This window comes from Amycolatopsis sp. NBRC 101858 (genome assembly GCF_030269325.1).
GTDB lineage: Bacteria > Actinomycetota > Actinomycetes > Mycobacteriales > Pseudonocardiaceae > Amycolatopsis > Amycolatopsis ponsaeliensis.
Window position 1 is genome coordinate 956725 of the sequence record NZ_BSTD01000002.1, and the last position, 223892, is coordinate 1180616.

At 72.3% G+C, this 223892-nt stretch carries 222 protein-coding genes, 2 tRNA genes and 3 pseudogenes (2 of these 227 only partly in view); 93 read left to right on the forward strand and 134 right to left on the reverse strand.

The window, feature by feature from the left end; genetic code table 11:
- The 5 genes from QSK39_RS17700 to QSK39_RS17720 all read left to right on the forward strand — a co-directional run.
- Positions 1–927: the 3' portion of an APC family permease gene (locus QSK39_RS17700; protein ID WP_285478833.1), read on the forward strand. Its footprint begins 357 nt before the window's first position; the window shows 927 of its 1284 coding nt (coding positions 358–1284); its start codon lies off the left edge, out of view; the stop codon is at positions 925–927.
- Positions 928–1063: 136 nt separating this feature from the next.
- The gene (locus QSK39_RS17705) at positions 1064–1921 is read left to right on the forward strand and encodes a class I SAM-dependent methyltransferase (protein ID WP_285478834.1); all 858 of its coding nucleotides are present in this window, start codon (positions 1064–1066) and stop codon (positions 1919–1921) included.
- A 73-nt stretch (positions 1922–1994) separates the two neighbouring features.
- Complete coding sequence (locus tag QSK39_RS17710) at positions 1995–2561, forward strand: TetR/AcrR family transcriptional regulator (RefSeq protein WP_285478835.1); 567 nt, start codon at positions 1995–1997, stop codon at positions 2559–2561.
- A 111-nt stretch (positions 2562–2672) separates the two neighbouring features.
- Entirely contained in the window at positions 2673–3293 is a 621-nt protein-coding gene (locus tag QSK39_RS17715) for an NAD(P)-dependent oxidoreductase (RefSeq protein WP_285478836.1), read from the forward strand.
- A 14-nt stretch (positions 3294–3307) separates the two neighbouring features.
- Positions 3308–3748, forward strand: coding sequence for a hypothetical protein (locus tag QSK39_RS17720; RefSeq protein ID WP_285478837.1), 441 nt, complete (start codon positions 3308–3310; stop codon positions 3746–3748).
- Here QSK39_RS17720 and QSK39_RS17725 read toward each other — a convergent pair.
- A complete protein-coding gene (locus QSK39_RS17725) occupies positions 3745–4476 on the reverse strand; it encodes an SWIM zinc finger family protein (RefSeq protein ID WP_285478838.1) in 732 nt (243 codons plus the stop codon). The genes QSK39_RS17720 and QSK39_RS17725 overlap by 4 nt on opposite strands.
- Positions 4469–7486 (reverse strand): DEAD/DEAH box helicase, encoded by a 3018-nt coding sequence (locus tag QSK39_RS17730; RefSeq protein WP_285478839.1) that lies wholly within the window; start codon positions 7484–7486, stop codon positions 4469–4471. The genes QSK39_RS17725 and QSK39_RS17730 overlap by 8 nt, the downstream gene beginning before the upstream one ends.
- A gap of 85 nt (positions 7487–7571) precedes the next feature.
- On the opposite strand from QSK39_RS17730, the gene QSK39_RS17735 reads away from it, so the two are divergent.
- Positions 7572–7916 carry an antibiotic biosynthesis monooxygenase family protein gene (locus QSK39_RS17735; RefSeq protein WP_285478840.1) on the forward strand — a complete coding sequence of 115 codons (345 nt, stop codon included), beginning with the start codon at positions 7572–7574 and terminating at the stop codon, positions 7914–7916.
- 38 nt (positions 7917–7954) lie between these two features.
- On the opposite strand, the gene QSK39_RS17740 is transcribed toward QSK39_RS17735, so the two are convergent.
- Positions 7955–8704: an SDR family NAD(P)-dependent oxidoreductase gene (locus QSK39_RS17740; protein ID WP_285478841.1), complete on the reverse strand. Its 750-nt coding sequence runs from the start codon at positions 8702–8704 to the stop codon at positions 7955–7957.
- Between the two features lie 92 nt (positions 8705–8796).
- On the opposite strand from QSK39_RS17740, the gene QSK39_RS17745 reads away from it, so the two are divergent.
- The 3 genes from QSK39_RS17745 to QSK39_RS17755 all read left to right on the forward strand — a co-directional run bounded on the left by QSK39_RS17745 (position 8797) and on the right by QSK39_RS17755 (position 10372).
- Positions 8797–9405, forward strand: coding sequence for a TetR/AcrR family transcriptional regulator (locus QSK39_RS17745; RefSeq protein WP_285478842.1), 609 nt, complete (start codon positions 8797–8799; stop codon positions 9403–9405).
- A gap of 111 nt (positions 9406–9516) precedes the next feature.
- Positions 9517–9756, forward strand: a complete 240-nt coding sequence (locus QSK39_RS17750) for a three-helix bundle dimerization domain-containing protein (protein WP_285478843.1) — start codon at positions 9517–9519, stop codon at positions 9754–9756.
- Between the two features lie 67 nt (positions 9757–9823).
- Positions 9824–10372 carry a hypothetical protein gene (locus QSK39_RS17755; protein WP_285478844.1) on the forward strand — a complete coding sequence of 183 codons (549 nt, stop codon included), beginning with the start codon at positions 9824–9826 and terminating at the stop codon, positions 10370–10372.
- Between the two features lie 33 nt (positions 10373–10405).
- Here QSK39_RS17755 and QSK39_RS17760 read toward each other — a convergent pair whose 3' ends face one another.
- Both QSK39_RS17760 and QSK39_RS17765 read right to left on the reverse strand, forming a co-directional pair.
- Positions 10406–11326 carry a hypothetical protein gene (locus QSK39_RS17760; RefSeq protein ID WP_285478845.1) on the reverse strand — a complete coding sequence of 307 codons (921 nt, stop codon included), beginning with the start codon at positions 11324–11326 and terminating at the stop codon, positions 10406–10408.
- Positions 11327–11425: 99 nt separating this feature from the next.
- Entirely contained in the window at positions 11426–12586 is a 1161-nt protein-coding gene (locus QSK39_RS17765) for an epoxide hydrolase family protein (RefSeq protein ID WP_285478846.1), read from the reverse strand.
- Positions 12587–12688: 102 nt separating this feature from the next.
- Between QSK39_RS17765 and QSK39_RS17770 the strand changes: the two genes are divergently transcribed.
- Positions 12689–13264, forward strand: coding sequence for a CGNR zinc finger domain-containing protein (locus tag QSK39_RS17770; protein ID WP_285478847.1), 576 nt, complete (start codon positions 12689–12691; stop codon positions 13262–13264).
- Positions 13265–13466: 202 nt separating this feature from the next.
- On the opposite strand, the gene QSK39_RS17775 is transcribed toward QSK39_RS17770, so the two are convergent.
- Positions 13467–13787 (reverse strand): hypothetical protein, encoded by a 321-nt coding sequence (locus QSK39_RS17775; protein WP_285478848.1) that lies wholly within the window; start codon positions 13785–13787, stop codon positions 13467–13469.
- A gap of 556 nt (positions 13788–14343) precedes the next feature.
- On the opposite strand from QSK39_RS17775, the gene QSK39_RS17780 reads away from it, so the two are divergent.
- The 3 genes from QSK39_RS17780 to QSK39_RS17790 all read left to right on the forward strand — a co-directional run bounded on the left by QSK39_RS17780 (position 14344) and on the right by QSK39_RS17790 (position 17837).
- Positions 14344–15894 (forward strand): alpha/beta fold hydrolase, encoded by a 1551-nt coding sequence (locus QSK39_RS17780; protein ID WP_285478849.1) that lies wholly within the window; start codon positions 14344–14346, stop codon positions 15892–15894.
- A 126-nt stretch (positions 15895–16020) separates the two neighbouring features.
- A complete protein-coding gene (locus tag QSK39_RS17785) occupies positions 16021–17166 on the forward strand; it encodes a sensor histidine kinase (protein WP_285478850.1) in 1146 nt (381 codons plus the stop codon).
- Positions 17163–17837, forward strand: a complete 675-nt coding sequence (locus QSK39_RS17790) for a response regulator (RefSeq protein ID WP_285478851.1) — start codon at positions 17163–17165, stop codon at positions 17835–17837. The genes QSK39_RS17785 and QSK39_RS17790 overlap by 4 nt, the downstream gene beginning before the upstream one ends.
- Before the next feature lie 41 nt (positions 17838–17878).
- On the opposite strand, the gene QSK39_RS17795 is transcribed toward QSK39_RS17790, so the two are convergent.
- Entirely contained in the window at positions 17879–18391 is a 513-nt protein-coding gene (locus tag QSK39_RS17795) for a lytic polysaccharide monooxygenase auxiliary activity family 9 protein (protein ID WP_285478852.1), read from the reverse strand.
- A 263-nt stretch (positions 18392–18654) separates the two neighbouring features.
- Between QSK39_RS17795 and lexA the strand changes: the two genes are divergently transcribed.
- Entirely contained in the window at positions 18655–19308 is a 654-nt protein-coding gene (gene lexA / locus QSK39_RS17800; RefSeq protein WP_285478853.1) for a transcriptional repressor LexA, read from the forward strand.
- Between the two features lie 6 nt (positions 19309–19314).
- On the opposite strand, the gene QSK39_RS17805 is transcribed toward lexA, so the two are convergent.
- Positions 19315–20520: a cytochrome P450 gene (locus QSK39_RS17805; protein ID WP_285478854.1), complete on the reverse strand. Its 1206-nt coding sequence runs from the start codon at positions 20518–20520 to the stop codon at positions 19315–19317.
- 99 nt (positions 20521–20619) lie between these two features.
- On the opposite strand from QSK39_RS17805, the gene QSK39_RS17810 reads away from it, so the two are divergent.
- Entirely contained in the window at positions 20620–22068 is a 1449-nt protein-coding gene (locus QSK39_RS17810) for an MFS transporter (protein ID WP_285478855.1), read from the forward strand.
- A 112-nt stretch (positions 22069–22180) separates the two neighbouring features.
- Entirely contained in the window at positions 22181–22933 is a 753-nt protein-coding gene (locus QSK39_RS17815; RefSeq protein WP_285478856.1) for an SDR family oxidoreductase, read from the forward strand.
- A 20-nt stretch (positions 22934–22953) separates the two neighbouring features.
- On the opposite strand, the gene QSK39_RS17820 is transcribed toward QSK39_RS17815, so the two are convergent.
- A complete protein-coding gene (locus QSK39_RS17820; protein WP_285478857.1) occupies positions 22954–23205 on the reverse strand; it encodes a DUF4287 domain-containing protein in 252 nt (83 codons plus the stop codon).
- A gap of 76 nt (positions 23206–23281) precedes the next feature.
- On the reverse strand, positions 23282–24064 hold the full coding sequence (locus tag QSK39_RS17825; protein ID WP_285478858.1) for a class I SAM-dependent methyltransferase: 783 nt from the start codon (positions 24062–24064) through the stop codon (positions 23282–23284).
- Positions 24065–24141: 77 nt separating this feature from the next.
- On the opposite strand from QSK39_RS17825, the gene QSK39_RS17830 reads away from it, so the two are divergent.
- On the forward strand, positions 24142–24741 hold the full coding sequence (locus QSK39_RS17830) for a TetR/AcrR family transcriptional regulator (RefSeq protein ID WP_285478859.1): 600 nt from the start codon (positions 24142–24144) through the stop codon (positions 24739–24741).
- A gap of 160 nt (positions 24742–24901) precedes the next feature.
- Here the strand turns inward: QSK39_RS17830 and QSK39_RS17835 are convergent.
- Positions 24902–24973: transfer RNA gene (locus QSK39_RS17835), tRNA-Val, on the reverse strand.
- A gap of 38 nt (positions 24974–25011) precedes the next feature.
- A tRNA-Val gene (locus QSK39_RS17840) sits at positions 25012–25086 on the reverse strand.
- A gap of 177 nt (positions 25087–25263) precedes the next feature.
- Here QSK39_RS17840 and QSK39_RS17845 point away from each other — a divergent pair.
- A complete protein-coding gene (locus tag QSK39_RS17845) occupies positions 25264–26703 on the forward strand; it encodes a DHA2 family efflux MFS transporter permease subunit (protein ID WP_285478860.1) in 1440 nt (479 codons plus the stop codon).
- Between the two features lie 358 nt (positions 26704–27061).
- Here QSK39_RS17845 and QSK39_RS17850 read toward each other — a convergent pair whose 3' ends face one another.
- Positions 27062–27469, reverse strand: coding sequence for a MarR family winged helix-turn-helix transcriptional regulator (locus QSK39_RS17850; protein WP_285478861.1), 408 nt, complete (start codon positions 27467–27469; stop codon positions 27062–27064).
- Positions 27470–27542: 73 nt separating this feature from the next.
- Here QSK39_RS17850 and QSK39_RS17855 point away from each other — a divergent pair, with 73 nt between their 5' ends.
- Positions 27543–28457 (forward strand): quinone oxidoreductase family protein, encoded by a 915-nt coding sequence (locus QSK39_RS17855; RefSeq protein ID WP_285478862.1) that lies wholly within the window; start codon positions 27543–27545, stop codon positions 28455–28457.
- On the opposite strand, the gene QSK39_RS17860 is transcribed toward QSK39_RS17855, so the two are convergent.
- The 13 genes and pseudogenes from QSK39_RS17860 to QSK39_RS17920 form a co-directional block, all read right to left on the reverse strand.
- Positions 28447–31794: a serine hydrolase gene (locus tag QSK39_RS17860; RefSeq protein WP_285478863.1), complete on the reverse strand. Its 3348-nt coding sequence runs from the start codon at positions 31792–31794 to the stop codon at positions 28447–28449. The two genes, QSK39_RS17855 and QSK39_RS17860, sit on opposite strands and share 11 nt — an antisense overlap.
- Positions 31795–31820: 26 nt before the next feature.
- Positions 31821–32753, reverse strand: coding sequence for an ABC transporter ATP-binding protein (locus QSK39_RS17865; RefSeq protein WP_285478864.1), 933 nt, complete (start codon positions 32751–32753; stop codon positions 31821–31823).
- Positions 32750–34636: a dipeptide/oligopeptide/nickel ABC transporter permease/ATP-binding protein gene (locus QSK39_RS17870; protein ID WP_285478865.1), complete on the reverse strand. Its 1887-nt coding sequence runs from the start codon at positions 34634–34636 to the stop codon at positions 32750–32752. The genes QSK39_RS17865 and QSK39_RS17870 overlap by 4 nt, the downstream gene beginning before the upstream one ends.
- A gap of 1 nt (position 34637) precedes the next feature.
- Positions 34638–35618, reverse strand: coding sequence for an ABC transporter permease (locus QSK39_RS17875; protein ID WP_285478866.1), 981 nt, complete (start codon positions 35616–35618; stop codon positions 34638–34640).
- Positions 35615–37207, reverse strand: coding sequence for an ABC transporter substrate-binding protein (locus QSK39_RS17880; RefSeq protein ID WP_285478867.1), 1593 nt, complete (start codon positions 37205–37207; stop codon positions 35615–35617). The genes QSK39_RS17875 and QSK39_RS17880 overlap by 4 nt, the downstream gene beginning before the upstream one ends.
- Entirely contained in the window at positions 37204–38094 is an 891-nt protein-coding gene (locus tag QSK39_RS17885) for a serine hydrolase (RefSeq protein WP_285478868.1), read from the reverse strand. Before QSK39_RS17885 ends, QSK39_RS17880 begins: the two co-directional genes overlap by 4 nt.
- The gene (locus QSK39_RS17890) at positions 38091–39476 is read right to left on the reverse strand and encodes a serine hydrolase domain-containing protein (RefSeq protein WP_285478869.1); all 1386 of its coding nucleotides are present in this window, start codon (positions 39474–39476) and stop codon (positions 38091–38093) included. Before QSK39_RS17890 ends, QSK39_RS17885 begins: the two co-directional genes overlap by 4 nt.
- Before the next feature lie 118 nt (positions 39477–39594).
- Positions 39595–39756 carry a hypothetical protein gene (locus QSK39_RS17895; protein WP_285478870.1) on the reverse strand — a complete coding sequence of 54 codons (162 nt, stop codon included), beginning with the start codon at positions 39754–39756 and terminating at the stop codon, positions 39595–39597.
- A gap of 162 nt (positions 39757–39918) precedes the next feature.
- Positions 39919–41025 carry an o-succinylbenzoate synthase gene (gene menC / locus QSK39_RS17900; protein ID WP_285478871.1) on the reverse strand — a complete coding sequence of 369 codons (1107 nt, stop codon included), beginning with the start codon at positions 41023–41025 and terminating at the stop codon, positions 39919–39921.
- Positions 41022–41906: a GNAT family N-acetyltransferase gene (locus QSK39_RS17905; RefSeq protein WP_285478872.1), complete on the reverse strand. Its 885-nt coding sequence runs from the start codon at positions 41904–41906 to the stop codon at positions 41022–41024. Before QSK39_RS17905 ends, menC begins: the two co-directional genes overlap by 4 nt.
- A 32-nt stretch (positions 41907–41938) precedes the next feature.
- A complete protein-coding gene (locus QSK39_RS17910) occupies positions 41939–43060 on the reverse strand; it encodes a M20 family metallopeptidase (protein WP_285478873.1) in 1122 nt (373 codons plus the stop codon).
- Positions 43057–44541 (reverse strand): annotated as a pseudogene (locus tag QSK39_RS17915) (amidohydrolase family protein); the annotation flags it as partial. The pseudogene QSK39_RS17915 and the gene QSK39_RS17910, both read right to left, overlap by 4 nt.
- 76 nt (positions 44542–44617) lie before the next feature.
- Positions 44618–45256 (reverse strand): TetR/AcrR family transcriptional regulator, encoded by a 639-nt coding sequence (locus tag QSK39_RS17920; protein WP_285479925.1) that lies wholly within the window; start codon positions 45254–45256, stop codon positions 44618–44620.
- A 126-nt stretch (positions 45257–45382) separates the two neighbouring features.
- On the opposite strand from QSK39_RS17920, the pseudogene QSK39_RS17925 reads away from it, so the two are divergent.
- The 3 genes and pseudogenes from QSK39_RS17925 (at position 45383) to QSK39_RS17935 (ending at position 47411) form a co-directional block, all read left to right on the forward strand.
- Positions 45383–45806: pseudogene (locus QSK39_RS17925) on the forward strand (DUF6010 family protein).
- Positions 45803–46003: a hypothetical protein gene (locus QSK39_RS17930; protein WP_285478875.1), complete on the forward strand. Its 201-nt coding sequence runs from the start codon at positions 45803–45805 to the stop codon at positions 46001–46003. The pseudogene QSK39_RS17925 and the gene QSK39_RS17930 overlap by 4 nt, the downstream one beginning before the upstream one ends.
- Positions 46004–46097: 94 nt before the next feature.
- Positions 46098–47411 carry a jacalin-like lectin gene (locus QSK39_RS17935; RefSeq protein ID WP_285479926.1) on the forward strand — a complete coding sequence of 438 codons (1314 nt, stop codon included), beginning with the start codon at positions 46098–46100 and terminating at the stop codon, positions 47409–47411.
- On the opposite strand, the gene QSK39_RS17940 is transcribed toward QSK39_RS17935, so the two are convergent.
- The gene (locus tag QSK39_RS17940; RefSeq protein WP_285478876.1) at positions 47396–48580 is read right to left on the reverse strand and encodes an MFS transporter; all 1185 of its coding nucleotides are present in this window, start codon (positions 48578–48580) and stop codon (positions 47396–47398) included. The two genes, QSK39_RS17935 and QSK39_RS17940, sit on opposite strands and share 16 nt — an antisense overlap.
- Positions 48581–48648: 68 nt before the next feature.
- Between QSK39_RS17940 and QSK39_RS17945 the strand changes: the two genes are divergently transcribed.
- Complete coding sequence (locus QSK39_RS17945; RefSeq protein ID WP_285478877.1) at positions 48649–49617, forward strand: ArsR/SmtB family transcription factor; 969 nt, start codon at positions 48649–48651, stop codon at positions 49615–49617.
- A 165-nt stretch (positions 49618–49782) separates the two neighbouring features.
- Here QSK39_RS17945 and QSK39_RS17950 read toward each other — a convergent pair whose 3' ends face one another.
- From QSK39_RS17950 to QSK39_RS18000, 11 genes are read right to left on the reverse strand one after another with little or no spacing between them, the layout of a single operon-like run.
- A complete protein-coding gene (locus QSK39_RS17950; RefSeq protein WP_285478878.1) occupies positions 49783–51009 on the reverse strand; it encodes a hypothetical protein in 1227 nt (408 codons plus the stop codon).
- 47 nt (positions 51010–51056) lie between these two features.
- Positions 51057–51872 (reverse strand): HpcH/HpaI aldolase/citrate lyase family protein, encoded by an 816-nt coding sequence (locus tag QSK39_RS17955; RefSeq protein WP_285478879.1) that lies wholly within the window; start codon positions 51870–51872, stop codon positions 51057–51059.
- Complete coding sequence (locus QSK39_RS17960) at positions 51869–53077, reverse strand: CaiB/BaiF CoA transferase family protein (RefSeq protein ID WP_285478880.1); 1209 nt, start codon at positions 53075–53077, stop codon at positions 51869–51871. Before QSK39_RS17960 ends, QSK39_RS17955 begins: the two co-directional genes overlap by 4 nt.
- Positions 53074–54921 (reverse strand): formylglycine-generating enzyme family protein, encoded by a 1848-nt coding sequence (locus QSK39_RS17965; protein WP_285478881.1) that lies wholly within the window; start codon positions 54919–54921, stop codon positions 53074–53076. Before QSK39_RS17965 ends, QSK39_RS17960 begins: the two co-directional genes overlap by 4 nt.
- A complete protein-coding gene (locus QSK39_RS17970; RefSeq protein WP_285478882.1) occupies positions 54918–55790 on the reverse strand; it encodes a ribokinase in 873 nt (290 codons plus the stop codon). The genes QSK39_RS17965 and QSK39_RS17970 overlap by 4 nt, the downstream gene beginning before the upstream one ends.
- The gene (locus tag QSK39_RS17975) at positions 55787–57079 is read right to left on the reverse strand and encodes an ADP-ribosylglycohydrolase family protein (protein WP_285478883.1); all 1293 of its coding nucleotides are present in this window, start codon (positions 57077–57079) and stop codon (positions 55787–55789) included. The genes QSK39_RS17970 and QSK39_RS17975 overlap by 4 nt, the downstream gene beginning before the upstream one ends.
- Complete coding sequence (locus tag QSK39_RS17980) at positions 57076–58230, reverse strand: ADP-ribosylglycohydrolase family protein (protein WP_285478884.1); 1155 nt, start codon at positions 58228–58230, stop codon at positions 57076–57078. The genes QSK39_RS17975 and QSK39_RS17980 overlap by 4 nt, the downstream gene beginning before the upstream one ends.
- 13 nt (positions 58231–58243) lie before the next feature.
- On the reverse strand, positions 58244–59524 hold the full coding sequence (locus QSK39_RS17985) for an ABC transporter substrate-binding protein (RefSeq protein WP_285478885.1): 1281 nt from the start codon (positions 59522–59524) through the stop codon (positions 58244–58246).
- Positions 59525–59564: 40 nt separating this feature from the next.
- Positions 59565–60392: a carbohydrate ABC transporter permease gene (locus QSK39_RS17990; RefSeq protein ID WP_285478886.1), complete on the reverse strand. Its 828-nt coding sequence runs from the start codon at positions 60390–60392 to the stop codon at positions 59565–59567.
- Positions 60392–61333 (reverse strand): carbohydrate ABC transporter permease, encoded by a 942-nt coding sequence (locus tag QSK39_RS17995; RefSeq protein WP_285478887.1) that lies wholly within the window; start codon positions 61331–61333, stop codon positions 60392–60394. The genes QSK39_RS17990 and QSK39_RS17995 overlap by 1 nt, the downstream gene beginning before the upstream one ends.
- On the reverse strand, positions 61330–62334 hold the full coding sequence (locus tag QSK39_RS18000; protein ID WP_285478888.1) for a LacI family DNA-binding transcriptional regulator: 1005 nt from the start codon (positions 62332–62334) through the stop codon (positions 61330–61332). The genes QSK39_RS17995 and QSK39_RS18000 overlap by 4 nt, the downstream gene beginning before the upstream one ends.
- Positions 62335–62706: 372 nt before the next feature.
- On the opposite strand from QSK39_RS18000, the gene QSK39_RS18005 reads away from it, so the two are divergent.
- Entirely contained in the window at positions 62707–63564 is an 858-nt protein-coding gene (locus QSK39_RS18005) for an alpha/beta hydrolase fold domain-containing protein (RefSeq protein WP_285478889.1), read from the forward strand.
- Between the two features lie 2 nt (positions 63565–63566).
- Here the strand turns inward: QSK39_RS18005 and QSK39_RS18010 are convergent, their stop codons facing one another.
- From QSK39_RS18010 to QSK39_RS18030, 5 genes are all read right to left on the reverse strand, one after another.
- Positions 63567–64391, reverse strand: coding sequence for a hypothetical protein (locus QSK39_RS18010; protein WP_285478890.1), 825 nt, complete (start codon positions 64389–64391; stop codon positions 63567–63569).
- A 170-nt stretch (positions 64392–64561) separates the two neighbouring features.
- Complete coding sequence (locus QSK39_RS18015; protein ID WP_285478891.1) at positions 64562–66805, reverse strand: FtsX-like permease family protein; 2244 nt, start codon at positions 66803–66805, stop codon at positions 64562–64564.
- Complete coding sequence (locus QSK39_RS18020) at positions 66802–67491, reverse strand: ABC transporter ATP-binding protein (protein WP_285478892.1); 690 nt, start codon at positions 67489–67491, stop codon at positions 66802–66804. The genes QSK39_RS18015 and QSK39_RS18020 overlap by 4 nt, the downstream gene beginning before the upstream one ends.
- Positions 67488–68009: a PadR family transcriptional regulator gene (locus tag QSK39_RS18025; protein ID WP_285478893.1), complete on the reverse strand. Its 522-nt coding sequence runs from the start codon at positions 68007–68009 to the stop codon at positions 67488–67490. The genes QSK39_RS18020 and QSK39_RS18025 overlap by 4 nt, the downstream gene beginning before the upstream one ends.
- A gap of 56 nt (positions 68010–68065) precedes the next feature.
- Positions 68066–68911 (reverse strand): NAD(P)H-binding protein, encoded by an 846-nt coding sequence (locus tag QSK39_RS18030; protein ID WP_285478894.1) that lies wholly within the window; start codon positions 68909–68911, stop codon positions 68066–68068.
- A gap of 80 nt (positions 68912–68991) precedes the next feature.
- Between QSK39_RS18030 and QSK39_RS18035 the strand changes: the two genes are divergently transcribed.
- Positions 68992–69627: a TetR/AcrR family transcriptional regulator gene (locus QSK39_RS18035; RefSeq protein WP_285478895.1), complete on the forward strand. Its 636-nt coding sequence runs from the start codon at positions 68992–68994 to the stop codon at positions 69625–69627.
- Between the two features lie 24 nt (positions 69628–69651).
- On the opposite strand, the gene QSK39_RS18040 is transcribed toward QSK39_RS18035, so the two are convergent.
- The gene (locus QSK39_RS18040; protein ID WP_285478896.1) at positions 69652–70932 is read right to left on the reverse strand and encodes a sigma-70 family RNA polymerase sigma factor; all 1281 of its coding nucleotides are present in this window, start codon (positions 70930–70932) and stop codon (positions 69652–69654) included.
- A gap of 361 nt (positions 70933–71293) precedes the next feature.
- Positions 71294–72157 (reverse strand): DUF4394 domain-containing protein, encoded by an 864-nt coding sequence (locus tag QSK39_RS18045; RefSeq protein ID WP_285478897.1) that lies wholly within the window; start codon positions 72155–72157, stop codon positions 71294–71296.
- Between the two features lie 157 nt (positions 72158–72314).
- On the opposite strand from QSK39_RS18045, the gene QSK39_RS18050 reads away from it, so the two are divergent.
- Complete coding sequence (locus QSK39_RS18050; protein WP_285478898.1) at positions 72315–72734, forward strand: hypothetical protein; 420 nt, start codon at positions 72315–72317, stop codon at positions 72732–72734.
- A gap of 67 nt (positions 72735–72801) precedes the next feature.
- On the opposite strand, the gene QSK39_RS18055 is transcribed toward QSK39_RS18050, so the two are convergent.
- Complete coding sequence (locus QSK39_RS18055; protein WP_285478899.1) at positions 72802–75906, reverse strand: AfsR/SARP family transcriptional regulator; 3105 nt, start codon at positions 75904–75906, stop codon at positions 72802–72804.
- 212 nt (positions 75907–76118) lie between these two features.
- Here QSK39_RS18055 and fadD8 point away from each other — a divergent pair, with 212 nt between their 5' ends.
- Positions 76119–77729, forward strand: a complete 1611-nt coding sequence (gene fadD8 / locus QSK39_RS18060) for a fatty-acid--CoA ligase FadD8 (RefSeq protein WP_285478900.1) — start codon at positions 76119–76121, stop codon at positions 77727–77729.
- Between the two features lie 4 nt (positions 77730–77733).
- Here the strand turns inward: fadD8 and QSK39_RS18065 are convergent, their stop codons facing one another.
- Positions 77734–78603: an RNA polymerase sigma-70 factor gene (locus QSK39_RS18065; protein ID WP_285478901.1), complete on the reverse strand. Its 870-nt coding sequence runs from the start codon at positions 78601–78603 to the stop codon at positions 77734–77736.
- A gap of 128 nt (positions 78604–78731) precedes the next feature.
- Here QSK39_RS18065 and QSK39_RS18070 point away from each other — a divergent pair, with 128 nt between their 5' ends.
- Positions 78732–79475: an SDR family oxidoreductase gene (locus QSK39_RS18070; protein ID WP_285478902.1), complete on the forward strand. Its 744-nt coding sequence runs from the start codon at positions 78732–78734 to the stop codon at positions 79473–79475.
- Positions 79476–79520: 45 nt separating this feature from the next.
- Here the strand turns inward: QSK39_RS18070 and QSK39_RS18075 are convergent, their stop codons facing one another.
- Entirely contained in the window at positions 79521–80360 is an 840-nt protein-coding gene (locus QSK39_RS18075) for a peptidase associated/transthyretin-like domain-containing protein (protein ID WP_285478903.1), read from the reverse strand.
- Between the two features lie 174 nt (positions 80361–80534).
- Here QSK39_RS18075 and QSK39_RS18080 point away from each other — a divergent pair, with 174 nt between their 5' ends.
- Positions 80535–80924 (forward strand): nuclear transport factor 2 family protein, encoded by a 390-nt coding sequence (locus tag QSK39_RS18080; RefSeq protein WP_285478904.1) that lies wholly within the window; start codon positions 80535–80537, stop codon positions 80922–80924.
- A 6-nt stretch (positions 80925–80930) separates the two neighbouring features.
- Entirely contained in the window at positions 80931–81488 is a 558-nt protein-coding gene (locus QSK39_RS18085) for a PadR family transcriptional regulator (RefSeq protein WP_285479927.1), read from the forward strand.
- Here the strand turns inward: QSK39_RS18085 and QSK39_RS18090 are convergent.
- Genes QSK39_RS18090 through QSK39_RS18110 form a run of 5 tightly spaced genes read right to left on the reverse strand, consistent with a single transcriptional unit; the run spans position 81485 to position 85094 of the window.
- Complete coding sequence (locus QSK39_RS18090) at positions 81485–82129, reverse strand: response regulator (RefSeq protein WP_285478905.1); 645 nt, start codon at positions 82127–82129, stop codon at positions 81485–81487. The two genes, QSK39_RS18085 and QSK39_RS18090, sit on opposite strands and share 4 nt — an antisense overlap.
- Positions 82126–83241, reverse strand: coding sequence for a sensor histidine kinase (locus QSK39_RS18095; protein WP_285478906.1), 1116 nt, complete (start codon positions 83239–83241; stop codon positions 82126–82128). The genes QSK39_RS18090 and QSK39_RS18095 overlap by 4 nt, the downstream gene beginning before the upstream one ends.
- A 25-nt stretch (positions 83242–83266) precedes the next feature.
- Entirely contained in the window at positions 83267–83950 is a 684-nt protein-coding gene (locus tag QSK39_RS18100; RefSeq protein WP_285478907.1) for a hypothetical protein, read from the reverse strand.
- Positions 83947–84849, reverse strand: coding sequence for an ATP-binding cassette domain-containing protein (locus QSK39_RS18105; RefSeq protein WP_285478908.1), 903 nt, complete (start codon positions 84847–84849; stop codon positions 83947–83949). The genes QSK39_RS18100 and QSK39_RS18105 overlap by 4 nt, the downstream gene beginning before the upstream one ends.
- Positions 84846–85094, reverse strand: coding sequence for a PLD nuclease N-terminal domain-containing protein (locus QSK39_RS18110; protein ID WP_285478909.1), 249 nt, complete (start codon positions 85092–85094; stop codon positions 84846–84848). Before QSK39_RS18110 ends, QSK39_RS18105 begins: the two co-directional genes overlap by 4 nt.
- Before the next feature lie 177 nt (positions 85095–85271).
- On the opposite strand from QSK39_RS18110, the gene QSK39_RS18115 reads away from it, so the two are divergent.
- The 3 genes from QSK39_RS18115 (at position 85272) to QSK39_RS18125 (ending at position 88275) form a co-directional block, all read left to right on the forward strand.
- Complete coding sequence (locus QSK39_RS18115; protein WP_285478910.1) at positions 85272–86222, forward strand: hypothetical protein; 951 nt, start codon at positions 85272–85274, stop codon at positions 86220–86222.
- A 257-nt stretch (positions 86223–86479) separates the two neighbouring features.
- Positions 86480–87676, forward strand: a complete 1197-nt coding sequence (locus QSK39_RS18120) for a hypothetical protein (RefSeq protein WP_285478911.1) — start codon at positions 86480–86482, stop codon at positions 87674–87676.
- Positions 87677–88104: 428 nt separating this feature from the next.
- Positions 88105–88275: a hypothetical protein gene (locus QSK39_RS18125; protein WP_285478912.1), complete on the forward strand. Its 171-nt coding sequence runs from the start codon at positions 88105–88107 to the stop codon at positions 88273–88275.
- Between the two features lie 34 nt (positions 88276–88309).
- Here the strand turns inward: QSK39_RS18125 and QSK39_RS18130 are convergent, their stop codons facing one another.
- From QSK39_RS18130 to QSK39_RS18140, 3 genes are read right to left on the reverse strand one after another with little or no spacing between them, the layout of a single operon-like run.
- Positions 88310–90130: a glycoside hydrolase family 35 protein gene (locus QSK39_RS18130; RefSeq protein ID WP_285478913.1), complete on the reverse strand. Its 1821-nt coding sequence runs from the start codon at positions 90128–90130 to the stop codon at positions 88310–88312.
- Between the two features lie 5 nt (positions 90131–90135).
- On the reverse strand, positions 90136–91980 hold the full coding sequence (locus QSK39_RS18135) for a glycoside hydrolase family 84 protein (RefSeq protein WP_285478914.1): 1845 nt from the start codon (positions 91978–91980) through the stop codon (positions 90136–90138).
- Between the two features lie 9 nt (positions 91981–91989).
- Positions 91990–93795, reverse strand: coding sequence for an alpha-L-fucosidase (locus tag QSK39_RS18140; protein ID WP_285478915.1), 1806 nt, complete (start codon positions 93793–93795; stop codon positions 91990–91992).
- Positions 93796–94046: 251 nt separating this feature from the next.
- On the opposite strand from QSK39_RS18140, the gene QSK39_RS18145 reads away from it, so the two are divergent.
- On the forward strand, positions 94047–94838 hold the full coding sequence (locus QSK39_RS18145; protein ID WP_285478916.1) for an IclR family transcriptional regulator: 792 nt from the start codon (positions 94047–94049) through the stop codon (positions 94836–94838).
- On the opposite strand, the gene QSK39_RS18150 is transcribed toward QSK39_RS18145, so the two are convergent.
- Together QSK39_RS18150 and QSK39_RS18155 are read right to left on the reverse strand one after the other, a co-directional pair.
- The gene (locus QSK39_RS18150) at positions 94805–95806 is read right to left on the reverse strand and encodes a beta/alpha barrel domain-containing protein (protein ID WP_285478917.1); all 1002 of its coding nucleotides are present in this window, start codon (positions 95804–95806) and stop codon (positions 94805–94807) included. The genes QSK39_RS18145 and QSK39_RS18150 overlap by 34 nt on opposite strands.
- A gap of 6 nt (positions 95807–95812) precedes the next feature.
- Positions 95813–97174 (reverse strand): MFS transporter, encoded by a 1362-nt coding sequence (locus tag QSK39_RS18155; RefSeq protein WP_285478918.1) that lies wholly within the window; start codon positions 97172–97174, stop codon positions 95813–95815.
- A gap of 150 nt (positions 97175–97324) precedes the next feature.
- Here QSK39_RS18155 and QSK39_RS18160 point away from each other — a divergent pair, with 150 nt between their 5' ends.
- The 6 genes from QSK39_RS18160 to QSK39_RS18185 are packed head-to-tail and all read left to right on the forward strand — an operon-like array spanning position 97325 to position 102359.
- The gene (locus QSK39_RS18160) at positions 97325–98215 is read left to right on the forward strand and encodes a DUF6282 family protein (RefSeq protein WP_285478919.1); all 891 of its coding nucleotides are present in this window, start codon (positions 97325–97327) and stop codon (positions 98213–98215) included.
- Between the two features lie 11 nt (positions 98216–98226).
- Entirely contained in the window at positions 98227–99090 is an 864-nt protein-coding gene (locus QSK39_RS18165; RefSeq protein ID WP_285478920.1) for a cupin domain-containing protein, read from the forward strand.
- On the forward strand, positions 99087–99857 hold the full coding sequence (locus QSK39_RS18170) for an HpcH/HpaI aldolase family protein (protein WP_285478921.1): 771 nt from the start codon (positions 99087–99089) through the stop codon (positions 99855–99857). The genes QSK39_RS18165 and QSK39_RS18170 overlap by 4 nt, the downstream gene beginning before the upstream one ends.
- Positions 99854–100696: an LLM class flavin-dependent oxidoreductase gene (locus QSK39_RS18175; RefSeq protein ID WP_285478922.1), complete on the forward strand. Its 843-nt coding sequence runs from the start codon at positions 99854–99856 to the stop codon at positions 100694–100696. Before QSK39_RS18170 ends, QSK39_RS18175 begins: the two co-directional genes overlap by 4 nt.
- Positions 100696–101616 (forward strand): 3,5-dioxohexanoate:acetyl-CoA acetone transferase, encoded by a 921-nt coding sequence (kce, locus tag QSK39_RS18180; protein ID WP_285478923.1) that lies wholly within the window; start codon positions 100696–100698, stop codon positions 101614–101616. The genes QSK39_RS18175 and kce overlap by 1 nt, the downstream gene beginning before the upstream one ends.
- Positions 101613–102359 (forward strand): SDR family NAD(P)-dependent oxidoreductase, encoded by a 747-nt coding sequence (locus tag QSK39_RS18185; protein ID WP_285478924.1) that lies wholly within the window; start codon positions 101613–101615, stop codon positions 102357–102359. Before kce ends, QSK39_RS18185 begins: the two co-directional genes overlap by 4 nt.
- A gap of 38 nt (positions 102360–102397) precedes the next feature.
- On the opposite strand, the gene QSK39_RS18190 is transcribed toward QSK39_RS18185, so the two are convergent.
- Positions 102398–103558: an LLM class flavin-dependent oxidoreductase gene (locus QSK39_RS18190; protein ID WP_285478925.1), complete on the reverse strand. Its 1161-nt coding sequence runs from the start codon at positions 103556–103558 to the stop codon at positions 102398–102400.
- A 194-nt stretch (positions 103559–103752) separates the two neighbouring features.
- Between QSK39_RS18190 and QSK39_RS18195 the strand changes: the two genes are divergently transcribed.
- Positions 103753–104019, forward strand: a complete 267-nt coding sequence (locus QSK39_RS18195; protein WP_285478926.1) for a GlsB/YeaQ/YmgE family stress response membrane protein — start codon at positions 103753–103755, stop codon at positions 104017–104019.
- On the opposite strand, the gene QSK39_RS18200 is transcribed toward QSK39_RS18195, so the two are convergent.
- Together QSK39_RS18200 and QSK39_RS18205 are read right to left on the reverse strand one after the other, a co-directional pair.
- Positions 104016–105107, reverse strand: coding sequence for a S1 family peptidase (locus QSK39_RS18200; protein WP_285478927.1), 1092 nt, complete (start codon positions 105105–105107; stop codon positions 104016–104018). The genes QSK39_RS18195 and QSK39_RS18200 overlap by 4 nt on opposite strands.
- A 177-nt stretch (positions 105108–105284) precedes the next feature.
- Entirely contained in the window at positions 105285–106100 is an 816-nt protein-coding gene (locus QSK39_RS18205; RefSeq protein ID WP_285478928.1) for a helix-turn-helix domain-containing protein, read from the reverse strand.
- A 65-nt stretch (positions 106101–106165) separates the two neighbouring features.
- Here QSK39_RS18205 and QSK39_RS18210 point away from each other — a divergent pair, with 65 nt between their 5' ends.
- Positions 106166–106972, forward strand: coding sequence for an alpha/beta fold hydrolase (locus QSK39_RS18210; RefSeq protein ID WP_285478929.1), 807 nt, complete (start codon positions 106166–106168; stop codon positions 106970–106972).
- Here QSK39_RS18210 and QSK39_RS18215 read toward each other — a convergent pair.
- The 3 genes from QSK39_RS18215 to QSK39_RS18225 form a co-directional block, all read right to left on the reverse strand.
- Positions 106867–107370: a molybdopterin-binding protein gene (locus QSK39_RS18215; RefSeq protein WP_285478930.1), complete on the reverse strand. Its 504-nt coding sequence runs from the start codon at positions 107368–107370 to the stop codon at positions 106867–106869. The two genes, QSK39_RS18210 and QSK39_RS18215, sit on opposite strands and share 106 nt — an antisense overlap.
- Before the next feature lie 113 nt (positions 107371–107483).
- Entirely contained in the window at positions 107484–107903 is a 420-nt protein-coding gene (locus QSK39_RS18220; RefSeq protein WP_285478931.1) for a TOBE domain-containing protein, read from the reverse strand.
- 57 nt (positions 107904–107960) lie between these two features.
- Positions 107961–108326 carry an ATP-binding protein gene (locus tag QSK39_RS18225; RefSeq protein ID WP_285478932.1) on the reverse strand — a complete coding sequence of 122 codons (366 nt, stop codon included), beginning with the start codon at positions 108324–108326 and terminating at the stop codon, positions 107961–107963.
- A gap of 99 nt (positions 108327–108425) precedes the next feature.
- Between QSK39_RS18225 and QSK39_RS18230 the strand changes: the two genes are divergently transcribed.
- Positions 108426–108551: a hypothetical protein gene (locus QSK39_RS18230; RefSeq protein ID WP_285478933.1), complete on the forward strand. Its 126-nt coding sequence runs from the start codon at positions 108426–108428 to the stop codon at positions 108549–108551.
- Positions 108548–108895 carry an STAS domain-containing protein gene (locus QSK39_RS18235; RefSeq protein ID WP_285478934.1) on the forward strand — a complete coding sequence of 116 codons (348 nt, stop codon included), beginning with the start codon at positions 108548–108550 and terminating at the stop codon, positions 108893–108895. Before QSK39_RS18230 ends, QSK39_RS18235 begins: the two co-directional genes overlap by 4 nt.
- A gap of 22 nt (positions 108896–108917) precedes the next feature.
- On the opposite strand, the gene QSK39_RS18240 is transcribed toward QSK39_RS18235, so the two are convergent.
- Entirely contained in the window at positions 108918–109520 is a 603-nt protein-coding gene (locus QSK39_RS18240; RefSeq protein ID WP_285478935.1) for a hypothetical protein, read from the reverse strand.
- A gap of 101 nt (positions 109521–109621) precedes the next feature.
- Between QSK39_RS18240 and QSK39_RS18245 the strand changes: the two genes are divergently transcribed.
- The gene (locus tag QSK39_RS18245) at positions 109622–109750 is read left to right on the forward strand and encodes a hypothetical protein (protein ID WP_284740705.1); all 129 of its coding nucleotides are present in this window, start codon (positions 109622–109624) and stop codon (positions 109748–109750) included.
- A gap of 135 nt (positions 109751–109885) precedes the next feature.
- Positions 109886–110458, forward strand: a complete 573-nt coding sequence (locus QSK39_RS18250) for a VOC family protein (RefSeq protein ID WP_285478936.1) — start codon at positions 109886–109888, stop codon at positions 110456–110458.
- A 7-nt stretch (positions 110459–110465) separates the two neighbouring features.
- Here the strand turns inward: QSK39_RS18250 and QSK39_RS18255 are convergent, their stop codons facing one another.
- Complete coding sequence (locus QSK39_RS18255) at positions 110466–111320, reverse strand: LysR family transcriptional regulator (RefSeq protein ID WP_285478937.1); 855 nt, start codon at positions 111318–111320, stop codon at positions 110466–110468.
- A 68-nt stretch (positions 111321–111388) separates the two neighbouring features.
- On the opposite strand from QSK39_RS18255, the gene QSK39_RS18260 reads away from it, so the two are divergent.
- Positions 111389–111814: a pyridoxamine 5'-phosphate oxidase family protein gene (locus QSK39_RS18260; RefSeq protein WP_285478938.1), complete on the forward strand. Its 426-nt coding sequence runs from the start codon at positions 111389–111391 to the stop codon at positions 111812–111814.
- A 250-nt stretch (positions 111815–112064) separates the two neighbouring features.
- Here QSK39_RS18260 and QSK39_RS18265 read toward each other — a convergent pair whose 3' ends face one another.
- Positions 112065–112487, reverse strand: a complete 423-nt coding sequence (locus tag QSK39_RS18265) for a hypothetical protein (RefSeq protein WP_285478939.1) — start codon at positions 112485–112487, stop codon at positions 112065–112067.
- A 100-nt stretch (positions 112488–112587) separates the two neighbouring features.
- The gene (locus QSK39_RS18270; RefSeq protein WP_285478940.1) at positions 112588–113619 is read right to left on the reverse strand and encodes an ion channel; all 1032 of its coding nucleotides are present in this window, start codon (positions 113617–113619) and stop codon (positions 112588–112590) included.
- Between the two features lie 197 nt (positions 113620–113816).
- Here QSK39_RS18270 and QSK39_RS18275 point away from each other — a divergent pair, with 197 nt between their 5' ends.
- On the forward strand, positions 113817–115844 hold the full coding sequence (locus QSK39_RS18275) for an MGH1-like glycoside hydrolase domain-containing protein (RefSeq protein WP_285478941.1): 2028 nt from the start codon (positions 113817–113819) through the stop codon (positions 115842–115844).
- 149 nt (positions 115845–115993) lie between these two features.
- A complete protein-coding gene (locus QSK39_RS18280; RefSeq protein ID WP_285478942.1) occupies positions 115994–116317 on the forward strand; it encodes a hypothetical protein in 324 nt (107 codons plus the stop codon).
- A gap of 178 nt (positions 116318–116495) precedes the next feature.
- On the opposite strand, the pseudogene QSK39_RS18285 reads toward QSK39_RS18280, so the two are convergent.
- Positions 116496–116756, reverse strand: a pseudogene (locus QSK39_RS18285) (IS481 family transposase); the annotation flags it as partial.
- A gap of 32 nt (positions 116757–116788) precedes the next feature.
- On the opposite strand from QSK39_RS18285, the gene QSK39_RS18290 reads away from it, so the two are divergent.
- On the forward strand, positions 116789–117247 hold the full coding sequence (locus tag QSK39_RS18290; RefSeq protein WP_285478943.1) for a hypothetical protein: 459 nt from the start codon (positions 116789–116791) through the stop codon (positions 117245–117247).
- 6 nt (positions 117248–117253) lie between these two features.
- Here QSK39_RS18290 and QSK39_RS18295 read toward each other — a convergent pair whose 3' ends face one another.
- The gene (locus QSK39_RS18295) at positions 117254–117898 is read right to left on the reverse strand and encodes a TetR/AcrR family transcriptional regulator (RefSeq protein ID WP_285478944.1); all 645 of its coding nucleotides are present in this window, start codon (positions 117896–117898) and stop codon (positions 117254–117256) included.
- Between the two features lie 115 nt (positions 117899–118013).
- Between QSK39_RS18295 and QSK39_RS18300 the strand changes: the two genes are divergently transcribed.
- Both QSK39_RS18300 and QSK39_RS18305 read left to right on the forward strand, forming a co-directional pair.
- A complete protein-coding gene (locus QSK39_RS18300; RefSeq protein ID WP_285478945.1) occupies positions 118014–118613 on the forward strand; it encodes an SRPBCC family protein in 600 nt (199 codons plus the stop codon).
- A gap of 29 nt (positions 118614–118642) precedes the next feature.
- Complete coding sequence (locus QSK39_RS18305; protein ID WP_285478946.1) at positions 118643–119011, forward strand: hypothetical protein; 369 nt, start codon at positions 118643–118645, stop codon at positions 119009–119011.
- Here QSK39_RS18305 and QSK39_RS18310 read toward each other — a convergent pair.
- Together QSK39_RS18310 and QSK39_RS18315 are read right to left on the reverse strand one after the other, a co-directional pair.
- Entirely contained in the window at positions 119001–119297 is a 297-nt protein-coding gene (locus QSK39_RS18310) for a DUF1540 domain-containing protein (RefSeq protein WP_285478947.1), read from the reverse strand. The two genes, QSK39_RS18305 and QSK39_RS18310, sit on opposite strands and share 11 nt — an antisense overlap.
- 133 nt (positions 119298–119430) lie before the next feature.
- Positions 119431–120270, reverse strand: coding sequence for an LLM class F420-dependent oxidoreductase (locus QSK39_RS18315; RefSeq protein ID WP_285478948.1), 840 nt, complete (start codon positions 120268–120270; stop codon positions 119431–119433).
- A 110-nt stretch (positions 120271–120380) separates the two neighbouring features.
- Between QSK39_RS18315 and QSK39_RS18320 the strand changes: the two genes are divergently transcribed.
- The 4 genes from QSK39_RS18320 to QSK39_RS18335 all read left to right on the forward strand — a co-directional run bounded on the left by QSK39_RS18320 (position 120381) and on the right by QSK39_RS18335 (position 123298).
- Positions 120381–120860 (forward strand): hypothetical protein, encoded by a 480-nt coding sequence (locus tag QSK39_RS18320; protein WP_285478949.1) that lies wholly within the window; start codon positions 120381–120383, stop codon positions 120858–120860.
- Between the two features lie 362 nt (positions 120861–121222).
- On the forward strand, positions 121223–121993 hold the full coding sequence (locus QSK39_RS18325) for a choice-of-anchor P family protein (protein WP_285478950.1): 771 nt from the start codon (positions 121223–121225) through the stop codon (positions 121991–121993).
- 4 nt (positions 121994–121997) lie between these two features.
- Positions 121998–122567 carry a class F sortase gene (locus tag QSK39_RS18330; protein WP_285478951.1) on the forward strand — a complete coding sequence of 190 codons (570 nt, stop codon included), beginning with the start codon at positions 121998–122000 and terminating at the stop codon, positions 122565–122567.
- Positions 122568–122749: 182 nt separating this feature from the next.
- Positions 122750–123298 (forward strand): DUF1062 domain-containing protein, encoded by a 549-nt coding sequence (locus QSK39_RS18335; RefSeq protein WP_285478952.1) that lies wholly within the window; start codon positions 122750–122752, stop codon positions 123296–123298.
- A gap of 19 nt (positions 123299–123317) precedes the next feature.
- On the opposite strand, the gene QSK39_RS18340 is transcribed toward QSK39_RS18335, so the two are convergent.
- From QSK39_RS18340 to QSK39_RS18350, 3 genes are read right to left on the reverse strand one after another with little or no spacing between them, the layout of a single operon-like run.
- Entirely contained in the window at positions 123318–124064 is a 747-nt protein-coding gene (locus QSK39_RS18340) for a succinate dehydrogenase/fumarate reductase iron-sulfur subunit (RefSeq protein ID WP_285478953.1), read from the reverse strand.
- Positions 124061–125989, reverse strand: a complete 1929-nt coding sequence (locus QSK39_RS18345) for a fumarate reductase/succinate dehydrogenase flavoprotein subunit (RefSeq protein WP_285478954.1) — start codon at positions 125987–125989, stop codon at positions 124061–124063. Before QSK39_RS18345 ends, QSK39_RS18340 begins: the two co-directional genes overlap by 4 nt.
- A complete protein-coding gene (locus QSK39_RS18350) occupies positions 125989–126687 on the reverse strand; it encodes a succinate dehydrogenase cytochrome b subunit (RefSeq protein ID WP_502873285.1) in 699 nt (232 codons plus the stop codon). Before QSK39_RS18350 ends, QSK39_RS18345 begins: the two co-directional genes overlap by 1 nt.
- Before the next feature lie 82 nt (positions 126688–126769).
- Here QSK39_RS18350 and QSK39_RS18355 point away from each other — a divergent pair, with 82 nt between their 5' ends.
- From QSK39_RS18355 to QSK39_RS18380, 6 genes are all read left to right on the forward strand, one after another.
- On the forward strand, positions 126770–127720 hold the full coding sequence (locus QSK39_RS18355) for a LysR family transcriptional regulator (protein ID WP_285478956.1): 951 nt from the start codon (positions 126770–126772) through the stop codon (positions 127718–127720).
- A 23-nt stretch (positions 127721–127743) separates the two neighbouring features.
- Positions 127744–129315 (forward strand): amidase, encoded by a 1572-nt coding sequence (locus QSK39_RS18360; RefSeq protein ID WP_502873286.1) that lies wholly within the window; start codon positions 127744–127746, stop codon positions 129313–129315.
- Positions 129316–129489: 174 nt separating this feature from the next.
- Entirely contained in the window at positions 129490–130773 is a 1284-nt protein-coding gene (gene eno, locus QSK39_RS18365) for a phosphopyruvate hydratase (protein WP_285478958.1), read from the forward strand.
- A 36-nt stretch (positions 130774–130809) separates the two neighbouring features.
- Complete coding sequence (locus QSK39_RS18370; protein WP_285478959.1) at positions 130810–132258, forward strand: phospholipase D-like domain-containing protein; 1449 nt, start codon at positions 130810–130812, stop codon at positions 132256–132258.
- A gap of 139 nt (positions 132259–132397) precedes the next feature.
- Complete coding sequence (locus tag QSK39_RS18375; RefSeq protein WP_285478960.1) at positions 132398–132523, forward strand: hypothetical protein; 126 nt, start codon at positions 132398–132400, stop codon at positions 132521–132523.
- 35 nt (positions 132524–132558) lie between these two features.
- On the forward strand, positions 132559–133329 hold the full coding sequence (locus QSK39_RS18380) for an isocitrate lyase/PEP mutase family protein (protein WP_285478961.1): 771 nt from the start codon (positions 132559–132561) through the stop codon (positions 133327–133329).
- Here the strand turns inward: QSK39_RS18380 and QSK39_RS18385 are convergent, their stop codons facing one another.
- Positions 133330–134904: a succinic semialdehyde dehydrogenase gene (locus QSK39_RS18385; protein ID WP_285478962.1), complete on the reverse strand. Its 1575-nt coding sequence runs from the start codon at positions 134902–134904 to the stop codon at positions 133330–133332.
- Complete coding sequence (locus QSK39_RS18390) at positions 134901–136529, reverse strand: GMC family oxidoreductase (protein ID WP_285478963.1); 1629 nt, start codon at positions 136527–136529, stop codon at positions 134901–134903. The genes QSK39_RS18385 and QSK39_RS18390 overlap by 4 nt, the downstream gene beginning before the upstream one ends.
- 208 nt (positions 136530–136737) lie before the next feature.
- On the opposite strand from QSK39_RS18390, the gene QSK39_RS18395 reads away from it, so the two are divergent.
- A complete protein-coding gene (locus tag QSK39_RS18395; RefSeq protein ID WP_285478964.1) occupies positions 136738–137175 on the forward strand; it encodes an SRPBCC family protein in 438 nt (145 codons plus the stop codon).
- A gap of 7 nt (positions 137176–137182) precedes the next feature.
- Here QSK39_RS18395 and mftR read toward each other — a convergent pair whose 3' ends face one another.
- Positions 137183–137818 carry a mycofactocin system transcriptional regulator MftR gene (gene mftR / locus QSK39_RS18400; protein ID WP_285478965.1) on the reverse strand — a complete coding sequence of 212 codons (636 nt, stop codon included), beginning with the start codon at positions 137816–137818 and terminating at the stop codon, positions 137183–137185.
- Positions 137819–137924: 106 nt separating this feature from the next.
- Here mftR and mftA point away from each other — a divergent pair, with 106 nt between their 5' ends.
- The 7 genes from mftA to mftD all read left to right on the forward strand — a co-directional run bounded on the left by mftA (position 137925) and on the right by mftD (position 143664).
- Positions 137925–138032 (forward strand): mycofactocin precursor MftA, encoded by a 108-nt coding sequence (gene mftA / locus QSK39_RS18405; RefSeq protein WP_285478966.1) that lies wholly within the window; start codon positions 137925–137927, stop codon positions 138030–138032.
- Entirely contained in the window at positions 138022–138315 is a 294-nt protein-coding gene (gene mftB / locus QSK39_RS18410; RefSeq protein WP_285478967.1) for a mycofactocin biosynthesis chaperone MftB, read from the forward strand. The genes mftA and mftB overlap by 11 nt, the downstream gene beginning before the upstream one ends.
- Positions 138315–139481: a mycofactocin radical SAM maturase gene (gene mftC / locus QSK39_RS18415; RefSeq protein WP_285478968.1), complete on the forward strand. Its 1167-nt coding sequence runs from the start codon at positions 138315–138317 to the stop codon at positions 139479–139481. Before mftB ends, mftC begins: the two co-directional genes overlap by 1 nt.
- Positions 139482–139483: 2 nt before the next feature.
- A complete protein-coding gene (gene mftE, locus QSK39_RS18420) occupies positions 139484–140158 on the forward strand; it encodes a mycofactocin biosynthesis peptidyl-dipeptidase MftE (protein WP_285478969.1) in 675 nt (224 codons plus the stop codon).
- On the forward strand, positions 140155–140928 hold the full coding sequence (locus tag QSK39_RS18425; RefSeq protein WP_285478970.1) for a mycofactocin-coupled SDR family oxidoreductase: 774 nt from the start codon (positions 140155–140157) through the stop codon (positions 140926–140928). Before mftE ends, QSK39_RS18425 begins: the two co-directional genes overlap by 4 nt.
- Positions 140929–141052: 124 nt before the next feature.
- Positions 141053–142474: a mycofactocin biosynthesis glycosyltransferase MftF gene (gene mftF, locus QSK39_RS18430; RefSeq protein ID WP_285478971.1), complete on the forward strand. Its 1422-nt coding sequence runs from the start codon at positions 141053–141055 to the stop codon at positions 142472–142474.
- Positions 142471–143664, forward strand: a complete 1194-nt coding sequence (gene mftD / locus QSK39_RS18435; RefSeq protein WP_285478972.1) for a pre-mycofactocin synthase MftD — start codon at positions 142471–142473, stop codon at positions 143662–143664. The genes mftF and mftD overlap by 4 nt, the downstream gene beginning before the upstream one ends.
- A gap of 3 nt (positions 143665–143667) precedes the next feature.
- Here the strand turns inward: mftD and QSK39_RS18440 are convergent, their stop codons facing one another.
- A complete protein-coding gene (locus tag QSK39_RS18440) occupies positions 143668–144096 on the reverse strand; it encodes a MerR family transcriptional regulator (RefSeq protein ID WP_285478973.1) in 429 nt (142 codons plus the stop codon).
- Between the two features lie 37 nt (positions 144097–144133).
- Between QSK39_RS18440 and QSK39_RS18445 the strand changes: the two genes are divergently transcribed.
- A complete protein-coding gene (locus QSK39_RS18445) occupies positions 144134–144751 on the forward strand; it encodes a class I SAM-dependent methyltransferase (protein WP_285478974.1) in 618 nt (205 codons plus the stop codon).
- On the opposite strand, the gene QSK39_RS18450 is transcribed toward QSK39_RS18445, so the two are convergent.
- A complete protein-coding gene (locus QSK39_RS18450; RefSeq protein WP_285478975.1) occupies positions 144738–145994 on the reverse strand; it encodes an amidohydrolase family protein in 1257 nt (418 codons plus the stop codon). The genes QSK39_RS18445 and QSK39_RS18450 overlap by 14 nt on opposite strands.
- Positions 145995–146074: 80 nt before the next feature.
- Here QSK39_RS18450 and QSK39_RS18455 point away from each other — a divergent pair, with 80 nt between their 5' ends.
- A complete protein-coding gene (locus QSK39_RS18455) occupies positions 146075–147046 on the forward strand; it encodes an Lrp/AsnC family transcriptional regulator (protein WP_285478976.1) in 972 nt (323 codons plus the stop codon).
- Here the strand turns inward: QSK39_RS18455 and QSK39_RS18460 are convergent.
- Positions 147033–149312, reverse strand: coding sequence for a glycoside hydrolase family 3 N-terminal domain-containing protein (locus QSK39_RS18460; RefSeq protein WP_285478977.1), 2280 nt, complete (start codon positions 149310–149312; stop codon positions 147033–147035). The genes QSK39_RS18455 and QSK39_RS18460 overlap by 14 nt on opposite strands.
- Before the next feature lie 197 nt (positions 149313–149509).
- On the opposite strand from QSK39_RS18460, the gene QSK39_RS18465 reads away from it, so the two are divergent.
- Positions 149510–150865 carry an alpha/beta hydrolase gene (locus QSK39_RS18465; protein WP_285478978.1) on the forward strand — a complete coding sequence of 452 codons (1356 nt, stop codon included), beginning with the start codon at positions 149510–149512 and terminating at the stop codon, positions 150863–150865.
- Between the two features lie 22 nt (positions 150866–150887).
- Here the strand turns inward: QSK39_RS18465 and QSK39_RS18470 are convergent, their stop codons facing one another.
- The gene (locus QSK39_RS18470) at positions 150888–151679 is read right to left on the reverse strand and encodes a S1 family peptidase (RefSeq protein WP_285478979.1); all 792 of its coding nucleotides are present in this window, start codon (positions 151677–151679) and stop codon (positions 150888–150890) included.
- 251 nt (positions 151680–151930) lie between these two features.
- Between QSK39_RS18470 and QSK39_RS18475 the strand changes: the two genes are divergently transcribed.
- Complete coding sequence (locus QSK39_RS18475; RefSeq protein WP_285478980.1) at positions 151931–152692, forward strand: polysaccharide lyase family 7 protein; 762 nt, start codon at positions 151931–151933, stop codon at positions 152690–152692.
- Positions 152693–152735: 43 nt separating this feature from the next.
- On the opposite strand, the gene QSK39_RS18480 is transcribed toward QSK39_RS18475, so the two are convergent.
- The 3 genes from QSK39_RS18480 to QSK39_RS18490 form a co-directional block, all read right to left on the reverse strand.
- The gene (locus tag QSK39_RS18480) at positions 152736–153758 is read right to left on the reverse strand and encodes an LLM class flavin-dependent oxidoreductase (RefSeq protein ID WP_285478981.1); all 1023 of its coding nucleotides are present in this window, start codon (positions 153756–153758) and stop codon (positions 152736–152738) included.
- Positions 153759–153849: 91 nt separating this feature from the next.
- Positions 153850–154467 carry a hypothetical protein gene (locus QSK39_RS18485; RefSeq protein WP_285478982.1) on the reverse strand — a complete coding sequence of 206 codons (618 nt, stop codon included), beginning with the start codon at positions 154465–154467 and terminating at the stop codon, positions 153850–153852.
- A gap of 17 nt (positions 154468–154484) precedes the next feature.
- Positions 154485–154922 (reverse strand): hypothetical protein, encoded by a 438-nt coding sequence (locus QSK39_RS18490; protein WP_285478983.1) that lies wholly within the window; start codon positions 154920–154922, stop codon positions 154485–154487.
- Between the two features lie 311 nt (positions 154923–155233).
- Between QSK39_RS18490 and QSK39_RS18495 the strand changes: the two genes are divergently transcribed.
- The 3 genes from QSK39_RS18495 (at position 155234) to QSK39_RS18505 (ending at position 158868) form a co-directional block, all read left to right on the forward strand.
- Positions 155234–155662: a Fur family transcriptional regulator gene (locus QSK39_RS18495; protein WP_285478984.1), complete on the forward strand. Its 429-nt coding sequence runs from the start codon at positions 155234–155236 to the stop codon at positions 155660–155662.
- Positions 155663–155684: 22 nt separating this feature from the next.
- Complete coding sequence (gene katG / locus QSK39_RS18500; protein WP_285478985.1) at positions 155685–157916, forward strand: catalase/peroxidase HPI; 2232 nt, start codon at positions 155685–155687, stop codon at positions 157914–157916.
- Positions 157917–158064: 148 nt separating this feature from the next.
- On the forward strand, positions 158065–158868 hold the full coding sequence (locus tag QSK39_RS18505) for an SCO4651 family lipoprotein (protein ID WP_285478986.1): 804 nt from the start codon (positions 158065–158067) through the stop codon (positions 158866–158868).
- Between the two features lie 3 nt (positions 158869–158871).
- On the opposite strand, the gene QSK39_RS18510 is transcribed toward QSK39_RS18505, so the two are convergent.
- On the reverse strand, positions 158872–159450 hold the full coding sequence (locus tag QSK39_RS18510; protein WP_285478987.1) for a TetR/AcrR family transcriptional regulator: 579 nt from the start codon (positions 159448–159450) through the stop codon (positions 158872–158874).
- An 85-nt stretch (positions 159451–159535) separates the two neighbouring features.
- Here QSK39_RS18510 and QSK39_RS18515 point away from each other — a divergent pair, with 85 nt between their 5' ends.
- Positions 159536–160453, forward strand: coding sequence for an aldo/keto reductase (locus QSK39_RS18515; protein ID WP_285478988.1), 918 nt, complete (start codon positions 159536–159538; stop codon positions 160451–160453).
- On the opposite strand, the gene QSK39_RS18520 is transcribed toward QSK39_RS18515, so the two are convergent.
- The gene (locus QSK39_RS18520) at positions 160450–161280 is read right to left on the reverse strand and encodes an SDR family NAD(P)-dependent oxidoreductase (protein WP_285478989.1); all 831 of its coding nucleotides are present in this window, start codon (positions 161278–161280) and stop codon (positions 160450–160452) included. The two genes, QSK39_RS18515 and QSK39_RS18520, sit on opposite strands and share 4 nt — an antisense overlap.
- Positions 161281–161351: 71 nt before the next feature.
- On the opposite strand from QSK39_RS18520, the gene QSK39_RS18525 reads away from it, so the two are divergent.
- Positions 161352–162284: a LysR family transcriptional regulator gene (locus tag QSK39_RS18525; RefSeq protein ID WP_285478990.1), complete on the forward strand. Its 933-nt coding sequence runs from the start codon at positions 161352–161354 to the stop codon at positions 162282–162284.
- A gap of 42 nt (positions 162285–162326) precedes the next feature.
- Here the strand turns inward: QSK39_RS18525 and QSK39_RS18530 are convergent, their stop codons facing one another.
- Both QSK39_RS18530 and QSK39_RS18535 read right to left on the reverse strand, forming a co-directional pair.
- Positions 162327–163127 (reverse strand): hypothetical protein, encoded by an 801-nt coding sequence (locus QSK39_RS18530; protein WP_285478991.1) that lies wholly within the window; start codon positions 163125–163127, stop codon positions 162327–162329.
- A gap of 50 nt (positions 163128–163177) precedes the next feature.
- Complete coding sequence (locus QSK39_RS18535; protein ID WP_285478992.1) at positions 163178–163513, reverse strand: cupin domain-containing protein; 336 nt, start codon at positions 163511–163513, stop codon at positions 163178–163180.
- Between the two features lie 71 nt (positions 163514–163584).
- Between QSK39_RS18535 and QSK39_RS18540 the strand changes: the two genes are divergently transcribed.
- Positions 163585–164520: a GlxA family transcriptional regulator gene (locus QSK39_RS18540; protein ID WP_285478993.1), complete on the forward strand. Its 936-nt coding sequence runs from the start codon at positions 163585–163587 to the stop codon at positions 164518–164520.
- A gap of 60 nt (positions 164521–164580) precedes the next feature.
- Here QSK39_RS18540 and QSK39_RS18545 read toward each other — a convergent pair whose 3' ends face one another.
- Genes QSK39_RS18545 through QSK39_RS18560 form a run of 4 tightly spaced genes read right to left on the reverse strand, consistent with a single transcriptional unit; the run spans position 164581 to position 167643 of the window.
- Positions 164581–165522, reverse strand: a complete 942-nt coding sequence (locus tag QSK39_RS18545) for an ABC transporter substrate-binding protein (protein ID WP_285478994.1) — start codon at positions 165520–165522, stop codon at positions 164581–164583.
- Between the two features lie 8 nt (positions 165523–165530).
- Entirely contained in the window at positions 165531–166298 is a 768-nt protein-coding gene (locus tag QSK39_RS18550) for an amino acid ABC transporter ATP-binding protein (protein WP_285478995.1), read from the reverse strand.
- A complete protein-coding gene (locus QSK39_RS18555; protein ID WP_285478996.1) occupies positions 166295–167161 on the reverse strand; it encodes an amino acid ABC transporter permease in 867 nt (288 codons plus the stop codon). Before QSK39_RS18555 ends, QSK39_RS18550 begins: the two co-directional genes overlap by 4 nt.
- A complete protein-coding gene (locus tag QSK39_RS18560) occupies positions 167158–167643 on the reverse strand; it encodes a GNAT family N-acetyltransferase (RefSeq protein ID WP_285478997.1) in 486 nt (161 codons plus the stop codon). The genes QSK39_RS18555 and QSK39_RS18560 overlap by 4 nt, the downstream gene beginning before the upstream one ends.
- A 212-nt stretch (positions 167644–167855) precedes the next feature.
- On the opposite strand from QSK39_RS18560, the gene QSK39_RS18565 reads away from it, so the two are divergent.
- From QSK39_RS18565 to QSK39_RS18575, 3 genes are read left to right on the forward strand one after another with little or no spacing between them, the layout of a single operon-like run.
- The gene (locus tag QSK39_RS18565; protein WP_285478998.1) at positions 167856–168344 is read left to right on the forward strand and encodes a beta-class carbonic anhydrase; all 489 of its coding nucleotides are present in this window, start codon (positions 167856–167858) and stop codon (positions 168342–168344) included.
- Between the two features lie 2 nt (positions 168345–168346).
- Complete coding sequence (locus QSK39_RS18570) at positions 168347–168478, forward strand: hypothetical protein (RefSeq protein WP_285478999.1); 132 nt, start codon at positions 168347–168349, stop codon at positions 168476–168478.
- On the forward strand, positions 168475–169566 hold the full coding sequence (locus QSK39_RS18575; RefSeq protein WP_285479000.1) for a YeiH family protein: 1092 nt from the start codon (positions 168475–168477) through the stop codon (positions 169564–169566). Before QSK39_RS18570 ends, QSK39_RS18575 begins: the two co-directional genes overlap by 4 nt.
- Here QSK39_RS18575 and QSK39_RS18580 read toward each other — a convergent pair.
- Genes QSK39_RS18580 through QSK39_RS18595 form a run of 4 tightly spaced genes read right to left on the reverse strand, consistent with a single transcriptional unit; the run spans position 169553 to position 172004 of the window.
- Positions 169553–170785 carry an MFS transporter gene (locus QSK39_RS18580; protein WP_285479001.1) on the reverse strand — a complete coding sequence of 411 codons (1233 nt, stop codon included), beginning with the start codon at positions 170783–170785 and terminating at the stop codon, positions 169553–169555. The genes QSK39_RS18575 and QSK39_RS18580 overlap by 14 nt on opposite strands.
- The gene (locus QSK39_RS18585; RefSeq protein WP_285479002.1) at positions 170782–171123 is read right to left on the reverse strand and encodes a VOC family protein; all 342 of its coding nucleotides are present in this window, start codon (positions 171121–171123) and stop codon (positions 170782–170784) included. The genes QSK39_RS18580 and QSK39_RS18585 overlap by 4 nt, the downstream gene beginning before the upstream one ends.
- On the reverse strand, positions 171123–171278 hold the full coding sequence (locus QSK39_RS18590) for a CopG family transcriptional regulator (protein ID WP_285479003.1): 156 nt from the start codon (positions 171276–171278) through the stop codon (positions 171123–171125). The genes QSK39_RS18585 and QSK39_RS18590 overlap by 1 nt, the downstream gene beginning before the upstream one ends.
- Positions 171279–171332: 54 nt before the next feature.
- The gene (locus tag QSK39_RS18595) at positions 171333–172004 is read right to left on the reverse strand and encodes a TetR/AcrR family transcriptional regulator (RefSeq protein WP_285479004.1); all 672 of its coding nucleotides are present in this window, start codon (positions 172002–172004) and stop codon (positions 171333–171335) included.
- 129 nt (positions 172005–172133) lie between these two features.
- On the opposite strand from QSK39_RS18595, the gene QSK39_RS18600 reads away from it, so the two are divergent.
- Positions 172134–173042, forward strand: a complete 909-nt coding sequence (locus QSK39_RS18600; protein WP_285479005.1) for an SDR family NAD(P)-dependent oxidoreductase — start codon at positions 172134–172136, stop codon at positions 173040–173042.
- Positions 173043–173362: 320 nt separating this feature from the next.
- Here the strand turns inward: QSK39_RS18600 and QSK39_RS18605 are convergent, their stop codons facing one another.
- A complete protein-coding gene (locus QSK39_RS18605) occupies positions 173363–173965 on the reverse strand; it encodes a response regulator transcription factor (RefSeq protein ID WP_285479006.1) in 603 nt (200 codons plus the stop codon).
- On the reverse strand, positions 173962–175101 hold the full coding sequence (locus QSK39_RS18610) for a sensor histidine kinase (RefSeq protein ID WP_285479007.1): 1140 nt from the start codon (positions 175099–175101) through the stop codon (positions 173962–173964). The genes QSK39_RS18605 and QSK39_RS18610 overlap by 4 nt, the downstream gene beginning before the upstream one ends.
- 107 nt (positions 175102–175208) lie before the next feature.
- Between QSK39_RS18610 and QSK39_RS18615 the strand changes: the two genes are divergently transcribed.
- From QSK39_RS18615 to QSK39_RS18625, 3 genes are read left to right on the forward strand one after another with little or no spacing between them, the layout of a single operon-like run.
- A complete protein-coding gene (locus tag QSK39_RS18615) occupies positions 175209–176093 on the forward strand; it encodes an ABC transporter ATP-binding protein (protein ID WP_285479008.1) in 885 nt (294 codons plus the stop codon).
- Positions 176094–176105: 12 nt separating this feature from the next.
- A complete protein-coding gene (locus QSK39_RS18620; protein WP_285479009.1) occupies positions 176106–176825 on the forward strand; it encodes an ABC transporter permease in 720 nt (239 codons plus the stop codon).
- 34 nt (positions 176826–176859) lie between these two features.
- Positions 176860–178296 carry an alpha/beta hydrolase gene (locus QSK39_RS18625; RefSeq protein ID WP_285479010.1) on the forward strand — a complete coding sequence of 479 codons (1437 nt, stop codon included), beginning with the start codon at positions 176860–176862 and terminating at the stop codon, positions 178294–178296.
- Between the two features lie 52 nt (positions 178297–178348).
- Here the strand turns inward: QSK39_RS18625 and QSK39_RS18630 are convergent, their stop codons facing one another.
- The 4 genes from QSK39_RS18630 to QSK39_RS18645 all read right to left on the reverse strand — a co-directional run bounded on the left by QSK39_RS18630 (position 178349) and on the right by QSK39_RS18645 (position 181021).
- Positions 178349–179254 (reverse strand): NADP-dependent oxidoreductase, encoded by a 906-nt coding sequence (locus QSK39_RS18630; protein WP_285479011.1) that lies wholly within the window; start codon positions 179252–179254, stop codon positions 178349–178351.
- A gap of 12 nt (positions 179255–179266) precedes the next feature.
- Complete coding sequence (locus QSK39_RS18635) at positions 179267–179905, reverse strand: HD domain-containing protein (RefSeq protein WP_285479012.1); 639 nt, start codon at positions 179903–179905, stop codon at positions 179267–179269.
- A 126-nt stretch (positions 179906–180031) separates the two neighbouring features.
- Entirely contained in the window at positions 180032–180277 is a 246-nt protein-coding gene (locus QSK39_RS18640; RefSeq protein ID WP_285479013.1) for an ATP synthase subunit C-like protein, read from the reverse strand.
- Between the two features lie 261 nt (positions 180278–180538).
- Positions 180539–181021: a MarR family winged helix-turn-helix transcriptional regulator gene (locus QSK39_RS18645; RefSeq protein ID WP_285479014.1), complete on the reverse strand. Its 483-nt coding sequence runs from the start codon at positions 181019–181021 to the stop codon at positions 180539–180541.
- Between the two features lie 110 nt (positions 181022–181131).
- On the opposite strand from QSK39_RS18645, the gene QSK39_RS18650 reads away from it, so the two are divergent.
- Positions 181132–182322 (forward strand): FAD-dependent monooxygenase, encoded by a 1191-nt coding sequence (locus tag QSK39_RS18650; protein WP_285479015.1) that lies wholly within the window; start codon positions 181132–181134, stop codon positions 182320–182322.
- Here the strand turns inward: QSK39_RS18650 and QSK39_RS18655 are convergent.
- From QSK39_RS18655 to QSK39_RS53280, 8 genes are all read right to left on the reverse strand, one after another.
- The gene (locus QSK39_RS18655) at positions 182319–183329 is read right to left on the reverse strand and encodes a YdcF family protein (protein WP_285479016.1); all 1011 of its coding nucleotides are present in this window, start codon (positions 183327–183329) and stop codon (positions 182319–182321) included. The two genes, QSK39_RS18650 and QSK39_RS18655, sit on opposite strands and share 4 nt — an antisense overlap.
- Positions 183326–184177, reverse strand: coding sequence for a phosphatase PAP2 family protein (locus QSK39_RS18660; protein ID WP_285479017.1), 852 nt, complete (start codon positions 184175–184177; stop codon positions 183326–183328). Before QSK39_RS18660 ends, QSK39_RS18655 begins: the two co-directional genes overlap by 4 nt.
- A gap of 77 nt (positions 184178–184254) precedes the next feature.
- The gene (locus QSK39_RS18665; RefSeq protein WP_285479018.1) at positions 184255–184860 is read right to left on the reverse strand and encodes a hypothetical protein; all 606 of its coding nucleotides are present in this window, start codon (positions 184858–184860) and stop codon (positions 184255–184257) included.
- A 29-nt stretch (positions 184861–184889) separates the two neighbouring features.
- Positions 184890–186029 carry a hypothetical protein gene (locus QSK39_RS18670; RefSeq protein WP_285479019.1) on the reverse strand — a complete coding sequence of 380 codons (1140 nt, stop codon included), beginning with the start codon at positions 186027–186029 and terminating at the stop codon, positions 184890–184892.
- Positions 186026–186364, reverse strand: coding sequence for a hypothetical protein (locus QSK39_RS18675; RefSeq protein WP_285479020.1), 339 nt, complete (start codon positions 186362–186364; stop codon positions 186026–186028). Before QSK39_RS18675 ends, QSK39_RS18670 begins: the two co-directional genes overlap by 4 nt.
- Positions 186365–186387: 23 nt before the next feature.
- Positions 186388–186873 carry a YbaB/EbfC family nucleoid-associated protein gene (locus QSK39_RS18680; RefSeq protein ID WP_284740796.1) on the reverse strand — a complete coding sequence of 162 codons (486 nt, stop codon included), beginning with the start codon at positions 186871–186873 and terminating at the stop codon, positions 186388–186390.
- 87 nt (positions 186874–186960) lie between these two features.
- Positions 186961–187920 carry a glycine betaine ABC transporter substrate-binding protein gene (locus tag QSK39_RS18685; protein ID WP_285479021.1) on the reverse strand — a complete coding sequence of 320 codons (960 nt, stop codon included), beginning with the start codon at positions 187918–187920 and terminating at the stop codon, positions 186961–186963.
- A gap of 20 nt (positions 187921–187940) precedes the next feature.
- A complete protein-coding gene (locus tag QSK39_RS53280; protein WP_502873288.1) occupies positions 187941–190364 on the reverse strand; it encodes an ABC transporter permease subunit in 2424 nt (807 codons plus the stop codon).
- A 135-nt stretch (positions 190365–190499) separates the two neighbouring features.
- Here QSK39_RS53280 and QSK39_RS18705 point away from each other — a divergent pair, with 135 nt between their 5' ends.
- Positions 190500–192335 (forward strand): glycoside hydrolase family 5 protein, encoded by a 1836-nt coding sequence (locus tag QSK39_RS18705; protein ID WP_285479929.1) that lies wholly within the window; start codon positions 190500–190502, stop codon positions 192333–192335.
- A 1-nt stretch (position 192336) separates the two neighbouring features.
- Here QSK39_RS18705 and QSK39_RS18710 read toward each other — a convergent pair whose 3' ends face one another.
- From QSK39_RS18710 to QSK39_RS18730, 5 genes are all read right to left on the reverse strand, one after another.
- Complete coding sequence (locus tag QSK39_RS18710; RefSeq protein ID WP_285479022.1) at positions 192337–193278, reverse strand: glycoside hydrolase family 25 protein; 942 nt, start codon at positions 193276–193278, stop codon at positions 192337–192339.
- Between the two features lie 19 nt (positions 193279–193297).
- Entirely contained in the window at positions 193298–194818 is a 1521-nt protein-coding gene (locus tag QSK39_RS18715) for a right-handed parallel beta-helix repeat-containing protein (protein WP_285479023.1), read from the reverse strand.
- A gap of 86 nt (positions 194819–194904) precedes the next feature.
- The gene (locus QSK39_RS18720) at positions 194905–195660 is read right to left on the reverse strand and encodes an SDR family NAD(P)-dependent oxidoreductase (protein WP_285479024.1); all 756 of its coding nucleotides are present in this window, start codon (positions 195658–195660) and stop codon (positions 194905–194907) included.
- 11 nt (positions 195661–195671) lie between these two features.
- Positions 195672–196664 carry an LLM class flavin-dependent oxidoreductase gene (locus QSK39_RS18725; protein WP_285479025.1) on the reverse strand — a complete coding sequence of 331 codons (993 nt, stop codon included), beginning with the start codon at positions 196662–196664 and terminating at the stop codon, positions 195672–195674.
- On the reverse strand, positions 196661–198214 hold the full coding sequence (locus tag QSK39_RS18730) for an acyl-CoA synthetase (protein WP_285479026.1): 1554 nt from the start codon (positions 198212–198214) through the stop codon (positions 196661–196663). Before QSK39_RS18730 ends, QSK39_RS18725 begins: the two co-directional genes overlap by 4 nt.
- 116 nt (positions 198215–198330) lie before the next feature.
- Between QSK39_RS18730 and QSK39_RS18735 the strand changes: the two genes are divergently transcribed.
- On the forward strand, positions 198331–198948 hold the full coding sequence (locus QSK39_RS18735) for a TetR/AcrR family transcriptional regulator (RefSeq protein WP_285479027.1): 618 nt from the start codon (positions 198331–198333) through the stop codon (positions 198946–198948).
- Here QSK39_RS18735 and QSK39_RS18740 read toward each other — a convergent pair.
- Genes QSK39_RS18740 through QSK39_RS18755 form a run of 4 tightly spaced genes read right to left on the reverse strand, consistent with a single transcriptional unit; the run spans position 198938 to position 202826 of the window.
- Positions 198938–199264, reverse strand: a complete 327-nt coding sequence (locus QSK39_RS18740; protein WP_285479028.1) for a DUF4387 domain-containing protein — start codon at positions 199262–199264, stop codon at positions 198938–198940. The genes QSK39_RS18735 and QSK39_RS18740 overlap by 11 nt on opposite strands.
- The gene (locus tag QSK39_RS18745; protein ID WP_285479029.1) at positions 199257–200621 is read right to left on the reverse strand and encodes an acyclic terpene utilization AtuA family protein; all 1365 of its coding nucleotides are present in this window, start codon (positions 200619–200621) and stop codon (positions 199257–199259) included. The genes QSK39_RS18740 and QSK39_RS18745 overlap by 8 nt, the downstream gene beginning before the upstream one ends.
- A gap of 1 nt (position 200622) precedes the next feature.
- Positions 200623–201561: a phosphoglycerate dehydrogenase gene (locus QSK39_RS18750; protein ID WP_285479030.1), complete on the reverse strand. Its 939-nt coding sequence runs from the start codon at positions 201559–201561 to the stop codon at positions 200623–200625.
- Complete coding sequence (locus QSK39_RS18755; RefSeq protein WP_285479031.1) at positions 201558–202826, reverse strand: MFS transporter; 1269 nt, start codon at positions 202824–202826, stop codon at positions 201558–201560. Before QSK39_RS18755 ends, QSK39_RS18750 begins: the two co-directional genes overlap by 4 nt.
- 101 nt (positions 202827–202927) lie before the next feature.
- Between QSK39_RS18755 and QSK39_RS18760 the strand changes: the two genes are divergently transcribed.
- Positions 202928–203629 carry a GntR family transcriptional regulator gene (locus tag QSK39_RS18760; RefSeq protein ID WP_285479032.1) on the forward strand — a complete coding sequence of 234 codons (702 nt, stop codon included), beginning with the start codon at positions 202928–202930 and terminating at the stop codon, positions 203627–203629.
- Position 203630: 1 nt separating this feature from the next.
- On the opposite strand, the gene QSK39_RS18765 is transcribed toward QSK39_RS18760, so the two are convergent.
- Genes QSK39_RS18765 through QSK39_RS18775 form a run of 3 tightly spaced genes read right to left on the reverse strand, consistent with a single transcriptional unit; the run spans position 203631 to position 208317 of the window.
- Positions 203631–205667: a hydantoinase/oxoprolinase family protein gene (locus QSK39_RS18765; protein ID WP_285479033.1), complete on the reverse strand. Its 2037-nt coding sequence runs from the start codon at positions 205665–205667 to the stop codon at positions 203631–203633.
- On the reverse strand, positions 205664–207226 hold the full coding sequence (locus QSK39_RS18770) for a hydantoinase B/oxoprolinase family protein (protein WP_285479034.1): 1563 nt from the start codon (positions 207224–207226) through the stop codon (positions 205664–205666). Before QSK39_RS18770 ends, QSK39_RS18765 begins: the two co-directional genes overlap by 4 nt.
- Complete coding sequence (locus QSK39_RS18775) at positions 207223–208317, reverse strand: tartrate dehydrogenase (RefSeq protein ID WP_285479035.1); 1095 nt, start codon at positions 208315–208317, stop codon at positions 207223–207225. Before QSK39_RS18775 ends, QSK39_RS18770 begins: the two co-directional genes overlap by 4 nt.
- Before the next feature lie 88 nt (positions 208318–208405).
- Here QSK39_RS18775 and QSK39_RS18780 point away from each other — a divergent pair, with 88 nt between their 5' ends.
- Together QSK39_RS18780 and QSK39_RS18785 are read left to right on the forward strand one after the other, a co-directional pair.
- Complete coding sequence (locus QSK39_RS18780; RefSeq protein WP_285479036.1) at positions 208406–209311, forward strand: LysR family transcriptional regulator; 906 nt, start codon at positions 208406–208408, stop codon at positions 209309–209311.
- 59 nt (positions 209312–209370) lie between these two features.
- Entirely contained in the window at positions 209371–210132 is a 762-nt protein-coding gene (locus QSK39_RS18785; protein ID WP_285479037.1) for an alpha/beta hydrolase, read from the forward strand.
- Here the strand turns inward: QSK39_RS18785 and QSK39_RS18790 are convergent.
- From QSK39_RS18790 to QSK39_RS18840, 11 genes are all read right to left on the reverse strand, one after another.
- Positions 210094–210999, reverse strand: a complete 906-nt coding sequence (locus QSK39_RS18790) for a PfkB family carbohydrate kinase (protein WP_285479038.1) — start codon at positions 210997–210999, stop codon at positions 210094–210096. The genes QSK39_RS18785 and QSK39_RS18790 overlap by 39 nt on opposite strands.
- On the reverse strand, positions 210996–212468 hold the full coding sequence (locus QSK39_RS18795) for a purine-cytosine permease family protein (protein ID WP_285479039.1): 1473 nt from the start codon (positions 212466–212468) through the stop codon (positions 210996–210998). The genes QSK39_RS18790 and QSK39_RS18795 overlap by 4 nt, the downstream gene beginning before the upstream one ends.
- Positions 212437–213471: an ADP-ribosylglycohydrolase family protein gene (locus QSK39_RS18800; protein WP_285479040.1), complete on the reverse strand. Its 1035-nt coding sequence runs from the start codon at positions 213469–213471 to the stop codon at positions 212437–212439. The genes QSK39_RS18795 and QSK39_RS18800 overlap by 32 nt, the downstream gene beginning before the upstream one ends.
- A gap of 52 nt (positions 213472–213523) precedes the next feature.
- Positions 213524–214084 carry a DM13 domain-containing protein gene (locus tag QSK39_RS18805; RefSeq protein WP_285479041.1) on the reverse strand — a complete coding sequence of 187 codons (561 nt, stop codon included), beginning with the start codon at positions 214082–214084 and terminating at the stop codon, positions 213524–213526.
- The gene (locus QSK39_RS18810; protein WP_285479042.1) at positions 214081–214665 is read right to left on the reverse strand and encodes a hypothetical protein; all 585 of its coding nucleotides are present in this window, start codon (positions 214663–214665) and stop codon (positions 214081–214083) included. The genes QSK39_RS18805 and QSK39_RS18810 overlap by 4 nt, the downstream gene beginning before the upstream one ends.
- Before the next feature lie 65 nt (positions 214666–214730).
- Positions 214731–215846 carry a GntG family PLP-dependent aldolase gene (locus QSK39_RS18815; protein WP_285479043.1) on the reverse strand — a complete coding sequence of 372 codons (1116 nt, stop codon included), beginning with the start codon at positions 215844–215846 and terminating at the stop codon, positions 214731–214733.
- A 17-nt stretch (positions 215847–215863) separates the two neighbouring features.
- A complete protein-coding gene (locus QSK39_RS18820) occupies positions 215864–217339 on the reverse strand; it encodes an argininosuccinate lyase (protein ID WP_285479044.1) in 1476 nt (491 codons plus the stop codon).
- Between the two features lie 181 nt (positions 217340–217520).
- Positions 217521–218720, reverse strand: a complete 1200-nt coding sequence (locus QSK39_RS18825) for an ATP-grasp domain-containing protein (RefSeq protein WP_285479045.1) — start codon at positions 218718–218720, stop codon at positions 217521–217523.
- A complete protein-coding gene (locus tag QSK39_RS18830) occupies positions 218717–219739 on the reverse strand; it encodes a pyridoxal-phosphate dependent enzyme (RefSeq protein WP_285479046.1) in 1023 nt (340 codons plus the stop codon). The genes QSK39_RS18825 and QSK39_RS18830 overlap by 4 nt, the downstream gene beginning before the upstream one ends.
- A gap of 5 nt (positions 219740–219744) precedes the next feature.
- Positions 219745–220674 (reverse strand): GHMP family kinase ATP-binding protein, encoded by a 930-nt coding sequence (locus QSK39_RS18835; RefSeq protein ID WP_285479047.1) that lies wholly within the window; start codon positions 220672–220674, stop codon positions 219745–219747.
- 11 nt (positions 220675–220685) lie between these two features.
- Positions 220686–223892, reverse strand: partial view of a non-ribosomal peptide synthetase gene (locus tag QSK39_RS18840; RefSeq protein ID WP_285479048.1) — the 3' portion only. The gene runs 771 nt beyond the window's last position; 3207 of the gene's 3978 nt are visible here — the last part of the coding sequence; its start codon lies off the right edge, out of view — the gene reads right to left on this strand; its stop codon occupies positions 220686–220688.

The window sequence follows — 223892 nt, forward strand, 5'->3', positions numbered from 1 at the left end:
CCCTGGTGGGCGCAGCGGGCCGTGGCCGTGGCCGCTGTGCTGGGCCTGACCGCGCTGAACTACCGAGGTGTCACCAGGACCGCTCAGCTGACCCGCGTGCTGGTCGCCCTCAGCCTGACGGCGCTGACGATCGTCGTACTCGGGATCGCCACCGGCGGGCACGCCGACGCGGCGAACCTGACGGAGTGGCCGGGCACCGGCGGCGTCTACGGCGTCCTCCAATCCGCCGGGCTGCTGTTCTTCGCCTTCGCCGGCTACGCGCGCATCGCCACCATGGGCGAGGAAGTCCGGAACCCTCGGCGCACCATCCCCCGGGCCATCCCGATCGCCCTGTCCGCCGCGGTCGCCGTCTACGCGGTGGTGGGTGTCGCGGCGTTGCTGGCGGCGGGGCCGGGCCGGCTGGCCGCTTCCGCCGCGCCGCTGACCACCGCCGTCGAAGCAGCCGGGGCCGGCGGGCTGGCGCCGGTCGTCCGGGTCGGCGGTGCCGTGGCCTCGCTCGGTGCGCTGCTGGCCCTGATCGCCGGCATCGGCCGCACCAGCCTGGCCATGGCCCGCCACGGCGACCTGCCGGGCGGGCTCGCGGCCGTCCACCCTCGCTTCCAGGTCCCGCACCACGCGGAAATCGCGCTGGCGGTGGTGGTCAGCGTCCTGGTGGCCACGGTCGACCTGCGGGGCGTGATCGGCTTTTCGTCCTTCGGCGTGCTGATCTACTACGCGATCGCCAACGCCGCGGCGTTCACCCTGCCGCCCGAGCAGCGCCGGTGGCCCCGCTGGGTCACCGTGCTCGGCGCGGCCGGCTGCCTGACCCTGGTCGCCACGCTGCCGTGGCAGTCGGTGCTGGCCGGGGTGGTGATGTTCGCCCTCGGCCTCGGCGGCCGGGCCCTCGTGCTGGCCACGCGTTCGCGGCGAACCGATCACACTCGGTGACAGTCCACTCCGGACCGCGGCCTGCAGTTTGATCACACAGTTGGAAAAACACCAGGCAGGCAGGGGTGAAGTGGGCCGCAATCCGGGCCGGAAGACCCTAACCCGGTAACTACCGAACGTGGTTACGCTGACCGTCATGATCAGCACACCTGCCAGCCTGGTGCGCACCCGGCTGCCGAAAGCGATCCAGCGCGCGAAACGCGCGGCCGTCGAAGCCGAGAAACTGTTCCACCGTGCGCTCGCGACCGTCGGCGCCCGGCAGTCCCAGTCCCGGATCGCCGCCGATTCCCAGGACTACTGGCAGCACCAGGCGGACGGGAAGTGGCGCGGCAACGCCCACTGGCGAGACGCTCCGGTGTTCGGTGACACCGGCCTGTGGCAGAAGATCGGGGCCGAGCACCTCGACCTGTTCGAGGCCGGGGCGCGCATGTGCGGGTTCGACCGGCCGTGGAACCGAGTGCTCGAATGGGGGTGCGGCGGCGGCGCCAACGCCGTCCACTTCGCCCCGCGCGCCGGGGAGTTCATCGGCGTCGACATCGCCGCCGAAACCCTCGACGAGTGCCGGAAACAAGTCGGCGCGGTGTGCGACACCCCGTTCCGGCCGGTCGCGATCGACGTAGCAGACCCCGAATCCGCCGTGTCGCGCGTCGAAGGCTGGTGCGACGTCTTCCTGTCGTTCTACGTCTTCGAGCTCATCCCCACCCCCGAGTACGGGGAACGCCTGCTGCGCATCGCCCTCGAGCTCCTCGCCCCGGGCGGGCTGGCCCTGATCCAGATCAAGTACTCCGACCGCCGGTGGCGCACCCGGTCCCGCCACCGCGCCTACCGCAGCGGCCTGGCCGAGATGACCACGTACCCGATCGACGAGTTCTGGCAGCTCGCCCAGCGGTGCGGGTTCACCCCGAAGGCCGTCCACCTGGTGCCCCGCAACGAACTCGACGAGCGGTACGCGTACTTCTTCCTCCTGCGCGAACCGGAGACCGGCGAGAGTTGACCCCGTTCGCCAGCGGCGCCACGGCGTGGACCGGTCCGGCGCCGGCGAGGCAGTTGTCTCGTAGGATGTGACGGTGAGTTACTCGAGTGATCCGCGGGCGGAACGCAGCCGGGAGGCGATGCTCGTCGCCGCCCGGCAGCTGCTGGCGGGTGAGGGGCCCGGTGCGGTCACCCATCGGCGGGTCGCTCAGCGGGCCGGGGTGGGCCGGGCCACCGTCTACCGGCACTGGCCGCAGGCGGACCAGTTGCTGCTCGATGCCATGGGCGGCGCCGACCTGCCGCTCTTCAAGAGTCCCGAAGCGCCGATCCGCCCGTGGCTGCGCCGGGAACTCCGGCAGATGGCGGACGAGCTCGCCATCCCGGCCGTCGCCGCGGCCGCCCTCACCTTGGCGCAGTCGGCGCTCTGGGACGCCGAAATCGCCCACCGGCAGGACGAGTCGGTCAAGACGATCGCCGAACGGATCCACGCCGCGGTCCGCTCGGCCGTCACCTCCGGTGAACTGGAGTCCGACGTCGATCCGGCGGACCTGACGGCCCTGCTGGTCGGGCCGATCGTCTACCGCACGGCCATGCAGCGGGGCGCGGTCTCCGGCGACCTCGTCGACCGGCTCATCGACAGCATCGGGACCTGGCGCGCCTGACCGCGGGTGTTCTTTCCGGCATTCTCTGAGACAGTTGACTCACAGTGTGCTCCTGTGTCAACCTCGCATTCTACGAGACAGAAGTCTCAGAGAATGTCATCGAGGAGAACCATGCGGATCGCCGTAGTGGGCGCCACCGGAGCCACCGGCCGCCACGTGGTGGCCATCGCGCTCGAACGAGGCCACGAAGTCGTCGCGCTCGCCCGGCGCCCGGACGCGCTGTCGGACCTCGCGCACGACCGCCTGACGACCGAACAGGCCGACGTGCGCGTCCCGGACACGATCACCTCGGCCTGCCGCGACGCGGACGCGGTCATCAGCGCACTCGGCATGAGCCGGGGCGGCCCGGCCGACACCCTTTCGTCCGGCGCCCACGCCGTGGCCGACGCCAAGCCGCCCCGCCTCGCCTGGATGGGCAGCTTCGGCGCCGGAGCTTCCCGGCACCGCGCCGGGCCGCTGTACGACTTCACCCTCCGCCGCGTCCTGGGCGACGGTTTCGCCGACAAGGAGACCGCGGACGAAATCGTCGCGGGCCCGCACAGCACGGTGTTCCACCCCGTCATCCTCACCGGCAAGCCCGCGGCGAACACGACACACGTCGTCGCCCTCGACGCGCTCGAGCGATCCTGGCGGTTCATGCCGCCCCGGATCGCCCGTGCCGACGTCGCCGCGGCCTTGGTCGGCGAAATCGAGAACCCGGCCCACGCCGGCCGGACCGTCGCAGTCTTCTGAGGAGAGATCTCCCCTTGTCCACCGATACCTGGGTACTGCTCTACGGAATGGTTTCCGCCTACTGCCTGGCCGGCTGCCTCATGGAGCACTTCGCGGTCTTCTCCGGCTGGCCGGCCGTCGGCGCCGCGGAGTTCAAGTCCGTCCAAACGGCGCAAGGCCACGGCAGCGGCATCGTCTACGTGCTCCCCAAGACCCTCTTGACCGCGCTCGTGATCGCCATCCTCGTCGCCGCACCGGACGGCCTTCCGCGCTGGCCGGTCTGGGCCGCCTTGGCGGCGTTGACCGCCGGCTGGGTTTCGGCGGCCGTGATCCAGGTGCCGATCCAGCTGCGCATCCGGCAGAGCGCCGACCGCCGGGAAATCACGCGGCTGCTGCGCACCGACTGGATCCGCGTCGCCGCGATGGTGGGACACTTCGGATTCGCCGTCGTCGCCATCGCCGGGGTGAACAGCTAACTGCCGGGCTCTCCGGCCAGTGCGCGGTACACCGGCCGGAGCAGCTCGGCGACGTCTTCGCCGCCCGCCGTGATCGCGAACGGCGGGGCCTGGTCCAGCAGCGCGTCGCACGACGTCCGGGACCCGGGCAACGGCGCCGCGCCGCCCAGGCCCGGGGCCTGGCCGCAGTCGAAGAAAGTGTCCATGACTTCGGTCAGGGCCGGAGACCGGTCGTCGGGATCGAGCGGCTCGGCGGAGATCAGCCGGTTCTTGAGCTCTTCGAGCAGCATTTCGCGGTCCCGGCCGCGCACAGCGAGGACGGTGAACGGATCGTCGCCGACCCGCGCCACGAGCGCGGAGAACACGGCGTTCAGGTGGCCGCACGGCACCTCGATGTCCGGGCAGGTGCAGTCCAGTGACACCTCCCGCGCCGACGACGGGAACACGGGCAGCCGGACCGCTTTGAAGATCTGCTCGACGTCACGGGGCAGCTCGCCGCTGAGCAGCTGGACCGTGGCCGACGCTTTCGCGGCGAGCGCATGGGTGATCGCCGCCCAGTCCGCTTTCCCGAACGCCGTCAACCCGATTCGCACCTGATACGGGCGGACGTCCTGCACCTCGGCGTCGACCCGCCCGGCACCGACGTCCAAGGACACGACGCGCCCCCGGCCCTCCGCGGGCAGGAGGACGCCGATCGTCGTCAGCGCCCGGATGAACCGGGTCGCCCACCACGGGAGCGGCTCAGTCATCGATCGCCTCCTCCCCCAGCGCGAGCACCCCGCGCAGCGTGTCCGTGGACAGTTCGGTGAGCCAGCTTTCGCCTTCGCCGACGACCATTCCCGCGAGCGCGCGCTTCCGGGCGATCAGGGTGTCGATGCGGTCTTCGATGGTGCCCGGGCAGACGAACTTCCGGACCTGGACGGTGCGGCCCTGCCCGATCCGGAACGCCCGGTCGGTGGCCTGGTTCTCGACGGCCGGGTTCCACCAGCGGTCCAGGTGCAGGACCTGGCTGGCGGCGGTCAGCGTGAGCCCGGAGCCGCCTGCTTTGAGCGAGAGCAAGAGGATCCGCGGCCCGTCGTCGGCCTGGAAGCGGTCCACGATCGCGTCGCGCGCCCCCTTTGCCAGGCCACCGTGCAAAAACGCGACTTCGGTGCCGAGCCGGTCCGACAGGTGCGGCACGAGCAGGTGGCCGAACTCGGTGTACTGCGTGAAGCACAGGACCCGATCGCCCGACGCCAGGATTTCCGCGAGGATCTCTTCGAGGCGGCTGACCTTGCCGGAGCGCTGCCCGATCGGGGAGCCGTCGTGCAGCAGGTGCGCGGGGTGGTTGCAGACCTGCTTGAGTTTCGTGATCGCGGCGAGGATGTTGCCGCGGCGCTTGATGCCTTGGCTGTTCTCGATCTTCTGCATCATCTCGTCGACGATCGCGCTGTAGAGCGTGCCCTGTTCGCGGGTGAGCCGGTACTCCTGCCGGATTTCGAGCTTTTCCGGGAGCTCGGGGACGATCGCGGGATCCGTCTTCACCCGGCGCAGCAGGTACGGCTGCGTGAGCCGGCGCAGCTCGGCGGCCGTGGCGGTGTCGCCGCCGCGCTCGATCGGGGCCGCGAACCGCTGCCGGAACTCGAACCTGCTGCCGAGCAGCCCGGGGTTGAGCAGGTCCAGCACCGACCACAGGTCCGCCAGCCGGTTTTCCACCGGGGTGCCGGTCAGCGCGAGCCGGTGCCCGGCGGTGAACCGCCGCACTGCCTTGGCCGTCGCGGTGTCGGCGTTCTTGATGGCGTGCGCTTCGTCGAGCACCAGGCGTCGCCAGGCGACCGTCTCGAGCTCATCGGCGTCACGGGCGGCGGTGGCGTAGGTCGTGACGACGAGGTCGGCCGCGGCGACGTGTTCGGCGAGCGCGTCCCCGTGCAGGCGGGCGCTGCCGTGGTGGGCGTGGACCCGCAGGCCCGGGACGAACTTCGCCGCCTCCCGCTGCCACATGCCGACCAGCGACATCGGGCACAGCACCAACGTCGGCCCGCGTTCGTCGTCCGCCCGCTCGACGGCCTCGAGCGCCAGCGTCTGGACGGTCTTGCCGAGGCCCATGTCGTCGGCGAGGCACGCACCGAGCCCCAGCGACGACATGAACACCAGCCAGGCAACACCCCGCTGCTGGTAGGGGCGCAGCGTGGCGCGGAACGACGGCGGCAGCGCGACCGGCCGCAGTTCCCGGTGGACCCGCTCGGCCAGGACGTCCCCGACCCAGCCGTCGGCGCTGACGCCGTCGACCGGGAGCGGCGTCTCCCGCCCGAGGTGGACCAGCTCCAGCAGCTCGGCCGCGGTGATGCCCTGGGCGTGCCGGTGCGGGTCGCGGCGCAGGAACTCGAGGCCGGCGCGCAGGCGATCGGCGTCGACGCTGATCCACCGGCCCCGCAGCCGCACCAGAGGTGTCTTCGCCGCGACGAGCCTGAGCAGCTCTTCTTCGCTGATTTCGACATCGCCCACCGCGATCGACCAGCGGAACGCGGCCAGCTCGTCGCGGCCCACCCGGCTGCGGGTGACGACCTGCTCCGACGGCGTGCTGTGCACGGAGAGCCGCAGCCCGAGCCGGCGCCGGCCGTCCCAGGTGGCCGGCAGCTGCACCTCGAACCCGGCCTCGACCAGCCGGGTCGCGCCCGAGGTGAGGAACTGTTCGGCTTCCTCGACGGTCAGGTCGTACTCGGACGGCCGGGTCCGGCGCAACGCCGGCGCCAGCATCGGTTCCACCAGCGCGGCCCGGCCCAGCTCGGCGACGAACAGCCCCTTCGGGTCCCGGACCAGCCCGGTCGCCTCGCCCGACCAGATCTGCCCCGCCGCCAGCAGCAGGCTCGGATCAGCCGTCGCCCGCAGGAGGAACTGCAGCTGCCACTTGGTGCTGTCGCCGGTCTGGTCGTCGGGGTCGTCCGCGTCCGGCGGCCGCAGGGTGCCGACTTCGGCCAGCCGGAAACACGCGCGGCCGTCGACGACGTCGGTGTCGGCGACCTCGTCCCACCGGGCGACGGCGTCGGCCAGGACACCGAGCTCGGCCAGTGGCAGCTCGACGCGGGGAGCGCCACCCTGCAGAGCGGCCAGCCACACCCCGGCCGCGCCCCGGCTCCCGCGTAGGTCGACGGGCGGATCCGCGCGCGCCAGCCGGTCCCGGACGGCCGCGTCGACCAGGGTGTGGAGGGCATCGGTGACGAGCGCGCGCGGCGAGGCCCCGGTGAGCGGCGCGACCTGCTCGGCCCGCCCGACCGGCGGCATGGCCCCGACCAGCGCGTCGAACGCGACGAAGTCCACGCCCTGCAGGACCGGGCGCCACCGGGCCTCCGCCGCGTCACCCTGGCGGACCAGCGTCGGCAGGACCCGGCCGCGCCGCACCAGATCCGCGGCCAGGCGGGCCACCGCCCGCAGGTAGGTGACCGAAGCGCCGTAGGTGGCCGAGTCGTCGAGGTCGTCCAGCTCGGTGGCGTCCACGATCAACGCCGGCACCGACCAGGGCCGCAACGACGGCGCCGGGCCACGCCGGCTCGGCGGAAGCTCGGTGGAGGCGAGCGGCCGGTTCGCCCGCGACGGCAGCAGCAGCGTCGCCGACGTGGGCTTGCCGGGGTGCAAAGCGGTCAGCCGCGCGCTGGAGACGGCGAACGGATGCGGAAGCGCCATCCGCGCCGAACGGCTCGACGTGCCGGCCGGGCGCCGGTCGTGCTCGGCCCAGAGCAGCAGGCCCCGGCCGGGAGACCACAGGGCGTGCACCGAGGGCAAGGTCTGGGGCTCCTTCGTCCGATCCGAGGTCGCCGCCCGGGAAATACGCTGGCTCGTCCGGCGCACCCCACCTTACGGTGACGAAATGAGTGATCACCCGGCGGCGCCCGTCGAGGCCTTCGAACCCCCTTACTACGTGGCCATCTTCACCACGGTGCGCACCGAGGAGCAGAGCGGCTACGGCGAGACGAACGCGCGCATGGAGGAGCTCGTCCAGGAGATTCCGGGGTACCTGGGGATGGACCACGCGCAGACTCCCGGCGGGCTGTCCATCACGGTCGGGTACTTCCGCGACGCCGACGCCCTCACGCGGTGGCGCACCGACACCGAGCACCGCGCGGCGCAGCAGCGCGGACGGGACGAGTGGTACCGGAGCTACACGCTGCACGTGGCGAAAGTGGAGCGGAGCCACGGGTTCACGCGAGCGTAGCGCCGGGGCGGGGTGCCGCCCCGGCGATGCCGTGACCTTCAGATCTGGTTCTCGCCGCCGTCGACGTACAGGTTGCTGCCGATGATGAAGCTGCTGTCCGCGGAGGCGAGGAAGGCCACCGCGGCGGCCGCCTCGTCCGGGTGGCCCATCCGGCCGATCGCGATGTCGCCGGCCAGTTTCGCCTTGAACTCGTCCTCGTTCTCCGCGCCGACCAGCTCGGTGATCCCGTTGGTGTCGATCGGTCCCGGCGAGACGGCGTTGACGCGGATGCCCCGGCCCGTGAGCTCCTTCGCCCAGGTCCGCGCGAACGACCGGACGGCGGCCTTGGACGCCGCGTACACGCCGAAGGCCGGGGTGCCGTTGTCGGCGGCGGTGGAGGCGTTCAGGATCACCGACGCGCCGTCGTTGAGCAGGGGCAACGCTTTCTGCACGGTGAGGAGCGTGCCCTTGACGTTGATGTCGAAGATCCGGTCGTACTCCTGCGCGGTGACCTGCTCGAGCGTCGCGAAGGCGGCGGTGGCCGCGTTCGCGAACAGCACGTCCAGGCCCTGACCGCGATCGCGGACCGCGTCGTACAGGCGGTCCAGGTCGGCCGGGTCCGTGATGTCCCCCGGCACCGCCGTGACGTCCCGGCCGATGATCTCGACGGCCTCGTCGAGCTCGGTCTTGCGCCGGCCGGTGATGAACACGTGCGCGCCTTCGGCGACCAGCCGGGCGGCGGTGGCCCGCCCGATCCCCCGCGTGCCACCGCCGGTGACGACGGCGGTCTTTCCTTGCAGCTTTCCCATTTCCGAACCTCCGCAGATTTCAGCACCGATCGGTACAGATCTCGACCGTAGCACTTCCGGACCGATCGGTACCGAAGGGGTAGGATGGGCTCATGGACACCGCCGGGAAGACACCGATCGGCCGGCCACGCGGGTTCGACGCCGACGCGGCGCTCGAGCGGGCCATGGTCGTCTTCTGGGAGCAGGGCTACGAAGGCGCCAGCCTGACCGAGCTGACCGGCGCCATGGGCATCACGAAGACGAGCATGTACGCCGCCTTCGGCAACAAAGAGGACCTGTTCCGCAAAGCCTTGGAGCGCTACGAAGAAGGCCCCGCGGCATACGTGGCCCGGGCGCTGCAGCAGCCGACGGCCCGGGAGGTCGCGACGGCATTCCTCGCCGGCGCGGTCGGGGCGAGCACCCGCCCCGGCTGCCCGTCCGGCTGCCTGGGCGTCCAGGGCTCACTGGCCGCGGGCGAGGCCGGGCGGACCGCCCGCGACACCCTCGCCGACTGGCGCGACAAGGGCCGCCTGCACCTCCAGGACCGGTTCCGGCAAGCCGTCGACGAGGGCGACCTGCCCCCGGAAGCCGATCCGGGCCTGCTCGCCCGGTACCTCATGACGGTGGCGAACGGCATCGCCGTCCAAGCCGCGGGTGGCGCCGGCCGCGACGAACTCCAGCAGGTGGCCGACGTCGCCCTGCGGAACTGGCCACCCGCCTGACCACCGCCGGCTCGCAAGCCGCCGACATGCGGCGTTCACCTCAGGTTCATCCTCCGGTCACTTCCCCGGGGCACCCCACCGCAGACGGCCCCCTCGGCAGGAAGGATCGCGATGAGCACCCCGACCCTGGACACCCTGGCCTCCGAACAGCTCGACACCCACTTCGGCCAGCTCGAGGACCGGCTCAGCCACGACTACACCGGCGTGACCCGGACCCGGCTGCACGACCTCGTCAGCCGGGAACGCGCCCGGTTCACCGGTGCCCGCATCCACGCGTTCGTGCCGATCCTGGTCGAACGCGCGGTCCGCACCACCTTGACCACACCGCCGGGCAAGCACCGCCGCGCGTAGCCACGGCACGAGCGGGCGGATGCCACCGTCCTGGGCGAGAATGGGCCACCGACACCCCCGGAGGCCCATGGTGTTCAGCCTCGGAGTCGCACCCCGCTCCACGGAAGTCACCGCGGCCGCGGCCGGCGACGACCTCGTGCCGCAGCCCGACGTCGTGATGGACCGCGGCTTCACCCTGCCCGCCCCGCCCGAGCGGGTGTGGCCGTGGTTCGCGCAGCTCGGCAAGAACCGGGCCGGCTGGTACCTGCCCACCTGGGTCGAGGCGCTCCTCCCCCGCCGTCGCCGCGCCCTGTGGCGGATCGATCCCGCGTTGCAGCATTTGCGCCCCGGCGACGTGATCGACGACTGGGGCGGCCGCGACGCGACGTTCGAGATCGTCACCCACGACCCGCCGCACGGCCTGGTCCACCGCTCCACCCGCGGGCGGCTCGAGCTCAGCTGGGCCATCCACCTCGCCGCGGACGGCGACGGCACCCGCGTCCACCTTCGCCTCCGCCTGGCCGGAGTCCGCCGCCGGCGCTTGGCCGAGTACGGCGGCGGGCTCCTGGACCTGCTGACCGTCGCCGGCCTCGCCGCCGGGCTCCGTGAGCGCGTGACCGCCGGGCGACGGGCGTGACGGGCCGGTGCCGCAGCGGCGCCGGCCCGGGGATCAGTCGCCGCAGATCCCTTGTACCGCTGTCGGCCCCCAGGTGGCGTCGGTCGGCGTCGCCTCCACCGCGGCCGACTCCAGCTGGCTGCCCGGGAAGACCACCTGCAGGCCGGTACCGGGGAGCGGGACGTTGATCGCGGCACCGATGCCCAGCGTCTTGCTGCCGTTCCCGTTGCCACAGCGGGAAAACGCGACCTGCACCGGGTCGGAGTTCGGCGTCGTCGGCGACGACAGCCCGAAACTGGTCCCGTAGTTGCGGGGGAAGGGCGCACAGACCGCGAACGCGTCGAGCTCCCAGGTGCCACTGAACCCGTCGGCGTCCTCCAGCGCCTTCACCTGGGCCACGCGGAAGGTCTCGGCGAACTCGTAGACCAGCGTGGCCTGCCCGTCGGCGCCGAGGATCTGCGAGCCGAGGCCGAGCACCGCCTCGTTGTCCGACCCGCAGTCCGCGCGGGCGATCTGCGTCGAGTTCGACGAAATCGAGCGGCCCACGACCAGGTGCATCCCCGTGATCGGCGGCGCGCAGATCGCGAACGCCTGCACCGCCCAGTCGGCGGTCGTCCCCGGCGACAACTCGAACGCTCCCGCCTCGTAGCTGTCCCGGCCGCCGGTCGTCGAGGGCGCCGGGCGCAGCTCGGACAGCACCACCCGCTCCGACTCCGGTGTCGTCGCCTGGACCTGCGCCCAGCCACCCCCACCGAGGACCTTCGTCCCGGCCGGGCACACCGCCGACGGCGCGAACTTCGGCGACTGCGAGTTGCCCGCGGACAGCGGCCCCACGACCACCTGCACCGTGCCCACCGCCGCCGCGGGCGCCGCCGTCACCACCTGCAGCCCGACGCACGTTCCCGCCGCCACCACCAGGCTCGCCGCCACCCGCAGGCCCCGCGAACGGAGCCCGCGCATTCGTGAAGCTCTCATTTCGTCCTCCCCAACCGGCTGTCGCCGATGTCGGTCGACCCGAACAGAAAGCCCACCGTGACACCGCCCGTCGACAATCCGGCGACAGCGCCGAGCCCGTCACCGATCGGCGGCCAGCACCGCCGCGAGGCCCGCACGCAGATCTTCGACGAAGTACCCGGGGACCTCGAGCGAGGGGAAATGCCCGCCGGCTTCGGGCGCCCGCCACCGGACGATCTGCCGGTACCGCTCCTGCGCCCACGGACGCGGGCACTTCTCGATGTCGCGGGGGTACATGCTGATGGCCGCCGGGACGTCGACCCGGAGCTCGGGGTCGAGCGAGTTGTGGCTTTCGTAGTAGATGCGCGCCGCCGACGCACCGCTGCGCGTCAGCCAGTACAGGGTGACGTCGTCGAGAACGCGGTCCCGGGAAATCCGTTCGAACGGGCTGTCTTCGGTGTCCGACCACTCGGCGAACTTGTCGAGGATCCAGGCGAGCAGCCCGACCGGGGAGTCGACGAGTGCGTAGCCGATGGTCTGCGGCCGGGTCGCCTGCTGCTTCGCGTACGCCGCGCGGTGGTGCCAGAAATCGTGGGTTTCCTCGGTCCACGTGCGCTCGAGCGCGGTCAGCCCGGCCGTGCTCAACCCGGGCGGGCCCGCCGCGAACGTCGTGTGGATGCCGAGAACGTGCGCCGGGAACCGGCCGGCGAGCACCGTGGTGATGTTGCCGCCCCAGTCGCCGCCGTGCGCGGCGAACCTGCGGTAGCCGAGCCTGCCCATCAGGTCGACCCAGGCGGCCGCGATCTTTTCGGTTCCCCAGCCGGTGGTGGCCGGCTTGTCGCTGTACCCGAAGCCGGGCAACGACGGGACGACTACGTGGAACGCCGGGGCGTCAGCGTCTTCCGGATCGGCCAGGTCGTCCACCACGTCGACGAACTCGGCGATGCTGCCCGGCCAGCCGTGCGTCAGGAGCAGCGGGGTGGCGTCCGCGCGCGCGGATCGGCGGTGCAGGAAGTGGATGCCCAGCTCGTCGATGGTCGTGCGGAACTGGCCGATCCGGTCGAGGCGCGCTTCGAACGCCCGCCAGTCGTACCCGGTGCGCCAGTAGTCCACGACCTCGGCGAGGTCGGCGAGCGGAACGCCCTGGTCCCATCGGCGAGGGCCGTGGACGGTCTCGGCCTCCGGCAGCCGCGCCGCGGCCAGCCGGGCGCGCAGATCGTCGAGGTCGGCGTCGGTCGCGCGGGCTTCGAATGCTCGGACGTCGCTGGTGGGACGGGGCATGAGACCTCCTGGCCGTCGCGGGCCGGCTGCACCCTGCTGTGAACCGGCTTAGACGGTTCTAACATGCCTTCTCGATTTCGAGCAACCTGCTAAGCTGGTTCCATGCGCGTCGAGTTCCCGGAGTTTCGCCTCGGTACCGTGCTGGCGACCAGCTTCACGGGGACGCTGTCGGAGCGTCATGGCGAAGCCGTGGAACGCATTCCCACGCCGCAGCGGCTCGTCGACTGGCTGGCGGTGTACGGCCTCGCCGTGGACTCCTGCACCCCGGCCCAGCTCGATCTCGCCCGCGCACTGAGGGAGTCGATCCACGCCGCCGCGACCGCGGCCGCGACGCAGGAGGCTCTCCCCGAGTCCGCGGTGCAGGTCATCAACGACCGCAGCGCCCAAGGCCGGGCCGCGGCCGTCCTGACGCCCGAGGGCGAGCGCCGCTGGCAGCTCAGCTCGGCTTCCCGCGTGGAAGACGCCCTCGGCGTGATCGCCGCCGACGCGATCGGCATCATCGCGGGCGAACGCGACGGGAAACTGGCCCTGTGCGCATCGCCGACCTGCCGAGCCGCCTTCTTCGACACCAGCCAGAGCCGCACCCGCAAGTGGTGTGACATGAACACGTGCGGGAATCGTCAGAAGAAAGCCCGCTTCCTCGCCACGCACGGCAAAAAACCGCGATCTGCGGACTGATCGCCGCCGCTGCCCACGAGAGGGCGCTCATCACTTGAAGGGCGGACTCTCGGCGCTTGCGACGTTCCTGCCGTCGAGGGTGAGATCGACATGGACCTTGTACTCCCCCGATTCCTTCGGGAGCGGCACCCAAAGGTCGACTGACGTCGTATCGTGGTCAGTCGACGGCCTCAGCTCGTAGGCAAGGTTCGTGTTCAGCCAGTCACCATGAAGCCGAACCTTCCCGTCGACCGACATCGGCGCTGAGTGCGACACCAACCGGTTCCCGAGTATCATCCGTGTACCGAGCATCCGAGAGCACCTTGAGCACTCGCTCCGCCACTTGGTCGGGCGGCACACGATTTCCGGCGAGATCCGCGGAGTAGCCGACGATTGCAGGCAACACCACGAGGTCGACCGGCAAGCCTGGACCTGCGTCCTTCATGATCTTGTCCGCGGCAGAACGAACCGCCTTGTCATCAAGACCACCCGGAAGTTTCAGGTGTGTTTGCGGCCGGCCGGCAGAACCGCTCGTGGTGGTCACGCGTTTCGACGGTTGAATGGCCGATGGGCGCACCGTCGTCGAGGTCGTCGTCGACTCCGTCCGGCTGGGCGTTGGCCATGACGCTGCTGGTACTCACTCAGCGGGATACCCGGTGTCGCACGAATCGCCCCCGCACCCAGGATCCCCACCTTCACCTTTTCAGCCATTGCCACCGCGACCTGACTTGAACCACTGTGCGTCCGGCTGTTCGCTTGGCCATCGGATGCCCGCACGATTGCTCGAAGAACACCGCGAGACCGCCGGGATTCCGACGATCTGCCCGGTGAATCGGTGCCCCTCCCGTCGTAACTACTCCGAGGTGGTCGCCGAAGAGCGGGCTTCAGTCGACCTTTTGCAGCCTTTCTTACCGGCGCTCCCGTCCACGTCGAGTGCCACTGGTCACCGGTGGCCGCAAGTGCTTTGTCCCCCTTGCGAGCTACCCGGCCTGCTCGCTCCGGGGTGACGTTTTCGCCCTCCCGATCTCGGTAGCTTCGTCGCCTCAAGGCAGGCGGGGAGCCAGCAGGGCTGCCGCCGCTGGAATCGGAGGGCGAGCACCATGAGGAAGACACGCGGGTTACGGGGCCATCGGTTCGCCGCGGCCCTGGCGGTCACCACCCTGACCGTTCTCGGCGTGGCCGCGTGCGACAGCGCGGATGACGAAGACACCCCGGCGGCCGCGGCGCTCGCGTGGGGACCGTGCCCGGCGGCGGCGCCGGGCGTCACCCGGGATCCGCGGCTCACCTGCGCGAAGGTGAAGGTCCCCCTCGACTACGGTCACCCGGACGGCACGACGATCGAGGTCGGGATCTCCAAGCTGGGCGCCACCGATCCCGCGAAACGCCACGGCGTCCTGCTGCTGAACCCCGGCGGCCCGGCGCTCGCGGGGCTCGACACGCCCGGCGCGATGGCCCCGACGCTGCCGAAGTCCGTCCTGGACGGCTACGACCTCATCGGCTTCGATCCACGCGGTGTCGGGACCAGCACCCCGCAGAGCTGCGGCCTCGAAAACCCCAGTGTGGCCGCGCTCTTCCCCTACCCCGCCGCCGACGGCTCGATCGACGCGAACGTCCAAGCCGCGCGCGCCACGGCCGGGAAGTGCGCTGCCCAGGCCGGGGAGAACCTGCGCTACTTCACCACCGCCAACACCGCGCGCGACCTCGACCGCGTCCGCGAAGCCCTCGGTGAAGCCAAGATCTCGTACTGGGGCCAGTCCTACGGCACCTACCTCGGAGCCGTCTACAACGCGCTCTACCCGGACCGGGCCGACCGCGTGATCCTCGAGGGCAACGTCGATCCCGCCCACGTCTGGGCCGGTGAAGCGGAGAGCTGGGGCAAGGGCATGGCCGAACGGTTCCCCGACGCCGCCGCCGTCGCCGCCGCGCAGAACAGCGCCCTCGGACTCGGCGCCACCCCCGCCGAAGTCACCCGGGCCTACCTCGCGCTCGCCGATCGGCTCGACCGGCGGCCGGCGCCGGTTCCCGGCACGCCGCAGTCGTTGAGCGGGGCGATGCTGCGCGGGGTCACCTACGCGCTGCTGATCCACAACGACACGTTGCCGGTGCTCGCCCAGGTCTGGAAGGCCGCCGCGGACCTGGCCGACGGTCACGTCACCGAAGCCGACGGCAAGGTCCTCACGCAGGTGTTCGCCGACTCCCCGGCCACCCCGGGCGTTCCCGCGGACAACCAGGCGACCATGTTCCTGGCCCTCACCTGCGGCGACGCCGAGTGGTCCCACGACGTCGGCAGCTACGCCCAGCGCACCGCCGCCGACCGGAAGGCCTGGCCCCTGACCGCGGGCATGCCGGCGAACATCTGGCCGTGCGCGTTCTGGCCGCAACCGGCCGAGAAGCCGGTCGCGGTGACCGCGGAAGGCACGCGCAACACGCTGATCCTGCAGAACCGCCGCGACCACGCCACGCCGTGGGACTCCGGAATCGGCCTGCGCCACGCACTCGGCAACCGCGCCGCGTTCGTCGGCGTCGACAACGGCGGGCACTACGTCTACCACGAAGGCTCGGCCTGCGCCGACAACGCCACCGTGGCGTTCCTCGACACCGGCCGGCTGCCGGAGAAGGACCTCGACTGCACCGACGTCACGCGGCAGTGACGGCTCCGGCCCGAATGTCGTGAAGGGGCACCCTCATGGTCGTAAAGGCCATGAGGGTGCCCCTTCGTGACGTCCGGCGATGCCCGCCGCGCCCGGGAAAGACCCGGCCTCGCTAGGCTCCCGCCCATGCCGACGCTGGGACGTCTCCGGAACCGATGGGCCGGCGTGACCCCGGACGTCCGCGACGGGGCCCTCGCGGCGGCCGTCACGGCCGCCGCGTTCGTGCCGGGACTCGACATGATCGGGGCCCAGTTCGGCGACCTGCCGAGGCACGCCGGTGGTTTCGCGGCGATCGTGCTCGTGCTCGGGCAAACGCTCCCGCTGGCGGTGCGCAGCCGGTGGCCCGCGCTGACCCTCGCGGTCGTCGCGACCTGTTTCGCGGCACACGAAGTGCTCGCCTATCCCCCGACGATCGGCAGTCTCGCGCTGTACTTCGCGCTCTATTCGGCCGGGGCGCGCGAGGAGCGGTTCCGCCGGGCGCTGCCCGCGACCGTGTCCGCGGGGTACGTCGTCTTCGCCGTTCTGGTCACCCTGCGCGGGTCCCCGACGGACTTGCTGACCTACGCCGTCTACTACGGGGTGCTGGTCCTGTTCTGGTCGCTGGGCGCCCTGGTGCGGCAACGGCGGCGCCAGGAGGCCGAGCGGCGGCGGCTCACCGCGCGGGCCGCGGCGGCGGACGAACGCGCGCGGCTGGCCCGCGAGCTGCACGACGTCGTCACCCACCACGTGACGGCCATGGTGGTCCAGGCCGACGCGGCCCAGTACCTTCCGCCCGAACGCTTTCCCGAGGTGCTGCGCACCATCACCGGCTCGGGCCGCGACGCGCTGACCGAACTGCGGTTCCTGCTCGGCGTCCTCGAAGCGACCGGCGCGCGCACCCCGGGCCTGGGCGCGCTGCGCGGCCTCGTCGAACAGCCGGGCCGGGAGGCCGAGCTGGTCGAATCGGGTGAGCGCAAGGCATTGCCGGCGGAAACCGAGCTCACCGCGTACCGGATCGTGCAGGAAGCGCTGACCAACGCGGCCAAGTACGCCGCCGGCCGTCCCGCGACGGTGCGCGTCGGCTATGGTGCCGACCTCCTGGAAATCGAAGTGACCACCCGGGGTCCGGCGACCGACGCCGGCGTGCTCGGCTCCGGCGGACGCGGGCTGACCGGGCTGCGCGACCGCGTCGACGCGCTCGGCGGCCGGTTCACCGCCGGGCCGTCCGCGGACGGATTCCGGGTCAGCGCCGCGTTTCCCACGGCCGAGGTTCCGCTGAGGAGCGACCGATGACCGACGGCCCGATCCGGGTGCTGATCTGCGAGGACCAGCAGCTCATCCGCGCGGGGTACGTGGCCGTGCTCGGCGCCCAGCCGGATCTCGAGGTGGTGGGGCAGGCCGCGAACGGCCGCGAGGCCCTCGCCGAGATCGGCCGGCTGCGCCCGGACGTCGTCGTGATGGACATCCAGATGCCGTTCCTCGACGGGATCGAAGTGACCCGCCGCGTCGCCGGCCCCGGCGCCGCGGTGCCGGCGAAGGTCCTGATCGTCACGACGTTCAACGTCGGCCAGTACGTCTACGACGCGCTGCGGGCCGGGGCGAGCGGGTTCCTGCTCAAGGACGCGCCCCTGGACGACCTCGCCGAAGGCGTGCGCACGGTCGCGCGCGGCGAGTCGCTGCTTTCCCCGGCGGTGACCCGGACGCTGATCGGCCGCTACGCCGATCGCATCCAGCCGGCGGCGCCCGCCGACGGTCCGCTGGACCGGCTGGCGCCGCGGGAACTCGAGGTGCTGGAGCTGATCGCCGGCGGCCTGTCGAACGCCGAGATCGCGGCCGAACTGGTGCTGAGCGTGGAGACGGTGAAAACGTACGTCTCGCGCATCCTCACCAAGCTCGACCTGCGCGACCGCGTCCAGGCCGTGGTGCTGGCCTACCGGACGGGGCTCGTCAGCGCCGCGGGATGACCGGCCGCCCGGGAGCCGCGCGCTCCCGGGCGGCCGGGGACTCAGCCCACCTGCAGGTCGATGCAGGAGTAGAACGCGTTCGTCGTGTCGGCGATGTTCCACACCGCGAGCACCGTCTGGCGTCCCGTGTGGCCACTCAGGTTCACCTGGTGTGAAACGGTTTCCGGCGGCTGCTCGTTGTTGCCGCTGATGTCGGCGACCTTTTCGTTGCCGATCCAGTACTCGTAGTTGGTCGTGCGGTGGCGGGCCGTGAAGGTCCACGTGAACGTCGCCGTGGTGCCGACCGGGGACGCCTGCCAGCCCTTGCCGTTGTCGTTGAGCTCGGCGAACTTCGCGTTGCCGCCGTCGCAGGACTTGAGGCCCTTCGGGCCCTCGACGCTCTGCGGTTCGTACTTGATGTCGCCGCACGCCACCGTGCCCTGCGCACACTGCGCCTGCCGGCTCGCCGGGGCGTTGACGTAGCCGTGCGCACTCGCGATGCCGGCGGGGCTCACCACCACCAGGACGGGGGCCAGGACAGCACCCGCCGCGGCCGCGACCAGTTTGCGATTCATGGAAACTCCTTCGGGGACAGGCTCGCTTCCCGTCGCCGGGTACGGCGAAGTCGCGGCGAGCACGCCCGCCGCGTCGGGAAGTTCTTTCGAGCGAAGGAAATTGTGGTCTAGACCATAAGACGAATCGGACACTGAGTCAAGAGATCGCGAACTTCCGGCTCATGTTGGTAAGACGCCAACCGTCACCCGATGTTCCGGTCAGCGGGACCCGCCGGGGCGACCAGGACGCACCGCGCGCCGCGCCTGCCTCTAGGATTCGGCCGGTGACCACCTACGACGACACGTTCGAGCACCTCGACGCCGCGGCCCTGCCGGAACGGCAGCAGAAGATCCTGGTCGCCATCCGGGACTGGGTGGTCCACCACGGCTACTCCCCCAGCACCCGCGAGATCGGCGAGGCCGTCGGCCTGCAGTCGACGTCTTCGGTGTCGAAGCACCTGGCGAGCCTGGAGGACAAGGGCTTCCTGCGCCGCGGCACCGGCGTGTCGCGCCCGATGGACGTGCGCGCGTTCCTGCACGGGAGCGAGGCGCGGGAAGACGGCGACTCGGTCCCGGTGCCGGTCGTCGGCGACATCGCCGCCGGCACGCCGATCTCGGCGGTGGAGCACGTGGACGACGTCCTCAAGCTGCCCCGCGACCTCACCGGCCGGGGCACCGTCTTCGGCCTGCGCGTGCGCGGCGACTCGATGATCGACGCCGCGATCTGCGACGGCGACATCGTCGTGGTCAAGCAGCAGAACGAGGCCCACTCCGGCCAGATCGTCGCGGCGATGATCGACGAGGAGGCGACGGTCAAGGTCTACCGCCGCCGCGACGGCCACGTCTACCTCGAGCCGCGCAACCCCGCCTACGCCGTCATCGACGGCGACCGGGCGGCGATCCTGGGCGTGGTCGTGTCGGTGCTGCGGAGCGTCTGACGCGTTTCACCAGGTGACCGGCAGCTCGTACACGCCGTACACCGACCCGTCGTGCTTGAACGGGATCTTCTCGACGTCGGTGGCCAGCGCCAGCGTGGGAATCCGCCGGTACAGCGTGCTGTAGACGACCTGCAGCTCCAGCCTCGCCAGCGGCTGGCCGAGGCACTGGTGGACGCCGAAGCCGAACGCGACGTGGCGGTGCGCGTCGCGGGTGAGGTCGAGCCGATCGCCGTCGGGGAACACCGCCGGGTCGCGGTTGGCGACGTCGTTGGCCATGATCATGCCCTCGCCCGCGCGAATGGTCTCGCCGCCGATCTCGATGTCCGCCAGCGCGAGGCGGCGGCGGCCGTTGTGCGTGATGTTGAGGTACCGCAACAGCTCTTCGACCGCCGACGCCACCAGGGCCGGGTCGTCGGACTCGCGCAGCAGCGCCAGCTGGTCCGGGTGCTCCAGCAGGGCCAGGGTGCCGAGCGCGATCATGTTGGCCGTCGTCTCGTGGCCGGCGATGAGCAGCAGCACGCCCATCTGCGCCGCCTCCGTGCGCGACAGCTCCCCCGCGTGCACCCGGGCGGCGAGCCCGGAGAGCAGGTCGTCGGCGGGCGCCTCGAGCTTCTTCCCCAGCAGCCGGTCGAGGTAGCCGACGAGCGCCTGGTGCCCGGCCGCCCGCTCCTCCGGCTTCGCGTCCCGCCGGATGATGACCTTGCTGTTCTCCTGGAAGAAGTCGTGGTCGGCGTACGGGACGCCGAGCAGCTCGCAGATCACCAGCGACGGCACCGGCAGCGCGAACGCCTCGACGAGGTCGACCGGCTTCGGGCCGGCGAGCAGCCGGTCGAGGAGGTCGTCGACGATCTTCTGCACCGCCGGGCGCATCGCGGCGACGCGCCGGATCGTGAAGGGCGCGGTGACCATCTTCCGCAGCCGCGCGTGCTCCGGGTTGTCCATCAGGATGAAGCTGATCCCGGTGCCGCCCTTGGGCAGCGGCGCCGGGCTCGGGTAGCCGGGCCGGGTGATGTCGGCGCTGACGCGGGGATCGGCCAGCAGCGCCCGCTGCTCGGCGTAGCGGGTGACCAGCCACGGCGTGCTGCCGTCCCACAGCCGCACGCGCGCCAGCGGCGTCTCCCCCTGCAGCGCGCGAGCCGCGGGCGGCGGGTCGAACGGGCACCCCGCCGCGCGGGTCATCGGGAACTCCGGGATCTCGGCGGTGCTCGTCATCGTTCCTCCGCGGTGGCCGTCAGTTCGTGATCAGTCAACCGAAGACTGCTACGCTAAGTCAAGCGACTGATTTAATTCGGACAACCGGAGGACCGCACCGTGCTCGACCCTTCCCCGCCCGCGAGAGAGGCGTCGCCGCGCGCGAACCTCGTCGTCGCGGTCCTCGCCCTCGCGGGCATCACCGTCTCGCTGATGCAGACGCTGGTCATCCCGCTGATCCCGGCCCTGCCGGGGCTGCTGCACGCGTCCGCGGCCGACGCCACCTGGGCCATCACCGCCACCCTGCTCGCCGGCGCCGTGGCGACGCCGACCATGGGCCGGCTCGGCGACATGTACGGGAAGCGGCGGATGTTGCTGGTCAGCCTCGGCGCGCTCGTCGTGGGGTCCGCGATCGGCGGGCTCTCCGACACGCTCGTGCCGATGGTCGCGGGCCGGACGCTGCAGGGCCTGGCCGCCGGCGTCATCCCGCTCGGGATCAGCATCATGCGTGACGAGCTGCCCGCCGAACGGCTCGGCTCGGCCACGGCGCTGATGAGCGCGTCCCTCGGCGTCGGCGGCGCGCTGGGCCTGCCCGCGGCGGCACTGCTGGCCGAAAACGCCGACTGGCACGTGCTCTTCTGGACCGCGGCCGGCCTCGGCCTGGTGGTCACCGCGCTGGTCGTCGCGCTCGTGCCGGAGTCGCCGGTGCGCACCGGCGGCCGGTTCGACGTCCTCGGCGCGGCCGGGCTTTCGATCGCCCTGGTGTGCCTGCTGCTGGCGATCTCGAAGGGCGCCGACTGGGGCTGGGGCAGCGCGGCGACGCTCGGCCTGGTGGCCGCGGCGGTGCTGGTCCTGCTGCTGTGGGGCCGGTGGGAGCTGCGCACCCCGCGGCCGCTGGTCGACCTGAGGACGAGCGCGCGGCGTCAGGTGCTGCTGACGAACATCGCGTCGGCGGTCTTCGGCTTCGCGATGTTCGCGATGTCGCTGGTGCTGCCGCAGCTGCTGCAGCTGCCCGCCGCCACCGGGTACGGCCTCGGCCGGTCGATGCTCGTGGTGGGCCTGGTGATGGCGCCGTCGGGGCTGGTCATGATGGCGCTGGCGCCGGTGTCCGCGCGCATCACGGCCACGCGCGGCCCGAAGACGACGCTGATGCTCGGCGCCGTCGTCGTCGCGGCCGGGTACGCGCTCGGCATTTTCCTGATGAGCGCGACCTGGCAGCTCGTGCTGGTCTCGAGCGTCATCGGTGCCGGGATCGGGCTCGCGTACGGCGCGATGCCGTCGCTGGTGATGGGCGCCGTGCCGGTGTCGGAGACCGCGGCGGCGAACAGCCTCAACACGCTGATGCGCTCGATCGGGACGTCGGTGTCGAGCGCCACGGCCGGCTTGGTCCTCGCGCGGCTGACCGTCCGGTTCGGACCGGTGGACCTGCCGTCGCAGAACGGTTTCCGGCTGGTGCTGGGGACGGGCGCGGCCGCGGCGCTCATCGCGCTGACCGTCGCCGCCTTCCTGCCCCGGCACCCGGCCCCGGCCGTGAAGAGCCCGGAACCGGCCGCCGCGGTAGGTAGCTGACCGCCGGTTCGCGAGGCGGTTCGCGCGCGGTGCGCGTCCGGTCAGCGCCGCGCGCGAACCTCGGGATCGTCGCCGGGTCACCACGGCCCGGCACCGACCCGGAGGAGCCGGAATGACGAAGAACGCTTTGGTGACCGGGGCTTCGCGAGGGATCGGCCGCGCGATCGCCCGCCGCTTGGCCGCCGACGGGGCCGTCGTCGCGGTGCACCACGGCGGCAACGAGGTCGCGGCCAAGGAGACCGTCGCGCTGATCGAAGACGCCGGCGGGCGCGCGTTCGCCGTGTCGGCCCGGTTCGGCGAAGCCGGCGCCGTGGACCGGCTGGCCGACGCCGTCGCCGAGGCCTTCGGCGACGGCGGGCTGGACGTCCTGGTGAACAACGCGGGCATCGGCTCGCACAGCACCCTCGGCGAGGTGACCGAGGAAGAGCTGGACCGGCTGCTGACCGTCAACGTCAAGACGCCGATGCTGCTGGTCCAGCGGCTCGTGCCGATGCTGAACGACGGCGGCCGGGTCGTCACCGTGGGCTCGATGGCCTCCCGGATCGCCGTGCAGAGCCAGATCGCCTACACCGTCAGCAAAGCCGCGGTCGAAGCGCTCGCGCCGACGCTGGCCAACGAGCTCGGCCGCCGCGGGATCACGGTCAACACGGTCGCGCCCGGCCCGATCCGGACCGACCTGACCGAGCCGCTGCTGGCCATCCCCGAGGCGGCGGCCGGCTTGACCGCGATGACGGCGCTGGGCCGGATCGGCGAGCCCGAGGACGTCGCCGACGTCGTCGGGTTCCTGGCCGGGCCGGGCGGCCGCTGGATCACCGGCCGCACCCTCGACGTCTCCGGCGGCACGTACCTCGGCCCGATCGCCTGAGCGGGCCCGGCCGCCCGGGGTCAGGCCCGGGCGGCCACGCCGTCGAGGTGGAGCACGCCGTCGGTGTGGTGCTCGGCGACGAACTCGGGGCCCTTGGCGACCAGCCGCGCGATCGCCGTCGCGTGGCCGTGGCCGAGGCCGTGCTCGGTCTTCAGCCACGTGACGATCTCGCCGTGCTTCGTGAGGTTCTTCTCGGCGGCGAGGTCGAGGAACGCGCGCGGGGTGATGCCGGTCTGCTTCTCGGCGTTGTCGAGGTAGGCCTGAAAAGACATGGTGACTCCCGGTTCGGGCCGAAGGTTCTCCGGTCGGTCCTGCTGGCCACCAAGGTCTCACCGACAACTTTTTTTGTCAAGCCTTCGCCGCGACGACCGCCAGCGTCGAGTAGGACAGCGTGAAGCTCCCGCCGAGCGCGTCGATCGCCGCACCGACGCCGGCGAGGACGTCGGCCTGCGCGTCGGGCTCGAGCCGCGTCAGGCCGCCGGTGGTGGGCAGCAGATCCAGCCATTCGTCGCGGGTGTAGGCCTGTTCCCAGGCGAACGACCACCGCTCGGGTTCGGCGAAGCGGCCCGAGTCCCGGATCCCGTCGGCGAACTTGGTGAACATGATTTCGTAGAGTTCGGCGGGACTCTTCGGCTCCGCGGGGAACGGCCACTCGGGCCGCGCCCGCCGGATACCCCGGGCGACGGCCTCGGCCACCGGAACCGGCGGCTGGAACACGTGCGCGAAGAGGGCGAGCAGCCCACGAAGTCGCAGCACGCCGGCCGCCTTCCCGGCCCCGGCGACCGGATCGACCCAATGCCAGGACTGCCCGGCGACGACCGCGTCGAAGGTCCGCCCGCCGGCGTCCCAGTCCTCGAACTTCGCGACTTCGACGTCGACACCGGTGTCGCGTGCGAAGGCCGCCATCCGCGGATCGGGGTCGACGCCGAGCACCCGGCGTCCCGCGGCGAGGAACTGCCGCGCCGCGATCCCGGTGCCACAGCCGACATCGAGGAAGTCGGGACCCGGACTCGCGGCGACGACACGATCGACCAGTTCGGCTGGATACTCGGGCCGAGCACGGTCATACCGCCGGGCATCGACCCCGAAGGATTCGGCGAACAAGCGAGCTTCATGAGGCTGAGTGGGCATGCGCCCACTCTAATGGGCATGCGCCCACTCGGACAACCACCCGAGCGTTCGCGGCGGGCGTAACGGAGAATGAGGTCATGCCGACCGGTGTCCACCTGCGCGACGTACGCCAGCAGCTGTTCCAAGCGGCGGAGCGGGTGCTGCTCCGCGACGGCCCGAACGCACTGACGAGCCGGGCGGTGACAGCGGAAGCCGACGTGGCGAAGGGCGTCCTCCACCGCCACTTCACCGACTTCGACGCGTTCCTGGCAGAGCTGGTCCAGGACCGCATCGCCCGCCTGACGGACCAGTCGGCACTCCTGGAGGCATCGGCGGGAACGCGCACGGTGACCCAGAACCTGCTGGACGCGGTAACGGAGCTGTTCGACCCGGTCTCGATCGCGTTGACAAGCTTGGTGTTCTTCCGCGACGAGCTCCGCACGCGCCTACGCCGCCCGGGCGACGGCCTCCCGTTCCTGGCGGAGGCAAGGGAGATGTTGTCGTCCTACCTGGCAGCGGAGCGAGCCCAGGGCCGCATAGCACCGGACGCAAACGTGGATTCCCTGGCCCTGTCGTTGATCGGAGCAAGCCACCTGCACTTCGCAGGCCGCCCCCGCCACACGCTCCCAGACGAGACAGAGCTGCAAAAACTGATCAACACGATCACAGCAGACGTGCTCCAGCGCAAGCTGCTCTAAAAGTCCAAATAAGACAAAGTCTGGCCAACAACGAGACGCAACCAGACTGGGGGTCCGGGGGCGTGCCCCCGGCGGGGGCGTGGGGGTTCGACCCCCACAGGACACAACGAGATGAGCCCTGTTCGCGCATTCCGCGAACAGGGCTCACCAGCGAATCTCGTGGGCGATACTGGGATCGAACCAGTGACCTCTTCGGTGTGAACGAAGCGCTCTCCCCCTGAGCTAATCGCCCGTTGTACGAACTTCCACGAGGTCCCGGGGGTGGGCTCGTGGTGCGCGATACTGGGATTGAACCAGTGACCTCTTCCGTGTCAGGGAAGCGCTCTCCCGCTGAGCTAATCGCGCTGCGGAACTCCGTACTTGCTGAAGCATATCGGACGGTTTCGGAGCGTCAGCAGGGGGTCCCCTGTGACGGGTGGCACTGCGGAAACCGCCGTGACACGAAGGCGCCGAAACGGGCAGACTGCAAGAAGACAGCGTGCCGGACGCCCGGCGCGCCAGACCCAGGAGAGCTCGCACCCCGTGACCGACACCGTGTCCACCCCGCCCGCCGACGTCGACCGCGCTCCGGCGCGCCCGGGGCTCCTGATCGGGGTCCTCGTGCTGTCGGCGTTCGTGATGATCCTCAACGAGACGATCCTGAGTGTCGCGTTGCGTGACCTGACCGTCGACCTGCGGGTGCCGACGACGACCGTGCAGTGGCTGACCAGCGGGTTCCTGCTGACGATGGCCGTGGTGATCCCGACGACCGGGTTCCTGCTGGAGCGGTTCACGCCGCGGACGGTCTTCTTGTTCTCGCTGTCGGCGTTCAGTCTCGGCACGCTCTTGTGCGCGCTCGCGCCCGGGTTCGGGATGCTGATGGCCGGGCGGGTGGTGCAGGCGTGCGGCACGGCGGTGATGCTGCCGTTGCTGATGACGACGGTGATGCGGCTGGTGCCGCCGGAGCGGCGTGGCGCGACGATGGGCACGATCACGATCGTCATCGCGGTGGCGCCGGCGATCGGGCCGACGATCGGTGGCGCGGTGCTGTCGTCGCTGGGCTGGCGGTGGATGTTCTGGATCGTGCTGCCGCTGTCGGTCGCGGCGCTGGTGACCGGTGCGCTGCAGCTGCGGCTGGAGAGCGAGACGCGGCGGGTGCCGCTGGACGTGCCGTCGGTGCTGCTGTCGGCGATCGGGTTCGGCGGGGTGCTGTACGGGCTGTCGTCGACCGGTGAGCAGGCCGGCGCGGAGCCGCTGGTGCCGGCGTGGGTGCCGATCGTCGTGGGCGTCGTGGCGCTGGTGGTGTTCACGTGGCGGCAGCTGCGGCTGCAGCGTCGTGACCGGGCGTTGCTGGACCTGCGGCCGTTCACGCACCGGAGTTTCGTGGTGGCGCTGGTGCTGACGGCGCTGCTGTTCGTGTGCCTGATCGGCGCGGCGGCGATCCTGCTGCCGCTGTACCTGCAGACGGTGCTGCACACGAGCACGTTCGTGAGCGGCTTGGCGGTGCTGCCCGGCGGCCTGGTGCTCGGCCTGCTGGGCCGGCCGGTGGGGGCGCTGTTCGACAAGGTGGGTGCGCGGCCGCTGGTGATCCCGGGCGCGGCGGCGATGGCGGTGTCGCTGTGGCTGTTCACGACGCTGGGGGCGGGTTCGCCGCTGATCGCGGTGATCGGGATCCACGTGCTGCTGATGGCCGGGCTCGGGCTGATGATGACGCCGCTGTTCACCGAGTCGCTGGGTTCGCTGCCGGATCACCTGTACTCGCACGGGAGCGCGATCCTGGCGACGCTGCAGCAGGTGGCGGGCGCGCTGGGGACGGCGTTGTTCGTGAGCGTGGCGACGGTGTGGAGCGCGGACGGCGCCGCCGCGGGGCCGGACGCTTCGGGGCTGCGGGCCGCGTTCGTGGTGGCCGGGGTGATCGGGCTGCTGGCGTTCGGGGCGACCTGGCTGATCCGCTCGAAGGGCGCACCCGCGGCGAAGCACTGACGGCGGCTCGCTCTTCGCGGCGGGCACGGCGACGAAGGCAGGCCCCGCCCGGAGGTGACCGGATTGCCGGCGATCGAGACGACTCGGCTGATCCGCTCGAAGGGCGCACCCGCGCCGAAGCCGACGTCCGTCCACTGAGGACTAAAGTCCCGCTTCCGCTCAGCGAAGGCTGGGGGGAGACCTGCGAGCGAAAGCGGGAGTTCGAGGCCGGTACGGGGGTCGCCTCGCGGCGGGTGGCGCTCCACGGCTCCGGCCTGACCGGTTTTCCGTGAAGGCAGTGGGTGAGGCCCGGGGACTCCTCCGTACCGACACTCCTTACAACGCCCTGCGCCCGCCGGTGTTCCCGACGTGACCGGGCTCATGCCAGCATGCGGCCCAGGAGGACACCCAGGCGGGTGCGGTCCGCCGCCGACAGTCCGGACGTCAGCGGGGCCATCGCCCGCGCCACCTCCGCGGTCAGCTCCGCGGCCAGTGAATGCCCCTCCGGGGTCAGGCTGACGCGCACCGAACGCCCGTCGTCGCGGCTGGCCTCTCGCGACACCAGGCCGCGGCGGGCCGCTCGGTCGACCAGCCCGCTCACCGAGGACCGGTCCAGGCCCAGGTGGGTCGCCAGCTCCGCCATCTTCGGCGTGCGGTCGCGCAGGATCCCCAGCACCCGCAGCTGCGTCAGGGAAAGCTCGTGCGCCGCCGCGACCTGGCTCAGGTGCGCCATCACCGCGAAGGACACCTGGGCCAGGTTGTCCAGCACCTCGTCGGGTTCGGTCATGCTCCGAGACTACCTTGAACTAGTTGGTGATGCCCTCTAAAGTAGTGGGCATTACCAACTAAAAGGAGCCGTCATGCGCGCCGCTGTCGTCACCGAGTTCGGGACCCCGCCGACCTGTCAGGACTTCGCCGAACCCCAGCCCGCGACCGGTGACGAGGTCCTCGTCGACGTCGTCGCCGCGGGACTGCACCCCCGCGTCCGCTCCCAGGCCGACGGCTCGCACTACACCGGTTCGGGTGAACTTCCGCTCGTCCCCGGCATCGACGGCGTCGGCCGGGCGCCCGACGGCACGCTGCGGTACTTCGTCCTGCCCGACACCTCGATGGGCGCCATGGCCGAACGCACCGTCGTAGACACCAGACGCAGCGTCGTCCTGCCCGAAGACGCCGACCCCATCACCGTCGCCGCCGGCATGAACCCCGCGATGTCGGCGTGGGTCGCCCTGCGGCGGCGGATCGAGTTCGCCGCCGGGCAGGACGTGCTCGTCCTGGGCGCCACCGGGAACGCCGGCCGGCTCGCCGTCCAGATCGCGAAGCACCTCGGCGCGGGCCGGGTGATCGCCGCCGGCCGCGACGCCGCGCGGCTCGCCGAGGTGCCGGCCGACGAAGCCCTCACCTTCGACGAGCTCGGCAAGGCCGCCGACGTCGACGTCGTCCTCGACTACGTCTGGGGCCCGCCGACCGCCGACGCGCTGCGCACCATCGTCACCGAACGCTCCGACCGCGGCCGCCCGCTGACCTGGGTCGAGATCGGCTCGGTGGCCGGGCGGACGATCGAGCTCCCCTCGGCCGCACTGCGCGCCGCACGCCTGCAGCTCGTCGGCAGCGGCCAGGGTTCGGTACCGACCCGGGACATCGTCACGGAGCTGCACGCACTGGTGAACGAGATCGGCAGCTTCCGGATCGACGCGCGCGCGGTGCCCCTCCAGGACGTCGAATCCGCCTGGAGGGACACCGGCAGCGCTCAGCGCCTCGTCGTCACTCCTTGACCTTCGGCGTCGCCCGCACGCCCGAGTGCAGGTACCGCTCCCCCGTCGGCAGCGAGTAGAACGTCACCGAAACCCAGCCCCGCATGCCCGCGGGGCTGAAGGCGAACTGGGCCGGGCCGACCGGCACCAGCTCGTCCTCGGTCGTCGTCTCCGGCACCAGCTCGGCGAGCGGGCCGGTGACGGTCTGGCGCATCAGCAGCTTCCCGTCGCGCTCCAGGACGTCGATCCGGACCGACTCCCGTTCGTAGACGCCGAGGAACTCCGATGCGTCGACCGCCGGCGGCGGCGTGGCCGGTTCGAGCGGACGCGGCATCGCCACGCCCGCCAGCTCGGCGAGGAGCTCGCGGTAGAGCTCCTCGTAGAGGTCGTGGGTGCTGCCGCCGTTGGTGAGCAGCGTGATCGCCAGCCCCTGCTCCGGCAGGACCCGCAGGAACGCCGCCTGCCCGATCGTGTTGCCGTCGTGGCCGTACACGCGGTGCCCGTCCCAGCCGAAGCGGATCCAGCCCAGGCCCCACGAATCGCCGAGGGTGTCCTTGTCCGGCATCTCGAACTGCTCCTCGGTCATCGCCTGCGCGGACGCGGCCGCGAGCACCCGCGAGCCGTCCGGGCCGAGGCCGCCGGTCAGGTGCAGGCGGGCGAACGCGAGGACGTCGTCGGTCGAGGCCGAGATGAGCCCGGCCGGGCCCGCCGAGCGCTGCAGCCCCCACACCGGTGCCGGCTGCGGCTCGGCGTCCCCCGCCGCGACGTGCCCCACCGCGGCGCGCTGCAGGAGGGCCTCCTCCGGCAGGGTGCTCGTGCGCTTCAGGCCGAGCGGGGTGAACAGCCGCTCGCGCAGGGCCGCGTCCCAGGTCTTGCCGGTCAGCTTCTCGATCACCCGGCCGACGAGGACGAACCCCGAGTTGCAGTAGGACAAAGTCGCGCCGAGGGGGTGGCTCTGCGCGGCCTGGTCGAGCACCGCGACGTACTTCTCGAGGCAGTCGTCGCCGCGGCCGGTGTCGGTGAAGACGTCGCCGTCGATGCCGCTGGTGTGGGTCAGCAGGTGCCGCAGCGTCACCTTCTTCGCGACGTCGGGATCGGCCAGCCGCAGCTCGGGCAGGACGTCGACGATCGGCGCATCGAGCTTCAGCAGCCCTTCGTCGACCAGCTGCATCGCGACGGTCGCCGTCCACACCTTGGTGATCGAGCCGATCTGGAACACCGAGTCATCGGTGACCTCGACGCCGGTCGCCTTGTTCAGCACGCCGTGGCTCACCTGGACGACCTCGTCGCCGTCGAGGCGCAGGATGCCCAGCGCCGCACCGGGAACGCGGTGCTTGCGCGCGAGCTCGGCGAGGCGGCGGCGCCAGTGCGCGGCGTCGATCGGCACCCGGACCGGCTGACCCGGCTCGCCCGCGTGCTGCTCGACCCAGTCGGCGATGCGCCGGTTGAAGTCGGCGCGGTGCGACGGGCGGCCCTCGAGGATGAACAGGTGCGACGCGCCCGGGTAGAGCACCAGCCGGGTCGGCACGCCCTGCTCGCGCAGGCCGGTGAACCACTGTTCGGCCTGCCCGGCCGGGCACCGGTCGTCGGCCGCGCCGTGCACGACCAGCGTCGGCGTGCGCACCTTTTCCACCTGCGCCAGTGGGGAAAGCGCCGCGTAGTGCGCGCGGTTCTCCGCCGGGACGGCCCCGAGCTCGGCGACGCCGAGGTAGTGGCCGCTGTCGGACGTGCCGGCCATGCTGACCACGTCGCTGACGACCCCGCCCGCGACCGCGGCGGCGAACCGGTCGTCGCGGCTGGTCAGGTAGCAGGTCATGAAGCCGCCGTAGCTGTAGCCGGTCACCGCGAGCCGGCCCGCGTCCGCCAAGCCCTCGGTGACGAGCTGGTCCAGCGGCTCGAGGAAGTCCTTGGCGTCGGCCACACCCCAGGCGCCGACCGCGGCGGTGTAGAACGCTTCGCCGTAGCCGTCGCTGCCGCGCGGGTTGAGCAGCAGCACCGCCCACCCGCGCGCGGCGAGCCGCTGGTGGTAGAGGTGCACGGCGTCGGCGGTGCCGTTCCACGCGTTGTGCGGGCCGCCGTGGATGTCCAGCAGCAACGGGAGCGGGCCGGTGCGTTCGGGATCGCGCAGCAGCCAGCCCTGGACGACCGTGCCGTCGGAGACGGTGAACTCCCGCTCCTCGCGCGTGAACAGCTCGACGTCGCCGGGGCCGTGCGCGGTGTGCACCCGCGCCGCTCCCCCGGCGATGTCGACCGTCGCGACCTCGCCGAACGACGTGGGCGTCGTCAGCACGACCGCCGCGATGGTCCCGGCGACGCTCAGCCCGTCCACCGCGCTCCCGGCCTCGCCGAGGACGCGCCGCGGCTCGCCACCGGTGACGTCGACGGCGTACAGGTGCGTGCAGCCGCGGTCGCGGACGCAGAACAGGACCGTCGAGCCGTCGCCGGCGAGCCGCGGGACCGCCCCGGGGTAGCCCGGGCCGCCCGCCATTACGTTGCGGTCGAGGGACGCCGCGAGGTCGGTGGTCTCGCCGCCGTCCAGGGGGACGCGCAGCAGCCCGGCGTGGCCCGCCGCGGTGTCGCGGCGGCCGATGACGAGCAGGGCTTCGCCGTCCGCGGTCCAGGTGACGGTCCCGCTCATGCCTTCGGCCGAGCCGGCCAGGCGCGGCTCCGCGGTGCGGTCACCGGGCTCGAGAACGTAGACGCCCGAACGGAAAGTCAGGTCGGGGTCGGCGTCGAGGGCACCCGGGAAGGCCAGCTTCGAGCCGTCCGCCGACCAGGCGGGGTCGCCCGCGTGCCAGTCCCCCGCCGTCACCCGCCGGACCTCGCCGGTGGCGACGTCGAGGACGTGGACGTGCTTGCGCAGGGTCCGCAGCAGCCCCGCGCCGTCGGCCTTGAAGTCGAGCCGGTCGGCGACCACCGGGGCGCTCGCGCGGCGGCCCTGCGCGCCGTCGTCTTCGCCCTCCTCGGCGGCGAGGTCGATCGGGGCGCTGAACGCGATCTCGGCGCCGTCCGGGCGCCACACGGGCGTTCCCGCGCCGAGCGGCAGCTTGGTGACCTGCTCGGGCTCGCCGCCGTCGGCGGGCAGCAGCCACAGCTGCGCCGGGCCGTCCTGGGCGCGCAGGAACGCGATCCGCGTCCCGTCCGGCGACCACACCGGGCCCGCGTCGGCGGTGCCGCGGGTCAGCCGGCGCGGCTCGCCGCCGTCCGTGGCGATCTGCCAGAGCGACCGGGTGTCCTCGTCCTTGTCGCGGTCGGTCGTGCGCAGCGCGTACACGATCCGCGTGCCGTCCGGGGAAATCGCCGGCTGCTCGGGGAACTCCAGGGCGTACAGGTCGTCGATGCCGATACGGCGGGTCATGCGGATCTCCTTGTGGGATGCCGGTCTCACGCGGCGAAGTGGCAGGCCGCGCGGTGCGGCCGGTGGACGGCGTCGTCGGCCGGGTCGGCGCTGACGCAGAGCGTGCGGTCGGTGTGCACGAGCGGGCCGATCGGGCACCGCGGGTGGTAGCGGCACCCGGGCGGCGGGTGGTGCGGGTCGGCGGGTTCGGTGTCGGCGAGCGGGTTGTCGCCCGCGTCGTCGAGCAGGCCGCGGTGCGCCGAGGGCGCGGCGGCCAGCAGGTCCCGCGTGTACGGGTGCTGCGGGTCGGTCAGCACCTGCTCGGCGGGCCCGGCTTCGACGATCCGGCCGAGGTACATCACGGCGACGATGTCGCTGACGTACCGCACCACCGCGAGGTTGTGGGAGATGAACAACATCGACAGCGCGAGCCGCCGCTGGACGTCCCGGACCAGGTTGAGCACCGCGCCCTGCACCGAGACGTCGAGCGCCGAGGTGATCTCGTCGGCGATCAGCACCTTCGGGTTCCCGGCCAGCGCCCGGGCGAGCGCGACGCGCTGGCGCTGCCCGCCCGAGAGCTGCCCGGGCAGCATCGTGGCGCGTTCCGGGTCGAGCTGGACCAGGTCGAGCAGCCTCGCGACTTCTTCGCGCCGGGCTCCACGGGACGTTTCCCCGGACATGGCCTCGGTGATCGACTCGCCGATCGCCATCCGCGGGTCCAGCGACGAATACGGGTCCTGGAACACCATCTGCAGCGGCCGGCGCCGGGGCAGCTTCCGGACGTCGACGCCGTCGAGCCGCACCCGGCCCGCGCTGACCGGAGCGAGCCCGACGGCCGCCCGGGCGAGGGTCGACTTGCCCGAGCCGGACTCGCCGACCAGGCCGACGACCTGCCCGGACGGGACGGTCAGGCTGACGCCGTCGACCGCCGTCAGCTTGCCGTAGCGGACCCGCACCGCGTCGAACTCGAGCACACTCATGCGGCACCTTCCTCGCGTGACTGTCCGGAAAGGACACTGACCTGCGGGTGCCAGCAGGCGACCCGGTGCTCGTCGGCGGCCGGCTCCAGCACCGGATCCTCGTCCCGGCAGCGGTCGGTCGCCAGCGGGCACCGGGCGGCGAACGCGCAGCCGGCCGGCACCTGGTCCGGCTCCGGCGGGCGGCCGGGGATCACGGCGAGCGGCTCGTCGCGGTCGGTGTCGAGGTCCACCGTCGTGGCCAGCAGCGCCCGCGTGTACGGGTGCTGCGGCGGGCTCCCGGTCGGCAGGTCCTCCACCACGCGCCCGGCGTACATCACCAGCATCCGTTCGCACGTCTGGGAAACGACCGCGATGTCGTGGCTGATCAGCAGGATCGCCGCACCCTCGGCTTCACGCGTGCGGGCCAGCAGGCGCAGCACCTGCCGCTGCACGGTGACGTCGAGCGCGGTCGTCGGCTCGTCGGCGATGACGAGCTTCGGCTGGCCCATCAGCCCCATCCCGATCATCGCCCGCTGCCGCATGCCGCCGGAGAACTCGTGCGGGTACTGCCGGGCGCGCCGGGCCGCGGCCGGAACGCGCACCGCGGCCAGCCGGTCGACCGCGCGGGCGAACGCCGCGCGCCGCGACAGGCCGTGGTGCTGTTCGGACACCTCGGCGAGCTGCCCGCCCACCCGGCGGGCCGGGTTGAACGACGTCATCGGGTCCTGGAAGACCATGGCGAGCGACGTGCCGAGCTCGCGGTCCGAGGCGGCCGCCAGCGGCGTCCCGGCGAACTCCAGCCGGTCGGCGGTCACCACGCCGGGCGCCTCGATCAGGCGGGACACCGCGAGCGCGGTCAGGCTCTTGCCGGAGCCGGACTCGCCGACGACGCCGATCGCTTCCCCGGCGCGGACGCTGAAGCTCACCCCGCGCACCGGCACGGTCCACCCGCCCGGGCCCGGGAACGCCACCTGGAGGTTCTCGACGACGAGCACGGCGTCGTCCGGAACCGCGCCGGCGGGTGCGGGCTTCGGCGCCGGCAGCGGGCCCGCCGCGCGCCGCGACGCGCGCGTCCGGACCCCGACCACACCGGCCACCGTCTCCCCCACCAGGTTGAACGCGAGCCCGGCCAGCACCACGGCCCCGCAGGGTGCGAGCGCGGCCACCGGGTTGACGTAGATGCCGTCCAAGCCCTCGCGCAGCAGCCGGCCCCAGTCGTAGTCCGGTGCCTGCACGCCGATCCCGAGGAACGACAGCCCGGCGAAGGCCAGCAGCGCCGAGCCGGCCCCGATGGTCGCGTTCACGACGAGGGGCTCCCCGATGTTGGGCAGCACGTGCCGGGCCAGCAGCCGGATCCGCCCGACGCCGGACACCCGGGCCGCGGCGATGAAGTCCCGCCCGGCCACCGACGCGGACAGCGTCTGCACCAGCCGGGCGAACGCCGGCGCCATCGCGAACGCGATCGCCAGCACCGCGCCCTGCGTGCCCACCCCGAAGATCACCGCGAAGAACAGGGCCAGCAGCAGCCCGGGGAACGCCACCGCGATGTCGACCACGGCCGTGACCAGCCGGCCCGCCCGCCGGGGCAGCACCGACGGCAGCGTCCCGAGGACGACGCCGGCACCGACGCCGATCGCGGTCGCGAGCACCGCGAGCCCGATCGAGAGCCGGGTCGCCACCAGGGTGCGGTAGAAGAGGTCCCGGCCGAGGGAGTCGGTGCCGAACCAGTGCGCCCCGGACGGGCCCTGCCCGATCGCGTCGGTGTCGATCGCGGCGGCGGCGTCGCCCCAGAACAGCGGGGCCAGCACCGCGAGCAGCACGACCACCGCGAGCAGCACGGCCGAACACGCGCCCACCGGCGTGCGCACCGCCGCCACCCAGACCGAACCGCGTCGTCGCGCCATCTCACGCCTCCCGAATGGCCGAGCGCGGGTCGAGCAGCCCGAGCACGACGTCGACCAGCAGGTTCACCAGCAGCACGCCCACGCCGTAGACCAGCACGATCCCCTGCACCAGCGGGTAGTCCTTCTGCACGATCGACTGGACGATCGTCGAGCCGAGGCCGGGCCAGGCGAACACGTTCTCCACCAGCACCGTGCCCGCGACCATCCCGGTCAGCATCAGCCCGCCCAGGGTGAGCGTCGCGGTCAGCGCGTTCGGCAGTGCGTGCCGGACGTAGACCAGCCGTGCGGGCAGCCGTTTCGCCCGCGCGGTGCGGACGAAGTCGGCGCCCAGCACCGAAAGCAGCTCCACCCGGATCATCCGGGCGAGCACCGCCGCCGGCCCGGCCGCCAGTGCCGCCACCGGCAGCACGTACGCGCTCGCGTCGTCGCTGCCCGCCACCGGGAACCAGCCGAGGCCGACGGCGAGCAGCGCGACCAGCCCGACGGCCACGAGGAACTCCGGGATGGCGGCGACGAACACGCTCACCGACGTGAACCCCAGCTCCGCGCCGCGGCGGCGGCCGCCGCGCGTCAGCACCGCGAAGCCGACGCCGGCCGGGACCGCGACGGCGACCACGACCGCGAAGGCGAGCAGGGCCAGCTGGAGGGTCGCGGGCAGCCGGTCGCCGATCACCTGCGTCACCGGCTGCCCGCTCGCCATCGACGTCCCGAAGTCCCCGGTGGCCAGGCCGCGCAGGTAGTGCCCGTACTGCACCCACAGCGGGTCGTCCAGCCCGAGCTCCACCCGCTTGGCCGCCACCAGGTCGGCGGGCGCGGTGAGCCCGAGCGCGGCCCGCACCGGGTCGCCGGGGACCAGGTGGATCATCAGGAACGCCGCGGTCAGCAGCGCCCAGAGCGAGACGGCGAAGCGGGCGAGCCGCCGCGCGGCGAACGCCGGCCACGGGCTGCCCCGCAGGCCGGCGGGCGCCGCCGCCGTGGTCATTTCGCGTACATCCGGATCGACGCCGGCGTCACGCTGCCCTGGCTGAGCTCGAACTTCGCGCCGCTGCCGTAGACCGGCACGACGGAGTCGAAGTAGGGCACCGCGTCCACCCGCTTGACCAGCGCGCTCTCCGCCGCGGTCCAGTCCGCGCAGCTGGCGTCGCCTGCCTTCGAAGCCGCCTGCTGCGTGCCCTGGTCGTAACCGGGGTTGCTGATGTGGGCGAAGTTCGTGCCGTCGGGCGCGGCCGGGCCGGAGACGAACGGGACCAGCTGGCTCGGCAGCGAGAACCCGACCGGGGCGAGGGACACTTCCCACTCACCGGTGCCGAACAGCACCTGGCTCAGGCCGGGGCTGTCGACCGCCTTGAGCGTCACGTCCGCACCGAGCGACTTCCACGTCTGCTGCGCGAGCTCCGCGGTCGGCGCCATCGTCGGGCCGAGCTGGGTGCCGTAGAGGACGGTGAGCGCGAGCTTCTTGCCGTCCTTGACGCGCACGCCGTCCGGGCCGGCCTTCCAGCCCGCCGCGTCCAGGGCGGAAGCCGCCGCGGCCGGGTCGTGGGCCGGCAGGTTGCCGCTGACGGTGTCGCCCGGGCACACCTTCGGCTCGTTCGTGATCATCCCCTGCGACGGCTTGCCGGCACCGCTGGTCAGCACCTTGCCGAGCTGGGGCAGGTCGAGCGCCTGGGTGAGCGCCTTCCGGACGGCCTCGTCCTGCCCGGGCCGCCCGGCCGCCTGGTTGTAGAAGATCTCGCCCATCGGCGCGGTGAAGTCGCCGTGGAAGAGCTTGCGCGCCTCCAGCCGCTGCCGGTCCGGCCCGTTGATCGCGGCCGCGCTGAGCTCGCCCGACAGCAGCAGGTTGGTCGCGGTCGTGGTGTTCGGGATGACCCGGACGACGACCTTGTCCGGCAGGCCCGGCTCGGCCTTCCAGTCGCCGGGGCCCCACGTGTAGTCCTTGCGGCGGGTGAACGTGTAGTGGTCGTTGGGCACGGCCTCGGTGACGGAGAACATCCCGGTGCCGGCTTCGCCCCTGGCGAGCAGCTTGCGGTCGGCGAGCCCCTTCGCGCAGGCGATCGGCACCCCGCCGACGTTGCGCGCCAGGAACGCGTCCGGTTTCCCGCTGGTGACGCTGATCGTGCGGGTCGCCTCGTCCGCCGTCGCCTTGGTGCCGGGGGCGATGTAGAGGCCGGCGATGGGCGACTTGTTCGCCGGGTCGCCGATGAAGTTCACGTTGGCCGCGACGTCGGCGGCGGTCAGCGGGCTGCCGTCCGCGCACGTGAGGCCGGGGCGCAGCGTGAAGGACGCGGTCGTCGTCGACGCCTCCCACTTCGCCGCCAGCCCGGCGATGGGCTTGCCGTCGCCGTCGACGTTCAGCAGCGTGTCGTAGAGGAACCGGTCGACCTGGATGGCCACCGACAGCACGGTCATGTGCGGGTCGAGGCTGCCGGGGTCGGAGCCGACGCCGAGGCTGAACGTCTTGCCGTCCACCGGGGTGCCGTCGCCGGAGCCCGGGCCGCTGCCCGATCCCCCGCAGGCGGTCGCGGTCAGGGCGAGCACCCCGAGCAGGACCGCCGCGGTCCTCGTCTTGGTCATGGGGTTTCCTTCCGCAGGTGGTCCACGGCGAGGCGGGCCGCCTCGCCGATCGCGGCGTCGACGGCGGGTTGCCGCTCGGCGAGGGAGTCCGCGCGGGTGAAGACGGCGACGGCGAACCGGCGACCGTCCGGGTAGGACACGACACCGGCTTCGTTGCGAACCGCCGGGAGCGTGCCGGTCTTGGCCGCGATCGCGACGTCGGAGGGGAAGCCGGACGAGATCCGGTGCGGCCAGATCTGCTTCGCCATGATCGACCGCACCCGCTCGCACGCCGCCGGTTCCGCGGCACGGTCGGTCCAGATCGCTTCCAGCAGCGTGGTGATCTCCCGGGGCGTGGACGCCGACGTGCGCTCGGGGTCGAGCACCGCGAGCTTCCACGTCTGCTCCGGCGTCGCGGCGGCGAACACCGCATCGAGATCGGCGTCTTCGGCCGCGCCGAGATCCGCCAGCACGGAGGCGAAGAGGTCCTCGCAGCAGCCGATCAGGCGCGTGCGGCGCAGGTCCAGGTCGGCGAGGACGCGATCGACGGCGTCCTGGCCGACGCGGTGGAAAAGAACGTCGGTCGCCGCGTTGTCGCTCATCGTCAGCATGAACAGCGCGAGGTCGCGCCAGGTCATCTCGACGTCGTCGGCGCACCCCGCCGTGCCGATCCCGCCGATGCGGTAGCGGCTCCCGACGCGGGTCCGCTCGGTCTCGTCGAGGCGGCCCGCGACGACCTCACGGGCGTAGGCGACGGCGACCGGGATCTTGAACACCGACGCGAGCACCACCGGGTCGTCCGCGCCGACCGCGACCTCCGGCGCGCCGCCGATCTCCCGCGCGTGCAGGAAACCCCGCGCGCCGGCTTCGCGGAAGATGCCGGCGATCGCCGTCTCGACCAGGCTCACGCGCTCACCCGCCGGTCGGCCCGCCCGGTGTGCAGGTAGAGCGCGCGGCCGGTGCCGTCGTCGCCGACGAAGGCGTGCGGCAGGTACATCCCCTGCATCGGCTCGGCCAGGATCAGCGTGTCGCCGTTCATCGCGACCAGCTCGGACTTCTCCGGCTTGGCCAGCTCCGCGAAGATCCCCTTCGGCACGCGCTCGACCCAGACGCGGCCGTCGTCGTCCTGGCTGACCGTGATGTCCGCGACCGATGACGCGTACTCGCCGACGTACCGCGTGGCGTCGATGCGCGGCGCGTCCGCGGCCGGCACCGGCGGGACGGCGAGCTCGATGCCGGTCAGCTCCTTGAGCAGGTGACCCACGACCTCGGTGTAGACGGGGATGGGGTCGCCGCCGTTGGTCAGCAGCGCGACGGCGACGTCGTGGCCCGGCGCGAGGCGCAGGAACGACGACTGGCCGATCGTGCCGCCGTCGTGGCCGACGACCTCGCCGCCCGCCCAGTCGAACAGCGACCAGCCGAGGCCCCACGCGTCGCCCATCAGGCCGAGGTCGGGCAGCTCCACCACGCGTTCCCGCATGGCGCGCGCGTTTTCCGCGCTGAGCACGCGGGTGCCGTCCGGGCCTTCGCCGTCACGCAGGTGCATGCCGGCGAACGTCACCAGGTCGCGCGGGCGCATCGCGAGCATCGAGCCGGCCGGGGCGTTGGACGGCGCCAGTGCCCAGATGCCGGCGGGTTCCGGTTCGGCACCGGGCTCCGGCGCCACGTGGCCCAGCGCGGCCCGGAAGCGGATCGCCTCGTACGGGCTCGCGGCGGCGTGCGTCAGTCCCAAGGGGACGAACAGGTGCTCGGCCAGGCAGTCGTTGTAGGACTTGCCGCGCAGCACCTCCACGACGCGGCCGAGCACGCAGAACCCGGCGTTGTTGTAGGAGAACATCTCGCCGGGGGCGAACAGCTGGGGCACGTCGCCGAGGGTGGCGACGAGCTTCTCGACGCAGTCGTCGCCGCGGCCGGTGTCGGTGAAGATGTCGCCCTCGAACCCGGCGGTGTGGCACATGAGCTGCCGGACGGTGATCCGCGCGGCGGCGTCCTCGTCGCCCAGCTTGAACTCGGGCAGGTACTTCCGGATCGGCGCGTCGAGGTCGAGCGTGCCTTCGTCGACGAGCTGCAGCGCCAGGGTCGTCGTCCAGATCTTGGTGATGGAGCCGATCTGGAACAGCGAATCGGCGTCGGCCTCGACACCGGTGCCCTTGTTGAGCACGCCGGCCGCGTGGTCGATGATCTCGCCGCCGGCGTACACGGCCACGGCCGCGCCGGGCACGTGGTGCTCGGCCAGGAGGGCGGGCAGCCGGCTTTCGAGCCAGGCGGCGAGTTCGGTGAGTTTCGACATGGTTGCCTCTCGTCCGACGATGGGGAACCGGCGATGCGGGGATGCTAGGACGGGGACCGGGGCGGCCGATTCGTCGAAACCGACGAGACCCGGCGAAACTTTCATCGCGGCGGACGAATCACCGCAGCCGCCGGGGCAGGGCGGACCGGGCCGCCGCGTACCCGAGCGCGACCCGGATCTTGACCTTCGACGTGGTGACCGCCGCCCGGACCGCGTACTGCCGGACCCACACGCGGGCCTCGGCGACGCGGCGGGTGATCGCTTCTTCGGCTGACTCCATGGGAACTCCGTCCGTTGTGGACTGCTCAGGCGAAGGTGCACTGCTCGGCCCGCCGGGGCACCCGGAACGCCGCCGGGCAGCAGCAGGACGGCCGTCGTCGGCAGCGCGGTCCGGTCGGCCCGTCGTGCCGTCCACGGCTCCCCGCCCCACTGCCTGCCGTGGTCATGACGCGAGCCACGACTTCGCGGTCGTCACCTCGGCGAGCCGCGCCGGGATCGGGGTGACGCCGAGGCCGGGCCCGGACGGCACCGGCAGCCGGCCGCCTTCGAGCACGAACGGTTCGGTGATGTCTTCGGTGTAGAACCGGTCCGACGCCGAGGTGTCGCCGGGCAGGGTGAACCCGGGCAGGGACGCGAGCGCGACGTTGGCCGCGCGGCCCAGCCCGGTCTCGATCATCCCGCCGCACCACACCGGGACGCCGTGCGCGGCGCAGACGTCGTGCACCCGCCGCGCCTCCAGGTACCCGCCGACGCGGCTCGGCTTGATGTTGACGATCCGGCACGCGCCGAGCTTGATCGCGTCGGCGGCCGAGCGGGCGGAGACGACCGACTCGTCCAGGCAGATCGGCGTCCGGATGTGCTTGGCCAGCTCGGCGTGGCCGAGCACGTCCTCCTCTTCGAGGGGCTGCTCGATCAGCAGCAGCTCGAAGGGGTCGAGCCGCTGCAGCTGAGGCACGTCCGAGAGCGTGTACGCCGTGTTCGCGTCGACCTGCAGCAGGACGTCGTCGCCGAAGCGCTCCCGGACCGCGCGCACCGGCTCGACGTCCCAGCCGGGCTCGATCTTCAGCTTGATCCGCAGGTACCCGGCCTCGAGGTAGCCGCCGACGACGTCCACGAGCTTCGGGATGGTGTCCATGATCCCGACCGACACCCCGCACGGCACCGAGTCGCGGGTGGACCCCAGCGCCGCGCCGAAGGACACGCCGTGCGCGCGCAGCTCGGCGTCGAGCACCGCCATCTCCAGCGCGGCCTTGGCCATCCGGTGGCCCTTGAACTTCGCCAGCAGCGGCGCGACCTTGTTCGCGGTGAGGTCGCCGGCGGCGAGCAGCGTCGGCACGAGGAAGGTCCGCAGCACGTGCTCGACGCCGTCGACGTACTCCGAGGAGTAGAGCGGGTCGACCATCGCGCCGCACTCGCCCCAGCCCTCGCCTTCGGACGTCACCGCGCGCAGGAGCAGCAGTTCGCGTTCGGCCTGCGTCCCGAACGACGTCCGGAACGGCGCCACCAGCGGCATCCGGACGCGCAGGAGTTCCACCCCGGTCAGTTTCACGACGATTCCTCCTTCGCGACCACGTACCAGCCGGCCCGATCGAATCCGGCGACCGAGGCGCCGCCGGCCAGCAGGCCGCCGAGCACCTCCCGCAGCGCCACCCGCCACGCCCGGCCCCGGCCGGGGTCGGCACGCCGGAGCGCCTCGATGTCCGGCGGCACGGCGACGAGCACGAGCGGCGCGTCGGCGGAGCCGGAGACCGGGCCACCGTCGGCGCCGGCCGCCAGCGCGACCGCGGCGCCCCGGACTCGCAGCGCGGCCGCGTCGAGCCGGGCCGGCCGGCCCTCGGCGGCCGCCCGCACGGACGGGCTCGCCAGGTCCCAGACGGCCATCAGCCGGTCGGTGTCGCCCCCGCTGTTGATGCCGTCCTCCATCGGGCCGTAGAAGTCCGGCAGGTACTGCTCCGCGCGGGCGGCGAGCTTGGTCAGGTTGAAGTGGGCGTTGCGCCGCACCAGCGGGTCGAACGTCCACGAGATCACCGGGACGCCCTGGCTCAGCGCCCACGCGCGCTGGTGCAGCTTGAGCGCGAAGCCGATGCCGCGGCCGTGCCCGGCGGTGGCGACGCCGGCGATGTGGCTGTGCAGTCCCCCCTTCGCGGGACCGCCGAAGAACCCGAAGCAGGCGCCGAGCAGGTCGGGCCCGTCGAACGCGCCCCCGACGTAGTTGCCCGCCGAAACCATGGCGCGCAACAGTTCCGACGTCACGGGCTGGTTGCCGGGCGCCGGGCGCCAGATCGACTCGAAGAGCCGGGTCACGGCGGTCAGGTCGGCGACCTCGGCCAGGGTCCGGACCTGGACCCCCGAGGCCGTGGCGGCGGCGGTCGCCGTGGCGGCCGCCTCGTCCCGCAGCGGCGGGGCTGTGTTCGTCACGACTTCTGTCACGCCTCCGATCCTCTCCGGAGACCGCCGGCGGGTCACCGTTGTCCCGCACCGGATTCGCCCCGCGCGTTCGTCGGGGCGGACGAACTCCGTTGCGTCAGCACGGTTTCGGTGAGTGCCTTGAGGAGCGCGGTGCGGCGGGGCAGCTCGGCGACGAGGACGTGCTCGTCGTCGGCGTGGGCGCCGCCGCCGACCGCGCCGAGGCCGTCGAGCGTCGGAATGCCCAGCCCGGCCGTGATGTTGCCGTCGGACGCGCCGCCGACCGCCGCTTCCGTGAGCGTCCCGGCCGCGAGCTCGTTCGCGAGGGCGAAGAGGTCCGACGACGCTTTCGCTTCCAGGGGCGGCCGGTTGACGCCGCCGGCGATGCGGATCCGCGCGTGGGCCAGCACCGGCGTCAGGCTCCTCACGGCCGCGTCGACGCGCTGCTGTTCGGCCGCGTCCCACGCCCGCACGTCGACCGCGACGCCCGCCGCGGCGGGCACGGTGTTGGTCGTCGTGCCGGCGCTCAGCGCGGTCGGGACGACGGTCGTCCCCCGGGCCGGGTCGGCGAGCGCCGCCACCGCGAGGATCTGGTGGGCGACCTCGATCCCCGCGTTGACGCCCTTTTCCGGTTCGAGCCCGGCGTGCGCGGCGCGGCCCTCGACCTCGATCCGGTACAGGGAAACGCCTTTGCGGCGGGTCTTGAGCGCGCCGCCGTCGGCCGAGGCTTCGAGCACGAAGACCGCGTCGCACGTCTTGGCTTCGTCCTCGATCAGCATGCGGGACAGCGGTGAGCCGATTTCCTCGTCGCCGGTGACGAGGATCGAAAGCCCGTCCCGGTCCGGCAGTGCCGCGGCGGCGTGCAGGGCCATCACGACGCCGGCCTTCATGTCGAAGCAGCCGGGTCCGCGCAGGACGCCGTCGCGGACCTCGAAGGGGTGCGTGCGCAGGGAACCCAATGGCCACACGGTGTCGTGGTGACCGAGCAGCAGGACACGCGGCGGGCCGTCGCCGAACCGCCAGCGCAGGTGGGTGCAGCCGTCGGTGACGAGGCGCTCGGGTTCGGCGCCGAGCAGGCGGCGCCCGATCCCGGCGACGGCTTCGGCACTGCGCGCGACGGCGTCGTGGTCCGCCGACGGCGATTCGCAACGGACGAGCGTCCCGATGTCGTCGATCACCGCGGCTCACCTCGCAGCGGCTTGCCGGGCAGCGCCCCGGTGTCCAGGTTTCCTGCGCTGACCACGGGAACTCCGGCGACGTACAGGTACCGGACGCCGACGGACGGCCGGGTCGAGTCGGTGTAGGTGGCGCTGTCGGTGATCCGGTCCGGGTCGAGGACGACGAGGTCCGCGTCGGCGCCCACGCCCAGGTGTCCCTTGCCGCGGGCGCCGGGCGCGACGTCGTCGAGGAGCCGCGACGGCAGGTACGAGCAGCGGCGGAACGCTTCGAGCCAGCTCCATTCGGCGGCTTCCCGGACCATCAGGCGCAGCGTCTTGGCGAAGGTGCCGGCGGTCCGCGGGTGCGTCGTGCCGCCCGGGGGCAGCGGCCACTCGGTGCTCTCGGTGCGGCCGTCCGTCCAGTAGACCGGCATCGCATCGCTGGCGACGACGGCGTCGGGGAAGGCGAGCGCCTGGTGCAGCAGGCCGCGGTCACGCGGATCTTGCTCGTCGAGGAACTCGAGCAGGCACGGCGCGCCGGGGTCCTGCTGCCGCAGCTCGCGCAGCCGGGCCTCGTCGCGGACCCGCTCCCCCGTTTCGAGGATGACGACGCTCGACGGCTTCAACCCCTTCAGGCGCAGGCGATCCGGCTCGATGAAGGCGGCACCGACGGCCGTGCTGCCCGCGCCGTAGGGGTAAGCCTCGACAGTGACGCGCGAACCTTCGCGGCGGGCGGTGTCGAGCGTGGCGAGGACCCGGTCGATGTGGTGGCCGGAGGTGCTGTTGACGTGGCAGTGGTGCATCGCGGCGCCGGTCTCGCCCGCCGCGGCGACGACCTCCACGGACCCGTCGACCGGGATCGCGGGGTCGACCTCGACCAGCTCGCGGACGTGGGTGTAGGTGGGCACGCCGGCCTTCGCGGCGAGGTGCGCGACGGCCAGGAACTCGCCGGGCTCGGTCGCGGGCGCGTACCCCATGAGGACGCCGATGCCCAGGGCGCCCTTCGCGAGTTCGGCTTCGAGCAGGGACAGCCACGCGGTCAGTTCCCGCTTCGACGAACTCCGTTGCCACCGGGGGTTTCCGAGCACCGCCAGTCCACTGTCGATGCTCGCGTCGGGGGCGATGTTCGCGAGGACCTGCGCGCGGGCGGCGCCCCAGGAGGCGGAGAAGCCGTAGTGCAGCGGCCGCCCGGCCGCGGCGGCCTCGGCGTAGGCCCGGTCGACGGGCATCAGGCCGGCTTCGAGGTCCAGGGCGGTGGTGACGCCGTCCATGGCCTGCAGCCGCTGCCCGGCGATGGAGTGCACGTGGCTGTGCAGGTCGACGAACCCGGGCCCGACGACGAGCCCGCCGACGTCGACTTCGGTGGCGTCCGGAGCGTCGAGATCGGGGCCGACGGCTTCGACGTGGGCGCCGTTCAGGAGGACGTCGGCGATGCCGTCGAAGCCGCTCCCGGGGTCCACGACCCGGCCCGCCCGCAAGAGTGTCCGCATCGGGCTGACGTTAGGAGGATTCCGGGCGGTGCCGTTCGTGCGCGCCGACGAACCGCGGCGGCGGGTTTGATCCGCGCGGACGAACTCCTCAGGCCGGCGTCACGGGCGCCAGGAACAGGCCGGTGATCGCGTCGATCAGGCCCGTCCCGGCGTCGTCCCAGGTCGCCCTCGGTGTCGGGGTGCCCTCCGCCAGCGCCCGCTCGCGCTCCGCCGTCATGTGGATCATCAGCTGCCGAGCCATGTCGCCGCGTTCGGCGCGGACGTCCGGCGGCAGGCCGTCCAGGCACCGGTTCAGCCCCTCGACCGCGCGGGCGAGGGCCGGGGAGGCCAGCGACTCCTCCGCGATGATCTCCCGCAGTGCCGGGTCGGTCATCACCTGGGCGCTGAAGCGGGCGAACCACGTCGGCGCGCCCAGCTCCCGCAGGTACGTCGTGCTCGGGCGGACCAGGCAGGCCACCCAGTCGCGCAGGCCGGCGTCCCCGTCGATGCCCTCGACCAGCTCCGCGCGCAGCCGCTCCATCGGCTCGACGTGCTTGCGGACGATCGCGCGGACCAGGTCGACCTTCGTGCCGAAGTGGTAGTTGACGGCGGCGTTGTTGCCCTGCCCGGCGGCCTCGCTGATGTGCCGGTTGGACACCACCTGCACCCCGTGCTCGGCGAACAACCGCTCCGCCGTCACCAGGATGCTTTCCCGCGTCGCACTCGCGCGGGCCGCCTTCACGTTCATGTCCACAACCACCTGATCATCCACCGGCCCCCCACCTTACGGAGCCGCCGCGCTGGCGAGAAATCGGCGGAGCCTGGCAGAACAGCCACTGGCCGGCCGGGACCCCCGTTCCTAGCGTGGTCGATCATGATCGCAGTGCTCGCGCCGATCCTGATCGGCCTCCTCTACGTCGTGCTCGGCTCGCTGATCCCCGAGCCCCACCGCCGCAAGTTCAACGCCGTCATGGTCGGCGGGGCCGGCGCGGCCTACCTCTCCGGCGGCGCGCTCGGGCCGTGGGAGCTGGTGTTCTGCGCGGTGCTGACCTACGTGGCGTTCCGCGGGGCTCGACTCGTGGACGTTCATCGGCGTCGGCTGGCTCCTGCACACCGGCTGGGACGTCGTCCACCACCTGAAGGGCCAGCCGATCCTGCCGTTCGCGCACGACTCGTCGTTCGGCTGCGCCTTCTGCGACCCGGTGATCGCGATCTGGTGCTTCACCGGCGGCCGGTCGGTCCTCGGCCGGTTCCGGCGGGTTGGCACGCCGGAACCGGGGGTACCCGAGCGGACATGAGCACCGACGTCGAACGCGCCGCGCACGCCTTCTGCCCGCGGTGCCACCCCGACCCGCAACCGGGCGACGTGCTCATCGCGCTGTGCGGCGCCCGGCATGCGTACTACGGCCGCCGCGACCGATCGGTGAACACGTGCCCGGCCTGCGTCCGGCTGGCTTCGGCGAACGTCTACGCCTGCGGCCACCCCGGCGCCTGAGGCGGTTGTGTGAGCGCGAACAACGGGCTAACGTGAGAATCCTTCACGATAGCGCCGGTTTCTCCGCTCCGGAAGGAACACCGCCTTGCGCAGAGTGTTCACCGCCTTCGCGACGGCCGTGCTGGCCGCGTCCGGGCTCGCCGTCACCGCTCCTGTCGCCCACGCCGCCGGTGGCACCTTCAGCGTGCTGTCCTACAACATCGCCGGGCTGCCCGAGGGCATTTCCAGCGCCCCCACCCCGCGCGCGCCGAGCACGACGGCCATCGGGCAGCGCCTCGGCCCGTACGACCTGGTGCACGTCCAGGAGGACTTCAACTACCACGCCAACCTCTACGCGGCCGACACCCACCCGTACCGGACGTCGACCAGCGGCGGCGCCGGGATCGGCAGCGGCCTGAACAGCCTGTCCGCCCTGCCGGTCGACGAGCTGGAGCGAGTCCGCTGGACCTCGTGCCAGTTCGACTCGGGTGACTGCCTGACGCCGAAGGGCTTCACCTTCACCCGGCTCCGGCTCGCCGAAGGCGTCTACGTCGACGCGTACAACATCCACACGAACGCGGGCACGAACGACGGCGACCAGGCTTCGCGCGCCGCGAACCTCGAGCAGCTCACGGCGTACATCACGACGCATTCGGCGGGCAACGCCGTCCTCGTCATGGGCGACACCAACACCCGCTACACCCGGGCGGCCGACACGATCCGCGCCTTCGCGGCCGCCAACGGCCTCACCGACGCGTGGGTCCGGCTCGAACGCGGCGGCGTCCCGCCCGCCGCGGGCAGCGATCCCCTGGTGTGCGACGAAAGCGCGGTCACCAACGCGTGCGAAGTCGTCGACAAGGTGCTCTACCGCGGGAACAAGCAGATCACCCTCGACGCGACGTTCTACAACAACGAACACCGCGCCTTCCTCGACGCCTCCGGGGCGATGCTGTCGGACCACGATCCGGTGACCGTGCGGTTCGGCTGGTCGGACAACCCGGCGTTCCGGCTGAGCGACCGGTTCGGCGGCCCGCACGGCCTGCCGTTCACCGACCTGGACCGGATCCCGCCGGCCACGCGGGCAACGGCGTTCACGCTGAGCGCGGGCAGCCGCGTCGACCGGATCGGCTCGACCTCGGCGGACGGCACGACGTTCAGCCACGGCGGAACCGGCGGCACCACCCGGACCTACCGGCCGGCCGACGGCGAGTACGCGGTCTCCGCCGAGCTGTGCCGGGGCAGCTACAACGGCCACACCCGGATCTTCTCCGCCCGCATCACGACGAACCGCGGCGGCACGCTCGCCGGCGGCACGGCGACCGCGGACTGCACGACCGCGACGGCCCCGGACGGCTGGCAGATCGCCGGCTTCCACGGCCGCGCGGGTGACGAAGTGGACCAGCTGGGCTTCATCTACACCCGGCGCTGACCGGTCCACAAGGGACCGATCAGCACGGGCAGCGCGGCCACCAGGGCGATCCCGCGCACGGCGGCCGCGACGAGGTACGGCGCCCGCAACCCCAGCCCGTGGGCCACCAGTCCGCCGGCCAGGGTGCCGACCGGGATCAGGCCCCAGCTGAGCAGCCGGTACGCGCTGGAGACCCGGCCGAGCAACGCGGACGGCACCTGCTCCTGCCGGAGGCCGACGGTGACGATGTTCCACAACGTCGTCACGAAGCCGTTCAGGGCGAGGAACGCGCCGAGCACCACGGCGTCCCGGCTCAGGCCGATGCCGGCGAACGCGCCGACGTTCACCGCCAGCGACGTCAGCAACGCCGGCCGGGACCCGATCCGGGCCACGACGCGGGCGTTGACCAGGCCGCCGAGCACGCTCCCGAGCGCGGCGCCGGCGAGCAGCAGGCCGTAGCCGCGCGCGTCGAGGTGCACGACCTCGGTGGCGAGCAGGACGAGCGTCGCGGCGGCCAGCTGACCGCAGAAGGTGTTGACAGCCACCAGGATCGCGAGCGTGCGCAGCAGCCGGTGCCGCAGCAGCCACGCCAGGCCGTCCCGGATCGCCGAGCGCGTCCGGGCGGGGCCGGCTCGCCGGGGCAGCCTCGCCACCAGGACGGCGGACACCGCGAACGAGACGGCGTCCAGCCCGAACGGGAGCGCCGCCGCGACACCGAACAGCAGGCTGCCGAGCGGCGGGCCGGCGAACTGCTCGGTGACCGTGGTGATCGCCTGCTGGCGGCCGTTGGCGCGGGGCAGCAGCGGTTTCGCGACCAGGTCCGGCAGGATCGCCTGGGCCGCCGTGCTGAAAACGACTTCGCCCGCGCCGAGCCCGAACGCCGTGACGGCCAGGACCGGGATCCCGATCGCCCCGCAGGCGGCCAGGACGGCGGTCACGGCGACCAGCACGGCCTGCGCCGCCTGCGCGCGCCACAGCAGGCCGGCGCGGTCGTGGCGGTCGGCCAGCGCGCCGGCGGGCAGGGACAACAGCAGCCAGGGCAGGTACGCCGCGGCCGAGACGAGGGAAACGAGCCTCGGGTCGCGGGTGAGCGTGACGGTCAGCAGGGGCACCGCCGCGGTGAACGCGCCGGTGCCGAGGTTGTCGATGCCGGTCGCCCACAGGAGCCGCCGGAAGTCCGGTCCGATCATGGCCCGATCCTTTGGCCCACCGCGGCTTCTCGGACAGCGTTTAGCCCCGGGCTACATACTCGTCAACCATGGCCCTGACGATCGAACTCGGCGTCGCGGAGCTCGCGGCGACCCGCTTCGCGATCTCCCCGCTCTCGGAGACGGTCGCGTGCCTGCAGCAGCTGGGCGGGCGTGAGCGGCAGGCGAGCGCCCTGCCGTGGCTGCGCTGGGCCGAGGACGAGCTCGCCCGCGCGCCGCTGGACCTGCCGTGGACGTGGCCGCTGATCGTGAACGACCGGCCCAACTGGCCGGAGTTCCTCGTGCCCGCGCCGCGCGATGCCGGCCCGTCCATCGACGACGACCTGGCCGCGCTGCGGCGGACGACCGCGCGGCAGGTCCGGACCAGCCTCGGGCGGGTGTTCGGCACGGACCTCCGCGGCACGACGGCCGAGCTCGCCGCGCGGCCGGCGGCCGGGCTGAAGGCGATCGCCGACGAGCTGCACCGGGCGCACGACCGGCTGCTCGCCCCGCACTGGCCGCGGATCCGGGCCGTCCTCGACGCCGACGTCGCCCACCGCGCGCGGGTGCTGGCCGCGGGCGGCGCGGAACGGCTGTTCGCCGGCCTGCACCCGGATCTGCGCTGGGACGCCGGAAAGCTGCTGCTGACCGGCGACCGCCTGGTGCACCGGGGTCCCGGCGGGCTCGTCCTCATCCCGGTCGCACTCGGCTGCGCGCACGTCCTGATCAAGGGGAGGACGTCCACGCAGACGACGGTCCGCTACCCGGCCCGCGGCCGCGGTGCCCTGTGGATGGCGGGCACGCGCCCACCATCCGGCGGCACGGTCCGGCTACTCGGCCTCGCGCGGGCCAGGCTCCTCGAAACGCTGCGCTCCCCCGCCACCACGACCGACCTGGCCCGCGCCCTCGGCGTGACGCCCAGCGCGGTGTCGCAGCACCTGGCCGTGCTGCGGGAGAACGGGCTGGTCGAGCGGGAACGCTCCGGGCGCCAGGTCCTGTACCTGATCACGGCGCTCGGAGCGGCCCTGCTCACCGGCTAAGGCGTGTCCGGTAAGTGATCCAGCCGCGGTCCCGGCGGATCACCTTCGTCAGCCCGGAGCGGGATGACCAGGTCGCCCGCCGCAAGGGCAAAGCCCCCGTGGCGGGCGAGCACCGGCCTTCGACACCGGGGGCTGCAAGCAGCGCACCGTGGTCGAGCGGTGCTCCTAGCCCAGCGAGGACAGCGGCACCGCGAACACCGACCGGCCACAGGTCTGGTTCTGCGCCTGGCAGTCCGCGGTCGACCACTCGGACTGGGACCAGACCAGGCCCGTCGACCAGTCGTACGTCAGCGCCTCCGGGTGGACCGCCCAGCACGCGGACGTCGAGCCGCACGTCGCGGAGGTGCTCGCCGTCGTCGTCTGGGCCCAGAGCTGGCCGTTGAGCGTTGCCGAGCTGTGGGCCACGTACCACTTGCCGTCGTGGGACAGGACGCCCTGCATGTTGCCGACGTAGCTGCGGAACGCCTCCGTCGCGGTCCCGGTCAGCAGGTAGTCCGTGCCCATCGGGAAGCGGTAGAGCCGGCCGTGCAGGCTCTGGTCGGAGAAGTACTCGGTCGTCACGATGCTGGCCGGGCTCGTGCTGCGGTCCAGCGAGAGCGACGAGAAGCACGGCACGCCCGTGTCGGACGCCATGCTGCAGGTGCCGCCCGCGTAGGTGTAGTAGCCGACCTGCATCATCGCGTACTTGTACGTGTAGGCCGCATATCCGCCCGAGGTCTTGCCGATCGCGTTCGACGTCGTGTCGGTCAGCTGCAGGATGTGCTTGGTGCTGAACACCCGGATCGCGGTCGAGGTGTTCCCGACGGCGGTGACGTAGATCTTGTCGCCGTACCAGGCCATCCCGCCCATGTGGGCCGTCGCCGCGGAGAAGCTGCTGCCGCTGCTGTTCGGCACGGCCAGGTACATCATCCGGTGGGCGGCCGAGGCGGGGTTGTCGTAGTTGACCGCCTGGATCCGCGCGTCGTTGTAGCGGCCGAGCGCGTCGGTGCCGTGCCAGCCGGACAGGATGATCTTGTCCGCGCCCCACATCCCGTCGTCGTCGGCGTCGCCGGAGGTCGTGATGCCCTGCGGCACCCAGGTCGTGCTGCCGGCGCGTTCGGAGTCCCAGCACAGCGACTTCGCGGCGGCCGGTGCCTTGGGCAGCGCGGCCTTCTCCGCGCTCGTGCAGCCGGTCATCGCGTAGCTGGTGTCGTGGACGACGGTGTTGAGGCTGACGTTCGGCAGCGCGTTGTCCAGCGCGGTCAGCGCGGCGGCCGGGGTCGCGTGCCAGACCAGGTTCTGCTTGGTCGTGGTCGTCAGCGGATCGCTGTAGGCGGCACTGGCCGTGCCGGGCAGTGCCAGTGCGCCGGCCACCACGGCCAGCGCGAGGAGGAGCACTTTCGGAGTTCGCATGGTCGCATTGCGCCAGAGGCGGATCCAAAATCCGTACAACGCGCGTACTAGTCGGCCAGCGACAGCACCGTCCGTGCCTGCTCGACCATGGCGACGTCCAGGAACGTCCCGTCGGGCAACGCGATCGCGCCGACGCCGGCGGCCGTCGCGTCGGCGACGCGGGCGATGACCTCGCGCGCCCGCGACACCTCCTGCGACGTCGGCAGGAACGCCGTCCGGATCGTCTCGAGCTGGACCGGGTGGATCGCCGTGCGGCCGCGGAAGCCGAGCGCCCGGCCCGCCCGGCACGACGCCGCGAGCCCGTCGCGGTCGCGGACGTTCGCGTACGCCGACATCGCGGGCGGTGCGAGCCGGGCCGCCCGGGCCGCGACGATCACCCGGCTGCGCGCCCACGTCAGCCCGGCGTCGTCGGCGACACCGAGGTCCGAGCGCAGATCGGCCTCACCGAGCCCGATCGACGCGATCCGCGGCGACGCCGTCGCGATGTCCAGGGCCCGTTCCACCCCGAGCGCCGACTCGATCAGCGGGTGGAGTGCCCGGCCCGGCAGCGCGGCCTCGACGGCCAGGATCTCCGCCGGCGCCTCGACCTTCGGCAGCCGGGCGCCCACCGCGAGCGGCAGCCGGGCCACCGCGGCCAGGTCGGCCTCGTGCCACGGCGTGCTCGGGTGGTTGACGCGCACCTGCACCGGCCTGACCACCGCCGCGAGCAGCTCCAGAAGGTTCTCGCGGGCCTCGTCCTTGTGCGCCGGGGCGACCGCGTCCTCGAGGTCGACGAGCACTACGTCGGCCGCGGACGCCAGGGCCTTGCGCACCCGGTCCGGCCGGTCGGCCGGGGTGTAGAGGAACGTCAGCGGCGGGCTCACACCGCACCCCGTTCGCGCAGCTCGGCCACCCGCTCGGGCGAGAACCCCAGCTCCGCCAGCACGGCGTCGGTGTCGGCGCCGTGCGGGCGGCCGGTGAACCCGATGACGCCGTCGTGGCCGGAGAGCCGGAACAGCGGGCCCTGCATGAGCATCGGGCCGAGGTCGGCGTCCTCGATCTCGTGGATCGTGCCGAGCGCGCGGAACTGCGGGTCCTCGACGATGTCGGCGGCGTCGTAGATCGGCGCGACCGCGGCCTGCGCTTCTTCGAACGCGGCGACGACCTCGTCGCGCGTGCGCTGCCCGATCCACTTGCCGACGGCTTCGTCGAGCTCGTCGGCGTGGCGGGCCCGGTCGGCGCCGGTGGCGAACCACGGCTCGTCGGCCAGGTCCGGGCGGCCGACCATGCGGACCACGCGCTCGGCGATCGACTGGGCCGACGTCGACACCGCGACCCACTGGCCGTCGGCCGTGCGGTAGGTGTTGCGCGGCGCGTTGTTCGTCGACCGGTTGCCGGTGCGCGGCTGGACGGTGCGCAGCTGGTCCCAGCGCGTGATCTGCGGGCCGAGCATGGCCAGCATCGGCTCGATGATCGCGGTGTCGACGACCTGCCCGCGCCCGGTGTTCGCCCGCGCCGCGAGGGCGACCATGATCGCGTACGCCGTGGCCAGGGACGCGACACCGTCGGCGAGCCCGAACGGCGGGAGCGTCGGCGGCCCGTCCGGTTCCCCGGTGGTCGCCGCGAACCCGCTCATCGCCTCGGCGAGCGTGCCGAAGCCCGGCCGGCTGCGGTACGGGCCGAGCTGCCCGAAGCCGGTGACGCGGGCGAGCACGAGCTTCGGGTTCCAGCTCGCCAGCTCGTCGTACCCGAGGTGCCAGCGTTCGAGCGTGCCGGGGCGGAAGTTCTCGATGACGACGTCGGCCGAGGCGGCCAGCGCGAGGAACACCTCGCGGCCGCCTTCGCTGCCGAGGTCGGCCGTGACCGTGCGCTTGTTGCGGCCCAAGGTCTTCCACCACAGGTTGACGCCGTCCTTCGCGGCGCCGTGGGTGCGCGAGGGGTCGGGTTTGCGCGGGTGCTCGACCTTGATCACCTCGGCGCCCATGTCCCCGAGGTGCATGGCGGCCATCGGGCCGGCGAAGAGCGTGGACGCGTCGACGACGCGCAGCCCGGCCAGGGCGCCGGTCGACCGGTCACGGGAGACGGTCACGCCGTCACCTCCCAGGCGCAGCGGAAGCCGACGGTCGCACTGCGGGCGAGGCCCAGGCCGGGCAGCAGGAGCTTCACGGTGTATTCGGGGTCCTTCCGGCCACCTTCGACGTACCATTCGGAGCCCTCGGCGGCGTAGTCGCTGCCGCCCTTGAGCATCACGAACCGCGTCCGTCCGTCGGAGTGTTCGCTCTCGGTCCAGTTCCACACGGCCGGGGTGCCCCGTTCGAGGCTTTCGCCGGCCAGCTGCCATTCGTCCTCGGTCGGCAGGCGGCCACCGCGCCAGGCGCAGTACGCGCGGGCGTCGTCGAGGTCGACGTGGGTGACGGGTTCGTCGGGCGCGCCCGGGTGCTTCGGCTCGTGGCCGGTGGCGGTCAGGAACTCCGCGTACTGCGCGTTGGTCACTTCGGTGACGCCGATCGCGACAGCCGTGGCCAGCTCACCTTCGCGCTGCAGCGTGCGGGCGTCGTGCAGGCGCGGCGGAAGCGGCTTCCATTCGTCCACATAGGGCGCTCCCTGGTACGTGCCGGTCTCGCGGGCGCGGTAGCGCACGGTCAGCACGTACGGCCCGGCCGGGACCACGACGGCGTCCGCGTCGGGCTTTCCGATGGTCCTTTGTGGACTTATTCGCTTCGCGAGCCGGTGCGGGAAGCGGGAGTCCGGGTCGTGCGGCAGCTCCGGAAGGTCCGGCAGCCACCCTTCCACCGCAGCGCCGATCCCGCGGGCCGGTACGCCGCCCAGAAGGTCGGTGCCGGGCAGCGGGCCGTGGTAGTCGGTGTCGCCGCGGTTGACGAGCGTCCACAAGATCTTGCCGTCCAGTTCCCACTTGGACGCGTAGACGCCGGCCGCCTCGGCCTCGGGCGGCAGCTCGGCCAGGGGCGTCCACTCGCCGTCGAGCAGCAGGTCTTTCGCGGCACGCTGGAGCGTGACCATCCGGCGGACGGTCGCGGCGTCGCGGGGCGACCAGCCGACCCACACGCCGAAGACGACTTCCCACACCATGACGCCGACGCCGTTGAGCCACGCCGACTGGAGTTCTTCGCTGTGGTCGCGGTGCCAGCGGCGGACGTGGTGCTGCATGTGCCGGCGCTCGTACCAGTGGGCACGCAGGACGCCCGGGACGGGCGAGTCGGCGAAGAACTGGGCCCACGACGCCGCGTGGTCCTCGATGCGCTCGACCGGCAGCTTGGACTCGCCTTCGAGGACGATGCCGGGCCGGGCGGCTTCGAGCCGGGCGACGAAGTCCGGCTCGGCCTTCTTGAGGGTGTCGAGGAAGACACCGTCGGCTTTCAGGTCGGCGACCAGGGCCGCGAGTTCGGTGAGGTCGTCGTCGCCGCGGCGGGTGCCGACGTCCCAGGGGTTGTAGTCGACGAAGACGTGCAGGCCGTGGCCGTGCAGGGTGTCGATCAGGTCCGTGAGCCCGGGGACGTCGCGGTAGAAGTCCCACTGGTTGCGGTCGTCGAGGCCGATCACCGGGTAGGCGTGCCAGAGGACGACGGCGTCCAGGCCGCCGAAGCGCTCTTGTGCGTCGGCGAGGAAGCGCTCGGGGGTGAAGCGGTGCTCGGCGAAGGAGTAGAGCAGCTCGTCCCAGAGCCAGACCTGGGCGACCGTGTGGCAGGTCTGCGCCCAGGCCGCGTTCGGACGCTCGTAGTCCTGGCCGGTGTAGCCGTGCCGGCTTCGCGCGTCTTCGCGCCATTCCCGGAGTTTCGCGCGCCACGCGGGCCGGTCGGCCGGGTCCGCGGGGGCGGCGAAGATCTTCGCGTCGTCGAGGTCGGACAGGGGGCCGCGCACCTCGGTGGGGCGGTCGATCGGCCGCGGGACGAGCGGGTCGAACTGATAGGTCATGATGTCTTTCCTGCGACCTCGGCGGCGGTGGGGACGGCGGCCTGGGCGCCGGGCCGGGTGACGGCGAGCGCACCGGCCACGGTCGCCCGCTTCGCCGCCGCGGGGAGGTCTTCGCCCTGAGCCAGCGCCGCCGCGAGGACGCCGCAGAACGTGTCGCCGGCGCCGGTGGTGTCGACGACGTCGACCGGGATGCCGGGGATCCGCACGGGTTCGTGGTCCCTGCGGAGGACCACACAGCCTTCGCCGCCGAGGGTGACCACGACGGCGGGTACGCGCTTGAGCAGCTTCTCGGGCTCGCCGGCGAGGTCGGCGGCCTCGTGCTCGTTGACGACGAGCAGGTCGAGGACCTCCCACAGCGAGTCCGGCAGCTCCCGCGAGGGCGCGGCGTTGAGGATCATCCGCGCTCCGGGTCTCCTGGCCGCGGCGGCCGCCGCGACGACGTCGAGCGGGATTTCCAGCTGGGCCAGCACGACGTCGGCTTCGGCGATCCGTTCGGCCTGGGCGGCGCCGACCTGCACGTGCTCGTTCGCGCCGGGTGCGACGACGATGGCGTTCTCGCCGTCGGGGGCGACGGTGATGAAGGCGGTCCCGGTGGGCGCGTCGGCCCGGTCGACGAGGTCGGTCCGGACCCCGGCGCCACCGAGGGAGACGAGAAGAAGGTCGGCGGCTTCGTCTTCGCCGAGCGCCCCGACGAAGGTGGTGTCGGCGCCCCCGGCCAGCGCGGCGGCGACGGCCTGGTTCGCGCCCTTGCCGCCGGGACTGCGCCGCAGCCGTCCCCCGAGCACGGTCTCCCCGGCTTTCGGCGGCCGCGGAACATCGACGGCGAGGTCGACGTTGGCCGAACCGACCACCACTACTCGCCCGGTCACTTCCGCACCTCCGCCAGCGCCGCCGTGCGGGCCGCGAGGTCCTCGATCCGCCGCTCTCCACCCGGCAGCGAGGTCGCGATCCGGCCGTCCAGCGGCTTGCTCCAGTAGTCGTCCACCCCGCTCAGCGCGCCCACCACTCCCCCGACCGTCGCGGCCGCCGAGTCCGTGTCCCAGCCCGCCGTCACCGCGATCGCGACGCTCGGCCCGAACTCCCCGCCCCCCGCGGCGAGCGCGTACGCGATCACCGCCGCGTTGTTGAGCACGTGCACCCAGTGCAGGTGCCCGTAAGCCGCGTGGAGCCGGTCGAGTCCACTTCGGACATCGCCGTCCGACGCCGCGTCCCGGCCGAAGCGGATCGCGGTCGCGAGGTCACTCGACGAAGGGACCACCGCCGCTGCCGCGTCGAGGACTTCGTCCACCGTGTCGCACACCATCGCCGCCGAGGCGAGTGCCGCCGCCCACATCGCGCCGTACACGCCGTTGCGCGTGTGGCTCAACCGGGCGTCCGTCCACGCCAGCCGGGCCGCCGACCGCACGTCGCCCGGGGACACCCAGCCGAACACGTCCGCGCGGATCAGCGCGCCGATCCACTCGCGGAACGGGTTCCGGTAGGTCGCGGTGTCCGCGCGCGCGTCCAGGATGTTGCGGTACGCCGCCCGCTCCGCCGTGAACACCCGCCCGGCCGGCAGGTTGTCCAGCCACAGTTGCGCGACGTCGTCCGTCGTGAAGGCGAAACCGCGCGACTCCAGGAGCGACAACGCCAGCATCGGGTAGTTGAGGTCGTCGTCCTCGGGCATCCCGTCGATGTTCTCCTCCAGCGACGTCGGCGCCGACCGGCGGTTCCACGGCCACCGCGCCGCGACGTCGCCGGGCAGCCCCACCGCGGTGAACCACCGGTCGAGCGGCCAGCGGCCGGTCGCGCGCAGGATCTCCTCGATGCCCTCCCGCGGGATCTTCTCCACGGGCTTGCCGAGCAGGCACCCGGCGGCCCGGCCGGTCCACGCGCTCAGCTCACGCCCCCGCGACCCGCGAGGCAGTGACGGCGGCGCAGGCAGGTCCAGCGAGTCCCAGGAAGGCTCGGCCACCGGCGAGTCGAGCTCGTCCAGCAGCTCCCGGGCCAGCGGCCGCAGCGAAGGCATCGCCGGACCCGCACCGCTCACGACCGGCGTCGGGTCACCACCCGCCGCGACCCACCTGTCCCGGACCGCGGTGACGTCCTTGCCCTCGGCCAGGGACTGCACCAGCTCGTGCGGGAGCAGGTCTTCGGGCTGGGCCCAGGTCAGCCTCACGCCGTCTCCCCGAGGAACGCGGCCCGGGCCGCGGCCCGCTCCCGGTCGGCCTTCAGGATGTCCGCGGCCGCCGAGGCCAGCAGGTGCCCGGTCTCGCGCAGGTCCATCCGGCTGGCGTCGCCGATCTCGTCGACCCACGCGGCGGGCACGACCGCCGTCCCGCCGAGGCCCGCGCAGATCGCCGCCGCCATCACGGCGATCGAGTCGGCGTCCCGGCCGTAGTTCACGGCGGCGAGCACCGCCCCGCGGAAGTCGCCCCGGTGCGCCAGCACGAACGCCAGCGCGGCGGGCAGCTCCTCGATGGACTTCGTCCGCGACGGACGCCGGGCGTCCATGGACATCTCCCGGTAGTGCGGGCCCACCGAGTCGAACGGCGCGACCGTCTCCCGGACGAGCGCGGCCAGCGCCCGTTCTTCGTCGTCGGTGGCCGGGGGGACGGTCCGGCCGGCGAACTCCGCGACGACGGCCCGCAGCGCCGCCGCGGTCCCGTCGTGCGCCACTTCCAGGGCCGCCGCGACGACGTCGTCGAGCGACGCGCCCGGGGCGACGGCGGCCGCCACCATCGCGGCCAGCACGCCCGCCGCCTCCCGGCCGTAGCTCGACTGGTGCGCGCCGGTGAGGTCGATCGCCTCGGCGTACGCCGCCCGCGGATCACCCGCGTTGACGACGCCCACCGGGGCGACGTACATCGCCGCACCGCAGTTGACCACGTTCCCCACGCCGGCTTCGCGCGGGTCGACGTGTCCGTAGTGGAGTCTCGCGACGATCCACTTCTCGGCCAGGAAGACCCGCTGCAGCAGCAACGCGGTCGACTCCAGCTCCGGCACCCAGCGCGGCTCGCCGATCATGAGCGGCACCAGGTCCTCGGCCATCGCGTACGCGTCGAGGTGCGCGCGGCGCTTCGCGTACACCTCGACGAGCGCCCGCGTCATGAGGGTGTCGTCGGTGATGTGCCCGTCGCCCTTGTGGTACGGCGCGATCGGGCGCGCCGTCCGCCAGTCCGGGTACCACGGCCCGACGACGCCGGTCACCCGGCCGCCGTGGCGCTCTTCGATCTGTTCGGGTGTCCACCCTTCGGTGGCGCCGCCGAGGGCGTCCCCGACGGCCGCGCCGGTGATCACCGCGACGGCCCGGTCTTCCAGCCAGGTCAAGAATCCGCTCCTGTCACTTGCTGACGCTCTTCCAGCCGTCCTCGAGCTGCTTCGCGAGGCCGGCGGCGTCGATCTTCTGTCCGAGGAACTGCTGGTACGCCGGGGTCGCGACGGTGTCCTTCCACTGCGCGTACTTGCCGGCGAACAGGTACGGCGCCGAGGTCAGGTGCTCCCCCGACGCGAGGATCGCGTCCCAGCCGTTCTTGCCGGCGAGCTTCGTGGCCAGCGCCTTGCGCGCCGAGGTCGTCGGCGGGATCAGCGCGTCGGCCTCGTTGATCGCGGCGAGGTTTTCGGTGCTGGTGAAGAAGTCGACGAACTCCGCGGCTTCCTTGACGTGGCCGGAGTCCTTGTTCACCGACAGCGTCTGCGGGTTCGCGGCCTGCGCGGGCCCGGCCGAGCCGGCCAGCGGCGGGAGCACGACCCAGTCGAAGCCCTTCGGCGCGTCCTTCGCGATGTTGGCCGCCTGGTAGGAACCCTGGACCGTCATCGCGATCTGGCCTGCGTAGAACGGCGCGAGCGCCTTGGTGCCCGACTGCGTCAGCGTGACCGGCAGGATCGAGTGGTCCTGGTGGGCCATCGCGTCGACGAGCTGCGGCAGGGCCTGCTCGCCCTGGCCGACGGTCAGGTTCGCCTTGTCACCGGTGCCTTCGAAGTACTTGCCGCCGAAGCCGGGAGCCAGCGCGACGAACGCCGCCGTCGGGCTCGACAGGCCCCAGCCGAGGCCGAACTTGCCGTCCTTGGTCGTCGCCTTCGCGATGTCGCGCAGCTGGTCCCAGGTCATCGACGCGCCGGTCGGGACGGTGACGCCCGCCTGCTGCAGCTGGGTCTTGTTCGCGAAGACCACATAGGACTGCAGCTCGGTCGGCACCGCGATGACCTTGCCGTCGACGGTCACCGAGTCCAGGACGCCCTTCGGGATGTCCGCGCGCTTGCCCTCCGGCAGGTACTGCGTCAGGTCCGCGAGGTAGCCGTCGGTGGCGAAGGGCGCGATGCCGGCCGCCTCGTAGTGCACGATGTCCGGCGCCGTGCCCGCGTTGAACTGGGTGATCAGCTTGTCGTAGACGCCGTCCCAGCCCGCCTGCACGATCTTGACCTGCACGTCCGGGTGCGCCTTGTTCCAGTCACCGACGATCTTCTGCGTCGCGGCGATGGCGGCGGGCTGGTCGGACAGGGACTGGAAGGTGAGGGTGACCGGCCCGTCCCCGCCGTCCCCGCTCCCGCCGCCCCCGCACGCGGTGAGCAGCAGGCCGGCGACCGACAGGAGGGTGGCGGCAATCATGCGTCGTGTCTTCATCGACCGACCTTTCGACCTTTTTCGTTGAGGGTGGGGAGGGTCATCCCTTCACCGCCCCGGCCATCAGGCCGCTGGTGAGCCTCCGGCGCAGGATGCTGAAGAAGACGATGCTGGGGATGGCGGCGAGCACGGCGCCGGCGGCGAGCGGGCCGAGGGCGACCTTGCCCTCCCCGCCGACGAACATGTTGAGCGTGATGGGCAGCGTGTAGTTCTCCGGCGACTGCAGGAGGACCAGCGCGAAGAAGAACTCGTTCCACGACGAGACGAAGCTGAACATCGCCGTCGCGGCGACACCCGGGGCGAGCAGCGGGAAGACGATCGTGCGCAGCACGGTCAGCCGGCTCGCGCCGTCCACCGCCCCGGCCTCCTCCAGCTCCACCGGGATCGCGGCGACGTACCCCTGCAGCATCCAGAGCGCGAACGGCAGCATGTACGTCGTGTGCACCAGCGTCAGGCCGGCGAGGTTGTCGGCCAGGCCGAGCGTCCGCAGGATGAGGTACAGCGGCAGGATGATGAGCACGACCGGGAACACCTGGCTGACCAGGATCCAGCCGACGCCGGCCGCGCGCACCTTGCCCTTGAGCCGCGCGAGCACGTAGGACGCGGGCACGGCGATGACGACCGACAGCGCGGTCGAAGCGAGCGCGACGATCAGGCTGTTCGCGGCGGACCGGACCAGGCCCTGCTTTTCCAGGGCTTCGGTGTAGTTGTCCCAATGCCATTCGCTCGGCAGCAGGCTGACCGTCAGGGAATTGAGCTCGCCCGACGACTTCACCGACGCGGAAATCAGCCACAGCAACGGGAAGCCCAGGAACAGGATGTAGAGCGCGAGGGCGATGTATTGCGCCGGGCGTACCAGAGTCCTCATCAGCGCCCCTTCCCGGCGCGGTCGTCGCGGAACTGCGACCGCAGGTAGACGGCGAGGATCAGCACGACCACGACGACGAGCACCAGGCCCATCGCGGCGGCGTAGCCGATCTCGCGGTTCTTGAAGGCCTCGAGGTAGATGAACAGCACCGGGACCATCGTCTTGCCGCCCGGGCCACCCGCGGTGAGGACGTAGACCAGCGAGAACGAGTTGAAGTTCCAGATGAAGTTCAGCGACGTGATCGACGTGACGATCGGGCGCAGGCTCGGCCACGTCACCGCGGTGAACCGCCGCCACGCGCCCGCGCCGTCCATCGCGGCGGCTTCCTGCAGCTCGGCCGGGATCTGCTGCAGGCCGGCCAGCAGCGTCACCGTCGTCTGCGGCATCCCGACCCAGACGCCGACGACGATCACCGCGGGCAGCGCGACCGAGAAGTCGCCGAGCCAGTTGATGTCGCTGGGCAGGCCGACGCTGCCGAGGAAGGCGTTGAGCGGGCCGCCGTTGGCCGAGTAGATCATCTGCCACATGATCGCCACGACGACCGGCGGCATCGCCCAGGGAATCAGCGCGAGCACCCGGGTCAGGCCTTGCAGTTTGAGCCCGGAGTTGAGCAGCAGGGCCAGGCCCATCGCGGCGGCGAGCTGGAGCATCGTGACACCGACGGTCCAGATCATCCCGATCCGCAGCGAGTCCCAGAACAGGTCGTTGCCGACGAGCTTCGTGAAGTTGTCGACGCCGGCGAAGCCGTAGTCGGGGTGGCGCACCAGGCGCGCGTCGGTGAAGGCCAGGAAGATCCCGACGACCAGCGGCGCGACGCTCAGCACGAGGATCGGGATCAGCGACGGCAGCACCAGCCCGATCGCCTCCCGCCGCCGGGAACGGGCCAGCGCGGGCTTCTTCTTCCCGGCCGGGGGCGCCGGGCGGGTCAGCGTCGCGGTCATCGCGCACCCCCGGTCGACTCGCGCACCCTCAGCTCCGGGCCGACGGCGACCTGCTGCGCGGCGTGGTCCGGGTCGTCGGCGAGCTGGAGCATGATCCGCGCCGCCGCGCGCCCGCGTTCGGTCGAGCCGAGGGAGACGCTGGTGAGGCTGGGCTGGAAGACCCGGCCGATCTCGGTGTCGTCCATGCCGGTGATCGCGACGTCCTCGGGCACGGACAGGCCGAGTTCCCGCACGGCCCGGATGGCGCCGATGGCGAGCAGGTCGTTGGCGGCGACGAGCGCGTCGAGCCGGCCGCGGGCGAGCAGCCGGCGGGCGGCCTCGAGCCCGGCCGTGACGGTGAAGTCCCCGGCGACCTCCTGGTCGGCCCGGTCGAAGGCGATTTCCCCGGCCACGGCGTCGAACCCCCGCTGGCGCGCGGCGCCGGGGGTGGTGTCGAGCGGGCCGTTGAGGAACCCGACGTTGCGGCAGCCGAGGGCGTGCAGGTGGCGGACGGCCGCGCCGATCCCGCCCGCGGAGTCGGTGGAGACCGAGCTGATGCCCCGGTCGTCCAGCGCCCGCCCGATCACCACGACCGGGACGGGGGCCTGCTGGATCTCGCGGATCAGCCGGTCGTCGGTGCGCAGCGGGCTGACGATCATGCCGTCGACGAAGCCGCTGTTGAGGCTGCGCACGAGCTCGGTGGTCGACGTCGCGGTGTCCCCCGTGCTCATCACGACGACCCGGTAGCCGTGAGGGGCGAGGACTTCGTGGATGGCCCGCATCATCTCGACGTAGACGGGGTTCCCGATGTCGGCGACGGCGAAGGCGACCTGGAAGGTCTTCTTCAGCCGCAGCGACCGCCCGATGGCATCGGCGCTGTACCCGAGCTCGGCCGCGGCGGCCCGCACGCGTTCGACCATGGCCGGGCTGGCACCGGAGCCGTGCAGCGCCCGCGAGGTCGAGGCCAGGGACACCCCGGCGCGCTCGGCGACCTGGAGCAGCGTGGCCCGTGTTGACGTCATCGGCTACCTCGTTGTGCGTTCTTGGAAACGTTTCCAGCTGCGGAAGGCGGGATTGGAAACGTTTCCAATCGGATTAATCCAGATACTGACACCGGTGAGCGGGACATGTCAACACGACACGGAGAGCACCGGAGCGGTCACGAGGCCGTACCCGGACGGTCGGCTCGCGTACCCAGGCAGTCGGCTCGCGTACCCGGACGGTCGGCTCACGGTCCGACCCTCTGGGTACGCGAGCCGACTCTCCAGGTACGTGAGCCGACCCTCGGGGTACGTGAGCCGACGCTTGGGGTACCTCTCCCCCGCGTCCGGTGAATTTCTCCCGCATCCTGGTACGGCTGGCCGGACTGACCGGAATGCCCCGATAGTGGTCGCGTGCTCACTTCCCGTGCTCCGCTGACCCTGCCCCGGGCCGAACGAGCCGGGACGCGAGTGTCCTATCGGGACGCACTCGTCGCGACCCTCGCCGGCTACCGGCCGCTGCTGCTGGACCTCGTCGTTCCGGCCGGGCAAGCGCCCGGCAGCGGCCACCCGGTCGTCGTCTACCTCTACGGCGGGGCGCCCGCGGCGGGGTCGCACAAGCACAGCCTGCTCGGCGACCGCGTGACGGATCGGTTGGTGGCGGCCGGGTTCGCCGTCGCGCGGGCGCAGTACCGGCACGGGCGGGAAGCCCCCTTCCCCGCGCAGGTCCACGACGTGAAGGCCGCCGTGCGCTGGGTGCGCCACCACGCCGGGGAGCTGGAGCTCGACGCGAACCGCGTCGCGGCGTGGGGGCACTCGGCCGGCGGCTACCTGGCCGCGATGCTCGCCGTCACGGCGGACGACCCCGAGTTCGAAGGCGACCTCGGGATCACGGGCCCGCCGAGCCGGGTCGCCGCCGCGATCGCCTGGAGCGCACCGGCGGACTTCACGCGCATCCCGCCGCCACCCGCGGGTTCCCCGTTGCACAGCAGCGGCCACGACCCGCACGACTGGCTCCCCGGCCCGACCGCGAGCCCGCTGCTCCACGCGTCGGCGACCGCGGCCCCGCTCCTGCTGGCCCACGGGACCGACGACGCCGGGATCCCCATCGCCCACAGCGAAGCACTGGTCGCGGCCTACTGGCGGGCCGGCGCGGACGCCGACCTCGTCCGCATCGAGGGCGCGGGCCACTTCTACGGCGAGCGCAAGCTCCAGCACGTCACCGACGCCGGCATCGCCTTCCTCCGCAACCACCTCACGACGCAGGCCTGACCTCAGCCGACGACGTCGATCTCGAACGGCTCCCCGGCGCTGTACTCGAGGTCGGCCCACACCGCGCCCGGCAGGGCGAACCGGCGGTGGGACGTCAGCCGGTCGTCGTAGTTCGGGTCGGACTTCGGGTTGTGGCCGACGCCCGCCTTGTCCGAGCCCCACGCGAAGATGTTGCCGACCCACATCGGCTTCGACACGCCTTGGCCGTTGATCCGCGGGCGGACGACGAGGGCGGCGCCGGCGCTGCCGGACAGGTTGAGCCGGACCGTGTTCTGCCCGGCGTTGGGCGGGGTGACGGTGATGCGTTCCATGAGCTCCACTTCCGGTTCGGCGGTCAGTTTTCCGGATCCCGGCGAATCCACGCCGGGCCAGAAGTCGGCCACGACGGAGATGTCGATGCCGGGTGCGACGTCCAGCAGGTACTGCGCGGCGATCGCGCCTTCGGGGATCTCGCGCCTGCCGGTGGCCGTGGCGATCCAGTACAGCGGCGGCTCGACGCGCTGGGCCTTGAACGCCGCTTTCACCTTCGGCCAGGTCGACCGGTTGCAGTAGACGACCGGGTACGCGAACCCCGACGCACGCCGCCGCGCGGCCCAGCCCGGCGCCTCCTCCGGCGTGGCGTCGCCCGGCTCGACGTCCAGGACGTGCCCGTCGTTCGTCGACGCCTTCTTGACGATCCGCACCTTGAGGGCGTCCGGGAAGAGCGCCCAGTCGGCGGCGGTCCACGGCGCGAGCTTGATCCGGTCGATGTACCCGGCCACGAGCACCGGACGGCCATCCTTCTTGAGGATGTTCCGCGCGGTGACGGCGTCATACATGGTGCGCATCGGCGTGCCTCGAAATCGTGGGGCGGCGGATATCGGCGTATTCACGATCGCGCAAAGAGGATAACGCCACAACGGCGAAAAGGGCGCCTTTTCGGGCGGAATCGGCTCGCCGAAAAGACTCCACGCGCGGAGGCGGGCCCGGAAACAACCGGACCCGCCGCCGCCACGGGTCATTCTTCCCGCAAATTCTCCAGGTTCGTCGTCCGCCACAATGCGGGCAGTGTCAACGCGGTGACGAACAGTACCGCGGCGATCGCGGTCGCCGTCAGCAGCGCGATCGACGCCGGGTCCGCCGTCATCGGGCGGTGCACCACGAACCTGAGCACCAGCCAGTCGAGGGCGAGCCCGGCCGGCACCGCGACGAGCACCGCCACGGCCACCGGGATCGCCAGCTGCCACACCAGCGACCGGGCGAGCACGCCGCGCCCGACGCCGTTCGCCGCCAGCGCGGCGAGGCTGCGCCGCCGTTCCCGCAGCTGCTCCCACGCGGCGACCAGCAGGCTGCCCGCGACGAACAGCAGCACCAGCACCGAACCGACCGACAGCACCCGGGTGATCAGCGCGGACGTGCTGTCCCGCCCGGTGCCGAGCGAGCTGACGGATCCGTTCCAGCCCACCACGTTCCGGACGCGCTCCACCTGATCCGGATCGGCGTCCGGCAGCGTCGCGGACACGGTCAGCCCGACGCCCGACGCCGTCGCCAGCGCGCCCGGGGTGACGACCACCTCCGGCGCGTCTTCCCCGGACATCGGCACGCGGTGCACCGCCGGCACCGTCCACTGGGGAACAGGGGCGCGGGCGATCCGGCGGAGCTCGGAGAACCACAGGCGGTCCCCCGGCGCGGGCACGTAGCCGCGGTAGGCCGTCGCGGCGTAGACGTCGCCGTCGTGGCAGTCCGCGATCCCGGTGCGGGCCCGCAGCCCCGGGCAGTCCTCGACGGCGACCGAATTGCGTTCGCCCGACGCGGTCTCGATCATGGCGCTGGTCCGCACCGGCGCGGCACCCAGCCCGGGCAGCGCGTGGAGGGCGGCGGTGAACGCCTCGCCGTCGTCGACGCTCATGGCGTAGTAGCTCGCGTACACGCGGATGTCCTGCGGCGCGGGGCGTTCGAACTCGGTCCGGTCGTAGACCCCTTGCAGTGCAATGGATCCGGCCAGCACCACGGCGACGCCGCTGACCAGCCGCGCCGCCGTCGCGCTGTCCAGCTGGAGCCGGCGCACGGCCAGCAGCCAGGCCGGCGAACCGCCCCCGAGCAGGCCGGCGACCCGCTCGACCACCCACGGCAGCACCAGGGGCACGGCCGCGAGGACGAGGACCACCCCGGCGATCACGGACGGGTTGCCGGCGCCGTCCCCGCCCAGGCCGGTGAGCAGCAGCACGCCGCCCGTGACCGCGGGGAACAGGCGCCAAGCCAGCTTCCGCCGCGTCCGCGTCCCCCGCCGCTCGACGCCGAGGGGCTCGATGACGACCAGCCGCAGCGCGAACACCGCCGCCACGCACGCCAGTACCGGCAGCGCCAGCAGGGCCGGGACGCCCAGCCGCCAGTCGGGGACGACGTCGGTGCCGAAGAGGCCGCCGCGGAAGGCGTCCACGGTGATCCGCGGGACGAGCACGCGGATGAGCTGGAACAGCGCCAGCCCGGCGAGCAGGCCGGCGAACGCCCCGAGCAGTGCCTCGCCGGCCGCGATCCGGTGCACCTGGCCGCGGTCCGCGCCGACCAGGCGCAGCGCGGCGAGCCGCCGGTCCCGGGCCGCCGCCGCGAGCCGGGTGCTGGTGACGACGAAGACGAACACCGGCACCAGGCAGGTCGTCGCGCCGACCACGACCAGCAGCAGCTCGAGCGACGACAAGGGGCGGTGCGAGCTCGCGCTCCCGAAGCGGCTCACCGAAACGGCGTCCGGCTGCTGTGCGACGGAGTCGGAACCGAAGTAGAAGAAGAGCTCGTTCGGGCCGGTGAGCCCGGCGGCGCCGATCGTCCCGATCACCCGCGCGGAGAACCGTGACCGCAGCAGCTCGCCGTCGGATGAGCGCAGCAGGTCCGCCAGCGCCGGGGAAACCACCATCTCCCCCAGCCCCGGGAGCCGGTCGACGCCCGGGGCGGCCGGCGGGCGCGACCCGGTCGCCTGCACGAGGTAGCCCTGCAGGCCGCGGCCGCGGAACTCGTCGTTCCGTTTGACCAGGTGGATCGGATCGACGCCCTCGACGGCCTGCGCCACATCGGGGAAGCGCGCGCTCGCCCGGTCGTCCCGGGCGGCGAGCAGGTTCGGCACCGCCGTCGCGGTGAGCAGGACGGCGACGCCGAGGCCGACGCCGACCGCCGTCAGGGTGAGCCGCACCAGCGCGGTCCGCGCCCCGCCGCCGCCCAGCGCGAGGCGCATCCCGAGCGCGAGGTCGCCGGCCCAGCGCCGGATCACCGGGTCACCTCGAGTTCCCGCGTCCGCCCGTCGCGCACGACGACCTCGCGGTCGGAGTAGGCCGCGACGCGGGGTTCGTGCGTCACCAGGACCACCGCCGCGTCCCGCTCCCGCGCGATGGTCGTCAGCAGCTGCATCACCTGCTCGCCGCTGAGCGAGTCCAGGGCACCCGTCGGCTCGTCGGCGAAGACGACGCGCGGGCCGGTCACGAGCGCGCGGGCCACCGCCACCCGCTGGCCCTGCCCGCCCGAAACCTCGCCCGGCCGCTTGCCCGCCACCTCGGCGAGGCCGAGCTCCCCCAGCATGTCGCGGGCCCGCCGCGCCGCCACCCGGCCGCGTTCGCCGTTCAGCCGCAGCGGCAGGGCGACGTTCTCCTGGCAGGTGAGCTCCGGGACCAGCCGGCCGAACTGGAAGACGAAGCCGAAGTCCGTGCGGCGCAACGCCGAACGCGCACGGTCGGTCAGCAGGGCGAGGTCGGCACCGCGGTAGCGGACGGCGCCGCCGTCCGGCCGGACGATCCCGGCCAGGCAGTGCAGCAGCGTCGACTTTCCGGCGCCCGACGGGCCCATCAGGGCCACGACCTCCCCCGCGCGCACCCGCAGGCTCGCCGACGTCAGCGCGTCGGTGGGCCCGTACGCCTTCCGGACGTCGTCGGCTTCCAGCAGGACGGCCCCCGGCGTGCTCACGCGATCTCCTTCGCCAGCTGGTCGAGCCGGGCCGCGGTCAGCTCCAGCCAGCGGAGGTCGGCCTCCAGGTGGAACAGCGCGTGGTCGCAGACCAGCTGGTCGACGAGGTCGCCCCCGGTCTTGCGGCGGGTCAGCTCGCGCATGGCATCGAGGTGGGCCGAGCGCTGGACGTCGAGGACGTCGGCGGCCGGGCGGCCGGAGAGCAGGGCGAGCACGACCTTGGTGTAGAGCGTGTTCTGCAGGTAGGCCTCCGGCTTCTCCGGGGTCGCCAGCCAGGTGCCGACGTCGGCGACCCCGGCCTCGGTGATCGCGTAGCGCTTCCGCTCCGGGCCGCCGCCGGCCTCGATGCCGTCGGCCTCGACGAGTCCCTGCTTGAGCAGCCGGGCGAGCGTCGAATAGACCTGGCCGTAGTGGACGCGGCGGTCGTGCCCGAACCGGTCGTCGTAAGCGCGTTTGAGGTCGTAGCCGTGCCGGGGGCCGTTCTCCAGCAGCCCGAGCAGGGTGTGTCCGATCGACATGCGGCGGACTGTACACGGTGTGTATAGCTAGCGTTTATACACCCCGTTCATAGTGATCAGCCGAGGATCGCCCGCAGCGGCGTCGCCGGTCGTCCGAGCAGTTCTTCGAGGTCGGGGCCGGTGGCGGCGAACTCGCCCCGGCGGGCGGCGCGGAACATGCCGAGCAGCATCGCGGCCTGGTCCGCCGGGACGCCGTGGCCGGTCAGGCCCGCCACCCACTCGTCGTCGTCGGCGACCACCCGGCGGATCGTGCGCCCGGTGAGCTCACCGAGCAGGCCGGCGACGTCGCCGAGGTCGAGCGCGACCGGGGCGGTCAGGGGTGGTGTCGGCCCGTCGAACCGGCCTTCGGCGGCGAGGATGACCGCCGCGGCTTCGGCGAGGTCGGCGTGCGCGGTCCAGGAAACGGGCCCGTCGGCCGGCGCGACCAGCTCGCCGGTCTCCCGCGCCGGGCCGAGCAGCAACGGGACCGTGGCGGCGTAGAAACCGTTGCGCAGCGCGGTGAACGCGGTGCCGGCCGCCGCCAGGTGACGCTCGGTCGCGGCGTGGTCGGGCATCGGCGCGAAGAGCGAGTCGTCGGCCGAGGCCTGGTGGCTCGTGTAGAGCACGCGCTTCGCGCCGGCGTCCCGCGCGGCATCGATCGCCGCGATGTGGTGCCGCAGCGCCGTCTCGCCGGTGGCGTCCGTCGAGACGACGAGGACCTGCGTCGCCCCTTCGAACGCGTCGGCGAGCGAATCCGGGTCGGCGAAGTCGCCGCGGCGCACGCGGACGCCGCGTTCGGCCAGGGCACTCGCCCGGCCGGGCTCGCGGACGCTGACGCCGACCTCCTCGGCCGGGACGCGCCGGAGCAGCTGCTCGACGACCTGGGAGCCGAGCTTGCCGGTTCCCCCGGTGATCACGATCATGATGAACCCTCTCCGTTGGCTAACATCGATATTAACCACGTTAGCACCATCGCTAGCAAGCATGCGTTATCATCGGAACCATGGTGAAGAGCCGGAGCGAGACGCGGGCGCACATCCTCGAGACCGCCGCGCGGCTCCTCGACGACGAAGGCGCGGCCGCGCTCACGATCCGCGCGGTCGCCCAGGCCGCGGGCCTGCAGGCGCCGGCGCTCTACCGGTTCTTCGAGGACAAGGACGCGCTGCTCGACGCCGTCGCCGAGCACGTCTTCACGACCTACGTCACCGGGAAGGCGGCCGCGCGGGACGGCGATCCGGTCGCGGACCTGCGCACCGGCTGGGACGCGCACATCGGTTTCGGCTTGGCCAACGCGGCACTGTTCGGCCTGCTCGTGACGCCGGGCCGGACGTCCCCGGCGGCCGAGGCGGGGCTGGCGGTCCTGCGTGCCCGGGTGCACCGCATCGCGGAGGCCGGCCGGCTGCGCGTCCCCGAACGCCTGGCGGTCGAGCTGATCCACGCCGCCGGCACCGGCGCCGTGCTCACGCTGCTGGCCCGGCGCCCGGAGGACCGCGATCCGGAGCTTGCCGAGGCGATGTTCGAGGCCGTGCTGGGCCGGATCCTCACCGACGCGCCGGCTCCGCCCGAGGCCGCTGCGGACCTGTCGAAGCTCACCGGCGCCGAGCGCGCGCTGCTCGCGGAGTGGCTCGGCCGCGACTGAGCGGTTCGCGGAGGCGTAGCCGGGTCAGCCTGTGGGCTGCTTCGTCTTTTCCGCCTTCTTCGACTCTTTCGCGGCCTGCTTGGACTCTTTCGCCGCTTGCTTCGACTCCTTCGCGGCCTGCTTCGAGGCTTGCCTCGACGCTTTCGCCGCTTGGTTGTCGTTCACGGCCGTCCCGGTGTCGTCCGCGGCCGCGGACTCTTCCGCGGCGGCGGACTCGGACTCGCCGGGGGCACCGGCCGGGACGGACGTGAGCTGCGCGCCGGAGGTGGTGGACTGCTGGTCGCCGCCGGCCGGGACGTTTCCCGCGGGCCGCGTTTGCACCGGCTGCGTCGCGGAGCCGTCGGCGCCGGTCGCCGGGGGCGGCGGTGTCACGTCGGAGGTGCTCGCGCCGATGGTCACCGTCGTGACCAGCGCCGCGCTCGCGACGGCCACCTTCGCCGCGGTGGCCCACGAAAGCACGGAAGCCCCGGTGCTCGCGGCCGCCCCGGACGAGGCGAGGGATCCGGTGGTGGTCAGCCAGTGCGTCACGACCGGGATGCCCAGGATGAGCGGCGCGACCGCGGCGGGCAGTTCCTCGTTGAGCTCCCGGAGGCCGACGGCCAGCTTCCGGCAGTCGGGGCAGCGGTCCAGGTGCGTCGTGATCCGGTGCGCCTTGTTGTCGCCGACGCCGTCGCGCACCCAGCGCGCCAGCTGGCCGGAGACGACCCGGCAGTTGCGCCGCCGGGCCTCCGGGACGTGCTGGTCGAGGTACGCCTGCCGCAGCCCTTCCCGCGCGCGGTAGGCCAGCGCGGCCACACCGTTCGGCGTCATCCCGAAGTCCTCGGCGATCCGGGCCGGCGAATCGCCCTCGATCTCGGTCCGCCACAGCACCGCCCGCCACCGCTCGGGCAGGCTCGCGAACGCGCCCGCGGCGACGGTGCCGTGCAGCCGGTTGTCCACCGGCTCGTCGCTGCCTTCGCTCGGCAGGATGTCCGGCACCTCGGCGACCAGCGAGACCGCCGCGTCGCGCCGGCGCCAGCTGATCATCGTGTTCCGGATGGTCGTCAGCAGATAAGGCCGGAATTCCTCGTCCGGACCTTCGCCCGAGCGCAGAATCCGTAGTACGCGAGTGAAGCCTTCGGCGATGAGGTCGTCCCGCTCCGCCGCGTCCGCCGCGATCGCGGCCGCCACCCGGCGGGCCGCGACCAGGTGCCGGTCGTAGAGCTGGCTGTACGCGGCGACATCCCCGCCGCGCACCGCCTGGATCAAGACCGCGTCGCTCGGGACGTCCGTCGTCCCGGCCACCGCCGGTGCCACCTCGGTCACCCGCACCTCCCCCTTGTGCCCGTGCGCTTGCACGTGCATAACGTCCCGCGATAGTCGTCCAACGAGAGGCCGGGCGCAAGGTTTCGGCGCGGAAAGCCCATTTTCTTCCGCGGTGAGTGTCCCGGACCCGTGTGTTGTCAGGTGACCGAGCACTCCGGCCCGGTTTCGTCCCGTCGCCGCCGTGGCGTGGCCGGGCGGGTCGCGACGAAGGGCGGTGGCCGCCACGCCCGTGTCCGATGTGGACGGTCGGCTTTTCCCGGTCCGGCGAACGGTTCCCGGGTATGCGAACGCTGTTCAACCCCGGTAGGACGGCCCTGGCCGCGAGCCCACCCCCGGGGAAGGTGGGCTCGCGGCCGGGGTTTCAGTCGGTGTCGAGGGAGACGGCGAGGTCCGTGACGGCCAGCGGGAGCTGCCCCACCGCGCTCGTCGCGCCGGTCAGCAGGTTCACGCTGTACAACGTCGCCGAACCGCCGGCCGGGACGATCGTCGCGAACGCCGTCGCCGAGACCGTCTTGCCGTTGACCAGGTCGCTGTAGATGTCGAGACCCGCGTTCGGGGTCGCGTCCACGCCGAGCGCCCCGGTCGGGGCCAGCGTGCCGTTGTTGGCCGGCGACTGGATGACCAGCTGGTCCGTCGTCGTGTTGACGCCGAACAGCGTCGTCGCGGTGTCCGGGTTCAGGTCGTTGTTCGTATAGGCCGACGCCGTGACGCCGCGGGCCGGGCCGGTCAGCGGCGGGGTGGTGAGGGTGGTGTCCTCGGTCGTCGTGCCGTCGTTGAGGTTGTGCCGCAGGTTCTGGCCGTTGTCGCTGACCACCCGCAGCCGGTCGGCGGCCGGGTTGAAGTCGACGCCGAAGTTGGTGCCGTACAGGGGGACGGTGAGCTGCGAGACCTTCTTGACGACGACGTCGGCCGTCACCGGTGGCGTGGTGATGGTGTAGATGCCGCCGAAGTTGCCGACGCCGTACAGCGTGTTGTTCTGCACGCGGATGTCGATCCCGATCAGCGACGTGTCACCGCTGAGCCCGGTGACCACCCGGACCCAGTTGAGCACCTGCGGGCGGTCGGTGGTGAACATGGCCATCAGCGTGCCGTCGGCGGTGATGCCGAACGTCTGCAGCCCCGCGGCCTGCGCCACGCTGTCGCCCGCCGTGGCGACCGAGACGCCGGTCGCGGCCGACAGGACCGCGGCCGCGGCGGCGATCCCTCTCTTGAGCCGTGCCTTCATGGGTGCTTCCCCTCCTGGAGCTTCCGTGGGCGAACCGAAGCTATTCGGGCGAACTGGACAGCCGTTGGACGTCGGCTGGACTGGGCGGAACGGCGTCTTGCGGGCGTCCTCCCGAGCCAGAACAGTGGGACCACAGCCGGAAAACAGGGGGTACGAGATGACCATCGGACGCAGACTGGGAGCGCTCACGGCCGCCACCGCGGGACTGCTCGCCGCCCTTCCGCTCGCCACGGCCGGCGCCGCGGAAAAGACCTGCTGGAGCATCGAACCGATCGAACTCGCCCTCGAAGACGTCTGGAGCTACACGTACCAGGTGTCGTGGTGCGCGGAGGGAACGGAAATCGTCTCGGTGGACCCGGTGATCACGCACCAGGTGATCGCCCCGGTCTGCAGCTGGGTGGGCAGCGTCGAGGAGTCGGTGACCAAGTCCCCGGACGGCCGCGCCCGCACGGCGTTCAACCTGAGCGAGTTCTTCTGCCCGGGCGACATCGGGGCGAAGGGCGTGACCCCGTGGGCGATCGTCACCCTCCACCCGGACGGCACCTACACCGTGGACGCCACCGGAATCCACCCGTAGCGGCGTACCCGGCCGGACGACACGGCATCCGGTGTCCCGCAAGCCGTGTCGTCCGGCGGGGTACGGGTCATGCGCCGCACCGGTCCAGCACCGCGCGCGCTTCCGCGGTTCCGTGGCCCGTCTCGCGGTGGACCGCCAAAGCGCGGCGCGCGTGGTCCGCGGCAGCCGTGCGATCGCCTTGGGACAGCAGGATGGCGGCCAGTGCCGTCAAAGCCTGGCCCCGCAGGGCCCGGTAGCCCGCCCGCTCGGCCAGCGCGAGCGCTTGGCGGGCCGGGGCCGGGTCGGCGGCCGCCGCGGCCAGGCCGATCAGGGCGTCGGCCTCCGGGTAGCGGTCGCCGGTTTCGCGGATCAGGTCGAGGGCCTGGCGATACCGGCGGATCGCGTCCGCCCGGTCGCCGGTGCGGTGCAGGACGGCCCCGAGGGCGGCCAGCGCCTCCGCCTCGGTCCGCGGGTCGCCGGCTTCGCGGGCCAGGGCCAGGCCCGCGCGGGCACCCTCGACCGCTTCGTCACGACGGCCCAGGTCCCCGTGCGCCACGGCCAGCCGGCTGCGCGTTTCGGCTTCGCCGCCGCGGTTTCCCGCCTCGCGCTGCAGCCGCAGCGACCGGCCGAGCAGCTCGGCCGCCTCGGCCGGCTGCCCGCGGGCCCGTTGCGTCTGCCCGAGGTTGGCGAGGTTGATCGCTTCGCCGTAGCGGGAGCCGATCCGGCGGAACCGGCGCAGCGCCTGGGCGTAGTGGTCGGCCGCCTCCGCCAGCCGGCCCATCTCCCAGTGCACGAGCCCCAGGTTGGCGAACGCGACGGCCTCCCCCGCGACCTGGCCGATCCGGCGGCTCAGCGCGAGCCCGCGCTCGAACCGGGACGCGGCCTCGGCGAGCCGCCCGGACTGCCAGTAGACGCACCCGAGGTTGCCGAGCACCGCGGCCTGCGCCTCGGCCCAGCCCGCCCGCCGGGCCAGCAGCAGCGCGGCGGTGTAGTGCCGCACGGCCGGCCGGTAGCGGCCCTGGCGGAACTGCAGGTCGGCGAGGCTGAGCCGGGAGACGGCCCGCGCCCGCGCGTCCCCGTCCGCTTCGGCGGCGGCCAGCCCGGCTTCCGCGGCGGCCGCCCAGTCGACCCGGCGCATGCACATCCAGAAGTAGCCCCGGAGCGCGTCCGCGAGCAGCCAGGCCATCGGCCGAGGCCCGGCGTCTGCGGCATGCCGGACGGCCGCGACGAGGTTGCCGCGTTCGGCGTCCAGCCAGGTGGACGCCTCGGCGAGCCCGGCGAACCGGCTTCCCGCCTCGGGGACGGGCAGCCGCAGCATGTGCGGGTAGAGCAGGCGGGCCGCACCGTCCACCGCACCCAGGTACCAGTCGTACAGCCGGCCCAGCGCGCCGTCGCGGTCGGGCTCGGCCTGCTCCGCGGCGTACCGGCGGAGGAGGTCGTGGAAGCGGTAGCGGCTCGGGAGGTGCTGCTCGACGAGGTGCGCACCGGCGAGCTTTTCCAGCAGCACGCCCGCCTGCGCCGGCTCGATGCCGGCGAGCGCGGCGACGGCGTCGGTGCCCGCGTCGGTGCCGGGGACCAGGCTCAGCAACCGGAACACCCGCTGCGCGTCGGCGGGCAGCGCGGCGTGCGACAGGGCGAACGCGGTCCGCACGGCCGTCTGCTCGTCGCCCTGCACCGCGAGCGCGGCCAGGAGATTGCCCTCCCGCAGCTCCGCGACGTAGTCCTCGATGCCGTGGCCGGGCCGGTCGGCCAGGTTGGCCGCGGCGATCCGCAGCGCGAGCGGGAGGTGGACGCACAGCTTCGCGAACTCGACGGCCGCTTCCGGCTCCTCGCGCACCCGCTCGGGCCCGAGGACACCGCCCAGCAGCTCGACGGCGTCTTCGGGGTTCAGCACGTCGAGCGTGAGCCGGCGCGCACCGTGCACGGCGACCAGGCCCGTCATCCGGTCGCGGCCGGTCACCACCACCAGGCACCCGGGCCCGGCCGGCAGCAGTGGCCGGACGTGCTCCGGGCCGGCGGCGTTGTCCAGCAGCACCAGGATCTTCCGGTCGGTCGTCAGGGTCCGGTACAGGGCCGCGGCGGTTTCCGCGTCGGCGGGCACGCGTTCGGGCGGGATGCCCAGCGCGGCGAGGAACTGGGCGAGGATTTCGACCGGCGGCGCGGGGGCACCGGGCGCGTGCCCGCGCAGGTTCGCGTAGAGCTGCCCGTCGGGGAACCGGTCGCGCACGCGGTGGGCCCACCGCACGGCCAGCGCCGTCTTGCCCACGCCCGCGGTGCCGGAGATCGCGGCGATCGCCCCGCCCGCCGCCGCCACCTTGTCCAAAAAGGACAGCTCCGCGGTGCGGCCGGTGAACCCGCCGGGCTCGGCGGGCAGCTGCTTCGGGATCCGCTGCGCGGCCCTGCCTTCGACCGGGTCCGCGGCCGGGACCCCGTCGTCGTGCAGCAGCGCGGCGTGGGCGGCCAGCAGCTCCGGCCCCGGGTCGATGCCGAGCTCTTCGACGAGCCGGCCCCGCGTCCGCCGGTAGAGCCGGAACGCCTCGCCCCGCTGGCCGAGGGCGTGGTGGGCGCGGATCAGCAGGGCCTGCGCGGATTCGTCGAGGGGCTGCTCGGCGGCGGCCTCGGCGATCCGGGGCAGGACCTCGGCGGCCGCACCGGCGGCGATCATCGCGTCGGCGTAGCGGGAAAACGCTTCCCGGTGCTCCGCGACGAGGGACACGACCTTCGGGTGCGAGGCCAGCGAAGGGACATCGGCCAAGGGCCGCCCCCGCCACAGCCGCAGCGCTTCGCCGAGTGAAGCCGCGACGCGGGCGATGTCGGCTTCGTGGTGGGCGTCGTTCGCCTCGGCGATGAGCCCGCGGAACCGCCACAGGTCGACGTCGACGGCGTCCCGCCGCACCGCGTACCCGCCGCCGATGTGCGGCAGCACCCCGCTGCCGGAGTGCGGCGCCCGATCGGGTTCGAGCAGCCGGCGCAGGTGCTTCACGTGCGTCTGGACGACGTTCACCGCGCTCGGCGGCGGCCGGTCGCCCCAGAGCGTGTCCACCAGTTCGCGCCGGGCGACGGCGTCGCCGCCGGCGAGCGCGAGCAACCCGAGCACCGCGCGGCGGCCGGGCGGTCCGAGCTCGAGCTCCACGCCGTCGCGCCACGCCCGCACCGAACCCAGCACCTGGATGCGCACCGACCTCGTCGCCACGTGTCCCCTGCCATCGGCTGCCGATCACCGAACGTAGCGGCCCCGGCGGCGGGGACACAAGGAAGTGGCTCCGCTCAGCCCAGCGGCGCCCGTCGGGCGGGCTAAGGGGCGGATTCCGGCGATGAAACCTGTTCCACCGAAACGCGAGCCGGACACCCCTTGCCCCGTGCGGGTATAGTGCCGAAAACAGTAACGTGTTCTAGTCTGACGCCGTGGAAGGGACCGGGATGGACGAGCAGGCGATGCGGTATCCGAACCACCTCGGGCATCTGGTCGTCGCCGCCCTGAAGCGCCACCGGGACGCACCGGTGATGGTGCTGGGCGAGACCACGATGACCGGGGGCGGGACCGCCGAGCAGGTCAGCCAGTACGCCCAGGCCTTCGAGGAGCTCGGGGCCGGCACGGGCGCGGCGGTGGCACTGCTGTCGCTGAACCGCCCCGAGGTCCTGCTGATCATCGCGGCCGGCCAGCTGCAGGGGTCGCGGCGCTCGGCGCTGCACCCGCTGGGCTCGCTCGACGACCACGCCTACATCCTCGGCGACGCCGGCATCACCACGCTGATCATCGACCCGGTTCCGGCGTTCGTCGACCGCGCGCTCGGCCTGCTCGAGAAGGTGCCGGGCCTCACCCAGGTGCTCACCATCGGGCCGGTGCCCGAGAAACTGGCCCACGTCGGCACGGACCTGACCGCGACCGCCGCGAAGTTCGAGCCGGGCCCGCTGAAGCCGGCCGTCCTCCCGCCGGACCAGGTCGTCTCGATCACCTACACCGGCGGGACGACCGGCAAGCCCAAGGGCGTCATGGGCACCGCGCAGGCGATGGCGACGATGACGCAGATCCAGCTCGCCGAGTGGGAGTGGCCCGAGGCGCCGAAGTTCCTCATCTGCACGCCGCTTTCCCACGCCGGCGCGGCGTTCTTCGCCCCGACGCTGCTGAAGGGCGGCTCCCTGGTCGTCGTGCCGAAGTTCGACCCCGCCGACGTCCTGCGGATCATCGAGGAGGAGCGGATCACGGCCACCATGCTGGTGCCGACCATGCTCTACGCCCTGATGGACCACCCCGACTCGCGCACGCGCGACCTGTCGTCGCTGCAGACGGTCTACTACGGCGCCGCGTCGATCAACCCGGTGCGCCTGAAGGAGGCGATCGACCGGTTCGGGCCGATCTTCGCGCAGTACTACGGCCAGTCCGAGGCCCCGATGGCGATCAGCTACCTCGCCAAGGGCGACCACGACGACGCGCGGCTGTCCTCGTGCGGCCGGCCCTCGGCGTTCCTGCGCACGGCGTTGCTCGACGCCGACGGCAACCCGGTCGCCCCCGGCGAACCCGGCGAGATCTGCGTGGCCGGCCCGCTGCTGGCGGCCGGCTACTGGAACCTGCCGGAGGTGACGGCGGAGACGTTCCGCGACGGCTGGCTCCACACCGGCGACGTCGCCCGCGAGGACGAGGACGGCTTCTGGTTCATCGTCGACCGCGTCAAGGACATGATCGTCACGGGCGGCTTCAACGTGTTCCCCCGCGAGGTCGAGGACGTGGTGGCCGAGCACCCGGCGATCGCCCAGGTGGGCGTGATCGGCACCCCGGACGAGAAATGGGGCGAAGCCGTGACGGCGGTGGTGGTCCTGCGCTCCGGCGCGGCCGCCGACGACGCCGCGATCGAGAAGCTGACGGGCGAGATCCAAGCGGAGGTGCGGGAACGGAAGGGCCCGGTGCACGTGCCGAAGCAGGTGATCGTCGCGGCGTCCTTGCCCATGACCGGTCTGGGCAAGCCGGACAAGAAGGCACTCCGGGCCCAGTACGAGCCCAAGAGCGCGAACGTGTAGGGCGTTATACGGCGGCGACCGCCTTGAGCTTGCCGGGGTTCATCATCCAGAGCACCTGGTCGATGCCTTCGGCGGAGGCGGTCACCGTCAGGACCGTGAACACCTCGCCGTCGCGGGACAGCAGCATCGCGTGGGCGCCGTTGACGAGGGCCGGGGTGGTCGTGACGCCCACCCAGAAGCGGTCGTGGAACGCGCGGACGTACTTGGCCACGGTCGTCGCGCCGTGCACCGGGATGCGCGACGCGCGGGCCACGCCGCCGCCGTCGGAGTAGCTGATCACGTCGGCCGCGAACAGCTCCTCCAGTGTCGACAAGTCGCCTTCCTGGGCCGCGGTCACGAACGCGGTCAAGAGCCGCCGCTGCTCGGGCGGCGCGGCCGGTGTGCGCCGTTCGGCGGCGAGGTGCTTGCGCGCCCGGCTGACGAGCTGGCGGGCCGCGACCTCCGTCGTCCGCACGATTTCGGCGATCTCGGCGTACGGGTAGTCGAAGGCCTCGCGCAGCACGTAGGCCGCGCGCTCGGTCGGCGTCAGCTTCTCCAGCAGGAGCAGCACGGCGAGTTCCAGCGCGGCGCCCCGCTCGGCCCCCAGCTGCGGGTCGGCCGAGGTGTCCACGGGCTCCGGCAGCCACGGGCCGACGTAGGTCTCGTGGCGTGCGTAGGCCGTCTTGGTCGCGTTGATCGCCAGCCGCGTGGTCGTCGTCGCGAGGTAGGCCGCCGGGGTGCGCACGGCGGCCCGGTCACTGGCCTGCCACCGCAGCCAGACCTCCTGGAGCAGGTCCTCCGCGTCGGCGGCGCTGCCCAGCATGCGGTAAGCGATGCCGAACAGGCGCGGCCGCACGTCCGCGAAGACGGCGGTCGCGTCGTCGATGTCCTGCATGCGGTCCGGATCCCTTCGAAGCGGCGGAGGCGAGCGTATCGCCGGCGGGGCTCTGTCACGAATCCACCGGCCGTCTTGTCGTAGGGGGTGCGCGGCCATTCCGGGCGCGCCTGGCGAAAGGAACGGACATGAAGGTCGTCGTCATCGGCGGAACCGGCCTGATCGGCACGAACGTGGTCGCGCGGCTGGCCGGGCACGGCCACGAGGCGGTCGCCGCCGCCCCCAGCACCGGGGTGGACACCCTCACCGGCGAAGGGCTGAAGGAGGTGCTGCTGGGCGCGGACGTCCTGATCGACGTCTCGAACTCGCCGTCGTTCGCCGACGACGACGTCATGCACTTCTTCCGCACCTCGACCGGGAACCTCGTGGCGGCGGCGAAGGAAGCGGGCGTCGCGCACTACGTCGCGCTGTCGGTGGTGGGCACGGACCGGCAGCCCGACGTCGGGTACTTCCGCGCCAAGGTCGCGCAGGAGAAGCTGATCACCGAGTCGGGCCTGCCGTTCTCGATCGTGCGGGCAACGCAGTTCTTCGAGTTCGCCGGCGGGATCGCCGACACGTCGACCACCGACGGCGTCGTGCGGCTGCCGGGCGCGGGCGTGCAGCCGATGGCGGCGGCCGAGGTGTCCGCCGCCGTCGCGCGGACAGCGGCCGAGCAGCCGGTCGGCGGCCTCACCGAGATCGCGGGCCCGGAGGTCTTCGGCTTGGACGAGTGGGTGCGCACGGTGCTGACCGCGCGCGAGGACCCGCGCGAGGTCGTCACCGACCCGGCGGCGCCGTACTTCGGCGCGGTGCCGGGACCGGAGGAGCTCCTGCCCGGCCCGGGCGCGACGCTCGCGGAGACCAAGCTCGCCGACTGGCTGGCCCGGTCGTGACGGCGCCGCACGGATGGCCCGGCGCCACCCGTGCGGGCGTGCGGGCTAGACGCCGTCGTGGTCCGGGTCGGCGTCGAGCACGATGCAGCCGACGTAGCCGTCGCGGGCCTTCGTGACCTTCAGCAGCATGCTCGGCCGGTAGATCGAGTCGCCGTCGTTGAAGGTGTCCCGGCCGGTGCGCTGCGCGTAGGGCTGGGTCGCCAGCACCTCGGAGTTCAGGGTTTCGTCGAACATCAACTGCGTGGTGAGCGTCTTTTCGTTGCCCACGTGCACCATCACGTGGACGTGGATCGTGCGGCCGCGGTACCAGCCCGGCCAGATCGTGGTGAACTCGACGGTCCCGCGCTGGTTGGTGACCTGGGCGCCGCGCAGGTACCGCTTGTCGTCGGTCGGGTCGAGGTCGGTGTCGCCGCCGGGCGGCGGGCCGCCGGTGGGCGGAGTCCCCGTGGGCGGCGGACCGGTCGGCGGCGTGCCGCCACCACCGGACGCGGCTTCCGCGCCGGAGTACAGGCCCCCTGCGTCGCAGTGCCAGATCTCGACGACCGCGTGCGGGATCGGCTTGCACGTCTCGCTGTCCTGCACCCGCAGAGCCAGCCGCAGCTTCGCGCCCTGCTTGTCCTCGCGGACGTCGCTGCGGATCTTGTCGGCGTCGAAGTAGTACGGCCCCTGGGTGGTGGACGCGGTGAGCGTGCAGGTCCGCGCGCCGGCGAACAGCGCGGTGAGGTCCGCGTCGGTCACCGCCTGCAGGGCGACGGTCTCCCCGGTGGACGTCGTGACCGGGCTCTTGCCCGCGCACGCCGTGACGAGTGCGCCCAAGCCGACCGAGCTCACCCCGGTGAGCAGCCGGCGCCTGCTGACGCGTTGTCCTTCATGGTCGTGGTCCATGCGTGTCCCTTCGCGGTCAGGTCGGGAGTAAAGACCGGTTGACGGTCGCCTGATCCGGCCTTGACCCAAGGTGGCGACCGCGGCTGTGCCGGAGCTGTGGTGAGGCTGTGGGTCGCCGAGCGGTCACGGACGGGGTACGCTGCTACTCAACTTGTTGACTAGATGAGGTGAGGCATGACCAGCTTCCGCAAGGCCGTCGAGGCCCGTGATCCCGATGCGATGGCCGCGACGCTCGCGGAGAACGTCGTGTTCCGCAGCCCGGTGGCGTTCAAGCCGTACCCCGGCAAGGCGATCACCGCCGCGATCCTGCGCGGCGTGCTGCGGGTGTTCGAGGACTTCCGGTACGTGCGCGAGCTGAGCGGCGGCGAAGGGCGTGACCACGCGCTCGTCTTCGAAGCCCGGATCGGGGACGCCCGCGTCGAGGGCTGCGACTTCCTGCACTTCGACGACGACGGGCTGATCGACGAGTTCACGGTGATGGTCCGGCCGCTGTCGGCCGCGCAGGCGCTGTCGGAAGCGATGGCGGCCCAGTTCGACCGGATCCAGCGCGAAGCACTCAACTAGGTGACTATGTCGCTGCGCAACGCGCTGCTGGCGGCGCTGCTGGAGGGCGAGGCGTCCGGCTACGACCTGGCGAAGGGGTTCGACGCGTCGGTGGCGAACTTCTGGGCGGCGACCCCCCAGCAGCTCTACCGCGAACTGGACCGGCTGGCGGCGGACGGCCTGGTCCGCGCCCGGCTGGTCCGCCAGGAGAAGCGGCCGGACAAACGGTTGTTTTCGCTGACGGAGGCGGGCGAGCGGGCCCTCCACGACTTCACGGCGCGCCCGCCCCGCCCGGGCGTGATCCGCGACGAGCTGCTGGTCCAGGTCCAGGCCCTCGACGCCGGCGACGAGACGGCGGTCCGCCAGGCGCTGAAGGAGCGCATGACCCGGGCGGAGACGAAGATCGCCCGCTACGAGCGCCTGCGGGCGGGCCTGCTGGACGGCCGCTTCGAGGACGACTACCTGGCCGAAGCCGAGCGGGTGGGGCCGTACCTGACGCTGATGCGCGGGCTGTCGTTCGAGCGGGAGAACCTCCGCTGGTGCGAACAGTCCTTGAAGATCCTCGAACGCCGGGCGAAGCGTTAGCTCAAGCCGGCGTCGTGGACGAGGATCGCCACCTGGGTCCGGTTCGCCGCCTCCAGCTTTGCCATGATGTGTCCGATGTGGACCTTCACCGTCGACTCGCTCACCACGAGAGCGCGAGCGATCTCCGCGTTGCTCAGCCCGCGTCCGATGTGGACGGCCACGTCGTGCTCGCGCGGTGTGAGCGAGGCCAGCCGGAGCCGGGCCCGCGAACTCCCGCCCCCGGAAGCGAAGTCCGCCAGCAGCCGCTTCGTGATCTTCGGGGACAGCATCGCCTCGCCGCGGGCCGCCACCCGGACCGCGTTGACCAGCTCGCGCGGCGGCGTGTCCTTCAGCAGGAAGCCCGCCGCGCCGTGGCGCAGGGCCGCGTACACGTACTCGTCCACGTCGAACGTCGTCAGCACCACCACTGCCGGCGCGGCCGGGTGCCCGGCCAGCCGCTTGACCACCTCGATACCGTCCACCTTCGGCATCTGGACGTCGGTCAGCACCACGTCCGGCCGGAACCGGTCCGTCAGCTCGACCGCGCGCACGCCGTTCGTGTCCTCGGCGACCACCTCGACGTCGTCGGCCGACTCGAGGATCATCCGGATGCCGCTGCGGACCAGTTCCTCGTCCTCCAGCAGCACGACCTTGACCGTCACGATCCCTCCCCCACCGGAAACCCCGCCAGCACCCGGAACCGCCCGTCGCCCGTCGGGCCGGTGCGCAGGTCGCCGCCGGCCAGCTCGACGCGTTCGCGCATGCCCACCAGGCCGTAGCCGGACCCCGGGACGGCGCTGCCGTGCGGGGTCAGCCGGTTCGTCACCTCGACCGCCAGCCGGTCGCCGGTGACCGCCAGCCGCACGTCAACCGCCGCGTGCGGCGCGTGCTTGCCCGCGTTGGTCAGCGACTCCTGCACCACGCGGTAGGCGGCCCGGCCGACCTGGTCGGGCACCGCGGGCAGCGGGTCCGGCAGCGTCAGCTCGACCCGCGCCCCGGTCGCCACGACCTGCGCCACGAGGTCTTCCAGCGACGCGAGCACGCCCGGATCCGGGTCCGGGGCGTCGTCGCGCAGCACCCGCAGGATGCCGCGCAGCTCGTCGAGGGCGACCGCGCTGGTGGCCCGGATCGTCTCGGCGGCCTGCTCGGTCTGCTCGTCCGGCGCTCGCACCGACAGTGCCCCGGCCTGCAACGCGACCGCGGTCACCCGGTGCGCGACGACGTCGTGCATCTCGCGCGCGATCCGCCGCCGTTCGGCGAAGACGGCCTGGTCGGCCAGCAGCGTCCGGGTGCGCTCGGCCTCCTCGGCGCGGTCCCGCAGCACGGCCAGCAGCGCCGCGCGCTGGTGCATCCACAGCCCGGCCAGCAGCGGGCCGAAGACGAAGGACAGCAGCACGATCACGACCTGGGTGAGGCTCTCCGGAGCGCTCAGCACCGGCAGGACCTTGCCGGCGATCCCGGCGACGACCACCGCGATGCCGGTCACCCAGCTGACGCCGTGCCGGGCCGCGACCGAGTACTGCGCCACCATCAGCGGCAGCAGCGTCACCCCGGCCGGCATGCACGCGACCGCGACCAGCAGCACGAGGAACGGCCACCGGCGCCGTGCCAGCAGGGCGAGCCCCGAGACGACCACCGCCGGGACGTAGAGCGCCGGGTGCGGGTCACGCGGGTCACCGCCGGTCAGGGTCACCACGATCACCGCCGCGGCCACCGCGACGTCGAGCGCGAGCAGGACGACCCGGCCGTCCCACCAGCTCAGCCAGCGCTTCACCGGGCCCAGGTTAGGGCTCGCGGGATCAGCCGTCACGGCGAGCCAGGGTGAACGTGGCCGCGCCCAGCGCGAGCACGACCAGCGCGGCGAAGACCGCGGTCCCCGGCAGGGCGGCCGAAGCCGTGCCGCTGAAGGGCAGCGCGGTGCTCGGCACCCGGGCCAGCGCCGCCAGCGTCGTCTCCGCGACGAACGTCCACACCGCGAACACCCCGACGGCGAGCCCGGTGTGGCGCAGCAGCCCGCCGAGCGCCACCCCGGCGAGTCCGGACAGGACGGTCAGCGCGAGCACCCCGCCGGCCGCCCTGCCTGCCGTCCCCGCGCCGGCAGGCAGGGCGCCGCCGCCGGTGCGCACCCCGGCGGCGGTCAGCACCACCATCAGGACGCCGCCCAGCAGCCCGAGCCCGGCGGTGACCAGCGCCCGTGCCGCGACGATCCGGGCCGGCGAGCGCAGCACGAGCCGGGTGGTCGCGAGGGTGCCGTGCTGGTGGTCGAGCCCGAACGCGGCGACGCCGATCGCGGCGATCAGCAGGGCCCCCAGCCGGTCGACGAGGCCGAACGCCGAGGTGACCGCGTCGAGGTCGCCGAGGTCGCGCTTGAGGCCCCAGTACAGGCCCGACGCGAACTGCAGCACCCCGGCCGCGGCCAGGAGCAGCCACGTCGAGCGCAGCGACCGGGCCCGCACCCATTCGTAGGCCAGCGCGTTCTTCACGGCAGCTCCCCCCGGTGCCGGACGGCGGCCACAGTCGCGGCGAGGAAGGCGTCTTCCAGCCCGCTGCGCCGCACGAACAGCTCCCGGACGCCGACGTCGGCGCGGCCGGCGACCGCCGCCACCCGCTCGGTGTCGGCGGTGTCGACGACCAGGTCGGCCGCCTCCTGGCGCACGCGCAGGCCGTCGCGGGCCAAGGCGACCAGCAGCGCGCTCGGCCGGTCGGCGCGGACCACGACGTCGGCGCGGGCGTGCCGCCGGACGAACTCGTCCAGGGGCCCGGCCGAAACGAGCCGCCCGGCGCCGATGACGATCAGGTCCTCGGCGAGCAGCGCCATCTCGGCCAGCAGGTGCGACGACGCGAGGATCGTCCGGCCCTCCCCCGCCAGCCGCCGCAGGAGGTCGCGGATCCACCGCACGCCTTCGGGGTCGAGCCCGGTCGCCGGCTCGTCGAGGATCAGGTACTCCGGGTCGCCGAGCAGCGCCGTGGCCAGGCCGAGCCGCTGCTTCATGCCGAGGCTGAACCGGCCGGCGGGCGTCTTGCCGGCGGACTCGAGGCCGACGGTCGCCAGCACCTCGCGCACCCGCCGCGGCGGCAGGCCCCCGCCCGCGGCGACCATCCGCAGGTGCGCGGCGGCCGGCCGCGCGGGGTGCACCGCGGCGGCGTCGGTCAGCACCCCGACCGTCCGCAGTGGACCCGGGACCTCCGCGTAGGTCCGGCCGCCGAAGGTCGTGCGGCCGCGGCCGCGGGTCAGGCCGAGCATCAGCCGGATGGTCGTCGACTTGCCGGCGCCGTTGGGCCCCAGGAAGCCGGTCACCACGCCGGGCCGCACGGTGAAGGACAGGTCCTCGACGCCAGTACCGCCGCGGTAGGTCTTCGCGAGGCCTTCCGCGACGATCATCGGCGCACCGGCGCGTAGGCGTCACGACGGCCGAACACGAACCACAGCAGGCTGCCCAGGAACGGCGCGCAGAAGGCGAAGATCACCCAGACGAGCTTCATGCCGCCGGTGAGCCGCGAGCCGAGGATGCTGATCAGCGCGGCCAGGAACAGCACGACGAAGGCCAGCAGGATCGCGCCGGTCAGGCCGAGCGCGAGCCACGACCAGGTCTGTTCGTGGCCTTCGATCAGGGCGGCCGGGTGCATGGGTTTCTCCTCACGTTCGGTCTCTCCCCTCCGAGGTTCGCCGATCGCGCGCCCGGCCACATCCGATCTTCGGGGACTCCGGGATAGGCGGAAAGTACTAGGCCGCCCGGCTCGCTTGTACGGCTCTTGTACGGGGCCCGCCGACCATTCGCCGCACGGAATCGTTCTGGAGGACAAGTGAGAACCACACTCAAGGCGGCGGTGGCCACGATCGGCCTGGCCGTCGCGATCACCGGGCTGGCCGCACCCGCGGCCCAGGCCGCGTCGGCCTACCCGGTCACGACCACAGTGGACGGTCGCACCGTCAAGGACCCGGACGTCGCGGTCGGCAAGCAGCGCATCGCGAACATGTACCCGGCGGGCACCTCGGTGACGCTGGCGTGCCAGGACACCGGCCCGGCCTACGGCGGCAGCAGCATCTGGGACCTGACCACCGACGGCCTGTGGGTCCCCGACGCCTACGTCAAGACCGGCTCGACGTCGATGGTCGCGCCGCAGTGCACCACGCCGCACGCGTACCCGGCGAAGGCGGACATCAACGGGCGCGCGAAGAAGGGCGACGCGGCGGACGCCGCGGGCAGCGTCGCGAACAAGTACCTGACCGGCGCGTCGGTGCCGGTCGTCTGCCAGGCCACCGCGTCCGACGAGATCTGGGACTTCACCACCGACAACCTCTGGGTGCCGGACGCCCTGATCAAGACCGGGACCGACGGGTTCGTCGGCGGTGTCCCCCACTGCGACACCGACGGCCTCAAGGCGGGCGGCTCGGCCTACCCGGCGGACTCGCGGGCCGACAGCGCGATCGCGTTCGCCAAGGCCCGCCTGGGCCACACGGACTGGAACAACCAGTGCGAGCTGTTCGTCGAACGCGCCTTCGGCACCAGCGGCCGGTTCGCTTCGGCCACCACGCACTACCAGTGGCAGAAGGCCAACGGCCGCATCCACACCGGCTCGGTCGCCCCGGCCGGCACCGCGGTGTTCTTCACCAGCACGACCAGCAACGGGCACATCATGCTCGCGCTCGGCGGCGGGGTCGCGATCAGCACGGGCCCGTCGGTGTACCAGACGAGCACGTACGCGCAGCGTTCCGACTACCTCGGCTGGGCCTACGTCCCGTCGAGCTGGTAGTCCCGCGCACCGCACCCGCGTTCTCGAAATCGATCTGCCACCCGGCGGGCACCACGGCGCGCTCGAAGCACACCCGGTGCTCGTCGGGTTCGGGTTCGGACTCCATGGTTGTGATCACAGCACACCGCCCGACCCCCGCAGGTCTCAATGTGAGACTCGGCGGAAAAGATCTTCCCCTGTTCGCCACGAAGCTGTTGCCCATTAACCCCGCCCGGTCCTAGTGTGTCCCGGGCATTGATCGGACTACTGGGGGTCTCATGTCACTGCGCCACCGATTAGGCAAAGCCGCCCTCGCGGCGGGCGTCCTCGCGGGCCTGGTCGCCGCTCCGCCGACGGCGCTCGCCGCGGCCGGGCCGACGACCTTGCCCGCCTCGCAATACACCCTGGCGGCGAACTACAACCAGTTCGACGCCGTCAACTCCGCGCTGGTGTCCACACTCGGCACCGCGGCCGTCCACACGGTCATGGACAACGCGAACCACGACCGCACGGCGCTGCCGTCGTCGTTCTCCGTGGCCGGGCTGTCGACCGGGTTCCGGTTCGACAGCGGCGACAACTCCGACTGCACGAACTACCCGCAGGGCATCACGACCAGCCGGGACGCGGTCGGCACGGCCAACAGCGGCAACTACGACGGGCACCAGCTCGTCGTGGTCAGCTGGTACACGAAGGACGGCTGCGACGGCGGCCAGACCCGCAGCCGGATCACGCTGGTCGACTGGGACGCCACCTACCCGAACCAGTACCGCAAGGTGCTGCTGGTCGAGCCGACCGGCACGGCGGCGGCACCGGACTTCAAAGACATCCCGATCCACGCCGGCGGCGTTTCCTGGTACGGCGACTACCTGTACGTCGCCGACACGGGCAAGGGCATGCGGGTCTTCGACATGCGGAAGATCCTGAAGACGAACACGGGTGGCACGGCCGACCAGATCGGGCACCAGACCGGCACCACGTACTACGCGCACAACTACGCGTACGTCCTGCCGCAGGTGGGCTCGATCACCTCGAAGACGACGTCCGGGACGAACCTGGCGTGGTCGTCGATCTCGCTCGACCGCGTGAGCAAGTCGATCGTGATGACGGAGTACACGTGCCCGTCCGGCTGCACGGACTACCCGAACCGCGCACCGCGCGCGATCCGGTACCCGTTCGCTTCTTCGGGCACGTTCGCCGCCACCACGACGGCGAGCCAGGCACTGCAGCTGCCCTGGTACAAGCTCAACGGCGTGGCGTCGCACAACGGGCGCTGGTGGTTCAACTCGTCAGGCAACAAGCAGCTGTACTACTGGACGCCGTCCGCCGGCCCGTCGACGTTCGCCTGGGTGGGCAGCGGCGAAAGCCTCTCCTACTGGGAGGACGACACCGCCGCGGATCTCCTGTGGTCGCTGCAGGAGGGCGCGGGCAGCCGCAACGTCTTCGCGGTCACCCAGGCGACCTACGGCGGTGGCTGAGCTGAGGTAGCCTGAGCCGTATCGGACTCTTCGGACCTTTTGCACGGCAGCGCGACCCGAGGCGGAACCACCGCCTCGGGTTGCTGCTTGCTGTGCTGCTGTTCTTGTCCGGAGCGCCGGTCGTCCACCAGGTGTCGGCTTCGGCCGACGGTCCCGCCGTGGCGACGTCGCAGTCGGGCGTCGTCGTCTCGGGCCGGCACGCCGCTCCCCGGGTGCCCGCTTCGATCCCCTGGGCGGTGGGTCCTTCTTCGGCCGGGCCCGCTGTTGTCCTTCCGTGGTCTCCTGCTGCCGTCGCGGTCGACTCCGCTTCGGTCGGCGTCGTCTCGCTCGCTCAGCCCAGCCGGGCTCCTCCTTCCTTCGTGAGCTGAATCCCTCTTTCCCGGCACCGTTCCCGGTGTCGTGGTTTCTGCTGCCCGAAGGACTTCTTCATGCCCGCTGTCATGCTGTCTCTGCTCTTCGCCGTTGTCGTCGTCGCCGTGGGGTTGCTGGTCAAGATGTTCCGCCGTGACGAGCCTCTCCTCGGGGGGCTGGCGATCTGCCTGCTGGTCGGGCCCGGTGCCCTGCTCGCCTTCGTGCACGCGGGTCTCACCGAGTTCTGAACCCGGGTGGGCCCGCGGTCACCCGGCTGCGGGCCTACCCCAGGTCCGCCTCCGGGCGAACCTCGATCGCCGCCCCGGCCTGATGGAGCTCCAGCACCACGATCTCGTTCACCCCCCGGCGCCACAACGGCTTGGGCGCATACAAAGTCCGCTGAGGCCCGACCTTCCAATACCGCCCCAGGTTGAACCCGTTCAGCCACACCACCCCCTTGTCCCACCCGGGAAGAGCGATGAACCCGTCCTCCGGACTCCCCACCTCGAGAACCGCGCGGTGGAACGCCGGCCCGGACACCTCCCCCGGCCCGAACCGCAACCGCGAAAGGTCGTCCAACGGCAGCGGGCGGATCTCCCAGCCGAACAGCTTCTGCTGCGTGCTCATCGCCACCCAGCCGTCGATGCCCTTGCGGTCGGCCAGGTACGGGCCGTAGTTCACCCGGCCCATCGCGTCGACCAGGATGTCCAGCCGCGCAGCGGGCTTCTCCACCGACAGATCCACCGTCCCCGACGGCTGGTTGCGGTCCAGCACCCCCAGGTACGCGCCGTCCGCGAACACCAACGCCCGGTCGGCCAGCCCGTGGATGCTCAGCGGTCCCGAATGCGGGCCCTGGACCGTGGTCCGGTAGTGGATCAACCCGGTCGCCTGGCCGACGCGCTCCATCGGGAGCGGCTGGGCGGAACGCACCGGCGAAGACAGCACCGGCAGCGAGTCCAGCAGCGACACCGCACCGGACGGCGTCACCGTCTGCCCCGGCAGGCGCGCCGAGCGGCCGGGGATCGGACCCGCAGGCACGCCCGTGTACTTCGTCAGCACCGCACGAAGAGAAGTGAACTTGGCGCCCAGGTCGCCCGCTTCGCCGACCGGCGAGTCGTAGTCGTAGCTCGTCACCGTCGGCTGGTACGTCGTGCCCGAGGTGTTCGCGCCCGAGGTGAAGCCGAAGTTCGTTCCGCCGCACGCCATGTACAGGTTCACCGAGGCGCCGGTCGCCAACAGGGAGTCCACATAGGACGCCATTTGCGCCGGGTCGCGGGTGTTGTGCTGCTCGCCCCAGTGGTCGAACCAGCCGTCCCAGTACTCGGCCATCATCACCGGCGCGCCGGGCTGGAACTTCTTCAGCGCTGCCACGCTCGGCGCCGGGTCGCCGTCACCCGTGCCGACCTCCAGGGTGCCCGGCAGCGAACCGAAGCGCATGAAGAACTCGGACGCGCCGTCGGCCGCGAACAGCAGGCTCGTCATGCCCCGGCTGCGCAGGCCGTCGCGCAGGTGGGCGAGGTAGCTCGTGTCGTTGCCGTAACTGCCGTACTCGTTCTCGATCTGGACCGCCACGATCGGGCCGCCGTGCTGGGCCTCCAGCGGCACCAGGCGCGGGATCAGCTGGTCGTACCACGCGTCCACGGCCTTGAGGTACGCCGGATCCGCGCAGCGCAGCTCCAGGTTCCGGTCGGCCAGCAGCCACGCCGGGAGGCCGCCGAACTCCCACTCCGCGCAGATGTACGGACTCGGCCGGACGATCACCTGGAACCCCAGCTCGCCCGCCAGCCGGACGAACGCGGGCAGGTCGCGCCGGCCGCTGAAGTCGGCACGGCCGGGGGCGGGCTGGTGGAAGTTCCACGCCACGTACGTCTCGATCGTGTTGAGCCCCAGGGCTTTCAACCGCAGGAGGCGGTCGCGCCACTGGTCCGGGTGGATGCGGAAGTAGTGGATCGCACCCGAGACGATCCGGAACGGCTTACCGTCCAGCAGGAACCGGTCGCCGGAAACCGAGAGCCCCCGCCGGCCCGCCGCTCCCGCCGGGCCGGCCAGCACCGCGCCCGCTGTGATCGCCGCCGCTCCTCCGAGGAAGCTCCGCCTGCTCACCGCGTTCACACCTGCTCCCGAAGCTGGACGAGGAACGTGTCGAGGACGCCGTCGCCGACGAGCGCCTGCCGGACGCCCCAGCGGTTGGTGTTGCCGGTCTTCACCGCCTGCGCTCGCGTCACGAGGTCGTCCGCGCGAGCGGTGAGCCGGGCGGCCAGTACGTGGTCGCCCCGGGAAGACGCGGACAGGGCGTCGAGGCGGGTCACCGTCGCGTCGCCCCAGAGCGCCGTCGCGTCCAGCCACGGCCCGGCCTCGGCGACGAACGCGCTCTGCACCCGGCCGCCGCGGATCACGCCCGCCGCGTCGCGGATCCGGACCGCGTACGCGCGCAGGTCGGCCCACGCGCGGTGGCCTCCTTGCCGGAACGAAGCGATCTTCGCGGCCAGCACCGGCGCCTGCGGCTGCCACGGCGTCGGGCCGAACGTCGGCGCGAGGTGCTCGAGGTCCGCGAACACCGCCAGCGCGGCCGACGCCCGCGCGTCACCGCCCGCCAAGCGGGCCAGCGCCTGGGGCCACGACCGCGAAGGCGCGTAGCCCTCGTCGTTCCACGCGAAGTCCGCGGCCCCGAACTCGGCGACCTCGCTGGCCGCCTCCTGGTTCATCGGGTTGGCGACGATCCCGTTGAGGTACCGCGAAAGTCCCGCCTCCCGCTGCGCGTAAGGCGCGAGCAGCAGCCGCCCGGCCGACTGCTCGTAGTCGTTCACCGGGTAGTTGTCCCAGAGGAACACCTTGCGCCCGTACACCGCCGAGACCTGCGCGGCCTCGTCGGTGGTCACGCTCGGCGGGACGACGTCGGTCCCGGTCCACTGCACCACCACCGACGGGTCGAGGTGCTCGCGCAGCTCGGTCTTGTACGGCGAGTCCTTCAGGTCGCTGTACTCGGTCGGCACCGTCTGCAGGGGACGGACGCCGTCGTGCGTCTTCACGAACTTCTCGGTGATCGCGTTGAGCAGCGAAACCTGCGCCGTGCCGGCCGCCGCCCGGCCGGGCGGCCCGAAGGCCGCCTGGTCGGCGTCGCAGTTCCACCTCGTGTACGAGATGTCGTCGAACGGCAGCGAGAACGACCGGACGCCGAGGTCGTAGACCGCCTGGAACTTCGCCTCGACCGCCGCGAGGTCGGCCGGCGAAGAGAAGCAGACCGAGACGCCGGGCGAAAGCGCGTAGGTGAACTCGACGTGGTGAGCCGCGGCCGACCGGACGAGCTGCCCGAGCGTGGCCAGCTCGTCCGCCGGGTAGGGGTCACGCCAGCGAGCGCGCAGGTAGGTGTCGTCCTTCGCGCTGTAGATGTACGTGTTCGCCTTGACCTCGCCGAGGAACGCGAGCTGCCGCAGCCGGTCGGCGGTCGTCCACGGCGGACCGTAGAAGCCCTCGATCGACCCGCGCAGCGCCATGTTCGGCCAGTCGCGCACCGAGGCGCCGCTCATCGCCCAGCCGTGTCCCGAGTGGACGAACAGCTGCCGCAGCGTCTGCACACCGTAGTACTGCCCGGCGCCGTCGCGGCCGCTGATGGTGATCCCGGCCCGGGAGACGCTCAGCGCGTACCCCTCGGCCTGCTCGGGCACATCGCGGCCGGTGCTGCCGAGGCGGACGACCAGGCCGTGGCCACCGGTTCGGACACCGTGGTCACGCAACAGCGAGGTCAGCAGGTCCTTGGCCGCCGGGTCGGTGGTGGCGTCGGTGACCAGCGCGACCGACGACGGCAGCGGCACGTCCGCGGACGTCCGGGTGATCTGCTGCGGGGTGGGCGAAACGACGGGTAGCGCGCCGCTCGCGGCGGCGGGTAGCGCACTTCCAGTGAGGGTGGCGGCCACCGTGACGACGGCGGCGAACAAAGCTCGGCGGCGGGTCATGACTCCCTTTCAGGCGGCGGTGCGGTACAACGCGAAGGTGGCCAAGTACGGCGTGGCGCGGGACTGCGTGACGACGACGCGCAGGTGCGCGGCGGTCACCGGCGCGGGCAGCGTGACCAGGCGGCTGTAACCGATCGTGGTCACCGTGGCGAGGGTCTGCCAGGCGCCGCCGACCTCGGCTTGCACGAGCGCGCCTTCGACGTGCTGGCCGCGCGTGATGTCCTCGCCGAGCCGGATCTGGTCGAACGTGACCGGCCGGGGCAGCCGGACGTCGAGCGGGCGGTCCAGCCGTTCCGCCGTGGTGAGCGAGGAGTCCGTGACGGCGTCGGGCGCCCCGCGAGCGAGGTTGCGGCCCTCGGTCCGGGCGATCGCCTGGCCGAACCCGGCCAGCGCGGCGGTGTCGGCGGGCGCGATCCGGCCGTCCGGGCCGGGTGGCACGTTGAGCAGCAGCGAGGAGTTCCGCCCGACCGTCCGCCGGTAGACGTCGACGAGCTGGGCGGCGGACTTGGGCTGCTCGCCGGGGTGGAAGAACCAGCCCGGCCGGATCGAGACGTCGGACTCCGCGGGCGCCCACTGCAGGTACCGCACCGACGGGTCGGCCAGCTTCTGCCGGGACCCGAGGTCCGCGGCGGTCGCGCCGCCGAGGAACAGCTCCTCGTTGTGGGCGGTCCGGGGGTCCCCGGTGGTGGGGAGCGCGCTCCACTCGGTCTCGCGCGCCTGCCCGGCCTCGTTGCCGACCCAGCGCACGCCCGCCGGCCCGGCGAAGGTGACGGTGTCCGGCGACAGCGCGTGGATCAGCTTGAACCACGTCGTGAAGTCGTAGGTTTCGCTGATCCCGTGGTCGCGCCAGGGGTTCGCGCCGTCCAGCCACAGCTCGTCGATCGGGCCGTACTGGGTGAACAGCTCGTAGATCTGGTTGAGGTAGTAGGCGTTGTAGTCGTCCTCGTCGACGGTGAACTTCGGCAGCTTCCCGGCGGCGAGCGCGCCCGCGCGGTCGTCGTGCGGCACGAGCGTCGGGATGGTCCGGCGGGTGACCGGGCTGTTCGTCCCGTAGCGGCCCTGACCCTGCGGCGCGCTCGCGCGGTCTTCGTAGGTGGCCTGTTCTTCGATGCTCAACGGCTGTCCCGCGGCGACCTTCGCTTCGATGCGCCGGACTTCGTCGGCGAAGAACGTCTTCGGCAGCTCCGCGCCGTCGGCGGGTGACAGGTAGACGCCGACCTTGAGCCCGGCGGCGCGTGCGGAGTCGACGTAGTCGCGCAGGACGTCGCCGCGCGGGTTGGCGCAGCGGGTGTTCCGCGCCTGCCAGTAGGCGGACGGGTCCTGAGCGCGTGCCGCTTCCGCCGCGTCCCGGGCCGGGTCCGTGCACCCGGGGGTCAGCCACCACGGGCTCGCGACCACCGAGTGGTTCGTGTAGCGCGTCGGATAGAGGACGAAACCGTCGTGGTGCTTGGCGGTGAGCATCACCTGCGTGACGCCGGCGGCCTTGAGGGACCGCATCCACTGGGCGGTGTCGACGGACGGCGGCGCGAAGGTGGGCTCCTTCTCGGCGCCGGACCCCCATTCGCGGTCGGTGAAGGTGTTCATCCCGAAGTGCGTGAACGCCGTGACCGGCCGCTGCTGCCAGGCCAGCTGTCCCTTCCGCGGGACGACGGCCGCGGCCTTCGCGACGACGCGGTCCGGGCTGTCGCAGGCGCTGACGGTCATGATGCTCGCCGGCTCGATCGGCCCGCCACAGCTCCCGGCCGCGGCGGCCGGAAGCGCCACCAGCGTGCCGGAAACGACGGCGACCGCGAGGATCAGACCGCGAAACGTCATAGCTCTCCTCGTGACGGACCGCGGCCACGAACCCGGCGGCGGCGAGACGGGGTGGACGATCGCCAGACTAGGACGGCAATCCATCGGATGTCTAGACCTGACCAGATGACAACCGATGCCGTGGACAAGTCACGGACCCGACTTTCGGAGGAGATTGATCCGATGGGTCAAGGAGGAGCGACCGGTCCGGTAGCCTGATGTCCGTGTTCACGAAGTGAACAGTGATTCCAGACTTCCGGCGGAGGCTCCCCGTGACCAAACCGACGCGGTCCCCGGACGCCCGTGCCGACCAGGCGGACATCCAGGCGGTGAGCCGGGTCAGCCAGATCCTCTCGCTGTTCGACCCGGCGACCCCCGACGTCACGGCCGCCCAGGTCGCCGAGCGGCTCGGCCTGAACCGCACGACGGCGTACCGGTACTGCACGTCGCTCGTCGCGGCCGGCCTGCTGGAACGCAGTGCCGACGGCGGTTACGTGCCCGGCGGGCTGCTGCTGCAGCTCGGCGCGTTCGCGATCGGGCACCGGCGCGTCGTCAACCTCGCGCCGCGGCACATGCAGGCCCTCTCGCGCGCCACGCAGACCAGCGTCGTGCTCAGCCTCTGGGGCCTCACCGGCCCGGTGGTCTCGCGGGTCGAGGAGAACGCCTCGACGATCGTCATCGTGTCCGTGCGGGTCGGCAGCCACCTGCCGCTGGACACCGCGCAGAGCAAGGTGTTCCTCGCCTACCACGCCGACCAGCTGTCGATGGAACGCCTGATCGGCACCCTGTCCGGCACGGCCCGCGACGAGCTGCGCGCCGACGTCGACCGGGTGCGCGCGGCCGGCCACTGCTCGGCCATGAGCACGCCCGGCATCGTCGCGGTGGCCGCGCCGGTGTTCGACGAGTACGGCATCTGCGCCACGATCGCGATCGTGGGCCCGGACAACACGCTGTCGATGGGTGACGACACGCCCGAGCTGCGGGTCGTGGTCGACACCGCGCGCGAGCTCACCCACGAGCTGGGCGGGCACTACCGCCCCGACGACATCCAGCGGGCGGTGTAGGGCAGCCACGCGGGCGACGGCAAGGCCGGGACGTCCGCGTACTCGCGCGTCCCGGCCAGCGCACTGCCGACGAAGTCGTCCCCGACCCCGGAGACGCCGTCGACCAGCTCCCGGAGCACGGCGGGCCCGCCGATCCACAAGGCCGTCACGACTTCGACCGCTCGCGCGCCCGAAGCGAGGAACCGCAGCACGTCCGTCGCGGTGCGGGCGCCGTTGGTGCCGATGATCGGCGCGTCCAGTGCCGTGAAAGCCTTGCTCACCCAGTAAAGGCTCATCGGGAGGCACCCCGGTGAGCTCCACGCACCCCACGACCCGAGCACCGCGCCGCCGTCGAGGTCCGGCAGGAAACCCGGGTACCGGCCGACCAGGCCGACGGCGTCCGCACCGGCCGAGCGGGCGGCCCGGGCCAGCGCGACGACGTCCGACGCCTGGCCCGGCAGCTTCACGAACAACGGCACGTCGACCGCCGCGCGCACGGTCCGCACGGCGGAAGTGACACCCTCCACTTCGGTCAGCTGCCGCACCGCGCGGGCTTCACGGCCGTGGGGCGCCCCGATGTTCAGCTCGACCGCCGGGACCACCGCGGCCAGCGCACGTCCGATGCGTGCGGCCGCGGCCGGGTCGCCGAGGGTGATGCTGCCGACCACCGGGCAGTCCCGCGCCGCGCCGTGGGCGACGCCGGCGGCCAGGGTCCCGAGCCAGTCGTCCAGGTCCACCTGGGCGAGCCCCGACCGGTTCAGCAGGCCGTCACCCAAGTACGCCTGGCCCGGTGGCCGCACCTGCCGGTCACCGGAGACGAAGGCGTAGTCCGCGATGTCCAGCTGGCGCCGGGCGGCGGCGCTTTCGTTCACCGACTTCGCCACGACGGCACCGGCGCCCGCGTCGACGCAGGCGACGATGCCGTCGAGGGTCATGGTCAGCTCGGACGAGCCGACCCACACCGGGTTGGCAGCGGGCAGCCCGCCCATGTCCATTCAGGACAGCGCCGGGATCGTGCTGTCGTCGGACATGTCGACGTCCTTGGTTTCCGGGCCGAGGAAGCCGCCGAGGCTGATCAGCAGGCCCGCGAGGACGATCAGGACGCCCGGGGCGAGGTGCGCGGGCATCACCCCGTCGAACCGCTGCAGGTAGAACTGGTAGAACGCCGGGGCGATGAGCGCGAGGCTGTAGCCGACGCCGTAACCGGTCGAGCGGATGCTCGCCGGGAACCGCTCGGTCAGGTACGCCGCGATCGGGCCGAACGTGCCGACGGTGAACACCCCGATGAGCACGCCGAAGCCGAGCGCCGCGCCGAAGCCGCCGTTCGACGCCATCAGCAGCGTGTAGGACCCCGCGCCGAGCACGACCATCGCCAGGCCGTAGCCGATGTAGAACCGCCGCCGGCCGATGCGCTGGGACAGCACCCCGAACACCGGGTAGGACAGCGCGGCGGACGCGTTGATCACGAGCATGGTCAGGGTGACCTCTTTGCTCGACAGGTCCAGGTGCGCCTTCAGCTGCGCGGGCGTCACGGCGGCTTCCATGTTGGTCGCGAGCCACGTGCCGGTCATCAGGATGAACACCTGGCCCAGCGCCCGCGGGTACTTCTTCACCAGCCGGACGAACGGCAGCTTGTGCTTCTCGCCGGTCAGCTCGGCCGGCGGCTCGTGCACCTGCTTCTGGTAGTAGCGGAACAGCACGGCCGCCAGCAGCGCGCCGACGAAGAACGGGATCCGCCAGCCCCACTGGACGTACGCGCTGTGCAGGCCGGCAGACGGCAGCAGCTGCAGCATCAGCAGCGTGATCGCGGCGATCACCGCGTACGCCGCCGGCGAGGTCGACGTGATGATCGACGCGTAGAGGCCGCGCTTGTGCTTCGGGCTCCACTCCATCGCCAACGGCACCGCCGTCGTGTACTCGCCGCCGAGGAAGATGCCGTCCACGAACCGCAGCGCGATGAGCGTGCCGACCGACCACATCCCGATCGTCTCGTGCCCGGGCAGGCACGCGGTGATCAGCGTGATCGCGCCGAACCCGCCGACCGCGACCAGCGTGGTGCGCTTGCGCCCGACCGTGTCGGCGAAGTGGCCGAAGATGATCGCGCCGAGCGGGCGGCCGATCAGCGTGGACGCGAACACCAGGGACGCCAGCAGCGCCGTCGTGCTCGCGCTGAGGTTGGCCGCCTGGAAGTACGCCGCCGCCGGGGCCAGCACGACGATCGGCAGGTAGATGTCGAACTGGTCGACGAAGTAGGCGAGCGTCCCGCCGCGGATCGCGGCGCGCACCTTGGCCGCGTCCGGGCCGTGCGGGGTGCCCGGACGAGCGGCCGCCTCTGCAGCGCTGGGCGGTGTGGACATCGGCGTCCTCCGTTGCTCCGAACTGAATGTTCACCAAGTGAACGTCAGACACTCTAAATATGCGTCCGTCGATACACAAGAGCGGTCACAGGGTTGACAGCCGGTCTTATAGTGAACTTTGACTTCATAATGTGAACCGAAAGGCCGCTCATGAGCTCGCGTCCCGCCATCGCCTCCGTCCTGGACGGCTTGGTCGACATGCACGTCCACTCCGGCCCCAGCCCGTTCCCCCGCCGCTTCGACCACGTCGAGGCCGCGCAGGACGGCGCCCGGATCGGGATGCGCGCCATGGTCGCCAAGTCCCACCACCACAACACCCAGATGGACGTCCTCGCGATGAAGGGCCGCCTCGCCGACGTCAAGGCCCAGGCCTTCGGCGGCATCGCGCTCAACAGCACGGTCGGCGGGCTCAACGTCCACGCCGTGCGCATGACCCTGCGCATGGGCGGCAAGGTCGTCTGGTTCCCGACCATCTCGTCGGGCCGGCACATCGACTGCCACCCCGAGGACGGCGCCTTCCCGACCACCACCGTCCCGCTGACGCTCGAGCGCATCGACATCGTCGACGGCGAAGGCGCCCTCAAGCCCGAGGCGATCGAGATCCTCGACGAGATCAAGGAGCAGCAGGCCGTCCTCAACGGCGGGCACATGTACCCGGAGTACATCCGGACGCTGTTCCAGGAGGCGCACGAGCGCGGCATGAAGCGGATGGTCGTCAGCCACCCCGACTTCGTCATCGGGGCCGACCCGGCCGTGTGCCGCGAGCTGATCGAGCTCGGCGCGTTCATCGAGCACGAGGTCGGCATGTACGACCCCGAGGGCACCCAGAAGTGGGACCCGAAGCAGCTGCTGACCTGGATCGAGACGCTCGGCCCGGAGCACACCGTGCTGGCGTCGGACTTCGGCCAGAAGGCCAACCCGAAGCCGGTCGACGCCTGGATGCGCGTCGGCGAGGCGCTGCTCGACCTCGGCCTGCCGGAGAAGGACCTGCGGCGGATGGTCCGTGACAACCCGACCTACCTGCTGAACCTCGACGCCTGAAAGGACCCGCTGTGTACGAAAAGGACGATCCCCGCTCGGCGCTGGCCACCGCGGCCCGGCCCGACAGCGGCGCCGAGATCACCGCCGCGCAGTACCTCGACCTGCACGCGACCCCGGTGGTGCGCGCGCAGAACGTCATCCTGATCCACACCGAGGCCCGCGACGGCGACGACCTCGACAACGGAACGCTGGAGGGCGAGCTGGCGATCGTCGTCACCGACGCCTCCCCCGCGTTCACCGTGCTGACCGGCGACGGCGCCACCCGGATCACCGAACCCGGGCTCGTGGTCGTCCCGCCGGGATCGTCGCGGATCGGCGTCCACGGCGACGGCCCGCTGGTCCGGCTGGTCGAGGCGACCGAACCGGCCTGGCGGGAGCGCGTCGCCAACGCCGATGCGTACGCCGAGGACCACCCGCGCGTCACGCTGCTGGAGCGCTGGCCGGAGCCCGCCGAAGCGCGCGTCCGCTTCTACCCGCTGTCCGAGGTGCCGGCCGACCCGAAGCGGTTCGGGCGGATCTTCCGCACCCGCTCGTTCATGGTGAACTTCCTGCCGCTGCAGGACGGGCCGCGCGACGCGCGGAAGCTGTCCCCGCACCACCACGACGACTTCGAGCAGCTTTCGCTGGCCGTGCAAGGCGAGTACGTCCACCACATCCGCACGCCGTGGCTGCCCGACAGCACCACCTGGCGCGAAGACGAGCACGTGCGGATCGGCAGCCCTTCGGTGACCGTCATCCCGCCGCCGACCGTGCACACGTCCGAAGCGAGCGACCCGGGCGTGAACCAGCTGATCGACATCTTCAGCCCGCCGCGGGTGGACTTCTCGGAGAAACCGGGCTGGGTTCTCAACGCCGACGACTACCCGATGCCGTGAGCGGGCGCACCGGGGGCGGGCTGTTCACCCGCGCGGCCACGCCTGTGGGAACCTGGCTGAAGATCGCGTCCGGCGAGCCGGCCGAGATCATGGCGTTCGCCGGGTTCGACTTCGTCGTCGTCGACCTGGAGCACGCGCCGCTCGACCTGCAGACGGCGTACCGGCTGATCAACACGGCCGCGGCTTTGGGCATGACGCCGATCGTGCGGGTGCCGGACAAGACGCCGTCGACGATCCAGAAGATCCTCGACGCGGGGGCGATGGGCATCCTCGTGCCCCACGTGGACACGGTCGAGGAGGCGGCGGCCGTCGGGCGGGCGTGCCGGTTCCCGCCGCACGGCGTCCGCGGCGCCGGCGGCACCAGCCGGGCCGGCGCGTGGGGGCTGCGCCCGAACGCCGAGTACCTGGCGACGGGCAACGACGACGTGCTGTGCATCCCGCAGCTGGAGAGCGTCGAGGCCATCAAGGCCGCCCCCGAAATGCTCGCCCTGGACAGCGTGGACGCGGTGTTCGTCGGTGCCGCGGACCTGTCGATGTCGATGGGCTCGACGCCCGCGTCGCCGGACGTGCTCGACCTGATCGCGTCGGCCATCGCGGCCGCGCACGACGCCGGGAAGAAGTGCGGGCTGGCGTTCGGCGGGGTGCCGGAGAAGGCCGCTCAAGCGGTGCGCGACGGCTGCGACTTCGTCCTGCTCAGCAACGACACGACGATGCTCGCCGAGGCCGCCCGCGGCCTGGTCCGGGCGTTCCGGGACGCGACCGCATGACGCTGTCCCTGCCGCGCACGGCGTTGTCGATCGCCGAGCTGGACGACCTGGACCACGACGGTGTGGTCCGGTTCGTGCGGGCGCTCGAGGAGTACGGCCACCGCATGGTCTGGATCCCCGAGGTCGCCGGGCGCGAGGCGTTCACGACGGCGGCGCTGGTGCTCGGGTCGACGTCCCGCCTGATCGTCGGCAACGGCGTCGCGCGGGCGCTCGAGCGGGTGCCGAAGTCCGCCGGGTCCGCGGCCCGGGACCTCGCCGCCGGGTATCCCGGGCGTTACGTCCTGGGGCTCGGGGTGAGCGGAGCGGTCCGTGAACGCGGGGTCGGACCGCTCCCCTTCCTGCGCGAGTACCTCGACGGCGTCGACAAGGTGGCGCACGGAGTACCGCGCGTGCTCGGCGCCTATTCGGCGGGGATCACGCGCCTGGCGGCCGAGCGCGCCGACGGGCTGATCACGTTCCTCGTCACGCCCGAGCACACCCGCTGGGCTCGGGAGACGGTCGGGCCGGACCTGGTCCTGTCGGTCGTCCAGTGGGTGGTCGTGGGCCGCTCGCGGGCGGCGGCGCGGGAGGTCGCGCGCCGCCGCCTCGCCTACTACCTGACGCTCCCCCACCAGATCGCGAAGCTGACCCGGCTCGGCTTCACCGAAGCGGACCTCGCGCTGCCGGGGTCCGACCGGCTGCTCGACGCGCTCGTTGCGCACGGCACGCCCGACCAGGTGCGCGAGGCGGTGCGGGCGCAGTACGACGCGGGCGCCACGCAGGTCGCCTTAAGCCTGGTCGGCCCGCTCGACGACGCCAAGCTGGACGCCTACCGGGCGCTCGCACCACAGGAGGATTGATGCGCACGGCCGAAAAGGTCATCATCACCACCGCCATCACGGGCTCGGTGAACATCCCGTCGCAGAGCCCGTACCTGCCGCTGTCGGCCGACGAGGTGGCCGACGCCGCCCTGGCGGCCATCGAGGCCGGGTCGGCCATCGTGCACCTGCACGCCCGCGAGCCGGACGGGCGGCCGACGCCCGATCCCGACGTCTTCGAGAAGATCGTCGGGCGGATCACCGCGGAGACCGACGCCGTCATCAACATCACCACCGGCGGCGCGTCGTCGATGACGATGGACGAACGGCTCGCGGCCGCCTACCGGCTGCGGCCCGAGCTCGCGTCGATGAACATGGGGTCGATGAACTTCGTCTACTCCGGCATCGCCGACAAGGTGACGGAGTGGAAGCACGACTGGGAAAAGCCGTACGTGCTCAACACCTACTCGAAGCCGTTCGTGAACACGTTCGACAAGATCGAGCACACGCTGCGGACGCTCGGTGAGTCCGGGACGCGGTTCGAGTACGAGTGCTACGACATCGGGCACCTGTACTCGCTGGCGTACTTCGCCGAGCTCGGGCTGGCGAAACCGCCGTTGCTGATCCAGGGCGTGTTCGGCGTCCTCGGCGGGATCGGCGCCGACCACGCGAACCTGGAGCACATGGTCCGGATCGCGGACAAGCTCTTCGGCGACGACTACGCGTTTTCGGCGTTCGCCGCCGGCCGCGACCAGATCGGGTTCGGCACGCACAGCGCGTGGCTCGGCGGGCACGTGCGGGTCGGCCTGGAAGACAGCCTGTGGATCGGCAAGGGCAAGCTCGCGGAGAGCAACGCCCAGCAGGTCCGGAAGATCCGGGCGGTGGTGGAGGATCTCGGCAAGCCCATCGCCACCCCGGCCGACGCCCGCGCGATGCTCGCGCTGCGAGGAGGAGAAGCATGAGCCTGCTGACCGGAAAAGTGGTCCTGGTCGTCGGAGCCAGTTCGGGCATCGGCGCGGAGGCGGCGCGGGTGTTCGCCGCGGACGGCGCTTCGGTGATGCTGGTGGCCCGGCACGAAGAACCCTTGGCCAAGCTCGCCGCGGAGCTTTCCGACTACGACGTCGCGTACACGACGGGCGACGTCTCGTCGGCGTCCGATGTGGACGAGTTCGTCTCGGCGACGGTGTCCCGGTTCAGCCGCCTGGACGGCGCGTTCAACAACGCGGCCATGGGCGGCGGCGGCCGCCTCGACTCGGTGTCCGAAGCGGACTTCGACCGGATCATGGCGGTCAACGTGAAGGGCACGTGGCTGTGCCTGCGCGCGGAGGTCGCGGTGATGGAGCGCCAGGGTTCGGGCTCGATCGTGAACGTGAGCAGCATCGGCGGCGTGCGCGGCAGTTCGGGGATGGGCGCGTACCAGGCGACGAAGCACGCGGTGATCGGCCTGACCCGCACGGCCGCCCACGACTTCGGCCCGCTGGGCATCCGCGTCAACGTGATCGCCCCCGGGCCGACGGAGACACCGATGCTGGACGAGCTCCGCCGCACCATCCCGGGCGGCGTGGAGGCCCGCATAGCGGCGACACCGTTGCGGAAGGCGGGCACGGGAGCGGAAGTCGGCTCGACGGCAGCGTTCCTGCTGAGCGACCGGGCCAGCCACTTGAGCGGAGTGGTCCTCCCGGTGGACGGCGGCTTCACGGCCTGAGTGGTGGGGGCGCCGGGTTCTCGGCGCCCCCACCGTCGTCACGCCAGGTCCGGGATCAGCTCGCCGATCAGCCGGATGCTCTTCAAGACCTTCTCGTGCGGGATGCCGCCGATCTGCTGGAGGCACATCAGCCGGTCGATGCCCAGGTCCGCGTACGCGCGCAGCTTCTTGCGGCACGTCTCCGGGCTGCCCACGATCAGCGAATCCTGCGCGCTCAGCACCTCGAACACCTCCTCGTCGCCCACCTGCTCGCCCTGGAGGATCCGGGCGATCAGGAGGTTCGCCTCCGACGGCGCGGCCGAAGCTTCACCACGGAGGAAGTCACCCGTGAGGCCCGGGGACTTCATCAGCTCTTCGTTGCGGGCGTTGGCGCGCACGAACTCCGTTGCCGCTTCGAAGAACGTCAGCGCCGTCACCGTGTACCAGGCCGCGGCCGCCGCCGCGCCGTTCCGCATCGCTTCCTCGTCCGTGTCCGCGCAGTGGACGAACGTGAAGAACCCGACCTGGTCGTTGACGAACGCCCCCACCGGCGACGTGCACTCCGCGACCGCCGCGCGGTACAGGCCGATCAGGCGGCTCGCCCGCTCCAGCGACTCCCACATCGTCGTGCCCAGCACGCCCACCCCGCGGCGGCCGGCCTCCTCGAACGACGCCGGGCTCGCCGCCGCCTGCCACAGCGGCGGGTGCGGTCGCTGCAGCGGCTTCGGCCCGATCGAGACGTCGTCCACGCGGTAGTCGTCGGTGTCGCAGGAGAACCGCTCCGACGTCCACATCTTCGGCACCAGCTCGAACGCCTGCCGCGTCTGCGCGCGGGCGTCGTCCGGCTCGATGCCGAACAGGCGCCACTCCGGGATCGTCGACCGGGTCAGGCCCAGCTCCACCCGGCCGCCGCTGAGGTGGTCGAGCGTCGCCGCGCGCTCGGCGACGCGGATCGGGTGGTTGAACCGCCCCGGCGCGAGCACCGCGGAGTGCCCGAGCCGGATCCGGCTGGTGCGCTGGGAAAGTGCCGCCAGCATCAGCTCGGGCGCGGACGACAGGCTGAACTCCCCCGCGCCGTGGTGCTCGACCTGCCACCAGCACCCGTAGTCCAGCTCGTCGGCGAGGACGGCCTGTTCGATGGCCTGCCGGAACCGCAGCTGTTCGTGCCCTTCGGGCCACGGCCGCGGGTTCTGGATCTCGTTGAACAGGTCGATCTTCATCCACGGCCTCCGCTTCGTCGGGGTCACCGAGAAGTCAGACGCCGAGAGCGATCGGGTCGTTACGGACAGCCACCCGGACGGAGCAGCCGGGCTCCCGGTTGAGACGCCCGTCACGTCGGCGTGGCTCATCGTGCCGGGGTGCCGTCCGCCTGCCATCCTGTGCCGTCAAGGAAGACAGGCGGACGGAGGCACCCGTGGGCGTCATCAGCTGGATCGTGCTCGGGCTCATCGCGGGCGTGATCGCGAAGGCCCTCATGCCGGGCAAGGACCCCGGTGGCTGCATCATCACGATCCTGCTCGGCATCGGCGGCGCCTTCGTCGGCGGGTGGGTCGGCAAGACCCTGTTCCACACCGACCTCGGCACCTTCTTCGACCTGCGCACCTGGGGCCTCGCGGTCCTCGGCGCGCTGATCATCCTGGTGATCTACCGGATGGCCTTCGGCCGCAGCCGCCGCGACTAATTGAGGCTGACGCCGTATGCGCTCAAGGCCTCGCCGACCGGCTGGAAGAACGACGTCCCGGTGCCCTTGCCGGACGTGATGCCCAGGCCGACGCTGCCGGCGAACAGGCAGCCGCCCGAGTCGCCCGGGTTGACCAGCGCGTTGGTCTGGATCAGCTGGGACACCGAACCTTCGGCGTAGTTCACGGTCACGTTCGTCCGCGTGACCGAGCCCGACGTCAGGTGCGTCGTGCTGCCGCTCTTGCTGATCCGCTGGCCGACCGTCGCGGTGCCGGCGGAGCTGATCCGCTGCGTGGAGCCGTTCCACAGGGTGACCGCGCCCGGCGCGCTGCCGGTGTTGTTGCGGATCAGCCCGTAGTCGTTGCCCGGGAAGCTCGAACCCTGCGACGGGCCGACGTTCCACGTCGACACCGCGCGCGTGCAGTGGCCGGCGTCGACGATGTAGTTCACGCCGCCGCGGTTGGTGTTGAAGCCCGCCGAACAGCGGGTGCCGCCGCCGGTGATGGCTTCGCCGTTGTAGATCGCGGCGTGCATCTCGCCCGCGACGCGCTCCACCCGGACGCGGTCGCCGAGTGCGGAGGCGGCCTTCAGCAGGGCGTCGGTGCCGCGTGCCGCGTCCGCCACGGTCAGCACGACCTGGTTGGTCCTCGGGTCGAGCCCGACCGACGTGTGGGCGACAACGGGCAGCGCCTGCAGCGCGTCCTGCGCGCTCGCCAGCGCGGCGCTCGAGTGCGTGACCAGCCGGGCCTGCGCGCCGGCCGCGGTGACCCGGTCGGCGGCCGCCTGGTCGAGCACGTTGACCACGGGCTTCGCGGTCGCGTCCAGGTAACCGTCGACGGCCCGGGTGCCGAGCGACGCGGTGACCTGGTGCAGGGTCTCGACGCCGGCGGCCTGCGTCCGGAGGAACGCGACCGCGGCGGACTCACCGAGCCCGGAGTCCGCGACGAGGGAGGCGACGGCGTCGCGTTGCACGTCGGGTGAGTAGCCGTCGATGGTGACGGCGGTGGCCGGGCTCGCCAGGAAGCCGGCGACCGCGGCGGCGGCCACCAGGGTGGTGGCGGAGCGGGCGAGCAGGTGTCTTGTGCGCATGCCGGTACTCGCTTTCACGGGGGAAACCGGCGCGAGGGATGGCCGCGCCGGTCGCGATGGGTGTTCCGGTGCGCTCGAGGGTGATCCGCGCCCGGGCCGGCGGGTACCGACTTTCGTCGTACAGGACAAAAGATAGGTACCGGACATTTCGCCCTGCGCACAGTAACCGGACAGCGACTACCGCGACGGCCACGCCAGGTCGTCGATGGTCAGGAAGGGCTCGCCCGCCACCACCGCCGGCGTGATCCCGGTGAACGCCCGGACTTCGCGGTGCAGGTGGGACTGGTCGGCGTAACCGGCGTCAGCGGCGACGAAGGCGGCGTCCTGGCCCGCCACCAGCCGGTGGACCGCGTGGTCGAAGCGGACCAGCCGCGCCGCACGCTTGGGCGGGAGGCCGATCTGCGCCTGGAACCGGGACCACAGGCGCTTGCGGCTCCACCCGACTTCGTCGGCGAGCCGCTCGACGCGGACCCGGCCGCGGGTGCGGACCATCCGTCCCCACGCCCACGCGACCTCGGGATCGACCGCCGGTCCCATTTCAAGGCGGCGGGCGAGCACCGCGTCCGTCACCGCGAACCGCTCGTCCCACGACGAAGTCTCGCTCAGGCGCTCCCCGAGCCGGGCCGCGTCCCGGCCCCACAGGTCGTCCAGGGCCACGAAGGCGCCGCCCAGCTCGGCCGGGCGGACGCCGAGGACCGCGCCCGCGACCACCGGCGGCAAGCGCACCTGCACGCAGGCGAAGTCCGCCGCCCGCAGGATCCGGGTGGTGCCGAACCCGAGCCCGGCGACGACGCTCCCCTGCCCGGCCGCGCCGGACAGGACGACGGTGCCGGGGCCGAACACCAGGGCGAGCGTCACGGCCGGGGGCGGGATCAGCCGGAGCCCGGCCGGGGTGCGGCCGCGGTCGGCGAACCCGGCCATCGTGATCCCGGGCAGCCTGCCGGGCGACGCCGGGAGCGCGACGTCCCAGAGCGCTTCCTCGTCCGGCCCCATGGTTCCCAAGCTACGCGGAACATTCGTCCAAGCCACCGGTCTCCGCGCCCGGCCAGAGTCAGCTCATGACGAACCTCCACCTGACCGACGACGGCCCCCGCGACGCCCCGGTCCTCCTGCTGATCCACGGGACCGCGTCCTCGATCCACTCGTGGGACGCGCTGCTCCCCCTGCTGACCGGCGCCCACCGCGTGGTCCGGATCGACCTGCCCGGGCACGGGCGCTCGGCCGAGCCGGACGACGCCGGGTACGGCGTCCCCGAGCAGGCCCGCCGGGCCGGCGCGGCGCTCGATCGGCTCGGCGTCGGGCACGCGGTGGTCGTCGGCCACTCCACCGGCGGCCTGGTCGCCACCGCCCTGGCCGAGGAACGGCCCGCGCTCGTCAGCGCGCTCGTGCTGGTCGACACCGGGCCGAGCCTGGACACCTACATCGGCCCGCACCTCGCCTTCGAGGCCGCTGAGTGGGAAGGGCTGACCGACGACCAGATCCGCGAGGCCATGAGCTCGGCCTTCGGCCGTCCGGGATACGAGGCACCCGTGTCACTCGTGGCCGACGTGCGCGGGATGACGTTCGCCGCCTTCACCGCGGCCCAGCGGGGATCCGTCGACTACCTTGCGCGGCAACCGATCCCGGACCGGCTGACGGCGCTGGGCACGCCGGCGCTGGTGCTCTTCGGCGAGGAGAACCGGCGGTGGCGGCCGTCGAGCGCCCTCGCGGCCTACCGCACCGTGCCGGGCGCACGGGTCGTGCCGCTGCCCGGCGTCGGTCACTCGCCGATCATGGAGGACCCGCCCCGGACCGCCGAGGCACTGCTGGCCTTCACCGGGTCGCCCACGCTGAGCAGGCAGAGCTCGGCCAGCCCGCGCACATAACGGCTGGCGCGCAGGTCGCTCGGCATCACGAGCGTGGGGCGCGGCAGGAGCTCGCCGTTGTACCGGGTCGCCAGCAGCGCCGCGCAGTGGCCGAACTCGGGGTCGATCTCCGCCAGGGACAGCACGACCCGGAAGCCGTCCTCGGCCACGGCGACCACGACGACGGTGAGCCCGGACATCTTGTGCCGCGGGTCCAGTGGCAACGGCCCTTCGGCGAGGACGTCGTAGAGGTGCACACCGTGCACTTCGTGGCGCTCCCGCTTGCGGCGGGTCACGTACTCGACGTCGAGCCGGACCTGCGCGCGGGCCCGCAGCTCGCCGACGTCGATCGAGCGCGAAGCGCACCCCGTCCCCGTGACGAGCAGGCGCCCGGCCGGGGGCGGGGTGTAGGGCTCCATCACTCCACGCTAAGACGGGCCCGCGGCGGCGCACATCCACCGATCAGGCACAGCTCGGTCGCAAATACGGCACGATCAGCGCCGGGAACCCGCAGAAGCGGCGGTTTCGGGGGTCAGCCGGTCGCGAGGGAGATCTCGGTCGACTTGATCAGCGCGACGACCGGGGTTCCCGTTTCGAGGCCCAGCTCGGCGGCCGCTTCCCGGGTGATCGACGCGGTGAGCTCACCGCCGTCGACGGCGACCTTGATCGTCGCCATCGCCCCGCCCGTCGCGACGCCGGTCACCCGGCCGGGCAGCTGGTTGCGGATGCTGATGCCGGTCACCGGCCCGGTCGCCAGCGACACCTCGGTCGACTTGACCAGTGCGCGCACGGCGGTCCCCTCGGCGAGGCCGAGGTCCTCGACGGCTTCCCTGGTGACCGCGGCGGTGATCTCCTGCCCGCCGGACAGGCGTGCCTTGACGGTGGCCATCACCTCGCCCGGCGTGACGGCGGAGACCGTCCCGGCGAGCTGGTTGCGGATGCTCAAACCCATCGCGGGACTGTAACCCCGCGCCGCGGCCGGGGCATTTCGCGAGTCACCGGAACGGGGTCAGCCCACCGGGAGTTCGGCCCAGACTGTCTTGCCGGTGTCGTGCCGCCACTGTCCCCACCGCCGGCTGCAGGCGTCGACCAGCATCAGCCCCCGCCCACCGTCCATATCGGGCTGCCGCGGGCGGGCCGGGCGGGGGCTCGCGTCGGTGACCTCGAACCTCAGGTGATCCGCCGCCCGGACGAGCCGCACCCGGATCGGGGCGGCGCCGTGGCACAGCGCGTTCGACACCAGTTCGTCGAGCACCAGCACGGCGTCGGCCAGGCGCTCCGGATCCAGGCCGGTCAGCAGATCCTGGGCCCACTCCCGGACCTGCGCCGGCTGGTCCGTGCCCGTGCCGAGCTCGCGCGTCGGGATGGTCCTCACACTCCTTCAGAACCTGGGTGGCTTACCCAGTTCCGGCGGACCTGAAACAACCGGCGGCGCGGTCCACGCCGCCGGTTCCCGAGTGGCAGGATGAGCCCGGTGAGCACGCGCACCGGGGACGACGACGAGCTGCCCGAGGCGCCGGAGCCGGCGAACGGCGCCGGGGCCGGAGTCACCGCCCCGCCGGCGTCCGGCATCTCCCAGCCCGGAGGCGACCAGCCATGACGAACGCGTTCTCGACTTCGACCGACCCGGCGGAGAGCGGCCCGGTCCTGACCGTCCGCGGCGAGCTCGACGTGGCCACCGCGCCCCGGCTCCGCGTGCGCATCGGGGAGCTCACGCTGACGTCCGGGCAGTTGCTGGTGGTGGATCTGGCGGGAGTGACTTTTTGCGACTCCAGCGGGATTTCGGCGCTCATCGCCGCCCGCAACGTCGCCGAGGCGGCCGAGGCGAAGGTCGCGCTGGTCGCCGTGCCGGCCCGGCTCACGCGCACGCTCGCGCTGACCGGGCTGGCGGACTTCTTCCCGACCTACCCGACGGCCGGGGAAGCCATCTCCGCCCACCGCTGACCCGCGCCGGCGCGGGTGCCGGTCAAAGGCAGGGTGGCCGGTAGCCGTCGATGGGCAGGCCGCGGAACTCGAGCCGGTTGGGCGTCTTGCCGACGAAGACCAGGCCGCGGGCCTCGGCCAGCGCCGACGCGAACGAGTACGCCGGCGTGCCCAGCTCCGGCAGCGACGTCCAGGCCTGGGGCCTGAAGCTGAAGAATTTCGTGACGAGCTTCCCGCGGGTCGAAGGCACCAGTGTGAGCCACTTGTCGCCGCCGCTCCAGTGGGAGGCCGGGCGCAGCTGGACGTACAGGTCGTCGGTCGCGCGGTAGGTCAGCCAGAAGCCGGCCGAGTGCGAGAGATCGGCCTGCGCCTCGAACTGGTTGCCGAGCCACACGACGACCACGTGCCACTCCGCGTTGAGGAACTCCACCTTCGCCGTGTATCCGCGGCCTTCGGGGACGAGCAGGTTCCCGGTGGGCGGGACGGTGGTGCCCTCACCGCTGGCGAGCCACTGCTGCAGCCGGTCGATCGACGGCGTCGGGCACTCGCACCCGGGCCGCGGTGACGCGTTCGCAGGCGGGCTGACCAGGGAAAACACGAGGAGGGATGCGAAGATCGCGAGCGTCCGGACGAAGGCGAGGCGCATGCCGGGAAGCTACCAGACCGGGTGTGCCCCGCGTCACGGAATGCGGGTGGATCTTGGGCGCTACAGAGGAGTAGGAACCGTACGAATCCCTAGGGAGGGCCATGTCCGCCACCACCACGCCGGAAGCGTCCACCACCCCGGTGGTGCCCGCGCTCGACGACTTCGACTTCGAACTCACCGACGGCGCGGCCTGCCGCATCGACGACCCGGACTGCGAAGCCTGCCAGTGACCCCGGTGCCCCGGTGCGGGTCCGCACCGGGGCCACGGCCGGGTGTTTCCCCGGCGCGAACGGGCCCGTGACGCGGCAGAGTGGTCTCGAGCGGCACGGGATCCGCCTGCCGCCGCACCGGGAGGAATGCCGATCATGGACATGAAGCTCGAAGTCGTGGTCCTGCCCGTCACCGACGTCGACCGGACCAAGCACTTCTACCGATCCCTGGGCTGGCGCGAGGACGCCGACATCGACTTCGGCGCCTCGCGGATCGTGCAGCTGACCCCGCCGGGGTCGCCGACGTCGGTCCACTTCGGCACCGGGCTCACCGACGCCGCCCCCGGCTCGGTCCGCAGCACCTACCTCGTCGTCGAGGACATCGAGGCGGCGCGCAGAGAGCTCGCCGGCCACGGCGTCGACGTCAGCGACGTCTTCCACCGCGACGAGACCGGCGCGTTCGCCCCGGGGGTGCACCCCGACCACGGCACGTACTCGTCGTTCGCGTCGTTCAGCGACCCGGACGGCAACACGTGGCTGCTGCAGGAGATCACGACCCGGTTCCCCGGGCGCGTCGACGGCGTGACCTACGGCTCGGCGCAGGAGCTGGAGCGGGCGCTGCGGGAGGCCGCCGCCGCGCACGGCGAGCACGAGAAGGAAACCGGGAAGTACGACGAAGAATGGCCGGTCTGGTACGCGCAGTACATGGCCGAGCACGCCGGCTCCTGAGCGCCGGTCAACCCCGGTAGGCGGCCCAGGCCACCTGGACGAAGCTGCGGACCAGCGGGCTCCGGGCGGCCTGGGGCCACGCCACGACGAGGTCGCTCGGCGGCCGGTCGGCCAGCGGGACGACGGCCAGCCCGGCCGGCAGGGGCTGGTCGACCGGGGCGAGCGCGGTGGTTCCGTTCCACAGCACCGCCTGCAGGCATTCCTGGACCGTCCGCAGCTCCGGGGCCGCGTCGTCGGGCGCGCCGCCGGTCCAGTAAGCGCTCCAGCCGGGATCGGTCCCGTCGGGCAGCCGGACCCACCGGCGGCCGGCCAGCCCGGCGGCCGCCACCGAAGGGCGGCCGGCGAGCGGGTCGTCGTCGCGCACCACGACCCCGACCGGCACCGAGCGCAACACCTGCGAGCCGATTCCCGTGCTGTCGAAGGGAGTTCGCGTCAAGGCGACGTCGACGAGCCCGGCACGCAGACCGGCCGTCGGATCGCCCAGGTCGGCTTCGTGGACGCGGACGTCGACGTGCGGGTGCCGCTCCCGGAACAACGGGACCAGCCGGCCGCCGACGTGCTCGGCCGCGTCGGCCAGGGTGCCGACGGTGAGGCTCGCCGCGCCCGCCGCGGCGGTCACCCGGCCGCGGATCCGGTCGGCCTGCTTCAGCAGGGCGTCCGCTTCGTCGTAGAGCGCCGCGCCGGCGGGGGTGAGGGTGACACCCTTGGGGGTGCGGTCGAACAGCGCCGCGCCGAGCTCGTCCTCGAGCTGCCGGATCGCCCGGCTGAGCGGCGGCTGCGTCATGTGCAGACGGCTCGCCGCCCGGCCGACGTGCCGCTCGTCGGCGACGGCCACGAAGTACTTGAGGGAGCGCAGGTCCACTTCCGCACGATACCCGTGCGGTATCGAGACTGCAGATCTTGTCGGGGGTGCGAGGTAGCGTCCGGCGCATGGCACTTTCGGTAGCGGAACGCGAGCAATTCCTGGCGGAACCCCACATCGGCGCGCTGTCGGTGGCGGAGCGGCCGGACCGCGCACCACTGACGATCCCCATCTGGTACCAGTACACCCCGGGCGGCGAGCTCTGGGTGCGCACGGCACCGGGTTCCCGCAAGAAGAAGGCGATCGACGCGGCGGGGCGGTTCGGCATGATGGCCCAGCGCACGGCGCCGACGGTCCGGTACGTGTCGGTGGAGGGACCGGTGACGAGGACGGAACCGGACTCCCCGGAGCGCGCGAGGGAAATGGCGGCGCGGTATCTGCCGGCGGAGAAGGTGGACGGGTACCTGGAGTTCGAGCGGACGCAGATCGGCGAGCACGTCGTGGTGTTCCTGCGGCCCGAGCATTGGCTTTCGCTGGACATGGGGGCGGTTTGAGAGGTGTCCACTTCGGACTGAGCCCGCGGCGGCGGCGCGGGTGATCGCGATCCCGGTGCCGGCGGCCGCGCTAGCGGAAGGGGGAAGCCCGGACCGAGGCAACCGACGGCGCCGCGGGAAGCGCTGAGGCAGAAGTGGACGCCGCCGCCAAAGGCGAGGCCGGCTTTTCACTACCCGCGCCGAGGCCGAAACGCGCCGCCGCCGAAAGCGAGGTCGGCTTCTTCGCTACCCGCGGTGTGCGAACCTTCGCTCAGCGATAAGGTGCCTCACGCGGCGCCTGCCGCGCCCGGGGTGCCTGCCCGCGCGGGGGCTGCGCGCGCGGTGGCTGTGCGCGCTGGACCTGGGTCCGCTGTGGCGGGGGCGCCTGCCCTCGCGGTACCTGCGGCCGCGGCGGAGGTGGGCCTCGGCGGGCCGGGGGGCGGGCCGCCGCCGGGCGGGGTGCTCGCTCCTGCCTCTCCGGCTCGGGCTCCGGCTCGCGGGCCCGGGATGGGCGGTTCGCCCACGAGTCGAACAGCACGATCAACCCCGCGAACACCGCGCACCCCAGGCCCAGCGCCACGTTGACCAGTGACCCGATGATGCCGGCCACCAGCAGGATCGGCAGCACCGCCATCAGGCAGTACGGGTCGATCCTGCCGAACTTCGGGCGGGGCGGCCCCTCCCGGGGACTCACCGCGCGACCTCCGCTTTCCCTCGCGCCATGGTCGAAGTATGCAACTCCCAGCCCGAACCGGCCACCACCAACGCCCAGAAATCCGGACAAAGCACGTGAATCACAGCGAGGGGTCCCGCAACGCCGTCTCGACTTCGCCGCCCGTGAGCCGCCGGGGGCCCACGTAGTACAGCACCGCCCCCGCCGCCAGCTCCGCGTCCCAGCCCGGGTTCACCACCAGGTCCTCCCCCGCGCGCGCCGCCAGCACCGTCGCGCCGTACGCGCGGCCGAGCGCCATCCGGCAGCGGGACGCCGGGAGCCTGCCGAGCGACTCCGGGAGCGTCACCGAGAACGTGTCCGCTCCCCCGGCCGTCATCAGCTCCGCGTACACCTCGGCGATCCCCGGCGACGTCAGCTCCTCGGTCACCATCCGCGGCGTGTGCCACTGCACGCAGCGGATCCGCGGGTCCACGTACCGCAGCAGCTCCGCCCGCTCGAGGTCACGCAGCGTGACCACGACGTGCGCCGCCGGGCTGGCGTGGTCCACCGTGACCGCGACGGCCAGCGCCTCGTTGTCGTCGGCCACGTCCACCAGGACGGCGTCCGCGCGCGCCACGCCCGCCCGGTCCAGCACGCCGGCGGCCGTCGGCTCGCCGCGGACGAACTCCACCGGCTGCCCCGGCATCGGGTGCACCGGCACCTCCGCGCAGAGCACCAGCGCCGTCACGCCGTCGGCGAGCAGCTGGGCCACGATCCGCTCGGTCCGCCCGGCCGCGTACCCGATCAGCACCGTGTGCCCGGTCGCCCGCACCGCCTCCGTCCCCTGCATCCGCCGTCCCTTCGCCTGTTCCAGCACCGAAGCGAGCCTCGTGAACACCGTCGTGAGCGTGGCGAGCCCGCCGGCGATGACGTACGCGCCCACGACGTGCCCGGCGACCGTCTCGGGCGAGAAGTCGCCGTACCCGACCGTGGTCGTCGTGACGACGAAGTACCACCAGTAGTTGCCGGGCCGGACCAGCTCGCTGCCGGCCGGTTCGGCGAGCGCCATCAGCGGCCAGCTCGTCGCGAACACGACCACCACCACGGCGACCGGCAGCAGCCAGGCGCGGTTCGGCACCCAGCGCGCGAAAAGCCGCGAGAGGAAGAACGGCACCGATCCTCCTCACCGATTCGATCACGGGTCCCGACACCCGATCACACGGTGCTACCAGGCACAACGGTCTTTACCGGACCGTGACGGCGGTCCGCGCCGCCGGACAGAAACGGACAGGATTCCCGTGTTCCCCGGGAAGAACTCGCGTTCCGTGGTGGACTGTCCCCGGTCCCCCGGGCGCAGAAAGAGGTACGCGCATGAGGAAACGGGTCGGTTCGGCACTCTTCGCCTTGGCGGTCGCGTGCGGCGTCGTCGCCGCTCCGGCGGCCACGAGCCTGGCGTCCGCGAGTCCGCCGCCTCCGCAGCTCGAGTTCGCGAACCCCGCGAGCCAAGCCTTGTACGGCACCGCTTATCGCGCCGCACTCGACAACCTGGTGCGCACCAACACGATCGGTTACGACGCGAAGTACGACAAGAGCGGCCTGCTCGACCCGGCCACCGGCATCGTCCGCGCGGGCGGCGGCTACGCCCAGCCGTGGACGCGCGACGCGTCGATCAACAGCTGGAACGCCACCAGCCTCCTCGCCCCCGCCCTCGCGAAGAACACGCTGTGGGCGGTCGTCGACAAGGACGCCGCCGGCGCCCTGCGCGTGCAGCAGGACGACCAGCAGTGGGACCAGGTCGTCTGGGCGACCGCCGCCTGGCACCACTACCTGGTGACCGGCGACGGCGGCTTCCTCGAAAACGCCTACCGCACCACGGCGGACACGCTGAGCATCCGCGAACACGCCACCACGGCCGGCTTCAACGCGACGTACGGGCTGTTCACCGGCCCGTCGTTCTTCAACGACGGCATCGCCGGCTACCCCGCGCCGCCCGCCGACGCGACCGAATCGGTCAGCACGGGCAGCTCGCCGTGGCCGGGTGTCGCGAGCGGGATGTACCTGAGCACCAACGAGGTCTACTACTCCGCCTACGTCAACGCCGCGAACATGGCGGAGAAGCTCGGCCGTCCCGGCGCGGAGGTCGCCGGCTACCGGGCCAAGGCGACCGCGCTGAAAGCCGCGATCAACCGGTACTTCTGGAACACGGCGACCGGCCTCTACGACTACCAGCTCCTCGCCGACGGCACCCGCGGCGCCTACCAGGAAGGCACCGGGCTCGCGTTCGCGCTGCTCTTCGGCATCGCGAACCCGGCCCAGGCCCGCTCGATCGTCGCCCGCGCCCAGGAAATGCCGTGGGGCATGCCCGACACGTTCCCGAACTGGGACCGCTATTCGGACGCGCAGCCGGGCCGGCACAACGCGATCGTGTGGCCGCTCGTGCAGGGGCTGTGGGCCAAAGCGCTGGCCGGGCAAGGAAACCAGAGCGCCTTCGCGTCGGAAACCGCGCGCCTGGCGAAGCTGGCGGACAACAACAGCGGGTTCTGGGAGATCTACAACGGCCACACCGGCGTCGTGGACGGCGGCTACCAGCGGCTCGGCGACACCGTGAAGTTCCACTGGGGGTCCGAACCCGACCAGACCTGGTCGGCCACCGCGTTCCTCGACATGATCCACACCGGCCTGTTCGGGCTGACGTTCACCGACCGCGGCCTCGCGTTCGCGCCGGACCTCCCCGCGGGCTGGGGTGACGTCACCCTCCGGAACCTGAGCTACCGCACTGCGAACCTGACGATCTCGCTGCGCGGCGCGGGCACCCGGGTCAGCTCGTTCACGATCGACGGACGGCCCGCGCCGGGCAACACCGTTCCGGCCACGCTGAGCGGAAGCCACACCGTCGCGATCACCCTCACCGGCGCGGCGGCGGGCGACCGCGACGGCGACCACGTGCCCGACGCGGCCGACCGGTGCGCCGACACCGCGGGCACCGTCGACGGCTGCCCGGCCCCCGCCCACCTCGAAGCGGAGGACGCGGTCAACACCGGCGGCGTGAAGACGAACGTGAACCACACCGGCTACTCCGGCCGCGCGTTCCTGGACGGGCTCTGGGCGCAGGGCGCGGCGTCGTCGTTCACGCTGCACCGCACGTCGAGCGACCCGGCAACGGCCGCGCTCACCGTGCGCTACGCCAACGCCAACAGCGACACCCGCACGATGACACTGTCGGTGGACGGGCGCGCGGTGCGGCAGGTGAGCTTCCCGAAGGTCTCCGACAGCTGGGACGCCTGGGGCACGGTGACCTTCGCCGACGTCCCGCTCACCGGCCGGGACCCGGTGGTCACGCTGTCGTACGCGGCGGGTGACACCGGTTCGATCAACCTCGACTGGCTGGCCGCCGGCTGAGCCGACGTCACCCGAATCGGTGAACCGGCCGCCCGGCCGTCATAGCCGCGACGACGTTTCCTCTCTTTCGTCGACGCGGTGGCCGGGCGGCACGCCCCCCGACCGGCCGGCCACCGCGCACACGCTCCCGGGCCCCGCATACTGGACGGGTGAGCGAACCGATCCCGCTGTTCCCGGTCACCCGCGTCGATCCCGAACGGTTCGCGGTCGCGCAGCACCGCCTCTTCACCGGGATGCGGCTGCGGATCGGCCGGTCCGGCGTCGCCCACCGGGTGGCGTGGGTGCCCTGGCTCGACGAGCTGACCCTGCCCGCGCCCGCCTGCCACCAGGGGTGGTCCGGGCTCGGCGCGGCGGGCGAGATCACCCCGGTCGACCTGCCGGTGACCTGCCGCAAGTGCCTGCGCCTCGGCGGCGAGCCGGAGGATCCCGCCCAGCACACCCTCTTCGCGCTGCCGGAGCCGCGCCAGCTGTAGTGCCCTGTGAGGTTGTCGACTCGGGTGATGGGTGGGCGACCATGCAGGCCGGTGTGGCCGCGGTGGTGGTTGTAACGGTGCAGGAACCCGGGCAACGCGTCGGCCCGGTGCTGTGAGCTGGTGAAAGCTGGGCATAAGACCACTCTCAGGCCGGCGAAAGGGCGTCGCGCCAGGCGTGGGAGCGGCGGTAGGCCATGGCGTTGTCGGTCATCACGCGTTCGATCCGGTCGATGCCCAGCTCGGCCAAGGCGGTGGCAGCGCGGCGGAGGAACCCGGCGCAGGTGGCGGCGGTTTCGTCGGGATGGACTTCGGCGTAAGCGATACGGGTGTGGTCGTCGACGGCGCAGCGGACGTAGTCCTAGCCGACGCGGGTGCCGTAGCGGGCGCGTCGGCGTTCGAGGCTGTCGCGTCCGTGGACCCGCCAGCCGCCGCTAGCCGGTTAATCCGCCGCCGGCCGGGTACCTCGACCGGATGACCGAGAACCGGGGCCGGCAGTTCACCACCGACCTCGTCGAGGCCGCGCTGGCCGGGGAGTACGACGCCGTGGCCGACGCGCTGGGCGTGCTCTCCGGAGCCGGCTCGCCGCACGCCCCCGCCGAGATCGTCGGGGACCTGGTCGGCCGGTGCGCGGCCGTGGTCCGGGACCGGCGCCCGACCGGCCCCGGGACGATCTTCACCATCGCCGTGGCCGACGACCGGGCGCGGGCGGTCGCGGTGGACCGGCTGCCGCCCGGACCCCGGGCCGCGTTGCGCGCCCTGCTCGCGGCCCTCGGCGACGACGAAGCCGGCCGCGACATCCAGGTCGAGCTGGCCGCCCGCGGGCAACCGGCGGACGTCGTCGGCGTCGTGGTCCACCTGCTCGTGTGGCTCGTCGAACTGTCGGACAGTGCGGCGGCCGAGCTCCCGTCGCTGAGCTGCTTCATCCCCTGACCGCGGTCACCCGGCGCCGATGGCGGCGACTTCCTCGTCGATGAGCAGGCCGGGGTCGAACCGCATGCCCGCGAAGTGGCCGGCCAGTTCGAGCGAGAGCACGCCGTGCAGGCGCGTCCAGAACGCCAGCGCGCGGTGCAGCACCGCGGCCGGGGCCGGGTGGTCGCCGGCCCATTCGCGGTGGTCTTCCAGGTGGGTGTCGAACGGTGTCGCCGCCGCTTCCGCCGGCCGCGCGCCACAGGCTTCGATGAGCACCGCCATCACCTCGTGCGAGATCGCGGTGGTGTCGCCGGGGGCGTGGTAGCCGGGGACGGGCGTGCCGTAGATCAGGAAGTACCGCTGGGGGTCCTGCCGGGCCCAGTCCCGCACGACGTGCGCCAGCGCGGCCAGGTCCGCCCCACCGTCGTGGGCCGCGCGGACGGTGTCGGCGATGCTCCGGTACGCGTCGCGGATGAGCGCGGTCACCAGCTCGTCCCGGTTCGCGAAGTACCGGTAGAGGGCCGGCCCGCTCATCCCGAGCTTCTTGGCGATGGCGTTGAGCGACAAGGCCGGCACGCCCGCCTCGGCGATCTGCTCCCACGCGTGCTGCTTGATCTCCGCGCGCACCTGCGCCCGGTAGCGCTCGCGTGAGCTCGGCCCCGCGTCCGTCATGAGCGGCTCCTTCCGGTCGAGTTAGAGGCTATCACTTTTCTTATTGACACTAAGCAACCGGGCGTTATAGCTTCTAACTACAGCGAGAGCCACTAACAATCCGAGGAGAACCGCCATGGTCAAGACCACCCGTGCCCTGCTCGCCGTCCCGCTGGCCGCCGCGGCCCTCTTCGCCGCCGCTCCGGCGGACGCGGCCACCGCGAGCCCGCTGACCTGCCGCGGCCAGGGCATCGACCCCGCCGCCCAGGTGCACTACCGGACCGAGACGTTCGTCGAGGCGCCCGTGGACACCGTCTGGAAGGTGCAGACCGGCATCGAGGGGTGGCCGGCCTGGCAGGCCGCGGTCACCAGCGCGAAGCGGCTGGACCCGGGCCCCCTGCACCCGGGTTCGCGGTTCCGCTGGACGACCCCGGTCCCGGCGACGCCGTCCTCCCCCGCCACGACGCTCGTCATCACGTCCACCGTCGGCCAGGTCCGGCCCGAGCGGTGCATCCGCTGGTCCGGTCCGGCGATCGGCGACGGCCTGCGCATCGACCGGGGCGTCCACGTCTGGACGTTCACGCCGGTCCGGGGCGGTGTCGTCGTCCGCACCGAGGAGAGCTGGACGGGCGCCCGGATCGAGGCGGATCCCGCCACGGCCATCAAGTACCTCGCGCCCGGTCTCGACCTCTGGCTGGCCGACCTCAAGACGGCCGCCGAAGCCCGCCCCTGCTGATCTCGACCTCGAACTCGAAGGAGAAAGCGATGTCCATCCCCACTCGCCCGTCGAAGGCCGTGCTCGTCGCGGCGTGGGCGTTCCCGGTCATGGTGCTCGGCCAGTTCGCGTTGCTCGGCGGCATCCCGGTCGCGATCGTGCTGGCGCGCACCCTGCGGTCCCGCGCGGCCCGCTGGTGGAGCGGCCTGATGGCGGCGGCCTACGTCGTCCCGCTGGCGGTCTGGCTGCTCGGGCCGAGCACGGCACCGAGCCTGTCGAAGTCCCTGAGCCCGGTGGCCACCGGAGTGATCACGGCGGTGGGCGTCGTGGCCGCCACCGGGTTGCACCTGGTGCGGCGGCGTGCCGCGGCGCCGGCCGGGAGCCGGCCGGCGCCGCGTTCGCCGAGCGCTACTTCGTGAAGGTGAGGCAGTTGGCGGAGTGCCCGCCCTCGCCCGGGCCGACCCGGACGCTCGAAGCCGTGCACTCCAGCGAGGAGTTGTGCCGGCAGTCGGCCCGCGAGCAGGCGCCCACCTGGGCCACGACGCGGTCGAGGCCGCCCTTCGTGTTCAGGGGGACGAAGGTGCCGCAGTCCGCGGAACCGTTGTCCCCGCCGACGGTGATGGCGAAGGCGCGGCAGCCGTCGTGGTTGTAGGAACAACCGCTGACGGTGCATTCGTGCACGGCGGGCATTTCGGTGGTGGTCATGCGCGGCTCCTGGATCCGTGGTGGGAATTCAGTCGGTTTCCCGACGCTCCCACCGGGTCCGGGGTCGCGCAATTCGCGGCAACTCGGCCGGGTGATCCACTCCGCACGCCCGGGTGAGAACCCGCGGTGTCCGTCAGCGCAGGGGCTCGAGCGCCTTCGCCAGCGGCTCCAGCACGGCCGGGGTGTGCGGCGGCGGCAGGTAGACGATCGCCAGATCGAGACCCGCTTCGCCGAGTGCCTCCGCTTCGGCCGCGACCTTGGCGTAGTCGCCGTCCGGGCCGAGGCGCACGTGCGAGGACAGCGTGATCTCACTCGGGTCGCGGCCGATGTCCGCGCAGTGGCGGTGCAGCACGTCGCGCTTGTGGGCGAACTCCTCGGGCGTGCCGCCGACGAAGTTCCAGTGCTGGGCGTACTTCGCGGTGGTGCGCAGGGTGCGCTTCTCGCCGCTGCCGCCGATGCAGATCGGCGGGTGCGGCTTCTGCACGCCCTTCGGCTCGTTGCGCGCGTCGGTCAGCTGGTAGTACTGCCCCTGGAACGACGTCGTCTCCTGGGTCAGCAGGCCGACGAGCACCTCGCAGCCTTCCTCGAAGCGGTCGCTGCGCTCCTTGACCGTGCCGAGTTCCATGCCGTACGCGCCGGACTCCTCTTCGTTCCAGCCGGCGCCGATGCCGATCTCGAGGCGGCCGCCCGAAACGATGTCGAGGGTCGCGGCCATGTTCGCGAGCAGCGCCGGGTGGCGGTAGTGGATCCCGCTGACGAGCGTGCCCAGCCGCAGCCGCTTGGTGGCCTGCGCGAGCGCGGTGAGCGTGACCCAGCCTTCGAGGCACGGCCCGGTCGAATCGGAGAAGATGGGGTAGAAGTGGTCGAACGTCCAGCCGGACTCGAAGAGCTCGATCTCGTCGGCGGCCTGCCACACGGCGAGCATGTCCGCCCACTCGGTGTTCTGGGGCGAGGTCTTGATGGCGAATCGCATGATCGCGATCGTAAACCTGGAGTTCCTCCAGGACCGCCGTCGCTCGATCCGGTGAAGCCGCTCGCCGGGGCGAGGTCCGCGGGTACCCCTCTTGAAACGAGGAGGAGACGATGCCCGACAACGAACTCCCGGGGTTCCTGATCATCGGCCTGATCTTCGTGATCGCCGACGGCCAGATCCTCTACCGCGGCGGCCGCCGCTACCTGAGCGGCCCGGACGGCGCCGACGGGACCGGCGCGATGGCGCGGATGGTGGTGACGGTCTTCCACCTGGTCGCGTTCGGCCTGCTGGCCCTGCTGTCGGTGGTGGGTCCGGGCTGGTCGGGTTCGACGGCCGCGCTGGTCGGCCGCCTGGGCGTGTTCCTGTTGCTGCTGGCGGTGGCCCACGGGGTGACGATCGCGGTCCTCGGCCGCCGGCGCCAGGACACGATCGCCGAATCCCGCTACCAGGACCGGGAGGCCGACGGATCCGGCCGGCCGGCCGGCGACGCGGGGACCGAGCAGACGACCGTGACGCCGGTGCCCGGGCCGAGTGGCCCGCCGCCGCGGGTGAGCCCGGACCTCGGAAGCCGAGGCCCCTATCGGGCTTGACGCCGGTATTCGCCCCGGCGGCGATCCAAACGACCGTGGTGGTCACATGACTCCGCGTGTTCGCCGCCGCCCGTCCAGGTAATCACTCGTCCGTGTCTGATTCGCGACTGAACCGCCTCGAATGCCGCAACGCGCACTACTCCGCGTCCACACATTCGGAAAACCCGAGCCCTCGAGTGACCGCATAGTGTCGTCCCCGCGCCTGAAGATCACGTTCAGCGCACCACCGGAATCCCCGCCGCCGCAAGGAATCCTTGCCCCGCGTGGCGATTTTGATAGCGTGGCCGGGCTTTCCCTTGCCGCCGGGTCACGTCCCGTTGCGGCTTCTCCCCGTTTTCCGTTCCGGCGAAAGGACTTTCTTCATGCGCACGACCCTGCTCCGAGCCGGGAGCCTCGCCGGGGTGACCGTCGCCGTGCTCGCCGGCTCCGCCGGTGTCGCCGCCGCCGACGACGCCGTCAGCGGGTCCGCCTTCGGCGCGTCGGCGAGTGTCTCCCTGCTCCCCGGAGTCCTCACCGGCGGCGAGGGGATCACCGTCGACACCGGGCAGCTGGCCAAGTCGGGCAGCACCGGCCCCGCCGAGGCGAGCGTCGCGGACGTCCCGCTCAAGGGGCTCGTCACCGCCAAGGCCATCAGCAGCTCCGTCGTCGGCGGCGCCGGTTCCGTGGCCGCCAAGGCGAGCGTCGCCGAGGTGACGCTGCCGCTGCTCGCCGCGGCCGCCGGGCGCGTGCCGTCGATCCGGCTGATCAGCGCCCGCTGCGGCTCGGCCGACGGGCACGTCACCGGCAGCAGCGACCTCGCCGGCGTCAACCTCGGCCGGCTCGGCACGCTGCCCGCCGCCACCTCGCCCAACCAGAAGCTCGGCATCCCCGGCGTCGCCGAGGTGATCGTCAACGAGCAGATCCAGCGCTACGACGGTTCTCTCGAAGTCACCGCCCTGCACGTCAAGCTGCTCGGCGGCAAGACCACCGGCGCCCTCGGCAGCGGCGACGTCAAGCTCGCCTCCGTCACCTGCGGCCCGTCGAAGGAACGCGCTCCGGAGGCGCCGCCGCGGCCGACCGGGCCCGGGCAGGTCGTCGTGGTCCCCGCCGGTGCCCCGCAGACCGGCGACGGCAGCCTCGCCGCGGAGGGCTGAGCCGGTGCTGCGCCGCGCCCTCCTCATCGCCGTCTCCGCCCTGCTGCTCGCCGGCTGCGGCGCGACGGCGACCCCCGCCGCCCCGCCACCGGCCCCCGCGGCCGCCGTCGCCGCCGGGCTGAGCCGCTCGCTGCCGACCGCACTCGACGTCCCCGCGATCGACGCGAAGTCGACGCTGGTGTCGCTCGGGCTCAACCCCGACCGCACCGTCGAAGTGCCGCCGGTCGACCAGCCGCTGCAGGCCGGCTGGTACGAGTACGGTCCGACCCCCGGCGAGATCGGGCCCGCGGTGATCCTCGGCCACATCGACGGCGACCACCGCAAGGGCATCTTCTGGCGGCTGCACGAGCTGAAGCCGGGCGACCCCGTGCACGTCGACCGCGCCGACGGCGGGAAGCTGACCTTCGAGGTGACGAAGGTCGACCAGATCGCGAAGAAGGAGTTCCCGACGGAAGCCGTGTACGGCAACACTTCCGACGCCGAGCTGCGCCTGATCACCTGCGGCGGCAAGTACGACGCGGCGAACCGGAACTACCTCGACAACGTCATCGTGTACGCCAAGCTCAAGCGCTGAGCGAATAACCGGTAGAACCGCACCACCGCGAGCCGTTATCGTCCTCCGAGCCCTGTTGCCCGGTCGAAGGACGTGCCGTTGTACATCGCGTGAGAAACCCCGAGTGCTGAATCGTCGCGCGTCGCGCCTGTGCGCCGCGCTGCTTCTTGCTGCGGACTTCTCACGGGAACCGGTGTACATCCATGCTCGAAAACTGGGTCGTCGTACCCACCTGCCTGCCGCTCGTCCTCCGCCGCTGCCCCGCGTGCGGGGGCGAGCGGTTCCGGGCGGACGGTAAATTCCGCGTCAACGCCAACCACAAGCTCATCGACGCTTGGCTCCTCGTGCTCTGCACCGGGTGCGAGGACACCGTGAAGCTCACGGTCCTGGAGCGCGTGACCGTGCGCGCCGTCAGACCCGAGCTGCTCGACCGGCTGCACGCCAACGATCCTGCCCTGGCGGCCGAGCTGCTCCAGGACCCGGTGCTGCGGCGACGCAACCGCGTCGCCCTCGACTGGGACGGGGCCTGGCGCCTCGACACCGGCAACGCCGACTACTCGGATCGCGAGGTGATCGACGTGTCGGTCCGCTTCGCGGCGCCGATCCCGATCCGGCCGGCCCGGCTGATCGCCGAGGGGTGCGGTCTGCCCCGAGCCGAGGTGGACCGGCTGGTCACCGAAGGAAAGGTCGTGTCGGCGGTCCGGCTGAGCGGCAAGGTCTCCGACGGCTTCACCTTCACGCTCAAACGCTGAACCCCGGACGGCGGGCCGCTCAGCCACGACCCGAGCGGCTCGCCTTCCGGAACTCCCGGTTGAGGCTCGCGATGCTCGCGAACGGAATCCCCTTCGGGCACGACGCCACGCACTCACCGGTGTTCGTGCACCCGCCGAAGCCCTCCGCGTCCATCGTGTCCACCATGTCCAGCACCCGCCGCGCGCGTTCCGGCTGCCCCTGCGGCAGCAGGCTCAGGTGCGTGACCTTCGCCGCGGTGAACAGCATCGCCGAGCCGTTGGGGCACGCCGCGACGCAGGCGCCGCAGCCGATGCACGTCGCGTTGTCGAACGCCAGGTCCGCGTCCGGCTTGGGGACCGGGGTCGCGTGGGCGTCCGGGGCGCTGCCGGTCGGGGCGCTGACGTACCCGCCCGCCTGGACGATCCGGTCCAGCGCCGAGCGGTCGACCACGAGGTCCTTGATCACCGGGAAACCGCGAGCCCGCCACGGTTCCACGTCGACGACGTCGCCGTCTTCGAACGACCGCAGGTGCAGCTGGCACGACGTCGTGCGCTCCGGGCCGTGCGCCTGCCCGTTGATCACGACGCCGCACGAGCCGCAGATGCCTTCGCGGCAGTCGTGGTCGAAGGCCACCGGCTCTTCGCCGTTCGCGATCAGCTCCTGGTTGAGCACGTCGAGCAGCTCGAGGAAGGACATGTCCGGGCTGAGGTCGTCGACCGGGTAGGACACCAGCCGGCCCTCGGTGGCCGGGCCGGCCTGCCGCCAGATGCGGACGGTGAGTTTCATGTGTAGCTCCGCTGGGTCGGGTGCACGTGCTCGAAAGCGAGGTCTTCGCGGTGCAGCACGGGTTTCTCGCCGTACTCCCACGCGGCGACGTACGAGAAGTGCTCGTCGTCTCGCCGCGCCTCGCCGTCGGCGGTCTGGTGTTCTTCACGGAAGTGCCCGCCGCACGACTCCTCCCGCGCGAGCGCGTCGATCAGCAGCAGCTCGGCCAGCTCCAGGAAGTCCGCCACCCGGTTGGCCTTCTCCAGCTCCTGGTTCAGGTCGCCCGCGACGCCGGGGATGCGGACGTCCCGCCAGAACTCCGCGCGCAGCCCCGGGATCCGCTCGAGGGCCTTGCGCAGGCCTTCGCGGCTGCGGGACATCCCGCAGTGGTCCCACATCAGCAGGCCCAGCTCGCGGTGGAACGAGTCGACCGACCGCGTCCCTTGCACCGAGAGCAGCCGCGAAATTCGCTCGCGCACTTCGGTTTCCACTTGCTTGACGGCGTCGTGGCCGGGCGGAACCTCGTCCAGCCGGGTCCCGCCGAGGTAGTCGTTGAGCGTCGACGGCAGCACGAAGTAGCCGTCGGCGAGCCCCTGCATCAGCGCCGACGCGCCGAGCCGGTTGGCGCCGTGGTCGGAGAAGTTGGCCTCGCCGATGACGAACAGCCCGGGGACCGTGCTCTGCAGGTCGTAGTCCACCCACAGCCCGCCCATCGTGTAGTGGATGGCCGGGTAGATCCGCATCGGCGTCCGGTAGGGGTCCTCGGCCGTGATGCGCTGGTACATGTCGAAGAGGTTGCCGTAGCGGGCTTCGATCGCCGGGCGGCCCATGCGTTCGATCGCGTCGGCGAAGTCAAGGTAGACGCCCAGGCCGCCGGGCCCGACGCCGAGACCGGCGTCGCACACGTTCTTCGCCGCCCGCGAAGCGATGTCCCGCGGCACCAGGTTGCCGAAGCTCGGGTACAGCCGCTCGAGGTAGTAGTCTCGCTCGTCCTCGGGGATCTCCCCCGGCGGCCGCTCGTCACCCTGGCGCTTCGGCACCCAGATGCGGCCGTCGTTGCGCAGCGACTCGCTCATCAGCGTCAGCTTCGACTGGTGCTCCCCCGACCGCGGGATGCACGTCGGGTGGATCTGGGTGAAGCACGGGTTCGCGAAGTACGCGCCGCGTTTGTGCGCCCGCCAGATCGCGGTGGCGTTCGAGCCCTTGGCGTTGGTGGACAGGTAGAAGACGTTGCCGTAGCCGCCGGTCGCGAGGACGACGGCGTCGGCGAGGTGCGTCTCGATCTCCCCGGTCACCAGGTCCCGGGCGACGATCCCGCGCGCCCGGCCGTCGACGACGACCAGGTCGAGCATCTCCGTCCGGGGGTGCAGCTCGACGTTCCCGGCGTCGATCTGCCGGGACAACGCCTGGTAGGCGCCGATCAGCAGCTGCTGCCCGGTCTGGCCGCGCGCGTAGAACGTCCGCTGGACCTGCACGCCGCCGAACGACCGCGTGTCGAGCAGGCCGCCGTACTCCCGCGCGAACGGCACTCCCTGCGCCACGGCCTGGTCGATGATCTGCGCCGAGACCTGGGCCAGCCGGTACACATTGGACTCCCGGGACCGGAAGTCACCGCCCTTCACCGTGTCGTAGAACAGGCGGTACACGGAATCGCCGTCGTTACGATAGTTCTTCGCCGCGTTGATCCCGCCCTGCGCCGCGACCGAGTGCGCCCGCCGCGGCGAGTCCTGGAAGCAGAACTGCACCACGTGGTAGCCCTGTTCGGCCAGTGTCGCCCCGGCCGAACCGCCGGCGAGCCCGGTGCCCACCACGATCACGCGGTGCTTGCGCCGGTTCGCCGGGTTCACCAGCTTCGCGGCGAACTTCCTTTGGTCCCAGCGGTTTTCCAGGGGCACCGCGGGTGCCTTGGTGTCGGCGATCGGGTCGCCCGTCACGTAGTCGGACATCAGTCCACCAGTCCCGTCATGATCGCGACCGGGACGAGCGCGTAGCCGCCCGCGATCACGACCGCCGTCGTGCTGCCGAGGATCTTGATCACACGTTCCCGCCGCGCGCTGGTGACCCCCAAGGTGCGGGCGGCGCTGGCGAAGCCGTGGTGGATGTGCAGGCCGAGCATCGCGAGCGCGACGAGGTAGATCACGTTGACCCACCAAACCTGGAAGTCCGCGACGAGGTTGTGGTACGGGTCGCCCGACACGAAGTCCCGGTTCACCGTGCCCACGGTGAAGTCGAGGATGTGCCAGACGACGAACACCGCCAGCGTCGCGCCGCCCCAGCGCATCGTGCGCACCGCGAAGGTCGCGCGCACCGGCCGCCGGTGGACGTAGCCCACCGGCCGCGCCCGCAGGTCGCGCCGGACCAGCTGGACCGCCGCCGTGACGTGCAGGACGAGCGCGACCAGCAGGACGACGCGCTGGATCCAGAGGAACCAGGCGTAGTGCAGGACCGGCTCGCCGATCGTGCGCAGCCAGTGCGCGTAGTGGTTGAGGTCGTCGGCGCCGAGGAACGTCTTGAGGTTGCCGACCATGTGCGCGAACACGAACGCGAGCAGCAGCGCGCCGCTCACCGCCATCACGATCTTCTTGCCGATCGTCGAGTCCCAGAACCGGCGGACGTTCGAACGGCGCTCGAGGTCAGTCACCACCCGATCGACGGTAGAAGCGGCTTCACCAGAGGTCAAAGACATGATGGCTCTGCATTCGATAGCCACCGGCTATCGTGGAGTCATGCAGCTGCACCAGCTCGCCTACTTCGTCGCCGTCGCGGAGCACCGGCACTTCACCCGCGCCGCCGAGGAGATGCGGGTCGCGCAACCCTCGCTGTCCCAGCAGATCCGCACGCTCGAACACGACCTCGGCGCGCCGCTGTTCCACCGGATCCGCGGCAACGTCTCGCTCACCGAAGCCGGCGAGGTCCTGCTGCCGATCGCGCGGCGGATCCTGGCGGAGACCGAGTCCGCGCGGCTCGCGATCCGGGAGCTGGACGAGCTCGACCGCGGCCGCGTGCGGCTCGGCGCGCCGCCCAGCCTGTGCACCGGCCTGCTGCCCGCGATGCTCTCGGCGTTCCGCCGCCGGTACCCGGGCATCCAGCTGGAGCTGCACGAAAGCGGGTCGGGCGACCTGCGGCAGCGGCTGGCCGAAGGCGCGCTGGACCTCGCCCTGCTGGCCGGGGCCCGGATGTCCGGCGACCCCCACCTGGCAGCGACGCCCCTGCTGCTGGAAGAGCTGGTCGTGATCTCCCCCGCCGACTCGCCGGTGCCGCACGCGGGCGACCGGCTCGACGTCCGCGAGCTCGCCGACGTCCCGCTGGTGATGTTCCGCCGCGGCTACGACGTCCGGGAAGCGACGGTCAACGCCTGCCGCACGGCCGGGTTCGAGCCGTCGTTCGCGATTGAGGGCGGCGAGATGGACGCCGTGCTGGAGCTGGTGCGCGCGGGCGTCGGGGCCGCGGTGGTGCCGAGCACCGTGGCGGGTGAGCGCTTCCTGATGACGCGGTTCGCGCCGGAAGCGGGCATGACCCGGATCGTGCAGCTGGCCTACCGCAAGGAGGTCGAGCCCACCCGGGCCGTCCGGGCGCTGCGCACGGCGATCGTCGGGTTCGTGGCCGACCGCGCGAGCCTCCCGCCCGGGATCGAGTCCCTTGTGGACAGAGGAGGAACCCGACCGATAGGGGGTTGACCGCCGCCGCGTTCCGGAGTCCGATGGACGCCGTGAATCGTCTGCGCTCGGCCGCCGTGCTCGTCGTCCTCGCCGGTTCCCTCCTGGCTCCGGTCCCCGCCTCCGCCGCCGACCCCGGTCTGGGTTTCGACCTCGACGCGGCGACCATCCCCGAGCTCCAGCAGCGGATGGACCACGGTGCCCTCACCGCCGTCCGGTTGACCACGGCCTACCTGCGTCGCATCGACGCCCTCGACAGCAAGGTCCACTCGGTCGTCGCGATCGACCCCGGTGCGCTCCGGGCCGCCGCCGCCAGCGACGCCCGCCGCCGCGCGCACCACCCGCTCGGGCAGCTCGACGGCATCCCGGTGCTGCTCAAGGACAACATCGACACGCACGCGCAGCCGGCGACCGCGGGCTCGCGGGGCCTGCCGCGCAGCCGCCCGGCCGCCGACGCGGCTCTGGTCGACCGGCTCCAGCGCGGTGGCGCGGTGATCCTCGGCAAGACCAACCTGTCCGAGTGGGCCAACTTCCGGTCGACGCATGCGACGTCGGGCTGGTCCGGGATCGGCGGCCAGACGAACAACCCCTACGTCCTCGACCGCAACCCCTGCGGCTCGTCGTCGGGCTCCGGCGCCGCCGTCGCTGCCACGCTCGCCCAGGTCGCGATCGGCACCGAGACCGACGGCTCGATCGTGTGCCCGGCGGGCGCCAACGACGTCGTCGGCGAGAAGCCGACGCTCGGGCTCGTCAGCCGGACCGGCGTCGTGCCGATCTCCGCGCAGCAGGACACCGCCGGGCCGATGGCGCGCCACGTCGTCGACGCCGCCGTCACGCTATCGGTGCTGCAGGGCCGCGACCCGGCCGACCCCGCGACCGCGGCCATCCCCGCCGGTCAGCCGCGCGACTACGCGGCCCTCCTGCACCCGGGTGCGCTGCGCGGCGCCCGGATCGGCGTGTGGCGGCTGGCCGGGCTGGACGCGGACGTCGACCGGGTCGTCGGGGACGCCGTCCGGACGCTGACCGCCCGCGGCGCCACGGTCGTGGACGTCGACCTGCCCTACCAGGACCAGATCGGGGCCGCGGAGTCGCCGGCGCTGCTCACCGAGTTCAAGCGCGACCTGAACGCCTACCTCACGCACCGGCCCGGTCACCCCGCCACGCTCGACGAACTCATCGCTTTCGACCGGCGCGATCCGGTGGAGCTGTCGAAGTTCGGCCAGGAGCTGTTCGAGCAGGCCGCGGCCGCGCCGTCCCCGAGCGACCCGGCGTACCGGCAGCAGCGGGCGACGGCCACGTCGCTGGCGCAGCGGTCGATCGACGAGACGCTCTCGCGACTGCACCTGGACGCCATCGTCGCGCCCACCAACAGCCCGGCGTGGAAGACGGACTACGCCGCCGGCGACGCGTTCGTGCTGGGTTCGTCGACGCCGGCGGCCGTCGCGGGCTACCCGAACGTGTCGGTCCCGGCCGGGTTCGCGGGCCCGCTGCCGATCGGCGTCTCGTTCTTCGCCGGCCGCTGGGCCGACGCCCGCGTCCTCGCCTTCGCCGCGGCGTTCGAGCACGCCGCCCCGGCGCGCCGCGCGCCCGCCTTCCTCCCCACGCTCGGCTCCTGACGACCCGACCCTCCAGGTACGCGAACCGACCCCCTGGGTACGCCAGCCGACCCTCCAGGTTCTCTGCCGCCGCTGAGCCCTTATCGATTCAGACACTCTCTGCTAGCCTCCGTCCCGGACCCGCGCACGGCAGCGCCGCCGGCGCCCCTGGGGAACGATCTTCAAGGAGCTGAAATGACGGCAATCGCCCGTGTTCACGGCCGTGAGGTCCTCGACAGCCGGGGCAACCCGACCGTCGAGGTGGACGTCGTCCTGGCGGACGGCTCGCTGGGCCGGGCCGCCGTCCCGTCGGGCGCCTCCACCGGCACGCGGGAGGCCGTCGAACTCCGCGACGGCGACCAGGCGCGGTACCACGGCAAGGGCGTCCGCAAGGCCGTCACCGCCGTCAACACCGAGCTCGCCGAGGCGGTCGTCGGGCTGAACGCCGAAGCCCAGGCCGAGGTCGACGCCGCGCTGATCGCCGTGGACGGGACGGCGAACAAGGCCCGGGTCGGCGCCAACGCCACGCTCGGGATCTCCCTGGCCGTCGCGAAGGCCGCCGCGGCGGCCAACACGCTGCCGCTGTACCGCTACGTCGGCGGCGTCTTCGCCCACCAGCTGCCGATGCCGATGATGAACATCGTCAACGGCGGCGCGCACGCCGACAACCCGATCGACTTCCAGGAGTTCATGATCGGCCCGGTCGGCGCGGAGACCTTCGCCGAGGCCGTCCGGATGGGCTCCGAGGTGTTCCACACCCTGCGCGCGTCGCTGCGGAAAGCCGGGCACAGCACCAACGTCGGCGACGAAGGCGGCTTCGCGCCCAACCTCGCGTCGGCCGACGAAGCGCTCGAGTTCGTCGTCCGCGCCATCGAGGAGAGCGGCTACACCCCCGGCGAGGACATCGCGCTGCTGCTCGACCCGGCCGCGTCGGAGTTCTACGCCGACGGCGTCTACGACTACCGCGGCGAAGGCCGCAAGCGCAGCGTCGAGGAGCACGTCGCCTACCTCGCCGAGCTGACCACGCGGTTCCCGATCGTCTCCATCGAGGACGGCCTCGCGCAGGACGACTACGACGGCTGGAAGCAGCTCACCGACGGCATCGGCGACCGCGTGCAGCTCGTCGGCGACGACGTCTTCTGCACCAACGTCAAGCTGCTGCAGGACGGCATCGACCGCGGGATCGCGAACTCGATCCTGGTCAAGGTCAACCAGATCGGCACGCTGACCGAAACGCTGCTCACCGTCGACACCGCGCACAAGGCGGGCTACTCGGTCGTGATGTCCCACCGCTCCGGCGAAACCGAGGACACGACGATCGCCGACCTCGCCGTCGCCACCGGCTGCGGCCAGATCAAGACGGGTTCGCTGTCGCGTTCCGACCGCACCGCCAAGTACAACCAGCTCATCCGCATCGAGGAGGAGCTGGGCGCGGAGGCCCGGTACGCGGGTCGGGCCACCCTCCGCGGCGCCCGCTGATCGGCGGACCGGGCCGATCTGTAGTGCCATGGACGGGTGACGACGTTTCACTCCTTCCTGGACAAGGTGGACGAACGACTGGGTGACGGGCTCGAGCACGTCCTGTGCGCGCACCACCGGAGACGGTTGCGCGACCTCGGCTGGGGTGACGTGCTCGAACCCGGCGGCGACCGCTTCGGCGGCCGGGCCGCGGTCCGCGACGGCAACCGCGTCGAGGTCTTGATCGACGGCGAGGAGGTGCTGCCGGCGATCGAGGACGCCATCCGGGGCGCGAAGTCCCACGTGCACATCGCCAACTGGCACGCGAGCGCGGACTTCCGGCTGACGCGCGAGCCCGGCGCCCCCACCCTGCGGGAGCTGCTCGCCGAGACCGCCGGGCGGGGCGTCGAGGTGCGGGTGCTGCTGTGGGCCGGGCCGCCGGTCCCGGCGTTCAAGCCGACGCGGGGCCTCGCGCAGCGGGAGCGGCGGAAGTTCACCGACGGCTCGGCGGTGCGCTGCGTGCTGGACTCCCGCGAGCGAACCATGCACTGCCACCACGAAAAGCTCGTGGTGGTCGACGACGCGGTCGCGTTCGTCGGCGGGGTCGACTTCACCGCGCTGGAGGGCGACCGCCACGACAGCCCGGACCACCCGCCGCGGCCGATCGGCTGGCACGACCTGGCCTCCCGGCTCGAAGGACCGGTCGTCGCCGACGTCGCGGACCACTTCCGGCGGCGGTGGGCGGAGGTGGCGGACGAGGACCTGCCCGCGCCGGAGGTACCGAAACCGGCCGGCGGCACCCGCGTCCAGCTGCTGCGCACGGTGCCGAACTCCACCTACGACTTCGCGCCGAAGGGCGAGTTCACGATCCTCGACGGCTACCTGCGCGCGCTGCGGTCAGCGCGGCGGCTGGTCTACCTGGAGAACCAGTTCCTGTGGTCGCCCGAGATCGCCGAAGTGCTCATCGACAAGCTCCGCACCCCGCCGGACGACCGCTTCCGCATGGTCCTGCTGCTGCCGCGCAAGCCGAGCAACGGCGCCGACACCACCCGCGGCCAGCTGGGGAGGCTGCTCGACGCGGACGACGGCCACGGCCGCCTGCTCGCGGCGACGATCAGCGCGCACGACGGGGACGCCTCCTCCCCCGTCTACGTCCACGCGAAGGTCGGCATCGTGGACGATGAGTGGCTGACGGTCGGATCGGCGAACCTCAACGAGCATTCGCTGTTCAACGACACCGAGGTCAACATCGCGACCGACGACGGCGCGCTGGCCCGTTCGACGAGGCTGCGCCTGTGGGCCGAGCACCTGGGCCGCGAGGTGGCCGAGGTGGACGGCGACCCGGCGGACGTCGTCGACGACCTGTGGCGGCCGGTGGCGGAGGAGCAGGCGGAGCGGGAGCGCCGGGGTGAGCAGCGGACCCACCGGCTGGTGCTGCTCCCGGGAGTGTCACGGCGGGCGGGCCGCTTGCAGGGACCACTGCGTGGACTCCTGGTCGACGGCTGACCCGCGAGCGGTGGCAGGGGTCGGCACCGCGTCCACCGGCTGGTGCCGAACGCACCGGCAACTGCCCGACGGGATGCGCGGCCGGCCGCCGGGCCGGCGATCGCGGCGGCCACTCCACCGCCCGGGAACCATCCGCGCCATGACCACCGCTTCGGCGATCGCCCCGAGCCGGCACCGCGCCCGCCGGCCGGTGCTGCTCCCCGGCGTCTCACGGCGGGCGGGCCGCTTGCAGGGACCACTGCGTGGACTCCTCGTCGACGGCTGAAGCGGAGATCGGCGCGCGGCCCTAGATTGGGCGGCATGACCTCCACCGCCGAAAAGGCCACCCGGCTCCAGGAACTGCACGCCGCGCCCGAGCTGCTGCTCGTCGTCAACGTCTGGGACGCCATCACCGCCAAGGTCGTCGCCGAGACGCCCGGCACGCAGGCCCTCGCCACCCCGAGCCACGGCATCGCCGCCTCGCGCGGCTACCCCGACGGCGAAAAGATCCCGCGCGACGAGATGATCGCCGAGGTCGCGCTGATCGTCCGGACCGCGGGCGACCTGCCCGTCACCGCCGACCTCGAAGCCGGCTACGGCGACCCCGGCGGCACCATCGCCCGGGCGATCGAAGCCGGGGCCGTCGGCGCGAACCTCGAAGACCAGATGAAGCCCCTGGGTGACGCCGTGAAGGCGGTCGAAGCCGCCGTCGCGGCCGCGCAGAAGGCCGGCGTCGACTTCGTGCTCAACGCCCGCACAGACGCCTTCATCAAGACCGACCCCGAGACCGCGCTGGCCGAGGCGATCACCCGCGGCCGCGCGTACCTCGACGCGGGCGCGTCCAACTTCTTCGTGCCCGGCAAGCTCGACGAGACCCAGGTCGCGCGGCTCGTCGAAGAACTCGGCGAGCGCAAGGTCAACCTCATCGGCATCCCCGGCTCCATCCCGCTCAAGCGCGCACAGGAGCTCGGCGTCTCGCGCGTGTCGTACGGGCCGTGGAGCCAGAACGTCGCCCTCACCGCGCTGGCCAAGCTCGCCGAAGACGTCTACGCCGGCGGCGGCCTGCCCGCCGACACCCGGAAGCTCAACTGATCAGCGGATCCGCAGGCGACGCATGAGCTTCAGCCCGGACAGCATGCTTTCGACGTACTTCTCGTAGCCCTGTCCGGGCCGCGGGCCCATGACCTGCTTCTTCAGCACGGCCAGGTTCTGCCCGTCGGTGTACTTGAGCAGGCCCTGGTCGCCGTGGCGGGCGCCGACCCCGGAGCTCTTCACGCCTCCGGACGGTGTCCCCTTGGCGGCGAACGCCGTCGCGAGGATGTCGTTGACGTTCACGTTGCCGGACTCCAGCCGCGCCGCGACCGCACGCGCGGCCCCGATGTCCCGGCTCCAGACCGACGCGTTGAGGCCGTAGTCGGTGTCGTTGGCCAGCTCGACGGCTTCGTCGACCGTGCGGTACTCGTGCAGCGCGATCACCGGCCCGAACGTTTCGGTGACCCCGCAGACCATGTCCTTCGTGACGCCTTCGAGGATCGTCGGCTCGAAGAAGGCCGGCCCGAGGTCGGGGCGCGGCTTGCCGCCGCATAGCACCGTCGCGCCCTTCGCGACCGCGTCGTCGACGTGCTCCTTGACGCGGCGCATGTGGTCGGGCGAGACGAGCGAGCCCATGTCGGGCCCGAAGTCGTAGGCCGCGCGGACGTCCAGCGCGGTCGTGGCCGCCACGAACGCGTCCTTGAACTCGGCGTAGCGGGACTCCGGCAGGTAGATCCGCTCGATGTGCATGCAGATCTGGCCGGTGTTGCCGAACGCGCCGAAGATCGCGCCCTGGACGGCTTCGGCGATGTCGGCGTCGTCGAGCACGATCATCGGGTTCTTGCCGCCGAGCTCCAGGCAGCAGCCGATGAGGTTGCGCCCGGCCCGCTCGCCGATCACCCGCCCGGTGGCCGTGGAGCCGGTGAACATCACGTAGTCGGCCTGGTCGATGAGCGTCGGGCCGACGTCCGGGCCCTCCCCGCAGACGACCTGGAACAGGCCCTTCGGCAGGCCGGCCTCCTCCAGCATTTCGATGCCGTAGAGCGGCGACAGCGCCGTCTTGTTGTCCGGCTTGAGCACCACGGCGTTACCGGCCATCAGCGCCGGGATCGCGTCGGAAATGCCGGTGGCGAACGGGAAGTTCCACGGCGCGATGATGCCGACGACACCCTTGGGCTGCCGGACCTCGGTCGACGACGTCAGCATCGGCACCGGCCCGCCGCGCTTGGTCGGCGCCAGCAGCTTGGCCGCCCGCCGCAGGTAGTGGCTCATCACCATGGCGGGGTCGCAGGTCTCTTCGATCGCCATCCGCCGGTTCTTGCCGCTCTCGACCTGGATGAGGTCGGTCACGGCCCGGGCGCGGTCGACGAAGAGCGCGTGCGCCCGCTTGAACACCGCCAGCCGCTGCTTGACCGGCGTCGCGGCCCACCCGCGTTGCGCCTCGCGAGCGGTGGCGAACGCCTGCTCGATGTCGGCCGGTGTCGACTGCGGCAGCTCGACGAGCGCCTCGCCGGTGTAGACCTCGGTGAGCTTCCAGGTCTCGCCCGACGAACCGGGCACGCGGGCGACCAGCCGTCGCAGGAACTCGTCGGTCACCGATGCCGGGCGGGTCAGCTCGAGCGGGGTCACGGTCATGATCCACTCCCGAGAACGAGCTGCGCGCCCAGTTCGCCGATCATGATGGCGGGCGCGTTGGTGTTGCCACCGGTGATCGACGGCATGATCGAGGCGTCGCAGACCCGCAGGCCCTCGACACCGCGCACCTTGAGGTCGGGACCGACGACGGCGAGCTCGTCGACGCCCATCCGGCAGGTGCCGACGCCGTGGTAGACCGACGTCGCGCGGTTGAGGATCGCGTCGCGCAGCTCCTGGCCGCGCAGGTTCGTGCCCGGGTGGATTTCCTCCTTGACCGCGCCCTTGAACGCCTTCGACGCGAAGATCTCGCGCACCATCTCCGAACCCTCGGCGAGCACCTCCAGATCGGCCGGGTCGGACAGGTACTGGAAGTCGATGAGCGGTGCGGCCGTCGGATCGGCCGAGGCGAGCCGGAGCGTGCCGCGGCTCTTCGGGTAGATCAACGTCGACAGCACGGTGAGCGCCGGGCGCTTGTCGACGTCGTGGCGGATCGGCGCGTCCTGGTTGGGCGACACGTACGCCCACGGCAGGAGGTGCAGCTGGAGGTCGGGAGCGACGTCGGCCTGCGAGGTCCGGAGGAACGCGACGGCTTCGAAGACCGAGTTGGCGAGGAACGTCGTGCCGGGCTTCAGCAGCTCGCGGGCCAGGCCGCGGGCGAAGTACGGCGCCGAACCCTTGTTCTTGCTGGTGGACACGTGGAACGTCAGCGCGTGGAACATGTGGTCGTGCATGTTGTCGCCGACGGGGAGGTCGGCGAGCACGTCGATGCCGTGCTCCTTGAGGTGCTCGGCGTGGCCGATTCCGGACAGCATGAGCAGCTGCGCGGAGCCGACGAACCCGGCCGAGAGGATGACCTCCTTGCCGGCGCGGACGACGCGCGGCCCGTTCTTGTCGACGACCTCGACGCCGACGGCGCGGCCGTTCTCGAAGAGGATCTTCTTCGCCAGCACGCCGGACTGGAGCTCGAGCGTCGGCGGCGCGAGGTGGTGGAGGTAGCCGCGCGAGGCGCTGTAGCGCAGGCCGTCGGCGGCGTTCTGCTGCATCCGGCTGACGCCCTCTTGGGACTCGGCGTTGTAGTCGTCGAGGATCTTGCAGCCGAGCGCGTCGGACGTGGCGTCGATGAACTGCAGCGAACCTTCCTGCGGGATCTTGTTGCGGGTGACCCGGATCGGGCCGCCCGCGCCCCGGAAGGCGTTCTCGCCGTCCTCGAAGTCCTCCATGCGCTTGTAGGCGGCGTTGACGCTGTCGGCGTCCCAGCCGGTGTTGCCTTCGGCGGCCCAGGAGTCGAAGTTGGCGCGGTTGCCGCGGACGTAGACCATGCCGTTGATGGAGCTGGAGCCGCCGACGACCTTCCCGCGCGGCACCGGCATCCGGCGATCGAGAACGTGTTTCTGCGGGACGCCGTAGTAGCCCCAGTCGTTGAGGTTCTTGAGCTGCGGCACGGCATGCATCGGGCCCACGAGCCCGGGCTTCTTGATCAGCAGCTGCTCGTCGCTCTTCCCGGCCTCGAGGACGATCACGCTGGCCCCGGACTGCGCCAGCCGGCCCGCGATCGCCGCCCCCGAGCTCCCCGACCCGACGACGACGTAGTCGGCTTCGTCGCCGCGCGGCGCCTTCTTCGCCATGTCCGCTCCTCGGTCCCGGCCCGCCACAAACTATAACCTGTTCTAGTTTGCTCACGGTATAGCTTCGCCGCCTCGGAGCGCAACGGGTACAGCCAGGCGCCGATGGCCTTCTCGATCTCCGCGAAAAGCGGTCACGTGGATGCCGACGGCACCATCCCACATACAGTCGGTGTACTATTTCAGTGACTGTAACGAACAGGAGTGACCCATGAGCGAGTTCGAGATCGTCCGCGAGTACCCGCAGCCCCGCCCCCGCGTCTGGCGTGCCCTCACCGATCCGGCGCTGGTCCCGCGCTGGACGTCGACCGGCCGCGGCGGCAGACCCGAAGGCTTCGCGCCGGAAGTCGGCACCCGGTTCCGGTTCGTCGGGCGGCCGGTCCCGGGCTGGGACGGCATCGTCCGCTGCGAGATCCTCGCCGCCGACGCCCCCGAATTCCTGAGCTTCAGCTGGCGCAACCAGGAAACCGACCCGCCCAGCACCGTCACGTACCACCTCGCCGAGACCGCGGCCGGCACCCGTCTCACCTACCGCCACACCGGATTCCGCGGCGCCGGCGGGTTCTTCATGGCCCGGCTGCTGCACCGCGTCCGCCGCCGGATGCTCACCGAAGGCCTGCCCGAGGTCCTCGCCGGAAGCGACTGGTAGCGAGCCGTCACACGGGGTCCGGCTCGGCCCCCAGCACGTCGTCGGTGAGCCCGGCCGCGAGCGCCCGCAGCGCCGCGTCCAGGTACACCGTCAGGTCGGCGTCCGCCCGCGCGGACCACCGGTCGTAGGCCGCGCGGCAGGCCGCCAGCACCGCGCGGCCCACCACCAGCGGGTAGAGCGACTCCTCCGGCTGCCCGGACCGGCGGGCGACGAACGCGCTCACCGCGCGCTCCCACGCGTCGTAGTGGACCGCCGCGCTGGCGGCCAGGTCCGGCACCGTGCTCAGCAGCGTCATCCGCCGGCGCAGCTCCGGCACGTCGTCCGCGCGGTAGTGGTTGGCCTCGAGCACCGCGCGGCGGACCGCGTCGAACACCGGCAGGTCCGCCGGCGATGCGGCGAGCAGCGACCGGATCGTCTCGACCTCGGTGTCGAACTCGTTCCAGAGGACGTCGGCCTTGGCGTCGTAGTAGCGGAAGAACGTCCGCCTGCTGACGCCGGCCGCCGCGGCGATCTGGTCGACCGTCGTTTCGTGGAAGCCCTGTTCGCCGAACAGCCGCAGCGCCGCGACCTCGAGCTCCCGGGCGCTGGTGCCCGGCGGGCGGCCGCGGCGGGTCGCGGGCCGGGCGAGCACGTCATCGGTCATCCGGGTGCCGTTCCGTCGGGAGCCTTGATTATTGACACGGAGTGACACTACTCTCCCCTCTATTCGTCACTGAGTGCCGAAAATCATCACTGCCGAAGGAGCCAGGATGACCGAGAACGCGACCACCCCCGAACCCGCCGAGACCGACCCGGTCCTCACCGAGGAACTGCTGGTCGAAGAGGTCTCGATCGACGGCATGTGCGGTGTCTACTGAGGACTCGCCGGCGGGCTTCGACCTGGACGGCGCGTGGCGCCTCGACGACCGGGTCTCGATCCGGCCCGAGCGGTTCGGCGCCCTGCTGTACCACTTCGGGACCCGCCGGCTTTCCTTCCTGAAGAGCCCGACCCTCCTGACCGTCGTCCGCGGGCTCGCCGAGCAGCCCGACGCGCGGGCCGCGTGCGCCGAAGCCGGCGTCGGCGCCGGGGAGCTGCCGAGGTACCGCGCGGCGCTGGCCGCCCTCGCCGCGTCGAGCATGATCCAGCCGAGGAGTCTCTGATGTCCCTTGTGGACGAATTCCAGTACGGGCTCGACGCCCCCATCTGCCTCACCTGGGAACTGACCTACGCCTGCAACCTTTCCTGCGTGCACTGCCTTTCCTCTTCGGGACGGCGTGACCCGCGCGAGCTCAGCACCGCCGAGTGCAAGGCGCTGATCGACGAGTTCGAGCGCATGCAGGTCTTCTACGTCAACATCGGCGGCGGCGAACCCACCGTCCGCCCGGACTTCTGGGAGCTCGTCGACTACGCGACCGAGCACCACGTCGGGGTCAAGTTCTCCACCAACGGCGTCAAGATCTCGCCCGAGGTGGCGCGTCGCTTGGCCGCGAGCGACTACGTCGACGTCCAGATCTCCCTCGACGGCGCCACCGCCGAGGTCAACGACCACGTCCGCGGCCCCGGCTCGTACGACACCGCGATCCGCGCGATGCGCAACCTCGCCGACGCGGGCTTCGAGAACTTCAAGATCTCCGTGGTGATGACCCGCCACAACGTGAGCCAGCTCGACGACTTCAAGGCCATCGCCGACCGCCACGGCGCCCAGCTGCGGATCACGCGGCTGCGCCCGTCCGGCCGCGGCGCCGACACCTGGGACGAGCTGCACCCGACCGCCGCCCAGCAGCGCGAACTGTACGACTGGCTGGTGGCCCACGGCGAGAACGTCCTCACCGGCGACTCGTTCTTCCACCTCGCGGGCTACGGCGAGGGTGACCTGCCGGGGTTGAACCTGTGCGGCGCCGGGCGCGTCGTCTGCCTGGTCGACCCGGTCGGCGACGTCTACGCGTGCCCGTTCGCCATCCACGAGACCTTCCTCGCCGGCAACGTCCGTTCTCGGGGCGGGTTCACCAGTGTCTGGCGGGAATCCGAGCTGTTCACGTCGCTGCGTTCGCCGCAGAGCGGCGGCGCGTGCGAGTCGTGCTCGGCGTTCGACGCCTGCCGCGGCGGGTGCATGGCCGCGAAGTTCTTCACCGGCCTGCCGCTCGACGGCCCGGACCCGGAATGCGTGCGCGGGCACGGCGAACTGGCTCTCGCGGGCGTCACGAGCGTCCCGAAGCCGTCGCTCGACCACTCCCACCGGCGGCGGCCGGTCCCGGTCACCATCGGGATGCGCCGTCCGCCGGACCGGGCCTGCGACGAGAACCCCCTCGCCGGGTTCAGGCGCTGACCGTGCGGCTCGCGGACCTGTCCTGGCCGGACGTCGCCGAGCGCGCGGCGGCCGGCGCGATCCTCGCCGTGCCGGTCGGCGCGACCGAGCAGCACGGCCCGCACCTGCCGCTGTCGACCGACACCGACATCGCGCTCGCGCTGTGCGACCGGCTCTCGGACAAGCGCCCGGACGTCCTGGTGGCGCCCGCCGTGGCCTTCGGGTCCAGCGGCGAGCACGCCGGGTTCGCCGGGACGCTCTCGATCGGCCAGGCCGCGACCGAGCTGCTCCTGCTGGAGCTGGGCCGGTCCGCGGCGGAGACGTTCGGGCGGCTGCTGTTCGTCTCCGCGCACGGCGGCAACGCGGCGCCGGTCGCCCGGGCCGTCGCGCGGCTGCAGGCGGAGTCGCGCGAGGTGTCGGTGTTCCAGCCCCGCTGGAACGGTGATCCGCACGCCGGGCGCCCGGAAACCGCGCTGCAGCTGGCTTTGCGGCCCGCCGTCGTGCGGATGGACCAGGCGGCGGCGGGCGATCGGCGGCCGCTCGGCGAGGTGCTGCCGCTGTTGCGGGAGGGCGGGGTGCGCGCGGTGAGCCGCACCGGCGTGCTCGGCGACCCGACCGGCGCGACTTCGACGGAGGGGAAAGCGTTGCTGGACGACCTGACCGCTCAGCTGGTGTCCCATGTGGACGGTTGGCGATGAGGACCGCGCTCGTCACCGGCGCGGCGCGCGGGATCGGGGCCGCGACCGTGCGGCACCTGGCGGGTGCGGGGTACGCGGTGCTCGCGGTGGACGTCGCCGCGGACGACCCGGCGCTGCCGTATGCGCTGGGGACCAAGGCCGAGCTGGCCGCGGTGGCCTCTTCGACGGGCGCGGAGCCCTTCGTGGCCGACGTCCGGGACCCGGGGGCGCTGGCGGCGGCGGTGGCGGAGGCCGAGCGGCGGTGGGGCGGGCTCGACGTGGCAATCGCGGCCGCGGGGGTGATCGCCGGGGGCGTGCCGTTGTGGGAGGTGCCGCCGGACCAGGAGGACGCGGTGCTCGACGTGGACTTGCGCGGGGTGATCAACCTGGCCCGGGCGGCGATCCCGGCGTTGCTGCGGCGTCCCGAGCCTCGAACGGGCCGGTTCCTGGCAGTGGCTTCCGCGGCGGCGACGAGGGGGTTGCCGATGCTCGCGGCGTACTGCGCGGCGAAGGCGGGGGTGGCGGGCCTGGTCCGCGCGCTGGGCGTGGAGCTGGGCGGGACGGGGGTGACGGCGAACGCGGTGAGTCCGGGCTCGACCGACACTCCGATCCTCGCCGAGAGCGCGCGGTTGTACGGCTTGCCGGGAGCAGCGGATTTCGCGGCGCAGCAACCAGTGGGGAGATTGCTGGAACCGGCGGAGATCGCGCGGGTGCTGGCATTCCTGGCCGAACCCGCCAGCGGCGCGACGACCGGCGCGGTGGTGCCGGTGGACGGAGGGCTGGCGTTGTGACTCGCATGCACGACTTGCCGACCGGCGCGGCCGGCCCCGGCGGGTGCCGAACCAGTAGCGCTACCGCAACCGAGCCCCACCCGGCCAGCCGGCCCCCAAGCGCAGCTTCCGGAGGGCCGACCCCATGACCTCCGCACCCACGCCCCTGCCCGCCGGCTTCCGGATCGTCCTCGATCCCGACACCAAGCACCTCCGCGATGACCTCTGGTTCGGCGGCTCACCCGCCCGTGTCCTCCGCCTCACCGCGGCCGGCCGGCGAGCCTGGGACGAACTCGCCCACCACCCCGTCAGCGACGCAGCCACCGGCGCGCTCGCCCGGCGGCTCACCGATGCCGGCTTCGCGCATCCCGTTCCGCCCAAACCGGCTGCGCCCGCCGAGCTCACCGTTGTCGTCCCGGTTCTCGACCGGGCCGGCCCGCTCGCCCGCTGCCTGGCTTCGCTCGACGGCACCCACCCCGTGCTCGTCGTCGACGACGGGTCCGAAGACCCCGCCGCCATCGCCGCCGTCGCCGCCGCGCACGGGGCGAAACTCGTGCGTCACGAGGTCAACCTCGGGCCCGGGGCCGCTCGGAACACCGCTCTCGAGCACGTCTCCACCGAGCTCGTGGCCTTTGTGGACAGTGACTGCGTCGCCACCGGGAGCTGGGCCGACCACCTCGCCGCCCACTTCGCCGACCCCCTGCTCGCCGCCATCGCACCCCGCGTCCGCGCCCTCGCCTCCGACACCGCCGCCGGGCGGTACACCCGAGCGGCCGGCGGTCTCGACCTCGGGGACCGGCCCGCACTCGTCGCGCCCCGCACCCGGATGTCGTACGTCCCGACCGCCGCCCTGGTCGCGCGCCGGTCGGCCCTCACGGCGATCGGCGGGTTCGATCCCGGCCTGCGGGTCGGTGAGGACGTCGACCTCGGCTGGCGGCTGCACGCCGCGGGTCACCGGGTCCGGTACGCCCCCGGGGTCCACGTCGGGCACCAGGAACCCGCGACCTGGCGCGAGCTCCTCGGCCGCCGCGCGCGATACGGCACCTCCGCCGCCCCGCTCGCGCAGCGCCATCCCGGGAACCTCGCGCCGCTCGTGCTGCACCCGTGGCCGGCCCTGACCGTCGCCGCGCTGCTCGCGCGGCGGCCGCTGCTTGCGTCCGCCGGCTTCGGCGGTGCCGTCCTGAGCATGCTGAAGACGTTGCGATCCAACGACATCCCCACCGAGGGCGTGGTCCGCGCGATGGGCACCGCCGTCCACCAGACCTGGCTCGGCACCGGCCGCTACGGGACGCAGTTCGCCGCGCCGGTCCTCGCCGCCCTCCTCACCGGACGCGGGTGGGGACGGCGCGCCGCCGTCGCGTCGCTGCTGCTCGGCCCGCCGCTGACCCGGTGGCTCGCCGACCGGCCCGCCCTGGACCCCGTCCGCTACACCGCCGGCGCCCTCGCCGACGACATCGCCTACGGCGCCGGCGTCTGGGCCGGCTGCCTGACCCACCGGACCCCCGCGCCGGTGCTGCCCGAAATCGCCTGGCGCCCGCTGCGCGTCGACCGTAAGGACAAACGATGAGCGACACCTGGTTCGAATCCATCGCCGAAGCCCAGCGGCGCGCGAAGAAGCGCCTGCCCGCGTCCGTCTACTCCGCCCTGATCGCCGGGTCCGAGAAAGGCCTGACGCTCAAGGACAACCTCGACGCGTTCGACGAGCTGACGTTCGCGCCGCGCACCGCCGGGCAGTCCGGCGAACGCGCACTCGCCACCTCCGTGCTCGGCCGCGAGATCGCGCTGCCGGTGGTCATCTCCCCCACCGGCGTGCAGGCGGTGCACCCGGACGGCGAGGTCGCCGTCGCCCGCGCCGCCGCCGCGCGCGGCACCGCGATCGGCCTGAGCTCCTTCGCCAGCAAGCCGATCGAAGAGGTCGTCGCCGCCAACCCGGCCACGTTCTTCCAGGTCTACTGGACCGGTAGCCGTGACGACATCCTCGGCCGGCTCGACCGCGCCCGGCGCGCCGGCGCCGCCGGGATCATCCTCACGCTCGACTGGTCGTTCTCCCACAGCCGCGACTGGGGCAGCCCGCACATCCCCGAGAAACTCACCTTCCGCGAACTGCTGCGGTTCGCGCCCGAAGGCCTGGCCCGCCCGCGGTGGCTGCTGGACTACGCGCGCACCCGCCGCCTGCCCGACCTCAGCGTGCCGAACATGGCCGAACCCGGCTCGCCGGTCCCGACGTTCTTCGGCGCGTACGGCCAGTGGATGCAGACGCCCCCGCCGTCGTGGGACGACGTGGCCTGGCTGCGCTCGCAGTGGGACGGGCCGTTCCTGCTCAAGGGCGTCATCCGCGTCGACGAGGCCCGGCGCGCGGTCGACGCGGGGGTCAGCGCGATCTCCGTGTCGAACCACGGCGGCAACAACCTCGACGGCACGCCGGCCACGATCCGGGCGCTCCCGGCGATCGCCGACGCGGTCGGCGACCAGGTGGAAGTCCTGCTCGACGGCGGGATCCGGCGCGGCAGCGACGTCGTCAAGGCACTCGCCCTCGGCGCCCGGGCCGTCCTCATCGGACGCGCGTACCTCTGGGGTCTCGCGGCGAACGGCCAGGCGGGCGTCGAGAACGTGCTCGACGTCCTGCGCAACGGCATCGACTCGACGCTGCTGGCGCTCGGTCACCGCAGCGTCCACGACCTGAGCCGCGACGACGTCCGGATCCCGGAGACGTTCACCCGTGCCCTGGGCACCGGCACCCCGGCCACCGTCCGGTAGCCGTCAGTGCGAGTGGGCCTCTTCCAGAGAGGCCCCCGCCAGGCGGGCCGCGACTCCGCGGCGGAAGTTCGGGCAGTCGTGGACGTCCTCGCGCGGGCACGCCAGGCCGTGCGCGATCGCCGTGCGCGCGGCCTGGGCCCGGGCGATCCGGCGGTCGAGTTCCGCGAGTTTGCGTTCGTGCAGCTCGCGCCAGCCCTCCGCGGCCGACGTGCGCAGCTCCATGAGCGTCTTCAGTTCGCGCAGGGTGAACCCGACGTCCCGGAAGATCAGGATCTCGCCGACCAGCTCGACGGCCGAAGGCGGGTAACGCCGCTGGCCCGCGACCCGGTCGGGCGCCGGGAGCAGGCCCAGCTCCTCCCAGTACCGCAGCGCGGAAGTGGCCACGCCGGTGCGGTGGGCCAGCTCGCCGATCGTCAGCAGCTCCTCGGACATTTGACTTCGAGCGTACTTGAAGCCGTTGACTCGCGGCATGGCGATGACCGCGCTCAAGCAACGCATGATCGGGCAGTTCCACCACCCGCACGGCCTCGGCGGGCGCGTGGCCGGCTGGGTGATGGCGCACCGGGCCTCGAACCGGCAGCGCAACGTCTGGGTGGTGTCCCTCCTGGACGTCCGGCCCGAGGACCGCGTGCTCGAAGTGGGCTTCGGCCCCGGGATAGCGCTCGGTGAGCTGGCCGCCCGCGCCACCCACGGCCGCGTCTACGGCGTCGACCACTCCGCGGTCATGGTCGAGCGCGCGAGCCGGCGCACCCGGGCCGTGGCCGACCGGATCGAGCTGATCAACGCACCGGTGGACCGGCTGCCGTCGTTCGGCGAACCCCTGGATGCCGTGCTCGCCGTGAACTCGTCCGGCTTCTGGCCCGATCCCCCACAGCGGCTGCGCGAGCTCCGGAACCTGCTGCGCCCGGGTGGCCGCATCGCGCTCGCGTCCCAGCCGCGGTGCCCCGGCGCGAACCGGGACACCACGACCAGGGCCGCGGGCGAACTCCGGGACCTGCTCATGCAGGCGGGGTTCACCGGCCTGCGGGTGGAAACCCTCGACCTCGATCCGCCGGTGGCCTGCGTCCTCGGCGTCAACCCCGGCTGATCAGCCGGTCCCGCAGGCGATCCGCGGTCACCAGGTGAGCGCCGACGTCGGCGAGCAGCCGCCCGTGGCGCTTCACCACCCGGCCCGCGACGAGCACGGTGTCGACGTGCGCACGATCCATCTGCTGGGTCACCGTGCTGTACGGGTCGTACACCGGGGCGACCCCGACGCGGTCGGCGCGCAGCAGCACGATGTCGGCCGGGCGGCCCGGGGCCAGGACGCCGGTCTCCAGACCGAGCGCCCGCGCCCCGTCGCGGGTGGCGTGGCCCAGCATCGCGTGCACGGTCGCCCCGGACAGCTCGTCGTGGCGGGACACCTGGTACGCGGCGCGCAGCTGAGTGAACATGTCCGCCGCCACGGTGACCTCGACGTCCGTGCTCAGGCTCACCGGGACCCCGGCCCGCGCGGCGGCGGCGAACGGCGGGTGCCCGTGCCCCATCACCAGCTCGACCGCCGGGGCGACCGAAAGCGACCCGCCGCTGTCGGCGATCAGCTTCAGCTCGTCCCCGTCGAGGCCGGTGCCGTGGATGAACACGGTGCCGGGCCTCAGGACGCCGAGCGCACGCAGCCGGGAGACGGGCCCTTCGCCGTGGTGGCGCTGGACGACGTGGCGGGCCGTCCGGACACCCAGCTCGTCCGCCAGCCGGGCGTTGTGGCGTTCGGCGGCTTCGTCGCCCGGCTCGGTGACGAGCGCGAGCGTGACCAAGCCGTCGTCGCCGGGCAGAAGCTCTTCGCGGACCCGCCGCACGTCGGCGTCGAGGGCGGCGCCGTGGCTCTTGGCTCGGGGAAAGCTGGTGCCGTAGGCGAACACCGCGCGGATGCCGCTGTCCTTCAGCGCCTGGACGAGCGCGTCGGACGCGGCCGGGCTGTCCTGGATGTTGGAGACGTCCTGCACCGTCGTGATGCCCGCGTCCAGTGCCGCGTAAGCCGAAAGCAGGTTCCCGAGGTAGAGGTCCTCGGGCGTCAGAAGCGGGCCGACGCGCTCGAGGACGGTCGTGAAGTACTCGGCCAGCGTGTGGTGCGGCGCGCTGCCGCGCAGGGTGGCCTGCCACATGTGCCGGTGCGTGTCGACGAAGCCCGGGATCGCGAGGCACCCCGAAGCGTCGATCTCCGCCGCGTCGGCAGGCAGGTCCGGCCCGATTCCGGCGATCCGTCCGTCCTCGACGAGAATGTCCGCGCGGTCCAGGTCGCCGGGGGCCATCGTGAGGACCCGGGCACCGCGGATGATCAGCGATTGCGTCATGGCCCCACTCTCGGGCCCGGCCGCACTACGGCTCCACCTACCGCTTCGAGATGGGAAGATCCTCCGGACAGGAGGACACCATGACCGATTCCGCCGAGTTCGACGCCCTGGACCGGAAGATCCTCCACGCGCTGCAGGTCGACGGCCGGGCCCCGGTCCAGCGCGTCGCCGATGTCCTGGGCGTCTCCGCCCAGACCGTCCACCGCCGCTACAGCCGGCTGCGCGTGGCCGCCGGGCTGCGGGTGACCGGGCAGCTCCGGCCCGAGGCCGTCGGCGAGGAGGAGTGGCTCCTGCGGATCCGGTGCGCCCCGGACCGCACCGGGTCGATCGCGGGGGCGCTGGCCCGCCACGGCGAGACCTCCTGGGTGCACATCGCTTCCGGCGGCACGGAAATCATGTGCGTCGCCCGCAGCGGCGCCGGTACCGGGCCGACGCTGCTCCAGTCGCTGCCGAACACGCCGCGGGTGCGGGAGATCAGCGCGCACTGCCTCCTCCACACCTACTACGGTGGCGAGCTCAGCATCGTGACCAAGACCGGGCCGCTGGACGACGACCAGGTCGCGGCCCTGCGGCCCGGTCCGCACGCGGCCACCGGCACCGCGACACTCACCGGGACCGACCACGCACTGGCGGCCGTGCTCGCCCGCGACGGGCGGGCCGGCTACCCGGAGCTGGCCCGGGCGGCCGGGTGCTCGGTGTCGACCGCCCAGCGGCGGCTGACGGAGCTGCGCCGCCACGGCGTGCTCTACTTCGACCTCGACCACGACCCGCGCGTCCTCGGCCGCACCAAGCTCGCGATGCTCTGGCTCGGCGTCGGCCCCGCCGCGCAGGACGAGGCCGGCCGGGCCCTGGCCACGCACCCCGAGGTGTCGTTCGCGGCGGCCACGACCGGCCCGGCCAACCTCTACGCGGCGGTCAACTGCCCGGACAACGCGGCCCTGCACCGGTACCTGACGGGCCCGGTCGCCGGGCTGCCCGGCCTCACCTCCGTGGAGACGGCACCGATCACCGAGACGGTGAAACGCGCGGGAACCGCGCTCAGCCGACGGTGAAGCTCGCGGTCAGCGTGGCCGCCGAGCTGGTGCCCACGTAGACCTCGATCTTGCCCGGCTCGACGCGGAACTTCGCGGCGTTGTCGTAGAAGCCGACGTCGTCCGGGGTCAAGGTGAACGTCACCGTCTTCGACGCACCCGCGTCCAGGGTCACCCGCTGGAACCCGCGCAGCCGCCGGACGGGCTGCACGATCGTCGCGACCGGGTCACGCAGGTACAGCTGGACGACCTCGTCGCCCGCGCGGCCGCCCGTGTTGGTCACCCGGGCGCTCACCTGGATCCGGCCGCCGCGAGCCGACATCCGGGTGTCGGAAAGCCTGAGGCTGTCGACCCGGAACGTCGTGTACGACAGGCCGAAGCCGAACTCGTACAGCGGCCCGGTCTCCAGGTCGAGGTACTTGGACGTGTACTTGTTGTTCGGATCGGCGGGCCGTCCGGTGTTCTCGTGGTTGTAGTAGATCGGGACCTGGCCGACCGCGCGCGGGAAGCTCACCGGCAGCTTGCCGCCCGGGTTGACCGTGCCGAACAGGACGTCCGCGACCGCGTGCCCACCCTGCACACCCGGTGCCCACGCCTCGAGGATCGCGGGCGCGTTGTCGTGCAGGTACGGGATCGTCAGCGGCCGGCCGTTGACCAGCACCACCACGAACGGCTTCCCGGTCTCCTTGATCGCGGCGACGAGCTGCTGCTGGACGCCGGGGAGGTCGATATTGCTGCGCGCGGCCGCCTCACCGCTCATCGCGGCGGTTTCCCCGACCACTACGACGGTGACGTCGGCCGCGCGGGCGGCCTGCTGCGCGGCGGCGAACCCGCTGGTGTCGGTCCCGTCGACCGTGCAGCCCGCGGTGTAGGTCACCGCGGCCCCGGGCGCCGCCGCCTTGATCCCGTCGACCACCGTCACCGGCGGGGTCGTGCCCGCGCCGGTGCCCAGGCCCGACCAGGTGCCGTTGAGGTCGTAGGTCGCCGTGCCGAGCGGGCCGACCACGGCCACCTTGCCGACCGACTTGGCCAGCGGCAGCACCGGCCCGACGTTCTTGAGCAGCACCATGCACCGCCCGGCGGCCTGCCGCGACGCGGCGAGCGCGGCCGGGGACGGCGCCTTCACCTCGCCGGCCTCGTCGACGTACGGGCGCTCGAACAGGCCCAGCTTGACCTTGACCAGCAGGATGCGGCGGACGGCGTCGTCGATCTGGTCCCGGGTGATCCGGCGCTGCGCCAGCAGCTGTTCCCCGAACTTGACGTAGTTGGTGCTGACCATCTCCATGTCCACCCCGGCCGGGAGCGCGGCGGCCGCCGCGTCCGCGCCGTCGCCGGCGAGCCCGTGGTTGATCAGCTCTTCGATGCCGGTGTAGTCGCTGACGACGAACCCGCCGAAGCCGTACGCGCCCTTGAGGACGTCGTGCAGGACGTAGCCGTTGCCGTGCGCGGGCACGCCGCTGATGGTGTTGAAGCTGGCCATCACGGTCGCCACGCCGGCCTCGACGGCGGCCTTGAACGGCGGCAGGTACAGGTTGTGCAGGCGCTGCAGCGAGACGTCGACGGTGTTGTAGTCGCGGCCGCCTTCCGCGCCGCCGTAGGCGACGAAGTGCTTGGCGCACGCGGCGAGCCGGTCCGGCGACGAGTAGTCGCCGCCCTGGTAGCCGCGGACCTTGGCCACGGCCATTTGCGAGGCCAGGTAAGGATCTTCACCCGAGCCTTCGGCGATGCGCCCCCAGCGCGGCTCGTGGGTGACGTCCATCATCGGCGCGTAGGTCCAGTGGATGCCGCTGCGCCGGGCTTCCTTCGCCGACACCGTCGCGTCGGCGGCCGGCACACCCGGGTCGAAGCTCGACCCCTGGGCCAGCGGGATCGGGAAGTTCGTGGTGTAGCCGTGGATCACGTCGAGACCGAAGATCAGCGGGATCTTCAACCGCGTCCGCTCGACGGCGATCTTCTGCAGGGCGTTCAGCTTCGCGGCCCCCACCACGGAGAACACCCCGCCGAGCTGCCCGGTCGCCAGCGACGTCCGCGCGAGGTCCTCGGTGCCGACCAGTTGCAGCTGCCCGAGTTTTTCGGCGAGGGTCATCCGCCGGAGGAGGTCTTCGACCCGCGGGTTGCGCTCCGGCCGGCCGGCGGTGTCCGCGGCGGCCGGCGAGGCGAACGCCGTGGCGACTCCCCCGGCGGCGAGGAGACCGCCGACTCCGGCGAGCAGGCTTCGCCGGTTGACGCCGTCGGCGGACGGCGAAGCGACTGCGTGGTTCTCGGGGTGGCTCTCGGGCTGTTCCATGGCGGGGACCCTTTCGCGAGAGGACGAGGGCCGTCAGCATAAGCACGATCACGGCCCGCCGAACGGTTGGTTTTTCTTTCCCGCGAACGCTTGTGGTCCGGCCACGGGAGTCCTACCGTCGACTCCGGACCGACTGCGGAGGGGGCGCTGTGCGGGCGTTCGGAGCTGTCCTGGCAAGCACTCTTCTGCTGACCGGCGTGACCCCCGCCCTCGCGGACGCGGCCTGGTCGCCGTCCCCGATCGCGTGGACGACCTGTCCGGACGACCCGGACAACCCCGGCGTTCCCGACGGCGAATGCGGCACGCTCCGGGTGCCGCTCGACTGGGACCGGCCGTGGGGACCCTCGATCGGCCTCGCGGTCGCCCGGCACCGCGCCACCGACCCCGCCCACCGCCTCGGCGTGCTGCTGGCCGACGCCGGCGGGCCCGGCTCGTCCGGCGCGGAGATAGCGCTCTCCCCCGGCTACTTCGGCCCGGAGCTGCGGGACCGGTTCGACGTCGTGGGCTTCGACCTGCGCGGGACCGGCAACAGCGAGTACATCGACTGCGGGGACGTGCCGGACGCGCCCGGCAACGAACCCGCCGACCGCGTGCAGTTCGACGCCCTGCGCGCGTACCAGCGGCAGGTCGTCACGGACTGCCGGGCCCGGAACCTGCCGGTCTTCGACCACGCCGACACCGGCACCAACGCCCGCGACCTGGACGCGGTCCGCCGCGCGCTCGGCGAAGACAAGATCAGCTTCCACGGCGCTTCCTACGGCACGCTGCTCGGTCAGCAGTACGCCGAGCGGTACGGCGACCACGTCCGCGCGATGGTGCTGGACGGCGTCATCGACCACAGCGTGGATCTCGCGCACTTCGTCGGCGACCGGGCCGCCGCCGTGGACGAGCTGTTCGGGCAGTTCACCGCGTGGTGCGCCCGGACGGAGACCTGCGCGCTGCACGGCCAGGACGTCCTCGCGACCTGGCGCCGGGCTCAGTCTGCCGCCGACGCGATGCCGTTCCCGCACAACTGGCTGCGCGACCGGGTGTACGACGACATGCGGATCCCGGACTGGGACGACGTGGGCCGCGTCATCGCCGATACCGCGGCGGGCACTTCCCCGGTGCGGGCCGAGTTCACGCCCAACTACCCGTCGATCCGCCTGGCCGTCGTCTGCCAGGACTTCGACCTGCGGATGCCGAATTTCGCGCGGTACTCGGCGATGCACGCCGAGGAGCTGCGCCGGTCGCCGATCATGCGCGGCAGCACGATCGGCCACGACGAAGCCACCGCGTGCCTCGGCGTCAGCGGCCCGCCCGCGAACCCGCCGCACCGGGCCGACCTCGCGCGAGCACCGCGGATCCTGCTGCTCAGCAGCCGCTACGACCCGGCGACGCCGTATGCCTGGGCGGTCGACCTCCACCGCCAGGCGCCGGCGAACACCACGCTGCTGACCTACGAAGGCTCGGGGCACGGTGCCTACCGGCGCACCCCGTGCACCCGGGCGGCGGTGGACGGCTACCTGCTGACGCTGAAGACACCCCACCACGACTTCGGCTGTCCCGCTTGAGCCACCACCGCCCGGTCCGGGCTCAGCCCAGGTGCGAGCTGATCACCGAGTAGTCGTTGCCGACGTTGGTGTACACGCCCGGGAAGTCCTTGCGGGCACAGCCTTCGCCCCACGAGACGATGCCGGCGAGCTTGCCGTCGACGTAGGCCGGGCCACCCGAGTCGCCCTGGCAGGAGTCCTTGCCGCCTTCGGGCACGCCCGCGCAGAACATCGAGGCCTTGTCGTACTTCGCCCCGCCGGTGCTGTACTTCTCCGCGCAGGTGTCGTTGTCCACCACCGGGACCGACACCTTGAGCAGCGTGTCGGAGACGTCGCCGCCTTCGGACGTCGTGCCCCAGCCGACCACCGTGACGTCCTTGCCCGCCTGGTAGGCGGCGTCGCCGGCCGACTGCACCAGCGTCGCCGGCTCGTACGGCAGGTCCTTGTCGAGGGTCAGCACGGAGTTGTCGTGCTGCATGCCGCTCATGTCGAAGTCCGGGTTCTGCCAGACGTCGCTCACGCCGGCCTTCGTGCCGGAGGTGTCGCTGAACTTCGTCTGGCCGCCGATGATCTCCATCTGCGACGCTTCGACGCCGTCGGTGCAGTGCGCGGCGGTCAGCACCTTGTTCTTCGCGACCAGGGTGCCGGCGCAGTGCTGCGCGCCGTTGACGTTGAAGATCACGGTGGCCGGGAACTCGTCAATCGTGGTCGGCGTACCGCCCACGATCCGCGGATCACCGGCCGACGCACCGGGTGCGGCGACGACGGCGAAGGCTGCTGCCGAGGCGAGGACCAAAGCGGCTCGCCGGACCACGGAACGTCCGTCTACCTGCATGAACATCTCCCTTCAGGGACCTGGAAGGTGGTACCCGGGAGCAGACCAGACCGGCCGTGGTCGCGGTTAGCTACGAAAGTCGCTTCCTGACCATTTGACGACGATGGTTGGTTTTTGTCTCACTTGCGTGGCGGAGAATCACGCGGCGCGGTAGCCGCCGGGTCAATCCTTGACATGACGCCAACACGGCCTTACCGTTTTCCCACGCCGCCGGGTTGTCCAGACCATTTACATCGTGAAGGGACACCTCGATGCGCATGCGTTCCCTGCTCGTCCTGCTGGCGGTGCCGGCACTGGTCGCCACCGCGTCGCCCGCGCAAGCGGCCGACCCGACCGTGGCCCCGGGTGGCAACTTCGACCTGGGGATCTGGCAGCTGCAGGAGCCGGTCGGCTCCCCCGGTTCGCCGACCACCATCTCTTCGTCCCGGTTGAAGGGCGCGAACGGCTTCCAGGACAGCTACTTCTACACCGACACCCGGGACGGCGCGATGACCTTCTGGGCGCCGGAAAAGGGCGTCACCACCCCGAACTCGAACTACGCGCGGTCCGAGCTGCGCGAGATGAACCGCGACGGCTCGGCCGCGAACTGGTCGCTGAGCGGTTCGCACAAGCTGAGCGCGACGCTGCGCGTGGTCTCGGTGACGTCGAACGTGTGCGTGGGCCAAGTCCACCTCGGCACGGGCGGCTCGTCGACGAAACCGTTGCTGGAGCTGTACTACCACTCGAACGGCGACATCGTCCTGGGCACGGAGAACTCCCCCGACGGCGGCCAGACGCCGCACACGGTCGGGCACGTGTCGATCGGCAAGACGTGGACCTACACGATCGGCATCTCGGGCGGCAACACCATCGACCTGACGGTCAACGGCAGCACCACGCACTATTCGATCCCGTCGTCGTTCAAGGCGTACAAGCAGTACTTCAAGGCGGGCTCGTACAACCAGTCCTCGTCGGACAGCACGACCAAGGGCGCACGGGTCGGGTTCTACGGCCTGACCGTCTCCCACGGCTGACCGGTCCGGCCCGGTGGCCGCCACCACCAGGCCGGCGTCCGGCTCAGCGCCAGCCGAGCTCCGGGGCCACGTGGGTGAGGATGCTCTCCAGCACGTGCGCGTTGTAGTCCACGCCGAGCTGGTTCGGAATGGTCAGCAGGAGCGTGTCCGCGGCCTGGACCGCCTCGTCCTCCTTGAGCTCGCGCACCAGCTCGTCCGGCTCGGCCGCGTACGAGCGCCCGAAGATCGCGCGGGTGTTCTCGTCGATCATGCCGACCTGGTCGCGGGAGTTGCGGTCGCCACCGAAGTACGCGCGGTCCTGGTCGTTGGTCAGCGCGAAGATGCTGCGGCTGACCGACACGCGCGGCTCGCGGGTGTGCCCGGCCTCCTGCCACGCCTCGCGGTAGGCCTCGATCTGCTTGCGCTGCTGGACGTGCAGCGGCTCGCCCGTCTCGTCGTCCTTGAGCGTGGAGCTCTGCAGGTTCATCCCGAGCTTCGCGGCCCAGACGCTGGTCGCGTTGGAGCTCGAACCCCACCAGATGCGGTCGCGCAGGCCCGCGGAGTGCGGCTCGAGCCGCAGCAGTCCCGGCGGGTTCGAGAACATCGGCCGCGGGTTCGGCTGGGCGAAGCCCTCGCCGTCGAGCAGCTTGAGGAAGACCTCGGTGTGCTGCCGGGCCATGTCGGCGTCGGTCTCGCCGTCGGCCGGGGCGTACCCGAAGTAGCGCCAGCCCTCGATCACCTGCTCGGGGGATCCCCGGCTGATGCCGAGCTGGAGCCGTCCCTCGGAAATGAGGTCGGCGGCGCCCGCGTCCTCGATCATGTACAGCGGGTTCTCGTAGCGCATGTCGATCACGCCCGTGCCGATCTCGATCTTCGAGGTGCGCGCCCCGATCGCCGAGAGCAGCGGGAACGGGCTCGCCGCCTGCCGCGCGAAGTGGTGCACGCGGAAGTACGCGCCGTCGACGCCCAGCTCCTCGGCCGCGACCGCCAGGTCGATCGACTGGTGCAGGAAGTCCGCGGCGGACCGGGTCTCGGAGTGCGGGCTCGCCGACCAGTGGCCGAACGAGAGGAAGCCAATCTTCTTCACACCCCTCCCAGCGTCCGGCGGGCACGAATGATTCCCCGCTGTGGGCGGACCGGCCGCCGCCGCACCCCTCGCGCGGCGGCGGCCGGGGTGCTCACCCGCAGTGTTCGGCGCGTTCCTGGTCGGTCATCGGCGCGGTGTGCTGCGTGATGTCCCCGGTCGAGCCGGGCACCGGGCCGTCCGCGTCGAAGTCCTGGTACCAGATGTAGTGGTCGTAGAACTTGTCCGGGAAATGCATTTCGTAGGTGCCGTGCACCTTCTGCATCTTCGGCGCGCGTTCCACCCAGCCCTTTTCCCCGGGCCGGACGTCGACGTTGGTCGCCTGCCCTTCGGTGTGCGACGACTCCCACGTGTGCTGGTACGACGTCTCGATGGAAACCTTGAACACTTCCGAGAATCCGTATTCGGCGGAAAGGGAAACGCCGAAGCTGTTCGATTCGCCGGTCGTGTCGGACCAGTTCACCGTGCTGCGCTGCAGGTCGCCGGTGCAGTTGAAGGCGGCTTCGCCGACCTGGTGGCCGGCCCCGGTGTGCTCCTCCGGCGGCCCGGCCGGGTGGAACACGCACGAGTCCGTGCCGTTGTTGCACTTGTCGAGCAGCTCCCGGGCCGTGGGGCCGCCGTCGGCCGACGCGCCGGGAGCCGTGAGGACGAGGCCGGCGGCGGTCAGCAGGCCGAGGCCCGCCGCCGTCCACGCGGTGCGCTTGCTGGTCATGGTGATCACTCCTTCGCTCAGCTGAAACCGATGGACTGGGTGCGGTTGTCCATGAAGGACCCGACGTTGCCGGTGTTCTCCTTGAACGGGCCGTCGCGGTCGCCGCCGAGGTTCGGCTCCGGGTAGAGCCAGACCCAGCAGTCACCCCACGGCTGCACGGAGCTGATCTTGTTCTTCCAGTCGTCGCCGAGGTCGAACTGCCAGTTGACCCAGCCGTCCTTCTTGCACAGTTCGGGTCCGGTGATCGTCAGCGAGTTCCCCGTGTAGTCGGGACCGTCGAAGAAGGTGCCCTGCACGACCTGGCCGGCTTCCTGCTCGACGGCCGCCGAGCGCTGCGTGCCCGAAGAACAGTGCTGCACACCGGTCACCGAATTCAGCACGCAATGCCGGGTCGTCGCCGCCGCGGACGCCGGAACGGCGCCGAGCAGGCTCACCGCCGAAGCCGCGGCCGTCATCGCCAGAACAGTTCTGGTCCAATTCCGCGCCATTGTGAAATCCTTTCATGGAATGGGAAGTGATCTTCTTCCTCGAAAGTACGACGACACCCTCGGCCACTGCGCGCGCGTTGCCCCTCGGAACAGCGGGGTCTGCCCCATTCCCCCACGGCCCCCGGCGCCGTTGTGCGTCCTCGGCGGGCTCGCGGTACAGTGCGCCATCCCGGTGACGGAGATCACCGATCCGGTGACTGCGCGTGACACGATCACGCCTCTTCCGGCGTGTCGTAACTTGACTCATTCCAGAGAAGCCCCCTAGGGTGACCGGCGTGATGACCGACTTCGAGGCGCAGCTGCGGGCGGTCTCGTTGCGGGTGACGCGGCCGAGGCTGGCCGTGCTCACCGCGCTGCACGACCACCCGCACGTCGACACCGAGACGGTGATCGCGCTGGTGCGGGCCGAGCACCCGGCGGTGTCGCACCAGACGATCTACGACGTCCTGCGGGCGCTCACCGACACCGGCCTGGTGCGGCGCATCCAGCCCGCCGGCGCCACCGCCCGGTACGAGTCCCGGGTCGGGGACAACCACCACCACGTCGTGTGCCGCACCTGCGGTGCGATCGCGGACGTCGACTGCGCCGTCGGCCACACCCCGTGCCTGACCGCCTCGGACGACCACGGTTTCGTGATCGACCAGGCGGAGGTCGTCTACTGGGGCACCTGCCCCGACTGTGCGGCCACCACCCGAACCTCCCATTGATTGCCGCCTCGGAAGGAAGTAGATGAGCAACACCCAGGACAACGCCGGCTGCCCGGTCGCACACGGCTCCGTGACCGCGCACGGCAGTGAGAGCGAGAACCCGGCGATCGACGCCCCGTCCGCCAAGACGGGCGGCCGTCCGCGCACCAACCAGGACTGGTGGCCCAACCAGCTCGACCTGACGGTGCTGCACGCGCACTCGGCGAAGAGCAACCCGCTGGGCGAGAAGTTCGCCTACGCCAAGGAGTTCGCGAAGCTCGACGTCGAGGCCCTCAAGCGGGACATCACCGAGGTGCTCACCACCTCGCAGGACTGGTGGCCGGCGGACTTCGGCCACTACGGCGGCCTGATGATCCGGATGAGCTGGCACGCGGCGGGCACCTACCGCATCCACGACGGCCGCGGCGGCGCCGGTGACGGCGGTCAGCGCTTCGCGCCGCTGAACAGCTGGCCGGACAACGCCAACCTCGACAAGGCGCGCCGCCTGCTGTGGCCGGTCAAGCAGAAGTACGGCCAGAAGATCTCGTGGGCCGACCTGCTGGTGCTGGCCGGCAACGTCGCGCTGGAGTCGATGGGCTTCGAGACCTTCGGCTTCGGCTTCGGCCGCGTCGACACCTGGGAGCCCGAAGAGATCTTCTGGGGCCCCGAAGAGAACTGGCTGGGCGAGGACCGCTACGCGTCCGACAGCGAGATGGTGCCCGACCTCGGCGCCACCGAGATGGGCCTCATCTACGTCAACCCCGAGGGTCCCCGCGGCAGCGCGGACTTCGAGGCGGCGGCCCACTTCATCCGGGAGACCTTCGCCCGGATGGCGATGAACGACGAGGAGACCGTCGCCCTCATCGCCGGCGGCCACACCTTCGGCAAGACCCACGGCGCCGGTGTCGCCGACGACCACGTGGGCCCGGAGCCCGAGGGCGAGCGGCTCGAGACCCAGGGCCTCGGCTGGCTGAGCACGCTCGGCAGCGGCAAGGGCGCCGACGCGATCACCAGCGGCCTCGAGGTGACGTGGACGGACAAGCCGACCGAGTGGAGCAACCGCTTCTTCGAGATCCTGTTCGGCTACGAGTGGGAGCTCACGACGAGCCCGGGCGGCGGCAAGCAGTACGTCGCCAAGGACGCGCCGGAGATCATCCCGGACGCCTACGACCCGAACAAGAAGCACAAGCCGACGATGCTCACGACGGACCTGTCGCTGCGCTTCGACCCGGTCTACGGCCCGATCTCGCGCCGCTTCCTGGAGAACCCGGACGAATTCGCGCTGGCGTTCGCCAAGGCCTGGTACAAGCTGCTGCACCGCGACATGGGCCCGGTCAGCCGGTTCCTCGGCCCGTGGGTCGCCGAGCCGCAGCTGTGGCAGGACCCGGTGCCGGCCGTCGAGGGTGACCTCGTGGGCGACGCCGACATCGCGGCGCTGAAGGCGAAGGTCCTCGAGTCCGGTCTGACGGTCGCCCAGCTGGCCGGCACGGCGTGGGCGTCGGCCGCGAGCTTCCGCTCCACCGACAAGCGCGGCGGCGCGAACGGTGCCCGCATCCGCCTCGAGCCGCAGCGCGGCTGGGAGGTCAACCAGCCCGAGCAGCTCGCGACGGTCCTCTCGACCCTCGAGGGCATCCAGCGCGAGTTCAACGAGGCGGGCGGCGCGCAGATCTCGCTGGCCGACCTGATCGTCCTGGCGGGTTCGGCGGCCGTCGAGAAGGCGGCGCGCGACGCCGGCGTCGAGACGACGGTGCCGTTCCACCCGGGCCGCACGGACGCGACCCAGGAGCAGACGGACACGGACTCGTTCAAGGTGCTCGAGCCCCGCGCCGACGGCTTCCGCAACCACCTGCGCGCGGGCGAGAAGCGCCAGCCGGAGGAGCTCCTGGTCGACCGCGCATACATGCTCGGGCTTTCGGCCCCGGAGATGACGGTCCTGGTCGGCGGGCTGCGCGCGCTGGGCACGGGCACGTCTTCGCACGGCGTGTTCACCGACCGCCCGGGCGTCCTCTCGAACGACTTCTTCGCCAACCTGCTTTCGCCGGGGACGCGCTGGAAGGCCTCGGACTCCGAGGAGAACGTGTACGAGATCCTGGACGCGAGCACGGACAAGCTGAAGTGGACGGCCACGGCGGTCGACCTGGTGTTCGGGTCGAACTCCCAGCTGCGGGCCCTGGCCGAGGTGTACGCAAGCGACGACGCGCGCGAGAAGTTCGTGGCTGACTTCGTCGCGGCTTGGACGAAGGTCATGGAGCTGGACCGGTTCGATCTGGCGTGATTTCGAGTCGCTGACGGGCCCGGCCGATCTTGGTGATCGGCCGGGCCCGTTCGTTTGAGCCGACCGGGACCGATCTTCTCCGGCTCATGCCCGGAATGTGACCTTCTCCCGATACCGTCCCCGCGGAACGTGATGCCGAGGGGGTTCCATGCGGAAGGCCGGTCTGCTCGTCGCCGGGGTGGTTTTGGTGCTCGCTGCCTGTGATCCCGGGCCCGGTGCCGCGCCGCCGCCCGCCGCGTCCGCCGTGCTCGGTGCGCCGGCCGGGGATGTCGCGCAGCTCGTGGCCGCCGTGCGGGGCGGGATCGCGCAGGCGCCTTCCGTCAGCTTCACCCTGGAGGCCACCTTCGGCGCGGCTCCCCAGCACGCCACCGGATCGCTGCGGTTCGACGGCGGTGCCACCGCGCTGAAGATGGTCGCCGACAGCGGGGAAACCCGGGTGCTCGGCCGGAAGACCTACACCCGCACGCCGGTGGACGCGGTTCCCGGCAAATCGTGGATCGGGACCGACGCCGGCAGCGCCGATCCCGTCGCCCAGGCCATGGGTGCCGCCGTCCCGGCGATCGTCAAGCTGCCCGACCTCTCCCTGGCCCTCACCGAACTCGAGCGCACCGGCCGGATCGTGTCGGCCGGCCAGACCCGGCTCGACACCGTCGCGGTCAACCACTACCGGCTCGAATTCGATGCCGCGAAAGCCCCGGAACTGTTCCCGGAATACGCGGAGCCGCCGCTGGACGGCAAGCCGGCCAAGCCGGTGACCGCCAAGCTGCCCGCCGAACTGTGGCTCGACGCGGCGCAGCGGCCCGTGCGGTTCGCCGTCGAGCTGCCGGGCCTCGGCCCCGGGCTCAAGGGCACGACCGCCTACCACGGGTGGGGCGAGCCGGTGGACATCCAGCCGCCGCCCGCCGACCAGGTCCTCGACGCCGCCGAACTGCTGAAGAAGATGGGCCGCTGACGCCTACCGGCCGGGGTCGCGCACGGCGTCGACGATCAGGTCGAGCATCCGCCCGATCCGCTCCGCGTCCTGACCGCCCGAAGTGGACAGGAACACGCCGAGCACCATCAAGGTGACGTCCTCGGGATCGACGCCGGCGCGCAGCGTGCCCGCGCGCGCCCCCGCGTCGAGGATCGCGCCGATCGCCTCGGTGATGCGGCGGCGGGTCGTCGGGGTCGCGATGCGGCCCGATGCCAGGCTCGCGCGGAGGCTGTCCGCCATTCCGCGCTTGGTCTCCACGAACTTCGCGTAGCGGTCCATCCACGCGCGGAGGGCCGCCTCGGGCGGGAGTTCGGCGAGCAACGCCGGGGCACTCGCGGTGACGTCGTCGAGCTCGGCCGCGTAGACGGCTTCGACCAGTGCCTCCCGGGTCGGGAAGTGGCGGTACAGCGTGCCGATCCCGACTCCGGCCTCGCGGGCGACGGCTTCGAGCGCGACGGTCCCGTCGGCGGCCGCGAAGGCCGCGCGCGCGACCGCGACCAGTTTCTCGCGGTTGCGGCGCGCGTCGGACCGCGCCGGCCGCTCGGGTTCGGGCGGAGACAAAACGGAGGCACCTCCGGTTGTGCTACTGTCAGCTTTAACGGAGGTTCCTCCGCTTCACCATCATCGCACGAGGACGGGACTACGCATGCCTTCCACCGAAAGTGCCCCGCGACCGGGTGGCGCCGGCCCGCTTGCCGGCCGCACCGTCTCCCGCGTCGGCTACGGCGCGATGCAGCTCGAACGCCTCCACGACGACCGCGCCGCGGCCGTCGCACTGCTGCGCCGGGCCTTCGACCTCGGCGTCGACCACGTCGACACCGCCCAGTTCTACGGCAACGGCTTCGTCAACGAGGTCATCCGCGAGGCCGTCCGGCCCGGGGACGACGTCGTGGTCGTCAGCAAGGTCGGCGCCGATCCCGACCCCGGCGGCCCGATCCCGCTCCGCCTGGCGCAACGGCCCGCGGAGCTGCGGGCGAGCGTCGAGGACAACCTGCGGGCCCTCGGTCTCGACCGGATCCCGCTGGTCAACCTGCGCCGCGCCGACCGGCGGCCCGGCGTGGTGGCCGAGGGCGACCAGCTCGTCGACCTCGACGACCAGCTCGCGGTGATGACCGCCCTGCGCGACGAGGGCAAGATCGGCGCGATCGGGCTCAGCAGCGTCACCCTCGACGTCCTGCGCCGGGCCCTCCCGGCCGGCATCGCGTGCGTGCAGAACGCCTACAGCCTGGTCAGCCGCGACGACGAGGACATGCTCGCCCTCTGCCTCGAGCAGGACATCGCGTGGGTGCCGTTCTTCCCGCTCGGCGGCGCCTTCCCCGGGCTGCCGAAGGTGACCGACGAGCCCGCGGTGCAGGCGGCCGCCCGCGAACTCGGCCGCACGCCCGCGCAGATCGGGCTGGCGTGGCTGCTGCACCACGCCCCCAACGTCCACCTCATCCCCGGCACCGCGAGCGCGGATCACCTGGAGGGCAACATCGCCGCCGGTCACATCGTGCTCGACGGCGAGACGCTGGCGGCCCTGGACGCCGTCCTCTCCCGCTCGATGGAGGCCACGCTCGGCTAGCGCCAGGGCAGCACGGCGCCGTGGCGGACCAGCTCGCCGTACTGGGCGGGGTCGACGGGCCGGAGCACGAGGTCCAGCACCGCATCCGCCGCCTGCGCCGGGCTCGGCGCGTCGCCGACGTCCCACCACAGCGCGGACGTCGGCGTGTTCATCATCCCGGGGCAGACGGCGGCGAGCAGGATGCCGCGCGCCAGGTCGTCGTCGCGGCGCTGGGCGGCGAGCGTGCGCACCGCCGCGACCTGGCCGATCTTGGACGGGATGTTGACGAAGCCCGGCCAGTCGCCGGCGCGGGCGCTGCCGTCTTCGACGGCGTCGCGCCAGGCGGCGACCTGCTTGTCCACCTCGTCCAATGAGGACAGACCGTCGAACCGTCCGTGCAGCGCCGGCGCGAGGTGGTTCAGCGTCCCGAACGAACTGGCCACGACGAGGAACCGGCCGCCGTCGCGCAGCAGTGGCGCGAAAGCGCGCAGCAGCCGGGTGGTGCCGAAGTTGTTGACCTCGGCGTAGGCGCGGACGATCGCGCGCGGGTCGTCGCCGGGCCCGACCCGCATGACGGCGTTGCCGAGCACGACGTCGACACCGCCGTGCCGCTCGGCCAGCTTCGCGGCGAGGCGGCCGGGCGCACCGGGCTCGGCGACGTCGAGGACCTCACCGCGGACCTCGGCGCCGCCGGCCGGCCCGGCTTCGACGGCCTCGGCGACCCGCCCGGCGTCGCGGCCGGTCAGGTAGACGGTGTCCTCGGTGGACAGTCGCGCCGCGAGCCCTTCGACCAGGGCGAGGCCCAGGCCCTGGGTGGCTCCGGTGACAAGAGCGATCTTCGGGGTCATGCCATCCACGCTAGGTCCGCTCCGACCATGCGAAAAGCGAAAGAACCGCAGACCTGGTATGCGTAGACGGCATGACCTTCGCCGACGCTTCCCTGACCGCGCTGCGGGTGTTCCGCGAGGTGGCCGAGCGGGGCACGCTCACCGCCGCGGCCACCGCGCTCGGCTACACGCAGTCCGCGGTCTCCCGGCAGATCGCCTCGCTGGAGCGCGCGGCGGGAACGCCGTTGCTGGAGCGGCGCCACGACGGGGTGCGGCTCACGTCGGCCGGGCGGATCGTGGTGCGCCGCGCCGCCGGCGTGCTCGACCAGCTCGACGCGACCGCGCGCGAGCTGGCCGGGCTGCCCGGCGAGCAGGGCACGGTGCGGCTGGGCTGGTTCCCCACCGCCGGGGCCGACCTGCTGCCCCGCGCGCTGGCCGCCCTGCGGCGCACGCATCCGGCGATCACGGTGCTCAGCCGCGAAGGCGGCACGCCCGCCCTGGTCCGCGCCCTGCGCGCCGGCACGCTGGACCTCGCGCTGGTGGCCTCGGCGCCGCCGTTCCGCCCGCCCGACACCGAGACCCCGGCACTGGCCCTGCGGACGCTCGCCGAACGCAGCCTGCGGGTGGCCGTGCCGGCGAGCCACCCGCTCGCGCGGCGGGAGTACGTCGACGTCGCCGACCTGCGTGGGCAACGCTGGATCGCGGGCTCGGGCGACGACCGCGTGATGGGCGTGTGGCCCGGTGTGGACGAGCGGCCCGAGATCGCCCACACCGCCCGCGACTGGCTGGCGAAGCTGCACCTGGTCGCGGCCGGCTGCGGCATCACGACGGTGCCCGGCTCACTCGGCGCCGTGGTACCGGCCGGGGTGCGGGTGCTGGCGGTCCGCGGTGGCCCCGGGGAGCAACGGCGGGTGCTGCTCGCCCACCTCCCGCGACCGCTGTCCGACGCCGCGGCCCGCGTTGCCGAGGCACTGCGGGAGGCCGCCCTCGAGACCGATTCGGTCGGCGCGCCCACTACCCGGTGATGACGGCCCACCCAGGGACAACGACGAGCGCCGGGGTACCGGCTACGAGAGACCGACCACGGTCCGCGGCGTCAGCCGGCCCTTCTCCGGATCCCGCGTGACCTCCCCCGCCGTGATCGCCGAGGTCAGCGCGCCGATCGCGTCCTCCGGGCGGTAGATCGTCGCCACGAGCGCGAACCGCTGCAGCTCGGCGACCGTGCTCCGGCCCCGCCGCGACAGCTCCGCCAGCAACGCCCGCCGCAACGGCAGCAGCTGCGGGGTCAGCGAGATGTCGACCAGGATCCCCTCCGCGTCCCGCGGGTCGCGGTAGCGGATGCCCGCGAACTCGTCCACCGCCCACAGCTCGCTCTTGAACGTCGCGAGGTGCTTCTCGTCCGCCGTGACGAACACCAGCACGCGCGCTTCGCCGTCTTCGGCCACCAGCTCGATCGCGCACCCCTGCTCCACCTGGTCCCCCGCCGGCGCGGTGACGACCACCTCGTGCCCCTTGCCGCGGGCCGTCGCCGCGACCAGCGGCCACGCTCCGGGACCGTCCAAATGGGTCAGCACGGGCCCGGTGCCCCGGACGTCAAGGGGATCGTCGGCGACCCGCACCGTGAGGCCCGCCGGCACTCCCCCGGGCACGGCCGAACCGACGACCACCAGCTCCAGGTGGTGCCCGTCGAGCCGGTCGGAGAACTCGCCGAACACCCGGAGCGCGTCGGCCGCGAACCCGCCGCACTCGACGTACGTGCCGCCGCGCGGGGACCGCAGCGCCTTCGCCGTCCACGCGTCGAGGTACCGCACCAGCACATCCCGTTCGACCGCGGCATGCTGGTCAGGGCGCCGTGCGCGCTCGGCCACGCCTCCGGTTGTACCGCAGCGAACCGTTCGGCACCAGAGCCGCGGGGCGGTCAGCCCTCCGGGTAGAAGAGGAACAGGGTGCAGCCGGTGGCGCTCGCGGGCACGTGCCACGTGCCGGCCGGCGCGTGCAGGAACGTGCCCGCCGGGTGGTCGCGCGCGCCGTCGTTGAACGTTCCCGCGACGACGTAGACCTCCTCCGGACCGGGTTCGTGGACGTCCTTGCGCGGCCACGACGTCCCGGCGTCCATCTCCAGGACGTTCGCGTGCGCGCCGGCCGGTCCGGTCCACAGTGGACGCAGCCGGATGCCGGGGAACAGCTCACGGACGGGTGCTTCCCGGACCGTGGCCCAGGTGTAGCCGTCCTGCTCGAGGATCTCGGGGTGCATGACCGCCACGGTGCCCGCCCGCGCGGGGCCGGACCAGTGTCCGGGAAGACACCTTGGGGTACTTTCCTGCCATGCATCGCGTGGTGGCCCTGGTGCGGCCGGTGCAGTCGACGTTCGAGCTCGGCTGCGCCGCCGAGGTCTTCGGCACGCCGCGGGCCGGGGTGCCCGGGCACTACGAGTTCGAGGTGTGCGCGGAGCAGCCCGGCCCGGTGCCGACGACGGCCGGGTACGCGATGTCCGTCTCGCGCGGGCTGGCGGCGCTGGACTCCGCGGACACCGTGATCATCCCCGGCTGGGCACCGGTGGAGGCGCCGCTGCCCCCGCGCGTCCGCCGTGCGCTGCTGCGGGCCCACGCCCGGGGCGCGCGCCTGGTCACCATCTGCTCCGGGGTGTTCGCCCTCGCCCGCACGGGCCTGCTGGACGGCCGGTCCGCGACCACCCACTGGGGCCGCGCCGAGCAGCTGCGGCGCGAGTTCCCGCGGGTGCGCGTGGAGCCGGACGTGCTGTACGTCGACCACGGCGACGTCGCCACGAGTGCCGGGGCCGGCGCCGGGATCGACCTGTGCCTGCACCTCGTCCGGAAGGACCACGGCGCCGCGCACGCCGCCCTCGTCGCGCGGCACATGGTGATGCCGCCCCACCGCGAGGGCGGCCAGGTGCAGTTCGCCCCGCCTCCCCGGCCGCCGGACGCCCTGGACGGGCTCCTCGGCTGGGCGGGCGACCGGCTCGGGACGGCGCTGTCGGTGGCGGAGCTGGCGGCCCACGCCGGTGTCTCGCCCCGCACGCTGGCCCGGCGCTTCGCCGACCAGCTCGGCACGAGCCCCGGCGCGTGGCTGCTGGCCCGCCGGGTGACCGAAGCCCGCACGCTGCTGGAGGAGACGGATCTCCCGGTGGAGGCGATCGCGGCCCGCGTCGGCCTGACGTCGGCGGTCAACCTCAGGCGCCGCTTCCGCGCCCAGGTGGGGACGACGCCGGGTGCCTACCGGCGGGCATTCCGGACGCCGTAGCGCCGGAGCCGAGCCCGGGCTGCTGGGGCAGCGGCGTTCCCCAGCAGCCCGGCCACCGGGTCACTTGCGCGGCAGTCCCTGCGGGTTGACCTCCGACGCCGGCAACGCCTCCGACGCCAGGTTCCAGCGCTTGAGCACCTCCGCGTACTGGCCGTTCTTGATGACCGTGTCCAGCGCCTGCTGCAACGCCTTCACCAGGCCGTCGTCCTTCTTGGTCATCGCCGCGATGTCGGCCGGGATCGTGCCGCCGCCGGAGACCGTGCCCACGATCTTCGTCTTGCCCTCGACCGCCACGTGGTAGGCCGACGTCGGGTTCGGGCCGACGTAGGCGTCGATGCGGCCGGACTGCAGCGCCAGGTAGTAGTCGGAGGTCGCCTGGTAGTACTGGAACTTCACCGGGGCCAGGCCGGCCGATTTGTTCTGCTGGTCCCAGCGCAGCAGGATCTGCTCCTGGTTGGTCCCCGCGCCGACGCCGACGGTGAGCCCGGCGATGTCCTTCGCCTCCTTCACCGCGACGTTCTTCTCGTTCTTGACCTCGAACGCGATCGTGTCCTTGCGGTAGGTCGCGAAGTCGTACTTGTCCTTGCGCTCCTCGGTCACCGTGATGTTCGAGAACCCGGCGTCGAACTGCCGGTTCTCCACCGACAGGAACAGGTTCTCCCACGACGAAGCCTGCAGGTCGAGCTTCAGGCCGAGCACGTCGGCGACCAGCTGCGCGAGGTCGGGCTCGACGCCGATGACCGTCTTGTCGTCGTCCGCGCGGAACGACAGCGGCGGGGTGCCGTTGCCGGTGGTCCCGACGACGAGCGTGCCGCGCGTCCGGATGTCCGCCGGGACGAGCGCGGCGATCGCGTCGACCTTCTGCGCCCGGACGCGGTTCTGGTTCGCGGTGATGTTGACGCCGCCCGGCTGGTCCGCCGCGGGCGCGTTCGTGGCCGCTTCCGGGCTGCCGCACGCGGCGAGCGCGAACACCGAAGCCAGCACCAGGGTTCTCAGTCTCATGACTCTCCTCAAAGGACTTTCTCGACGAAGGCCCGGGTCCGGGCGTGACGGGGGTGGTCCAGCACTTCGGCGGGCGGGCCCTGCTCGACCACGCGGCCTTCGTCGAGGAAGACGACGGTGTCGGCGACTTCGCGGGCGAAGCCCAGCTCGTGGGTGACGACGACCATGGTCGTGCCCGCCTCGGCCAGGTCGCGGATGACTTCGAGGACCTCGCCGACCAGCTCGGGGTCCAGGGCCGACGTGGGTTCGTCGAACAGCAGGACGCCGGGTTCGAGGGCCAGCGCCCGGGCGATCGCGACCCGTTGCTGCTGGCCTCCGGACAGCCGGCGCGGGTACTCGGACGCCTTGTCTTCCAGGCCGACGCGGATCAGCAGCTCGCGCGCCTTGGCTTCGGCTTCGGCGCGTGGACGGCGTTGCGCGGACACCGGCGCCTCGACGACGTTCTCCAGCACGGTGAGGTGCCCGAACAGGTTGAAGTTCTGGAAGACGAACCCGATCCGGGTGCGCTGCTTGAGGATGTCCCGTTCCTTGAGCTCGTGCAGCCGGTCGCCGGAGCGGCGGTAGCCCATCAGTTCGCCGCCCACGCTGATGAAGCCGCGGTCGGCGCGCTCGAGGTGGTTGATCAGCCGCAGCAGCGTCGACTTCCCGGAGCCCGAGGGTCCCAGCAGGACGGTCACTTCCCCTTGCCGCACCTGGAGATCGACGCCGTCGAGGACGGTCAGCGCGCCGAAGCTCTTGTGGACACCGCGGACGTCCACCATGTACTCCGCGCTCATGCGCCCCGCCCCAGGCGCCGCTCGACGAAGAACTGCCCGGCCGACAGTACCGTGGTGAGCGCGAGGTACCAGGCGGTGGCGACCAGCAGCAGCGGGATCACCCGGCCGCTGCGCGTGTAGATCACCTGGACCTGGTAGAAGAGCTCCGGCAGCGCCATCACGTAGACCTGCGACGTCGCCTTCAGCAGGCCGATGATCTCGTTGGCCGCGGTCGGCACGATCGTGCGCAGCGCCTGCGGCAGCACGATCCTCCGGAACTGCCGCGCCGCCGGGATGCCCAGCGCCGCGGCGGCTTCGCGCTGCCCGGCGTCCACCGAAAGGAACCCGGCGCGGACGATCTCCGCGGCGTAGGCACCCTGGTGCAACGCGAGCCCGAGGCCCGCGGCGAAGAACGGCGGGATCAGGCTCATCGTCCCGACCGAGACGAACGACGGCCCGAACGGGACGCCGAAGGAAATCTCGTTGTACAGGATCGCGAGGTTGTACCAGAAGAGCAGCTGGAGAATGAGCGGGACCGACCGGAAGATCCACGTGTAGGTCCAGCTCACCGCGCGCAGGAGCGGATTCCGGGAAATGCGCATCAACGCCAGCACGGTGCCCAGCAAAAATCCGGCGACGACGCCGAACAACGTCAGTTCCAGGGTCAGCGCGACGGCTTCCAAGATCGATTTCTGGAAGACGAACCGGCCGAACGTCGGCCAGTCGAACGCTTTGTTGGTCACCAGGGCGTGGCCCGCCATCGCGACGAGGACCGCCACCACGGCGGCGGCCACCCAGGTCGCCGGGTGCCGCGCGGGCACGATCTTCAGCGACTCCTCCGGTACCGCGGCGGGCGCGGGCCGGGTCCCGAGGTCACTGGTCATCTCGCGCCCACCGGGGCGGGAAGCGCTTTCGAGAACGGCAAGCGCGTCGTCGGGACGGCGTCGACGTCGAAGTGCGGGGTGTAGCCGGTGGCCAGGTAGAGGCCCCGCGCCTCGGGCTGGTTCGGGCCGGTGGTGAGGAAGATCCGGCGGTACCCGCGGTGCGCGGCTTCGGCCTCCAGTTCGGCGACGACCCGCCGCGCGAGCCCGCCGCCGCGGTGCGCGCGGTGGGTCCAGATCCGCTTGAGCTCGGCGGTCTCCTCGTCGTAGCGCTGGAAAGCACCACCCGCGACCGCGCGGCCGTCCCGCACGAGCAGCAGCAATCCGCCGTCCGGGGCCGCGAACCGGTCCGCGGGGTATTCGCGGAGTTCGAAATGGACGTCGTTGAGGACGCGGTGGTACCGCGTCGAGTATTCGCGGGCCAGGTCGGCGAGCAATGGCCGGACCCGCGGATCAGACTGGGCGACCCAGACGGATTCGGGCATGGGGGTACCTGCTCCGGAAAAGAAGGGGAGAAAAGCGCAGGCGCTTTCCGCTGACGTCGTCGACTCTAGGAAGCCGGGCCGAGCGCGGTCAACGCACCGGTGCCGGGTTCCAGATCCTGGACCGCCCCACGTCCCAGTTCCTGGGCACCATTGCTTTCGGGTGCCGGGAGCGGTCCACTCGGCGCATCCGCTTCTCCGCCGGAAGGATCACCATGTCGGTCACCGACGAACTCCTGGCCAACAACGCCGACTACGCCGCCCGGTTCACCGGGCCGCTCCCGCTGCCGCCCGCCAAGCACGTCGCCGTGCTCGCGTGCATGGACGCGCGCATCAACGTCTACGGCGTCCTCGGCCTGAACGAAGGCGAAGCCCACGTGATCCGCAACGCCGGCGGCGTGGTGACCGAGGACGAGATCCGCTCGCTGGCCATCAGCCAGCGGCTGCTCGGCACCGAGGAGATCATCCTCATCCACCACACCGACTGCGGCATGCTCACCTTCACCGACGACGATTTCAAGAAGTCGATCCAGGAGGACGTCGGCGTCAAGCCCGCTTGGGCCGCCGAAGCGTTCAGCGACCTCGACGAAGACGTCCGCCAGTCGATCGCGCGGATCAGGAACAGCCCGTTCGTGCCGAAGAAGGACTCCGTCCGGGGCTTCGTGTTCGACGTCGCCACCGGCAAGCTGAACGAGGTGCTCTGAGCATGGGCGCCGATCCGGAACCGAAGCCGGCGCCGCGGATCAGCGCCGACTGGGCCGCGGTGGCGGTGGCCGCCGTGCTGGTGCTGCTGGCCGCGTTCGGCGTGCTGCCGACGATCACCTTCCTGGTCAAATGAGCACCGGCACGACCACCCGGAGCGGTGGGCTGACGACCCTCCCGGTCCTGCGCTACGTGCCCGGCCTGCTGCTGCTCGCCGCCGTCGGGATCGTGGGAACGCTGGCGCAGAACGAGGTGCGCGCGATCGGCAAGGCGACCGGCACCGCGCTGCCCGACCTCGAATACGTGCTGTGGGCGATCATCCTCGGCCTGGTCATCCGCAACACGATCGGCGTCCCGGCGCTGTTCCGGCCGGGTGTCGCGACCTACGAGTTCTGGCTGAAGATCGGCATCGTGCTGCTCGGCGCCCGGTTCGTGCTGGGCGACCTGCTCAAGCTCGGCGGGCTGAGCCTCGGCCTGATCCTGATCGACATGGCCGTGGCCACGACCGTGATCCTCTTGGTGGGCAAGCTCTTCGGGCTCGGCGGGAAACTGTCGTCGCTGCTGGCCATCGGCACGTCCATCTGCGGGGTCTCGGCGATCATCGCCGGCCGCGGGTCCATCGACGCCGACGACGAGGACTCCGGGTACGCCATCGCCGCGATCCTCGCGCTCGGCGCGGTCGCGCTGTTCACCTTCCCGCTGATCGGGCACGCCCTGAACCTGTCCGACACGCAGTTCGGGCTGTGGGCGGGCCTGGCGGTGGACAACACCGCGGAGACGACGGCGACCGGCGCGGCCTACTCGCCGCACGCCCAGGACGTCGCCGTCGCGGTGAAGAGCACCCGCAACGCGTTGATCGGCCTGGTCGTGCTCGGGTACGCGGCCTACTGGTCGACCCGGGGCGGGAAGTCCGTCGCGAATGGACCGAAGGAGCGCGCCGCGTTCGTGTGGCGGACGTTCCCGAAGTTCGTGCTCGGCTTCCTCGCCGTGTCGGCGCTGGCCACCGCGCACGTGTTCACCAAGGCCGAGGTGACGAGCCTGGGCAACCTGTCGAAGTGGGCGTTCCTGCTGTGCTTCGCCGGAGTCGGGCTGAACTTCGACCTGCGGCAGATGGCACGCAGCGGGTTCCGGCCCCTGGTGGTCGCGGCGCTGGGCCTGGTCGTGGTGGCGGCGTGCTCGCTCGGGCTCGTGCTGCTGACGTCCCAGTGGGTCACCTTCGACTGACCGCGGCGGCCGCGGCCAGCGCGACCGCGAACACGGCGTAGGAGGCGAACAAGCCGCCGGCCGAGCTCAGGGCCCCGCCGATCGCGCGGCCCAGGAGCTGGCCGACGCACTCGGCGGTGATCACCGCGGTGGCCAGCTCCGTCGCGGTGAGCCCGCTCGAGCCGGCGGTGCTCGCCCGGACGTACAGGGCGGGATAGGCGAGCCCGACGCCGATCCCGGCCACCGTCCACGCGGCGAGCAGCACGGGGAACGGGCCGCCGACGGCCAGGACGGCCGTGCCGAGGGCCGTCAGGGTCAGACCGGTGGCGGGCAGGCGCCGCCCGGACAGGCTCGTCACCGCCCAGGCCAGCGGCGCCGCGCTCAGCACGATCGCGGCCTGGCCGAGGCTCACCCCGAACCCCGCCGTCAGCAGCACGGTGATCAGGCTGTCGGCACCGAAGTAGCCGACGGCGAACAGCACCATCGCGGCGAGCGCGGCCGGCGTCCCGCGGTGCAGGCGGACCGTTCCCGCCGGCAGGATCGCGACCATCCCGGCCGCGGCGACCAGGGCCCCGGCGACCGCGAGCGGCCACCACCCGTCGCTCAGCACGACTCCCGCGGCGCCCAGGGGCACGAGCAACGTCCGGCCGAGTGGGCGCGGGGCGGTGTCCGCGGGCGGGTCGTCGCGGACGGCGCGCACGACCAGCAACCGTCCGAAGAGGACAAACGGCACCGGCACGAGCAGGGTCCAGCGCCAGCCGACGAGGTGTTCGAGGCCGAGCGTCGCGGCCGGGCCGACGAGGGCGGGCAGGATCCACATCGCCGAGGACGCGGCGACCACCCGCAGGCGCAGCCGTTCGTCGAGGTGCCGGATCGCCGAGCTGACGCCGAACACCGCGAGCAGGCCGCTGGCGAGCCCGGTGGAAAGCTGGCCCAGTGCGAAGATCCCCGCGTTGTGCGCGGTGGCCGCGACGACGAGCCCGCCGACGTAGGCGGCCATCCCGGCGGCGAGGGTGCCCCGGGTGCCCAGCCGGCCCAGTACCCGGCTCGCCAGCGGAAGCGCGACGAACAACCCGAGGGTCGAGCCGGCGATGAGCAGCCCGAGCCGGTCCCCCGCGTCCAGGTCACGGGCGACGACCGGCAGCAGCGTCGAGGCGACGAAACTGGTGACGGCCGCCGAGAACTCGAGCGCGACGACGCCCCCGGCGAGGAACCGCGATTCCCGCACCGGCAGGGTCATGTGTAGAGCTCGCGGTCGTAGGCGTTGATCTGCACCCACACGCCGTCGGGGTCCGGGACGCGCAGCGAGCGCCCGAAGCCCTCGTCGATGACGGGACCCGGCTCGTACCCGGCTTCACGCAGCCGGTCCGCGACGTCTTCCAGGAGTTCGTCGGTCTCGAAGGCCAGCTCGCACCGGCCGGCGCCGGCTCCCCGGTGGACGGCCAGCGTGCCGCCGTCGGCGGGCAGCTCGACCCACCCGCCGGGCCGCGACACCGGCCCGGTGCTCAGGCCGAGAGCGGTGTAGAACCGCGTCAGGGCCTCGACGTCCGAGCTGTAGCGGATCGGCAGCACGCGCATCACGGGCGTTCCTCGTTCTGTCGCAGGTGGTCCTCGAGCACGCGCTCGACGTAGGCCGAAAGCGACTCGTCGGCGTCGACGGAGGCGTGCTTCACCCGCCGGATGAGCTCGGCAGGCAGGTAGACGCTGAACTGCCGCTTGGCGTCGGAGGGCATGCCCACATGCTAGCAAATGAGCTTGCCCACATGGCCGCACAGGAAAAGTGCAGATCAGCCGCCGGTGCGCTTCGCCGCTCCCGCGATCAGCAACGCCAAGCCGCTCTGCAGGGCCGGGGCCAGGTCGAGGTGCAGTGCCGCCAAGGCCGGGTCGACCTCGTACGCCGCCAAGGCGCTCGGCGACGGCCGGCAGTGCGTCCACAGGCCGCCGGTCAGGATCATCGCGAACAGGCAGACCGTCGCCGCCTCGTCGCCGACCTCCGGGACGTACTGGCGGACCAGCTCGGCCATCGTGTCCAGCCCGGCCAGCGCCGACCGCTTGAACCGCACGACGACGTCCACCGACACGTTGTGCTCCAGGACACCCGCCTGTGCGCCGATGAGGTCGCACAACACGGTGCGTCGCGCCAACGAGTGGGCGACGACCGCCGCGAACCGCTCGCCCCGCTCCCCCGCCGACCCGGCCTGGTCGACCCCCGCGGCCAGCTCGTCCCCCACTTCGGCCAGCCAGTCGCGCAGTGCCCGGTCGAGCAGTTCGAGCAGCACCGCCTCCCGGGATTCGAAGTAGCGCAACACATTCGACTTCGCGAGGCCGACCCGCCTGCTGAGCTCGTTGAGGCTCACGTCGGCCACCGGCATCTCGTCGAGCATCGCCAGCGCCGTGTCGAGGATCGTGCGGCGCCGCTCCTCCCGCTGCTCCGCGCTGCGGGCTCGCTGGAACGTCATGCCACCCAGCGTAACGCCCGGCGCGCGAAATTGAAGACCGGCAGTCTCTTGACAACAGACCGTCGGTTCCTTAGCGTCGTCCACATAACAGACCGCCGGTCCGAAAAGGCCGCCACGAAGGGAACCGCCATGGGCGAGAACTGGACCGAACGCGACGTCCCGAGTCAAAAGGGGCGCGTCGCCGTCATCACCGGGGCCAACACCGGACTCGGGTTCGACACCGCGAAGGTGCTGGCCGAGCGCGGCGCGACGGTGGTGCTGGCCGTCCGCGACGTCGAGAAGGGCAAGCAGGCCGCAGCCCGGCTCGGCGCGAACGCCGACGTGACCGTGCAGGAACTGGACCTGGGTTCGCTGGACTCCGTCCGCGCCGCCGCGGCCGACCTGCACGGGACGCTGCCGAAGATCGACCTGCTGATCAACAACGCGGGCGTCATGTACCCGCCGAAGCAGACCACGCGGGAGGGGTTCGAGCTGCAGTTCGGCACCAACCACCTCGGGCATTTCGCGTTCACCGGCCTGCTGCTCGACCTGCTGCTGCCGGTCGCGGACTCCCGGGTGGTGACGGTCGCGAGCATCGCCCACCGCATCCGCGCCTCGATCCACTTCGACGACCTGCAGTGGGAGAACTCCTACGACCGCGTCGCGGCCTACGGCCAGGCCAAGCTCGCGAACCTGATGTTCGCCTACGAACTGCAGCGCCGCCTCGCCCCGCACGGCACGACGACGTCGATCGCCGCCCACCCCGGCGTGGCCCGCACGGAGCTGATGCGCAACTCCCCCGCGATCGCCCGCGCGCTCTTCCCGCTGGTCGCCCCGCTGTTCACGCAGAGCTCGGAGCGCGGCGCCCTCCCGACCCTCCGCGCGGCAACGGACCCGGCGGCCCTCGGCGGCCAGTACTACGGCCCGGCCGGCGTCGGCGGCTACCGCGGGCGTCCGGAGGTGGTGACGTCCACTCCGCAGTCCTACGACGTGGGGATCCAGCAGCGCCTGTGGGCGGTTTCGGAGGAGCTGACCGCGGTCAAGTTCCCGGTCGGCTGACGGCGAAGCCGGACTGGTGCAGGCGCCGAGCGGGCGGCGGCGGGGCCGGCCAGCGGGGGTCGCCCGGCTTTGGTTGCCGGTCGGTCGTGACCGCGAGGACGGGTAGCGCGACCCGCGAGGCACGCCGAGCTCGTCGCTCCTTCGGCCGGCCGGCCGGACGTTTTCGGGGTGCACCTGCGGCCGCTGATGGTGCATCCGGGACGCCGGCGATCCGGCCGCCATCCCCGGCCTGCTGTCGATGCACCTGCCGTGCAGCGAGGCCGGTGCGTCCGGGCGCGACGGATCCGGCCCGGTGTCCGGGTCGTCGACGTGGAGCGCCGCTAGAGCCAGTCGTGCTCGCGGGCGTAGCGGGCTGCTTCGTGGCGGGTGCGGGTCTGGGTCTTCTGCATCGCGTTGGACAGGTAGTTGCGCACCGTTCCCTCCGCCAGGTGCAGCTGCCCCGCGATGTCGGCCACCGAAAAGCCCTCCCGCGTCGCGCGCAGGACGTCGAGTTCGCGGTCGGTCAGCGGGCAGTCGTCGACCACCGCGAGCGCCGAGACGTCCGGGTCGATCCAGCGCTTGCCCGCGTGCAGCGTCCGGATCACCTCCGTGATGTGCGCCGGTTCCGCCGACTTGCTCACGAACCCCTGCACGCCCAGCTTCAGCGCCTTCCGGAGCACTCCCGGACGGGCGTGCCGGGTCAGCATCAGGATCACCTGCTCCGGCCTCGCACGCCGGATCTCCGCGACGGCGCCGAGACCGTCCACCGTGGGCATCTCGAGGTCGATCACGAGCACGTCGGGGCGGTGCCGCAGCGTCGCCGCCACCGCCTCTTCGCCGTCTTCGGCCTCGGCGAGCACCGTGATTTCGCCCTCCAGCGGCAGCAGGGCGGCCAGCGCCTTGCGGAGCAGGGCTTCGTCGTCCGCCAGCACCACGGTCGTCATCGGTCGCCCCCGATCCGGGACGGGAACGCGGCCGCCGTGAGGAACCGGCCGTCCGTCCGCGACACTTCCAGCTCGCCGCCGTTCTCCCCCAGGCGGTGCCGCAACGTCGCGAGCCCGCCGAGCTCGGGCGGGCCCTCCTCGGCCGCGCCGTCGTTGACGATGGCGATCCCGCGCCGCGCGAGGGTGATCCGCACCTGCCGCGCCTGGGCGTGGCGCAGGATGTTGGTCGTCGTCTCGCGCAGGACCTGGCCGAGCAGCTCGCTCACCCGGTCGTCCACTTCGGACTCCCGCTCGACGCGCACGTGGATTCCCGCCGCCTCGAACAGGTTCTTCGCGTTCTCCAGCTCGGCGGAGAGGTTGAGGCGCCGCTGGGCGTGGGCGAGCTCCTTGGTCTGCACGATCGTGTCGCCGACCAGGCTGCGCACCTCCCCCAGCTCCGCGCGCGCCCGGTCGACGTCGCTGTCCAGCAGCTTCTCGGCGAGCGCGACCTTCAGCTTCACCACGTGCAGCGTGTGGCCCTGGATGTCGTGCAGGTCGCCGGCGAAGCGCACGCGCTCGCGGATCACAGCCAGCTCCGCCTCCCGCTCACGCGACTGCTCGAGCTCCGCGATCAGGTCGAAGAACTTCTGGCTGACGAACATGAACGCGGTCGAGACCAGCACGGCGACCGCGGGAACGAGGACGTACTGCACCAGCCGCGCCCCGACGCGGTCGTCGTGCACCAGCAGGTTCGCCGCACCCACGACGGCGACCAGCATCCCGAGCCCGAAGAGGGCCGCGATCCGGTGGCGCCGCAGCGGCGGGATGAGGAACGAGCCCACGAGCGACAGGCCGTAGAACGCGGCGGAGTCGTCGGTCAGCGCCCCGGCCAGCCACACCACGGCGGTCACGACCAGGCTGGGCCGCGCGACGCGGAGGTAGTCGCCCGCGGTCCAGCGCTCGGCCGTCGCCAGTGCCGCGATCAGCCCGACCACCTGGATGACGACGTGCCACCAGGACCGGGCGGTGAGCACCAGCAGCAGCACGCCGACGAACGCGAGCGGCGGGATCGTGGTGATCAGGTTCAGCCGGCGCAGCCGCTCCTGGACCGCCCCGCCGGTCCAGGAGCTCCTGCGCGCGATCGTCGGCACCTCCATGACCCGAGAGTATCGGGCCTGGCGGGCCGCACCAGTGACACTGCGTCATGTGTCGGGGTGACGTCAGCACACTGCCGCGCGGGCGCCGATCCCGCTGGAATCGGAGCATGTCCACGACACCCGTCATCGACGTCGACCGCCTGAACCTCACCTACGGCGACTTCGCCGCCGTCAAAGACCTTTCGTTCCAAGTGGAACGCGGGGAGCTGTACGCCCTGCTCGGCACCAACGGCGCCGGGAAGACCTCCACGCTGGAGACCGTCGAAGGCCACCGCGCGCCGACCTCCGGCGCCGTCCGGGTGTTCGGGAAGGACCCCCGCGACCGCGCCGCCGTCCGGCCCCGGATGGGGATCATGCTGCAGGAGAGCGGGTTCTCCCCGGACCTGACCGTCCGGGAGAGCGTCGGGCTGATCGGGCGGCTCACCGAGCGCACCGACGACGTCGGGCGGGTGCTCGGCACGGTCGGCCTGACCCGCAAGGCAACGACGAAGGTCGGCCAGCTCTCCGGCGGTGAGAAGCGCCGGCTCGACTTCGCCACCGCCGTCTACGGCACCCCCGAGCTGGTCTTCCTCGACGAGCCCACCACCGGCCTGGACATCCAGTCGCGCGACGCGCTCTGGGACGCCGTCGACCGGCTGCGCGAGGACGGCTCGACCGTCGTCCTGACCACCCACTACCTCGAAGAAGCCCAGCAGCGCGCCGACCGCATCGGGCTGATGCACCAGGGCGCGTTCCACCGGGAAGGGACCGTCGCCGAGCTGACGCGGACCCTGCCGGCCACCATCCACTTCGGTCTCGCGCCGCACGCGCCGAAGCCGCCGCTGCTCGCCACGCGCGGGGCGGACGGCAAGTTCCTCGTCGAGACCTTCGCGCTGCAGAAGGACCTGCACACGCTGCTCGGCTGGGCGCAGGACCACGCCGTGGAGCTGACCGACCTCCAGGCCGGGCCCACGCGGCTCGACGACGTCTTCCGCGCCATCGAACACTCCTGAGAAAGGGACCTCATGCTCACGATCGCTCGCGGCGAGCTGATCCAGATCTTCCGCAACCGGCTCGTGCTGGTCACCGCGCTGGTGCTGCCGGCCGCGCTCAGCGCGTTCTTCATCGCCAAGCACGACGTCTTCACCGACATCGGCAGCCTCGGCTACATCGCCACGCTGGCCCTGTTCTTCGTGGCCGGCATCGGGCTCTACACCACGACGGTGACCACGCTGGCCTCCCGGCGCCAGAACCTGTTCCTCAAGCGCCTGCGCTCCACCGCGGCGGGCGACGCCGGCATCCTCGGCGGGCTGCTGCTGCCGATCACGGCGCTTTCGGTGCTCCAGATCGCCGTCATCCTGGGTGCGCTGGCCATGGTCGCCGGGACACCGGCGAACCCGGTGCTGCTGGTCGCGGCCGTGGTGTCGGTCGTGGCCATGATGCTCGCGCTCGGCCTGGCCACGGCGGGCCTGACGAACTCGCCCGAACACGCGCAGGTCACCACCCTGCCGGTCAGCCTCGGCGTGATCGCCGTGTCCGGTTGGGTCGGGGTCACCGGCACGACCGACCTCACGCTGCTCAAGCGGCTGCTCCCGGGCGGCTCGGCGACCGAGCTGGTGCTCGACGCCTGGAACGGCGGCCGCCCGCTCGCCGACTCACTGGTCCTCTTCGGACCCACCCTGGCCTGGGTCGTCGTCGCGGTCGTGCTGGCCACGCGGCTCTTCCGCTGGGAACCGCGCCGCTGACCGGCGGACGCGAATCGAGAGAGGGGAAACACCGATGCGCAAGACCATGCTGGCCGCGGCGGTCGCCGTGCTGAGCGCGGCCGTCGTGGTGCCGTCCGCGTCCGCCGCACCGAACGCACTGACCTGGGGTCCGTGCCCGGCCGGGGCGTTCCCGACGCCGGACCTGCAGTGCACGACGCTGAAAGTCCCGCTGGACTACCGGCACCCGGACGGCCGGAAGATCGACGTCGCGGTTTCGCGCCTGCCGAGCAAGAACCCGGAGAAGCGGCGCGGCGTGCTGTTGACGAACCCGGGCGGCCCCGGCGGCGAAGGCCTGGACTACCCGCAGCTGCTCAAGCTGGTGAAACTGCCGCAGAGCGTGCTCGACGAGTACGACGTGATCGGCTTCGACCCGCGCGGCGTCGCGCACAGCACCCCGGTGACCTGCGACCTGACGCCGGCGCAGATGGCGATCGGCAACCTGCCGTACGCGCACGGCCCGGCCGACGTCGTGAAGCAGGCGGAGGTCGCGAAGGCGGAAGCTCGGCAGTGCGCCGGCTCGGCGACCGGGTCGATGCTGCCCTACATCACGACGGCGAACACCGCGCGGGACATGGACCGCATCCGCGCCGCGCTCGGTGAGTCCACTGTGTCCTATCTGGGCGCGTCGTACGGCACGTACCTGGGCGCGGTGTACACGGCGATGTTCCCGGAGCGCAGCGACCGGTTCGTGCTCGACAGCAACCTCGGGCCGGGCGGCTACGACATCGACGCCATGCGCGGCTTCGGCCGCGGGATGGAGGACCGCTTCCCGGACTTCGCGAAGTTCGCCGCCGCCCACCCGGAGTACGGGCTCGGCACGACGCCGGCGCAGGTGACCGCGAAGTACCACGAGCTGGCCGCGCGGCTGGACCGGACCCCGGTCGAGGAATTCACCGGATCGGTCTTCCGCGGCCTGACCTTCGAGGGCCTGTACTCCACCAACTTGAAGCCGCTGGCCGAACAGTGGCAGACCCTGGACCAGGGCCGCGCGCCGGAGTTGCCAGTCCCGGCGGGGGCCGAGAACCTCCTGTCGGCCCGGTTCGCCGTGCTCTGCGGGGACACGGCCTGGCCGCGGTCGGTGGCGGGCTACCAGCTGGACGTGGCGGTCGACCGGATCCGGTACCCGCTGATCGGCGCGGCCACGGCGAACATCGCGGCGTGCGCGTTCTGGCCGGCGGCGCCGGTGGAGCCGAAGGTGCGGATCACCGGCCGGGGCCCGGCGAACGTGCTGATGGTGCAGAACGAGCGTGACCCGGGGACGCCGCTGGTGAACGCCCGCAAGCTGCGCGCGGCGTTCGGCGACCGCGCGCGGATGGTCACGGCCGACCAGGGCGGGCACGGCGCCTACCTGTTCGGGCCGAACCAGTGCGCGAACACCGCGGTGACCGGGTTCCTGACGACCGGTTCGCGGCCGGCACAGGACCTGTTCTGCGCCGCCGAAACCCGCTGACCCCTTGAGAGCCGCGTCGCGAGCACTTCCGCTCGCGGCGCGGCTCCGGGCGTCAGTCCGCCGCGACCCGGATGATCGTCTTGCCGGGGACGCGCCGATGGGCGAACGCGTCGGCGGCCTCGGCGAACGGGCGCACCTCCCCGACGCGGATCTCGAGCCGGCCGTCGCGTACTCGCCGGGCCAGGTCCGCGAGCCGGGCGCGGTCGGGTTCGACCACGAAGAAGACCGCGCGTCCGTCTGCGGGCCGCACCGTCGGCGGCTCGGCGATCGTCACCAGCGTGCCGCCCGGCCGCACCAACGCGGCGGACTTCGCGAGCACGTCGCCACCGAGGACGTCGAAGACGACGTCGACCTGCTCGCCGTCGGCGGCCGGATCGCGGAAGGCGTGCGCGCCGAGACCGAGCACGACGTCGCGGTCGCGGTCCCGGCCGGTGCCGATCACGCGGGCGCCGGCGTCGCGCGCGAGCTGGACGGCGATGGACCCGACCGCGCCGGCGGCGCCGTGGATCAGCACGGTCTGGCCGGTCGCGAGCCGGGCGTGGTCGAACAGTCCCTGCCACGCCGTCAGCCCGGAGATCGGCAGGGCGGCGGCCACGGTGTGGTCGATGTCGGCGGCCAGCGGCGCGAGGTTGCGTGCCTCGACGGCGGTGTACTCAGCCAGGGAACCGTCGCGCGTCCAGTCGGCGAGGCCGAAGACCCGCTGGCCGACGGTCAGGCCGGTGGTCCCGTAGCCCAGCTCGGTGACGACACCGGACAGCTCGTGCCCGGGCACGCTCGGCGTGCGGTCGCGGCCCGCGCGGTCGGTCCAGGTGCCCGGCCAGGTGAGCTCGCCGGGGGTGAAGCCGGCGGCGTGGACCCGCACGACGACGTCGTTCTCGGCGGCGTGCGGGTGGGGCAGGTCGGTGAGGGTGAGCCCCTCGGCGCCCGCGTCGCGGTCGGTGGCGGTGAAGGCTTTCATGGCTGCTCCGGTTCAGCTGGGCCAGGCGGACCCGAGGACGCGCTCGACGGTCGTCGTGCGCCGGTGGTCCGGGAGGAAGTGGGCGATGACGTCGGCGTTCACGGTGCCGTTGGTGGTGTCCGGGCGGTGCTTCTGCCCCTCGAAGTAGGCGGCCAGGAACTCGTTCTTGAAGTCGCCCCGCGGGTGCGCGGCGAGGATCTCCCCCAGCCGGCCGGCGTCCAGGTCGCCGAGGCCGAACCCCACGATGTCGGTGAGCACGCCGAAGTGCGTGGCGGCGATCTCCGGGCCCATCCGGCCGGGGATGCCGGGGGTCGTGTGCAGCGCGATCGCCGTCCACACGGTTTCCGCGGCGGCGGCCGGGAAACCGTGCTCCAGCAGGAACTTGCGCCCGTGGTCGGCGCCGTCGACCTCGAAGCGCTGCTCCGCGTCGGAGAAGGGCGTCGCGAGTCCGGTGTCGTGGAACATGGCGGCCAGGTAGAGCAGCTCGGGATCCGGGGCCACGCCCAGCCGCTCGGCGTGGATCCGGCCGAAGAAGTACACGCGGCGGGAGTGGTGGTAGACGAGCGGTCCGGCCGTCTCCTGGAGGTGCTTGGTCGCTTCGGCGACGGCAGCGGTGTCGGGCACCTCCAGACCGGCGATGACTTCGATCATGACTTCTGCCTTTCTCCCAGCCCGTCATCGACGCTAGCGCGAGGTTTCGTTACAGTCAAGTTCTGTAACCTATCGAGCTCGGACGTCGGCGCCCGCGCGCGGGGACACCACGCGCGGACGCCGGGCTCACTTGGTGGAGGCGATGAAGTACACGACGATGCCGATCAACGCGAGGACTTCGGTCAGCACGAAGGTCGAGTAACCGATCGTCTGCAGTTTTCCTCGCGCTTCCGGCTGACGCGCGGTACCATTGATGACGGCCGCGAAAATCAGCCCGACTCCGATTCCCGGGCCGATCGCACCCAGTCCGTAACCGATGGCGGCGAGGCCGGGGTTGATGTTGGTGGTCTGGGCCAGAACAGCGTCGTTCATGGACATTCCCCTTCACATCGGTCCACGCGCACGCTCGCGTGGAACAAGCGGCTTCTCGTGTCGCGGGCAGCAGAGCAAAGGCGCCGGCAGTAGCGCAAAAGGCGACGGCCGTGTCAGGTCGATTGATCTCGCCGGGCAGGAATGCGGACGGGGCGGGAATTCATCGGAACCGATGGTTCGAACACGGCAAGGATATCATCGAAAAGGGCAGAACGCTCGTGCACGGAATGCGTTACCGCGGTTCGCCCACAGCGAAAAGGGTCAGTCCTCTTCGCCGACCGCCGAGAGGAACGTCGCGAGGTCGTCGGTGAAGCGCAGCAGCAGGTCGTAGAACGTCCGGCGGTCCACCTCGGACCACCCGGACAGCGCCTCGCCGAACCAGCCCAGCAGCGTGGTGACGTACCGGCCGGCCAGCTCGGCGCCGTCCGGGGTCAGCTCGACCAGGCGGGCACGCCGGTCGTCGGGGTCGGCCAGGCCGTGCACGAGCCGCCGTCGTTCGAGCACGTGCAGGTGCCGGGTGACGTGCGGCCCGGCGACCTGCATCCGCTCCGCGATCTCGCCGACGCGCATCGCCTTCCCGCTCATGTGCAGGGCGAGGATGATCGACAGCCCGGGCCGGTCGAGGTCGGCACCGATCTGCTTCATGGCCCGCTCCCCCAGGCCGCTGCGGTTCATCAGGTTGCCCAGCTGCACGAGCCGGGGCAGCACGGAACGCAGCTCGTCGCCGGCATCAGTGGCCGCCATCACACCTCTTAGATACGTAACTTAGGTATATAGTCGAGTCATGCCGTGGATCTTCCCCGGCATTGTCGCACCCGCGACATAGATACCTAACTTAGCTATCGGGGGTCACCATGAGCACCACACCACGCTCCGTCCTGATCTCGGGCGCGAGCATCGCCGGTCCCGCACTCGCCTTCTGGCTGCGGAAGGCCGGTTTCGCGGTCACCGTCGTGGAGAAGTCGGCCACGATCCGGGACGGCGGCTACCCCATCGACGTCCGCGGCACCGCCCTGGACGCCGTCCGGCGGATGGGGATCCTCCCCCGCCTGCGGGACCAGCACATCTCCACCCGCCTGCTGACCTTCCTCGACACCGACGGCAGCGAGATCGCCGCCCTGGAGCCCAACGTGATCATCGGCGGTGTCGACAGCGAAGACATCGAGATCCGCCGGGGCGACCTGACGCACACGCTCTACGACCTCGTCCGCGACGACGCCGGCTTCCGCTTCGGCGACAGCGTCGAAACCCTTACGCAGCACGACAACGGCGTCGACGTCACCTTCCGCAGCGGCCGCGAAGAGACGTTCGACCTGGTGATCGGCGCCGACGGCCTGCACTCGACCACCCGCGGGCTGGTCTTCGGCGACGAAGAGCGCTTCCACCACTACCTCGGCTACAGCTTCGCCGGCTTCACCATGCCCAACGACTTCGGCCTGTACCGCGAAGGGCTGACGTGGAGCACGCCGGGCAAGGGCGCGGCGCTCTACGCGGTCCTCGAAAGCAAGGAGGTCCACGCGTTCCTGGTCTTCGCCCGGGAGAACCCGCCGATCGAGGCGTTCCGCGACCCCGAGGCCCAGCGGGACCTCGTCGCCGCCACCTTCGCCGGCGAAGGCTGGGAAGTCCCGCGCATGGTCGAAGCGATGCGCGAGGCGGACGACCTGTTCTTCGACGTCGTCAGCCAGATCCACCTGCCGCGGTGGACGGACGGCCGCGTCGCGCTCGTCGGCGACGCGGGGTACGCGCCGTCGTTCCTGACCGGCCAGGGCACGAGCCTCGCCCTCGTCGGGGCGTACGTGCTCGGCCACGCGCTGGCCACGATCCCGGACCACGCCGAGGCTTTCGCGGCTTACGAGAACCGACTGCGCGCTTTCGTCGAAGGCAACCAAGCCCTGGTGGGCGAAGGCAAGGCGACGCTGTTCCCGTCGACGGCAGAGGCGCTCGCCGAGCGGAACGCCGCGCTCCGGAAGCTCACGAAGGTCCCGGCGTCCGCGCCGCGGCCCGAGCACTCGGCGCTCACGCTGCCGGACTTCCCCGCCCGCTAGAAGGCTTTCAGCACACTGGCCAGGATGATCGCCGCGCACACGATCCCGTTGAGGATCCGGTGGTCCACCAGGATGGCCGCGAACTCGCGCAGCGTGGCGCTCGGCCAGAAGTACCACGCCGTCGGCGCGCCGATCACCTGGCCGTTCACGTTGACCTTGCGGGCGATCAGGGCCGCGCGCAGGACGTGGAAGTTGTTCGTGACGACGACGCAGCGGTAGCCCGGCCGCCGCGAGCGCATCAGGTCGGCGCTGAACGCCAGGTTCTCGCGCGTGGTCCGGGACCGGTCTTCGAGCACGATGCGCTCGCGGGGGACACCGCGGTCGGCGAGGTAGTCCGCCATCGCGTGGGACTCCGGCAGGTCCTCCCCCGGCCCCTGGCCGCCCGAGGTGACCAGCAGCGGCACGCGGCCCTTGCGGTACTCCGCGTCGAGGACCCGCCGGCCGCGGTCGAGGCGGCCGGCCAGCAGCGGCGGGACGTTCCGGCCGCCGAGCAGGCCGGAGCCGAGGACCACCACGAAGTCGAGCGGGCGGCGGCTGCGGATCCGGCCGTAGACGAAGGAGTACAGCAGGAAGCAGACGAACAGGAACGACAGGTACGCGACGATCCCGTCGACGCTGTCGCGGACCGCCTCCAGCGGCGCCCAGCCGAGCTGCCCGACCACGAAGCCGAAGACGATCAGCGCCACGATGCCGACGCCGGCCGCCAGCGACAGCAGGTTCGCCGGGCGGCGGCCTTCGCGGCGCAGCATCGTCACGCCGTTGCCGATCAGGAACACCGCGAGCACCACGATGGTGAGCGGGATGAGCAGGAACAGCCCGAACGCGACGATCGCGGCGGCGTCCGGCGAGATCGACGCCAGCAGCGCGAGCACGGCGAGGCCGAAGAAGGCGAGCGCGAAGAACAGGTAGAAGCCGTTGCGCAGCTTGCGGCGGTCGAGCAGGAAGCTGACCAGGAAGACCGCGAAGCAGAAGACGGCCGCGGCGAGCGGGACCAGGGCCGGGTTCACGCGCTCTCCAGCCGGCGCCAGGTCGCGAGGAACGCCAGCGCCGCGGCGATGGAGCCGAAGGAGGCGAACGAGCTCGCCGCCAGGTAGACGACCCAGGCGTTGTCCCGCACGGTCTCGTCGTAGCCGCCGCCGAGCAGCGACGCGGCGATCAGGACGGTGCCCAGCGCCAGGAACACTGCCCCGCCGAGCGCGGCGACGGTCACGACGAGCACCCGCGGGATCCGGCGCGGCCCGTCGTGGTGGCGCACGGCCCCGCGGCGCGCCAGCCACCACGACGCCAGGCAGGCGAGCCCGAGGGCGATCGCGTCGGCGGCGAGGGTGTCGGAGAGCCGGTGCCACTTCGCCGTCACCGTGTACGCGCCGATGCCGACCGCCCAGGAGAGCAGGACGAACAGCGTCACGCCGCGCCAGCGGTAGGGCACCACGAGCAGGGCGGCGAACAGCACCGTCATGGCGATCGCCGTGTGCCCGCTCGGCAGGCTGTTGTCCGCGTAGTGGCCGGTCAGCGGCACGAGCGACGGCCGGGGCAGCACGTACCGCTTGAGCACCTGCGTCACGAGCTGCCCGGCCACGATCACGCCCACCGCCGCGAAGGCGAGATCCGCCCGCCGGCGCAGCAGGCCGATCACGCCGACGAGCACGACCGCGACGGCCAGCGAGTACACGGTGATCCGGCCCAGGGTCTCGTCGGCGACGGCCTGGTCGCGCGCGGCGGCCTCGTCGGCCCCGCGCAGCGCGGCGTTCTCCAGCGCCTGCCCGGGAACCGTCCAGACGGCCAGCAGGTAGACGGCGACCGCGACGACGGCACACACGGCCGCGACGACCAGCCAGCGACGGGCGGGAACCAACCGGGACCTCCAACAAGTATCGCGCTACTCCGAACAGAGTAGTTACCTGTTGTGGCCGTTCGCATACGGAGGGTTGGTCAGGCCTCCGGCCAGCGGACCTCGTCCGGGTAGGAGTGGAACTGCCGCAGGTGCCGCTCTTCCGTGCGGCCATTCAGCGGGAACGTGAACCGCGAGCCGTCCGACCAGGTCAGCGTGCGCTTCCGGAAGCTGAGTTCCGGGGCGGCCGCTCCGCGGGCCTCCCACAGGATGACCGGCTCGGGTGCGTCGGCCGGGTCCAGGTACGTCGAGCCGGTGTCCACCAGCGCGACCGACGTCGGCGAGCACGCCAGCCAAGGGCCCTTCGCCCGCCGGAGCCGGTCGACGGGCTCGAGGACTTGGGCGTCCGCCGGGCCCGTCACGTGGACCGCGCGCTCACCCTTGCCGCCGCTGCCGGCCGCGCTCGCCAGGTACGCGACATAGCCCACCGCCGCGCCGATTCCGCGTCCGATGTTGCCGAGCGCCCGCAGTACCGGCCGCGAGCCCTCGACCGTGCCGTCCTCGCGACGGCCGGGGACGGCGTACCGGAGGTCTGCGTCGCCCAGGCGCAGCACGATCACCGGCTCCCGCCAGCGGCCGCGCAGCACCGTTTCCACGCGCTCGCGGAATCCGGGGCGTACGTGCGTCGTCTCCTGCAAGGACTCCATACGCTCGCCGAACTCGACGGCCTTCCGCTCTAGATATCCAAGTTCCGCCGGGTCTCCTCCGGCGTCTTGTCCCCGCCGATCCCGCTCTTGTTGAACCACGGTTCGTCCTCCTCGGGGGTGACAGCTTCCTTGCCTTCGGTGAACACCGTCTTGCCGGTAGCGACACCCGCCTTCACGCTCGCGCCTGCGACCAGCGGGCTCGCGCCGACTGACGTGCCGAACATAGTGGTCAGGGCGCGGTTGCCAGGCGTGAATGGCACGCCGGCAGTCTCCTTCAGCGTGTCCAGGCCGAGTCGGGACTCGCCAGCGTACCGGCCGAGACGGAACTTCCGCGTCATATTCACGACCTGGGTCGAGTACTTCGCGAGGAACTCGATGAACGTGTCGAGCAGCTTGCCGAACTTGCCGAGGTAACGGGTGACCTTCTGGAGCACGGTCACGGCCTTCTCGATCGACGCCGTCATGGCGGCGGCGACCGAGCTGCCGAAGCTGATCACCGAGGCGGCCAGGGCCGGCAGCCAGATGGTGATCAGCCAGGACACCAGCTCGGTGATGATCGCCTTGATCACCTCTTCGATGACCTGCATGACCATCGACCACATCTGCAGCACCTCGGCGACCGACCCGGCCGCCGAGCCGACGCCGCGGATGCCGGACGAGAAGTCGCCGAGGGCTTCCTTGGCCGCCTTGCCCGCTTCGTCGACCCACTCGGCCAGCGCCGTGTCGCCGGTCTGCTCGAAGTCCTCGGCGAGCGCGACGAAGCCGTGCGCGATCGAGGCGAAGTTCTCCGACGCGTGCCCGATGGCCGGGCCGTCGCCGGTGACCGCGTGCAGCGCGTCCTGCAGCGGCTGGACCAGCTCGAGCAGCATGTTCAGCCCGTGGCTCACCAGCCAGCCGATCGGGTCCATGGCGAAGGTGACCATGTCGGTCGCCGCGGCGCCGACGAACGCCGCGCCGTCACCGACCAGTGCCTTGCCCGCCGAAGCCAGCTCCCCCGCGCCGTCCGCCGACGCCGCCTGCTGGGCGTGCTCGCTGATCGACTTGCCGGACTTGTACAGCGTGCCGACCACCGGGGTGGCCTCCGCCGCGCGGTCGAGGTTCGCGCTCATGCTCTCGTCGTACGGCTGAACGTCCAGCGCGTCGGCGATGCTCTTCTTGGGCTCGGTCACTTGCCCTGCCCTCCGATCGAGTCGATCTCCGCCTCGTACCGGCCGAAGGCGATGACGCCCGCCTCTTCGGTCCCGCGGTACATCTCGGCGGCCTTGGTCATCTTGGTGGTGAGCCCGTCGACGCCGTCCTTCAGCTCGCCCAGCAGCGAACGCAGCTCGCCGAGCCGCTCGGTGTAGCCCTGCTTCGCCCAGATCCCGACGACACCCCAGGCCGTGTCGGTCACGTCGGCGGCGTCGATCTCGGCCCCGAACTTGTCCGCTTCCTGCTCGTAGAACGGCAGCTGGCGCGCGTATCCGGAGATCGCGTCGATGTTGGTCTGGATTCCGTCTGACATCGCGGAAGTTCCCTCGGTCGGTTTCAGGAGCGGCGGAGGATCGGGCCCTGGTCGAAGTCGTCGTCGTCCCCGGGCGCGGGACGGCGTCGCGGCCGCGGCGCCTGCTGCTCCGACGCGGGTTCCGGCGCCGCGGTTCCGAACGCTTCGGCCTGGGCCTGCCGGACCTGCCCGCCGACGTCGACGCCGAGCTGGTCCCCGAACGCGTCGTCGACGATGGCGGCCTGCTGCTGGGCGGCCCCGGCCACGGCCTGGCGCAGCGTGCTCATGATCCGCTGGGCGAGCTGGCCCGCTTCCAGGTGCATCGCGCCGGCGGTGAGCCGCAGGTCGGTGACGGTCCCGCCGGCCCCCGCGGTGACCGTCACCGTGCCGTCCGGCGAGGTCACGGACGTACCGACCTGGGCGATCCGCTCCTGCATGTCGCCGACACCGGCGAACCGGGCTTCGGCCTGGCGCACCTTCGACTGGAAGGTCTCGAACTGGGCGATCAGCTGGTCCATTTCGGCCGACATGGTCTCATCCTTCGCGCGGTATGGGAGCTTTGCCGGATCATGACAGATTCCGCGGCACCGCCGTGGCGCTTCGCCGGAAAACGCGGCTCAGCTGATGAAGCCCGCCGACTTGAGCCAGTCGTGGGCCACCGTCGCCGGCTTCCGGCCGTCCACGCTCACCTTCTTGTTCAGGTCCGTCAGCGTCGCCGTGTCGAGCTTCGCCGCGATCGGGGTGAAGAGCTGCTCCAGCTGCGGGTACTTGCCCGCGAGGCCGGACGCGATCGCGATGGCCGGGTTGTACGTCGGGAAGAAGTGCTTGTCGTCCTCCAGCACCACCAGCTTCTGGCCGGCCACGCGCCCGTCGGTGGAGGCGACCGAGCCGAAGCCGCACGGGTCGCCCTTGCCGATGGAGGTGTAGACGACGGCGTCGTTGAGCAGGTGCACCTGCGGATCCGGCAGGCTGAACCCGTAGGTCTTGGCCAGGCCGGGGAAGCCGTCGTCGCGGCTCTTGAACTCCGGGCCCATGCAGGTGGACGCCCCGGCCGGGTCCTTGGCCACGAGAGCCGCGTAGTCCGACACCGTCTTCACGCCGGTCTTGGCCACCGTCGCCGGGTTGCCGGCGATGGCGTAGGTGTCGTTGGCCGGCGAGCGCGCCCACCACGTGACGCCGTTGGCGGCGTCGGCCTGCTTGACCGCGTCGTACTGCGCCTGCGGGTCGGCGATCGGCTTCGTCTCGTGGAGGTAGCTGATCCACGCGGTGCCGGTGTACTCCCAGTACAGGTCGACCGCACCGCTGGTGAGCGCCTGGCGGACGTTGCTGGAGCCGGTGATGTTGGTCTTGTCCTGCGGGCTCGCCCCGGCCGCCTGCAGCGCGACGAGCGCGATCTGGCCGAGCAGCAGCTGTTCGTCGAACTCCTTGGAGCTGACCCGGATCTGCGCGCCGCTCAGCGCGTCGATCTTCTTGATGGATCCCTCGCCCACCTGGGCACCGGTCTGGTCCTTGCCGATCGTGCACCCCGCGGCGAGCACCGCGACGAGCGCGAAAACAGCGGCAGTCGTGCGTCGCATGGTTCGTCCTCCTTGGTCGGTTACCTGCCTCGCGGGTGCAGCAGCTCCTCCGCGACCAGCCCCAGCCAGTCGGCGAAGAGCGCCAGCGCGGCGACGACGATGCCGAAGGTCAGGCTCAGGATCGGGCGGTACAGCCCGATCCCGGCGACGAGCCCGCCACCGAGACCGCCGCCGTCGATGAAGGTCGCGAGCGTCGCGCTCGCGACGGTGAGGACCAGCGCCGTGCGGATCCCGGCCAGGATCACCGGGACGGCCAGCGGAAGTTCGATCCGCCACAGGATCGCCGTCTTCGTCATGCCCATGCCGCGTGCGGCGTCGACGAGCGTCGGGTCCACGCCGTCGAGCCCGACCATCGTGTTGCGCAGCACCGGCAGGGTCGCGTAGACGACCAGCGCCGCCACCGCCGTCCCGGTGCCCGTGCCGACCCAGAGCGCGAGCAGCACGACGAGCCCGATCGACGGGATCGCCTGGCCGAGGTTGCCCAGGCCCAGGCCGACCGGCCGGACCCACCGGGCGCCGGGGCGGGTCAGCAGGACGCCGAGCGGGAGGGCGATGGCGAGGGTGCACACCGTCGAGATCAGCGTGAGCCGCAGGTGCGCGCCCAGTTCGGTGAAGATCTCACCGGCGTTGAGGTAGCGCTGCTCGATCGAGTCGAGCGGCTGCGCGCGGACGAGCAGGAAGAGCGCCAGCAGGGCGAGCGCGATGAGCACCGGCCGGACCAGCAGCCCGAGCCGGCGCCGCCGGGGCTGCCGGGACGGCGTCACGCTGTCCGGAGCCGGCGCGCTCAGCGGCGCGGGCGCTTCGCCGGCTTCGGCGGGCCGCAGCGCCGTGACCAGGCGGGGCAGGTCGCACACCCCCACCGCGCGCCCGGCCTCGGTGACGGCGACCGCGGTGCGTCCGGTGCGCACCATGGTGTCCAGCGCGTCCCGCAGCGTGGCCTCCCGCGGAACCGACGGCAGGCCGTCCTCCGGCGGGCCGAGCTCCAGCTGCGACACGGGAATCAGCGCGAGCCGCTTCAGGTTCCGCTGCGAGCCGGCGAAGGAGGCGACGTAGTCGTCGGCCGGCGCGGCGAGGATCGCCTGGGGCGTGTCGTACTGCGCGATCTCCGAACGCGGGCGCAGCACGGCGATCCGGTCGCCGAGCTTGAGCGCCTCGTCGAAGTCGTGCGTGACGAACACGATCGTCTTGCGCACTTCCCGTTGCAGGCGCAGGAACTCGTCCTGCAGGCGGGCGCGCGTGATCGGGTCGGTCGAGCCGAACGGCTCGTCCATCAGCATGACCGGCGGGTCCGCGGCCATCGCCCGCGCCACGCCGACGCGCTGCTGCTGGCCACCGGAGAGCTCGCGCGGGTACCGGCGGCCGTGGTCGCGGGTCAGGCCGACGACGTCGAGCAGCTCCCGCACGCGAGCGGCGACGCGGCGCCGGGTCCAGCCGAGCACGCGCGGCACCACGGCGATGTTGGCGTCCACGCGCAGGTGCGGGAACAACCCGATCTGCTGGATGACGTACCCGGTGTGGCGGCGGTGCTCGTCGACGTCGAGGGCCGTCACGTCGGTGCCGCCGATCGTGATCGCGCCCGAGGTGGGTTCGACGAGCCGGTTGATCATCCGCATGGTCGTCGTCTTGCCGCACCCCGACGGCCCGGTCAGCACGACGATCTCGCCGGCCGGGATCCGCAGCGTGAGTCGGTCGACCGCGGGCCGGGCCTGCCCGGGGTAGAGCTTGCTGACCTCCCGCAGCTCGATCGTCTCGCCCGCGGTGCCGGCGGTCTCCTCCGGCACCGTCTCGGGCAGGGAGCGCGGGCGCCGTCGCGTGGTGAGCTTGCCGGCCACCACGAAGGCCAGGTCGAACAGCAGCGCCAGGACGACGATCCCCAGCGTTCCGGTCAGCACCTGGTTCAGCGAGTTGACCGCGCCGAACCGGCCGAGCCCGTCGAAGATCTCGTTGCCGAGCCCGGGGCCCTTGACGTACGCGCCGATGGCGGCGATCCCGATGGTGATCTGCGTCGAGACGCGGATGCCGGACAGGATCACCGGCCAGGCCAGCGGCAGCCGCACCCGCCAGAGCACCCGCGCGCGGCCGAGGCCCATGCCGCGCGCGGCGTCCACGACGGCCGGGTCGACGCCGCGCAGGCCGACGATCGTGTTGCGCGTGATCGGCAGCAGCGCGTAGAGCACCAGTGCGAAGAGGACGTTCGTCAGCCCGAGTCCGAACGGGCCGATCAGGATGCCGAGCAGCGCGATCGACGGGATGGTCAGGAAGGCCGCGGTCGTGGTGGTCGCCAGCGAGCCGAGCCAGCGCCGCCGGTAGGTGAGCAGGCCGATCGCCATCCCGATCAGCACCGCCAGCGCCACCGCCGCGAGGGTGAGGTCCACGTGCAGGATCGCGTCGTTGACGACGTCGATCCAGTTCTCGCGGAGGTACTCCCACAGGCTCAGGGCCACGCTCCTCAGGACAGTGAATAACCGACCGGACCCCCAGCCCAACACGTCCGGACGCCTTCTGTCCACCCGCCGAGTTGATCCGCATGGCCGTAGGCAACTCGTGGGTAGGGTGGTTAACCTCCGCCTGTGAGGTTCCTGGGTGTCGTGCTCACCGTGCTGTCGGCCGTCGGCTTCGTGGCCGTTCCCGCCCCACCGGCGTCGGCCGCGGCCGATCCGCCGGCCTTCGCGGGACCGCTCAGCACCCGCGGCCGCTACATCGTCGACGCGAACGGCGACCGCTTCAAGCTGAAGTCGGCCAACTGGCACGGCGGGAGCGGGACGTGGACCGGGTCGGGCGACGTCAACGACCCGGCGAACCACCACGCCGGCGAAATCGCCTACCAGACCCCGCTCGGGCTGGACCGCGCGTCGATCGACACCGTCATCGACGGGCTCGCGCAGCTGGGCCTCGACAGCGTGCGGCTGCAGTTCTCGAACGCGATGATCCACGACCCGAACCCGGTGCCCGACCTGCCGGCCAACCCGGGCCTGCACGGACTGACGCCGCTGCAGGTGTACGACCGCGTCGTCGAGCGGCTCACCGCGCGCGGGTTCGCCGTGATCCTCAACAACCACACGACGACGTCGCGCTGGTGCTGCGGGCTCGACGGCAACGAGCGCTGGAACACCGCGCAGAGCGAGCAGCAGTGGCAGGACGACTGGCTGTTCATGGCCCGCCGCTACGCCGCGAACAAGCGCGTCGTCGGCGCCGACCTGTACAACGAGGTCCGCCGCAACACCTTCGACGACCCGAACTGGGGCTGGGGCAACGACAAGGACTGGCAGCGCGCGAGCCAGCAGGTGGGCGACCGCATCCTGACCGAGGCCAACCGCGACCTGCTGATCATCGTCGAGGGCATCAACTGGACCGGCATCCCCATCGACGGCTTCGCGCACGGACGGCCGACGCTGGAACCCGCCCGCACGCTGTCGCACACGCTCGTCGACTCCGGCAAGCTCGTCTATTCGGCGCACTTCTACGGCTACACCGGCCCGAACCACTCCGGTGCGACCGGCATCGGCGAGACGCACGACCCGCGCTACCGCGACCTCTCGCCCCAGGACCTGCGCGACACCCTGTACCGGCAGGCGTTCTTCGTCGAGCAGGACACCGGCAAGCACTACACGGCGCCGCTGTGGATCAGCGAGTTCGGCGAGGGCCGCAACACCACCGATCCCGCCTCGCGCGCCTTCTTCGAGAACTTCGTGAACTACCTCGCCGAGACCGACACCGACTTCGCCTACTGGCCCGCGGTGGGCTTCCAGACGAACGGGAGCGGCGACGGCTGGTCGCTGCTCGCCTGGGACGCGGCGGGCCATCGCATCGACGTCCTCGACGGGACCGACTGGCGTGGCCCGGCGTGGCAGCGGCTGGTGAACGCGCCGTCGCGCGCCGGTCAGATCGCGCCGGCCGAGCACTGGTCGATGCTCAACCTGGACTACGCGGACTTCCAGGAGTCACGCTCGGTGCGCGCGCTGGGCGACTGGGATTCGGGCGCGCGCAAGGGTGCGTGTCCCGACGGCCAGCGCCTCACCGGCCTGGCGCACACCGGCGGCCGCGGGCTCTGCACCGGCACGCTGCCCACGCCGGCCTCGTACACGGTGGTCCGCGACGAGTCCTATGTGGACACGGACTGGGCGTCCGGCTACACGAAGGCGCAGTGCCCGCCCGACCACGCGGTGGTCGGCTACAGCGTGCGCGGCGCGGCGGTGTCGGCCGTGCTGTGCGGCCGCTCCCCCACCCCGCTCGGCCGCACCGGCCGCACGGTCTGGTTCGACCGCGGCGACAACCGCCCGGGCGACCTGGGCGGGGACTTCGCCTCGGGCAACTACAAGGGACAGTGCGCGCCGGGCGAGTACGTCGCCGGGGTGGCCTACACCGGCCGCATCGGCTCGAACCGCACGCCCGACGCGCTGCTCTGCCGCTCCTGAGTCACGACGAGGGCGTGAGGCGCTCGACGAGCATCCGCCGGACCTCGTCCGCGGTCTCGGCGCCCGCCGCGCTGGTGACCGCTTCGGTGACGGCCGGGACGAGCTCGGCGACCAGCTTGCCTTCGAGCGCGGCCGCGAGCTGCTGCGGGTCGACGGGGTGGGCCGAGCTGTCGGTGATGAGCTTCGTGACGGCGTCGAGCGACGAACCCAGCGCCGCGACCTTGGCGTCCAGGTCCTTGATGAACTGGGCGTAGTTGCGGTTGCCGTCGCTGTCGAAAGTGTTGCCCCACATGAACTGGACGAAGTCGTCCTTGGTGAACGGCATGGCACCCTCCGGGTCGAGGTGGTGGTCGGTGTAGGACTCGTCGAGGTCGACGGCGCCCGCCGAGCCGGGCAGGCTGCCGCCGCTGGTGTACTGGTGGACGTCGTAGCGGCCGGGGTACCGGCCGGAGCCGGGGGCTTCCGGGCGCGCCCCGTACCGGGCGATCACGATGACCAGGTCCGGCACGTCCCACCGGTCCGGGCGCAGCGCGGCCGCGAAGGACGCGCTCAGGTAGACGGCCGGCCGGACGCCCGCCGCCGCGACGTGGCGGCAGAAGGCGGTCCCGAAGTCCCGCGCCGCGGTGTCCGGGCGGAACGGGGCTTCGAGGTCCAGCATCGGGGCGACGCCGGTCGCGCCGAGCCGCCGGACCTCGGCGAGCAGCACGTCGGCCTGTTTCCCGGGACCGGGGGTGGGCTGGGCGTAGTGGTAACCGCCGACGGGGATCCCGCGCGACTTCGCACCGGCCACGTGGGTGTCCGGCCGGTAGGTCACGCCGCCCTCGGTGCGGGTGTAGGGCGCTCCCCCGTCGGAGACCTTGACCCACGCGAAGGCGAGGTCGCTCACCTGGTCCCAGCGCAGCCCGCGCTGGTAGAAGGGGTGGAGGTCGGTTCCTCTGGCCATCAGTGCCTCCTCCGGCCGGTCATTGCCCCGGTTCCAGCGTGGCGACCGCACAGGTCGGCGCGACGTTCCACCGGTTGCCGGTCGAGACGATCGACGGCGGGAAGCCGCCGGGTGCCCGTTGCGAGCACTGCAGCGACCGGGCCGCGCCGCGGGAGGCGTTGAGCGCGACCGTGACGCCGAGGAACGGCCCGGGCCGCGAGTCGAGGCGGACCGCCGCGAAGTACGGGCTCGCGCCGGTCACCGTGTTTCCGGTGATCATCGCGTCCTCGATCGGCCCGCTGATGCCCTGCAGCGTGACGCCCGAGCCGTTCGGGGCGGCGCCGGTGAACGTGATGTCGTTGTCGCGGACGCCGATCTCGTGCACCGAGTCGCCGTAGATCGCGTCCGCGTCGCCGTCCAGGGCGATCGTGTTGCCGGTGACCGTCACCTGGGCCGGGATCCCGCCGCTGTGCGGGGTGATCCGGATGCCGGGGCCGGCCGCGCCGTGGCGCCGGATGATGTTGCCGGCGATCTTGTCGCCGGTGGCCACGTTCTGCGCGTCGACGACCCCGGCGCCGCTGAGCGCGGTCACGTCGAAGGTGTTGTCCGCGACGACGACGTCCTCGGTGCGGTAGAGGGAAACCCCCTTGCCGCTGAACGTGTTCCCGGTGATCGTCGCGTGCCGGTAGGAAGTCAGCGACGCGCTGAAGTTCACCGTCGAGTCGGCGAAGGAGTTGCCCTCGAGCCGCAGGCCGTCGTCCCACTCACCGCCGGTGGCTTCCCCGTCGAAGGCGGTGTCACCGATCTGCTCGCCGAAGTGGTTGCCCAGCACCGCGAGCGAGAACACGTTGCGCTGTACGCCGATCCCCGACCGCGCGCAGCTGACGAACGACCCGCCCGCGATCGTGACGCGCTTGACGGCGGTGGCCGCGGTGTTGCCGAGCACCCGGATGCAGTCGCCCTTGCGCGACCCGGGCGCAGCCGGGTGGGCGAAGACGACGTCGCGGACGGTGACGTCGGTGACCGGCATCGAGCAGGTCCCGTTCGCCGTCGTGCACACGCCGGAGCCGATCGCGATCGCGTGCGTCTGTTCGTCGGTGTCGGTGGCCGCGGACGTGTCGATCAGGAGCCGCTGCACGGTGACGTCGCTCGCGCCCGGGTCGATCGAGAGCACCGCGACGGCCGCGGCCTGCTGGTCTCCCACCAGTTCGAGCACCGAGCCCGGCCCGCTGCCGGTGAGCGTCACGTGCGCGCTGTGGGTGGACAGCGCGGCGAACCGGTCGTAGGAGCCGACCGGCGCGCGGGACACCCGCCACCGCCCGCTGCCGAGGCAGACCGTGCCGCCGCCCGCGGCGCTCGCCGCGTCGAGGGCGGCCTGGACGGGCGCGCGGTCGTCCACGCCGTCGTCCGGCACGGCCCCGAAGGCGACCGGGTCGAAGCACCCGCCCGGCCCCGAGCCGGCCCGCGGTACCGCGGCCGCCGACACGACGAACGCGCTGCCGAGCGCGAGAGCGGCGATCGCCGAGGTCACCAGCAGCGCCCGCCGTGGGTTTCGTTTCATGCGCCGACGCTCGCACGGCCCGTCGACAGTCCGTCGACAGTCCGCCGGGTGGGCCGGTGGGCCGCGCGGACCCACCGGCCGTCACCTCACACGAGCGAGGCCGTCAGCCCGCCGTCGAGGACGTAGTGGCTGCCGGTGATCCACGTCGCCCGGTCGGAGGCCAGGAACGCCGCCACCTCCGCGATGTCCTGCGGGGTGCCGAGGCGGCCCTGCTTCGCCGCGACCAGGTCGCCGAACGGGACCTGGGTCGCCGCCTCGAAGTCGGGGACCAGGCGCTCGACCATCGCCGTGTCGGCGAAGCCCGGGCAGACCGCGTTGACCCGGATGCCCGCCGGGCGCATCTCCACCGCCGCGACCCGGGTCAGCTGGATGACCGCCGCCTTCGTCGCGCAGTAGGAGCCGAGCAGCGGGCTGCCGCCGATGCCCGCGATCGAAGCGATGTTCACGATGTTGCCCTTGGACTCCACCAGGTGCGGGGTCGCCGCCTTCATCGCCACGAACGTGCCGCGCACGTTGACCGCGAAGATCTTGTCGAAGCTCTCCGTGGACTGCTGCAGCAGCGGCGACGAGACCTCGATCCCGGCGTTGTTGACCAGGACGTCGAGGCCGCCGAGGAGGTCGACCGCCTGCTGGATGGCCGCCTGGACCTGGGCCTCTTCCGTGACGTCGCAGTTGGCGACACCGGCGGCGCCGATCTCGTCGGCGGCCTGCTTGGCCGCGTCCGCGTTCATGTCGCTGACCACGACCTTGGCGCCGCGTTCGGTGAACAGCGCCGCGATCGCCTTGCCGATGCCGGCGCCGGACCCGGTGACGAAGACGCGCTTTCCCTCGAGTTCGGACATGCTGGTTCCTCTCACATCGCTTCGATCTTGGGCAGGATTTCTTCCTTCACGCGCTTCAGGTCGTCGAGCGTCTTCGCCACCGGGACGCCCTGGAAGGGCGGCCACAGGAACGGCATCGTCAGCCCGGCTTCCCGGTACCGCTTGAGCTGGTCGGTGATCTGCGCCTCGGAGCCGACGAGCAGGTTGGTGCCCTTGCCCATCGGGCTCTGGTCCACGTCCTGGTCGGTGATGACGAACCAGATCATGCTGGAGATCTCGAGGTCGTCGACCGAGCGCTTGGTGTCGAGCTCGTCGAGCTCGCGCTGGATCTCGGTGCGCCACCGCCGGATGTCCTCGGGCGAGTCCTGGATCCCGATCCAGCCGGACAGGCCGTACTCGGCGATGCGGGCGGCCGAGCGCTTCGGGTCCTTCAGGCCGCTGAAGAAGATCGGCGGGTGCGGCTTCTGCACCGGCTTGGCGCCGAACCCGGCCGGCTCGAAGTCGGCGAACTCGCCGTGGTACTCGAAGACCTCGTTGGTCCAGATGCCCTGCATGATCTCCAGGGTCTCGCGGACGTGCTTGTGCCGCTTGGGAAAGATGTGCGCCGCGCTCGCGGCGGCGAACTCCTCGGGCATCCAGCCGGAGCCGACGGCGACGTTGAGCCGGCCACCCGAGAGGTGGTCGATGGTCGCCAGCTCCGCGGCGAGCACGCCGGGCGAACGGTAGGGCGTGTCGATGATGCTCATGCCGATCCGGACCTTCGACGTCTTCGCCGCGAGCCACGGGAGCAGCGGCATGCCCTGGAGGAACTCGCCCCGCGAGCTCACCGGGAGCTGCCTGCCCATTTCGTCCAGCATCCCGAAGGGGTACTGCATCTCCCCTCGGTCCGAGGCCTCCGGCACGATGATCCGGTCGAGCGTCCAGACGGAGTCGAAGTCGAGGTCTTCGGCGAGCGCGGTGAGGTCTTCGAGCTCCCGGACGGTCACCTTGTCCCGGAAGTTCGGCAGGTAGAGCGCGAGTTTCATGGTCGGACAGCCTCCTTGCTGCGTTCGGTGAAGGTGGAGCGGATGTCGGCCTTCAGCACCTTGCCGACGGTGGAGCGCGGCAGCTCCGGCCAGATCTCGATCTGCTTCGGCGCCTTGACGCTGCCGATGCGGTCCTTGACGAACGCGATCAGCTCGCCGGTGTCCAGCTCCTTGCCGGGCTGGAGCTGGACGACGGCGGTGACGCGTTCACCCCACTTGTCGTCGGGCAGCCCGATCACGGCGCAGTCGCGGACGGCGTCGTGGGCCATCACCGCCTGTTCGACCTCGGCGGAGTAGACGTTGAAGCCGCCGGTGATGACCATGTCCTTGGCGCGGTCGACGATGTGGAGGAAGCCCTCGTCGTCGAGGAACCCGATGTCGCCGGTGTGGTGCCAGCCGTGCGCGGAGGCCTCCGCCGTGGCTTCGGGGTTGCGGTAGTAACCGGCCATCACGAGCGAGCCGCGCACGCAGATCTCCCCGCGCTCGCCCTTCGGGACCGGTTGCCCGTCCTCGTCGAGGATCGCCACCGTGACCAGCGGCGAGGGCCGGCCGGCCGACGACAGCCGTCCCGTGTGGACGGTCCCATCCGGTCCGCGGTGCTCCGCGGGCGCCATCGTCGAGATCATCATCGGGGCTTCGGACTGGCCGAACAGCTGCGCCATCGGGCCGATGCGGTCGAGGGCCTCGGTGAGCCGGGTCGTCGACATCGGGGCCGCGCCGTACCAGAAGCACTGCAGCGACGAGAGATCCGTGCGGTCGAGGGCTTCGTGGCCGAGCACCATGTAGATCAGCGTCGGCGGCAGGAACGTGTGCGTGACGCGGTGGCGTTCGATCAGCTCCAGGAACCGGCCGACGTCGGGCTTGGCCATGATCACGACTTCCCCGCCGCGGGCGAGGATCGGGAAGCACAGGACACCGGCCGCGTGGGTCAGCGGCGCCAGGGCCAGGTACACCGGGCGGCCGTCGAAGGGGTAGCTCATCAGCGTGATCGCCGACATCGCCTCGAGGTTGCGGCCGGTGAGCATGACGCCCTTGGGCCGCCCGGTGGTGCCGCCGGTGCCGACCAGGGCGACGACGTCGTCGGGTTGCGCGGCTTCGACGCCGGGATCGTCGCGAGCGGCGTCGAGCCAGTCCGGGAAGCCCGGCGCGAAGTCGTCGCCCTCGCCGAGGCGGACGAGCGTGGTCAGCTTGGGGAGTTTCGGGGCGATCTGGCGGACCAGGTCCTCGAAGCCGGGCTGGAAGATCAGGGTGGCGCAGTCGAACAGGTCCAGGAGTTCGGCGTTCTCGCCGGCGGCGTTGCGCGGGTTGATCGGGCACCACACGGCACCCGCGCGGGCGATGCCGAAGACGCAGGTGAACGCGGTCGGGTCGTTGGCCGAGAGGATGCCGACCTTGTCCCCCGGCCGCACGCCGGAGTGCCGCAGCGCGCGGGCGACGGCCCCGGCGAGTTCGACCACCTGGCCGTAGGAGACGGAACTCCCGTCGAGGGTCAGGCAGGGCGCGTCCGGGTCCAGGGAGGCGCCTTTTTCCAGGTAGAAGTACAGAGACATCGTCGTCCCTCCCGAGCTCCGTCGGTCGCTGGACACGACCTTGGCCGCCGTTTGGACGAATGTCAAGATTTTCTTGGACGATTGGTCAGAGAACCGCTCGATGGTATCTTCGGCCGGTGACCAGCCCAGCCGCTGTGCAGCGCCGGACCCGCGTCGACAAGTTCGAAGACCGCCGTCGCGAACTCGCCGACGCGGCCCTGCTGGCGTTGGCCGACCTCGGTTACGCCCGCACGAGCCTGCGCACGATCGCCGAGCACACCAAGTTTTCGCACGGGCTGCTGCACTACTACTTCGCCGACAAGGTCGAGCTGATCACGTACTGCGTCCGCCGCTACAAGGAAGCGTGCGTGAAGCGCTACGAGGGCGGAGTGGGCGGGGCGGCCACCCCGTCCGCGCTGGCCGAAGCGTGCGCGGACGGGCTGGCGGCGGCGCTCGAAGAGGCGCCGCTGATGCACCGGCTCTGGTACGACCTGCGGTCGCAGTCCCTGTTCGAGGAAGCCTTCCGCGACGACGTCGCCGAGATCGACGACAGCCTGCAGGAGATGATCTGGCGGAACGTCCGCGCCTACGCGGACTTGGGCGGGATCGAGCCGACGTGCACGCCGCCCGAGGCGTACGCGCTTTTCGACGGGCTGTTCCAGCAGGCGTTGCAGCGCCACCTCGTCGGCGCGGACGACGCGCTGGACGACCTGCGGCGCGGCGTCCGCAAGCTGTTCCCCCGCCTCATCGGCTGACGGCCGGGACCACCATCCTCGCCAGCGGCACGTGGTGCTGCCCCGCGTGCATGTCCCGGTCCCGCAGCGACCCCTGGCTCACCGGGCGCGGGAACGAGATCTTCACGACGTTCAGCGACGGGATCCGGAAGATGCGGATCGTTCCTTCGTCGACGTGGTAGAGCGACGCCACCACCTGCTCGTTCAGGAACGTCTCGTCCGCCGCGATCCGGTAGCCGTCCTCGTCGCGCATGAACAGCTCCATCGTCACCCAGAACGGGCCCGCGTTCTTGGACCGGACCTCGTGGGCCAGCTCCGCCAAAGTCGTTTCAGGCATGGGTCTTCTCCCCGAACTCGATCCGGAACAGGCTCAGCGGCGCGCAGTCGACGACGTGGTTCAGCACGAACTCGTACGCCGCGCCGCGCTCGACCTCCGCCGGGGACGACGGGAACGCGAAGCTCGGCAGGTAGTCCATCGACGGCGTCGGCAGGTGCAGCATCAACGGGTTGGCGACCTTCGCCACCGCCGTCGCGGTCGCCTGGTCGGGGGCGTTCACCAGCAGCATCACGCCCACCTCGCGCGGCGGCCCGGTCTCGGGTTCGAGCGCGCCCAGCACCGCGTTGTGGCCGTAGAGCCGCAGGTCGAAGGCGTACTCGTCGCCGGCCAGCCCGAGTGTCTGGCTCACCCGCTGCGTGATCACCGCGCGCATCAGCGCGGCCCACTCGTCGATGTCGGCGAGCACCAGCGGGTCGCGGATCGCCGAGAACGACATCGTTTCGTACCCGGTGATCCGCGCGCCTTCTAGCTTGATCGTGTGCTGGTCCGCGACGTGGAACCGCGACCCTTCCACGCGGACGATCCGGTCGTCGACGGCGGTGTAGCGCGCCTCGCGGACGTCGAGGGTGCCGTCGGGCTCGCGCATCTCGAAGGGGTCCGCCGTCTCGTAGAGCATGTGGGCGGCCACCAGGATCGGCGTGCACGCCGCGCTCGGGTCGAGCGGTTCGATGGTGAAGCCGTCGGCGTCGATGGTGGCCAGGACGCCGCCCGCGCGCGGGTTGTCGGTGCACTGGCCGCCGCACTCGACGATCTTGGCGGCGTGCCACGTCGGCCCGGCCGGCATGCCCTTCATGAGCGGGTAGGCGGCCGCCACCGCGGTGTCGGTCGCGCGGCCGGCCAGCACGACCTGAGCACCCGCGCGCAGCGCTTCGACGATCGGCTCGTGCCCCATCGCGCCGACGATGCGGGTGCAGCTCTCGAGGGTCTCGGCGGTCAGTTCTCCCAGCGGAGGCAAGGGATGCACGCGGCCCGCGCCGAGGTGCTCCTTCAGCTCGGCCGCGTCCTGCTCGCTGTAGATCTTCGCGACCTTCAGGTCGAGGCCCTCCTCGGCGAGCACGCCGGCGGCGATCCCGGCGACCCAGTCGACGCCGGTGTCGGTCCCGCTCGTCCCGCACGAGCCCACGATCACCGGGATCCCGGCGCCCGCGGCGGCGGTGAACAGGCTGCGCAGGTCGCGCGCGACGGCCTTGGCGGTCGTCTTGGCCGTCGCGGCGCCGAGGTAGTGGGGGCCCGAGTCGGTCGACCCGCCGTCGATGCTGATGACGTCGGCGCCCAGGGCGATGCCGCGTTCGACCGTCGCGTGGTCCCACCCCGCGCCGAGCATGCCGCTCGGCGCCAGCACGCGTACTTTCTCCATGTCAGTTCCCTCCGTTGACGACGAACCGGGCCCGGCCGTCGAGCGCCGCCACGAGCTCTTCGGCTCCGCGCAGGCCGGCGGCCCGGCGCGCTTCGGCGGTCTGCCCGGCCAGGTGCGAATAGATGACGATCCCGTCGACCCCGCGCAACGGGCTGTCCGCGGGCAATGGCTCCTCGCGCACGACGTCGAGCGCCGCGCCCGCGATCTCCCCGGAGCGCACGGCCTCGGCGAGCGCGTCTTCGTCGACGATCGCGCCCCGGGCGGTGTTCACCAGCAGCGCGGTCGGCTTCATCAGCTTGAACGCCGAGGCGTCCAGCAGTCCCCGGGTCCGGTCGGTGAGCGCCGTGTGCACCGAGACGTAGTCCGAAGTGGACAGCAGCTCGGGCAGGTCGGCGAACCGGACGTCCGGGTCGCGCAGGCCGGAGGTGCAGACGACGCTCATGCCGAAGGCGCGGGCCAGCGGCACGACCGCCCGCGCCGAGGCCCCGTACCCGATCAGCCCGAGCGTCGACCCGCGCAGTTCGTGCCCGTCCTCGCGGGGCCACTCCCCCGCCGCCACCCCGGAAGCCGACTGCACGAGCCGCCGCGCTCCGGCGAGCAGCAGCCCGAGCGTGTATTCGGCGACGGCGTTCGCGTTGACGCCCGGCAGGTTGCTGACGCTGATTCCCCGCCGGGCGGCGGCTTCGACGTCGATGGAGTCGTAGCCCACGCCGGTCCGGACGACGACCCGCAGCTTCGGCGCCCGGGCCAGCACGCCGGCGGTCAGGGGCTCGTTGGCCACCAGTGCCGCGTCGATCCCGGCGAGCGCCGCGACCAGGTCCTCGGGGTCGCGCTTGCCGATCAGGGGCGAGTACACGGTTTCCAGCCCGGCGCCGCGCAGGTAGCCGTCCACCTCGTCGCCGGGACGCAGGTAGTCGGTGGTGACCAGGACGCGGTTCACAGCACCCGCCCGTCCGCCCGGCGCCGCTGCAGCGCGGCGACGCGCGCCACCAGCAGCACCGCGAGCGCCGTGACGACCGCGATGTCGAGGAGCAGGAACGGCCACCCGGTCACGTCGACCATGCCGCCGACCAGCGCCGGGCCGAGGAACCCGCCGCCCGCCCAGCCGACCGTGTAGAGGCCGGTGTAGGTCCCGAGCACGCGTGCCGAGGGCGCGAGGTTCCACAGGACGACCGCCATGTTGACCATGAACGCCGACGCGCCCGCGGCCGCCACGCACATCGCGACGACGGTGCCGGTGGGCGTCCGCACGATCGTGCCGAGCACCATCGCCGCGGCGAACACGGTCATCCCGATCAGGATCACCCGCAGCTGGCCGAAGCGTTCGGCGAAGAGCGCCACCGGGTAGGCGGCCGCGATGAACGCGAGCCCGCTGGGCAGCGTCAGCCCGCCGGCGTCGCCGCGGGACATGCCGAGCGCCTCCATGCCGTAGTTGGTGATGAGCGACCGCGACGCGAACCACGCGCTGCCGAAGGCGAGGACGGACAGGATGACCAGCAGCCGGCTGCGGTCGGCGTCCCGCAGGAGGTCGATCAGGACTTCGCGCATCCGCACGCGCGGCGCGTTTTCGGTGTGCCCGGCGCGGTCTTCTTCCAGCGCGGCCTGGTAGGCCGGGGACTTGCTGTCGCGCACCCGCCAGGCGAGCACGCCCACCGACACGAGCATCAGGACCGCCGGGATCGCGAAGGACAGCTTCGGGAAGTCGTCGATCAGGAAGAGGCTGATCAGCGCGGCGACGATCACGGTGATGCTGGAGGCGATCTTGACCGCCGCGTTGGCCCGGCTGCGCCGCTCGGGGCCGATGTAGTCCGGGAGCAGCGACTCGGCGATCGGCTTGAACGAGTTCGCGACGAGCGCGTAGCTGAACATCACCAGGATCAGCAGCGGCAGCGAGACGGCGGCGTGCGGGATGAGGACGAACAGCACGGCCGCCACCGGCATGCCGACGACCAGGTACGGGATGCGCCGGCCCCACGACGTCCGGGTGCCGTCGGAGCGGTTGCCCATCCACGGCTGGATGAAGATGCCGAGCAGGTTGTCCATGCCCATCAGCGCGCCGATCAGCGCGGCGCTGCTCACGTGCTCGCGCAGCAGCGGCGGGACCTGCGAGTCGTAGAGGTTCCACGTCGACTCCTGCGCGAAGACCGCCAGAGCCACGAAGAACGTGATGCGTCCCGTCCGGACGCGCGGGGTGGTCAACGTCATCGTCGGCACCTTCCCTTGGGCATGTCGGCTACCGTACTTTTGCTATAGCAAGATGGTCAATAGTTGCAAACGTGTTTTGCCATGGCCAGTAGGCTGGGCCCATGATGGGCGAAGCACTGAAGACCGAGACGCTGGCCGACCGCGTGTACCGCGAGATCCGCGACGCGATCACGACCGGCGAGCTGCGCCCGGGCCAGAAGGTCACCGAACGCGGGTTCGCCGAGCGGCTGTCGGTCAGCCCGACGCCGGTGCGCGAAGCCATCCGGCGCCTCGAACAGGACGGCCTCCTCGAACGCAGCGGCCCGCGGACGGTCAAGGTGGCGATGTTCGGCGGCGTCGCCATCCAGGACCTCGCCGAGGTCGAGGTGGGCCTGCGCGGCATGGTGGCGCGGTTCGCCGCCCGGCACGCGACGCCCGAGCAGCTGGCCGGGCTCGACACGATCCTCGACGACGCCGACGACCTGCTCATCCTCATCAAGCAGCGGCACGAGGCCGGGCAGGACGTCGTGAAGCACGTCGGGCGGCTCTTCGACGCCATGCAGCAGTTCAACGCCCTCGTGGAGGCGTGCGCCGGCAACCCGGTGCTCGTCCGCCTGCTCGACCAGACCCGCGTGTTCTCCTACCCGGAGCGGCGTTCGCGGGTGATCGAACGGGTCAGCGTGGACGACACCTTCGGCCTGGACCGCTACGCGACGCATCGCGCGCTCGTGCACGCGCTGCGGGCCGGCGACTCGGCGAAGGCCGAGGCGCTCGTGCTCGGGGACGCCCGCGGCGGGCTCGGCGACCTGCTCGCCGGCCGCTGACTCATCCGATCGCCACGAAGAGCGTCAGGTCGTCGCCGACGCGGACGCGGCAGTCCGGCCCGAAGGAGCAGGAGGACTCCCGTTCCTCGAACACGGCCGGCCCGGTGAGCTCCGTGCCCGGCCGCAGCCGGTAGCGGTCCCAGACCGCGGCCCGCAGCCGGCCGTGGCCGGGGAAGTACACGTCCCGCTCGCCGCGCCGCGCGTCGCCGTCCGCGGGCTCGCACCCCAGCTCGATGTCGTGGCCGGGCAGCCGGGCCGAGAGGCGCCAGCCGACGACCTCGACGGGACCGTCCAGCGTCCTCCCGAACGCCGCGCGGTAGGCCGCTTCGAAGGCCTCCCGGAGGCGGCCGTCCCCGGGCAGCTCGACCTCGAGCTCCGATCCCTGGCCCAGGTACCGCAGGTCGGCCGAACGCCGGAACCGCACGCCGTCCGCGGTGCCGAGGACCGCGGTGGCCCGCGCGGCCATCTCGCCGTACAACGCGCCGACGCGATCCCAGTCCACTTCGGACAGTGGCGAGGGCAGGCTGCGCACCTGGTCGACCGTCGGTGCGGCGACGAGGAACCCGTAGGCCGACATCACCCCCGCGCGCATCGGGACGATCACCCGCGCGATCTTCAGCTGCTTCGCCAGGCTGTAGGCGTGCACGGGCCCCGCGCCGCCGAACGCCACCAGCGCGAAGCCGGCGGGGTCGCGCCCGTGCTCGGACAGGTGCATCCGGGCGGCCGCCGCCATGCTCGCCGTCGCGACCTCGACGATGCCCGCGGCCGCGCCGGTCTCGTCGAGCCCCAGCGGGTCACCGACGTCGTGGGCCACCGCCTTGCGGACTTCGGCGGTGCGCAGCCGCATCTCGCCGCCGAGGAAGGCGTCCGGGTCGAGGTAGCCGAGCACGAGGTCGGCGTCGGTGACGGTCGGGCGCTCGCCGCCGCGGCCGTAGGCGACCGGCCCCGGCACGGACCCGGCGCTGCGCGGGCCGACCTTGAGCAGCCCCAGCGGGTCCGGCGCGGCGATCGACCCGCCGCCCGAGCCGATCTCGATCATGTCGACGACGGTCAGCTGCACCGGGAGACCCGAGCCGGGCTTGAACTTGTCGACGCGGCCCGCTTCGAAGTCGTGCTTGCGCCGCGGTTCGCCGCCGCTCACGATCGCGATCTTGGCCGTGGTGCCGCCCATGTCGAACGACAGGACGTCCGGTTCGCCGGTGCGGCGGGCCACGGCGGCCGCGGCGATCGCGCCCGCCGCCGGGCCGGATTCGAGCAGGCGGACGGGGAACGCCTTGGCGTCGTCGAGGGTCGTGACACCGCCGCCGGACAGCATGACGTGCAGGGGCGCGTCGACGCCCAGCGCGGTCAGGTCGTCCCGCAGCGCGTCGAGGTAGTGCGCCACCAGCGGCTGGACGTAGGCGTTGAGGCACGCCGTGCTCGCGCGTCCGTACTCGCCGACGACCGGCGCCACCGCGCTGGACAGCGTCACCGGCAGGTCCGGGTGGGCCCGCGCGAGCAGGTCCCGCACCCGCCGTTCGTGCCGGTCGTCGCGGTAGGAATGCAGCAGTGCGACGGCCACCGCCTCGACGCCGTGCGCCAGCAAGTCCTTCACCTGGGCCAGCACCGCGTCTTCGGCGAGGGGTGCCAGCTCGGTGCCGTCGGCGGCGAGCCGGCCGGGGATCCCGCGGCAGAGGTGCCGCGGCACGAGCGGCGCTGCCGGGCGCGCGTGCAGGTCCGTCGGGTCGAACCGGATCTCGCGGGCCATCTCCAGGGTGTCGCCGAAGCCCTCGGTGGTGAGCAGGCCGACGACGGCGCCGGTGCGTTCGAGCAGCGTGTTCGTCACCAGGGTCGTGCCGTGGACGACGCCGGCGACCTCGCCCGGCTCGGTGCCGGTCTCGGCCAGCAGGCGGGTGATGCCGGCGATGATCGCGTCGTGCGGCGCGTGCGGGGTGGTGGGCAGCTTGCCGGGCCAGGTCAGGCCGCGGGCGGGGTCGTGCAGCAGCAGGTCGGTGAACGTGCCGCCGACGTCCACGCCGATCCGGGCGGTGCGGCTCATCGGCCCGCCTCCGGCTCGCCGTAGCCGCCCCCGCCGGGGAACGAGATCACGACGGAAGCGCCGGGTGCCAGCTGCGAGATCGACTTCAGCGGGACGCGTTCGCCGGTGTCCAGCACGGCCTGCGCCGTCGCCCCGGGGCCGCCGCCGTCGATCCCGAGCGCCGGATGCCGTTCGCGGTCGCCCAGCAGCACCAGCTGCACCGGACGGCTCGTCGGGTTGTGCACCTCGACGTCCTGACCGAGCCCGCCGCGCCGCCGTCCCCGGCCGCCGGACCCTTCCCGCAGTTCCTTGCGGACGAACCGCAGCGGCGACGCGACCTCCATCGCCTCGACGCTGCCGCTGCCGGAGTTGGTCGGGAACGCCGTCGCCGAGAGGCCGTCCTGCTCCTTCGACGCGCCCATGCCGGCGTTGGCGAAGAGCATCTGCGCGAAGGGACGGCCGGCGTCGTCGACCCCGGCGAACCGGACGCGCAGCGCGGGCGCTCCCCCGCTGTCGGCGATGACGCGGTCCGGCAGCACCGGCGCGAGCGCGCGGTAGATCGCGCACGAGAGCAGGTGCCCGGTGAGGTGCCGCGCGACGACCGGCGCGGGGAACCTCGGGTTGACGATCGTGCCCTCGGGCGCGGTCACGGTGATCGCCCGGTAGGAGCCCCAGTTGGTGCGGGTGGCCGGGTCGAGCAGGATCTTCAGCGGGTACACCGAGTACGCGCGGGTGTAGTTCAGCGTGGAGTTGGTCGAAAACGGGACCTGCGGCGAGCTGCCGGTGTAGTCGATCCCGATGTCGCCGCCGTCGATCGTGACCGCGCATTCGATGTGCGTCGGGTGGCCCTCGACGCCGTCCGCGTCGACGCCAGCCCGGTACACGCCGTCGGGCAGCTCCCGGATCGCCGTCCGCATCGCGGTTTCGGTCATCGCGTGGACCTGGCAGGCGAACTCCGCGAAGTCGTCCTCGCCGAAGTCCTCGAGGAACTCCCGGGCCCGCCGCCGGCAGACCGCGTGCGCGGCGGCCTGCGCTTCGAGGTCGCCCCACAGTTCACCGGCGAGGCGGACGTTGGCCAGCAGGAGGTCCTTGACGCCCTGCTCGACGCGGCCGCCGCGGAACAGCCGCACCGGCGGGATCAGCAGGCCTTCCGACATCAGGTCCGTGGCGCCGAGCGACGGCGTGCCGCCGATGTCCGGCGAGTGCGCGGCGGTGCCGGTGAAGGCGACGAGCGCGCCGCGGTGGAAGACCGGCGCGAGCATGGCGATGTCGGGCAGGTGCCCGGTCGCGATCCACGGGTCGTTCGTGATCACGGCGTCGCCGTCCTGCCACTGCTCGGCCGGGAACCGGTGCAGGACCAGCGAAGTCAGCGAGCTCATCAGGGCGGCGAAGCCGGGGATGCCCGCGCGCGACTCGGCCATCGTGCGGCCGCGGCGGTCCATCAGGACGACCGTGTAGTCGTTCGACTCGCGGATGATCGTCGAGAACGCCGTGCGCAGCATGGTCGACGCGGCCTCGTCGGTCGCGGCGGCGAGCCGGTCCCAGCGGACCTCCAGGCCGACCGGGTCGAAGCCGGTCATGCCGTGACCTGCTGCCCGACGGCGATCCGGCCGGCGATCGCCGCGCCGAGCCCCTCGGTCGTCCCGGGGCCGCCGAGGTCGGGGGTGAGGACGTCCGGCCGCTCGTCGAGCACGCTTTCGATCGCGGCGACGACCCGCGCGGCGGCTTCGGGTTCGCCGAGGTGGTCGAGCATCATCGCGCCGCTCCAGATCTGCCCGACGGGGTTCGCGATCCCCCGCCCGGCGATGTCGGGGGCCGAGCCGTGGACCGGTTCGAAGAGGCTCGGCCAGGTGCGGTCCGGGTTGATGTTGGCGCTCGGGGCGATCCCGATCGTGCCGGTGCACGCGGGCCCGAGGTCGGAGAGGATGTCGCCGAAGAGGTTGCTGGCCACGACGACGTCGTAGGTCTGCGGGCGCAGCACGAACTTGGCCGCGAGGATGTCGATGTGGTCCTTGTCCGCGGTCACGTCCGGGTACCGGGCGGCCATCGCGGCGGCGCGCTCGTCCCAGTACGGCATCGAGATGGAGATGCCGTTGCTCTTGGTCGCCCAGGTCAGGTGCTTGCGCGGCCGGGCGGCGGCGAGGTCGAAGGCGTAGCGCAGCACGCGGTCCACGCCGACGCGGGTCATCACCGTCTCCTGCAGCACGGTCTCCCGGTCGGTGCCTTCGAAGATCCGGCCGCCGATGCTGGAGTACTCGCCCTCGGTGTTCTCCCGGACGACGAGGAAGTCGATGTCCCCGGGCCCGTGGCCGCGCAGCGGGCCGCGCACCCCGCGCAGCAGCCGGACCGGCCGCAGGTTGACGTACTGGTCGAACCCGCGGCGGAACTTCAGCAGGCTGCCCCACAGCGAAACGTGGTCGGGCACCACGTCCGGCCACCCGACCGCGCCGAAGAAGATCGCGTCGAAGCCCGCGAGGACGTCCTGCCAGTCCGGCGGCAGCATCTCGCCGTGCTCCAGCCAGTACTCGGCGGAGGCGAAGCCGAACTCGGTGGTTTCCAGCTCGAAGCCGCAGGCTTCGGCGGCGGCGCGCAGGCAGCGCAGTCCTTCCGGGACGACCTCGCGCCCGATGCCGTCGCCGGGGATGACCGCGATGCGGTAGCGGTGGTTCACGAGACGCTCCTCGGAGTGGGGTCCCGCCACTGTGGGCGGCCGCACGGCGTCCGGGCAAGATCGCGCGCGGCAACCTATCCTTTCTCCCATGGAAAGACTGGACGACCTCGCCTTCTTCCGGGTGGTCGCCGTCAGCGAGACGCTCACCGCCGCCGCGCGCGAGCTGGACGTGTCGCTGCCGGTGGTCAGCAAGCGCCTGAAAGCACTGGAAGAGCGGCTCGACGTCCGCCTGGTGCACCGCGGCGCGCGCCGCCTGACGCTGACCTCCGAGGGCCGGCTCTACGCCTCGCGCGTCGAGGCGATCCTCGACCAGGTGCGGGAGCTCGACGACCTGGTCGGCCACCGCGCCGGCGACCTGAAGGGCTCGATCGTGGTCCAGGCGACGCTCGGGCTCGGCCGCGCGCACGTCGCGCCGCTCGTCGGCGAGTTCACCGCGCGGCACCCGCGGGTGCGGATCCGGCTCCACACCTCGGCGCTGCCCCTGCGGCCGCACCGGCGGGAGTTCGACCTCGCCGTGCACGTCGGCACGCCCCCGGACTCGACGCTGCGGATGCGCCGCCTGGCGCGCAACCGCCGGGTGCCGTGCGCGGCACCGTCCTACCTGGACCGGCGGGGGACGCCGGAGCGGATCGAGGACCTGGCCGGCCACGACTGCATCGTGCTCCGGGAGAACGAAGGCGACTTCGCGCTGTGGCGGTTCGGTGGCGCGGCCCAGCCCCGCCAGGTGCGGGTGCACGGCAGCCTGTCGAGCAACGACGGCGACATCGTGACGGACTGGGCGCTGCAGGGCCGCGGGATCGTCATGCGCTCGGAATGGCAGGTCAAGTCCCATTTGGACAGCGGCGCCCTGGTGCGGGTGCTCCCCGGCGTGCCGACGCCGCCCGCCGACATCTACGCCCTGCTGGCCGACGACGTCCACGTACCGCGGCGGACCAGTGAGCTGATCACCCACCTGGCGGCCCGGCTGCCGGAACGGCTCGCTTTCCCCTCGTGAAAGGCAGCCTTTCCCCGGGCGGCGTAGCCCGGAGGTCGCGCCGCGCTTAGGTTGCGAGGGTGACGACCTTCGCCGTCCGGCTCGCCGACCTGCCGCCCGACCACCCCGGCCGCCGGCTCCTGACCGGGTACTCCCCGGCCTTCGCGGCCCGGAGCGACCCGCGGTTCTCCTACACGGTGTTCGTGCCGGAAGACCTCCGCGACGGCGAACGGCCGCGGTTGTGGGTGTGCGTCCACGGCACGCGCCGGCGCACGAAGCTCTACCTGGACGGGCTGGCCGGCCTGGCCCGGGCCGAACGCGCGGTGGTCCTGACGCCGCTGTTCCCGGCGGGCATCAGCGCGCCCGACGACATCGACGACTACAAGTTCCTCGAGCACGCGGGGATCCGCTTCGACCGGGTGCTGCTGGGCATGGTCGACGAGGTCGCGCACCGCTGGAACGCCGACGCGTCGGCCTTCTTCCTGCACGGCTTCTCCGGCGGCGGGCAGTTCGCCCACCGCTTCCTCTACCGCCACCCCGAACGCCTGACGGCGGTGTCGATCGGCGCGCCGGGCCGGATCAGCCTGCCGGACGGCGAAACGCCCGGCGCGATCACGCGGGTCCCGGTCCAGCTCGTGATCGGCTCGCTGGACACGGACCCGGCGGCGATCACGTGGATGCCGGGCGAAGGCGGTGCCGACCGGATGTCCCGCGCCCGGACGTTGGCCGGTGCCCTTCGCGAGTTCGGGGCGGACGTCCGCTTCGACGTCGTCGACGGCGTCGGCCACGACGGTGCGGGCGTGCTACCCGCGGTGATCGGCTTTCTCCTGGCGAGCCAGTAGCTCGTCGACCTCCGCGCGGGACGGGCTCGTCGCCGGGCCGTACCGGCCGACCGCGATCGCCGCGGCGGCGTTCGCGCGTCGGGCCGCGACGAGGATCGGTTCCCCGCGCAGCAGCTCCGCGGCCAGCACTCCGGCGTGGGCGTCCCCCGCGCCGTTGGTGTCCACCGGGTCGGCCGGGAACCCCGGCACGCGCACGGTCACGCCGTTCTCGGCGACATCGCACCCTTCCGCGCCGACGCGCGTGACCCGCACCGGCACGGCCTCGACGCCGTCCACAGTGGACATCGCGGCGGCTTCGGCGGCGTTGCACGAGAGGATGTCCACGTGCGGCAGCACCGCCCGCCAGACGCCGGGGGCGATGTCCGCCGCGAGCGGGCCGGAGTCCAGCAGCACCCGGTGCTCCCCCATCGACGGCAGCCACGCGAGCAGCGCGTCGCGGTTGGACTCCCGGAGCAGGCTGTACCCGGTGACGTACACCAGGTCGCCCGCCCGCGGCCGCACCCGGTGCAGGTGCTCGGCCGTGAGCGTGCCTTCGGCGCCGGTCTCGGTGATGAACGTCCGTTCGCCTGCCGCGTCGACCAGGACGACGCACACGCCGGTGTCGGCGGCGGCCGGGGTCTGGACGAGCTCGACGCCTTCGGCCGCCAAGGCTTCCCGGACCAGGTCGCCGAACCGCCCGGTGCCGTGCTCTCCCGCGTAGACGACCTCCGCCCCGGCGCGGGCCGCGGCGGCCATCACGTTGAACCCGCCGCCCGCGGTGAACCGGACGTCCGAGGCGAGCACGTCCCCGCCCGCAGGCGGCAGTGCCTCGACCCGCATCACGAGGTCCACGATGGCCTGTCCGGTGTGGACGAGCCGGCCGGTCATCGCCGGATCCTCGCACCGCCGAGCGCGGCGTACAACCCGGCGCCGACGGCGAAGGTGACGACCCAGCCCAGCCCGTTGGTGCCGAGCCAGGTGCCCGCGAGGGGTCCGGTGAACCAGGCGTCGTCGCCGGTGCCGGCCGTGGTGAACAGGTAGCCCGCGACGATGGCCGCGGCCCAGGCCAGCAGGGCGCGCGGTTCGCAGCCCGCGCGGTACCAGTACGCGCTGGTGCGGTGCACGTCCATCAGCGCCGCCGGGTCGTAGTCGTGCCGGCGCACCATGTCGACGACGAACACCCCGACCCACGCCGTGATCGGCACCGCCAGCAGGCTGATGAACGCGATGAACGGGCCGTAGAAGCCGTCCGCCACGAGCATGAAGTAGAGCGAACCGAGGAACGTCACGACGATGTCGACGACCACGGCGTACACGCGCTTGAGCCGGATGCCCAGGGTCAGCGTGGTGAGGCCGGCGGAGTACACGGACAGGTGGTTCGACAGCAGCAGGCCGCCGAACGCGGCGATCAGGTACGGCACGGCCATCCAGCTCGGCAGCAGCTCGCGGATGGCCGCGACCGGGTCACCCGCGGAAGCGAGCGACGGATCGTCGGCCGAGACCAGGCTGCCCAGCGAAATGAGCAGCACCAGCGGGATCCCCGCACCCGCCGCGGCCGAGGCGACCAGCGAGCCCGCCCGCACGGTGGGCGACTGGTAGCGCGACATGTCGGCGGACGCGTTGGCCCAGCCGATCCCGGTCCCGGCGGCGATGGTGCCGACGCCGGCGATCATCGCGCCGACCGGCGCCGGCGACGCGGCGAACACCTGGCCCCAGTGGATGCGCGTGATCAGGCTGACCGCGACGACGACGTTGAGCGCGCCGAAGATCCACGTCGACCAGCGCTGCACCGCGACCAGGACCGCGTGGCCGAGCCCGGAGACCGTGACCGTGAGCAGGACGAACAACGCCACGCCGGCGATCGTCAGCACCGGGGACGCCTTCGCGTCCGCGTTCGCGCCGAACAGGATCGCGCAGAGGGAGAGGAACGCGAACGCGGCGGTCGTCGTGTTGACCGTCTCCCAGCCGAGCCGGGACACCAGCGACACGACCGTCGGCCCGATGTTGCCCCGGACGCCGAAGACCGCGCGGGACAGCGTGAGCCCGGGTGCGCCACCGCGCCGGCCGGCGATCGAGACGACGCCGACGACCGCGAACGACCCGGCGGCGCCGAGCACCGCGACCAGCGCCGCCTGCCAGAACGCCAGGTGCTGCACCGCGACCAGGGTCGCGCCGAGCGGCAGCCCGAGGATGCTGATGTTCGCCGCGAACCACACCCAGAACAACTGCATCGGGTGCCCGTGGCGCTCGCCCGCGGGCACGGGCTCGATCCCGCGGGTCTCCAGCGCTCCCGCCCGCTGCGGGCTCGCCACCGTGTCCGCGACGCTAGCGCCGGGGACCTGACCTGATTCGACCATCGTTACCTCGCACCTGCAGGAGGCCGTCCACGATGACGGCCAGCTCGAGCCGGTTGACCGCGCGCACCTTATCGACCAGGTGGGCGGGCAGTCCGGAAATCCCGTGGTGTGCGCCGAGGATCGCCCCGCACACGGCTGCCACGGTGTCGGTGTCGCCGCCGATCTCGGCGGCGAGGGTCAGGGCCGCGACCGGGTCGTCGCCGAGGATTTCGGCGAGCGCGAACGCGGCGACCACGGATTCCTGCGCGGCGACCGACGTCCCGATGACCTGGGTGAGCGCGTCGGCCAGGCCGGCGCGGCCCAGGCCCCGCACCCAGCCGCGCGCCCAGGCGATGCGGGCCGCGATGTCCCCGCCGGCGATCCAGTGCCCGCGCAGCGCGCCCTCGGCGGCGGCCTGTTCGGCTTCGCCGAGGGAGGTCTTCAGGTCGGCACCGTCCACACCGGACGAGACGGCGGCGGCCACCGCGGCGGCCGCGGCGATCCCCAGGCCGGTGTTGTGGGTGACGCGGCTGGCGGCGACGACGGCGTCGAGGAATCCTTCGCCCAGCGGAGTGGCGATGCCGATGGGGGTGATCCGCATGGCGGCGCCGTTGGTGGCCCCGTCCCGGCCCGCCTCCTCGGCGCCGTCGCCCGCGTCGAGGCGGTCGAGGGCGCGCCGGGTCGAGGGGCCGAGCAGGTCGAGCGAGCCGCGGCGGATCATGTCCGCCTCCCACTCGCGCAGGGCGGCGGCGAAGGCGTGGGCGTCGATCCGGCCGCCGCCGTCGATGGCGAGCCGGGCCACGAGCACGGCCTGTTCGGTGTCGTCGGTGATCGACCCGGCCGGCATCCCCGGGGCGATCGGCTGCTCGGCGACGGCGTCGACGAACCCGCTGATCGGCCCGTACGCCCGCGCGATGGCGGCACGCGACATCGACTGCGTCGGCATGCCGAGGGCGTCGCCGATCGCGAGACCGTAGAAGGCGCCGAGCGCTCGCTCGCGCATCAGCGACTGCCGGGTGAACATGTACAAACATGTACAGCGCCCGACGAGGACGTGTAAAGCCCCTGGTCAGCGGTCAGGCGCCGCCGGTGGACAGCTCGGCCGCGCCGAAGGAGACGTCGAAGCGGTCGCACCAGATGCTCACGCTGGTGTAGCCGGCCAGGTCGGTGCCCGCGGGCAGGGGGTAGTTCTGGTTCCCCTTGTTGCCCTTGAGCTTGCCCGCGTCGAGGTACCGGCCGTCGTCGAACAGGCCCCAGCCGTCCTTGCCGGGCTTCACCGGGGCGTCGCTGAGCCAGACGTGCACGTCCGGGCCGCTGCTGGTCGCCAGGTTCTCCAGGCGCAGCACGAGCGCCCCGTCGGCGGCGCGCAGGATCCGGACGGTGCCGGCGGTCCGGTGCTCGTGGCTGACCAGCGTCCCCGTCGCGACTTCGGCCGGCGCGGCGGGCTCGGTGGGTGCGGACGGCGGTACGGCGGGCCGGGACACGGGGCCGGCGAGCGGCAGGGACTCCTCGACCGTCTCGTCCACCCAGAGCCGCCACGGCTGGAACCAGTACAGGCCCGCCGCGACCGCGACCAGCCCCGTGACCAGGACGCCGACGACCCGGGGCCGGGTGAGTAGGCGCCGCGTGCGGCTCATGCCGTTCTCCTGTCTTCCGCGCTTCGCTCGCCCGCGAGGGACAGCCACGACATCCCGGCGGCGACGCCGAGCATCGTGACCACCCCGCGCGGCCAGAAGATGTGACTGTCCAGAAAGGACACGCTCGCGAGCAGGAGGACCACCCCGCCCGGCACGGCCCACCACCCCGCGCGCAGGACCGCCGCCACGGCGATCAGGACGCCGGCCACGAGGAAGCAGGCCGCGCCGATGTGGCCCACCAGGTCGCCGGCCGTGAACACCGCGCCGAGGACCGGGGTGGCGCCGTGCTGGGCGTGGACCACCGTGCCCCCGGCGATCCCCGCGACGGCGTCGAGGCCGCCGTAGAACGCCGCGTACCCGAACGCCGCCACCCTGCCGGGCCATCGGAGCCACGGCGGCGCGGACGCCAGCAGGGACCACGCCGCCACGCCCAGCAGCGGGAAGACCGGCAGCAGGATGATGTGCAGCGTGGTCCACCAAGGCGCCGTCGCGGCGTCGAGCCGGGCGGGGTGCACCGCGCCGAACCCGGCCAGCAGGAGACCTGGGACGGCGACGAGGAACCCACGCAGTGACCTGGACACCGGGCGACCGTAGCCCGGGTCGGCCGGGGAACCGGTGGTTCACGGCATTAGGAAACCCTTACGCGTCACCGCACCAGGGCGTCGTGGCCCAGGAGGTCGCCGAACACCGAGACCGCGCGGTCGACCGCGTCGTCGTCCACGCCCGCGTGGGTCACCGCGCGGATGCGGTCGGTGCCGAGCTCTTCCACCCGGATCCCCCGCCGGCGGGCCGCCTCGATCAGCGTCCGGGTCGTGTAGCGGTCGTCGCGGACCTTGAAGAACACCATGTTCGTCAGCGGCGGGCCCGGGTCCAGCCGGACGCCCGGGATGCGCGACAGGCCGCGGGCGAGGCGGGCCGCGCGGGCGTGGTCGTCGGCCAGGCGCTCGGTCATGTCGGTCAGCGCCACGATGCCGCAGGCCGCGATCATCCCGGCCTGGCGCATGCCGCCGCCGAGCATCTTGCGCATCCGGCGCGCCGCCGCGATCGTCACGCGGTCGCCGACCAGCACCGAGCCGATCGGCGCGCACAGGCCCTTCGACAGGCAGATCTGCACCGTGTCCGCGTGCTTGGCCACCTCCGCCGCGCTGACGCCGAGCGCCACCGCCGCGTTGAACAGCCGGGCGCCGTCCAGGTGCAGGGCGACGCCGTGCGAGCGGATCAGCCGGGACACCTCGCTGAGGTAGTCCAGCTGCAGGGGCAGCCCGCCGCAGCGGTTCTGCGGCGTCTCCAGGCTCAGCACCGCCGGCGGCGCGATCTGCGGGTCGCTGCGGTCGACCGCGCACGCCTCGGCGATCGCGGCGGGGTCGATCGTGCCGTCGGGCAGGTTCGGCAGCGGGTCGTAGACGATGCCGCCGCACAGCGACGCGCCGCCCGCCTCGTAGACGTACACGTCGGACTCGTGCCCGACGATCGCCTTGCCGCCGCGCGGGCAGTGCGCGAGCAGCGCGGTCAGGTTCGCCATGGTGCCGCTCGGCATCAGGCAGCCGGCCTGCTTGCCGAGCAGCTCGGCGGCGAGCTGCTCCAGCCGGTCCACGGTGGGGTCCTCGCCGTAGACGTCGTCGCCGAGCGGGGCGCGCGCGGCGGCTTCGAGCATCGTGGGCGTCGGCAGGGTGAAGGTGTCGCTGCGCAGCTCGACGTAGGTGTCCTGGGCGGACGCGGGCTCCGGGCGGAGGGTCGCGAGGTCGTCGGCGAAAGTGGTCACAACAGGCTCCTCAGAGGTCAGTGGGTGAGGGTTCGGACGGCGTCGTCGAGGCCGATTTCGGCCTGGCTCCAGCGCCAGCGGCGTTCCTCGGCCGCGGCGCGGATCCGGGCGAACCCGGCTTCGGCTTCGGTGACGGCGGCGAGCACGGACTCCCGCGCCGGGCCGCCGCCGTGGGCCGCGTGCTGGGCGACCTCGGCCGGGTCGAGCGCGGCGAGGACGTGCGGCGGGTACCCGGCCAGCCGGACGCGGGCGACGTCGTGCAGCGGCACCCCGGCGTCGAGGGCTTCCTTGGCGATGGCCCCGACTTCGTGGTGCGCCTGGCGGAACGGGACGCCGGCGTCGACGAGCCGTTCGGCCAGGTGGGTGGCCGCGGTCTGGCCGTCGACGGCGCGTTCGTACATCCGTTCCGGCACCGGCTCGGCGCCCTCGACGACGAGCCGCAGCAGGACGACGGCGTCGGTCGCGGCTTCGAGCGCCGACCACGCCGGGGCGACGGCTTCGGTGCCGACGGCGATGGCGTTGGTGAAGCGGGCGGTGGCCATGGCGCTCGCCGACGCGGTGAACGCGCCGAGCGGGGCCAGCGCCCGGCCCTGGACGTGTTCGAGCAGGAACGGGTTGCGCTTCTGCGGCATCATCGAGCTGGACCCGACGACGTCGTCGGCCAGCCGCAGCAGCCCGGCCTCGGCGCTGGTCCACGCCTGCAGGTCGTGCGAGACGCGGCAGAGCAGGACGCCGAGGACGGTGGCCGCGGAAAGCTGGCGCAGCACCAGGTCCCGCGACGCGACGGCGTGCAGCGAGTTCGGGATCGGGGTGGCGAAGCCGAGCAACGCGGTGGTGCGGTCCTGGTCGACCGGCAGCGACGTACCGCCGACCGCGCCCGCGCCGAGCGGGTTCTGGTCGATCTCGGCGCCGGCCTGCCAGACGCCTTCGACGTCGCGGACGAGCGCGCTCGCGACGCCGGCGAGGTAGTGGCCGTAGGTGATCGGGACGGCGGGCTGGTGGTGGGTGTAGGCGGGCATGGTGACACCCGCCCAGCGCCGGGCCCGCTCGAGCAGGGCGCGGCCGAGGGCGTCGGACTCGGCGAGCAGCCGTTCGTGCGGTTCGCGCAGCCGCAGCCGCACGACGGTGGCGTTGAGGTCGTTGCGCGAGCGTCCACTGTGGAGGATCCCGCCGACCTCGGCACCGAGGGTGTCGATGAGGTGGGATTCGTAGGCGAGGTAGCGGCCCCGGGGCGCGGGGACGTCGTGCAGCGGCGCGAAGCCTTGTTTCCGCAGGCTTTCGATCCCGCGGAGGAGTTCGCCGGCCCGAGCGGAGTCGACGATGCCGCGTTCGGCGAGCATGACGACGTGGGCCCGGTCGACCTGGCTGATGAGCCCGAGCTCGGCGGCGACGGGATCGGGCGCGGGGGCGGTGTCGCGGTCGAAGAGGATCTCCCGGGCCGCGGCGGAGATGGGGCTGGTGAGCCGTCCGGTCCCGCCTGGGGCGATGGTCATCGAGGTGCTCCTTCCGGGGTGTCCGGGTGGGGTGTGGGAAGGGATCGGGGTGGTCGGTGCCGACTCGGCGCGGCCCGGTCGGCGGCGGAGGCGGGTGGACCTCCGCCTGCCGCGGGCGGCGGCGCGGGTCGGCGGCCGGCCGCCACCACTGGCGCTACCGTCGCGATCAGGAACCGCAACGTCATCGGGCCTCTCCTCTCGGCGCGGGCACCAGGGCCGCGCGCAGCCGGTCCAGGCCCGCGACCGCTGCCGCGCGGCCTCCCCTGGGCCGGTCCGCCACCGCCAGGACGTGCCCGGCCCGGTCGCGGTAGTCCCGGGCCGGGCGGACCACCGTCCCGTCGGGCCGGTACAGCCGGGCCTCGACGACACCCGGCACACTCGATGCCTTCGCCTCCGCGTCACCGGCCGAAAGCACCGACGTGGCCGTGGCCGTCAAGAACCGCAGCGACGCGCACGCCCGCCGAGAAGCCCGCAGGTCCGGTGGCAGCCCCAGGACCGCCGCCACCTGCGCCGCCACCAGGTCGACGCCCGTTGCCGCGCGGACCAGCTCCGGGATCATTCCGCCCGCCGGGCGCGGGTTGACCTCCATCAGCCGCGGCCCGTCCGGGGTCAGGCGGATCTCGACGTGGGCCGCGCCGAAACCCAGACCCAGCGCCGTCACCGCCGCTCGGGCCGTGTCGATCAACGCCGTCTCGTCCAGCGGCGGCAGCGCGGCCGGGACGTCGTGGCCGACCTCGACGAAGAACGGCGCCGGTCCCAGGTGCTTGCGCACCACCGCCACCACGACGTCGCCGAACAGCTCCACCGAGTACTCCGGCCCGCTCGCGTACGGCTCCACCAGCACCTGCGCCGGCACCGGCAGCCCGCGTTCGTTGTGCGTCACCGAAAGCAGCGCCGCCGCCTGGGACGCGACCGCCTCGGGCGTCTCGCAGCGCAGCACGCCGACGCTCCCCGACCCCTCGGCCGGCTTGAGCACCACCGGGAACTCGACCGCCGCCGCGACGGCCGCCTCCACCGAAGTCGCCACCGTGCACGGTGCCCCGAGCACCGCCCGCTGATGGGCCTTGTTCCGGCACTCCGTGACGGCCAAGGGATCCGGGCCGGGCAGCCCCAGTTTCGCCGCGATCCGGGCCGCGACCGGGATGAAGTACTCCGAGCTGCTCGTCACCCCGGCCGGCTCGCCGATGTCCTCAGCCAGCACCGCGCACGCGTCCGACGTGTCGCACCGGACGACGCGGATGCCGTCTTCGGCCGCATAGGGGTAGCGCGAAGGATCGGCCGCGGCCAGGACCGGCTCGAACCCGAGAGAACGGGCCTGCCGCGCGAACAGCCGCCCGGTGCCGGTGGTGTTGCTCTCGACGAGCAGCAGCGTGCGCTTCACGACGCGTCGGCCAGCGAGCGCCGGCCCCAGTTCAGCCAGGTCCACGAGCCGCCCGGCTCGGCAGGCGTGACGACCTCGTACGGCTCGGCCGCCCCCGAGTGGGCCAGCCCCTGCGCGCGCAGCCACTCGTCGGAGTAGACCGTGTCCTGGTAGCGGTAGCCCTCGTCCGGCAGCAGCGCGACGACCGTCGCGTCCGGGTTGCGGCGCGAGAACCAGTCCGCGACCTTGAACGACGCACCGCTGGTCGGGCCCATGAACAGGCAGTGCCGCGCGTACAGCTCCCGGGTCGCGGCGAACGCTTCGGCCGCGCCGATCCAGTGCACCTGGTCGTAGCCGGTGTGGTCGACGTTGGGCGGCACCAGGCTGTTGCCGAGCCCGCGCAGCACGCGCGGCCCGTCCTCCTGGCCGAAAATCGCACTGCGCTGGGTGTCGACGCCGATGAGCGTCAGGTCCGGCACGAGCATCCGCAGGAACGAGCTCGTGCCCGACGTCGAGCCGCCGGAGCCGACCGCGCCGACCAGGCAGTCGGGCACGCCGATCGTCTCGGCGAGCTGCTCGGCCACCAGCGCGTACGACCGCGGGTTGTCGGGATTGCTGTACTGGCCCGGTACCCAGTGGTTCGGGTACTCCGCACGCAGCTCTTCGAGCCGGTCGAGCCGCGCGCGCTGGTAGCCACCGACCGGGCTGGGCTTCGGGCAGATCTCGACGCGGGCGCCGAGGTGTTCGAGGCGGCGCTTCAACGGCGCGTCGATCGCCGGGTCGCCGACGATCGTGAGCGGGTAGCCGCGCAGCCGGCAGACCATGGCGAGGCCGAGGCCGAAGGTGCCCGACGAGGTCTCGAGCACGGTCGTGCCGGGACCGACTTCACCGCGTTCTTCGGCGCGGTCGAGCATGAACCGGGCGGGCAGCAGCTTCATCAGGCCGAACGCGGCGACGTGGAAGTTGGGCCGGATGCGGATGATCCGGGGCAGCTCGGTCGCCTCCACGACGGACCGGCTGACGGGTGCGGCAAGGGTCATCGGACTCACCTCTCGGTTTCGAACTGCCAGGTCTCGGTCACGTCGAGCCGCGTCGCGGCGAACTCCAGCCGCGCCGGGGTTTCGGCGTCGGCCGCGTCGAAGATCAGGCCGGCGACGTCGCCGCTGTGGGCGACCTGCACGCCGGCGGCCCCGGCGGCGCGGGCGACGGCGAGGATGTCGTCCAGCCCCGGCACGGGCAGGTGCCGCTGGTTGAGCAGGGTGCTGGCGGTGGCGACGCGGCCGAGCAGGCCCGCGTCGCCGTCGCGCACGGCCCGCCGGAGCAGGCCGCGCAACGGCCGGAACGCCTCGATCTCCCACGACGTGTAGCGCGCCGGGGTGAGTTCGAGGGTGTCGACGCCGCGGCCGCCCGGGCTGGTCCCGAACCCCAGCACGGCCAACGGCATCAGCTCACCGAGGTCTTCGATGGGCTCGCCTTCGCGGTGGGCGAAGACCACCGCGCGGCCGCCGTACATCAGCGAGTCGGACGCGGTTTCGGCTTCGACGGCCAGCGCACCGACCTCGGCGGGCGAGAGCCGGCGGCCGGTCGCGGCGAGGACCGCGCCGATCGCCGACGTCACGTCCGCGGTCGAGGAGCCGAAGCCGCGGCAGAGCGGGATGTCGCTGGTGATGTCGAGCAGGCCGCCGGGGACCGGGTGCCCGAGCCGCGCCAGGGTGAGGTCCGCGGCGCGGCGGGCTTTGGTGCGCCACGCGGGACGCACGGTCGTGCCGTCGTCGTCGGTGGGCAGGAACGTGGCGCGGGTGCTGTAGAGCGGGCACGGCAGCGTGACGAGCCCGCGGCGGAGCCGGCCGTCGGCGACGAACACCCCTTGCAGGATCTCGCCGTGGTGGGCGTCGACGCGGAAGCTCCCCGCGCGCGGGTCGGTGACGGTGACGGTGGCCGGCGCCGGTGCGGCGACCGCGAGGTCTTCGGTCATGGCGTTCTCCTTCACTCGTCGGCGGTCACGGCGAGCCCGGCCAGCACGGCCCGGGCCAGCTCCGCCACGTGCGGCGGTTCGACCATGTCCCAGTGGTGTCCCGGCACCGGTGTCACCGTGAGCTCGCCGCGCGTGCGGGCGCGCCAGCTCTCCGGCCGCACCTCCGGGCGGCCCTTCACCGGGTGGGTGCCGGTGGAGGTGATGAGGTGGATGCCGGTGTCGACGACCGCGCGGCAGCGGTAAGCCTCGACGGCGTCCTTGCCGGCCAGGTAAACCCGCGCCATCTGCTCGACGACGGCGTTGCCCGCCACCTCCGAGACCATGCCGCGGTCGCGGGCCTCGGCGAGCATCTCGTCGAGCGTGTCGACGGCCCCCGGAGCCAGCTTCAGCACGGCCTCGCCGAACCATGCCAGGGGATCACTCGTGTCGACCTCCGGGAGCGGGTTGCCGTAGTCGTCGACGCCGAGGACGGTCGCGTCGATGACGCACAGGTGCTCGACCGCCCGGCCCGCTTTTTCCAGCTGGGCGGCCATTTCGAAGGCCACCGACCCGCCCTGGGACCAGCCCGCGAGCCGGATGGGCCGGTCGCCGGCGACCGGCAGCAGGTCGGCGATGAACGCCGCGGCCAGCTCCTCGATGGTGTGCACCGGGTCCTCGCCGGGCGCGAAGCCGGGCGCTTGCAGCCCGAACACCGGCAGCGCCGGGTCGAGCTCGGCGACCAGCTGCAGGTACGGGAACGGGCTCCCCGCGGTCGGCGGCAGCAGGAACAGCGGGGCGACACCCGCGCGGCCCGGCGAGAGCGGGACGACCAGTCCCCCGTCGCTCTCCCCGGCGCGGATGTGGTCGGCCAGGGCCCGGACGGTCGGTGCGCGGAAGACCTCGGCCAGCCCGACGGTCGCGCCCAGCTCGGCCTTGATCCGGTCGACCAGCACCACGGCCAGCAGCGAGTGGCCGCCGACGTCGAAGAAGCCGTCGGTGACGCCGACGCGGCGGCCGAGCAGGTCTTCCCACAGTTTCGCCAGGGCCATCTCCAGCTCGTCGCGCGGGAGGACGCCGGACGTCGCGACCGGGGTGGCGTCCGGGGCGGGCAGCGCGACGCGGTCGATCTTGCCGTTCGAGGTCAGCGGCAAGGTGGCCAAAGTGGTCAAGGTCGACGGGACCATGTACTCCGGCAGCCGCTCGGAAAGGTGCGCTCGCAACTCCTCGACGTCCACTGTGGACGGCGCGACGTACCCGGCGAGCGCGCCGTCGCGGACCACGGCGACCGCCTCGGTGACGCCGGGGCCGCCGACGAGCGCGGCCTCGATCTCCCCCAGCTCGATCCGGTAGCCGCGCACCTTCACCTGGTGGTCGGTGCGGCCGACGAACTCCAGCCGCCCGTCCGGCAGGTAGCGGGCGAGGTCGCCGCTGCGGTAGAGGCGACCCGGGCCGAACGGGTTCGCCACGTACTTCGCGGCGGTCAGGCCCGGGTTGCCCGCGAAGCCGCGGGCGACTCCGGCGCCGCCCGCGTACAGCTCGCCGGTGACGCCGGCCGGGACCGGGCGCAGGTGCTCGTCCAGCAGGTAGACCTCGGTGTTCCAGATCGGCCGCCCGACCGAGATCGGCGTGGTCACGCACTCGGCGGCGGGCAGCAGGTTGATCACGTTGGCCACGGACGTCTCGGTGTGACCGTACTCGTTGGCCACCACGACTTCGGGGGCGTTCTCGCGCCAGAACTCCAGGGCTTCGGCGGTGAGCTGCTCACCGCCGACGACCAGGTGCGCGGCCGCGCCCGCCGCCTCGGGCTCCAGACAGCGGCGCAGCGGCTCGAGGTGCGCCGGGGTGAGCTTGACGAAGCTGAACTTCCGGCCGCTCGACAGCACGTCCGCGAGGCCCGCCACCGGGTGCTCGTCCTCCGGCACCAGCGTCACGGTCGTGCCGCACAGCAGCGGCAGGAACAGCCCGGTGACCGTGAGGTCGAAGGCGAGCGACGAGTGCACCGGGGCGCCGTCGCCCTCGTCGGCGCGGTAGGCCTGGCGGCACCAGTCCAGGTAGTGGAGCACGCCGCGGTGGCTGATCATCACGCCCTTGGGACGGCCGGTCGAGCCCGAGGTGTAGATGACGTAGGCGAGGTTCTCCGGGTCGACGACCGGGTCCTGCCACGGCACCGGGTCGTCGGCGACCGGCTCGTCGGCGAAGACCACGACGTCACCGAGGTCCTCATTCGCGTAGCGACGGGTCGTGACGAGCACGCGGGCGCCGGCCTGGCGGAGCATGTACTCCTTGCGGTCCTGCGGGTACGCCGGATCCAGGGGGATGTAGTGGCCGCCGGTCTTGAGGATGGCCAGCAGCACCGGCAGCAGCAGCGGGCCGCGTTCGCAGAGCACCCCGACCGGGGTCTCGACGCCGACGCCGTGGGCTCGCAGCCGCTGGGCCAGCCGGGTCGCGCGGGCCTCCAGGTCGGCGTAGGTCAGCTCGCCGCCGCCGCAGCGGACGGCGATCGCGTCCGGGTTCGACGCGGCCTGCTCGGCGATCCGGCCGTGCAGCGTGCCGCGCAGGTAGGGCTCGGCGGTGGCGTTCCAGGTTTCGAGGAGCAGCTTCCGCTCGTCCGCGCCGAGGACGTCCACTTCGGACAGCCGGACGCCGGGCCTGGCGGCCAGCTCGGTGAAGAGCCGGACGAAGTGCTCGCCCATGCGCTCCATCCGGGCCCGGTCGAAGAGCGCGGTCGCGTACTCGAGGACGCCTTCCACGGACCCGTCGGCCTGGCGGACGAAGGAGATCATCAGGTCGAACTTGGCGGTGCTCGAAGCCAGGTCGACCGAGGACACCGCGAGATCGCCCAGCGCGGCTTCGCCTTCCGAGGAGTCGTAGACGGCGAACATGACCTGGACGACCGGGGTGTGCGCGAGGTCGCGCTCGGGCGCCAGCTCCTGCACCAGCCGCTCGAACGGCAGGTCTTCGTGGGCCTGGTCGGCCAGCCGGGCCGTCCGCACGCGGTCGGCGAGGGCGGCGAAGTCCGGGTCGCCGGACAGGTCGCCGCGGGCGACGACGGTGTTCACGAAGAACCCGACCATGTGCTCCAGCTCGGCCCGGCCGCGCCCGGCGACCGGGGTGCCGACGGCGATGTCCTCGCGGCCGGTGTGCCGCCCGAGGACGACGTACGCGGCGGCGAGCAACGTCACGAACGGTGTCGCACCGGTGCTTTTTCCCTGGTCCAGTACCGCCTCGGCGGCGTCGGC

Coding starts and splice junctions, on each gene's coding strand:
- QSK39_RS17740 (WP_285478841.1), bottom strand. CDS start 8,704: ATGGGAAAGCTGCAAGGAAAGACCGCCGTCGTCACCGGCGGTGGCACG.
- QSK39_RS17760 (WP_285478845.1), bottom strand. CDS start 11,326: ATGAGAGCTTCACGAATGCGCGGGCTCCGTTCGCGGGGCCTGCGGGTG.
- QSK39_RS18250 (WP_285478936.1), top strand. CDS start 109,886: ATGGACATGAAGCTCGAAGTCGTGGTCCTGCCCGTCACCGACGTCGAC.
- QSK39_RS18105 (WP_285478908.1), bottom strand. CDS start 84,849: ATGATCGTCGCGGAAGGCCTCGCGAAGACCTACCGCGGCGGTACTGGC.
- QSK39_RS18725 (WP_285479025.1), bottom strand. CDS start 196,664: ATGAAACTCGCGCTCTACCTGCCGAACTTCCGGGACAAGGTGACCGTC.
- QSK39_RS18450 (WP_285478975.1), bottom strand. CDS start 145,994: ATGACGCAATCGCTGATCATCCGCGGTGCCCGGGTCCTCACGATGGCC.
- QSK39_RS18155 (WP_285478918.1), bottom strand. CDS start 97,174: ATGTCCACACCGCCCAGCGCTGCAGAGGCGGCCGCTCGTCCGGGCACC.
- QSK39_RS18585 (WP_285479002.1), bottom strand. CDS start 171,123: ATGCGCGTGCTGCCGATCCGCTACAGCTCGGACGTCGAGGCCCTGACG.
- QSK39_RS18075 (WP_285478903.1), bottom strand. CDS start 80,360: ATGGACCACGACCATGAAGGACAACGCGTCAGCAGGCGCCGGCTGCTC.
- QSK39_RS18545 (WP_285478994.1), bottom strand. CDS start 165,522: ATGAGACTGAGAACCCTGGTGCTGGCTTCGGTGTTCGCGCTCGCCGCG.
- QSK39_RS18800 (WP_285479040.1), bottom strand. CDS start 213,471: ATGTTCACCCGGCAGTCGCTGATGCGCGAGCGAGCGCTCGGCGCCTTC.
- QSK39_RS18345 (WP_285478954.1), bottom strand. CDS start 125,989: ATGTCCGACTACGTGACGGGCGACCCGATCGCCGACACCAAGGCACCC.
- QSK39_RS18355 (WP_285478956.1), top strand. CDS start 126,770: ATGCAGCTGCACCAGCTCGCCTACTTCGTCGCCGTCGCGGAGCACCGG.
- QSK39_RS18590 (WP_285479003.1), bottom strand. CDS start 171,278: ATGCCCTCCGACGCCAAGCGGCAGTTCAGCGTCTACCTGCCTGCCGAG.
- QSK39_RS18635 (WP_285479012.1), bottom strand. CDS start 179,905: ATGATCGAAGTCATCGCCGGTCTGGAGGTGCCCGACACCGCTGCCGTC.
- QSK39_RS18110 (WP_285478909.1), bottom strand. CDS start 85,094: ATGCACCCGGCCGCCCTGATCGAAGGCCACGAACAGACCTGGTCGTGG.
- QSK39_RS18380 (WP_285478961.1), top strand. CDS start 132,559: ATGACCTCCACCGCCGAAAAGGCCACCCGGCTCCAGGAACTGCACGCC.
- QSK39_RS18490 (WP_285478983.1), bottom strand. CDS start 154,922: ATGACGGCCGCGGCTTCGGCGGTGAGCCTGCTCGGCGCCGTTCCGGCG.
- QSK39_RS18200 (WP_285478927.1), bottom strand. CDS start 105,107: ATGCGCACAAGACACCTGCTCGCCCGCTCCGCCACCACCCTGGTGGCC.
- QSK39_RS18320 (WP_285478949.1), top strand. CDS start 120,381: ATGCCCGACAACGAACTCCCGGGGTTCCTGATCATCGGCCTGATCTTC.
- QSK39_RS17745 (WP_285478842.1), top strand. CDS start 8,797: ATGGACACCGCCGGGAAGACACCGATCGGCCGGCCACGCGGGTTCGAC.
- QSK39_RS18395 (WP_285478964.1), top strand. CDS start 136,738: ATGAGCGAGTTCGAGATCGTCCGCGAGTACCCGCAGCCCCGCCCCCGC.
- QSK39_RS18190 (WP_285478925.1), bottom strand. CDS start 103,558: ATGAAGATCGACCTGTTCAACGAGATCCAGAACCCGCGGCCGTGGCCC.
- QSK39_RS18245 (WP_284740705.1), top strand. CDS start 109,622: ATGTCCGCCACCACCACGCCGGAAGCGTCCACCACCCCGGTGGTGCCC.
- QSK39_RS18760 (WP_285479032.1), top strand. CDS start 202,928: ATGATGGGCGAAGCACTGAAGACCGAGACGCTGGCCGACCGCGTGTAC.
- QSK39_RS18830 (WP_285479046.1), bottom strand. CDS start 219,739: ATGACCCTTGCCGCACCCGTCAGCCGGTCCGTCGTGGAGGCGACCGAG.
- QSK39_RS18440 (WP_285478973.1), bottom strand. CDS start 144,096: ATGTCCGAGGAGCTGCTGACGATCGGCGAGCTGGCCCACCGCACCGGC.
- QSK39_RS18605 (WP_285479006.1), bottom strand. CDS start 173,965: ATGACGACCGTGGTGCTGGCGGACGACGAAGCCCTGCTCCGCAAGGCG.
- QSK39_RS18680 (WP_284740796.1), bottom strand. CDS start 186,873: ATGTCGGCCGAAATGGACCAGCTGATCGCCCAGTTCGAGACCTTCCAG.
- QSK39_RS18610 (WP_285479007.1), bottom strand. CDS start 175,101: ATGGAGGTGCCGACGATCGCGCGCAGGAGCTCCTGGACCGGCGGGGCG.
- QSK39_RS17940 (WP_285478876.1), bottom strand. CDS start 48,580: ATGATCGGACCGGACTTCCGGCGGCTCCTGTGGGCGACCGGCATCGAC.
- QSK39_RS17805 (WP_285478854.1), bottom strand. CDS start 20,520: ATGACGAGCACCGCCGAGATCCCGGAGTTCCCGATGACCCGCGCGGCG.
- QSK39_RS17930 (WP_285478875.1), top strand. CDS start 45,803: ATGAGCACCGACGTCGAACGCGCCGCGCACGCCTTCTGCCCGCGGTGC.
- katG (WP_285478985.1), top strand. CDS start 155,685: ATGAGCAACACCCAGGACAACGCCGGCTGCCCGGTCGCACACGGCTCC.
- QSK39_RS18505 (WP_285478986.1), top strand. CDS start 158,065: ATGCGGAAGGCCGGTCTGCTCGTCGCCGGGGTGGTTTTGGTGCTCGCT.
- mftR (WP_285478965.1), bottom strand. CDS start 137,818: ATGACCGATGACGTGCTCGCCCGGCCCGCGACCCGCCGCGGCCGCCCG.
- QSK39_RS18625 (WP_285479010.1), top strand. CDS start 176,860: ATGCGCAAGACCATGCTGGCCGCGGCGGTCGCCGTGCTGAGCGCGGCC.
- QSK39_RS18360 (WP_502873286.1), top strand. CDS start 127,744: ATGGACGCCGTGAATCGTCTGCGCTCGGCCGCCGTGCTCGTCGTCCTC.
- QSK39_RS17820 (WP_285478857.1), bottom strand. CDS start 23,205: ATGTCTTTTCAGGCCTACCTCGACAACGCCGAGAAGCAGACCGGCATC.
- mftD (WP_285478972.1), top strand. CDS start 142,471: ATGAGCGACACCTGGTTCGAATCCATCGCCGAAGCCCAGCGGCGCGCG.
- QSK39_RS17735 (WP_285478840.1), top strand. CDS start 7,572: ATGAGTGATCACCCGGCGGCGCCCGTCGAGGCCTTCGAACCCCCTTAC.
- QSK39_RS18205 (WP_285478928.1), bottom strand. CDS start 106,100: ATGGGGCCGGACGAGGAAGCGCTCTGGGACGTCGCGCTCCCGGCGTCG.
- QSK39_RS18140 (WP_285478915.1), bottom strand. CDS start 93,795: ATGACGTTTCGCGGTCTGATCCTCGCGGTCGCCGTCGTTTCCGGCACG.
- QSK39_RS18685 (WP_285479021.1), bottom strand. CDS start 187,920: ATGCGACGCACGACTGCCGCTGTTTTCGCGCTCGTCGCGGTGCTCGCC.
- QSK39_RS18780 (WP_285479036.1), top strand. CDS start 208,406: ATGGAAAGACTGGACGACCTCGCCTTCTTCCGGGTGGTCGCCGTCAGC.
- QSK39_RS18390 (WP_285478963.1), bottom strand. CDS start 136,529: ATGGCGAAGAAGGCGCCGCGCGGCGACGAAGCCGACTACGTCGTCGTC.
- QSK39_RS17880 (WP_285478867.1), bottom strand. CDS start 37,207: ATGACCAAGACGAGGACCGCGGCGGTCCTGCTCGGGGTGCTCGCCCTG.
- QSK39_RS18135 (WP_285478914.1), bottom strand. CDS start 91,980: ATGACCCGCCGCCGAGCTTTGTTCGCCGCCGTCGTCACGGTGGCCGCC.
- QSK39_RS17895 (WP_285478870.1), bottom strand. CDS start 39,756: ATGGAGTCAGCCGAAGAAGCGATCACCCGCCGCGTCGCCGAGGCCCGC.
- QSK39_RS18620 (WP_285479009.1), top strand. CDS start 176,106: ATGCTCACGATCGCTCGCGGCGAGCTGATCCAGATCTTCCGCAACCGG.
- QSK39_RS18235 (WP_285478934.1), top strand. CDS start 108,548: ATGACGAACGCGTTCTCGACTTCGACCGACCCGGCGGAGAGCGGCCCG.
- QSK39_RS17785 (WP_285478850.1), top strand. CDS start 16,021: ATGCCGACGCTGGGACGTCTCCGGAACCGATGGGCCGGCGTGACCCCG.
- QSK39_RS18425 (WP_285478970.1), top strand. CDS start 140,155: ATGAGGACCGCGCTCGTCACCGGCGCGGCGCGCGGGATCGGGGCCGCG.
- QSK39_RS17750 (WP_285478843.1), top strand. CDS start 9,517: ATGAGCACCCCGACCCTGGACACCCTGGCCTCCGAACAGCTCGACACC.
- QSK39_RS17780 (WP_285478849.1), top strand. CDS start 14,344: ATGAGGAAGACACGCGGGTTACGGGGCCATCGGTTCGCCGCGGCCCTG.
- QSK39_RS18215 (WP_285478930.1), bottom strand. CDS start 107,370: ATGGAGCCCTACACCCCGCCCCCGGCCGGGCGCCTGCTCGTCACGGGG.
- QSK39_RS18710 (WP_285479022.1), bottom strand. CDS start 193,278: ATGGCCAGAGGAACCGACCTCCACCCCTTCTACCAGCGCGGGCTGCGC.
- QSK39_RS18835 (WP_285479047.1), bottom strand. CDS start 220,674: ATGACCGAAGACCTCGCGGTCGCCGCACCGGCGCCGGCCACCGTCACC.
- QSK39_RS18160 (WP_285478919.1), top strand. CDS start 97,325: ATGAGCTCGCGTCCCGCCATCGCCTCCGTCCTGGACGGCTTGGTCGAC.
- QSK39_RS18805 (WP_285479041.1), bottom strand. CDS start 214,084: ATGAGCCGCACGCGGCGCCTACTCACCCGGCCCCGGGTCGTCGGCGTC.
- QSK39_RS18220 (WP_285478931.1), bottom strand. CDS start 107,903: ATGGGTTTGAGCATCCGCAACCAGCTCGCCGGGACGGTCTCCGCCGTC.
- QSK39_RS17705 (WP_285478834.1), top strand. CDS start 1,064: ATGATCAGCACACCTGCCAGCCTGGTGCGCACCCGGCTGCCGAAAGCG.
- QSK39_RS18185 (WP_285478924.1), top strand. CDS start 101,613: ATGAGCCTGCTGACCGGAAAAGTGGTCCTGGTCGTCGGAGCCAGTTCG.
- QSK39_RS17860 (WP_285478863.1), bottom strand. CDS start 31,794: ATGACCCGCCGTATCGGCATCGACGACCTGTACGCCCTGGAGTTCCCC.
- QSK39_RS18630 (WP_285479011.1), bottom strand. CDS start 179,254: ATGAAAGCCTTCACCGCCACCGACCGCGACGCGGGCGCCGAGGGGCTC.
- QSK39_RS18375 (WP_285478960.1), top strand. CDS start 132,398: ATGACCACCGCTTCGGCGATCGCCCCGAGCCGGCACCGCGCCCGCCGG.
- QSK39_RS18520 (WP_285478989.1), bottom strand. CDS start 161,280: ATGACCCCGAAGATCGCTCTTGTCACCGGAGCCACCCAGGGCCTGGGC.
- QSK39_RS18460 (WP_285478977.1), bottom strand. CDS start 149,312: ATGGAACAGCCCGAGAGCCACCCCGAGAACCACGCAGTCGCTTCGCCG.
- QSK39_RS17945 (WP_285478877.1), top strand. CDS start 48,649: ATGGCCCTGACGATCGAACTCGGCGTCGCGGAGCTCGCGGCGACCCGC.
- QSK39_RS17830 (WP_285478859.1), top strand. CDS start 24,142: ATGCCGACCGGTGTCCACCTGCGCGACGTACGCCAGCAGCTGTTCCAA.
- QSK39_RS18290 (WP_285478943.1), top strand. CDS start 116,789: ATGACCGAGAACCGGGGCCGGCAGTTCACCACCGACCTCGTCGAGGCC.
- QSK39_RS17755 (WP_285478844.1), top strand. CDS start 9,824: ATGGTGTTCAGCCTCGGAGTCGCACCCCGCTCCACGGAAGTCACCGCG.
- QSK39_RS17890 (WP_285478869.1), bottom strand. CDS start 39,476: ATGTCGAAACTCACCGAACTCGCCGCCTGGCTCGAAAGCCGGCTGCCC.
- QSK39_RS18125 (WP_285478912.1), top strand. CDS start 88,105: ATGCCCGCTGTCATGCTGTCTCTGCTCTTCGCCGTTGTCGTCGTCGCC.
- QSK39_RS18150 (WP_285478917.1), bottom strand. CDS start 95,806: ATGGGCGGGCTGCCCGCTGCCAACCCGGTGTGGGTCGGCTCGTCCGAG.
- QSK39_RS18740 (WP_285479028.1), bottom strand. CDS start 199,264: ATGCCTGAAACGACTTTGGCGGAGCTGGCCCACGAGGTCCGGTCCAAG.
- QSK39_RS17770 (WP_285478847.1), top strand. CDS start 12,689: ATGCGCGTCGAGTTCCCGGAGTTTCGCCTCGGTACCGTGCTGGCGACC.
- QSK39_RS18045 (WP_285478897.1), bottom strand. CDS start 72,157: ATGAAGGCACGGCTCAAGAGAGGGATCGCCGCCGCGGCCGCGGTCCTG.
- QSK39_RS18085 (WP_285479927.1), top strand. CDS start 80,931: ATGTCGCTGCGCAACGCGCTGCTGGCGGCGCTGCTGGAGGGCGAGGCG.
- mftA (WP_285478966.1), top strand. CDS start 137,925: ATGACCGAGAACGCGACCACCCCCGAACCCGCCGAGACCGACCCGGTC.
- QSK39_RS18730 (WP_285479026.1), bottom strand. CDS start 198,214: ATGTCTCTGTACTTCTACCTGGAAAAAGGCGCCTCCCTGGACCCGGAC.
- QSK39_RS17850 (WP_285478861.1), bottom strand. CDS start 27,469: ATGACCGAACCCGACGAGGTGCTGGACAACCTGGCCCAGGTGTCCTTC.
- QSK39_RS18175 (WP_285478922.1), top strand. CDS start 99,854: ATGACGCTGTCCCTGCCGCGCACGGCGTTGTCGATCGCCGAGCTGGAC.
- QSK39_RS18715 (WP_285479023.1), bottom strand. CDS start 194,818: ATGAAACGAAACCCACGGCGGGCGCTGCTGGTGACCTCGGCGATCGCC.
- eno (WP_285478958.1), top strand. CDS start 129,490: ATGACGGCAATCGCCCGTGTTCACGGCCGTGAGGTCCTCGACAGCCGG.
- QSK39_RS18720 (WP_285479024.1), bottom strand. CDS start 195,660: ATGTCCGAACTCGAGGGAAAGCGCGTCTTCGTCACCGGGTCCGGCGCC.
- QSK39_RS18385 (WP_285478962.1), bottom strand. CDS start 134,904: ATGACCGTGACCCCGCTCGAGCTGACCCGCCCGGCATCGGTGACCGAC.
- QSK39_RS18565 (WP_285478998.1), top strand. CDS start 167,856: ATGTCGGTCACCGACGAACTCCTGGCCAACAACGCCGACTACGCCGCC.
- QSK39_RS18580 (WP_285479001.1), bottom strand. CDS start 170,785: ATGACCCTGCCGGTGCGGGAATCGCGGTTCCTCGCCGGGGGCGTCGTC.
- QSK39_RS18335 (WP_285478952.1), top strand. CDS start 122,750: ATGCTCGAAAACTGGGTCGTCGTACCCACCTGCCTGCCGCTCGTCCTC.
- QSK39_RS17875 (WP_285478866.1), bottom strand. CDS start 35,618: ATGACCACGGCGGCGGCGCCCGCCGGCCTGCGGGGCAGCCCGTGGCCG.
- QSK39_RS18445 (WP_285478974.1), top strand. CDS start 144,134: ATGGCGATGACCGCGCTCAAGCAACGCATGATCGGGCAGTTCCACCAC.
- QSK39_RS18485 (WP_285478982.1), bottom strand. CDS start 154,467: ATGACCAGCAAGCGCACCGCGTGGACGGCGGCGGGCCTCGGCCTGCTG.
- QSK39_RS18300 (WP_285478945.1), top strand. CDS start 118,014: ATGGTCAAGACCACCCGTGCCCTGCTCGCCGTCCCGCTGGCCGCCGCG.
- QSK39_RS18305 (WP_285478946.1), top strand. CDS start 118,643: ATGTCCATCCCCACTCGCCCGTCGAAGGCCGTGCTCGTCGCGGCGTGG.
- QSK39_RS18260 (WP_285478938.1), top strand. CDS start 111,389: ATGGCACTTTCGGTAGCGGAACGCGAGCAATTCCTGGCGGAACCCCAC.
- QSK39_RS18755 (WP_285479031.1), bottom strand. CDS start 202,826: ATGACGTTGACCACCCCGCGCGTCCGGACGGGACGCATCACGTTCTTC.
- QSK39_RS18275 (WP_285478941.1), top strand. CDS start 113,817: ATGAGGAAACGGGTCGGTTCGGCACTCTTCGCCTTGGCGGTCGCGTGC.
- QSK39_RS18455 (WP_285478976.1), top strand. CDS start 146,075: ATGACCGATTCCGCCGAGTTCGACGCCCTGGACCGGAAGATCCTCCAC.
- mftF (WP_285478971.1), top strand. CDS start 141,053: ATGACCTCCGCACCCACGCCCCTGCCCGCCGGCTTCCGGATCGTCCTC.
- QSK39_RS18000 (WP_285478888.1), bottom strand. CDS start 62,334: ATGACGTCAACACGGGCCACGCTGCTCCAGGTCGCCGAGCGCGCCGGG.
- QSK39_RS17715 (WP_285478836.1), top strand. CDS start 2,673: ATGCGGATCGCCGTAGTGGGCGCCACCGGAGCCACCGGCCGCCACGTG.
- QSK39_RS17725 (WP_285478838.1), bottom strand. CDS start 4,476: ATGACTGAGCCGCTCCCGTGGTGGGCGACCCGGTTCATCCGGGCGCTG.
- QSK39_RS18210 (WP_285478929.1), top strand. CDS start 106,166: ATGACGAACCTCCACCTGACCGACGACGGCCCCCGCGACGCCCCGGTC.
- QSK39_RS18765 (WP_285479033.1), bottom strand. CDS start 205,667: ATGAGCCGCACCGCCCGGATCGGCGTGGACGTCGGCGGCACGTTCACC.
- QSK39_RS18240 (WP_285478935.1), bottom strand. CDS start 109,520: ATGCGCCTCGCCTTCGTCCGGACGCTCGCGATCTTCGCATCCCTCCTC.
- QSK39_RS18065 (WP_285478901.1), bottom strand. CDS start 78,603: ATGCAGGACATCGACGACGCGACCGCCGTCTTCGCGGACGTGCGGCCG.
- QSK39_RS18640 (WP_285479013.1), bottom strand. CDS start 180,277: ATGAACGACGCTGTTCTGGCCCAGACCACCAACATCAACCCCGGCCTC.
- QSK39_RS18525 (WP_285478990.1), top strand. CDS start 161,352: ATGACCTTCGCCGACGCTTCCCTGACCGCGCTGCGGGTGTTCCGCGAG.
- QSK39_RS17795 (WP_285478852.1), bottom strand. CDS start 18,391: ATGAATCGCAAACTGGTCGCGGCCGCGGCGGGTGCTGTCCTGGCCCCC.
- QSK39_RS17825 (WP_285478858.1), bottom strand. CDS start 24,064: ATGCCCACTCAGCCTCATGAAGCTCGCTTGTTCGCCGAATCCTTCGGG.
- QSK39_RS17815 (WP_285478856.1), top strand. CDS start 22,181: ATGACGAAGAACGCTTTGGTGACCGGGGCTTCGCGAGGGATCGGCCGC.
- QSK39_RS18675 (WP_285479020.1), bottom strand. CDS start 186,364: ATGTCAGACGGAATCCAGACCAACATCGACGCGATCTCCGGATACGCG.
- QSK39_RS18820 (WP_285479044.1), bottom strand. CDS start 217,339: ATGACCATCGCCCCAGGCGGGACCGGACGGCTCACCAGCCCCATCTCC.
- QSK39_RS18295 (WP_285478944.1), bottom strand. CDS start 117,898: ATGACGGACGCGGGGCCGAGCTCACGCGAGCGCTACCGGGCGCAGGTG.
- QSK39_RS17920 (WP_285479925.1), bottom strand. CDS start 45,256: ATGAACGTGAAGGCGGCCCGCGCGAGTGCGACGCGGGAAAGCATCCTG.
- QSK39_RS17985 (WP_285478885.1), bottom strand. CDS start 59,524: ATGAAGACACGACGCATGATTGCCGCCACCCTCCTGTCGGTCGCCGGC.
- QSK39_RS18555 (WP_285478996.1), bottom strand. CDS start 167,161: ATGACCAGTGACCTCGGGACCCGGCCCGCGCCCGCCGCGGTACCGGAG.
- QSK39_RS18080 (WP_285478904.1), top strand. CDS start 80,535: ATGACCAGCTTCCGCAAGGCCGTCGAGGCCCGTGATCCCGATGCGATG.
- QSK39_RS18790 (WP_285479038.1), bottom strand. CDS start 210,999: ATGACCGGCCGGCTCGTCCACACCGGACAGGCCATCGTGGACCTCGTG.
- QSK39_RS17995 (WP_285478887.1), bottom strand. CDS start 61,333: ATGACCGCGACGCTGACCCGCCCGGCGCCCCCGGCCGGGAAGAAGAAG.
- QSK39_RS18025 (WP_285478893.1), bottom strand. CDS start 68,009: ATGTCGATCGGACACACCCTGCTCGGGCTGCTGGAGAACGGCCCCCGG.
- QSK39_RS18310 (WP_285478947.1), bottom strand. CDS start 119,297: ATGACCACCACCGAAATGCCCGCCGTGCACGAATGCACCGTCAGCGGT.
- QSK39_RS18560 (WP_285478997.1), bottom strand. CDS start 167,643: ATGCCCGAATCCGTCTGGGTCGCCCAGTCTGATCCGCGGGTCCGGCCA.
- mftC (WP_285478968.1), top strand. CDS start 138,315: ATGTCCCTTGTGGACGAATTCCAGTACGGGCTCGACGCCCCCATCTGC.
- QSK39_RS18550 (WP_285478995.1), bottom strand. CDS start 166,298: ATGAGCGCGGAGTACATGGTGGACGTCCGCGGTGTCCACAAGAGCTTC.
- QSK39_RS18470 (WP_285478979.1), bottom strand. CDS start 151,679: ATGCAGGTAGACGGACGTTCCGTGGTCCGGCGAGCCGCTTTGGTCCTC.
- QSK39_RS18665 (WP_285479018.1), bottom strand. CDS start 184,860: ATGGAGTCCTTGCAGGAGACGACGCACGTACGCCCCGGATTCCGCGAG.
- QSK39_RS18475 (WP_285478980.1), top strand. CDS start 151,931: ATGCGCATGCGTTCCCTGCTCGTCCTGCTGGCGGTGCCGGCACTGGTC.
- QSK39_RS18615 (WP_285479008.1), top strand. CDS start 175,209: ATGTCCACGACACCCGTCATCGACGTCGACCGCCTGAACCTCACCTAC.
- QSK39_RS18070 (WP_285478902.1), top strand. CDS start 78,732: ATGAAGGTCGTCGTCATCGGCGGAACCGGCCTGATCGGCACGAACGTG.
- QSK39_RS18315 (WP_285478948.1), bottom strand. CDS start 120,270: ATGCGATTCGCCATCAAGACCTCGCCCCAGAACACCGAGTGGGCGGAC.
- QSK39_RS18325 (WP_285478950.1), top strand. CDS start 121,223: ATGCGCACGACCCTGCTCCGAGCCGGGAGCCTCGCCGGGGTGACCGTC.
- QSK39_RS17790 (WP_285478851.1), top strand. CDS start 17,163: ATGACCGACGGCCCGATCCGGGTGCTGATCTGCGAGGACCAGCAGCTC.
- kce (WP_285478923.1), top strand. CDS start 100,696: ATGCGCACGGCCGAAAAGGTCATCATCACCACCGCCATCACGGGCTCG.
- QSK39_RS18600 (WP_285479005.1), top strand. CDS start 172,134: ATGGGCGAGAACTGGACCGAACGCGACGTCCCGAGTCAAAAGGGGCGC.
- QSK39_RS18050 (WP_285478898.1), top strand. CDS start 72,315: ATGACCATCGGACGCAGACTGGGAGCGCTCACGGCCGCCACCGCGGGA.
- QSK39_RS17765 (WP_285478846.1), bottom strand. CDS start 12,586: ATGCCCCGTCCCACCAGCGACGTCCGAGCATTCGAAGCCCGCGCGACC.
- QSK39_RS18495 (WP_285478984.1), top strand. CDS start 155,234: ATGACCGACTTCGAGGCGCAGCTGCGGGCGGTCTCGTTGCGGGTGACG.
- QSK39_RS17965 (WP_285478881.1), bottom strand. CDS start 54,921: ATGACCTATCAGTTCGACCCGCTCGTCCCGCGGCCGATCGACCGCCCC.
- QSK39_RS18035 (WP_285478895.1), top strand. CDS start 68,992: ATGGTGAAGAGCCGGAGCGAGACGCGGGCGCACATCCTCGAGACCGCC.
- QSK39_RS17855 (WP_285478862.1), top strand. CDS start 27,543: ATGCGCGCCGCTGTCGTCACCGAGTTCGGGACCCCGCCGACCTGTCAG.
- QSK39_RS17990 (WP_285478886.1), bottom strand. CDS start 60,392: ATGAGGACTCTGGTACGCCCGGCGCAATACATCGCCCTCGCGCTCTAC.
- QSK39_RS18645 (WP_285479014.1), bottom strand. CDS start 181,021: ATGGCGGCCACTGATGCCGGCGACGAGCTGCGTTCCGTGCTGCCCCGG.
- QSK39_RS18745 (WP_285479029.1), bottom strand. CDS start 200,621: ATGGAGAAAGTACGCGTGCTGGCGCCGAGCGGCATGCTCGGCGCGGGG.
- QSK39_RS18795 (WP_285479039.1), bottom strand. CDS start 212,468: ATGGTCGAATCAGGTCAGGTCCCCGGCGCTAGCGTCGCGGACACGGTG.
- QSK39_RS18120 (WP_285478911.1), top strand. CDS start 86,480: ATGTCACTGCGCCACCGATTAGGCAAAGCCGCCCTCGCGGCGGGCGTC.
- QSK39_RS17865 (WP_285478864.1), bottom strand. CDS start 32,753: ATGAGTGTGCTCGAGTTCGACGCGGTGCGGGTCCGCTACGGCAAGCTG.
- QSK39_RS18535 (WP_285478992.1), bottom strand. CDS start 163,513: ATGCACCCCGAGATCCTCGAGCAGGACGGCTACACCTGGGCCACGGTC.
- QSK39_RS18770 (WP_285479034.1), bottom strand. CDS start 207,226: ATGACCGGCTTCGACCCGGTCGGCCTGGAGGTCCGCTGGGACCGGCTC.
- QSK39_RS18540 (WP_285478993.1), top strand. CDS start 163,585: ATGCATCGCGTGGTGGCCCTGGTGCGGCCGGTGCAGTCGACGTTCGAG.
- QSK39_RS18515 (WP_285478988.1), top strand. CDS start 159,536: ATGCCTTCCACCGAAAGTGCCCCGCGACCGGGTGGCGCCGGCCCGCTT.
- QSK39_RS18030 (WP_285478894.1), bottom strand. CDS start 68,911: ATGATCGTGATCACCGGGGGAACCGGCAAGCTCGGCTCCCAGGTCGTC.
- QSK39_RS18595 (WP_285479004.1), bottom strand. CDS start 172,004: ATGACGTTCCAGCGAGCCCGCAGCGCGGAGCAGCGGGAGGAGCGGCGC.
- QSK39_RS18010 (WP_285478890.1), bottom strand. CDS start 64,391: ATGCGCACCATGTATGACGCCGTCACCGCGCGGAACATCCTCAAGAAG.
- QSK39_RS18650 (WP_285479015.1), top strand. CDS start 181,132: ATGAGCACCACACCACGCTCCGTCCTGATCTCGGGCGCGAGCATCGCC.
- QSK39_RS17950 (WP_285478878.1), bottom strand. CDS start 51,009: ATGCGAACTCCGAAAGTGCTCCTCCTCGCGCTGGCCGTGGTGGCCGGC.
- QSK39_RS18340 (WP_285478953.1), bottom strand. CDS start 124,064: ATGAAACTCACCGTCCGCATCTGGCGGCAGGCCGGCCCGGCCACCGAG.
- QSK39_RS18570 (WP_285478999.1), top strand. CDS start 168,347: ATGGGCGCCGATCCGGAACCGAAGCCGGCGCCGCGGATCAGCGCCGAC.
- QSK39_RS18575 (WP_285479000.1), top strand. CDS start 168,475: ATGAGCACCGGCACGACCACCCGGAGCGGTGGGCTGACGACCCTCCCG.
- QSK39_RS17870 (WP_285478865.1), bottom strand. CDS start 34,636: ATGGCGCGACGACGCGGTTCGGTCTGGGTGGCGGCGGTGCGCACGCCG.